Consider the following 221,649-nt stretch of genomic DNA (forward strand, 5'->3'; position numbering starts at 1 on the left):
CCATTCGCCGACACCGGAATCGTGTCACTCACCGGATACCCCAGCGAACCCGCAGGACCACCATTCGACTTGTAGAACGACGCCACAGGACCCGCCACGAAGTACGCGGCGCCTGATCTGAGCGTGACCCGACCGTATTGATAGTCCTGGGCGCAGCCGCCACCCGGCAGGGAACATACCCGGTCGCCGCTCACCCAGCCCAACTGCCCGCTCACGCCGCCGGCTCGACTGTGGGCCTCGCGCATGACTCCGAACATTGCGAAGGTTCCGCTCTTCGTCTTCGCGATCGCGCCCTTGGTGAATGCCTGCTCCTGCCCGCCGCCGTTCGCCGCGGATGTCACCAGGTTGCTGATCGGAATACCCAGTTCGCCCTTGACGCCGCCAGCGGCGAGGTACCTCTGCAGCACCGCGGTGTCCGTGACGGAGTAGGCATATCCGCCGACCTCGGAGATGACGGCATTCTGGAAGGACTGTACGCAGTAATCCGCACCCGACGCGCAGGTCTTTGCGGAGATCGGCCAGCCCGTGCTCTGACGGACGCCGCCGAGTTCCGCGTGCTCGTCGCGGGTCAGCCCACTGACGGCGAAGATGCCCTTCGGCCCCGCATCGACGAGAACTTTCGTGAACGACTGCGCCCGTCCGCCGCCGTTCTCCGTCACGCTCACGACATCGGAATTCGGATAGCCGACGTTCGCCACGCCCTGCCCGATCGCCCACTGGGCGATGTCGCCGGTCGCAAGCTTGATGCCGCTCCCCTGCTGCCAGTACGCGATGACTTTCTCGAACACGTGTCCGCACGTCGTCACGCCGGCGCAGTTCGGCGCCTGGATCCTGTTGCCCCAGCTTCCCGTCTTGCCGCCGGCCGCGGCCCATGCCGCGCTGATCGCATCGGATCCTTCATCCCGGATGTTGCCCGCCGGCTTCTGAGTCGACCCGAACCAGTCTGTGAAGTAGTTGTAGAAGTTCCGGTTGCCGTACGCGGAGCAGGAGTCGCCCTCTCCATACCCCGCACGAAGCGCCGCGGCGTTCGGCTGATAAGGCGTGTAGTAGTAGAGCGCGGAGGTCGCCTTGTTGGCGATGTATACGGGCGACGAGCCGCAGGCGCTGTTCGGGTTGTAGAGGATGCTCCACGTCTTGCCCGGCGCGTACCAGGTGAAGTACTTGCCCTCCATGTACAGGTTCATCTGACGCGCTGCGCCGTAGATCTGGTGGAAGAAGCCGACGAACTTCGGATCGCAGGGTGCCGTGTCCGGACACCCCTGGCCGAGGGCGGCGTTGTAGCGCCAGTCACTGGGCCAGGTATGCGTGACCAGACCCTGTTCCTTCTGCAGCATCACGATCAGCACCTGGGGGTTGATGTTGCAGGACTGCGACACCCGGTAGATGATGCGCGCGGCACTCTCGTTCGCCGCGCCGGTGTATCCCTTGCAGTAGGTGTCGGCCGGGCGGCTTACCGACGTCATGCGGAAGTCCTTCAGACACGTGTATCCGCTCTGACAGGTCTTGACCTTGCTGTTGAAGAACGCCTGGATCTGCGCCTCGGTCATCGTGCTCTCGTCGGTGAACACCGCGTTGCTGATGATGTTCCCCGCCGAGAACCCGACCAATGACGCCTTCGCCGGGCCGTTCACCGGTGCCGCGGATGCCGCCGTCGCCGGCACGAGCACGCCCAGTGACAGGGCCGCCGCAGCTACGAGTGCGGTGAGGATTCGGCTGATGTGGGGCGATTTCTGCGGACGCCGGGAACGTCTGGACATGTGAACAGTGTGACAGAAGTCACCAGTGTGGCGCGAGGGGGCGTCGCTTCACCCGGCGTAAGATGACCGCCCACCCGGGTCAGAGTTCTGCGTGCAGCGCCCAGACGCGCTCCGCGGAACTGGCCCACGAGAACGCCTTCGCCCGGTCCGATGCCAGCACCCGCAGCTTGTTCGCCTCGCTGCCTGCGGCCGCGACAGCCGCCTCTGTGAAGTCCTCCGGCGCGGCCACAAGGCCGCCGTCCGCGACCACGTCGCGGTGCACCCCGCTCGAGGCGGCGACCACCGGAACCCCGAGAACCATCGCCTCGATGATGCGCCACGGCCAGGCATCCGAGGTGCTGGTCGCGAGCACGGCCGCGGCGCCCGCCAGCACCGCCGCGCGATCCGGCACGTCGAGAGTGCCGCGCACGTGCACCCGGCGCTCCGGCATCCCCGCCGCCGAGGCGATCTCGACGATCGCTGGCTCGGCGCCCTCCGGCGCGTCGATGACGACGGCGTCGAGCCCGGCAGCCACCGCCGCGGCGAACCCCGCCGACAGGGAGCTCCGATCGCCCACGACCACGGCGTACCGCTCAGGCAGGAGCAGCGCGCCCCGCCGCGGCGCGGCATCCGCCGGTGCCGCGAATCGCTCGGGCGGCGCGCCCGCGATCACCCGGATGCGGTCGCCGAACGAGCCGATCTCGGCGAGCCGCTGCGCCATGGCGTGCGACGGTACGACGATGGCGTCGGCGTGCTTCGCCGCGCGTCGCAGCATCCCCTTCTGCCAGGCCACGGACGTCTTCGAGTACCGATCAGGCGCGTCCCATGCGCCCAGATCCCACAGCGTGACGATCGTCTGGTCGCCGTCGTGCACGCGATCGTGCCGCACCAGCGGCGCCATCAGCGTCGGCGCGTGCACCAGCCCGCCGCCTACGCCAGGTGCGAAGCCGAGCGGCCACGAGGCGGCCAGTTCGCGTCGCCCCATCGCGAGCGTGCGCACCTCCTCGACACCGGCGATCGGCACCTCGGCGCCGACGGGCGCGATCGCCGACACCGCGCAGCCGCGCGGGGCGGTGAGGACGAGTCCTGCCGTGAGATCGAGCGATGCCGCCGCCTGATCCGGATCCACGACCGTCACGAGCTGGTCGAGGACGACACGCAGCAGCACACTCATGAGGCAAGGCTAACCGCGCGTGCCTGGGAACTCGGTTGGACGGAGTCCAGAAAGCTAAGGAGTCGGCGTCGGCGTCTTCGTGGGCGGATGCAGCGCCTGCTGCACCATCGCGTGGATCTGGTCGAAGTCAGGATGCCGCTCGCTGACCCCGCCGTCCGGCGTCAGCTCGATGGTCGTGACCTTCTGCTTCTTCGCCTTCATGATCAGGTCGAAGAACTCCGGCAGCTTGTCCTGCGGCAGGTCGGTGTGCGCGAGCTCGGCGCCCGCGTCGGCCACCGCGCTGAAGTGAGTGAGCACGTTCTGCGGCGTGAACTGCGCGAGGATCGCCTCCTGCAGCTGGCGCTGGCGCTTCATCCGGTCGAAGTCGCTCGTCGTGTACCGGGAGCGGGCGTACCACTGCGCGGTGTCGCCGTTCATGTGCTGCTGGCCCGGATTGATCCAGCCGGTCGCCCAGTCCTTGGCGGGCTGGTTGGGATACGCGGGCCCTCCGCCCTCCGGCAGGCGCTTCTCGACCTTGATGTCCACGCCACCCAGGGCGTCGATCAGGTCGGCGAAGCCGTTCATGTCCACGAAGACGTAGTACGGGATCTTGATGCCGAGCACCCCCTCGGCCGCGTCCTTCGTGGCCTCGATCCCCGGGTCGGACCCGTGTGCGACGGCCTCGGGGTACAGGCTCTGGCCCTTGTCCTTGCGGCACACCTGCACGGCGTTGGTGAGCTGGTTGATACCGGCCCCCCAGCCGCACTTCGAGTCGTTGTGCCCCTCGAAGAAATTGCGGTAGTCGTAGCCGACGAGCTTCGGATCGCGCATCGGGCTGTCCTCCGCGAACGGCACCTTCGGCATGTCGCGCGGGATGCCGAAGATCGTGACAGCGCCCGTCGTCGCATTCACGGAGACCACCGAGATGCTGTCGTACCGCAGTGAGTCGCGCCCGGTGCCGCTGTCGGCGCCGAGCAGCAGGATGTTGTAGTAGCCGTCGCTGGGCGGCAGGCTCGGCCCGCTGCTTCCGAAGATCGACGTGAACGCGCCGCGGCTCGATGCCACGGCGGCCGAGGCGTACAGCGTTCCCCAGGCCGCCAGCGACAGCACCAGCAGCGCCGCGACGGGCGCCGCGAACCGTGAGAACGCCGGCAGCTTCACCACTCGCAGCATGCGAATGGTGTCGATCGTCAGCACGACCCAGAGCACCGCGTAGGCGATCAGCAGGATCTGCACGATCGTCAGCACGAACCAGTTGGTGAAGACCGTGATCGCCGCGCTGCGCCAGAGCAGCGCGAGCCCCGCGCTGAGCACGACCAGCACCCAGCCGAGCAGCGTCGCCCCCAGCCCGAACCTGCCGAGCCGGCGGTTGCCGGCGAGGATCTGCGCCGAGCCGGGAACCAGCGCGTTCATCACGACGAGCCACCAGGCCCGGCGCCCCATGAACGACGCGTCGTCGCTCTCCGGATTGCGCAGCGGCAGCGCCTCGATCAGCGGACGTCCCGCCGATGCGCGCTGTCGGGGCGGGGCCAGGGTCACAGGGAGCCCTTCAGCCGCCGGTTCTTCTCCTCGACCTGCGACTCCAGGTCGCGGGCGTACTCCTCCACCCGATCGGCGAGGGCGTCGTCGGACGTGCCGAGGATGCGCGCGGCGAGCAGTCCCGCGTTCTTCGCGCCTCCGATCGAGACGGTCGCGACCGGGATGCCGGCCGGCATCTGCACGATCGAGAGCAGCGAGTCCATGCCGTCGAGGTATGCCAGGGGCACCGGCACACCGATGACGGGCAGCGCGGTCACCGAGGCGAGCATGCCCGGCAGGTGCGCCGCACCACCGGCTCCGGCGATGATCACCCGGATGCCGCGGCTGCGGGCGTCTCGCCCATATGAGACGAGCTTGCCCACCGTGCGGTGCGCCGACACCACCTCGACCTCGTGCGGGATGCCGAAGTCGCTGAGCGCCTGGGAGGCGTCGCTCATCACGCGCCAGTCGGAGTCCGATCCCATGACGACGCCGACGACGGGACGGCTCGAGGAGTGCAGTGGCTCAGTCACCAGAACAGGCTACGGTTCGCGCCTGTGAGAACGGCGCAACGGCACGCCTTGGCCCTTCGTCTCGCTTCGCTCGCTCAGGAACCGGTCAGAGGAAGTATGCCGCCGCCGCGCGGGCGGCGTAGACGACGTCATCCAGGTCGTCACCTGAGACGTTCACGTGCCCGACCTTGCGGCCGGGGCGGGAGGCCTTGCCGTAGGTGTGGATCTTGGCGTCGGGGTGCGCGGACATCGCCGCCGGGAAGCGCTCGTCGATCGAGGCATCCGCCGGGCCGCCGAGGATGTTGATCATCACCGACCACGGCGCACGCAGCCCGGTGTCACCCAGCGGCAGGTCCGCCACCGCACGCAGGTGCTGCTCGAACTGTCCTGTCACCGCCCCGTCCTGGCTCCAGTGCCCACTGTTGTGCGGACGCATCGCGAGCTCGTTCACGAGCAGACGCTCGTCCACCGTCTGGAACAGCTCGACCGCCAGCATCCCGGTGACGCCCAGCCCCTCGGCGATCTGCCGGCCGATACTCTCGGCGACCTGCACCAGACGGTCTGCGGCGTCCGGGGCAGGCGCGAACACCTCGGCGCAGACGCCGTCGCGCTGCACGGTCTCGACCACCGGGTAGGCGACGATGTCACCGCTGGGGCGACGCGCCACCTGCTGCGCCAGTTCGCGGGTGAAGGACACGAGCTCCTCCACGAGGAGGGCGTCGAAGTCCGCGAACCACTCAGCCGCGTCCGCGGCATCCGACACCACCATCACGCCCTTGCCGTCGTACCCGCCGCGCGGGGTCTTCACGACGGCGCGGCCGCCGTGGTCGTCGAGGAAGGCCTGCAGCTCGGAGGTGTCGTGCACGGCCGCCCAGTCCGGCTGAGGAACGCCCAGCTCCGCGAGCTTCGTGCGCATGACGAGCTTGTCCTGCGCGTACTGCAGGGCATCCGGGCCCGGGTGCACCTGCACGCCGTCGGCGACGAGCGCGCGGAGCACCTCCTGCGGGACGTGCTCGTGGTCGAAGGTGATCACATCGACGTCCGCGGCGAAGGCGCGCACGGTCTCGAGGTCGCGGTAGTCGCCGACTCCGGTGGCCGCCAGCTGCGCCGACATCCCCTCGTCCTCGGCGAGCACCCTCAGATCGAGTCCGAGTTCGACCGCCGGGGCGATCATCATCCGGGCCAGCTGCCCTCCACCGATCACACCTACGCGCACTGCCATCCGCGACTCCTAACGTCGCGTCCATTCTCCCGTATCACGGAGCGAGCGGAGGCCCGGAGGGCGGCGGTGCCCCGAGACCCGACTGCGCATCGCGGTGCGCGAGGATCTGGCTGACCTCGATCTGGTCGGCCAGCGTCTCGTGCACGAGGTTCACACTGGGCACGTTGACCAGCCGCAGCGGCGCGTCGACGCCGTTGCTGAGCGTGATCGTCCCCGCTCCCCACATCCGCTGCACCAGCCCGCGGTGCACGGCGATCGTGTAGCCCCGCGCGTGCGAGACCTCGCGGCGACGGCGCGACCCGATCCCCTCTCGCACGATGACGCGGCGGTTGGTGATCGTGTAGCTGCGCGAGCGCCACACCAGATACGGGAGGAGGACCAGGAGAACGATCGCCGCTCCCGCAGCCGCCAGCAGCATCCAGTTCTGGAAGGGCGCAGGAAGGTTGCCGTACAGGTAGGCCGTCGCGCCGAACACGCCGATCAGCACCAGTGCCGACCAGAACAGCCTTCGCGCGTGTCCGTGGAACCGCGCGACGAGCAGCTCCTCGACGGGAACACCGGGCGGCGGCATCATGGGCCGCCCGCCGAGAGTGACGGGCTGGGACATGGCTCCATTGTGCCCAGGGGTTCCTGACATACCGCTCTGCGCGGCCCGGCGTGTCAGACGGCGCGGACGTGCACCACGTCACCGGCTGAGACAGGATGCTGCGCGCCTTCGGTCTCGACGACGAGACGCCCGTCGGCGTCGAGACCGGTCGCGACGCCGCGCAGCTCGCCTCCGTCCGGCAGCTCGACGCGCACCTGCCTTCCGATGGTCAGGCATCGGGCGGCGACCGCGGCACGCACACGATCAGCGTCGCGCTCTGCAATGAGCGCCGTGATCCAGGCATCCAGCGCCGACACGTAGTCGGCGACCAGGCGGTCCGCGTCGGCCGTCATGCCGAGCGCTGCGAACGAGGTCGCGGTCGCGACCGGGAGCTGCTCCGCGGTCATCGCCGTGTTCACGCCCGAGCCCACGATGACGGCATCCGGCGTCGCCTCGGCGAGGATGCCGCAGATCTTGAGCCCGTCGACGAGCACGTCGTTCGGCCACTTCACGCCCACCTCGCGCCCAGGCAGCTGCGCAGCCACGGCATCCGCCATGGCGAGCCCAGCAACCAGCGGGATCCAGCCGCGCGCGGCGGGGACGGGCAGATCGCGCAGCAGCACCGAGATCGCCAGTGCGGAGCCCGCGGGCGTCACCCAGGTGCGATCCAGGCGACCTCGTCCTGCGGTCTGGTGGTCGGTCAGCAGCACGGTCAGGTGCGGCGCGCCGCCTGCGGATGCCCGCAGCTGCGCGTTCGTGGACGGGGACTCCGCGACGATCTCGAGGCTCGCCGCGACGGCGGCGGTGCGGGGCAGGTCCATGCTCACGCCGCCCGGATGACGGCGCCGCGCACCGCGGCGGAATCGATGACGTGGCCGTCGCCGGTGGGACGCAGCGGCAGGTCGTCCACGCCGATCCCCTCGATCATCAGGCCGGCTTCATCGCCCACGGTCGTCATATCTCGCTTCCGCCGACGCACGTTGATCTCCTTGACCGTGCCCGCCAGGTCCCCCGCGTCGCGCTCGAGCACGACGGCCCCGCCCTGGGCGATCGAGCCGGATGTCACCCGACCGGTGAACACCGGGCCACGGAAGGTGATCACGAACACGTCGTCGATCTCGAATCGGAACGGGCCGGAGGCTGCCGGATTCGGCTGCACGATCCTCTCCGCGCGGCGGAACAGTCCCATCAGTCGTCGTCCTCGTCCTTCGCCTCTTCGTCGTCGTCGTCCTCTTCGGAGCCCACATCGCCGATCTCGCCGGCGTGCCACTCGTCCCACTTCTGCATGAGCTGCTCGATCGCGGCGTGGAATTTCGCGGTCGCGACGCCCTCGGTCGTGTCCCCGAAGTAGTGCTGCACCCACATCCGCAGCTTCTTGATCGCGTCGTCGTCGGCGCGCACGCGCTCGACCTCGGCGACGATGTCCGAGGCTCCCTCGACGGTGAGCCACTCGCAGTCCGACAGGTACCCCTTGGTGTCGATCGAGGCGCGCTCATCGGCGGGGCGGGTAATGAGCAGCGGCTTGCCCGCGGCGAGCCGGTCGTAGACCATCGCCGAGATGTCGACGATGGCGACATCCGCCGCCGCGAGCTGCCAGCCCAGCTCCGGACCGTCGTCGTAGAAGTGCTTCGCAGCCGGGTCCGCGCTGTTCGCCTCGGCGATCGCGGCGAGGATGCGGCGATGGGCGGCGCCGTACTCGGCGTCCACGACGCCGCTGCGCGGGTGCGGGCGGTAGATGACGCGATACGCTCCGGTGGCGAGCAGGCCCTTGACCAGAGCCTCGCCGTGCGTGGCGATCGAGCCGTAGTGCGCGGAAGGGCGATCGCCCTCCCAGGTCGGTGCGTAGAGCACCACCGTGCGCCCATCCGCGGTGTACGGCAGCGTTCCGGAGTAGTGGTCGGCCTGCGGACGGCCGATCTCGATGGTGCGGCCGTCGATGTCGTAGTCCCAGAGCGTGCGGCTGAGCCGGTCGCGCGCGGCCTGTCCCGCCACCAAGGCGTAGTCGTACGCCTTGTACTGGTTGGTGGTCATGTACATCTTGTCGGACTCGCCGTGGTTGATGAACACGTGCCAGCGGCGCCCGTACCGGAACATCTGGAAGTTGCGCGTGTTCTGGTTGACGTACAGAACGACACGGATGTCCTGTTTGGCGATGAACCGCTCCAGGTCGCGCACCGTCGGCACGAAGGCCACCGGCGGCGCGTCCTCTGCGATCAGCTTTTCAGCGCCGGTCGCGCTGCGCGACAGGACCACGACGGGCCAGCGCTCGGCGAGACCTGCGAGCGGCCGGTACCACTGCCGCATCTGGTACATGTTCACTGCGCCGTCGGCGAAGTACACCGCGATCTGGAAGCGCTGCTCGGGAAGCGGCGGCTGCGCGGCGATCGTACGCCGCACCCGCTGCACCGCCGTGCGCGAGGCGAGGGCCTTCCGCAACAGGGAATAGGCCTTCTTGGAATCGGACACCACGCTCACACATCCAGAGTACTAAGAGCATCGGTCATGAAAGGATCGTCACGTGCAGGATGACGCGATCACGACGGCCGGGGTGTCCTTCGTGATGCCGGTGCTCAACGAGCGCGCCTACCTCGAGCATGCGGTGGCCTCGGTGCTCTCCCAGGACGTGGACGGCCCCACCGAGCTCGTCCTGGCACTCGGGCCCTCCGGCGACGGCACGACCGAGCTCGCGCACCGTCTCGCGGCATCCGATGACCGCATCCGCGTCGTGGACAACCCCGCCGCGGACATCCCGATCGGGCTCAACCTGGCGATCAGGGCGAGCCGCTACCCCACTGTCATCCGGGTGGACGCGCACTCCGAGCTCTCCCCTGGATACGCGCACCGTGCGATGCAGACGCTCGAGCGCACAGGCGCCGCCAACGTCGGCGGGGTGATGCGCGCGGAGGGCCGCACGCCCTTCCAGAAGGCGGTCGCGCGCCTGTACAACTCCCCCGTCGGCCTCGGCGGCGGCGCCTACCACGGCAGCACCCACGAGGGCGAGGCGGAGTCGGCCTACCTCGGCGTGATGCGCAGGTCGGTGCTCGACGAGGTGGGAGGCTTCGACGAGACGATCCGTCGCGGCGAGGACTGGGAGCTGAACCTGCGCATCCGCCAGGCCGGCCACCTGGTGTGGTTCGACCCGCAACTGGCCGTCACCTACTGGCCGCGCGAGAGCTGGTGGCGTCTGGCCAGACAGTTCCGCGCCACCGGTGCGTGGCGCGGCGAACTCGTGCGACGGTACGGGCGCCGCAACGGTCTGCGATTCTTCGCCCCTCCGGCGCTCGTGGTGCTGCTCGCGGTCGCGATCGTCATCGGCGTGCTGCAGCTGACCGGTGTGCTGGCCGGCGTCGGGTCCCTGGTGGCTTCACTCGTCTACCTGCCCCTGATCGCCTACGCCCTGCTGGTGATCGCGGTGGCATTCGCCCCCGGCGGACGGGGGATCCGCGAGCGGCTCTGGACGCTGGCGGTGCTCCCGACGATGCACATCGCGTGGGGCGCCGGATTCATCGCCGGTCTGCTCCGTGGCGCGCACGACACCGTCGACGCATCCCGGCTCGGCGGGCGCAACACCCCGCTCCCCTGACCCTCGTCACGCTCAGGTTCCGAAGCGCTACGGCGTCAGCCATCCCTGGTCGAGGATGCGCGAGACGACGCGTTCGGCGGCGTGCCCGTCGTCCCTGCGGTTGAACTGTGCGCGCCAGGCGGCATAGCGTTCGGCGTACTCGTCGGAGGTGTCAGCGGCGAGCGCGGCCACGAGCTCGTCCTGCGAGCGCAGCAGCGGCCCAGGAGCGCGCTCGGCGAGGTCGAAGTAGAAGCCGCGCAGCTCACCGCGGTAGTGCTCGAGGTCGGGAACCAGGAAGAACATCGGCTTGCCGGTGACGCTGAAGTCGAACATCACCGAGGAGTAGTCGGTGATCAGCGCGTCGGCGACCAGCAGCAGTCGTGCTGTCTCGGGGTATCCGGTAACATCGATCACCCGCGCCCCGGTGCGGTCCTGGCCCGGCTTCAGCGTGCGGGAGTGCCCGCGCACCAGCACGACGGCGTCCGTCTGGCGCGCCAGCGCCTCTGGATCGACGAAGTCGACCATCTCGGTGCGGTCGTCGCGCCAGGTCGGCGCGTAGAGCAGCACCCTCTCGTCGGGGCCGATTCCCAGCGCGGCACGGACCGCTGTAGCATCGCCGCCCGTCAGCACGTCGTTGCGCGGGTAGCCCTCGACCCAGATCGGCTTGCCGAAGAACGCGTACGCCTTCTTGAGCACTCGCTCGGCGTACAGGTTCTGTGCGAGCAGAACATCCCAGCGCCGGGACTCCTTGACCACTGCAGCCATGCGACGCGGGTCGAAACCGGGACGGTGCAGGGCGAGGCGCTTCAGCGGCGTGCCGTGCCAGGTCTGCATCACCCGCTGACCCGGCTTGCGGGAGAAGCGCCGGCGCAGCCAGTCGTTCACGATCAGCATCCGGGATGTCCCGCGGGCGCGCCACCACTCCGGACTGCCCTCGACCACCGGTACAGCGCCCTCCGGCACTTCGACGGACAAGTCGCTGACGGCCCAATACCTGGTCACCGCGGGAGCCCGCTCGGCCAGTACGCGGTCGATCGCGCGCGGGTTGCAGCCCGCCACCTGACCGTAGAAGCTCTCGAAGAACACGGCGTTCTCGGTGCCGCCACCCTCGGCCGCATAGCGCTCCTCGAGGGTTGACTGCCCCTCGCCGGTCTCGTAGACCGGATCGATCGGCGGGGCGATCGTGACGACCGGGCCGCCGACCGCCACCCGCAGGATCGGCAGCAGTGTGTCGTCCAGAGCGAGCTCGCCGAGGTCGGCGCCGTCGATGTCGAGCCGGTACTCCCCCGCCGGCAGCGGCAGGTCGACACCGCCCCAGCGCGAGGTGCGGAGCGGGAACGCCGCCTTCCAGGTCTTGCCGCCGCCCGTGATCGTCGCCGTCACCCCGGCCCTGGCACCGGACAAGGATCCCGCGGACGGGCGCGGACCGGCGCCGCTGATCACCAGGGTCTCGCGAGCCTCATCGATCCGGGCAGTCGTCATCGTTGTCCCTTCGGTGCCGGGATCCCGCGTGAGCGGATCGCCCGGTAGACGCGTCCGGCGTTGCCGCCGTCGCGATAGGCGTGCATCTCTGCGCTGAGCGTAGCCGACCTGGCGGACCGGTTCTCGAATGTCGCCCGATCGCCGAGAGTGCTCTCCAGGTCGGCCAGCAGGCGGTCCCAGCCGGTCGCCGCATCCGGTGCGACATCCTCATACCGGCCGTAGAACCCGCGGACGCGGGAGTACTCCTCCGCGTCCGGGGCGAGGAAGAGCACGGGCATCGCGAGCAGCCCGACGTCGTACGCCAGCGAGGAGTAGTCCGTGATCAGCACGTCGATGCGCGGAAGCGCGGGAGTCACGTCGGGAAGCAGCTCCGATCCCAGCATCCGCACCCGGCCGCTCGACCACGGCGGTGCGTAGGATCCCTCGCCGAGCGGGTGGGAGCGGACGAACAGGATCGCGTCGTGCCTCTCGAGCAGCGCGACGATGCGCACCCACTCGGCGGCATCCGGCACCGCGGGATCGGCATCGCCGTCGCGCCACGTCGGCGCGTAGAGGATCGCGCGCTGCCGACGAAGCAGCGGCCCGGTGCGGGTGAGCATCGCTGTGGCGGCCGCGCGTCGCTCGTCGGCGGCGCCTGCGGACAGCACGTCCACCCGCGGCTCGCCGGTGACGACGACGCGGTCATCACCGAGCCCGAAGGCCGACTCCAGGCGGCCACGGGAGCGGTGCGAGGCGGCCGGCAGCACACGGATGCGCTGCGCAGCGCTGCGGTACGCCATGCTCACGAGTCGTCGCAGCACGGATGCACCGGGCACAGAGGGCACTTCGGTCGTAGCGGGCGAGTCCAACCCGATGCGCTTGAGCGGGATGCCGTGCCAGAGCTGCACGACGAATGCGTCAGAGGACCCGTACCTGTTCACGTCGCCCAGGCCGTGGGTCACGACGACGACGCCGGCCCGAGCGGTCGCCCACCAGCCCCGGATGCCGTCGCGCGGAACCGTCCGGATGCCGAGCTCTGCGGCATCCGCCTTCTCGCGCGCGTTGCGCACGAGCCAGACCGCGCGGTGCCCCTCGGCGGTCGCGACCCGCCACATCGCGAGGGCCCCGTCGCCGATCCCGGCCCCGCAGCCGAACACCCAGGTGCGTCCGCGCGGCACGATCAGCGTGCCTATGCGCCCGACGGCATACAGCGGGAGACGCAGCAGCTTGGCCGCATTCCCGGAACCGAAAGAGAAGGACGCCACCCCGCGAGCCTATCGCGGTGGTGACGTCCCTCTCTGCGGAGCAGATGCGGGGCTGTTACGACTTCAGCGTTCCCAGCGTGACCTCGGCGTCGTACGACTTGCCGTCGCGGACATAGGTCAACTTGGCGTCGCTGCCACCGGCGACCGCACGCACCTGGGCGGTGAGGTCTGTCGAGTTCGTGATCGGCACGCCGTTGAACTCGGTCACGACGTCGCCCTTCTGCAGCCCGGCCTTCGCGGCCGCACCGTTCGGCGTGGTCTCGACGATGTATGCACCGGCGACGGTGGCGTCCTGGACCGAGGATGCGTCGCGCACCGAGGCGCCGAGCAGGCCGTGGGTGGCGGCGCCGTCGTCCATGATCTGCTTGGCAACGCGCTGCGCGACATCGGACGGGATCGAGAAGCCCAGGCCGATCGAGCCGGACTCGCTGCTGCCGGAGGACGAGCCGCCGGCGGTCGCGATCGCCACGTTGATGCCGATCAGGTCGCCCTTGCTGTCGACCAGCGCGCCACCGGAGTTGCCCGGGTTGATGGCCGCGTCGGTCTGGATCACCGCGATCGAGATGGACGCGGTGCTCTGCTGCTGCTGGCCCTGACCGGGAATGTCGAACTGGAACGGGCTGCCGCTGCCGTCGCCGCTGCCGTCCTGACCGTTCTGGTCCTGCTGGCCCTGGTTCTGATCGCTTGTCTTCGGCGCGGCCGAGGACGCGATCTGGATGCTGCGGTTCAGCGCGCTGACGATGCCGGTCGTGACCGAGTTGGACAGACCGAGCGGCGCGCCGACGGCCACGGCCGTGTCGCCGACATTCAGCTTGGACGAGTCCGCGAAGTCGATCGGCTTGAGACCCGAGGCGTCCTTCAGCTTGATGACGGCGAGGTCGTAGGTCGGGTCGGTGCCGACGACGGTGGCCGAGTAGATCTTGCCGTCCGAGGTCGTCACCCTGATCGTCGGGTCGGAGACCGCTCCGCCGAGGGTGACCACGTGGGTGTTGGTCAGCACGTAGCCGTCCTTGGTGAGCACGACGCCCGAGCCGCTGCCGCCTTCGTTCCCACCGGAGACGTCGATCGTGACGACCGAGGGCAGCACCTTCGTGGCGATGGCCGTCGTCTCGTTGACCGAGCCGGGGTTGTTGACCGTCACGGTCTGCGGACCGGATGCCGCCGAGCCCTGGTTCTCGGGTGCGGCAGAATTCCACAGAGCGCCGCCGCCGAAGCCGGCGACGCCTCCGACGAGGGCCGCGGCCAGCACGAACGCGGCGATCTTGCCGCCGGAGCGCTTCGCGGGCGCCGCAGCCTGCGCGGCGTGCAGGGGCTGCACCGGCTGGGTGGGTGCGTCGGCGCTCTGCGGCGGAAGGCCGAAGGCCGCACCGGTCGCATAGGCGGCCGTGGGCTGCTGCTGAGCAGCACCCGTGGTCGGGTACCCCTGGCCCTGGACCGGCTGGCCCTGGGGACCCTGCACCGGCTGCGCCTGCGGCGCCGGAGTGTGCGGGGCGGGGAACACGGGGTTCTGGGGGGCCTGCGCCTGGGGCGCCTGCGGCGTCACCGGTACCTGCGGGGCGACGGGTGACTGCGGGGCGGCGGCCTGTGCTTGCGAGTCCGAGGAGAAGTTCGACGGAAGCTGATGACCGGCGGGCGCGCCCGCGGCCGTGGCATCCGGATTCTGGGACGGCTGGGGGGCGATCGGTTCGCCCTGGTTGTTCTCGTTCATGGTCTGCTCCTTACAACTCTTACAGCGTGACGGGCGATGCTGTGCGTTTCGTATGGCGACGATGGAATTCTTCTATGGTCTTAGCCTGTTCTGCATGGATGTCATTCCCGGCGCGTGGCGCCGCACCGCAGCCGGGGCCGGTCTGCTCTCCCCCGACGGCCAGGTCGCTCCGACCATCTTCGCGGAGATGTCCGCAGCGGCGGCGCGGACGGGGTCGATCAACCTCGGCCAGGGCTTCCCCGACGAGGACGGGCCCGCCGAGGTGCTCGAAGCCGCCCGTGAGGCGATCGCCGCCGGAGTGAACCAGTATCCGCCCGGGCGCGGCGCCCCCGACCTGCTGGCGGCGATCAGCGAGCATCAGCAGCGCTTCTACGGGCTGGGCGTCGATCCCGGTTCCGAGGTGATCGTCACGGCCGGTGCCACCGAGGCGCTCACCGCGACGCTGCTCGCACTGATCGACTCCCCCGACGACGAGGTGCTCGTCTTCGAGCCGTACTACGACTCGTACGCGGCGATCGTGGCCCTCGCCGGTGCCCGGCTGCGTACGGTGCCGCTGCGGGTTCCGGGGTTCCAGCCCGACCTGGCGGAGCTCGCTGATGCGGTGAATGACCGCACCCGGATCATTCTGGTCAATGATCCGCACAACCCGACGGGCGCCGTGTTCGGGGCCGAGGTTCTCGCCGAGGTCGTCCGGCTCGCGAACCTGCACGACGCGATCATCGTCACCGACGAGGTCTACGAGCATCTCGCCTTCGACGGTGCACACGTGCCGATCGCGACTCTGCCCGGCGCCGCGGAGCGCACCCTGACGATCTCGTCGGCGGGCAAGACCTTCTCGACGACCGGCTGGAAGATCGGCTGGGTGCACGGTCCGGCCGCTCTGATCACGGCGGTGCTCACCGTGAAGCAGTTCCTCACCTATGTGAATGGCGCGCCGTTCCAGCCCGCCGTCGCCGTCGGGCTGCGGCTGCCGGACTCCTACTTCGCGGATGCCGCCTCCGCGCTGCTGCGCAAGCACGAACTGCTCGGCGATGCGCTGCGCGCCGCCGGCTTCGCGGTGCACCGTCCGCAGGGAGGCTACTTCACGGTGGCGGATGCCACGGCGCTGGGCGGAGCGGATGCCGCGGCGTTCTGCCGCGTACTGCCGGAGCGCGCCGGAGTGGTCGCGATCCCGCTCAGCGCGTTCGTGTCCCCCGAACGGCAGGAGTCCTACGCCGGCCTGGTGCGCTTCGCTGCCTGCAAGCGCGTCGAGGTGCTGGAAGAGGCGGCCCGTCGGCTGACCGCGCTCCGCTGACGTGCACCCCTGCGGCCCATTCCGGGGGCCGATTCGTCTCGGAGTTCAGCGCGGCACGACGGCGTAGCGGCGCAGCCGCAGCGCCGGGTTCGTCTCGCGGGTGCGGGCGACGAGATCCCGGTCGACGGCGGCGAGCGCAACCCCCTCGGCACTGCCGACACCGGCGACCACGACGCCCTCAGGATCCACGATCTGCGAGTGCCCGACGCCGATCGGCGCTGGGTGGTCGGCCGAGATGACGTAGACCGTGTTCTCGATGGCCCGCGCGGCGAGGAGCGTCGTCCAATGGTGCTCCTTGAGCGGCCCGCGCACCCACTCCGCCGGCACGACGAGCGCGTCGGCCCCGGCATCCACCAGCGTGCGCGCGACCTCGGGGAACCGCAGGTCGTAACAGGTCATCAGGCCGTACCTGATGCCGTCCAGGTCGAACACTGCAGCGCCGAGCTCACCCGGCGCGATCCAGTCCGACTCGGTCTGCCCGAACGCGTCGTAGAGGTGCTGCTTGCGGTAGATCGCGCGCACGCCGTCGACGGAGACCGCGACGACCGTGTTGTGCACGCGGCCGTCATCCGCCGTCTCTACCAGCCCCGCGACGATCACGACGCCGTGACGGGATGCCACCTCGCGCAGCGTGTGGACGAACGGGCCGTCGAGCTGCTCGGCGTTCTCGGCGAGCGAGGAGTCCATCGGATTGACGAAGAAGCTGGAGTACTCCGGGAGGACGATGAGGCGCGCGCCGTGCGCGGCGACCTCGGCCACCAGCTCCGCGACCCGCGCACGGTTCGCTGCGCGATCCGCCGTCGGGGCGAACTGGCAGACGGCGACGAGGGGTGCGGATGCTGTCATGGCTCCATCCTGCCTCAGCCGCGAGGTCGCGAGGCACGCTGGGCTCCCACGTCGTGGCTGGCTGGGGACACGGCGTTCGCGATCCTGCAGCGGTTCTGCATCGACTGCGCAGATGCGCAACAGCCACTACTGCGAGGCTTCGATGCAAGTCCTGCCCTCGGTCCTCACCGTCAGGACGCCGGGCGAGTCTTCGCTGTCCGGGTAGTCCAGCGTGTACCTGGCGTAGAAGATCCCCTCGCCCCTGTCCTGGAGCTCGAGCGTGTAGCTCGTGAATCCGCCGCTGTCGGAATTCACGCCCATCCGAGGGTCGACGTCCGCACAGGCCAGGTCTGAGGCCGCGTCGTCGTCGCCGGCCTTGGCCGCGGCGATCCATTGCTCGGCGACGTCGCGAGCGCGGTCCGCCGGCGACCGCGGGGACAGACTGCAGGCGGCCAGCCCGACTGAGAGGAGACCCGCCATCGCGATGGCAATGGAGACGGAGACAGCTCCGGATCGGCCTGTCTTCGCTGCTCCCGCCGTTGCGGTGGCGGAACGCAGCTGGCCAACAGTCCTGCTCTTACGCACGCTGCCTCCTGAGTGCCGAATCGGAACGATGTTCGGTCATGTTTCCGACGCTAGACGAAGTGCCGCGGAAGGGAGAGATCGCGCGCCGACAGCCTCGCGCCGAGCGCTACCGCCCGCTTCTCGAGCAGGTGCCACGAAGCGAAGCCGAGCACGGCGGTGGAGCCCAGGACCGTGAGGACGTTCCAGGCCAGCGGCATCCGCGGCGTGAATTCGACTACAAGCTGCTGAACGATGTATCCCCACAGGTAGATCCCGTAGGACGGATCTCCCAGCCGCCGGATGATTCCCGCGGCGGCGCTGCGGTGGGAGCCGACTGCCACCACGACGTAGACGACGACCGGCCAGGCGAGCAGCGTGCCCGCCCTGCCCTGCAGCGGAGCGATCAGCACAAGACCGACCACGGCGGGCCAGATCGGCCACGTCGACAGCTCACTGCCACGAGCCGCAAAGGCTCCCAACATGAAGAAGACGACCGCAACCGCGGTGGTGTGCATGGGCCCCGTGACGAGGCCCAGGAGGACTGCGGACCCCAAGGAGAGCACCAGCACCAGTTGCAACATCATGCGTATGCGCCGCCCCAGCAAGGCGGTTCCGACGAGCATCAGGTAACAGCAGAACTCCACGCCCAGACTCCACAGCGAGCCGTTGACGGTCGTCTCGGGATTCGAGGCGAACACGTCAGGGAGGTCATACTGCGCAAGCAGTACGGCGCTCAGCAGGTACTGCCATGTGTCAGGCGAAGACCAGTACCCGGGTTGCCGTGCGGAGGTGGCCAGCGGCCCGATCACGAACACGGACAGCGCCACGACGACGAGCAGCGCGGGGAAGATCCTCGCACATCGCCGGATCAGGAACGACAGAGCGCGCGAATCGCGTTGCCAGCTCGTGGCGAGCAGGTGGCCGCTGATCGCGAAGAATACGTAGACGCCGAGGTGATGAATGCGGATGCCTGCGAACTGCGGAGCGTCTGCCAGACCCGTGAGCGGCCAGGCGTGCCCCACGACCACCATCGACGCCGCGACCAGGCGCAGCACGTCGAACAGATTGGGCGCGCGCATGAGGGACTCCGTTCCGTGGAGCGCGGCGAATGCCCGTCCCACGCCGTGAGGTAAGACGGGTGAGGGACGGACTGGTCAGTCCTGGGCGGCCGCGAGACGCTCGCGCAACACAGCCCGGGTGCGCGAGAGCCGGCTCCGCACAGTGACAGCGCGCTTGCCCAGGATCGCTGCGACTTCCTCCTGGGTGAAACCCTCCCAGTAGACGAGCGTGATGATCTCGCGATCGAGTTCGGGCAGCGTCGAGACGATATCGCGTATGTGCTCGGCGAGATCCGGATCCACGCCCGGCACAACACCATCAAGCCCGGCTGCAAGGTCAGCGACGACGTTCGCGCGGAGCTTGTCACCGAGCGCGGTACGGCGCCCCTTGCCGCGACGATGCTGACGAAGCACGTTCGCGGCGATCCCGTAAAGCCATGGTCGAATCCCTACGGGCTCGATCGATCCGAGAGAGGGACTCTTCCAGGCGGCGAGAAAGGTCTCACTCAGCAAGTCGGCAGCGTCCTCCTGCGGCGTCACGCGCCTCATGAAGTATCCGAGCAGCGCGGTGGCCTCCGAACGGAAGGCATCCTCCAGGTCGGGCGCGCCCATCACGGTCCGAACCGGCGCAGTCGCCGAAACGGCCGTCATCGCAGCTGCCCCGTGCAGTCGCTCGTGAGTGAGGCATCGCCGCTGCCACCGATGCCGAGATCGACCAGAGCATCGGTCAGGAGGAACGATGTCAAGGATTGTGAGAATGCGGCCACGTCGGGCGCGAAGCTCCCCTCCTCGGGGATCCACTCGGACGACTTCGGAAGCACGCCGGGCGTGGCCTGGTGATCGCCGGACAGCACCATCGCGTAGTCATAAACGCGCTCGCCGATCCCACTGAAGTCGTGGGTCCGGTAATAGTTCACGACCTCGTCCTTCTGCGGAGAGAAGAGCGAACCCCCGCGGATCTGCGCGGTGCATGACACGGTGACACCGGTGTCAGTGGTGTACTCGACGGCGATCGGCAGATCGGCGTGCAGGAGGTCGTCGACGACCACCGCACCCGCAGTCAGCGCCCCGACACCGAGTACCGCGACCGGGAGGACCCATAGGAGACGATGCCGCCGCGGCCGGCGTGCCCCGGCCGCGGCGCGGGTCTGAGTGACGAGCGCGTCAAGGGAGGCGCGCGTCGCGGCAGACGGTTCGTAGCGTCCGGCGCTTCCCGCGAGCAGGTCGTCGATGTCCGGCTTCGGCATGGTCTCTCCGATCAGAGGACGGCGTGTCCATCCTCACAGAGGTAGTGGCCGGCAGAGGCCGAAGTGTTGCACGCGCCGCCGGGACAGGTTCCGAAGCGACATCCGTGCAGCATGCGAAGAAGGCCCGGTCCTCATGGACCGGGCCTTCTTCTTCTTGTTGCGGGGACAGGATTTGAACCTGCGACCTCCGGGTTATGAGCCCGGCGAGCTACCGAACTGCTCCACCCCGCGGCACGTTGAATAGCCTAACACGCTCTGACAGGCACGGCGAATCGGGCCGTACGCCCGGGCGCGTACGGTCAGTCCCGATGTTCGATCTCGCAGTCCGGACCGGGGAACACGAGCGATTCGTGGCCGTCGTCGAAGCGGACGTAGTACGGCGGTCCCCCGCTGTCGCCGCACACCTCGATCACTTCGCCGTGACGCTCGCTGTCACCCACCTTCGCCCCATGGATCACGATCCGCGACCCTGCCACGAGTTCCATCTGCCCACCTCCTCGTGCGTGAAGCCGATGTCATCATCATCCGCCCTCAGCGCGACGCCCGCCAGTGCCCGATGCACAGAGACCCCCTCTCGCCACCGGCAGGAGGGGGTCTCTGTGCAGTTCAGCCGGATTACTTCTTCGGCGTCGTCGAGGAGGAGCCCGAGAGGTCGAGCAGCTTCTGCACGGCATCCGTGAGCTGCTTGTCGGCGGCGGCGAACGCCTCCAGGTCACCGGCCTTCAGCGCCGCCTCGCGGGCCTGCATGGCCTTCGAGGCATCCGCCAGCGCCTGTTTCTCGGCGGCATCCGGAGCGGTGGGCGTCGTCGGCGTCGTCGGCGGCGTCGTCTCGCCGCCCGTCGGCGGCACATCCTCCGCGCCGCCGGTCGCACCGGCGTCGCCGCCGAACAGCGCGTCAAGCGCCTCGGTCAGGGTGTCCTCGAACGCCACCTGGTCACCGAACGCGACAAGGATCTTGCGCAGGTTCGGCAACTGGGTGCCCTTGGACTGCTGCACGTAGACCGGCTGCACGTACAGCAGGCCACCGCCCACCGGGAGGGTCAGCAAGTTGCCGTACTTCACCTGCGACTCGCCCTGCTGCATCAGGTTGACCTGCTGCGCGACGGACGTGTCCGAGTTGAACGTGTTCTGCACCTGACCGGGGCCGGGCACGGTGTTGTCCGTGTCGACCTCGAGCAGTTGCAGCTTTCCGTATGTGTCGGACTTCTTCCCCTTCGTCGATCCGGCATCCGAGTCGACGGACAGGTAACCCATCAGCACCTCTCGGGTGCTCTGCCCCTGAGAGGCGGGGATGAAGGTCGAGTACATCGAGAACCGCGAGGTGTCCTCCCCCGGCATCCGCATCGACAGGTAGTACGGCGGCTGGGACTGGTTCGGAACCTGCGGGTCGTCCGGCGTCTGCCAGCGGTTGTCCTCCTGGGCGAACGAGTTCGCGTCCTTGATGTGGTAGACCCCGAGCATGTTGCGCTGCACCTTGAACAGGTCGGTCGGGTAGCGCACGTGGCTCATCAGGTCGCCGGACATCTCGCTGATCGGACGGACCGTCGACGGGAACACCTTCTGCCAGGTCTGCAGCACCGGGTCCTTGTCGTCCCAGGCGTACAGCTTCACGGAGCCGTCGTAGGCGTCGACCGTGGCCTTGACCGAGTTGCGGATGTAGTTGATCTCGTCGAACGGCACCGCCGACCCTCCGTTGGTCGAGTCGGCGATCGCATCGCGCAGACTCACCTTCGACGAGTACGGGTACGACGCGCTGGTCGTGAAGCCGTCGACGATCCAGACGATCCGACCGTCGACCACACTGGGGTACGGGTCGCTGTCGAGAGTCAGGTACGGGGCGACCTTCCCGACCCGCTGGATCGGATCCCGGTCGTACAGGATCTGCGACTCGGAGTTGACCAGGTCGGAGAACAGGATCTGCTCGGACTGGAACTTCAGCGCGTACAGCAGCTTCGTGAACGTGTTGCCGATGCGCGGACCGCCGTCGCCCTTGAACGTCGTCTTGGTGTCGGAGCCGCCGTCCTCGCCGCCGCGCGGGTAGTCGATCTCGACCGGCTTCGATCCCTCGGGAGCGCCGACGATCGAGTACTCCGGGGAGTGCTCGCCGAAGTACACTCGCGGCTCGTACTTCTCGCTGTCGGTGAGGAAGCCGGAGGACGGGATGCCCTGCTCGAGGAACACCGGCTCTCCGTCGGAGGTGCGCTGGTTTCCGGCCATCGCGACCAGACCGTAGCCGTGCGTGTAGACCGCGGCGCGGTTGTTCCAGCTGTCGCCGCCGCCGAGCTTGGACATGTCGAGCTCGCGGACCGCGACCACGGTGTCCTGCATCTTGCCGTCGATCTTGTAACGGTCGACGTCGAGGTCCTTGCCGAACTGGTAGTACGAGCGATACTGCTGCAGCTGCGCCACCGTCGGGCTGATGATGTTCGGGTCCATGATGCGGACCGATGCCGTGGTCTGGGCGTCCTCGCGGAGCTGGCCCTTCTCGGTGTCGGTCTTCGCCTTGATCGGCGTGACCGTCATGTCGTCAACACCGTAGGCGGCCTTCGTGCTCGCGATGTTGCGGTCGTAGAACTGCGCCTGCAGCTGGTTCTGGTTCGGCTTCACCTGGAAGGTGGTCACGATCCAGGGGTATCCGACGCCGACGACGAGGGATGCCACGACCAGCAGCGCGGTCGCCGCGAGCGGGAAGCGCCAGCGGCCGATCACCGCGGTGACGAAGAACAGGATCGCCACGACTGCGGCGATGATCGACAGGATCGCGAGCCCTGGGATGGTCGCGTTGACACCCGTGTATGCCGGACCGGTGATGCGATCGTCGGGCTGGGTCAGCGTGAGGTAGCGGTCGAGCCACAGACTGACGGCCTGCACGACCAGATAGAGGCCCGCGAGCACGGCGAGCTGGATGCGGGCCGGCTTCGAGATGCGCAGCTCACGCTGGCCGATGCGCACCGAGCCGTACAGGTACGAGACCAGCGCAGTGATCACCAGGCAGAGCAGCAGCACGGCCGAGACGAACGCGAGGAGCATGTGGTAGAAGGGCATCGCGAACAGGTAGAACCCGGTGTCGACACCGAACTCCGGGTCCTTCACGCTGGTGCTCACGCCGTTGGCCCACAGCCACACGACGCGCCAGTTGCCCGCCGAGGCGAACCCGGCGAAGACACCGAAGAAGATCGGCATGCCCCACATCGCCAGCCGGCGCAGCGGCTCGACGACCTCCTGGTAGCGGTCCAGTTGCGAGCTCAGCCGCACGTAGACCGGACGCAGCCGGTAGGCGAGCTGGATGCACAGGAACAGCGGCACCGCCATGCCGAGGAATCCGACGACGAACATCACCGCCGTCGCCAGCCACTGGGTCGTCAGCACCCGCTCGAAGCCGAGCTGGTCGAACCAGAGGAACTCGGTGTACAGCGAGGCGAACACGAAGAACCCGGCGATCAGCGCCGCGATGATGATGAGCGAGATCGTCAGGATTCTTCGGGAAGTTCGGGGCGTGGCCGCATTCGGCGCAGGGTTCGAGGTCACGCGTCCATCCTAGGCAGGGCGTCTGTGCACCGGCTTCGTAACGGAATGGTCTCAGGACGCCTTGCAGGTGGGCAGCTTCGAGGTGTCGCCGCCCTTGGACACGACGTCCAGGATGTGCATCGAGTCCTCGAGCGTCGCGGTGCTGTATACGGTGAGCCCGTCCGGCACATGCCCGACGACCTCGTTGCAGTTGCTCTCCGGTGCCAGGAAGATCTTCGCCCCGGCATCCCGCGCGCCGTACAGCTTCTGACGGATGCCGCCGATCGGGCCGACCGTGCCGTCCGCCTCGATCGTTCCAGTGCCTGCCACGTTCTTGCCGCCGTTGAGCTCGCCCGGAGTGAGGGTGTCGATGATGCCGAGCGCGAACATCATGCCCGCGCTCGGACCGCCGACGTTGTCGAGCTGGATCGTGACGTCGATCGGGAAGTCGTAGGTGGTGGTCAGCGAGATGCCGATCAGCCAGGTGGTCGTGCCGTTCACATCCTGCTTCTTCGGCGTCAACGAGACCTGCTTCTCCGTGCCGTCCCGCTGGATGGTGAGGTCGACCGTCTCACCCTCGGATTTCTGCACCTCTTCGCGGAGCACCTTGGCCGAGGAGACCTTCTGACCGTCGATCGCGACGATGATGTCGCCGGCCTCGAGCACACCGTCGGCGGGAGAATCCTTGATCGCCTCGACGACCTCGACCTTTGCGCCGACGTCGTAGCCGAGCTCGGTGAGCGCCGCGGCTGTGGCCTCATGCTGCGAGTTCACCATCAGTTCGGCGTTCTGCTTGTCGCGCTGCTCGGAGGTGACGCCCTCGGGGAACACGGCGTCGATCGGCACGACGGCGCGCGCCGGGTCGACCCATGCGACGGCCAACTCCGCCCAGCTCGGGGTGCGCTCGCGGTTGCCGACCACCTGGACGGTGGTGAGGTCGAGGGTGCCCCCGGTCGGGAAGGTCTCGGCGCCCTCGACCTCGATCAGCGGCACCTTCTCGCCGTCGGCGCCCTTCGCCGTGCCGAGGGTGTCGAAGACCGGACCCGGCCGCTGGATCACGTACGGCGTGGGGATGAAGGTGAGCGCGACGAGTGCGACCAGCGCGACGACGAGCGCCCAGACGCCTACGCCGAGCCGTCGGGACCGGGTTGTGGACACGGGCGACCTCCGACGTTCGCGAGCGGCGTACAGGGATCCGCGTGCGTCCGGGGCATGCGCAGAAACCTGTGACTAGCGTAGAGGTCACAGGCTTTCCGCGTGCTGAGAGGGCGACATGAGCGACGACCGACCCGACCCGTCCGACTTCGAGGAGTTTCTGCGCCGGATGATGTCCGGCGAGGGAATCGACCCGGACGCGCTGCGTGATGCCATGGGCGGCATGAACGGCTTCGAGATCGACCCTGCCCAGATGCAGGCGATCTTCGCCCAGATGCAGGGCGCGTTCGGCGGCGACCCGTGGGAGAGCACGAAGCGCCAGGCGCTGCACATCGCCAACCAGGACGGGCAGGGCATCACCGACGGCTCCCGCAGCTCGCTGGCGGATGCCTTCGCGCTGGCCGATCTGTGGCTGAGCGAGGCCACGACCCTGTCGGAGCTGTCCGCCCCGCCGCGGGCGATGACCCGCGGCGAGTGGGTCGAGCAGACGCTTCCGGTGTGGAAGGAGATCGCCGGTCCGGTGTCCACGAGCATCGCCGACGCGCTGATGCAGGCTCTGGGCTCGCAGGCGCCGGATGAGATGCAGGGCGCGCTCCAGGGTGCGGGCCAGCTGATGCGGGGCCTGGGTGCCTCGGTGTTCGCGATGCAGTTCGGCAAGGTGCTCGGTGACCTGTCGCTCGAGGTCGTCTCCGGCGGCGACGTCGGCATCCCGGTGCTGCCCGCGGGTACCGCCGCTGTGATCCCGCAGAACATCGCCGCCTTCGGCGAGGGACTGGAGATCCCCGAGGACCAGATCGCGCTGTACCTCGCCGTGCGCGAGCTCGCCTACGCGCGGCTGTACCGGCACGCGAAGTGGCTGCATCTGCACCTGATGTCGCAGATCACCGAGTTCGCGCGCGGAGTCGAGGTCGACGTGGACGCGCTGCAGGATGTCGCGGAGCGGCTCGATCCCTCGAACCCCGAGGAGCTGCGAGCCGCGATCGAGGGCGGTGCGCTGCTGCCGGCCCAGTCCGAGGCGCAGCGCGAGGCGCTGACCCGCCTGGAGAACGTCGTGGCGACGATCGACGGCTGGGTGGATGTCGTGACCACCGAGGCGATCTCACGCCTTCCCGACGGAGTCCGGCTCGCCGAGGCGGCTCGTCGCCGCCGCGCCGTGGGCGGTCCCGCCGAGGACGCGCTGGGCGCGCTGGTCGGGCTCAAACTGCGCCCGCGCCGCCTTCGCGAGGCGTCCGCCATGTGGCGAGCCGTGACGGATGCGGTGGGCGTCAAGGCCCGCGACGCGCTCTGGGACTACCCCGACTTGATGCCTCAGGCCTCGGACATCGACGACCCGGCCGCGCTGATCGCCCGACTGCAGGCCGGCGAGCGCGGCGAGGCGCCGGCCGCCGACGAATTCGACGAGGCTCTCGCCCGCCTCCTCGACGGCGACGACTTCGGCGGCTCCCCCTCCGAGGACCAGTCCCCCGATTCTTCAGAGTCCCCCGACGAGGACCACCCCGACGACCCCCGCCCGGTCTGACCTTCACATCCCCTCACACTCCCCGCCCCGATATCCACCTCCGCCGCGTCGCGCCGCCCCAGAAACTTGAGCGGGAAGGGGCGTTCCCGGAACGAGCATTGGGAGGGGCCGCCTGCTGGCGCGGGCTTGCCCGCGCCCAGCAGGCGGAGGGCCCCACTCTGCGAGTGCAGGGAACGCCCCTTCCCGCGACCCACCCCACTCTGCAAGCGCAGGGAACACCCCATCCCGCGACCCACCCCACTCTGCGAGCGCAGGGAACACCCCATCCCGCGACCCACCCCACTCTGCGAGTGCGGGGAACATCTCCTCCCGCGACCCCTCCCACGAACCACTTGTCCACAGGTCCGAAGTTCACGCCCCACAACGTCGGTGCCCCCGGCCATGATCGTCCTCATGAGCCCGCTCAGCCCGACGACGATCACACGCCTCGATCCTCGGTACCCCCTGCTGTGGCGCGACTCCGACACCATCCAGTTCGGTCTCGAGAACATCGTTCACGTCGACGCCACAGACTCGTGGGTCGAGCCGCTCCTGGCCCGGCTCGGCTCCGGCATCAGGATGTCGTCCTTCGACGTCGTCGCGCACGCCGTCGGCGCCCCGCGTCAGGACGCGCGCGACCTTCTCACTCTGCTGCGCCCCGTGCTGCGCGAGGACCCTCCGGCGGCGCCGAGGTTCTGGGTCGAGGGCGTGAACGTCGCGGACGACCGCGCCCTCCCCCGGATGGCCGAGTGCCTGCGTGAGGAGGGTCTGGATCGAGGCAGCCGTCACGACCCGGATGATGTCGGGGTGATCGTCGTCGAGGGCGCGGCATCCGCTCTGCAGTTCGCGAGCTATCTGCGCGATGACGTGTCGCACCTGCCGGTGGCGTTCGAGGCCGCCGCCGCCACGATCGGACCGCTGGTCCGCCCTGGCGAGACGCCCTGCCTCGTCTGCCGCGATGAGCACGAGAGCCGGCGCGACCCCGCCTGGCCGCGGCTGCACACTCAGCTGATCGGGCGTCCGGTCGGCACGATCTCGTCAGCGAGGCTCGCGCAGGCGGCGTCGCTGGTTGCCCGCATCTTGCGCACGCCGGTCGCCGAGGCGGGCCTGAGCGCGAGGGTCAGCCCCGACGGACGGATCGCATGGCACTCGGTGCGATTTCACGAAGGATGCCTGTGCCGCGACCTGTCGTCCCGATCTCTGCCAGGAATCGCGACGGCGCCCGTTCCCCTCGTCCCGCGGTCCGCGCCCACGAGAGCGAGAGCGTACGCGCGGCCCGCGTGAGGCCGACGTAGGCGAGGCGGCGCTCCTCGTCGACCTGCTCGAAGGTGGTGGCGTAGGCGATCGGAAGCGCACCCTCGGTCCATCCCGCCAGGTGCACGTGCGGCCATTCCAGACCCTTCGCGGCGTGCAGGGTCGACAGCGTCACCGTGCGCAGTTCGGGCTCGTGCTGGTCCTTCGCCCTCGCGGTCAGCGTCTCGGCGAAGCTGCGCAGCGTGGCATCCGCCGGCGCCTCCTCGGCGAGCCGCAGGATCGCGCGCCTGGCCTCCCAGGCGTCGCGCTGCGCGCCACCGGCCTGCGGCGGTTCCTCGGTCAGCCCGAGGTTGCGCAGCACGTCGCGCACGGTGGGCAGGAATCCGGCGAGAGCCGGGGCGACGGCCGCGGCGCGCAGCGCGAGCACGGCCTGGCGCACCTCCGGCATGTCGAAGAACCGGGTGCCTCCGAGCACGGTGGTGGGGATGCCCTGCGCGGCCAGCGCCTGCTGCAGCGGCGCGGACTGCGCGTGCGCCCGATACAGCACGGCGATGTCGGCGGGTGAGGCTCCGGCCTGGATGCGGGCGGCGATCGCTGCGGCGACGCCGGCGGCTTCCTCGGTCTCGGTGTCGAAGGCGGTGACCGTCGGAGCCTCGGCGGTGAACGTCTCCCGCGCAGGCGTCAACGCGAGCGCACCGGGGCGACCCTTCATCAGCGCGTTCGCGACGGCGAGGATCGGCGCCTGCGAGCGGTAGTTGGTCTCCAGACGCACGACCGTCGCATCGGGGTGGCGACGCTCGAACTCGAGCAGGTACCGCTGCTGCGCACCCGCGAAGGAGTAGATCGTCTGGCTGGCGTCGCCGACCACGCAGATGTCGTGCCGATCCCCCAGCCAGAGCTCGAGAAGCCGGTTCTGCAGCGGCGAGACGTCCTGGTACTCGTCGACCGTGAAGTGGCGGTACTGCTCGTGCACGGCTGCGGCGACGCGCGGCTCGGCTTCGATCATGCCGGCGCAGGCGAGAAGCACATCCTCGAAGTCGAGCTGGCGGCGCTCGTCCTTGATCCGCTCGTAGGCGTGCATCAGTGCGCTGAGACGCTCGGCGTCGACGCCGGTGACGGTTCGGCCTAGCTCGACGTACCTGTCGACCGAGATCATCGAGACCTTGCGCCACTCGATCTCCGCGGCGATGTCGCGCAGGGTGGCGGTGCTGGGACGGATCCGCAGCTCGTCGGCGGCCTGCCCGAGCATGCGCACCTTGTTGTTCACGATCGACGGGGCGCTGTCGCCCGCCAAGGTGGGCCAGAAGAAGTTCAGTTGCGCGAGGGCCGCGGCGTGGAAGGTGCGCGCGGCGACCCCCTCGATGCCGAGCGCGCGAAGGCGCCCGCGCAGCTCACCGGCGGCCTTCGCGGTGAACGTCACCGCCATCACGCGGCCCGGCGAGTACGCGCCGGTGTCGACGCCGTGGGCGATGCGGTGGGTGATCACGCGGGTCTTGCCGGTGCCGGCTCCGGCGAGCACCGCCACGGGCCCGCGCAGCACGGATGCGGCCTCTCGCTGCCTTTCGTCGAGAGCGTCGAGTGCGCTCACAACCCGGTCCCTGAGCGAGCGAAGCGAGACGAAGGGCGCTCCTCGAACCAGTCGACGATGAGCGCCCGTGCGATGGACGACGGGCTCGGCAGGCCGACCGGCCCCTCGCCGCGCAGCGCGGTCGCGATCTCTGGGCGGGTCAGCCAGCGCACTGCGACGATCTCCTCGCCGTCGGCGACGGCGTGCTCGTCCAGCGCCGTCGCGCGGAAGCCCAGCATGAGCGAGCGCGGGTACGGCCAGGGCTGGGACGACAGGTAGCGCACGTCCTTCAGACGCACGCCGGCCTCTTCGAAGATCTCGCGGTGCACGGTGGTCTCGAGCGACTCGCCCGCCTCGAGGAACCCGGCGAAGGTGGAGTACATCCGGCCCTGCCAGTTCGCATTCGCGCCGAGCAGCAGACGCTCGCCGTCCGCGCTCTCGATCGCGACGATCACCGCCGGGTCCGTGCGCGGGAAGTGCTCGCGTCCGCAGGACGGGCAGTGCCGCGACCAGCCGGCCTGGCGCAGCTCGGTCTCCGAGCCGCAGGCCGGGCAGAACCGGAAGCCGGTCAACCAGTCGGCGAGGGCGACGGCCTCGATCAGGAGTTCCGCCTCGACCCCGGCGAGCACCCCGCCGGCGTCACGCACTCCCGACCAGACGGCGGAGTCGACAGGCGCGGGGTCGGCGGGCACGGCATCCAGGGTCACGGTGTCGGCCGGGGCGTCCTCCACCACGGCGAGCAGCACCGGCGTGCCGTCCGGGTCGCGGCCGAGCAGAGCCCAGTCCCGTGCGCCGACGACGTCCGCGGGCGCGACGCGCAGCAGCGCGGCATCCGTCACGCGCGCGCGCCGGTCGTGGGCGACGATCACGCGCGTCAAGGCATCCGCTCGCAGGCGGTCGAGGATGCCCGGTTCGGTTCGAAGCTCTCCGGCGCGGTCGAGGAGGCCCGGTTCGACGATCATGTGGTCCCTCTCATCCCCGGATTCTGCACGGCGGCAGCGGTGCGCCTGAACGGCGGCCTGTGCCCGATCGGGCGTGGCGTGGGCGTCAGGCCCCTGATGCCGACCTAACCTGGAGGGCATGGCACGCTCTCCTTTCACTCTAGTGGCGGCGGTCACAGCTGCACTGCCCGGGGCGGAGGTCACCGGCGCCCGTCCCCTCACCGCCGGCGGAGACGGACGGTTCGACTCGGCCGTGGCCACTCTGGCCGACGGTCGTGAGCTGACGATCCGGGTCGCGGACGACGAGGACAGCGCGCGCGAGCTCGCCGCCGAGGCGATCGCGCTGCGCGCCCTGACCGCCGGTGCTCGCGAGATGCTGCCCTTCCAGGCCCCGGAGTACATCGGCGAGACGCGCATCGGCGACGGCCGCGCGCTGGTCACCGGCCTGCTGCCCGGCTTCCAGATCGAGGCCTCGGAGGTTCCTGCCGGCCGCGGTGCCGCCTGGTCCGTCGGAGAGGCGATCGCGGCGACGCACGCGCTGCCCGCATCCGTCGTGCGAGGCGGCGGGCTCACGGCCCGCGACGCCGCCGAGGCCCGCGAGGAAGTGCGCCGGCTGGTCGAGCGCGCCACCGCGACCGGACGAGTGCCCGCCCGCCTCGGCAGCCGCTGGCGCCAGGCCGTGGACGACGACGACCTGTGGCGCTTCGAGGCGACCGTGACCCTCGGTGGTGTGCAGGCCGACTCGTTCCTGTTCGAGGACGACCCGGAGCTCGGCCCGCAGGTGGTGGGCCTGGTCGGATGGCACGGCCTCTCGCTCGGAGACCCCGCCGTGGACCTCGCGTGGCTGTCGGGGGCGAAGGATGCCGCCGACGACGTGCACGACGCGTACGGACGCTCCTCGGCGCACGCGGTGGACTCCGCGCTGCGCGTCCGCGCCCGGCTGCGCGCGGAGCTCGAGTTCGCGCGCTGGCTCGTGCACGGTGAGGCGATGCGCCGCACGGACATCATCGACGACGCCGCTGCACTGCTGGAGTCACTCGCCGAGGGCGTGCACGACGATCTGCGGGTGTCTGCGGGCGCGACCGCCGACGTCGATTCGGCCCTGGACGCAGCCGGTCGCCTGCCCCAGGTCCCGCCCGCGACCGTGGACACGTCGATGCAGACCGATGCGTACCGTCCCGAAGATCTCTGGCAGGCGGAGGCCGAGGAGGATGCCGCGGACGCGGTGTCCGAGCAGGAGGAGCCCCTCGCGACCGGGGAGGACGACTCCGGCCAGGAGACGCAGGATCTCGCCGATCTCGACGAACGCGCGGAAGCCGCCGGCATCACCGGCGTGCGCGGCTCGTCCGGCGATCACGGCACGGCGAAGGGTCCGAGCAGCACCGGCCGGCCGGCGGCGGCATCAGATGATGAGGGACTCGATTCGGCCGAGGAGGCTCAGCGTGCGGCGCGGGCCGCGCTCCAGCGCTGGACCAGCTCGACCTCGGAGTAGACCCGGTCACCGCGAATGATGAGGTCGTCGGCGACGTAGTACAGCGCGACGTCGATATCTTCGAGCGGCACCCCGAACCGGCGGTGATATGCCAGTCGGTACAGCGCGAGCTGCAGCATCCGGTCCTCCCGCTCGGCTACGGTGCGCGGCGCCTTGCCGGTCTTCCAGTCCACGATCTCGATGCGCCCGCCGCGGTCGGCGCGTTGATACACGGCGTCGAGCTTGCAGATCACGATGTGGCCGTCGTGCTCCGGCGACCCGCCGAGCGCGAAATCGATCTCGATCTCCACGGCGATCGGCGCGAGTCCACCCCATTCGCTGCGCTCGAAGATCTCCTGCAGACGGCCAAGGTCGGCGGCATCCACCTCGGAGACGTCCTGCGCGTCGGGCGCGTCGTCGTCGATCTCCCAGAGCCCGTCGTCGATGCGCGGCCCGGTGCCGACGAGTTCCGAACGCTGCTCGACCCAGGCGTGGAACAGCGTGCCGAGCCTGGTCTGCCGGTAGGGCCGCTCCGGCATCGGACGGATGATCGACCCGAGAGTGCCCTCGAAATCGGTGACGTAGTCCTTGAAACGCGATGCCGGAACGCGGGTCGGGACGGACGCGTCTGTGCCGCGCTGCCGCGCCTCGCGCTCTGCCAGCAGCCGGATCAGCTCGGGCGCGGCATCCGGAAGCGGCGCCGTCTGCGCGGCGCGCACCTCGTCTGCGGCGAGCACCACGCGCTCGCGCCTGGCGCCGAGCGGATCGAGCGGCCAGCTCGCCGTCATGCCCGGTCCGTCGTAGGGGTTCTCGTCGGGGTCGATCTGCCCGATCCCCTCCACGCCCAACACATCGAACGCTTCGAGCAGGTACGGGCTCGGCGTGCGCGGCTTCTTCTGCCCCGCCCAGTGCGCGCCGGTCAGCAGCAGGTCGCTGCGCGCCCGGGTCACGGCGACGTATGCGAGCCGGCGCTCCTCCTGTTTCTGGTGCTCGGAGTATGCCGCCTTGAACCGGGTGAGCGCGCCGGGGTTCTTCCCACCACCGGACAGCGAGGCCTGGCCCGCCTTCTGACGCTTGGCCGGATCGTCGCCCACGGCGTCCATCGCCGCCTGCGGATCCCATTCGAAGCGGGGCAAAGCCGCGGCGTCTCCGCGCAGCGCGAACGGCACAGCGCCGAAGCCGAACCACCCGGCGGTGTCGGTCGGGCGGGAGGGCAGCTCCTCCTCGACCAGCCGCACCACGGCGACGGCATCCCATTCCAGCCCCTTCGAGCCGTGGATCGTGAGGAGCTGCACGACGCCGGGCTCAGGCGGTTCGGGCCGCGGCATCAGTTCGTCGGTGAGCTCGGCCTTGTCGAGCCAGGCCAGCAGGCTGCCGATCGTGCCGCGCTCGTCGGCCGCGAGGAAAGCGCGCACCTCGTCGGCGAAGGCGCGCAGCTGCGTGGTGGCGACGCGCGCAGGTCCTCGGGTCTCGTTGACGGCCAGCTCGATGTCGAGACGAAGCTCGAACTCGATCAGCCGGATCAGCTCGGGCAGCGGCTGGGCGACCGCGCGGCGCAGCCGCTCCAGCATCTCTCCTGCCGCGCGGATGCGTGCACGTCCGTCCGGAGTGATCCCGTCGATCAGGCGGTAGTCGTCACGCATGCCGCGCACCACGTCGACGGCGTCGACGATCGAGACAGCCTCGTCAGCGCCGTGCGAGGAGCGCAGACGCGTCTTCACGTCGTCGGGCAGGGGCATCAGCGCGCTGTCGCGCTTCGCGATCTCGGATGCCAGGTCGTAGAGTCCCGCCATGTCGGCGACGCCGACGCCGAACCGCGGTCCGGTGAGCAGGCGGATCAGCGCCGATCCCGCGGTGGGATCGTGGATGACGCGCAGCGTCGAGACCACGTCGACCACTTCGGGCGTGTTCAGCAGTCCGCCGAGTCCGAGGATGCGATGCGGGATGCCGGCCGCGGCGAGCGCCCCGGCGAAGGTCTGCATGTGCCGCTTGGAGCGGAACAGGATCGCGCCCGTGTGCGGGCTGCTCCCCCGGTGCGCAGCCCTCCGCGACGCGAACCAGTCGGCCACGTCGCGAGCCTCGTCGTCGACGGTGAACGCGAAGCGGGTGTCGACGGTGCCGGCTCCGGCTCCGGGCCGCGGCTCCAGCGGCGGAACGTCCAGGCCGGGGCGCTGCAACGGCTCGAGAACCCGGTTCGCGACGTCGAGGATGCCGGAGTCGTTGCGCCAGCTGGTCATCAGGCTGTACGTCTGCGCGGGCTGCTCGTGGGCGAAGGACCCCGAGAACGCGTACAGGTTGTCGGCGCTCGCGCCGCGCCATCCGTAGATCGACTGATGCGGGTCACCCACGGCCATCACCGCGGAGTCGCGGAACAGCTCCGCGAGGAACCGGGTCTGGATGACCGAGGTGTCCTGGTACTCGTCGAGCAGCACCACGCGGTGCTGCTCGCGCAGCTCGGCGCGCACGTCGGGAGCGGACTCGATGATGTCGTAGGCTCCGGAGACCTGGTCGGCGAAGTCGAGCACCCCGCGGCGCTCCTTCTCGGAGATGTAGTCGCGCACCAGGGCGGCGAGCACCGGCAGCGCCTCGAGGTTGGCCGCGGCCTTCTCCACGTCTCCGTTGCTGCGGAAGGGCGCGAAGGCACGGGCCTGGTCCGTGGCGATCCGCACGGCGCGGTCGAGGTCGACGCGGTGGTCGAGCGTGTCGCCGGCGAGGGACTGCACCGCGTCGACGACGCCGGTGAGCGAGCGGTCGATGAGTTCCAGTCCAGGCAGGTCGGAGCGCAGCACCACGTCGCGGGCGAGGATCCAGGATGCCGCCTGGCTGAGCATGGCCACATCGGGGTCGCGCCCGATCCGGGCGGCGTGCTCGCGGACGATGCCGTCGGCGAATGCGTTGTAGGTCGACACCCGTGGTCGGATCATCAGGTCCTCCGCCGCGGCCGGCGCCGCTTCGGTGCCGTACCGCGCCGCGAGCTCGTCGAGAACGTGCGAGCGGACCAGGTCGCGCTGCCTGCCGGGAGCTGCTTCGTCGACTCGGCGCAGGGCGCCGGACGCGACGATCTCGGGGACGTGCGGCAGCAGGCCGCGGCGACCGTACTCGTCGATCATGGCCAGTCGTGCGGCGATGCGCTCGGAGAGCTCACCGGCCGCCTTGCGGGTGAAGGTGAGCCCGAGGATCTCGTCCCGGCGGACGTGCCCGTTCGCGACCAGCCAGACCACCCGTCCGGACATGGTCTCGGTCTTGCCGCTGCCCGCGCCCGCGACGACGAGCGCCGGCGTGGGCGGAGCCTCGATCACGCGCTGCTGCGCCGCGGTCGGCGATGGCAGCCCGAGTGCAGCGGCGACATCGGTCGCGGAGATCTGCAGCGATCCGGTCCAGGTACTCATGCGCTCACCGCCGGCACGGTGTGGATACGGCAGGGCTGCACGCGCCACTGCGTGTCGGCGCAGTGCGCCTCGACCTGTGCGGTGAAACTGCTGGCCGACATGCCGCGCGCGGCCTCGGCGACCCGGCGCAGGAATTCGTCGCGTGCCTCGCCGTCGAGCGTGTGCTGGTGGGCGACGCGGTAGTCGCTCTTCGACAGGGTCTTCGCGACGAGCACCAGGCGTGCGCCGGCCAGGGACTCCGGGGCAGCGCCCTCGATGAGGCCCTGCTGCACGGCGAGCTGATAGGCCGAGAGCTGCGCGTGCTCGATGACCTTGTCGTCGCTCTCCGGCTCGTACTTGCCGGTCTTCAGGTCGACCACGACCACCCTCTCATCTGCGGCGGTCATCGCCTGCCAGCCTCGTCCGCGCGCGGCGGAGTGCTCGCCGGTGCCGGCCGGATATGCCTCCACGCGGTCGATGTACCCGTGGATGATCGCCTGATGTGCGGTGTCCTCGCCGACCGGATGCACTGTGGGGCGTCCTTCGTCTCGCTCTTCGGATCCTGAGCGAGCGGAGCGAGACGAAGGGCGCTCAGGACCCGAGAGCTCCGGCACATCCACCGCGAACCGGAACTCCACCTCGCTGGCGAGGACGCGGCCGCCGTCACGCGTGACCGTGTCGAGATAGGAGTGCAGCCGGTCGACGTACTGCTCGGCCCGGCGACGCTCCTTGCGCCCGATCCACTCGGTCTCGAAGTCGAGCTCGGGCCAGCGCGCGGCGACCACCTCCCGCATCCGTTCGAGATCCCCGTCGGGTGCGGTCTCCATCGCGGCGTGCACGATGGTGCCGATGCCCGCCGAAGGCGGCATCACGGTGTCTCCGCCCAGCGCCGACACGGCCCAGTTCAGGCCGCACTCCTCGAAGGACTCCATGCGCGACGGCGACACCCGGGCGGCTTCGACCGTGAGATCGTGCAGCGGCGCCTCGCTCGACGACGACGTCACGCCGTACCATTCCGCAGGTTCCGCGCCCGGCACGCCCTCGCGGGCGAGCACGGCGAGCTGCCCCGCCGCCTCCGCGCGCGCGGCGAGCGAGGTCGTCGTGGTCAGCGTGCGCCGGTGCCGGGCGACCATTCCTCGCAGCGTGAGCGGATGCTCGGCCGACGGGTGCCGCTCCGGCGGCTCGGGCTGCGGCAGGAAGCCGAAGAACGGGCTCGGCGTCGCGTCATCGTCATCGACCGCCGTGATCAGCAGACGGCTGCGCGCCCGCGACACGGCTCGCACGAACAGTCGGAGCTCGTCGTGCAGGGCGCCGCGGCGCCGGTCGAGGATGCCGGGGACGGCGACCTCGACGCCGGTGCGTGCGGCGGCGATCGCGTCGGCGAGTCGCCAGGTCTGCAGCATCCCGCCGCGCAGCCGGACGTTCGGCCAGACGCCGTCCTGCACGCCGGCGATCACCACGGCATCGAACTCGGCACCCAGCGCGGTCGCCGGCGTCAGCAGAGTGACCCGGCCGGGACGCTCGGGCGAAGAGAGCGTGTCCTCCGGCACCTCGCTGCCGAGGATGTCGTCGACGAACTTGCGCGGCTTCTCGTTCGGCGTGCGCTCGACGAACCTCTTGGCCGCGTCGAACAGCGCCACCAGGGCATCCAGCGCGCGTGCCGTCTCGCCACCGGTGGGCTGCATCGCGTTCTCGCGCCAGGCGTACTGCAGCTTGCGCCCGTCGACCGAGCGCGCACCGTCCCACGCGCGCCAGAGCAGATCGTGGATGGTCTCGCCCGAGGCGGCGGCCGCCGTCATCTCCACGATCGTGTCGGCGAACCGAGCCGCGGCCCTGGCCTCGGCCGCGTCGATCAGGGTGAGATGCGCCGGGGTCGCCATCGCCTGACGCAGCAGCTCGCGCGCCGGGGTGTTGCCCTCCTGCTCGAGTTCCAGATGCCGCAGCCGGGCGCGCAGCCGGCGCAGCCCGATCGCGTCCATGCCGCCGAACGGCGAGCGCAGCGCCTCTTCGAGTTCCTGCGGAGTGCGCTCCTCCACCGGAGTGAGCGCGAGCCCGACGATGCCGACGATGTCTCGCACCACGGACTCGTCGCCGAGCGGTCGCTGCACGCCGGCCGCCCTGGTGGGGATCTCGCGGGCGGCGAGCTCGGTCTCGAGCTGTGCGACCTGGCGCGTGTCGTGCGCGATCACCGCCATCCGATCCCAGCCGATGCCGCCCGAGAGATGCCAGTCGCGCATCACTCCGGCGATGCGGTCGACCTCCTCGTAGGGCGAGGGCGCGATGAAGGTCGCGACCGCGGCATCCGTGTCGTCGACCGTGACGGGCGCGCGGCGGTGGTCGACGCGACCTGCCGCGCCGATCGCCTGCGTGACGGTGCGGGTGAGCGAGGTGAGCGCGGGCGTCTGCCGGTGCGGACCGTCGAGCACGTGCACGTCGCCGAGGTCGGCGGCGAGACGGGCGAACAGCTCAGGGCTCGCGCCGCGGAACGCACCGGAAGAGATGTCGGGGTCGCCGAAGGCCAGCACCGCGATGCCGCGCGAGCGCAGTGCGCCCACCATGGCGATGCCGCCGCGGGTGAGCTCCTGTGCGTCGTCGATCAGCACCACGCGCAGCGGTGCAAGCGGGCCGAGCGTGCCGGCATCCGCCAGGTGCAGGATGGCGGTCGCCTCGCTGAGCAGGTCGGCCGCGTCGCGGTGCGCTGAGCGCAGCTGCCCGAGCACGTCGTGGTACTGGTTGAGGAAGTCGCCCGCCGCCGCCCAGACATCGAAGCCCGAGTCACGCAGCTCGCCGGGCCCGATGCCGAGCTCGGTGCACTCGGCGAGGAACGCGCGCAGTTCGGAGCGGAAGCCCTTCGACGCCCGCACCGACGGCCCGAGCGCGTCGGGCCAGTGCACACGCTCGTCTTCGAGGTCGCCGGCGAGCAGCTCGGCGATGATGCGGTCCTGGTCGGCACCGGTCAGGAGCGCAGGCGGATCGTCGCCCGCGCGCACCATCGCACCGCGCACCAGCTGAAAGGCGAACGAGCCGACCGACCGCGCCAGCGGCCCCGGCGTCGCCTTGTCGATGCGCACGCCGATGCGGTCGCGCAGAGCGGTAGCCGCCTGGCGGCTGGGCGTGAGCACGAGCACCTGCTCCGGCTCGAGCCCGGAGCCCAGCAGGTGCACGACCCGGTCGATGAGCGCTGTCGTCTTGCCGGTTCCCGGCGCGCCGACGATGACTCCGGATGCCTCGGGTCCGGCCGTCACGACGGCCCGCTGCGCAGCATCCTCTGTCATGTCCTCGACACTATCGGCGCCTCCCGACATCGCCGACGCGAGCGGATGCCGGGGCGCTGTGCGCCCTCGGCGAAACCGGCCAGTACAGCGCGACCGGCGCCCCGACGTCGCGATAGAGTTGCGAGCACCCCAGCAAGTCAGAGGAGCACGCGTGGAAATCCGCATCGGCATCGTCAACACCGGCCGTGAACTGACATTCGAGACCAACGCCCCGGCCGACGAGGTGCGCAGCACCATCTCGGGTGCGCTCGAGCAGGGCACGACGCACTTCACCCTCACCGATGTGAAGGGCAACGACTACATCGTGCCGACCGCGAACCTCGCGTACATCGAGCTGGGCACCGAGGAGTCCCGCCGAGTCGGCTTCGTCGCCTGACATGTACATCCTGCTGGCACTGATCGCGTCCTGCGCGCTGGCGATCGGCCTGCACTTCCTGCTGCCGTACCGCCACCTGCGCGGCGTGGCGGTCACTCCCGCGATCGCCACGGCGTCGACCGGCGTGATCTACACGGCCATGCAGTGGGCGGGCATCTCCGAGGGCAACGGCTGGTTGTGGCTGGCGAGCATCGGCGGCGGGCTGCTGATCTCGGCGCTGGCCACGTACCTCATCGCCGTCGCGCGGCACGCGTCCGACCAGAAGACGCAGCAGGCGATCGGGGCCTGAGCTGGAGTCCCGCCGCACGCTCAGGTCGATCCGGGTGTGCTTGGTCGTCATGATCGTGGGTCTCGTGGTGAGCGGCGTGACCGCGTTCCCGCTACGCGAGGAGCTCGCGCTCGCCTCGGATGCCCTGCATCGGATGCCTGCGGCTGCGTGGTTCCCTGATGCCGTGTCGTGGGTTGATCGCGTCGCCGTCGCCCTCGAGACGAACGCGGACCGGTTCCCTTTCATCGCCTACGGCACGGACTGGCTGGCGTTCGCGCATCTGGTGATCGCGGTCGCGTTCATCGGTCCGCTGCGCGATCCGGTGCGCAACGTCTGGGTCATCCAGTGGGGCCTGATCGCGTGCCTCGGGATCCTCCCGCTGGCGCTGATCGCCGGCGGCATCCGCGGCATCCCGCTGGGCTGGCAGCTGATCGACATGTCGTTCGGGATCGTGGGCGCGGTGCCCCTGATAGTCGCGCTGCGGCTGACGTGGAAGCTCGAGCGTCTTCAGGTGTGAAATCAGTCGTCGCAGTGGGCGAGCACCATCGCCGAGAAGTCACCCGGCGTGAATGAGCGCAAAGCGAGATCAGGGTCGTCGAGGTCCTTTGCCAGCACCTTCCCCGGGCTGACTGCGGCCACGTCCTCCCTCTCGAAGCTGAATCCCGCTGCCGCACTGGTACTTGAATTCGTCCACCCATAGAGGCTGTATGTCACACGCGTGTCGAGTTGCTGCAGGCTCGCGAGCACGACTTGGCCGCTGTCGGTGATCGGGGAATCGAATTCGGCTCGGCCCACAGGCTGCCCGTCACCGCCCTTGGACGCGTACAAGGTCGCGCCGTCGACAGATTCCTCACACATCTGGACGATCGCACTCAGCGAATTGCTCTCCCCGCGTTGCAGCCCGACCCAGCCATGGACGGCCACCGAGCAGCTGGTCAGCACGAACAGCATCGTCACTGCCGAAACCGCGCGAGCCCATCTCCTGCCCATGGGTTGAGAATACGGGCGACTCCTCTGACGCTATCAGCGCACACAGCAAAGAGATTCGACCGTGACCCGCCGGCACCTCACCAAGAGCCCCGCACGCTGCTACGAGGCGAGCCCCATCGCGTCCATGCGGCGCGCGTGCGCGCCCATGAGCTCGGTGTAGACCGGTTCGATGCGCTGCTCGTCCTGCGCGAGTCGCTCCGGGCGCAGTGCACCGCGGCAGACGAGCAGGGTGTCGCCGACGAGACGACGCCCCCACATCGACAGCAGCGAGCGCCACTCCTCATCGCTCTCGATGGTCTGCTGGATGATGGCGACGATCTCGTGGCCGGCGTCGTCCTCGCGGAGGATCTCGGCGACCCGCTCACCTGTCTCGCCGTAGCTCGACGCCAGTGCGAGGTAGAAGTCGTCGAGCATGCCGGCGGTCAGGTAGACCGCGAGCAGCGTCTCCTCCTGTCGGGCACCGATCGTCATGCGCCGGAACGCGTCGAGGTTCTCGCGGAACGGCAGCATCAGCTCGGTGGGGTCCTCGCCGCGCTCGGTGATCACACGCACGATGCCGCGGTGCTTGTCGAGGGCGGCGCCGGCGGCGCGCGACAGGGCTTCCTTGCGCGCCAGTTCCGGCGTGGCCCGGATGCCGCGGGTCAGCGTCTCGAAGTACCCGAGCTGCAGGTACGCGGCCTGGCCCAGGAATCGACTCAGCTCCGGAGCGAGCTCGGCGAAGTCGACGCGCGTCGCGTCGCCCAGATCGCCCCGGCTGCGAACCGACAGGGTGCGACGGGGCTGGCGGCGCTTCTTCCAGAACCAGTTGACCACCCGCCCAGGTTACCGGGGCGGATGCCGGTCCCGATGCGCGTTCACCACTGCATCCGCTCGCTGCCGTCGGTGACGACGCGATCTCCATCGACGACGCTGCCGATACGGACGAGCAGCGCACGCATCTCCTTGCGCGTCATCCCCGCCCGCCATTGCACGCCCCGCTGCTTGATCGGCACGAATCGATACCGCGTTCCACCCACGAATTCGACGACCAGATCCGGATAGTAGAAGAAGCGGATCGCACGCTCGCTGCGGACTCGGCTGATGTCCGAGAGTGCCCGTTGCACGATCGGCGGCCGCGTCGCCCAATCATCCGAAGAGAGCTCCCGCACCTGCATCCCGACCTCGGTGAACGCGACGCTTCCCTGCCCGTACCCCTCGCGGTAGACGCTCTCCGCCGTCACCTCCTGGCCATCGACGAATGCCATGCCGACCGCCGCGCCGTTACGTTCCAGGAGTTCCGACGCGCGGTCGCGCACTCGCCTGTTCCGCCCGAAGATCATGCCGAGGATGGTCGCAATGCACACGGCACCGAATACCCCAACGAACACCCGCAGTGGTGACGGAGCGGAGAAGATCGTGACTGACCCGAGAACCAACAAGATCATCAAGGCCGCGAGATAGGCGCCGATATCCTGCATGTACAGCCGCGACAAGACGAGCTGCCCCTTGATCAGGTTCACTTCTGAGCTCCTCGCGGCGCGAGCCTGCCGCGTATGCGGCTGGCGTTGGCGGCCCCGAACAGCCAAAGCCAGGCGACCGCGGCCAGGATCGGTATCAACAGCCCGATGCCCGAGGAGATGATGCCGAGCCCGCTCGTCGGGACCACCGCGTGGCCGACGATGTTGATCCACAGCGCAAGCGGCGCCGCCGACGCGGCCGAGCTCAGCAGAACACACGCGATGACAGGCCGGCGACCCGCATCCGGTCCCCACTTTCGGATCAGGGCGACGATGAGCAGCGTCAGCAGGATGCCCACGATGAGCGCGACAACGCATCCCATCCACCGCGGAAGGAGGTAGTCAGGGATTCGGAACCACTCATCGCGAGCGCCGAAGATCGCAAAGACCTCCGGAATCAGCAGAAGGAGGGCCGCGGACCCGCCCAGCGCAGACACCGCGATCATGCTCCGCCAGTTCTCCTGCATGACCGGATGCTAGTGCCCGGCGATCGGCGGGGACAACGCTGATCTCGGGCATCGGTGCACCTCTCCGGTAGGCTGGTTCCCGTCCTGCCGGTGGAGCAGGGCCCCGCGCCTGAGATCAGAGACGGCGTGGATCCGTTTACGAGGCGACTCCCGGGGTGCGACGAAGCACAGCGCGATCGCCGGACAGGCAATGCATACCGTGACTTCTTTCGCCGATCTCGGCATCGATCAGGACATCGTCGACGCACTCGCTGCCAAGGGCATCGTGGACGCGTTCCCGATCCAGGAGCAGACCATCCCGCTCGGCCTTCCCGGCCAGGACATCATCGGCCAGGCCAAGACCGGCACCGGTAAGACCTTCGGCTTCGGCATCCCCGTGGTGCAGCGACTGGGCCTCGACCCGGAGCCGGGCGTGAAGGCGCTCATCGTGGTGCCGACCCGTGAACTGGCCGTGCAGGTCTACGAGGACATGGATCTGCTGACCTCGAACCGCTCCACGAGCGTCGTCGCCATCTACGGCGGCAAGGCCTATGAAGGTCAGATCGAGCAGCTCAAGGCCGGCGCGCAGATCGTGGTCGGCACCCCCGGCCGCCTGATCGACCTCGCCGGGCAGCGCCTGCTCGACCTGTCGAACGCCACCGAAGTCGTGCTCGACGAGGCCGACAAGATGCTCGACCTCGGCTTCCTCGCCGACATCGAGAAGATCTTCCAGAAGGTCCCCGCGACCCGGCACACGCAGCTGTTCTCGGCCACGATGCCTGGCCCGATCGTCGCCCTCGCGCGCCGGTTCATGACCAACCCGATCCACATCCGTGCGAATGACCCCGACGAGGGCCTCACGCAGGCGAACATCAAGCACCTGGTCTACCGCGCACATGCACTGGACAAGGACGAGGTCATCGCCCGCATCCTGCAGGCCGAGGGCCGCGGCAAGACCGTGATCTTCACCCGTACCAAGCGCGCCGCGCAGAAGCTGGTCGATGAGCTGAGCGACCGCGGGTTCAACGCCGCCGCCGTGCACGGCGACATGGGACAGGACCAGCGCGAGCGCTCGATGGCCGCGTTCAAGGCCGGCAAGAAGGACGTGATGGTCGCCACCGATGTGGCCGCCCGAGGAATCGACGTCAACGACGTCACGCACGTCATCAACCACACCATCCCCGACGAGGAGAAGACGTACCTGCACCGCGCGGGTCGCACCGGCCGCGCCGGCAAGACCGGCATCGCGGTCACGTTCGTCGACTGGGAGGACCTGCACAAGTGGGCCCTCATCAACCGCGCCCTCGAGTTCGGCCAGCCGGAGCCCGTCGAGACCTACTCGTCGAGCCCGCACCTCTACGAGGACCTGGACATCCCCGCCGGCACCAAGGGTCGTCTCGTCACCGCTCCGAAGGCCGAGAAGCCGGCCGGCGAGCGCAAGCAGCGTCAGCCGCAGAAGGCGGCGGATGCTGCCGCTGAGGGCACCAGCGAGGGCACCACGAAGCGTCGTCGCCGTCGCCGCCGGGCCACCGAGCCGGTCGGGTCGACGTTCGCCGAGGGCACGGATGCCGCAGAAGCGGCACCCGCCGCGACTGAGGGTGCCGACCGCGACGCCGAGGGCGCCGGCACCCACGACGGCGACACCACCGGTGAGCACCACGACGGCAAGCCCGCTCCGCAGCGTCGCCGTCGCCGTCGCCGTTCCGGCGGCGCTGCGCCCACCGGCGCCTGACCACGCATCTCGACGAAACGCCCTCAGCGCACGGCTGAGGGCGTTTCCTCATACTGCGACCGCTGCGCGCCCGCACGCTCGGGCACCCGCGGCGGATAGACCAGAGTGACCAGCACGACCGAGATGATCATCAGCTGGAACCACGAGGTGAGCTTGCTCGGCGACACGAGCTCCCACCCTCCGGCCTGATTCGGGTACGACCAGGCGCCGGCCCAGGTGCCGATGTTCTCCGCCGCGTAGATGAACACGGCGACGCCGGCGAACACCGCCAGCAGCGGCAGCCGCAGAGTCACCCGCCAGGATCGCGCGTACATCGTCGTCGGAATCCAGAGCACCACGACAGCGGCGATCAGCACCCAGCGAAGGTCGATCCAGAAGTGGTGCATGAAGAAGTTCGCGTAGATCGCGGCACCGAGCACCACGGTCATCCAGCGCCGCGGATACCGGGTGAACGCCAGGTCGAAAAGCCGGTGCACGCGCACCATGTACGACCCGACCGCGCCGTACATGAACCCGCTGAACAGTGGCACCGCTCCCAGGTGCAGGTACCCGCCCGCGGCGTACTCCCACGACCCGACGTCCGTCTTGAAAAGCTCCATGACAGTGCCGGTGATGTGGAAGATGACGATCACCCACAGCTCGCGACCGGTCTCGAGCCGGAACGTGATCATCACCACCTGGATCAGCACGGCCGCGACCGTCAGGGCGTCGTTGCGTGCGAGCAGGGCGTCATCGGGGTACCAGAGCCGCGCGGCGATGATCAGCACCAGCAGAGACGCCCCGAAGATGCACGCCCACGCCTGCTTCAGCAGGAACACCGCGAACTCGATCAGCCCGGCGCGGATGCCGCGGTGCGGAGCCCCCTGCAGCACGCGTCTCGCGACGACGTCGATCCGGCGTTCGAGAGAGGTGCCCCGCTGCATGGATGGAGGCTACGACGCGAAGCTCCGAGGTCGCCTGGGGCGCGCTCGCCCTGCGCCTCCGCTCGCGCATCGTGCTCGCGCTGCACATTTCCGCTCACGCGGCGCAGATCGGCGCCGCACGAGCCAGGAAGAGCAGCGCGGGCCTCCGATGACGCCAAGAACAGCAGCGCGAACAGATAACAGCAGCGCGAACGGCCTCGGCTGCGGAGAACAGGGCGCTGGGTCAGGCGGGGTACCGCGGCGCCGAGCCGGTGCCGCGATCGATCAGGCGGGCGATCATGCCCGCATCGGTGGTGTTCTCGCCGGGCCGGTTCGGTTTGCCGGCGCCGTGATAGTCGCTCGAGCCGGTGACGATCAGGTCGTGCCGTGCGGCGATGTCGCGCAGCATCCGCTTGCCCTCCTCGGTGTTCTCGCGGTGCTCGATCTCGAAGCCGGCGAGCCCGGCGTCGATCAGCCGCTCGATGAACGCGACAGGCATCATGCGGTCGCGCCCCGCGGTCGCGGGGTGGGCGATGATCGCCACTCCCCCGGCATCCGTGATCAGGCGGACCGCGGTGAGCGGGTCGGGCGCGTAGTGCGGCTCGTAGTACCCGGTGCGGGGATGCAGGACCCCCTCGAAGGCCTCTCCGCGGTCTGCGACGATGCCGCGCGCGATCAGCGCGTCGGCGATGTGCGGGCGCCCGATCGTGGCATCCCCCGCGGTCTGCGCCAGCACGTCGTCCCAGGTCAGGTCGTAGTCGCGCGAGATGTTCCGCACGATCCGCTCGGCACGGCCGATCCTGTCATCGCGGATGCGGTTCGTCTCCGCGACCAGCGCGGCATCCGTCGGGTCGAACAGATAGCCGAGCACGTGCACGCTGCGCCACTCGTGCTTCGACGAGAACTCCATGCCCGGGATGAAGGTCATGCCCAGGGCGACCGCCTGGTCGCCGGCCTCGTCCCATCCCGTCGTGCGGTCGTGATCGGTCAGCGCGGCCGTCCTCACCCCGTGCGCGTGCGCCTGACGGACCACCTCGGCCGGCGTCTCGGTGCCGTCGGAGTGATTCGAGTGCAGATGCAGGTCGCCAGGACCTGCGAACCGCGGGGCGCCGGTGGTCATCCTCCGAGCGTACTCACCCCCTGCAGTCAGGGGCGTCACAGACCGTGTCCCCTAGGCTCGAGGTGATGTTCCGACTTCTTGGTCTGCTGCTGACCGTGCTCTACGCGATCGCCGCGGCCGTCGTCGTCTGGCCGCAGTTCTTCAGGCTCGAGCAGACCTTCCCGTTCGCCCAGCTGGTGGCGGTGCGCGGTGTCCTGCTGATCGCGTTCGCAGTGATCGGCGTGCTCTCGCTGCTGCTCATGATCGCCCGGCCGCTGCGCGGCTTCGCGGCATCGCTGCTGGTGATCTCGATCGTCGCCGGCGGAGCGATCGGCGTCATCGGCGGCCTCCGCGGCGTCGCCGAGGGCTCGCTGCCCGCGAAGACCGAGGACAGCGTGCGCGTCATGACCTGGAACACCCGTGGCGAGGCGGCATCCGCCGACACGATCGCGCGCGAGGCCGTCGCGCAGAAGGCCGACATCGTCACCCTGCCCGAAACGGCCGACGGCGTCGGCGAGCGGATCGCCGTGCTGATGCGCGAGAGCGGCCGTCCGATGTGGGTGCACAACGTCAACATCCGCCCCGACGTGAAGAACGGCCCGCAGGCCTGGCAGACCACGGTGCTGATCTCGCCGAAGCTCGGCGACTACTCCGTGATCAAGTCATCCAGCGACGGCTCGAGCAACACGAAATCCGTGCCCAGCGTCGTGGCGATGCCCGTCGACGGGCACGGGCCGACCGTGGTCGCGGTGCACGCCGTCGCACCGCGCCAGGATGCGATGGAACGCTGGCGCACCGATCTGCAGTGGATCGCCGACCAGTGCCCGAAGGGCGACTTCATCCTCGCGGGCGACTTCAACGCGACGATCGACCACATGGCCAGGCTCGGCGTCGCCGGCGGTGACATGGGCAGATGCCAGGACGTCGCCACTCGAACCGGGACCGGCATGTGGGGCACCTGGCCGAGCAGCATCCCCGCCCTGCTGTCGGCGCCCATCGACCACATCATGGCGAGCGCGAACTGGACGCCCACCGGTTCCCTCGTGATCGACGATGCCGCGGGATCGGATCACCGCGCGTTTGTGGCGCAGCTGGAGCCCACACGCTAGAAAGGCAGGGAGGGCCACCAGCCCTCCCGGCAGAAGCCGGTCTTCCAATGATGAAAGGCCGTCATGACTCCCCATTCCCGACGCCGGACGATGCGCACCATCGTCGGCACCGCCGCAGCCCTCGGACTCGTCCTCGCGGGCGGGCTCAGTGCCACCGCCGGCACGTCCGAGACCTCGACGCCCGTTCCGGTGATTCCGCCGGACGGCACCGTGATGAGCTACGTGGTCAACACCGCACAGGCGAACCCCGGTCAGACCCGCAAGGCCGAGAAGGCCGTCACCGACGCGGGCGGCGTCATCGTGCAGAGCTGGCCGCAGATCGGCGTGATCGTCGCCCAGTCCGACCGCGCGGCCTTCCGCGACAGCGTCAGGGTCACCGGCAAGAACGTCATCACCTCGGTCGGTGCCACCCGCACCGCCGAGGTCAAGGACAAGGTCACCGGCCCCGGCGTGCCGTGGGGCCCCGGATCGTCGGGATGGAACCAGGGCAAGAACAAGCCCGTCAACGGTGACGAGCCCTCCGCTCCGATTCCCGGTTCGGGCTCCGAGCAGTACACGTCGCTGCAGTGGGACATGAAGATGATCCACTCCGATGAGGCGAACCTGGTCACCGACGGCAGCCGCAACGTGCTCGTCGGGGTTCTCGACTCGGGCATCGATCCCACGCATCCCGATCTGAAGGCGAACATCGACGTCGCCGACTCGGTCAACTGCACGGCCGGAGGCCGCCCCGACCAGTCCGAGGGCGGCTGGTACCCGACCACCTCTTCGCACGGCACGCACGTCGCGGGGACCATCGCCGCTGCGCGCAACGGGATCGGCATCGTCGGTGTCGCGCCGAACGTGCGCGTCGCCTCGGTGAAGGTCGTCAACGACGACGGATTCATCTACCCCGAGTACGCGATCTGCGGCTTCATGTGGGCCGGGCAGCGCGGGATGGATGTCACGAACAACAGCTACTACATCGACCCGTTCGAGTTCTGGTGCGGCGACCAGCCCGACCAGGCCGCTGTCAAGGAAGCAGTCACGCGAGCCGTCAAGTGGTCCGAGGACAAGGGCGTCGTCAGCGCCGCCGCGGCCGGCAACTCGGGTCTCGACCTCACGACCAACACGGTCGACGAGGGCAGCCCCAACGATGCGCCCGCGCCCGTGACGCGCACGATCAACGAGGGCTGCCTGGACATCCCCGCGCAGCTTCCCGGCGTCGTGACGGTCTCGTCGCTCACCGAGACGGGCCAGCTGTCGTACTTCTCCAACCGCGGCCTCGGTCAGATCGACGTCGCTGCTCCCGGCTCGCGGATCGCATCGACGGTTCCCGGCGGCGGCTGGGCGTACATGAGCGGTACGTCGATGGCCTCGCCGCACGTCGCCGGCGTGCTCGCGCTCATGAAGTCCGCGCACCCCGAACTGACGCCGGCCCAGATGGTGCAGAAGCTGCGTTCCGACGCGACGTCTACGGCGTGCTCGGCGCCGCAGTACGACGAAGGCGCCGCCTGCGTCGGCACCACCGCGCAGAACAGCTACTACGGCACGGGCATCGTCAACGCGCTGAAGGCCGTGCAGTGATCTGACTGCCGCGCTGCGCAGGACCCGGGTGGGACTCAGCTCCGCCCGGGTCCTGTGCTGTCAGGGGTGAGAGGATGGAAGGCATGAGCACCCCCGCAGACGGCGACACGATCGCTGAGACCTCCGACGCAGACGTCGTCGAGGAGAAGACCAACCGGCGTCAGCCGTTCCCCCAGGGCTTCCTGGACACCATCTCGACCGGCTGGGCCGAGCGCACCGAGTCGCTGCCCGCAGCCCGGGCGCAGGCGCCCTACGCCGCCGCGCGTCGCGACGCCGTCTCGAAGGCCTTCCCCGGCCAGCGCCTGGTGGTGCCCGCAGGCGCCCTCAAGCAGCGCAGCAACGACACCGACTACCCGTTCCGTGCACACTCCGCGTTCGCGCACCTGACCGGATGGGCCGCCGACTCGGAGCCGGACTCGCTGCTGGTCTTCGAGCCGACCGCCGACGGCCACGACGTGACGCTGTACTTCCGCGAGCGCGCCGACCGCACGACCGCGGAGTTCTACTCGGACGCCACGATCGGCGAGTTCTGGATCGGACCGCGACCGTCGCTGGCCGGCGTCGCCGCCGACCTGGGCGTCGCCACCGCCCACCTGGACGACTTCACCGCAGGATCTGCCGATCTGGTCGTCGACGAGGACGCCGCGCTGACGCAGTTCGTCTCAGAGCTGCGCCTGCTCAAGGACGAGTACGAGATCGCCGAGATGAAGCATGCGGTCGCCGTCACGGCATCCGGCTTCGACGACGTCATCCGCGACCTGCCCCGCGCGATCGAGCACCCGCGCGGAGAGCGCATCGTCGAGGGCGTCTTCCACCAGCGCGCTCGCAGCGACGGCAACTGGGAGGGCTACGACACGATCGCCGCGTCCGGCCCGCACGCCTGCTACCTGCACTGGACCCGCAACGACGGCGCCGTCCTGCCCGGCGACCTGATCCTCATCGACGCGGGTGTCGAGGCCGACAGCCTCTACACCGCCGACATCACCCGCACCCTTCCGGTGTCGGGCACGTTCACCGAGGTGCAGCGGCGCGTCTACGAGACCGTGCGCGAAGCCGCGGATGCCGCATTCACCGCGGCCCGCCCCGGGGTGAAGTTCCGCGCTGTGCACGAGGCCGCGATGAAGGTCATCGCAGAGCGCACCGCCGAGTGGGGCGTGCTGCCGGTGAGCGCCGAGGAGGCTCTCGACGCCGACAAGGGCGGCCAGCAGCGGCGCTACATGGTCCATGGCACCTCGCACCACCTCGGCCTCGACGTGCATGACTGCGCGCAGGCCCGCCGCGAGATGTACTACGACGGCGAGCTGCAGGCCGGCATGGTGTTCACGATCGAGCCCGGGCTGTACTTCCAGATCGACGATGTGACCGTGCCGGAGGAGCTCCGCGGCATCGGCGTGCGCATCGAGGACGACATCCTGATGACCGAGGACGGCCCGGTCAACCTGTCCGCCGACATCCCGCGCACGGCCGACGAGGTCGAGGCGTGGATGGTGCGGGCACAGGCGTCGTGATGGCCGGTCTCACCGGCTGGCACATGCTGTTCATCATGCCCTTCGTGTGGGCCATCGTCGCCGCCGTCATCGGGCTGGTGATCTACTTCGCCGTGCGCTTCGCCGTGCTGCACGCGATGAAGGCGCACACCCGTTGGATGGATGCCGGAAAGCCGACATCGGCGCAGGCGGCGCCGTACCCGCCGGCGGCTCCGCCGCAGGCTCCGGGCGCCCCTTGACGGGCGAGACGCTCATGCACGACGGCCAGCTGGTCTTGGAGGACCGGCTGGCCGTCGCGCTGATCTCGGATGCTGTTGCCGAGTCTGCGGAGATGCCGGTGCGCCGGCTGCCCTCACCGGGGACGGTGAACGCGCTGTTCCGCATCGGCGACAGCCTCGTCGCGCGCCTCCCGTTGATGCCGACTCCGCTCTCGGAGGTGCGCGAAGAGGCCGAGCGGATGGCGGAGTTCGCCGAGGTCAGCCCCGTGCCCGCGCCGAGTCCGGTGCGGGTGGTCGATGCCTGCGCGGAGTACGCGTCGGCGTGGATGGTCGTCTCCTGGGTGGACGGCGCGACGGCGGAGGGACTCTCGGATGCCCGGCATCCGCTGCTCGCGGGCGACCTCGCGGGCCTCGTCGTCGCGCTGCGAGCCGCGCCGTTGCGCGGCCGGTCGTTCGACGGGCACGGCCGTGGCGGAGAGCTGAGCGACCACGACGAGTGGGTCGAGGAGTGCCTCGCCCGCAGCGGTCATCTGTTCGACGCGGATGCTGCGCGGCGACTCTGGGCGGAGCTGCGGACCATCCCGCATCCGGGTGTCGAGGTGATGTCGCACCGCGACCTGACTCCGCCGAATCTGCTCCTGTCACCGGAGGGGCGTCTGAGCGGCGCGCTCGACACCGGCTCGTTCGGACCGGTCGACCCCGCGCTGGATCTCGTCGCCGCCTGGCACCTTCTCGGTGCCGACGACCGTGCGGTGATGCGGGCGGGCATCGGCTCGGATGACGCGGAGTGGCGGCGCGGAGCTGCCTGGGCCCTGCAGCAGGCGGCCGGACTGGGCTGGTACTACGAGCAGTCGAACCCGGCGATGGCGCGGCTGGGCCTGCGCACGATGGGACGACTACTGGCTGCGGACGAACTGCGCGGCTGACGAGCATGAGCCGCCTTCACGTGCGGCGCGTGAGTTCCCGGTGAGGCCCGGGCGAGACCCGGTTGGCGGCATGAGACCCATGTGCAGAGCTTGGGCCTCGTGCGGAACCCGCGGTCTCGCGAGGAACTCGCCGACGCAGGGTCGCATGCTCAGCGTCGGCGCACGACGATCATGCCGTCCCAGCCCTTCACGCCGACGGTCTGCAGCGCAGTGGCATCCAGCTCGGGGTTCTCGGCGATGTCGCGCACGACCTGGCGGACGCCGAGCACGCGCGGATCGTCGCTGTCGGGTTCGATGACGGCACCGTCTCGGACGACGTTGTCGATCACGATCAGCGCGCCGGGGCTGGTCAGCGCCAGTGCGGCGGCGAGGTACCGCGGGTTGCTGGGCTTGTCGGCGTCGATGAACACGAGGTCGAAGGGTTCAGCGCGTTCGGCGATGAGGCGATCGGCGGATTCTCCGGCCGGGCCGACGAGCGTCGCAATGCGATCGGAGACTCCCGCGCGATCGAAGTTCTGCTGCGCGACATCCGCGTTCTGCTGTTCGAGTTCGAGGGTCACAACGCGGCCTTCGGCGCCGACGGCCCGCGCGAACCAGATCGTGGAGTAGCCGGCGAGGGTGCCGAACTCCAGCACGCGGCGAGCGCCCACGAGCTGCGCGAGCATGCCGAGCAGAGCCCCCTGGTTGGCGGCGACCTCGGCATTGGGCATGGTCGTCTGCGCGCCGGAGTCGCGGGCTGCGACGAGTGCCTCGTCCTCGTGCACGAGTTCGCCGGCGAAGTACTCGTCGACGGCATGCCACTCCGCCGGGGCGGCGTAGCGGTTGATCGGGGTCTCGGGTGCGTCTGCTGCTTCAGGCATCCATCTCATCCTGACACGCGCAGGTGCTCGTCCAGCGTGCGGAAGACGACGTCGGAACCCCCTTCCCACACAGGGAGCGGGTCGGGCTGGCCCGGTGTGGGCTGGTACAGCCACCACAGGTTCTGCCACGGATCCTCGAGACGCGCCAGCGTGATCTCACCGTAGAACGGCGTCGGCGGCGTGATCACCCGTCCGCCGCGCTGCTCCGCGCGGGACATGACGCCATCGAGGTCGGCGATCCAGATCTGCAGCAGCCCGGGTCTGAGCGGCCACCCCGGCTGCGGGTCGCTCAGCAGGACCAGCGAGTCGCCGAGCGCGATCTCGGCATGGATGAGCGCCCCGCTCGGCGTCGGAGTGCGGACCTCGCGATTCTCCGCGGCGCCGAACACCTGCTCCGCGAAGCGGATGAAGTCTGCAGCGCCGTCGAGGATCAGGAAAGGGTTGACCGTGCGCCCGCGACCGGTGATGTCTTCGCCCTGCAGTGCGATCTTCGTGTCCATCCGCTCAGGGTGCTCCGGGCCACCGACATCGCTCGCCTACGCTGTTGCCGTGGACATCGAGCATCCGCTGATCGGCGGTAACGCGACCGCGTCCGTCGTGCGTGTCGGCACCACGGTGCGGAAGCCGTGGACGGCGAAGACGGCGCTCGTGCGGGACTTCGTCGAGCACGTCCGGGCGCGGGGCGTCGATGCGCCCGCGCCTCTCGGCAGGGATGACCGGGGGCGGCAGATTCTGGAGTTCGTGCCGGGAGCGGAACCGGGAGTGCTCGATGCCGACGGCCTCCGCCGGGTCGGCAGGATGATCCGCGGCATCCACGACGCTGCCGCGTCGTTCGCGTTCCGCGAGACGGATGCCTGGGACGTGCTGCTTCCCGCACTGGACGAGCCGGAACTGATCTGTCATGGGGATCTGGCCCCGTGGAATCTGATCGTCGGCGAACGCTGGGTCTTCATCGACTGGGACGGCGCCGGCCCGAGCACGCGCCTGTGGGACCTTGCGTACTCGGCGTCGGCATTCGCTCTGAACGATCCCCTCCCGGATCCGGACGAGACGGGCCTGCGCCTGGCCGCGTTCGTCGACGGATACGACGCCGACGCTCGGTTGCGCGCACTTCTCCCCGCCATGTTGGCGACACGCACACGGGCCATGCTCCGGATGCTGCATCGGGCGCACGACCGCGGCGAGGAGCCCTGGGGCTCGACGTACGTCGAGGGTCACGGTGCGCACTGGCGCACGGTGACGGAGTATCTGCGCCGGCACGAAGGCCTGTGGCGGGACGCTCTGCTCTGAACCTCGACACCGCGCTGCACGAGCGAGCCCCCGATAGGCTCGGCACCGTGACGCCCGACGAACCCGATCGATTCGTGGAGACCGCAGACGGTCGCCTGCTGCACACGATGAGACTGGGTGCGGGCGACGACCTAGTGGTGCTCGAAGCCGGACTCGGAATCAGCGGACAGTACTGGGGGCCGGTGCAGGAGCGCATCGCGCGATCGGTGCGAGTCATCGCGTACGAGCGCGCCGGCTACGGCACCAGCACGCCGAGTACAACCCACCGCGACCTCGCCGGTCTGACTGCCGATCTCCGGTCGGTCATCGAGACCGAGCCGCACCGGCGGCTGGTGCTCGTCGGACACAGCTGGGGAGGCCCGATCGTGCGGATGCTGGCCGCGCAGCTCTCCGCCGCCGGCGCACCGCCCACAGGCGTCGTGCTCGTGGACCAGAGCGACGAGCACGCTGCCGAACTCTACGTCTCGCCGGTCATGCGCTGGATGTCGGCGGCCCAGGGAATGCTGATGCCGCCGCTGGCGCAGGTTCGGATGCTCGCTCCGCTGATGCGGTGGACGCTCAACGGCCTGCCTGAGCCGTGGCGTGCTGCGGCTGCCGAGGCGTCCTCCTCCGTCGCCGCCGCGCGCGCTGCGGCGGCCGAGCTGAGTCACGTCGCTGACGACATCCAGCGCCTGCTCAATGCACCGGAGGACCTGAGCGGGATCCCTGTAACCGTCCTCTCCGGCAGACGCAGCTCGGTCGCAGACCGGCGGATGCGTACGCGGCTCATCGGGGCGCACCAGGAGACGGCGCACTCGCTCAGTGCGAGGCACGTCGTGGCCGCTCGGTCAGGACATCTGATCCCCGTCTCCCAGCCGGATCTCGTCGCAGCGGAGGCCCTCGCGCTGCTACCGTGACCGATCCGCCGCGAGCATATCTCGCAATGTCGGTGGCCATGTTCATACTTGAGTTATGAACGGATTTTCGCAGGTCGATGTCGAGCAGCGGCACGTGCTCGGCGACATTGTGGAGTCCGTGCGCGAGATCGAACGGACGATCGCGGAGATACAGGCGGCTCGGGATGGGATGCTCGCTCTGGCCGCCCAGTTCTGCGCGGCCACCATCGAGGAGAGCGACGGCCTGGACACGGGTGAGCTGACGCTGCGGGCGGTGGCGGCCGAGCTGGGGGCAGCGCAGCACGTGTCCGATCGGACGGTGCAGCGGCGGATGACGGAGGCGCACTGGCTGGTGACCCGGTTCCCGCTGGTGTGGCAGGCGCAGGGTGCGGGGCGGATCAGCGCCGCGCACACCCGGGTAATAGTCGATGCCGCCGAGCACTTGGAACACCCAGACGCCCGGGACGCGTACTCAGAACGCGTGCTGGCGTTCGCGGTGGCGGAGTCCCCGAACCGGCTGCGGGGCATCGCCGCGCGGCTTGCGGAACAGCACCAGCCCCGCTCGATCGAGGAGCGGCATCAGGACGCGTGTGAGAAGCGCGGCGCCTGGATGGTGGATCAGCCCGACGGGATGGGGGATCTGGTGCTGCACGGCTCCGCCGTGCTGGTGCACGGCATGCACGACCGGGTCACGCAGATGGGCAAGAAACTCCGTGCCGCCGGCGATCAGCGCACCCTGGCCCAACTGCGGTTCGACCTCCTTGCCGAGCTGATCCTGACCGGCACTCCCACCGGGCACGACGACGACCTGCTGAACGAGATCCACGCCGAGGTTTCCGTGACCGTCCCGGTCACCACCCTGATGGGAAAAGACGGGTCGCCACCGGCGGAGCTGGACGGGACCTGCCCGATCGACCCCACCACCGCGCGTGCCCTGGCGGGCGCTGCGACCGGGTGGGACAGGGTGCTCACGCATCCGATCACCGGCGGACTGCTTGCCGTGGACCGATACCGGCCCTCCAAACGGATGCGCCGGCACCTGAAGGCGCGTGATGTGCGGTGCCGGTTCACCACCTGCGGACACGCCGCCCGCCACTGCGACCTCGACCACACGCACGACGCCGCCCTCGGCGGTGCGACCGACGTCGACAACCTCGGCACCTTCTGCCGCAGGCACCACGTCCTCAAACACCACTCGCCCTGGCACGTGAAACAGGTCGGCGCCGGAAAGCTGGAATGGACCAGCCCCAGCGGCCGGGTCTACATCGACCAACCACCACCCCAGAACACCGTGGTGTTCAAAGCGGACAGAGCGGCGCCGTTCTAGACGACGGTCACGCCATTCTCACGCAGTGCGTCGCGGAGGCCCGCAGCGTCTTCGAAGCAGTGCCCCCGCATGCCCGCTTCGATCGCGGCCGCCACGTTCCGCGAAGAATCGTCAGTGAAGAAGATCTCCTCCGGATCGCATCCGAGCACGTCGACGACGCGGGCGTACACCTCCGGATCCGGCTTGGCGACACCGATCTCAGCCGAGTTGAAGATCGGGTCGAACAACGCGGGCAGGCCCAGCGCCTCGACTTCAGCAGGGATGCCGTCTGTGCCGTTGGTCAGAATCGCCGTGCGGATGCCTGATCGCGTGAGCCCTGCCGCGAGCGCGAGCACGTCGTCGTCGAGCCGAGCGCGCTGCGCACCCCATTCCTCGGCAGCGTCCGGTGCACCAAGCGACGCTCCGATCCCGGTTATCCAGTCGGCCCGTCGCAGGCGTCCGACCGTCAGCTGTTCGGCCGCGGCGCCAGCGAAGGCGACCTTCATCATCCGCCCCGGCGCGATCCCATGACGCCTTTCGATGTCGATCGTCACCGCGGGATCGAAATGACGGATCACACCGTCGAGGTCGAAGAGCACGGTACTGATCATGACTCAATCATGCCTGCGGCACGCATTACAGGTGACACCCGCGGAGAGAGATCCGCGTCGACGATTCGTTGTCGCCGCGCTCCAGGCCTCTCTTTCCGCTCATGGGGATACGCTCAGCCTTATGACAGATGGGAGCTCAGTTGCGGCCATGACTCCTGCCGCGCTGCGCTGGATCGACAGCATCGTCCCCGGCATCACTCCGATCATCGAACCCGTCGCCGGCGGCTTCGGCGCTGGAATCCGCGGACGACTCGGTCACGTCGGCTACCGCGCTTTCCTGAAGGCGACACCGGCAGACCGCACCTCCGCAGCCGACGACCGCGTCGAAGGGGCGGTACTCAGTGCTCTTCCTGCAGCGGCGGGAGCACCGACGCTGCTCGGCACGACCGAGATCGACGGCTGGACGTTCACGCTGACGGAGTTCGTTGACGGCACCATGCCGGAAGAGCCCTGGCTTGACGACGACCTCCGCCGCGCTCTCGCACATGTTACGACAATGCATTCCGCGTTCGACGCGATCGACCCGCCACCCGTACCGACCGTGGCCGCTCGGATGCAGGGGCGCGCGAGCTTCTGGTCGCGTGCCGTGGCCGGTGAACCCATGCCGCTGAGCACATGGGAGCGAAGGCATCTCGACCGGCTGGTCGGCTGTGAGACGGCCTTCCCCTCGCTCGTGAGCGAGCGACATCTGCTGCATTTCGACCTGCGGCACGACAACTTTCTGTTCGAAGGTCACCAGGTGCACGTTCTGGACTGGGGCCGAGCGTGCCTCGGTCCGGCGTGGGTCGACATCGTGTGCCTGCTGCTCGAGTCTGAAGTCGAAGCGCCATCGCTCGAGAGTGTTTTCGCGGCCGCCACCGCGCACCTCGCGCCGGATCGCGCACAGGTCGATGCGTTCCTCGCCACCCTTGCGAGTTACTGGCGCGACACGGCTCGTACGGAAGTGCTAGCACCGCCGGGAATGCACGAACGACGGCTGCGCTCGCTCGCCGCGACCGAGGCCTGGCTCGGCGAACGCTGGGGCTGAGCGACTCAGTCCCCCGCGACGACCTCGATCTTGAACCCTGCCGCGTTCTCCAGCCACCCGGCGTAGTGATCCGCACCGCCCGCATGCGGATACCGTTCCATATACAGCGGATGCCAGCCGTGGCCCGCGGCATCGGCCATCAGCGCGTCCACCGCTTCGCGCGAGCCGCCATGGAATGCCAGATGGTTCACGCCGGCGCGACGCCGATCGTGCTCGGCGGCCGTCAGGTTCGGCGAGGTCGTCAGCGTGAGGTACGCGCCGCCGGCAGCCCAGGACGCGCCCTCCGGCCATTCATGCGTGAGCACGAAGCCGAGCCGCCCCAGCACCCATGTCCAGGTCTCCGACTCGGCTGCATCTGCGACCCACAGCTCGACGTGATGGAACCCGGCCACGCTCACTGAGCCCCGCGATACTTGGCCGTGCGCAACTCGACAGTCCAGACGTCGCGTTCCGGCATCCGCAGTTCCTCGGCGACCGCGATCTCGGCCTCGACGTCATAGGGCACGCGCACGAACTGGATGCCGAAGGGCTCAGCCTCCTCGGCATCCAGCACGCCTTCGAGGATGACGTACGACGGCGTCGGCTCATCGAGCGGGTTGCCGACGCTGCCCACGTTGAACAGCGTCCGTCCCTCGGACGACTCGATGTACGCGTCGTGGATGTCGGCGTAGCCGACGACGTCCGGAGCCGGCCCCGCACCGGTCATCTCGGTGTTGTCGAACATCGCGGCGAACTGCTCGGGAGTGTGGTGGAAGTGCACTCGCACGTGCGGGCTCTCGGCGGAGGCGTGGAACATCCGGATGTGGCGCCCGCTCATCAGCAGGTCGTGGCTGAGCGGCAGTTGCTTCAGCCAGGCGCGACTTTCGGCGGACAGCTCGTCGCGCCACCACATCAGTCCCTCCGAGGCGTCGTCGTCGGCGATGCCTGGCAGGAAGTCGTCCCAGTTGCCGCGCACGTTCACTGCGCACGCCTCACGGCAGCGCCGCACCGCTTCCTCGCCGCGCGGCCCCTTCCCCGCCGTGTCGCCGAGGTTGATCACGTGGTCGATCCCGCGGGCACTGATGTCGGTGAGCACCGCGTCGAGGGCGCCGAGGTTGCCGTGCACGTCGGAGATGAGGGCGATGCGATCCACCCGTCCATCGTGTCACGGCCCGATCCCGTCACCGAACGGTCGTCAGGAACTCCGTCACGAGCGGCACGAGCGCCGCGCCGATCTCGGATGCCGGCCGCTTGCGCCCCTTCACCTCGAAGGAGTGCCCTCCCCCATCGACCCACTCGATGCGGGCATCCTGACACGAGGCGACCGCCTCTTCGAACTGAGCATGCGGCTGGATGAACGGGTCGTTGGTGCCCGACACGAACAGCTGCGGCTGCGCGATCGCCGGCAGGTGCTCGACGCGCGGCTTCTCCGGTCTACCCGGCGGATGCAGCGGGTACCCGAGGTACACCAGCGCGTCGACGCCGAGCCCCTCGGCGACGGCCATCGACGCCATCCGCCCGCCGTACGATCGCCCGGAGGCGAAGACCCGCGCCTCCGGAACCCGCTCACGCACCCAGGCCACGACGCCGCGCCAGGTGGTGATCGACTGCGCCGCAGGCCCCGGCATGCGACGGCCGGCATCCACGTACGGGAAGTTGAACCGCAGCGTCGAGAAGCCTTCGGCGCGCAGCGCCTCGGCGAAGCCGATCAGGAACGGATGATCCATGCCCGTGCCGGCACCGTGCGCGAGCACCATGACGTCACCGCCGTCCACGGACTCCCACGCGGCGGAGACCGCCCCCGCAGGCAGGTCGACGGGGATCCGCAGCGGATCAGCCATCGCTGTCAGCGCGCCTCATCGCCGGTCGGCTCATCGGATGCCGGCTGCGCAGCCTCCTCCGGAGCATCCACCGGCGCGGACTCGGGAGCGTCATCCACGCGTTCGCCGTACGCCGGCGGCAGCGGCGGCGCGGCGGGCCGCGGAGGAATCGCCATCTCCGGCGCACCTGTGGCGACCGCACCGCTCTGCTCCGGGGCATCCGGATCGATACGCTCGCCGTACTTCGGCGGCTCGTCGAGGTTCACGACGGGTCGTGTCGGCTCGGGGCGCTCCGCCGTGCCGACCACCTGACGGGCCTTCGCCAGCGACGCCGGCTGAACGCGCACCTCGTAATGATCGGCCGCGAGCTGCGTGACGCTCGCGAAGTCGCGGCGGCGCCGTACGATCGCGAACGAGATCAGGCTCATGATCATGCCGAGCGCCACGCCGATGAACACGAAGCCCAGGAACAGCGTGATCGGTGCGTTCGGGTTGCCGAACAGCATGATCGCCGAGAGGAAGAGTCCGATCAGCACGCCGTTGATCGCCCCTGATCGCGCTGCCATCGCGTAGCCGAGCCGTCCCGTGACCCGCTCGATGGTGCGGACGCCCATGCCGACGATCGCGATGTCGCGAGCGGGCACCTCACCGGCGATGAGCTTCGAGACCGTCTTCTGGGCGCTCTCGTAGTCGCGCACCGATGAGACGATCTCTCCCACGTCGGCGCCGTTCGACGGTCGGTTCAGCATGCTCATGCGGTCATTGTCGCATGTACCCCTCGGGGGCGCCCCTGCCCCGCCGATGCTTCCGCTGAACGCGGAACCCTGTCCCGTGCGAGTACCGCACTACTCTGGATCCGTGAGCACACAACGGGTATTCGTCGCGCGCCTGGCCGGCTGCGCCGTCTTCGACCCCGTGGGCGACCGGCTCGGCAAGGTCCGGGATGTCGTCATCGTCTACCGAAGTTCCGCCGCGCCCCGCGTGATCGGCCTGGTCGTGGAGATCCCCGGCCGCCGCCAGGTGTTCCTGTCGATCGGCCGCGTCACATCGATCCGCGCCGGGCAGGTCATCTCCACAGGGCTCATCAACGTGCGCCGGTTCCAGCCGCGCCCCGGTGAGGTGCGGGTGCTCGCCGAGTACCTCGGCAGGCAGGTCGTGTTCGCCGACGGCAGCGGGACGGCCGTGGTGGAGGATGTCGCGATCGAACAGGACAGGCACGGCGAGTGGGCGATCGCGCAGCTGTTCCTGCGCAAGCCCAAGACCAGCGCCTCCCCGTTCGCCAAGGGGCCCACGACGTTCGCAGGCTGGACCGAGGTCAGGGAGCAGCGCACGCCCGGTGAGGCGCAGTCCGCCGAGCAGCTGGTCGCCAGTTACTCCGAGCTGCACGCCGCAGACCTCGCCACCACCCTGCTCGACCTGCCGCAGCAGCGCATGCTCGAGGTCGCGGAGGAGCTGCCGGACGAGCGCCTCGCGGATGCGCTGGAGGAGATGCCCGAGGACGACCAGATGGGTATCCTCGATCGCCTCGGCGACGAGCGCGCCGCAGACGTGCTCGACGAGATGGAGCCGGACGACGCCGCCGACCTGCTCGCTCAGCTCCCTCCGGAGCGCCTCGAGCAGCTGCTCGGTCTGATGGAGCCCGAGGAGGCCGAGGACGTGCGCATGCTGCTGCGCTACGGCCCAGACACCGCCGGTGGTCTGATGACGCCGGAGCCGATCATCCTCTCCGCCGACGCGACCGTGGCCGAGGCGCTCGCCCTGATCCGCCGGCACGAGCTGCATCCGGCTCTCGCCGCGGCCGTGTTCGTCACGCTGCCGCCTTATGAGACCCCGACCGGCCGCCTGCTCGGCCTGGTGCACTTCCAGCGGATGCTGCGGTACCCGCCGCACGAGCGCCTAGGTGCGATCGTCGACGACAGCCTCGAACCCGTGCCAGCGACGGCATCCGCCGCCGAGGTGGCGCGCATGCTGGCCAGCTACGACCTGGTGTCGCTGCCGGTCGTCGACACCGCGCACCGTCTCGTCGGCGCGGTCAGCGTCGACGACGTGCTCGACTATCTGCTGCCCGACGACTGGCGCACCCATGACGCCGACGAGACCCAGGCCGGAGGTGCCCGATGATGGCTCGCGCACCGCGCCTCGACAAGCCGCTGGACCGGGGCGTCGCCGCCCGGCCCTCCGCATCGTCGCGTGACCGGTTCGGCCGGTTCACCGAGTGGGTGGCGCGCGCGATGGGCACGCCGACCTTCCTGCTGATCCTGACGCTGTTCTGCGCCGCCTGGATCGCGTGGAACACGATGATGCCCGAGAACCTGCGCTTCGACGACGCCGCGCTCGGCTTCACCGCGCTGACCCTGATGCTCTCGCTGCAGGCGTCGTATGCCGCCCCGCTCATCCTGCTCGCGCAGAACCGGCAGGACGACCGTGACCGCGTGCAGATCGAGCAGGACCGCCAGCGCGCCGAGCGCAACATGGCCGACACCGAGTACCTCGCCCGCGAGGTGGTGGCGCTGCGGATCGCGCTCGAGGAGCGCAGCGCGCAGACGGTGACCCGCGACGTGCTCCGCCAGGAGCTGAAGGCGCTGCTGGCCGAGCTCGAGAGCCCGACCGAGCACGGCGACCAGGGGCGCGCACGATGACCTCGGCCGACGACGTCCGGAGGGCCGTCGCCGCGGTCACCGATCCTGAGCTGCGCCGGCCGATCGGCGACCTCGACATGGTGCGTGAGATCGCGGTCGACGGCACGACCGCACAGGTGTCGATCGTGCTCACGATCGTCGGATGCCCGGCGGCGCAGCGCATCGAGAGGGATGTCCGGGATGCCGCGGCATCCGTGTCCGGCATCGACGACGTGACCGTCGACGTCGGCGTGATGACGCCTGCGGAACGGCGAGCGCTCACCGAGAAGCTGCGCGACGGCCGGCCCGCCCGGCAGATGCCCTTCGGCCCCGAATCGCTCACCCGCGTCATCCTCGTCTCCAGCGGCAAGGGCGGGGTGGGCAAGTCCACCGTCACCGCGAACCTCGCCGTCGCGCTGGCCGGCCGCGGGCTCCGGGTCGGCCTGATCGACGCCGACGTGCACGGCTTCTCGATCCCAGGGCTGCTCGGCATCGAGCCCGGCATCCAGCCGACTCGCATCGACGACCTCATGCTGCCTCCGGTCGCGCACGACGTGAAGACGATCTCGATCGGCATGTTCCTGCGCGAGGGCGAGCAGGTGGTCGCCTGGCGCGGACCGATGCTGCATCGCACGGTGCAGCAGTTCCTCACTGACGTGTTCTTCGGCGACCTGGACGTTCTGCTGGTGGACATGCCTCCCGGAACCGGTGACATCGCGATCTCGATCGGGCAGATCCTGCCGCACGCTGAAGTGCTCGTCGTCACCACGCCGCAGCCGGCGGCCGCGGAGGTCGCGATCCGCAGCGGCCTCGTCGCGCGGCGCACCGGTCAGAAGGTGATCGGCGTCGTCGAGAACATGGCCGCGCTCGCCCTGCCCGACGGCACGACGCTCGACCTGTTCGGTGCGGGCGGCGGTGCCGAGGTCGCGGAGGCGCTCGAGGTGCCGCTGCTGGCGTCGATCCCGCTCAGCCCCGCGCTGCGCGTGGGAGGAGACGCCGGGATGCCGGTCGTGCTGTCCGACCCTGACGACTCGTCCGCCCGGGCGATCATCGCGCTCGCAGAGGGCGTCGCAGGCCAGGGCCGCAGACTCGCGGGCCGATCACTGCCGTTCGCGCCGTCCGGTCGCTGAGCGCCCTTCGACTCGTCGCTGCGCTCGTCGCTCAGGATCCGCGGACGAGATCTCAGGTGGCCTCGTCGTCGAAGGGCGGCGGGGTCTTGCTGTCGAAGTGCGCGCGCGTGAGCGTGGATGCGGAGGCGGTCGCAGCCGTGGCAGTGGCGGCAACGGCAGTGGCAGCCGCCGCAGCGGGCGCGGCCGGCGTCGGCTCATCGAGCAGCGCCTCGCGGATGATGCGTCGCGGGTCGTACTGACGCGGGTCGAGCTTGCGCCAGTCGATGTCGTCGATCTCCGGGCCCATCTCATCACGCATCTTGCCCTTGGTGTCGCGGATGTACTCACCCGCCTGCCGCACGAACTTGGCGAACTTCTCCGCGAGAGCGGGCAGCCGCTCAGGGCCGACGATGAGCACAGCGACCACGCCGATCAGCAGCAGCTTCTCGAAGGTGAGCCCGAAATCCATCTCACCAGGCTACCCGCCGCGCCTGACGTTTCGATCCGGAATCGACGCATATTCTGGGGGAATCCCCCGCCGATCTGGAGACAGCCATGAGCGACAACGATGCGAACGCCCGATTCGTCCGCGAGACCGTCGTCGAACCCACCCCAATCACCCGTGCCCGTGCACACGCTGTCGAACTCGGAGCCACCCCGCTGAGCCCCGTGATCGGCGCCCAGTGCGCCGTGCTCGCGGCATCCGTCTCCGCGAAGTCGATCATCGAGGTCGGCACCGGCGCCGGAGTCTCCGGCCTGTGGCTGCTGCGCGGCGCCCCGCAGGCGGTGCTGACCACCATCGACAACGAACCCGAGCACCTCGGCGCCGCCCGGCAGTCCTTCGCCGACGCGAAGATCCCCGCTGCCAGGGCGCGCTTCATCACCGGGCGCGCATCCGACGTGCTGCCGCGCATGAACGAGGGGTCCTACGACATCGTGCTCATCGACGCCGACCCCGAGAACGTGATCGAGTACGTCGAGCACGGGCTCCGTCTGGTGCGCCCGGGCGGCCTCGTGCTCGTGCCGCGCGTGCTCGCCGGCGGACGCGCCGCCGACCCGGTTCAGCGCGATGCCGTCACGACGGCCTATCGCTCGTTGCTGCAGGAGACGCAGGAATCGCCCGCGGTTCTCGCCGCGATCAACCCGGCGGGCGAGGGCCTGCTGCAGCTGTCAAGGATCTCGTAGCGGTACCGCAGACGCAGAAGAGGGGCGACGGATCAGTCCGTCGCCCCTCTTCACGTGTCAGGTCAGGCTGCGGCGCCCACGACGGCACCGAGCACGTCGTGGAGCTCCTTCGCTTCAGCGTCGTTGACGGAGACGACCAGGCGGCCCCCGCCCTCGAGCGGAACCCGCACGATGATGAGGCGACCCTCCTTCACGGCCTCCATCGGCCCGTCGCCTGTCCTCGGCTTCATCGCTGCCATCGTGGCTTCCTTTCCTCGGTGGTATAAGACAAGTCTATCGATCACTCTCAGGGTTCGATGCGCGCCTGTGCACAGAACGTCATCAGGGCACCTGCCAGTAGGTCTGACCGAGCCCGTACATGAAGTGGATCCAGGCCCACTGGCCCAGCAGACACAGGCCGAGCACCGTCATCCGGTACCACCGCGAGCGAGGGACGGCCACGGCTCCCCACAGCGGGGTGAGGGGCATCAGCAGTCTGAAGGTGCTGGACTGCGGGAAGAACACGGCCAGCAGATACAGCAGATAGCTCGCGCTCCACAGGCGCAGGTCGGGGCCGATCGCGCGCACGACCCGTGCATGCAGCAGCGCGTAGGCGATGCCCACCACGAGCAGGACGAGCGCGACGAGGCCCATCCAGTCCGGTATCCCCCATTGCGTGAACCAGAACTGGGATGCCTGCACGAATCCGTCGAACGGCAGAAACGAGTCGGTGCCCATCCCCCAGTTTCGCCGCCAGGCGAGCTCGGTGGCGAGATAGGCGTTCGGCTGCCCGGTCACGACTGCCGCGATCGTCTGCCAGGCGAAGCCCACGAGCGTGGCCAGCGCGCCGAGCGCGACGATGTGCACGATCTCGCGCGCCGGCAGCGGATCGCTCCCCCGGCGCAGCCACCGCATGATCCCGACCAGTCCGAGGTACAGGGCGAAGGCGAGGATGCCGGGGCGCGTGAACCCCATCACGGGGATGAGCAGGTACAGCCATCCGTACCGACGCCGAGCGACGAGATCGAGCGAGACGAGCAGCAGCAGCACGAACAGCGACTCGGCGTACCCCACCTGGAACATCGCCGCCAGCGGCCCTGATGCGAAGAACACGACCGCCCACATCGCTGCGGAGCCGCCGATCCGCCCGCGCAGCAGTCGGTGCAGGGCGAGACAGGCGAGATAGCCCGCCACGAGAGAGATCGCGAGTGCGCCTGCGCCCCAGGACCCGAAGACGAGCCCAAGCGCCTTGGCGGCATATGCGAATACCGGCATGAACGCCCAGCCGTTCTCCGCGACGTCACCGGCGTCGGTGAGCGGGAGCTCGGTCGGGTAGCCGTTCTCTGCGACGAACCAGTACCACTGCGCGTCCCAGCCCAGCACGAAGTCGTCCAGGCCCGGACCTGCGCCGAACCGGGACAGCGAGGTCGACTCCTCCGCCGCCGCCATCAGGAAGAAGGTCGTGATCACGCGGGCGATCACGTAGACGACAGCGATGCGCAGCGCGACCGGCAGCCGCACCCACCCGCGGATCGCCGGCGTCAGGACGCTGTCAGCCACGCGCGCAGTCCGCGCTCGACGGCGTCGATCTGCGCGACCGGCACCCGCTCCTCGTCGTGATGCGCGAGATGCGGGTCGCCGGGGCCGTAATTCACCGCCGGCACGCCGAGTGCGGAGAAGCGGGCGACATCGGTCCACCCGTACTTCGGCCGAGCCTCGGCGCCGACGGCGGCGAGGAAGTCCCTCGCGATCGGGGCGTCGAGCCCGGGACGAGCGCCGTCCGAGGCATCCGTCACCTCGACCTCGAAACCGGCGAACACACTGCGCACGTGGGCCTCGGCCTCGGCGGCGTCCTTGTTCGGCGCGAACCGGTAGTTGACCTCCACCTCGCAGAGGTCGGGGATGACGTTGCCCGCGACACCGCCACTGATCTTCACGGCGTTCAGGCCCTCGCGATACACGAGACCCTCGACGGGCACCTCGCGCGCACGGTACTCGGCGAGCCTGGCGAGGATCGGCGCCGCACCATGGATCGCGTTCTCCCCGATCCACGACCGAGCGCTGTGCGCTCGCACGCCGTGAGTGCGCACGACCACGCGCAGGGTGCCGTTGCATCCGCCCTCGACCTCGCCGTTCGACGGTTCGCCGAGGATGGCGAAGTCGGCCTGGAACAGGTCGGGGCGCACGGTCGCGAGCAGACCGAGGCCGTTCTTCGACGCCTCGACCTCTTCGTTGTCGTACCACATCCAGGTCACGTCGACGGTGGGCTCGGTGAGCTCGACCGCGAGCTTCAGCTGCACGGCGACGCCGGCCTTCATGTCGACGGTTCCTCGACCCCACAGGAACGGCTCACCATCGATTTCGATGTCCCGGGTCGGCAGGTTCTCGTTGATCGGCACGGTGTCGATGTGCCCGGCGATCACCACGCGCTGCGGCCGGCCGAGGTCGGTGCGGGCCACGATCGTGTTGCCGTGCCGGATGACCTCGAGGTGGTCGCTGCGGCGCACGACCTCCTCGATCGCGTCGGCCAGCGCGCGTTCGTCGCCCGAGACGCTGGGGAAGTCACAGATCGCACGGGTGAGTTCGAGGGAGGATGCGGACGGATCGAGCGCCATGACTCTCAGCTTAGTTCGAGCGTTCAGATGCTTTACCGTTGAGGGATGAGCACTGAGCGCACTGTCTGGGGCATCGGCCTGTCGACCATCGCCGCTGACGGCACCGTTCTGGATGCCTGGTACCCCGAGCTCGGTCTCGGCGAGCCGGATGCCGGCGACGCCGCGGCCGCCGCCGCGACCTGGGGCGCCCTCGCCGATGTCGACGAGCGCCGCGCCGTTCGCACCGAACTCGTCCAGCTGTCGATCGACCTGGATGTCCCGGTCTCGTCGACGGTCGACGCCTACCTCCGTCTGCAGGCGCTGTCGCGCCTGCTGGTGCGTCCGAACGACCTGAACCTCGACGGCATCTTCGGCCACCTGCCGAACAACGCCTGGACCAGCGCCGGTCCGATGCAGCCCACCGAGGCCGCGCGCCTTCGTCCGCTGCTGCAGCAGCACGGCATCCAGGTGCAGGGGGTCGACAAGTTCCCGCGTCTGACGGACTACGTGCTGCCTGAGGGCGTGCGAATCGCGGATGCCTCGCGCGTGCGCCTCGGGGCGCACCTCTCCCCCGGCACCACCGTGATGCACGAGGGCTTCGTGAACTTCAACGCCGGCACGCTCGGTGCATCCATGGTCGAGGGGCGCATCTCGCAGGGCGTCGTGGTCGGCGACGGCAGCGACATCGGCGGCGGCGCATCCATCATGGGCACGCTGTCCGGCGGCGGCACGCACCGCGTCTCGGTCGGCGCCCGGTCGCTGCTCGGTGCGAACGCCGGCATCGGCATCTCTCTCGGTGACGACTGCGTCGTCGAGGCGGGCCTGTACGTCACTGCCGGCACCAAGGTCGTACTGGCGGATGCTGCGCCGACCGCCGACGGCGGCCGTCCCACGATCAAGGCGGCGGAGCTGTCCGGCCGCGACGGCATCCTGTTCCGTCGCAACTCCGTGACCGGCGCGATCGAGGCCAAGCAGCGCGCGGGCGTCGGCGTCACGCTCAACGAGGCCCTGCACGCCTGAGCGCGAGGCGCAGCTCCGCTCCTCTCATTCCCCGCCGACCCCGGGCGCGGATGGATTTCGCAGGCCAGGATCCCTCGTCGGCGCCGAAACCCATCTGCACACGAGGTGCGTTCTCCATCCGCCCGGCCCTTCCCAGCTCTTCGAACGCCGCGCACTGCTAGGATCGTTCCGACGCCCCTCGCTCTGCAGCGAGTCGTCTGCGTCGTCGACATCCTCCCGCGCCCCAACGGCGTCGGCATCTCGAACGGCGAACCGATGCGCGATCCCGCGCCGTCGCCCAACCTGCGCAACGAACTGCGCCCCTTTCACGGAGATACCCCTATGCCTTCCTTCCTCGACCTCGGCGTGCCCGCGCCGCTCGCCGCCGTGCTCGCCGCCGACGGCAAGACCGAGGCGTTCGCCATCCAGCGCGACACGCTTCCCGACTCCCTCGCCGGCCGTGACCTGCTCGGCCGCGGCCGCACCGGCAGCGGCAAGACGATCGCGTTCGCCCTTCCGCTGGTCGCACGCCTGACGGATGCTGCACAGCGCAGCCGCCCCGGGCACCCGCGCGGCCTCGTGCTCGCCCCCACTCGCGAGCTGGCGACCCAGATCGCCGCGACCGTGACTCCGCTGGCCAAGGCCGCAGGGCTGAAGGTCACCACGATCTTCGGCGGTGTCAGCCAGCGTCCGCAGGAGCAGGCGCTGCGCGCCGGCGTCGACATCGTCGTGGCCTGCCCCGGCCGCCTCGAGGACCTCATGAAGCAGGGCGTCGTGAAGCTCGACGCCGTCGAGGTCGCCGTGCTCGACGAGGCCGACCACATGGCCGACCTCGGCTTCCTGCCCGGAGTGACCCGCATCCTCGCGGCGACGCCGCAGGACGGTCAGCGTCTGCTGTTCAGCGCGACGCTTGACCGCGGCATCGACGTGCTCGCGAAGCGCTTCCTGCACAACGCCGTCAGCCACGAGGTCGACGAGGCAAGCGTGCCCGTCGGCGAGATGACCCACCGCGTTCTGCTCTCGGCCGACGCCGAGGCCAAGAAGCAGCTGGTCCAGGACCTCGCGTCCGGCACCGGGCGACGCATCCTGTTCACCCGCACCAAGCACCAGGCCAAGAAGCTGGCCAAGGTGCTGACCGCCGCAGGCATCCCCGCTGTGGACCTGCACGGCAACCTCGGCCAGAACGCGCGCGAGCGCAACCTGGCGGCCTTCTCGGCAGATCCCGCCGAGGGCGGCGTGCGCGTGCTCGTCGCGACGGATGTCGCCGCGCGCGGCGTGCACGTCGACAACGTCGAGCTGGTCGTGCACGTGGACCCGCCGATGGAGCACAAGGCGTACCTGCACCGCTCCGGCCGCACGGCGCGCGCCGGTGCCGCGGGCACCGTGGTCACCGTCGTGCTGCCCGAGCAGCGCCGCGACACCAAGGACCTGCTCCGCAAGGCGCAGATCACCGCGGACTTCGAGCCGGTCACCCCGGCGATCGTCGAGGGGCTCGTCGGCGAGCGTGCCGCCAAGGTCAAGTACGTGCCTGTCGTGAAGCAGCAGCAGGGCGGCGGCCAGAAGAAGGCCAAGCCCGCCGGCCAGAGCGGTCAGCCGCAGGGCAACGGCGGCGGTCGTCGTCGCTCCGGCGGTCGCGGCTCCGGCTCCGGCTCGGCGCAGGGTTCCGGTGAGCGTCAGGCCCGCGAGGGTCAGCGCCAGGGCGGCCAGCGTCAGGATGCCGCGGGGCGGTCGCACTCGCGCGGACAGAGCGGTCAGACCCGCTACACCACGCAGTCGAGCGCTCCGGCGTCCGAGGGCGCGCGCCGCGCCCCTCAGCACCGCCGTGCTCAGCGCGCCTCCGGCGCGCCCCGCACGCACTGATCGCGCTTCGAGCGCTCAAGGATGGAAACGGCGGCTCGGACGCCCTCGGAGCCGCCGTTTCCATCCCTCAGCCCTGCCCGCGGCCGCGCGGCGTCGTCGTCAGCCCTGCAGCGCGCTCGCTCGCGCGGCGACGTGTTCCGCATCCGTGATGACCCCGCGGCGATGCAGGTCGTCGAGCTCAGCCAGCCGCTGCTCGAGCGCGGCTGGTGCGGGCGCGGCGGCCGGGCGCAGCAATTCACTGTTCATCACCTGGGCGGCCATCTGGGTCTCCATGGTGAGCGGGTCGTAGCCGGCGTCTTTCGCGGTCTTCCAGTTGCGCCGGATCACGATGACCAGGAACACGATGAACCCGACGAAGAGCAGGCCGAAGAGCACGAAGCCGAGGCCGATCAGGACCGGGAAGATGACGAAGGCTGATTCCACAGCCGGATGCTATCGCACCGGTCAGCGGCGGATCGCGTTGATGGCGAGATTGATGACCCGCTCGCGCTGCGCCTCGTCCTCGAAGGAGGCGACCGCGGCGACGCCGGAGACCAGTTTGACGACGTCGCTGATGGTGACGCCCAGGTCGACCTCGCCCGCCTGCTGGGCACGGGTGAGCAGCGGCTCCCCCGCCTCGAGCATGATGTAGCGGCACTGGGTCAGCACGGACGACTCACGGTTCAGCCCGTCGAGCAGTGCGTGCTTGGTGCCGACATAGACGATGAAGTGGTCGAGCCAGGCGCGCAGCGCCTCCCACGGCTCCAGCGAGGACACCTCACGAGCGGATGCGGCGAGGGCGTCGACCTCGCCGAGGTACAGCGTCTCGATGAGGTCGTCACGGGTCGGGAAGTTGCGATAGAGCGTGCCGATGCCCACCCCTGCACGCCGCGCGATGTCCTCGAGCGAGGCGTCGGAGCCGTCTTCGGCGAAGGCCTGACGCCCCGCCGCGACGAGGGCGTCGAAGTTCCGCGCCGCATCGGCGCGCTTCGGCCTGCGCTCCTCGAGAAGAACGGCTGCCGGTGCGACCGTCGTCATGCTGTCCTCCAGGTGCCGGAAAGGCGGTCTCGAAAAAGTTCGTCGAAGTGGTTGCGAACCGGAGGCTTCCTCCGCTAACTTCTAAACGGAGGGCTCCTCCACTCGGAGCCACTCTCCGATTCTACCTCTCCTCTTCGCAAGATCGGAAGGACCCATGACCATCCGCTCGACCACCACCCGCGCGTATGCGGCCGTCGCCGTGAGCGTCGCCTCGATCGCCCTCCTCCAGAACCTCGTCATTCCCGTCATCCCGATGCTCGAATCCGACCTGCGAGTCAGCTCGGACGCCGCCACCTGGACCATGACGGCCTGGCTCATCGCCGCCGCCGTCGCCACTCCCCTGCTCGGGCGCGTCGGCGATCTGCGCGGCCGTCGGGCGACGCTTCTCGCCGTGCTCGCCGTCGTCATGCTCGGCGACCTCGTCGCCGCCCTGGCCCCGAGCCTGGGCGTCCTCATCCTCGGCCGCGTCCTGCAGGGAGCCGGAGGTGCAGTGTTCCCGCTCGCCTTCGCACTGCTGCGCGAGTTCATGCCGCCCGAGCGGCTCACCGCCGCGATCGGCTCCGTCAGCGCACTCATCGGCATCGGCGGCGCGGCGGGCAGCGTGCTCGCCGGCCCGCTGTCGGCCGCGATCGGCTGGCGCGGACTCTTCGAGGTGGCCCTCGTCGCCGGAGCGATCGGCGCCCTGCTGACGGTCGCCTGGATCCCGCGCTCCGACATGCGCGCACACGGGCGCCTCAACACGCTCTCCGCCGTGCTGCTGTCCGGCTGGCTGGTCGCCCTGCTGTTGCCGCTCGCCTCTGGCGCGCGCTGGGGCTGGACGAGCGCAACGACGCTCGGCCTGTTCGCCCTCGCCGCCGTGCTGCTGGCCGCCTGGGTGTTCTCCGAGCTGCGCTCCGCCGACCCTCTGGTCGACATCCGGATGCTCGCGCACCGCGCGATCTGGCCGGTGAACGCGGCCGGACTGCTCATCGGCGTGGCCGTGTTCGGCTTCTGGGGCTACCTGCCGCTGTTCCTCGAGGTGCCGGCCGACACCGGCTGGGCGCTCGGGCTCACCGTGCAGACCGCGGGGCTCGTGCTCGTGCCGTTGCTGATCGGCATGTCCGTCGCCGGCTTCGCCACCGGCGCGCTCACCCGCGTGCTCACGCTCCGCGCCCAGCTGGTGCTCGGCGGCCTGCTGATGGGTGCCACCGTAATCGGCGCTGTGCTGTTCCATTCGGCGGTCTGGCAGCTCGCCATCGCCGGGGGCCTGTTCGGCATCGGCGTGGGTGCCGCGTACGCGGCGATGGCCAGCATCATCGTCGAGGGCGTACCCGCGGCGAACGTCGGAATCGCCACCGGCGTGAACGCCAACCTCCGCTCGATCGGCTCCGCGATCGGCTCCGCCCTGATGACGGCGATCGTGTTCAGTGCGCTCGACCCGGCAGGTCAACCTCTCGAGCGCGGCTATGACGTCGCCTGGATCACCATCGCTGTGGTCGCCGTCGTCGCCGCGTTGATCGTCGCGATCGTTCCCGCGGCGCGCCGCACCGCCACCCCGGTGCAGCTCTCCACGGGAACGCAGCAGGTGCTCGCGGACGCCGCCTGACGAAGCGGAACGGCCCCGGCATCCGAAGAGCGGATGCAGGGGCCGTTTCCGTGCGACCGGATCATATGCCAGGGTACGAGCGCTCCTGGGCGCCGACGTAAAGCTGCTGAGGACGGCCGATCTTGGTCTGCGGGTCGAGCTGCAGCTCGCGCCACTGCGCGAGCCAGCCGGGAAGCCGGCCGATCGCGAACAGCACGGTGAACATGCGGGTCGGGAAGCCCATCGCCTTGTAGATCACGCCGGTGTAGAAGTCGACGTTCGGGTACAGGCGGCGCTCCTGGAAGTACTCGTCGGCGAGAGCGATCTCCTCGAGCTCCTTCGCCAGGTCGAGCAGCGGGTCGCTGACGCCGAGCGAGGCGAGAACCTCGTCCGCGGCCGCCTTGACGAGCTTGGCGCGCGGGTCGTAGTTCTTGTAGACCCGGTGCCCGAAGCCCATCAGCTTCACGCCCTGCTCCTTGTTCTTCACGCGCTCGACGAAGCGCTGAACGCTCTGACCCGACTCGCGGATCTGACCGAGCATCGTCAGCACTGCCTCGTTCGCACCGCCGTGCAGCGGGCCCGACAGCGCCTGGATGCCGGCGGAGACCGAGGCGAACTGGTTGGCGCCGGTGGAGCCGACCAGGCGGACCGTCGACGTCGAGGCGTTCTGCTCGTGGTCCTCGTGCAGGATCAACAGCAGCTCGAGGGCCTTCGACATGACCGGGTTGACCTCGTACTCCTCGCTCATGACGCCGAAGTTGAGCTTCAGGAAGTTGTCCACGAAGCTGAGCGAGTTGTCGGGGTAGAGGAAGGCCTGGCCGACGCTCTTCTTGTGCGCGTAGGCGGCGATGACCGGCAGCTTGGCGAGCATGCGGATCTGGTTCAGCTCCACGTGCTCGGGATTGTTCGGATCGGACGCGTCCTGATAGTAGGTCGACAGCGCGGCCACCGCCGACGACAGCACGGCCATCGGGTGCGCATTGTCGGGCAGCGCCGAGAAGAAGTGCTTCAGATCCTCGTGCAGCAGTGTGTGCTTGCGGATCTGCTCATCGAAGCCGGCCAGTTCGTCCGCCGTCGGCAGCTCGCCGTAGATCAGCAGCCACGCCACCTCGAGGTAGGTGCAGTTCTTGGCGATCTGCTCGATCGGGTACCCGCGGTAGCGCAGGATGCCCTTGTCACCGTCGATGTAGGTGATCGCGGACTTCGCGGAGGCCGTGTTCACGAAGCCGTAGTCCAAGCCGGTGAGTCCGGTCTGGCGGGTCAGAGTCGAGAAGTCGATGCTCCCCACACCCGAGGTGGGCTGAAGTACGGGGAACTCGGCGGTCTTGTCGCCGACGGTGAGAGTCGCCTTCTCCGGCAGAGCTGTGCTCACGCCAAACCTCCTGCTGAATCGAAGTCGCGTGCGGACGAAAAAGTCTTGATGCGCCTGTTCGGCGCGTACCACGGGCCTGGGGGCGACCGTATGGCTTTTACAGCCTAGTCCGGCGAGGAGCCAACTGTGACATCCGCCAAGGTACTGCAGGATCCGCCAGAGGGAACCTACAGTGCGGCCGCACGCAGACGTGCAGCCCCCGCCTCGATCCGCTCCAGCGGCGCGGTGAGCGAGAGACGTACGTGGTCGCCGGAGAACCCGCCGTAGAACGGACCGGGTCCGGCGAGGATGCCGAGATCGGCCAGCCTGGCCATCGACTCCCAGGCGTCGCGACCCTCGGTCACCCACAGGTAGAGCCCGGCTTCGGAGCCGTCGATGCGGAAGCCCGCCTGCTGCAGCGCGGGGAGCAGCACGTCGCGCCGCGCGCGGTACAGTTCCTTCTGCTCTGCGACGTGCGCATCGTCGCCGAGCGCCACCGCCATCGCGTGCTGCACCGGCTGGGGCGGCATGAGCCCCAGATGCTTGCGGGCGGTGAGCAGGTCGGCGATGACAGCGCGGCATCCTGCCACGAACGCCGCTCGGTAGCCGGCGAGGTTCGACTGCTTGCTGAGCGAGTACACGCTCAGCAGGCCCGCCCGCGTGCCTCCGGTGACGCGCGGATCGAGCACGGAGGGCACGGGTTCTGCGGCCCAGGGCCCGTCCCAGCCGAGTTCGGCGTAGCACTCGTCGCTGGCCAGGATCGCGCCGAGCTCGCGCGCGCGGGCGACGGCCGCGGCGAGCTCGTCGATCGTCCAGGTGCGCCCGTCGGGGTTGCCCGGGGTGTTGATCCAGATCAGCCGGGTTCCCTCCGGCCACTCGGCCGGATCATCGGCAGGCAGCGCAGTCGCGCCCGCGACGCGGGCTCCCACCTCGTAGGTCGGGTACGCGACGCGCGGATGCACGACGATGTCGCCGGCGCCGAGGCCGAGCAGCGTCGGCAGCAGAGCGACGAACTCCTTGGAGCCGATCGTGGGCAGCACGTTGGAGGCCGTGAGATCGGGCACCCCGCGGCGACGCGCGTACCAGTCCACGATCGCCTCGCGCAGCGCCGGCGTGCCGACCGTCTGCGGGTAGGCATGCGCATCCGTCGCCTCGGCGAGTGCGCGCCGCACGACCTCGGGCGTCGGGTCGACCGGCGAGCCGATCGACAGGTCGACGATTCCGTCCGGATGCTGCGCGGCACGCTCACGGAACGGGACGACCGCGTCCCACGGGTAGTCGGCGAGATCGCGGACCGACACCGGTCACTCCCCCTGGGGCGGAAGCACGGCGACGACCGGGTGGTCGTGGTGGATGACGCCGACCTTGGCGGCGCCGCCCGGAGACCCGATCTCGTCGAAGAACTCGACGTTGGCCTTGTAGTAGTCGGCCCACTCCTCGGGGAGGTCGTCCTCGTAGTAGATCGCCTCGACGGGGCACACCGGCTCGCACGCACCGCAGTCCACGCACTCGTCGGGGTGGATGTACAGCGAGCGCTCGCCCTCGTAGATGCAATCGACGGGGCATTCGTCGACGCAGGCGCGATCCTTCACGTCGACACAGGGCAGGGCGATCACATAGGTCACCCACCCAGTCTACGGCTGATCGACCGTCGCCTCGGGTCGCTTCGCGGTCGCCCGCAGCCTGGACAGATCGGGGAACGCGACGACCATCAGGACGATCGCGGCGACCACGAAGATCCAGATCTGGCCGAGCGGGGTGTTCGGCACGATGACCGACCCGCCCGGTCCGCGCTGCGAGATCACGAAGATCAGCACCAGCATTCCGATTCCGGCGGCGAGTGCCGCCCAGCGATCATGCGTCAGCGCGCGAAGGGCGATCAGCAGGGCCCCGCAGGCGACAGCGCCGAGGAGCATGCCCACCGGGATCGGACCCCACGTGAAGCTGTGGGCGATGGTCGCGGCGGTGCCGTACACCGCGCCGGCGACGGCAGCGGCGATCCAGGAGAGGCCGCGGGAGATCCAGTGAGGCACGGGGAAAGCCTAGCCCGCCCGGCTATGCGGCCCAGCCCAGCATCCGCAGCACCGCCGCGACGATCGCGGCGGCGACCACGACGACGAGGAACGACTGCCGCAGCCAGAGCAGGCCGGCCGCGACGAGGACCGCCGGAAGCCGCGCGTCGACGACGATCCCCTGCCCGCTGCCGACCGTCTGCACGGCGACGAGCGCGGCGAGCAGCGCGACGGTGAGCAGGTCGGTGATGCGCGCGGGGCGGGGCGCCTCCATCACCTTCGCCGGGATGAGGTAGCCGAACGCCTTCAGAGCGACGCAGATGCAGGCGGCGAGCAGCACCGCACTCCAGACGCTCACGAGACCGCCTCCTTCGCCGGCATCTGATCGCGGCCCAGCCAGTTGAACCAGCCCACGACGATCGCCACGACGGCGGCGACGAGAACAGGCAGCCCCGGCATCAGCACCGGGGTGAGTGCGGCGGCGACCACAGCGGCGGCGACGCCGACGACGATCGCCTGCCGCTGCTTGAGTCGTGGCCAGAGCAGCGCGAGGAAGGCGGCCGCAGCCGCGGCGTCCAGCCCCCAGGCCCTGGGATCGCCGAGCACGTCCCCGAGCAGCGCCCCGACCAGCGTCGTCACGTTCCACCCCAGGTAGATACCCAGGCCCGTCACCCAGAACCCGAGCCGGGCGAGCCGCGGATCGTCCTGCGAGATCGCCACCGCGGTGGACTCGTCGATCGTGAACTGCGCGGCGGCGGCCCGGCGGCGGAGTCCGGTGCCGATGATCGGCGACATCCGCATGCCGTAGGCGACGTTGCGCACCCCGAGCAGGCCGGCCGAGGCGATCGCCGCGGGCAGCGCCGCCACTCCCCCGGACGCGAAGACGCCGATGAAGGCGAACTGCGAGCCGCCGGTGAACATCACCAGGCTCAGCACGCAGGTCTGCCAGACATCGAGGCCTGCGGCCACGGCGAGCGCGCCGAAGGAGATGCCGTACGCACTCGTCGCGATCGCGACGCCCAGCGCTTCCCGCCACACCACCGCGGAGCCCTCACGCACAGGTGTTCGATCTGTCGAACGCATGGACAACATTCTGAACGCGCGCAGATCGATCGTCAAGTCGAACGATCGTTTGCCATACTGAACGCATGGACGATCTCCGCGAACGCATCGCCCGGGCCCTGCGCCGTGAGCGCGAGGCATCCGGCATCTCGGTGTCCGAGCTGGCCAGGCGCGCCGGCGTCTCGAAGGCGACGGTCTCGCAGCTCGAGAGCGGCGCGGGAAACCCCAGCGTCGAGACGCTGTGGGCGCTCGGCGATGCGCTCGGGATCCCCTTCGCGACACTGGTCGAGGAGCGCACCACCGCGCCGCGGCTGATCCGCGCCGACGAGCACGCCGGCATCCCGTCGGCCGCGGCGCCCTATGTCGCCACGCTCCTGTCCGCCTGCCCTCCGGGTGCGCGCCGCGACATCTACATCATCCAGGCCGAGCCCGGCGAACCGCGGCGCTCGCTCCCCCATCACCTCGGAACGACCGAGCATGTGGTGCTGCTGAGCGGTTCAGCGCGACTGGGCCCAGCGGATGCCGCGGAGCTGCTGCATCCCGGCGACTACATCTCCTACCCGGGCGATGCCGCGCACATCTTCGAAGCGCTCGAGCCCGGAACCAGCGCAGTCCTGCTCTCCGAACTTCGGTGAGCAGGACTGCGCGGGACTGTCTGAGTATCAGTACCAGTTCATCGCCTGGGAGTGACCCCACGCGCTGCACGGCGTGCCGTACGCACGCTTGATGTAGTCCAGGCCCCACGAGATCTGCGTGGCCGCGTTGGTGCGCCAGTCGCTGCCGGCCGCCGCCATCTTGCTGCCGGGCAGCGCCTGCGGGATGCCGGTGGCGCCGCCACTGTTGTTGTACGCCTTGTAGTTCCAGCCGGACTCCTTGGTCCACAGTGACGCGAGGCAGGAGAACTGGTCGCCGCCCCAGCCGTAGCGGCTGGACATCATCGCGCGGGCCGTGGCCTTCGCGCCCTCGGGGGTGTTGTTGCGAACCAGCGCGGCCGCGGCTGCGGCAGCACGCTTCTTCGCCTCGGCGGCCTTCTTGGCTGCGGCGTCCGCCGCCGCCTTCTTCTGCTTGGCCGCCTCGAGCGACTGACGCAGCTCGGCCGTCTGCTCGACCGTCTCCGCCGTCTCGTCGGCGACGCCCTTGGTGCCGAGCACGATGCGCATTCCCGAGTCGCCGCGGGTGGTGGCGAGCGTGGTGATGCCGGCAGCGAGCTCGCTGGTGTCGACAGCCGTCGTTCCCTTCGGGTCGAGCGGGAGACCGACCGTGGCGACCTCGAGGGTCGCAGCCTGTGCGTCGCGCAGCGCGCCCTGCGCGTCACGCAGGGTGCTGACGGCCTCGGTCTTGACCGAGGAGCCCTTCGTGGCTGCGGAGGCCGTGGCGTTCGGAGCAACGGCGGCGAACGTCGCGATGGTGGCAGGGTGCGCGTCGGTGTTCTCCGCGGCCGATGCCATCGAGGCGGTGCCCGCCGTGACCGCGATGGTCAGGATCGCGGCGGCCGCGATGCCGATGGCGACCGGCTGCCGGCTGGTGACGTCGGCGTGTGCGCGCGCCATCGTGGCGGCGCGTCGGGACGCACGGGTAGTAGGGGTGTCAAGCATGAGGGTGTCGACTTTCGGGTCGTCGTCGGCCCGGACCCCGCACAGGGCTGCTCATCGGGAGCGGTATCCCGGGCACGGCTATCGACTTTGGTATGCCAACCTGGACGGACCTTGGCTGATTCCGGTGAATCGCGGCGTCAAGCTATCGGGAAAGTGTGTTATGAGATCGTGATTATTGGACCTCGGCCGTCCGAGATCGTCCCGAATTCTCCCTGGATACACAGAAAAGCCCCGGTCGGAAACCGGGGCTCTTCTGTGTCGAACGGGTCAGGCGTTCGCGTCCTGGCGCTTCAGACGCGCGGTCTCGCGGGCGCGGATCGTCTGGTCCAGAGTGACCTTGCGGATGCGCACCTTCTCGGGCGTGACCTCGACGCATTCGTCCTCGCGGGCGAACTCCAGGCTCTCCTCGAGCGAGAGCTGACGGGGCGGGGTGAGCCGCTCCAGCTCGTCCGCCGTGGAGGAGCGCATGTTGGTGAGCTTCTTCTCCTTGGTGATGTTCACGTCCATGTCGTCGGCGCGCGTGTTCTCGCCGACCACCATGCCTTCGTAGACCTCTTCGGTCGGGTTCACGAAGAAGCTCATGCGCTCCTGCAGGGCCATCATCGCGAACGGCGTCACGACGCCGGCGCGGTCGGCCACGATCGAGCCGGATGCGCGTGCCACGATCTGTCCGGCCCACTCGTCGTAGCCGTGCGAGATCGCGTTGGCGATGCCGGTGCCGCGGGTGACGGACATGAATTCGGTGCGGAAGCCGATCAGGCCGCGCGAGGGCACGACGAACTCCATGCGCACCCAGCCGGTGCCGTGGTTGCTCATGCCCTCCATGCGACCCTTGCGGGCAGCCAGCAGCTGAGTGATCGCGCCGAGGTACTCCTCGGGGGCGTCGATGGTGAGGTGCTCGAAGGGCTCGGTGACCTTGCCGTGCTCGTTGCGACGCGTGACCACCTGCGGCTTGCCGACGGTCAGCTCGAAGCCCTCGCGGCGCATGTTCTCGACCAGGATGGCCAGCGCCAGCTCACCGCGGCCCTGCACCTCCCAGGCGTCCGGGCGACCCACGTCGACCACCTTGAGCGACACGTTGCCGATCAGCTCGCGGTCGAGGCGGTCCTTCACCATGCGCGCGGTGAGCTTGTGGCCCTTGACCTTGCCCACTAGCGGCGAGGTGTTCGTGCCGATGGTCATCGAGATGGCGGGGTCGTCGACGTGGATGGCCGGCAGCGGACGCACGTCCTCCGGGTCGGCGATGGTCTCGCCGATGGTGATGTCGTCGAAGCCCGCGATGGCGACGATGTCGCCGGGGCCGGCGGACTCGGCGGGGTACCGGTCGAGCGCCTTGGTCATCAGCAGCTCGGTGACACGAGCGTTCGCGTGCGAGCCGTCGTGGCGCACCCAGGCGACCGTCTGGCCCTTCTTCAGCGTGCCGTTGAAGATGCGCAGCAGCGCGAGGCGGCCGAGGAACGGGCTGGAGTCGAGGTTGGTGACCCAGGCCTGCAGGGGCGCCTCGTCGTCGTAGGTCGGGGCCGGGACGTGCTCGAGGATCGCAGCGAACAGCGGCTCGAGGTCGTCGTTGTCGGGCAGGGTGCCGTTCTCGGGGCGATTGGCGGAAGCCGCGCCGGCGCGGCCGGACGCGTACACCACAGGCACGTCGAGCAGGGCGTCGACGTCCAGATCAGGGACGTCGTCGACGAGGTCTGATGCCAGACCCAGCAGCAGATCGTGCGCCTCCTCCTCGACCTCCGCGATGCGGGCGTCGGGGCGGTCGGTCTTGTTCACCAGCAGGATGACGGGCAGCTTCGCCTCGAGCGCCTTGCGCAGCACGAAGCGGGTCTGCGGCAGCGGCCCCTCGCTGGCATCGACCAGCAGCACCACGCCGTCGACCATCGACAGCGCGCGCTCGACCTCTCCACCGAAGTCGGCGTGGCCCGGGGTGTCGACGACGTTGATCGTCACCGGAACGTCGGTGTGGGCACCGTTGTACGTGATCGCCGTGTTCTTGGCGAGGATCGTGATGCCCTTCTCACGCTCGAGATCGTTCGAATCCATCGCGCGCTCTTCGACGTGCGCGTGCTCGCCGAAGGAGCCGGTCTGACGGAGCATCGCGTCGACGAGCGTGGTCTTGCCGTGGTCGACGTGAGCGACGATTGCGACGTTACGGAGGTCCGGGCGAAGGGCATGCGCCATGAAGGTGTCCTAAACAGGTGGGAGAAGCGCCGGGAAACCGACGTTCCAGGATAGCAAACGCCGCTGAGTGGCTCCCGAATCCGGGCGTGTCACCCCGGCAGCCCGAACAGAGCGGGCCATGTCGCGGCCGCCCAGGGGTACCCGACGAAGGCCGTCGCGTCGATGAGGAAGTGCGCCACGAGGAACGGCAGCAGCCTGCCGGAGCGCGAGAACAGCCATCCGAACAGCAGGCCCATGGCGAGGTTGCCGACGAACGCCCCCGGCCCCTGATAGAGGTGATAGCTGGCGCGCAGGATGCTGGTGGCGATGATGATCGACCAGGTGCCCCAGCCCAACTGCCGCAGCCGGGTGAACAGGTAGCCGAGCACCACGAACTCCTCCTGGATCGAGGCGCGCGCCGCCGAGAGCAGCAGGATCGGCACCGTCCACCAGTGCGCCGACAGGCCGCCGGGGTCGACGGCGACGAAGAGTCCGAAAGCTCGGCCCGCGAGGTACAGCCCTATGCCGGGGATGCCGATCGCGAGCACCAGCAGGATGCCGCGACCGGTGTCGCCTGCGACCCGTGTGCCGTCCAGCCCCAGCCTGCCCAGGTGCGGGCGGCGGTCCTGCCAGAGCAGGAAGCACACCAGCAGCACCGGCACGATCGCGAAGCCGAGACTCAGCACCTGGTAGATGAAGTCGAACGCTTCGCGGTCGCTGCGCGACGGGTTGAGGGTCGCTGTCTGATCGGCCAGCGGCACGGAGTCGGTCAGCCGATAGACCAGCTGCACGATCGAGTAGATCGCCGACTGCCCGAGGCCGAGCGCCAGCACGATCGCGATCTCCCACCACAGGCGGGCGCGTCCTTCGTCAGAGCTCATGCGCGGCTCCTGAGCGAGGAGTGCAGCGACGAGACGAAGGGCGCTCAGGAGTCGTTGGGGCCGCGGTCACGTGCCGATGCTACGCCGGGTCAGCGGGTGAGGAGCACGGCGATGACGGCCCAGACCGCGATCACCACGAAGGCGATCACGGCCGGCCAGTCCCACGTGCGCCTGATCGGGGCGTCCGCCGCGGCATCCGCCTTCGACTGCCGCTCCTGGATCTCCGCCAACGCGCGCACGCCGGCCGGAACCTTCACGCCCTCGACCTCGCGCTCGCGCTCGGTCTGCCGGCGCGCGCGGGAGTGCGCGGGGCCGCCCATCGCGGTGACCTTCGAGTCGTCGTCGAGCAGGAACTCCAACTGCCAGCGGAAGTCGGCCTTGCGCAGGCGCTTCCACCCGAACGAGGTACGACGCAGCATGTTCTGCACCGTGACACCGGCGTCGTCGACGCGCACGGACGAAGCCGCCGAGGCCTCGTAGATCACCCACAGCGCCAGCAGCGGCCACGGGGCGATCAGCAGCATCAGCGACCAGCTGCCGCGGATCACGGCGTCACCCAGAAGGAACAGCACGAGCACCGCGGCGACGAAGAACGCGACGATGCCGGTCGGCGTGCGGAACGTGCGCACGCCGACCGGCGATTCGGAATCGGTCACGCCCCGGCACCGCCGAGCGGGATCGAGGCTCCGGGGATCGCCTGCAGCAGGCGATCCGTGTACTCCTGCTGGGGGTTGGCGAAGATCTCGTCGACCGTGCCCTGCTCGACCAGCTTGCCCTTCTCCATGACGCACACCAGGTCGCTGGACACACGCACCACCGCGAGGTCGTGGGTGATGAACAGGTAGGTCAGGCCGAGCTCGGTCTGCAGCTCGGTCAGCAGGCGCAGGATCTGGGCCTGGACCAGCACGTCGAGGGCCGAGACGGCCTCGTCGAGGACGACGACCTCGGGCTTGAGCGCCAGCGCACGGGCGATCGCCACGCGCTGCCGCTGTCCGCCGGAGAGCTCGTTCGGATAGCGCGTCGCGAGCTCGGGCGGCAGTGCCACCTGGTCGAGCAGCTCCAGCACCCGCTCGCGCCGCGACGCCTGATCGCCCACCCCGTGGATGTGCAGCGGCTCAGCGATCGTGTTGCCGATGTTGCGCAGCGGGTCCATCGATCCGTACGGGTCCTGGAACACCGGTTGCATGCGACGCCGCAGACGGAACGCCTGCGCGTTCGACAGGTGCGACACGTCCTCACCGCCGACCTCGATCAGGCCCGAGGTCGGTGTCTCCAGCTGGAGCACCATCCGCGCGACGGTGGTCTTGCCCGAACCGGATTCGCCCACCAGCGCCAGCGTCTTGCCGCGAGGGATCTCGAAGCTGATGTCGTCGACCGCCCGGAACAGCTCGCTGCGGAAGTTGCCCTGCCGGATCTTGAAGTCCTTCGTGAGCCCCTCCACCTTGACCATGGTGGCGCCGGTCAGTTCTTCCGCATGCTCCAACCCGCGGTCCTCGACCTCGGCCTGGATGCGCTGCGACGCCACGCTCGGCGCCGCAGCGACCAGCCGCTTGGTGTACGGATGCTGCGGATCCTCGAGGATCTCGCGGCTGGGACCGGACTCCACGATCTCGCCCTGGTTCATCACGATGATCTTCGACGCCCGCTCGGCGGCGAGCCCGAGGTCGTGCGTGATGAGCAGCACCGAGGTGCCACGGTCGCGGGTCAGCGAGGCCATGTGATCGAGGATCACGCGCTGCACCGTGACATCCAGTGCCGAGGTCGGCTCGTCCGCGATGAGCAGCTTCGGGTCGGCCGCGAGGCCGATGCCGATCAGCGCACGCTGCCGCATGCCGCCGGAGAACTGGTGCGGATACTGGTGCAGACGGCGCTCGGCGTCTGCGAGCCCGGCCTGCTTGAGTACCTCGATCGCACGCGCCTTGGTGTCGGTCCGGTTCCGGGACAGTCCGTTGGCGCGGATCGCCTCCTTCACCTGGAAGCCGATGCTCCACACCGGGTTCAGGTTCGACATCGGGTCCTGGGGGACGAAGCCGATGTCGCGCCCGCGGATCTCCTCCATGGACCGGCGGCCGAGATTCGTGAGCTCGCGCCCGTCCATCGTGATCGACCCGCCGGTCACCTTGCCGGTGCCGGGGAGCAGGTCGACGATCGCGGCCGCGGTCGTGGACTTGCCTGAACCGGACTCACCCACGATCGCCACGGTCTCGCCGGGGAAGATGTCGAAACTGACGCCGTGCAGCACCTCGCGCTCGCCGTCCTGCCCGCGGAACGCGACCTTGAGGTCGCGAATGCTGAGCAGCGGCCCGTCGTCCGTGTTCGCTGTGAAGCTCATCGGGTGGCCCTCGCCCTCGGATCCATGGCGTCTCGCACGAGCTCGCCGAGCATGATGAACGCGAGCACCGTGATGGTGAGCGCAATGGACGGGTAGAGCAGCGACTCCGGTGCGATGCGCAGGTTCCGCTGAGCGTTGCTGATCTCACGTCCCCACGACATCACGTCGTCGGGAAGACCGACGCCGAGGAATGTCAGGGTCGCCTCCGCCACGATGCCTGCGGCCATCGAGAGCGTCGCCAGCACCAGCAGCGGCGCGATCGAATTCGGCAGGACGTGATACAGCAGCGTGGAGAACTTCCCGCGTCCCAGCGCGCGCGATGCGGTGATGAACTCGGACTGCCGGATTCTCAGCACCTCTGCGCGCACGACGCGGGCGGTGGCCGCCCAGGCGAACCCGCCGATCGCGAACGAGAGCGTGAAGACGTTGCGGTATTCCGAGAGCACGGTCATCACGACGACGGCCGCGAGGATGTAGGGGATCGAGAAGAAGATGTCGCCGATGCGCGACAGCAGCGAGTCGAGCCATCCCCCGTAGTAGCCGGCGAATGCGCCCATGACGAGCCCGATGAGAGCACCGATGAGTGCGGAAAGTAGACCGACACTCAACGATGTGCGCGCGCCCCAGACGATGCGGGAGTAGATGTCGCAGCCCAGGAAGGTGTACCCAAGAGGATGTCCCGCCTCTGGCCCGAGATTCTGGTTCGACAGATCACAGCGGGTCGGCGAGACCTGCGTGAAGAGCGTGGGCCACACCGCCATCAGCAGGATGACGAGCACGATGGCGATCGAGATCCAGAACATCGGGCGGCGCCGCAGGTCGTACCAGGCGTCGCGCCAAAGGCTGGATGGCTTCCCCTGCACTCGAACGGCGTCGGTGACGGGCTGCTCCTCGGGAATCGGAGCGACGTAGCGCGAGGAGTTCGGTTCAGACATAGCGGATCCTCGGGTCGAGAAGGCCGTACAACAGGTCCACCACGAGGTTCACGAGCACGTAGATGATGACGAAGATCGTGACGAACGACACGATCGTCGGTCCCTCGTGCTGGAGGGTCGCGTGGAACAGGACATTGCCGACGCCTGGGATGTTGAAGATGGCTTCGGTGACCGTCGCGCCGACGAGCAGCACGCCGAAGTTCGTCGCCGAGTTGGTGATCACGGGGATCAGGGAATTGCGCAGAACATGGACGGGCAGTACCCGATAGCCCGGGAGGCCCTTACTGTATGCCGTGCGAACCCAGTCCTGGTTCAGCGTCTCGATCACGGTGCCACGCATGAGACGCATGCTGGTGGCGTACAGGCTGAGGCCGAGCACGATTGCCGGCAGCCACAGGTCGCCCCAGTCGTTCTGCGCGCCCACCGTGGGCCGGAACCAGCCCAGTTTGATGGCCAGGAAGTACTGCGCGATGAAGCACATCACGAAGATGGGCATCGAGAGGAAGATCAGCGAGATGACCAGGTTGACGTTGTCGGTGATCTTGCCCTTGCGCAGTGCCGAGATGGTGCCGATGATGATCGACAAGACGAACTCGATGGCGATCGCCATGACGGCGAGGCGAGCGGTGACGGGCAGTGTGCGGGCGAGGACGTCGTTGACGGACTGCCCGGAGAAGGTGGTGCCCATGTCGCCGGTGAGCAGGCCCTTCATGTAATAGAAGTACTGCACGAAGAACGGCTGATCCAGGTGGTACTGGGCCCGGATCGCCTCGAGCAGGGCAGGGGCCGGCGGCTTGTCACCGAACAGCGCCGCGATCGGGTCTCCCGGCATCGCGAACACCATCGCGTAGATGAGCAGCGTCGACCCGATGAACACGGGGATCAGCTGCAGGATTCGCCGAAGGATATAGGAAAACATCCACTCTCCTTTCTTGGAGGTGAAGGCACTCTTGGCACGTCATGAGGCGACGACTGTTTCGAGTCGCCGCCTCATGACGTGCCTTACCGAATGCTTACTTCTTCGACTTGGTGATCTCGTAGTAGAGCGGCACGGAGTTCCAGCCGAACTTGACGTTCTGCACGTCCTCGCTGAAGCCGCCGTTCACGTTCTGGTACCAGAGCGGGATGGCCGGCAGGTCCTTGAGCAGCTGCTCCTGGACCTTGGTGTAGTCGGCCAGGGCTTCCTTCTCGTCCGACGCGGCCGCGCCCGAGGCGAGGTCCTTGTCGACGTCGGCGTTGGAGTAGTCGCCGTCGTTGGACGACGCACCGGTCGCGTACAGCGGGAACAGGAAGTTGTACAGCGACGGGTAGTCGGCCTGCCATCCGGAGCGGTTCGCGGTCTGGATCGTGCGCTTGCCGGCTGCGTCGCGGGCGTTGACCGCGGCACGCAACGTGGCGAAGTCGACGTAGGCCTTGCCGCCGGCGTCGATGTCGAGGGTGTTCTTGATCGAGTTGGTCACCGCGTCGACCCACACCTGGTGGGGGCCATCGGAGTTGTACGCGATCTCGAACTTGCCGTCCCACGGCGAGATCTTGTCGGCCTCGGCCCACAGCTTCTTCGCCTCATCGGGGTTGAACTTCAGCACGTCGCCGCCCTTGAGCTTCTCACCACCGCCGTCGATCACCGGGGAGGTGAAGTCGACAGCCGGGGTGCGGGTGCCGTTGAACACCTTGTCGGTGATCTCGTCGCGGTTGATCGCCATCGAGATCGCCTCACGGCGCAACTGGCCCTCTTCGCCGGAGAAGTGCTTGATCTGCTCGCCGATGGTGAACGACTGGAAGATCGCGGCGGGCTGGTTCACCGCGCGGTCGCCCAGTTCGTCCTGGTAGGTCGCGAGTGCCGACTCGGGGATCTGGTCGATCACGTCGAGGTTTCCGCCCTGGAGGTCGGCGTACGCGGCGTCGAACGAGGCGTAGAACGTGATCGTCAGACCGCCGTTCTCCACCTTGCGGTCGCCCTTGTAGTCGGGGTTCTTGACCAGGTCGATCTTGACGTCGTGCTGCCATGCACCATCGCCGGCCAGCTTGTAGGGGCCGTTGCCGATCGGGTTCTCACCGAACTTGGCCATGTCGTCGAAGGCGACGTCGGGCAGCGGGTAGAACGCCGAGTAGCCCAGGCGCGTCGCGAAGTCGTTCGCGACCGGGGAAGACAGCTCGATGGTGAAGGTCTGGTCGTCGACCTTCTTCAGACCGGTGAGCTCGGAATCTGCATCGGCCTTGAAGCCGACGATGTCGGCGAACCAGGACTGGTTCAGCTGCTTGTTCGACAGCTGAGCGCCCCAGTTCCACGCCTTGATGAAATTGTCCGCCTTGACCTCGGAGCCGTCGGTGAACTTCTGGCCCTTCTTGAGCTTGATCGTCAGCGTGGTGGGGCTGTCGACCTTGATGTCTTCGGCCATGTCGTTGACCAGCTTGCCGTCACCGTCGTAGAAGGCGAGACCGGCGAAGATCGCGTCGAGGATCTTGCCACCGCCGACCTCGTTGGTGTTGGTCGGGATCAGAGGGTTCTCAGGCTCGGAACCGTTGGTGGTGATGATGGCCGTCTTGTCGACGTTGGCATCGGATGCACCCTTGGAGGGTTCCGGGTTGGACCCCGAGGTGCATCCGGCGAGTGCGATCACACTCGTCGCCAGCAGTGCCGCACTCGCGAGTGCGATCTTCTTGCGCTTCACTTGTGTCCTCCTATGGACTAGGGCAAGTCCGTGCTCAGCCTCGAGCACGGTATGGATCGATTGTACGGTCCCGCGGAGCCACTCACGGACAACTGTTATCCAGCCTTAACCGAATTCCGCCCCGTCGCTCGCGGCGACGGGGCGGAATTCGGATACGGATGCGGTGATCAGGCGAAGGCCTCGATCGGCGGGCATGCGCACACCAGGTTGCGGTCGCCCCAGGCGTTGTCGATGCGGCGCACCGGCGGCCAGTACTTGGTCGCGATCTGCGCGTGCACCGGGTAGGCGGCCTGCTCCCGGGTGTAGGCGTGCGCCCACTCCCCCGCGATCAGCGATGCGGCGGTGTGCGGTGCGTTCACCAGCGGGTTGTCGTCGGCGGGCCAGCTGCCGGCAGCGACGGCGTCGGCCTCCGCCTTGATCATGATCATGGCCTCGATGAACCGCTCCAGCTCGGCCAGGTCCTCGGACTCGGTCGGCTCGACCATAAGCGTGCCCGCCACGGGGAACGACATGGTCGGGGCGTGGAAGCCGTAGTCGATGAGCCGCTTGGCGACGTCGTCGACGGTGATGCCGGTGGCCTCCTTGAGGGGACGCAGATCCAGGATGCACTCGTGCGCGACGCGACCGTTCACACCGGTGTAGAGCACCGGGAAGTGGCCCTGCAGGCGCGCGGCGATGTAGTTCGCCGAGAGCACCGCGGCAGCGGTCGCCTCACGCAGACCCGCCGCGCCCATCATGCGCACATACGCCCACGAGATCGGCAGCACACCGGCCGAGCCGTAGGGAGCGCCCGAGACGGGGCCGCCGTCGAAGACGTAGCCGCCCGCGTGCTCGGTCTTCTGCGCCTGCGGATGCCCGGGCAGGTGCGGCGCGAGGTGCGCCTTGGCCGCCACCGGGCCGATGCCAGGACCGCCGCCGCCGTGCGGGATCGCGAAGGTCTTGTGCAGGTTGAGGTGCGAGACGTCGCCGCCCAGGTCGCCGAACCGCGCGTAGCCGAGCAGCGCGTTGAGGTTCGCGCCGTCCACGTACACCTGGCCGCCGGCCGCGTGCACGGCCGCCGTGATGTCGGTGACCTGCTCCTCGTACACGCCGTGCGTGGACGGGTAGGTGATCATCAGTGCGGCGAGCTCGGCGGAGTTCGCCTCGATCTTCGCGCGCAGGTCGTCCAGGTCGACGTTGCCGAGCTCGTCGGTGGCCACCACGACCACCTTCATGCCGGCGAGCACGGCGGATGCCGCGTTCGTGCCGTGCGCGGACGACGGGATGAGGCAGACGGTGCGGTGCTCGTCGCCGTTGGCGTGGTGGTAGCCGCGAATCGCGAGCAGGCCCGCGAGCTCACCCTGCGAGCCGGCGTTCGGCTGCAGCGAGACCGCGTCGTACCCGGTGACCTCGGCGAGCCACGCCTCGAGCTGGTCGATCATCTCGAGCGAGCCCGCGACGTCCTCACGGGGCGCGAAGGGGTGCAGCTGCGCGAACTCGGGCCACGTGATCGCCGCCATCTCGGTCGCGGCGTTGAGCTTCATCGTGCACGACCCGAGCGGGATCATGCCGCGGTCGAGCGCGTAGTCGCGATCGGCGAGCTGCTTGAGGTACCGCATCATGGCGGTCTCTGAGCGGTGCGCGTGGAAGACCGGGTGCGTGAGGAACTCGTCGTCGCGCAGTAGCGATGCCGGAAGGGCGTTCGCGCCGGTGAAGGCGACGTCCTCTGCCTCCGCGCGCTCCTCGCCCAGCGATCGGATGACGAGATCGAGATCCTCCCCGGTCGTGGTCTCGTCGACCGAGATGCCGACGGTGTCGGTGCCGACGAGGTGCAGCAGGACGCCCGCCTTGTGCGCGCGAGCGACGACGCCTGCGGCATCCGCAGTCTTCACCTGCACGGTGTCGAAGAAGTGGTCGTGCACGACCTCGGCACCGGCGGCGACCAGGCGGTCGCGCAGCAGCGCGGCCGTGGCCGCCACCTCGCCCGCGATCGCCTTCAGCCCGTCCGGCCCGTGGTACACGGCGTACATCGAGGCGATCACGGCCAGCAGCACCTGAGCGGTGCAGATGTTCGAGGTCGCCTTCTCGCGGCGGATGTGCTGCTCGCGGGTCTGCAGCGCCAGGCGGTACGCGGGATAGCCGGAGGCATCCTGCGAGACGCCGACCAGACGGCCGGGCAGCTGGCGCTCGAGTCCCGCACGCACGGCCATGTATCCGGCGTGCGGTCCGCCGAACGCCATCGGCACGCCGAAGCGCTGGGTCGTGCCCACCGCGACATCGGCGCCGAGCGAGCCCGGCGAGCGCAGCAGGGTGAGCGCGAGCAGGTCGGCGGCGACGACCGCGAGGCCGCCGGCGACATGTGCGGCGTCGATCACGGCGCTCGGGTCGGCGACCCTACCGGATGCTCCGGGGTACTGCACGAACACGCCGAACAGCTCTTCGGGCAGCTCCTCGCCCGCGGCGAAGTCGCGCTCGACGAGCTCGATGCCCACGGCGTCGGCGCGGGTGCGCAGCAGCGACTTGGTCTGCGGCAGCGCGTCGGCGTCGACGACGAAGACCGAGGACTTCGACTTCGACGCGCGACGGGCCAGCAGCATGCCCTCGGCCACCGCGGTGGACTCGTCGAGCATCGACGCGTTCGCGGTCGAGAGCCCGGTGAGGTCGGAGACCATGGTCTGGAAGTTGATCAGCGCCTCCAGGCGGCCCTGCGAGATCTCCGGCTGGTACGGCGTGTAGGCCGTGTACCAGGACGGGTTCTCCAGAACATTGCGCTGGATCACGCTGGGGGTGATGGTGCCGTAGTAGCCGAGCCCGATCATGGCGCGGTTCACGGTGTTGCGGCTCGCGAGGGCGCGCAGCTCGGCGAGAGCCTCGGCCTCGGACGCGGCGACGGGGATCACCGATTCGGCTGCAGGCTCCGTGAAGATGGTGCCGGGCACGGCCTGGCGCATCAGGATGTCGATCGGGTCGTCCCCGGTCACCCCGAGCGCATCGAGCATCCGGCCACGATCACCGGCATCCGGTCCGATGTGACGGTCGGCGAACGAGACCATCAGGCCCCCGTGACGGCGACGTAGCCGTCGCGGTCGAGCAGGCCGTCGGTGGCGCCCTCGGCGACCTCGACCCTGATCAGCCAGGCGCCCTCGAAGGGCTCGGAGTTCAGCAGCGACGGGTCGTCCACGACGGCGTCGTTGATCTCGGTGACGGTGCCCGCGACCGGAGCGTAGAGCTCGGAGACCGACTTGGTGGACTCGGCCTCGCCGAAGACGTCGCCGCGGCTCAGCTCGGTGCCGACGGCGGGCAGCTCGACGAAGACGATGTCGCCGAGCGCGTCAGCGGCGAAGTCGGTGATGCCGACGGTCGCGACGGCGCCCTCGAGGGCGACCCACTCGTGCTCTTCGCTGTACTTGAGGGTGGTCAGATCGGTCATTTCGTCCTCCGGTAGAAAGGCAGTGCGGTCACGGTCGCGGGGATCTTCGTCCCTCGCACGTCAAGGAACAGCGGGGTCTCACCTGTTGCGTAAGAGGGTGCCACGAAAGCCATGGCGATGGGATGCCCGAGGGTCGGGCTCAGCGCGCCGCTGGTGATCTCACCCACGGCGGTGCCGTCCTCGAGGACGATCGCGTAGCCGGCGCGGCCGGCGCGACGGCCCTCGGCGGCCAGGCCGATCAGCACCGCGGCATCCTCTGCCGGAGCCACGGCGTCCTTGCCGACGAATCGCTCCTTGGCGGTGACCACCACGCGTCCGAGGCCGGCCTGCGCCGGCTTGGTCTCGCGGGTCAGCTCGTGGCCGTACAGCGGCATCCCCGCCTCGAGCCGCAGCGTGTCTCGCGCGGCGAGGCCGGCCGGAACCAGACCGTGCGGCTCACCGGCGGCGAGCACGGCGTCCCACATCGCCTCGGCGTCGGCGGCGGCGACCAGCAGCTCGAAGCCGTCCTCCCCGGTGTAGCCGGTACGGGCGACCAGCACCTGCTTGCCCGCGAAGGTCGCCGTGGCCCACGCGTAGTACTTCTGCTCGGCCCACGGCACGCTGACGTCGTCGAGACCGGCGATGGACTGGACGATGGTCTCGGCCTGCGGACCCTGCACGGCGATCAGTGCGTAGTCGTCGGAGACGTCCGCGACGGTCACATCGAACCGGTCGGTGCGTGCGGAGAGCGCCTCGCTCACGAACTCGCGGTTGCCCGCATTGGAGATGATCAGGTAGTCGTCGTCCTCCAGGCGGTAGACGATGACGTCGTCGATGATGCCGCCGTCCTCGGCGAGCAGCAGCGAATACTTCGCCTTGCCGTTCGCGAGGGCGGAGAGCCTGCCGGCGAGCGCGTAGTCGAGGTACTCCCCCGCCTGCGCGCCCTGGACGGTGAACTCGGCCATGTGCGAGATGTCGAACATGCCCGCGGCCTGGCGCACGGCGTGGTGCTCGGCGAGATCGGAGGTGTAGCGCACCGGCATCTGCCAGCCGCCGAAGTCGGTGAAGGATGCCCCGAGCGCCTCGTGGCGCGAGCGGAGTGGGGTGTAGCGGGCGTCGGTCATGAGTTCTCCCGTTGTCGGGTGGCACGGCGGATCACCGTGTCCTGCGAACTCCCCCTCTGTCATGGGCCTGAGAGCTTCGCCCCGTTGCGCTGTATCGGCAGCGTGGGGCTTTCACCGTCGGCGGATGCGTGCGCATCGCTTTTCAGAGCGGCCGGACGCGAGCGGTGGGGGTACCTGAGAGATTGGCGGGGAGGCTTGCTCCTTCGGTGCCCGGCTGCCTGCACCGGGCTCTCCCGCACGCGTCGTGCGGCCAGTTTTCTGTTGTGGGCACTGCTCCGCCCAGCATACCGGTTCCGGATGCCGGAGATGGTGCCCGCCCGCGCACACAAGGGGCCGGTACGCGGGCGGGGGTCTGTGGGGCTGTCTGCTGTCAGGTGCCGGCGAGTTCCCGGCGCACCTCGTCGCGGAGGCGGCCGAGGTTCTCGGGATCGGGAGCGGCACCGAGCAACGTCTTGGTGTAGTCGTGCTGCGGGTCGAGGATGACCTTGTCGGCAGGACCCCGCTCGACGACGTCGCCGTGGTACAGCACCATGATCTCGTCGCTGAAGTGCCGGGCCGTGGCCAGGTCGTGCGTGATGTACAGCACGCCCAGGTCGTCCTCGCGCTGCAGGTCCGCCAGCAGGTTCAGCACGCCGAGCCGGATCGAGACGTCGAGCATCGAGACCGGCTCATCGGCCACGATGAAGCGCGCACCGGGCGCGAGTGCACGCGCAATGGCGACACGCTGGCGCTGCCCGCCCGAGAGCTGGTGCGGACGACGATCGGCGAAGTGCTCCGCCGGCGAGAGGCGCACGCGCTCGAGCAGTTCGAGGGCCCGCTCCCGCACCTGTGTGGCGGACAGTTCGGGGTGGTGCAGCTGCAGCGGCCGTTCCAGGTGATGCATGATCGTGTGGAACGGATTCAGCGAGGCGAACGGATCCTGGAACACCATCTGCACATCGGAGCGATACCGCTCGAGCGCACGGCCGTGGTCGCCACTGGCGCGACCGTCCAGCAAGATCTCGCCGGAGGTGGGCTTCTCGAGCTTCATCAGCATGCGGGCAATAGTGGACTTGCCCGAGCCGGACTCACCGACGAGAGAGATCGTCTTTCCCGCCTCCAGGGTGAACGAGACGTCCTTCACCGCGTGCAGCTTGGTGGTCCTGAGCCCCGAACGAAGCGTGAAGTCCTTCACCAGATTGCGCGCCTCGAGGGTGCGCTTCGCCTGATCGTTCATCGGACCTGCTCCTGACTCGGCCGGCTGCCGGTGCGCACGAAGTCGCCGCGCTCGCCGCGCAGACTGGGGAAGCTGGACAGCAGCCGCTTGGTGTAATCGTGCTGCGGAGTGCGGTAGATCTCCTCCGCGGTGCCGAGTTCGACGATCTGCCCCTGCAGCATCACGGCGATGCGGTCGCTGATCTCGATCAGCATCGGCAAGTCGTGAGTGATGAAGATCACCGCGAAGCCGAGCTTCTCGCGCAGCCTCATGATCTCGCGGATGATGCCGCGCTGGACGACCACATCGAGAGCGGTGGTGGGCTCGTCCATGATCATGACCTGCGGGTCGAGCGCGAGCGCCATGGCGATCATCATGCGCTGGCGCATGCCCCCGGACAGCTCGTGCGGGAAGCTCGTGAGGCGCTTGGGATCCACGCCCACGAGGGTGAGCAGCTCCTCGGCGCGTTCCTTCTTGGCCGCCTTGGACATACCGGGGCGGTGCGTGTCGAAGATGTCGAAGATCTGCGACTTCACGCTGATCACCGGGTTGAGCGAGTTCATCGCCCCTTGGAACACCATCGACACCTTGTCCCAGCGGAAGGCGCGCAGACCGTCGGCGGCGAGGGCGACCACGTCGATGTCGGTGCCGGCGCGATCATGGAACACGATCTCGCCCTCGGTCATCAGCGCCGGTGCCTTCAGCAGCCGGGTCAGCCCGTAGGCGAGAGTGGTCTTGCCGCAGCCGGATTCGCCCGCCAGCCCCAGGATCTCGCCGCGGTGCAGGGTGAGCGACACATCGCGCACAGCCTTGACCGGAGGATCGACCTCGTACTCGATGGAGATGTTCCGAGCCGTCAGAACGGCCTCGGGCTGAGCCGCGGTCATGCCGTGACCCCCTTCGTCTTGGCGGCCTTGCGCACGTTGCGGGCGGCCGCGGGGGCGCTGCGCAGCTTCGGGTTGATGATCTCGTCGATCGCGAAGTTGATCAGCGCGAGACCGCAGCCGAGCATCGCGATCAGCAGACCCGGGGGCACGAACCACCACCAGGCACCCTGTCCGAGCGCCTGCCCTGACTGGGCCTCGTTGAGCATGGTGCCCCAGGTGATGCCGTCGGTCGGGCCGAGGCCGAGGTAGGCCAGGCCCGCCTCGCCGAGGATCGCGAAGATGATCGCGAACAGGAACTGCGCGGTCAGCAGCGGCAGCAGGTTCGGCATGATCTCGACGAGGATGATGCGGAACGGCTTCTCGCCCGCCACGCGGGCGGCGGAGACGTAGTCGCGGGTGCGCAGTGAGCGCGTCTGCAGGCGCAGGACATAGGCCGCTCCCGCCCAGGACGTGATGCCGAGCACGATCGCCACCAGCAGCCAGCTGCGGTTCGTCGCGAACGCGGCGATGACCATGACCAGCGGCAGACCGGGGATGACGAGCATGATGTTGGTCATGAGCGCCAGGACGTCCTCACCCCACCCCGCGAGGTAGCCGGCCAGCACACCGAAGATCAGCGACAGGACGATCGCGATGCCCGCGGCGATGACGCCGACCTGCAGCGAGCCCCGCGCGCCGTAGGCGAGCTGAGCGACCACGTCGTAGCCGAGCTTGGTCGTGCCCAGCCAGTGCTCCGAGGAGGGCGGCTCGAGAGCGGGGTTGCCGGAATAGGTCGGGTCCTGCACGAAGAACGGACCGAAGACGGCCAGCAACAGGATGAAGGCGACCAGGATGAGGCCGACCATCAGCTTCGGCGTCATCGTGGGCATCATCGCGCGGAATCCACCCCGAGGCCTGCCCTTCGGCGTGGTCGCAAGGGCGATGGTGCTGGGCTGTTCGACGGTCGCGGGGTCGACGACGCCGATCGGCAGCGCGGCAACCTCGACTTCTCTGCTCAGTTCGGTGTCAGACATTCTGGCGGGCCCTCGGGTCGACGAATCCGTAGATCAGATCCATGAAGAAGTTGGCGGCGAGCACGGCGATCGTGATCACCAGGAACACGCCCTGCATGAGTGCGTAGTCCTTCGAGATCACGGCCTGGAACATCAGGCGGCCGACGCCGGGATAGGTGAACACCTGTTCCATGACGATCGAGCCGGCCACGACGAATCCCAGTGTGATCGAGAAGCCGGCGATCGACGGGATGGCGGCGTTACGGGCCGCATACATGCCCATGATGCGACGCGGGCGCAGGCCCTTGGCCTCGGCCGTCACGATGTAGTCCTCGGACAGCGTGGAGACCATCATGTTGCGCATGCCGAACAGCCAGCCGCCGACCGAGCTGATCACGATGGTGATCGCCGGAAGGATGGCGTGGGCGAGGGCGTCCTGGATGAACGCCCACGACCACTCGGGGCCGTCCGGGTAGGTGAAGACGTCGTAGCCGCCGAAGATGGGGAACCATCCGAGTCCGACCGCGAACACCGACACCAGGATGAGCGCCATCCAGAAGTACGGGATCGACTGCAGGACCGTGGTCGCCGGGATGATGTTGTCCACCCAGGTGCCGCGCTTCCAGCCGGCCCAGACCCCGAGGCCCACGCCGAGGATGAACGAGATCACCGTGGCCGTGCCGACCAGCAGGAGCGTCCACGGCAGCGCGGCCCCGATCAACTCGGTGACCGGCTCCGGGTACGCGACCACCGACACACCGAGGTTCCCGTGCAGGATCTGGTTCCAATAATTCAGGTACTGCTCCCACAGCGGCGTGTCCTCGCCGCCGAGAAGCTGCTTGATGTTGCGGATCGTGTCTTCCGACACGTCCTGCCCCGCACGCTGCATCTTGGCGATCATGATGTCGGCGGGGTTGCCGGGCATGAGCCGCGGAAGCAGGAAGTTGAGGGAGATCGCGGCCCACAGCGTCACCGCGTAGAACCCGATCCTTCTCAGATAGAACTTCATCCCGATACCTTCACACTTCCTGCTTCCACGGTCTCACTCAGCGATCACTTCTTGGGCTGCAGGTGCTGCAGGATGTAGCCCGACGAGACGGCTCCCCAGGACGGCGGGAACGCGTAGAGGTCGTCCTCGGTCGGCCAGCCCGTGTAGTCCTTCGAGTTGTAGAAGGTCTGCGTCGCGTTGATCACGATCGGGATGTAGGGCAGGTCACGGACGATCTCGGTCTGGATCGTCGCGTAGATCTCCTTGCGCTTGGCCTCGTCGTTGGTGCCGATGGCCTCCTGGATCGCCGCGTCGACCTTCGGGTTGTTGTAGCGGCTGAAGTTCCAGCGCCCTGCCGGGATCTCTTCGCCGACCTTCGAGGTCGAGGCCACCTTCGTGCCGCCGAACCAGTCGCGGTAGATCTGGAACGGGTCGGCCACCGAGGTGCCCACGACGCCGCCCATGATCAGCTGGTAGTTGCCGGTCTGGCGCGCGTCGGAGAACGCGTCCCACTGCACGGTCGACGCGGTGACCTTGATGCCGGCCTTGGCGGCCTGCTCCTCGATCAGCTTCGCCGCGTCGTTGTAGTCGGTCCAGCCGTCGACCGAGATCAGGTCGAGCTCGAGCTTCTTGCCGTCCTTCTCGTAGATGCCGTCGCCGCCCTTGGTGTATCCGGCGGCCTCGAGGATCTCCCCCGCCTTGGCGGCGTCGGGGTCCTGCGGGCTGACCTCGTTGGCGGGGTCGGCGACCCACTTCTCGTCACGCGGGAGCAGTGCGAACGTCGGCGAGATCTTGCCCGTCATGCCGACGAACGCCTTCTCGTCGATGGTGCCGCGATCGATGGCGACGTTCAGCGCCTGGCGGACGGCGACATCGGTCTGCGGGCCGGTGCAGCCGAGGTCGGCGTTCGAGCAGGTGTACAGCACCGTCGGGTCCTGGGGGGTGTTGATCCAGGAGATGATGCCGTTCTTGCTGACGCTGTCCGGGTTCGGGATGAACATACCGGTCCAGTCCAGCTTGCCTGCGGTGAGCAGGTCCTGGGCGGTCTGGTTGTTGTCGATCGCGATGTACTGAACCTTCTTGACGCCGAGCTTGTCGGCGTCGCGGAAGTTCTTGTTGGCCTTGAGCGTGTAGGACTCCTTCGAGACCTTGTCCACGACGTACGGGCCGGACGCGACGGGCTCCTCGTTCGCGAAGGCTGCGAAGTCGGTGATGTCCTTCCAGATGTGCTCCGGAAGGATCAGCGTCGAGCCCATGCGGGCGAACTCGGTGGTGTACTGCGGCGTGTTGTACGTCAGCACGACGGTGGTGTCGTCCGGAGCCTCGGCGGAGACCAGGCCGTTCGCCTCGGGGTTGTTCGCGGCGTACTTGAAGGTGAAGACGACGTCCTTGGCGGTCAGCGGCTCGCCGTCGGACCACTTCAGGCCCGACTTGAGCTTGACGGTGATCGCGGTGCCGTCCTCGTTGTACTCGAACGAGTCTCCGAGCATGCCGGAGGGCTTGTCGTCAGCGGTCTTGTTGAAGAAGAACAGCGGCTCGTAGATCGGGCCGTTGGTGCCGCTGAGCACGGTGGGAGCGAACGGGTTGAAGTTCGCCGTGACGGGCGGCTGGGTGCCGGCCTGCACGCGCAGGACGGCGTCCGCGGACGACTTGTCCCCCGATCCGCTGCTCGGCGAGCAACCGGTCAGGGCGAGTGCGAGGACCGATGCCCCCGCGACTGTGGTCATCGCGATGCTGCGCGCGACTTTACGACTCATTCTCTTTTTCCTCTCGGTGCTGCTTTGCAGGAGGGGCGGCCTCCGTCATGGAGGGCAATCCCGAATGGGTTTGTTAGGACAGCAACCTAACAAACCCATTCGGGTGGGAACAAGGGCCGCGCCGGGGTTTTGGATAACGTTTCGGACTCGGCCCCGTGGCGCGCCCGAGCATGACGAGGACCGCCCGTGCGCACGGCGCACAGACGGTCCTCAGAGGCGTCGGATCGGGGTCTCAGCCCTTGACGGCACCCGCCACCAGGCCGCTGGTCATGCGGCCCTGCACGATCACGAAGAAGATGATCACGGGGATCGCGACGATGGCCGATGCCGCCATCACCTGCCCCCAGTTGATCGCCTGCGTCGAGCTCTGCTGCACGAATCCGCGCAGCCAGAGCGGCAGTGTGCGGTTGTTCTCCATGATCACCAGCGCGACCGTGAACTCGTTCCAGCACTGCAGGAACGCGAACACACCGGTGGCCACCAGACCGGGGGCCAGCAGCGGGAAGGTGATGCGCAGGAACGCCTGGCTGCGGCTGAGGCCGTCGATCATCGCCGCCTCCTCGAGCTCCGCGGGCACGCCGGCCACGAAGCCGCGCAGCATCCAGATCGTGAACGGCACGACGGCCGCCACGTACAGGATGCTGAGCCCCAGCACGTTGCTGAGCAGGCCGAGGCTGGACATCATCTTGTACTGCGCGATGAACAGCCCCTCGGCGGGCAGCATCTGAATCAGCAGGATCGTCACGATGAACGTGACCCGCCCCTTGAACTTGAATCGGCTGATCGCGACGGATGCGAGGAACGCGAACACCAGGCAGACGGCGACCGAGAGCAGCGTGACCGCCACACTCACGCCCAGCGCCGAGAAGAACGCCGGGGTGAGCACGTTCGCGAAGTTGTTGAACGTGCCGCCGACGGGGAAGAAGGTCGGCGTCCGCGACTCGAGGGTCGCCGCCGAGAGCATGGAGGAGTTGACCATCCAGTACACCGGGAACGCCCACGCGATCGCGAGCACGAGAGCCAGGATGCTGAGCAGCCAGGTGGATGCCTTGAATCGGCGGCGCCTGCGCGGGATGCGGTCCGAGGGCCCGGAGTCGCGCGACGGGTAGGCGCTCTCGAGTCGTTCGGCCACGACGGCCGTGTCTGCTGCGGTGGTCACTGGGTCTCCTCCTTGATGAGGCTGCGCACGTAGAACCAGCTCAGCGCGATCGTGATGGCGAGGACGAAGATCGACATCGCCGCTCCGCCGCCGAAGTCCATGCCGGCGACGCCGGTCTTGTAGATGTAGGTGCCGAGCAGGTCGTAGTCGGTCGATTTGGGGCCGGCATCCTGCAACAGCGTGATCTGCGCGAACACCCGCAGATCCCAGATCAGGTTCAGCAGCAGCACGATCGCGATCACGGGCTTGAGCACCGGGTACATGATGTGCCGGAAGCGCTGAAGGGCCCCGGCGCCGTCGAGCTGAGCGGCCTCGAGCACCTCGCCGGAGACCTGCGTCAGTCCGGCATAGGCCGAGAACGCGACGAACGGCACCGACATCCAGGTGATGATGATCGACGCGACGATGAAGAACAGGAGCGGGGTCGTGCCGATCCAGTTGAAGTTCCCGATGTCGACGCCCGGGATGAGGTTGATCAGGTAGTTGATCACGCCGCGGCGGCGGTCGAACAGCCAGATCCACACGGTCATCGCGGCGATGACGGGCATGGCCCATGCGAGCAGCAGCGCGATCTGCAGGATGAACCGGATCGCCGCGGGGATCTTCGTCATCAACAGCGCCAGCAGCACGCCGATCACGACGGTGACGAAGGCGGTGACGAGGCAGAACAGCACCGAGCGGAAGGTGACCTCCCAGAACGTGGGGTTCTGCGCGATCGCGATGTAGTTGTCGAACCAGACGAAGTCGGGCGCCTTGCCGCCGAGCTGCTGCAGCGCGCCGTACTTCTGGAACGAGGTTACGATCTGCCACCCGACCGGGTACCCCATGCCGAGCACGAGCACGAGCACCGCGCCGGTGATCAGGGCGTAGGGAGCCCAGTTCTTGCGGCGCGCGACGGTCGGGGGCGCCTGCTTCGGCGGCGTCTGCTTCGAGGACGCCTGCGTGGGGACTGCGGTGGATGTCATGGAATCGCGAAACCCGTCTCTGGAAAGGGAGATGACGACGGTGCGGGGGCCGGGCGACTGCCCGGCCCCCGCGAGAGGCATCAGCCGTTGATGATGCCGTTGATCTTGCTGTCGTACTCCTTCGCGAGGGAGGCGGTGTCGCCGCCCTCGGCGATCTTGCCGAAGAACTCCTCGAGGATCTTCTGACCCTCGACGGCAGCCCAGCCCGGCGCTGCCGGGGTCAGCTTGGAGCCCAGAGCCGAGTCGACGAGCGCCTTGGCGAACTGGTCGGTGCCGAGCTCGGCGACGTACTTGGTGTTCGCCGGACCAAGGCCGTTCTTGGCCAGCAGGGTCTGGTAGTCCTCGGAGAAGATGATGCGCAGCAGCTCCTTGGCGCCGGCCTGCTTGGTGCTCTTCGCCGAGATGGCGACGTTCGAGCCGCCCGCGAAGACCGGTGCGACGGTGCCGGCCTCGACACCCGGCAGCGGGAACACGCCGAAGGTGGCGTCGTTCCACTCGCGCTTCTCGTTGCCCTTGTCGTCATCACCCTTGTAGTCGCCGACCGACCAGTGCGCCCAGCCGGGTGCGATGATCGTCGCGGCGGTGGGGGCGGCGCCGTCCTTGTCGTTGTTGATGTTCACCCACGGGGTGGAGTCGTCCTCGGTGGCGGGGGCGTTCGAGGCGTTCTTGAACAGCTCCTGGAACTGCTTCAGACCGGTCTGCGTCTTCTCGCTGGACAGCGTGGAGACCCACTTGTCGCCGTCCTTCTCGGCGAGCTCGCCGCCGTTCGCGAAGATCCAGGACACGCCGTTGCGCCAGTCCTGGCCGCCGATGTAGAAGCCGGACTGACCCGCGGTCTTCAGCTTGGCGACGTCGGCGTTGAACTCCTCGAGAGTCGAGGGGACCTCGAGGCCCGCTGCCTTCCAGATGTCCTTGCGGTAGGTGATGTAGCGCGAGCCGAAGTAGTAGGGCAGCGCGTACTGCTTGCCGTCGACCGTGCCGACGTCGACGAACGACTTCAGCAGGTCGTCGCCGCCGAGGTCCTGGTAGATGCCGCTCAGGTCGGCGAAGGCGCCTGCGGTGGTGAAGGTCGGCGACCAGGTGTTGCCGATCTCGGTGACATCAGGGGTGTTCTTCGCGTCCGGCAGCTGGTTGGTCAGCTTGGTGAGCGCGTCGGTCCAGTCCTGCTGCTGGATGGTCAGCTCGCCACCGGTGGCCGCCTTGTACTCCTTGACCAGGTAGTCACGTGCTTCCTGGGGGGTGTCGCCACCCATGACCCAGAACGTGATGTCCTGGTTCTTGGCGCCCTTGGCGTCGAAGCCGCTGGCAGCGGCGCCTGCGCCGTTGTCGTTGCTCGAGCATCCGGTCAGCGCGATCGCGAGGACAGAGGCCCCGGCGAGTGCGGTGAGCGCGAGGCTGCGCTTGCCGTTACGGATCATTCGTGTACTTCCTCTCAGTGCTTCACTGCAGAGTGGGGCGGCTCATCGGGGAGTCGGTCCCGTTGGTGGAGGTTTGTTAGGACAGTAACCTAACAAATTCACCGCGCGTGTCAAAAGCAGATCGGCCGGGAGAAGTAACGTTTCGGGCTCGAAGGCTGGTCTGCGCCGGGGCGACCACCCCATAGGCTCGTGGTGTGGGAGCGAGAAGCACAGAGGACGACGCCATCCGCGTCGCCGTCTCGACCGTGATCTTCTCGTTGCGCGCCGCCTCGGACGGCGATCGGCTGATGCTGCCCCTGGTGCGCCGCACCCAGGATCCTCACCGCGGAGTCTGGGCGCTTCCCGGCGGCTGGCTCGACATCGACGAGGACCTGGCCACCGCCGCCTCGCGGACGCTGGCGGAGACCACCGCCCTGACGCCGAGCTACCTCGAGCAGCTCTACACGTTCGGCGAGGTCGACCGCTCCCCCACCCGCGTCGTCTCGATCGTGTACTGGGCACTGCTGCGCTCGGACCTCGTCGACACGCAGCGCCAGGCGGCGGGTGCACCCGAGAACGTCGAGTGGTTCGATGTGGACACCCTTCCCGACCTCGCATTCGACCACCGGCGCATCGCGGAATACGCGCTCGACCGGCTGCGCAACAAGGTCGGATACAGCCGGATCGCCGCGGGCCTGCTGCCCGACGAGTTCACGCTCACCGAGCTGCGCGAGGTCTACGAGGCCGTGCTGGGTCGCCGCCTCGACCCCTCCAACTTCCGCCGCCTGCTGGAGGGCACCGACGAGCTGGTGCCGACCGACTCGTTCCGCACCGGCAAGCACCGCCCCGCGCGGCTGTATCGGCGAGGCCGCGAGGCCTGAGCCGGACATCCTTCGCGCGTCGGCGTCATGCCGATTGCACTTCTGGTCATGTCGACATAATCTGTTCTCACAGTAAGTGTCCAAGTGACCAGAAGGTGGCGAACCCGATGCACACCGCAGTCCCCCTCCCCGCGCTCGACCCGTCCGTCGACCACGCCCTGCGACTGATCGTCGCCGGCGCCTCCACCGAGGAGACCTGCGCGACCGACCTCGCCGCCGGGCCCTGGGACTTCGACTCCCGCCCTGGCTACGGCCCCGGCTCGTCCATGGGCGACGTGATCCCCACCGGCGCACCCCGCCAGGGCGAGTTGCCGTCGGCGTACCGCGAGGCATCCGAGGACGAGCTGGACGCCCGCATCCGCGCCGCGAAGCAGACCCTCGGCGACCGGGTCGTCGTGCTGGGACACTTCTACCAGCGCGAGGAGGTGGTGCGGCACGCCGACTACCTGGGCGACTCGTTCCAGCTCGCACAGGCCGCGCTGGACCGCCCCGAAGCCGAGGCGATCGTGTTCTGCGGCGTGCACTTCATGGCCGAGACCGCCGACCTGCTCTCCCGCCCAGACCAGGCCGTGATCCTGCCGAATCTCGCCGCCGGATGCTCGATGGCCGACATGGCCGACATCGATCAGGTCGAGGACTGCTGGGAGCAGCTCGCCGACATCTACGGCCCGCTCGACCAGCCGGATGCCGAGGGCCTCGTGCCCGTCGTGCCGGTGACCTACATGAACTCGTCCGCGGCGATCAAGGGCTTCGTGGGGCGCAACGGCGGGATCGTGTGCACGTCCTCGAACGCGAAGACCGTGCTGGAGTGGGCGTTCGCCCGCGGCCACCGGGTGCTGTTCTTCCCCGATCAGCACCTCGGCCGCAACACGGCGAAGGCGATGGGCGTGCCGCTCGAGCGGATGCCGTTGTGGAACCCGCGGAAGCCGCTGGGCGGGTCGACCGCCGATCAGCTCGCCGACGCTCGGGTGCTGCTCTGGCACGGCTTCTGCTCGGTGCATCGCCGGTTCACCGTCGGGCAGATCGAGCAGGCGCGGGCGGAGCACCCTGGCGTGCGCGTGATCGTGCACCCCGAGTGCCCGATGGAGGTCGTCGATGCCGCGGATGAGGCCGGCTCCACCGCCTACATCCGGCGGGCGATCGAAGAGGCATCCGAACCGAGCACGTTCGCGATCGGCACTGAGATCAACCTGGTCCGGCGCCTCGCCGCGCAGCATCCGCAGCACGAGATCTTCTGTCTCGACCCCGTCGTCTGCCCGTGCTCGACGATGTACCGCATCCATCCCGGCTACCTCGCATGGGTGCTCGAGGAGCTCGTCGCAGGGCGCACCGTGAACCGGGTGCAGGTGACGGACGACGTCGCCGCACCGGCACGCGTCTCGCTGGAGCGGATGCTGGCGGCGAAGCCGGAGGCGGCGAGCGCATGAACGTCATCGTCGTGGGCAGCGGCATCGCGGGTCTCACCGCAGCGCTGCACGCGCATGAGGCGGGGCACGCGGTGACGCTGGTCGTCAAGGACGCTCTCGACAGCGGCAGCACGCCCCTCGCCCAGGGCGGCATCGCCGGCGTGTACGGCCCCGATGACTCCGCCGCGCTGCATGCAGCCGACACGCACACGGCGGGCGCGGGTCTGTCGGATCCGATCGCCGTCGACGCGCTGGTCGCGGATGCCGCGGACCGAATCGCCGAACTCGCAGCGCGCGGCGTCTCGTTCGACCGCGCTGTCGACGGGGCGCTCTCCCGCGGTCAGGAGGCCGCGCACTCCCATCCGCGCATCGCGCACGCGGGTGGCGACGCCACCGGCGCCGCGATCTCGGCCGCGCTGGTCACGCAGGTGCGCGCCGCACAGCGAACCCCGTCACGGATGCAGGAAGGCACGACGGATGCAGGCGGACACGCCGCCGAATCGGCCGAAATCCGCGCGTCCGGCCTGCATCCGTCCCGCGGGATCGCCGTCCTCGGGCACGCGTTCCTGACGGACCTCGTGATCGAGGACGGCGGTTGCCGCGGCATCCGCGTGCTGCACGACGGACGGGAGCGGATGCTGCGCGCCGATGCCGTCATCCTCGCGACCGGCGGAGCCGGGCAGCTGTACCAGCACACGACGAACCCGGTCGGGGCGACCGGAGACGGCATCGCCGCCGCGCTGCGCGCCGGGGCCGCGGTCGCCGATCTGGAGTTCGTGCAGTTCCACCCGACGATGCTCGCCGTGGGCGATCCGTTCCTCATCTCCGAAGCGGTCCGCGGCGAGGGGGCGGTGCTGCGGGATGCCACGGGGCGGCGCTTCGCGTTCGACGCGCACCCCGATGGTGAGCTCGCCCCGCGCGACGTCGTCGCGAGGGCGATCGCCAGGCAGCAGGCGACCGACGGCGTACCGGTGCGACTGGATGCCACGGCGCTCGGGGCCGCGCGACTTGCGGAGCGCTTCCCGACGATCGACAGGGTCGTGCGCGAACGCGGGCTGGACTGGTCGCGCGAGCCGATCCCGGTGACCCCGGCCGAGCACTACCTGATGGGCGGCATCGCGACCGACGTCGACGGACGGACCTCCATCCCGAGACTGTTCGCGGTGGGCGAGGTCGCGCGCACCGGAGTGCACGGGGCGAACCGCCTCGCGTCGAACTCGCTGCTCGAGGGAGCGGTGTTCGCTGCGCGCGCGGTCGAGGCACTGGGCAGTGCCTGGCAGTCCGGATCGGCGGCTCCGTCGATCGCGGACGCGCAGAGCGAAGAGTTCTGCGCTCCGAGCGCTCCTTTCACCCGCGCCGCGCTGCAGGAACTCATGTGGGACCATGTCGGACTGCTGCGCACGACCGAGGGCCTCGCCGATGCGCTCGACACGATCCGCGGCTGGCAGGCGCAGCAGCATCCGCCCGCCACCGTCCGCGAGCACGAGGACGCGAACCTGCTGCTCCTCGCCGAGGCGACCACCGCAGCCGCACTCGCCCGACCGGTCTCGGTCGGCGCGCACTTCCTGGAACCCGCCCTGATCGGAGCCCGATGATCACCCCCGCCACCCTCACCCGCGTCGTCTCCGCCGCTCTCGAGGAGGATGCTCCGTGGGGCGACCTCACCAGCACGTCCCTGATCCCGGCGGACGCCGGCGCCGAAGCCGATCTGGTCGCGCGCGAATCCGGTGTGCTCGCCGGAGGGGCGGTCTTCGCCGCCGCCTTCGCCCTCACCGACCCGGCGATCACCGTGGACCTGCACGTCGCCGATGGCGACACGTTCGAGGCCGGCGACGTGCTGGCGACGGTCACCGGGCCGGCGCGCGGCATCCTCACCGCGGAGCGCGTCGCGCTGAACTTCACCCAGCGTCTGAGCGGCATCGCGACCCTGACCGCCGCCTACGTCGCTGCGGTCGCCGGCACCGGCGTGCGCATCGCGGACACCCGCAAGACCACGCCGGGCCTGCGCGCGTTCGAGCGGCACGCCGTGATCAGCGGCGGCGGACACAACCACCGGCATTCGCTGTCGGACGCCGTGATGGCGAAGGACAACCATCTCGCTCTGCTCACCCGCGACGGCGGCGACCTGGCGCGCGGCCTGCGCGCGGCACGGGACCTGCTCCCGCACACCACGCACGTCGTGGTCGAAGTGGACCGGATCGATCAGATCGAGGCTGTGCTGGAAGGCGGAGCCGACACGGTGCTGCTGGACAACTTCACACCCGAGCAGCTGCGCGAGGCCGTCGCCCTGATCGGCGGGCGCGCCGTGGCCGAGGCATCCGGTGGGGTGAACCTGGACACGGTGCGGGCGATCGCCGAATCCGGCGTGCAGGTCATCTCGGTCGGGGCGCTCACGCACTCCGCGCGGGCGCTCGACCTGGGCCTCGACATCCGGATGTCCTGACCGTGCTCTACGCCGATCATGCGGCGACCTCGCCGGTGCGCCGCGAGGTACTCGAGGCGATGGCGCCGTATCTGAGCGGCGTGTTCGGCAATCCTTCCAGCCATCACACCGTCGGCGAGGCAGCGGCCGGCGCGCTGGAGGATGCGCGTTCCCGGGTGGCCGCCGTTCTGGGCATGCGTGCCGGCGACGTGGTCTTCACCTCGGGCGGCACCGAGGCGAACAACCTCGCCGTGAAGGGCATCGTGCTGGCATCCGGTCGCCGGCACCTGATCACGACGCCGATCGAGCACGAGTCGATCCTGGAGTCGGCTGCCTACCTGCAACGTTTCCATGATGTCAAGGTCACGCTGCTGCCGGTGACAGCGACGGGGCGGGTCGAGCCGGAGGTGCTCGTCGCGGCGGTGCGGCCGGACACTGCCCTGGTCTCGATCGGGCACGCGAACAATGAGATCGGGACCGTGCAGGATGTCGCGGAGATCGCGGCACGGCTCGCAGATGGCGGAGCGAACAGGGATTGGCGGACGACACGCGACGACGTCGCCCGCCGAACGCGGGATCGCCCGCCGTCTGGGAGGACAGTCCCCCTGCACATCGACGCCGTGCAGTCCGCCGGATGGCTGCCGCTCGCCGGCCTCCGCGCCGATGCGATCTCGATCGCCGGCCATAAGCTCGGCGCGCCGAAGGGCATCGGCGCCCTCGCCGTGCGAGGACGCGTGCCGCTCGAGCCGCTGCTGCACGGTGGCGGCCAGGAGCGCGGACGCCGGTCCGGCACCGAGAACGTCGCGGCTGCCGTCGGCCTGGCCGTGGCACTGGAGCTCGCAGAGGCGGAGCGCACGGCGTCGGCCGATCTCGTCCGTGAGCGGACCGCGGCCTTCATCGCCGCGGTCTTGCGGCTCGTACCCCAGGCCGCGCTCACCGGTGACCCGGATCGCCGCCTTCCCGCGACCGCGAGCTTCACGTTCAACGGCGTCAGCGGCGAGTCCGTACTGCTCGAACTGGAACGCCGAGGCGTGGTCTCGTCGAGCGGCTCGGCCTGCGCCGCAGGCAGCGACGACCCGTCGCACGTGCTCGTGGCCTGCGGCATCGATCCCGTCGTCGCTCAGACCTCGGTCCGCTTCACCTTCGGCAGAGCGCCGCTGGAGCAGCCGGAGGCGCTTGCGGCCCTCGTCGCGGAATCGGTGACAGCGGTCTCAGGACTGTGACTGATCCCACCAGTCGAGCACGCGGGTGCCGATCAGCGTGAGCCACTTCGAGGGCTGACCCTGAGGCGCGTCGACGTCCACCCAGATCGCCCCACCGGGTACATCGCCCTGCAGCCAGGTGCCGTCGGGCTGACGCGCGGCACGCACGAGGGCGACGGCCTCGGCGAGCCGCGGATCGGGGTCCGTGCCCTCCAGCACGGACGCCGCGCGGAAATGATCCATGGCGGCGAGCGCGCTGTACTGCCACCGGTTCGGGGCGATGAAGTCCGTCACCCACGGTCCGACGATCTCGCCGGTGGTGAGCCGCCGCATCAGCCCACGCTCGAGCAGGTACTCCTCACCCGCGCGGCGTGCCTGCTTCAGGGAGTCGTCGCCCGTGATGCGCTGGTAATTCAGCATCTCGACGAGGGCGTTGAGGGTGGAGTGGAACGAGGAGCGCACGGAGTTCCCCTCCTCCGCCTCGCAGTTCCAGCCGCCGTCCTCGAGTCGGTGCGCGGGGAACCAGGCCACCAGACGGGAGACATCGGCGCCGAGCCAGGCGCCGTTGGCCAGCGTGAACCCGTTGATGCACACGTCGATCTCACCGCCCCAGTACGGCAGGTCCTTGTACTCCCAGGTGCTGTTCGCCGCGAGCTTCTCGGCCGTGCCCTCGAGCACCGAGGCGTCCAGCCCGAGATCGCGCAAGTCCTTCAGCGCCCACGTGGTCGCGATCCACGGCTGCCCCTCGTCGTCGCGCTCTATGATGCCCAGGCCTGAATAGTCGCGGTCGCGCGACGGGAAGTACGCACCGCCCGCCCACTGCCCATCCGGGTCCTGATGCGCGAGGATCCTGGCGCCGAATCCCTCGGTGCCGATCCTCGCCCGCGTCCGCTCCCAGACGTCCTCCTCCGCACCGAGCAGGTCGCGCTCGACCTGCCATCGCAGCGCGGGATCGGAGTCGAGCAGCCAATCGGTCTTTTCCTTCGTCAACGAGGACACGTGCGGCAGGTTACGCCGCACCACCGACATCCGTAACCCCCGCCCGAGCTCATGCGCCGCAGATAGAATCGGCTGGTGCCCGAAGCGCTGGTGACCATGATCGTGCCCGGTCGCGACATCGCGGCGTATGCGCCCGCGGCGCTCGACTCGCTCCGCGCGCAGACCGAACAGCGCTGGCGGGCGATCCTCGTCGACGACGGCTCGACGGATGCCACGGGCGAGGTGTTCGCCGCGGCCGCCGCGGCCGACCCTCGCTTCGCGCTCGTCCGCCACGACGAGGCCCGCGGCCTCGGTGCCGCCCGCAACACCGCCCTCGACCTCGTCGACACGCCCTTCCTCGGCTTCCTCGACGGCGACGACGAGCTCACCCCCGGCGCGCTGGCGCGGATGACCGGGACGCTCGCCGAGACCGGCAGCGACTTCGCCGCCGGGGCCTACGTGCGCTCCCGCCTCGTCGACGGCCATTACCGCTCAGGGCGGGTGCAGCCCTGGACCACCGCGGCCACCGACCCCGAGCGCCTCGCCACGACGATCCACGCCCACCCCGCGGCATCCGCGAACATCGTCGCCTGGTCGAAGGTGAGCCGCACCGGCTTCTGGAACGACCGGCGCTTCCCCGTCGGCGTCGCCTATGAGGACCAGATCGTCGCGCAGCGCATGCACGTCGAGGCCCGCGCCTTCGACGTCGTCCCCGACGTGCTCGTGCGCTGGCGGCTGCGCGCCGACGGCACCTCGATCACGCAGGGCAAGGATCGGCTGCCTGTGCTCCGCGACTACCTCGCGGCGCTGCTCGGCGGCATCCGCGTGCTGCAGGAGGCCGGCGCCTCCGCCGCCGTCGTCGCCCGCCTCGACCTGATCCTGGCGATGGATGTGGCGCCGCTCGAGCACATCGCGTCGACGCATCCCGATCCGGCCTACCGAGCCGAGCTCGACGCGTTCACCGCGACGCTGCGCGCGCTGCCGGAGTTCGCGCTCGCCTCTCCCGACCCCGGGCTGTCCGAGGCGCTCGCCTGGTGACGGCTACGGTTGTGGGGTGAACGCCTACCTCGCCGACCTGTTCTCGCTGGAAGGCCGCACGGCCGTCGTCACCGGCGGCTCGTCCGGGATCGGACGCGGCATCGCGACTGCGCTCGCCCGCTCCGGCGCCGCCGTCGTGATCGTGGCGCGCGGCGAGGAGCGCATCGACGACACTGTTCGCGAGCTCACCGAGAGCGGATGCCGCTCCGCCGCCCTGCCGGGCGACCTGAGCACTCGCGAGGGCATCCACGCCGTCGCAGGCGCCGCAGCCGAGCCCTTCGGCGAGCCGGACATCCTGGTGCACTCCGCCGGCATCAACATCCGGCCGCCGTTCGCGGAGATCACGCAGGACGACTGGGACGCCACGATGACGGTGAACGCCCTCGCGCCGTTCCTTCTCGGCCAGCGCTTCGCACCCGGCATGGTGGAGCGCGGCTTCGGCCGACTCATCCACATCAGCTCGCAGCAGGCGCACCGAGCGTTCGTCGGCAGCGGCGTGTACGGCGTCTCGAAGGGCGCGATCGCATCGCTGGTGCGCTCCGAGGCCGAGGCCTGGGGCGGCACGGGTGTGACCAGCAACGCACTCGTGCCCGGATTCGTGCTCACCCCGCTGAACGCCCGGCTGCAGCAGGATCCGCAGAAGGTCGCCGAGCTCGCCGCACGCACCATGATCGGCCGCAACGGGGTGCCCGAGGACTTCGCCGGCGCCGCCGTGTTCCTGGCATCCGCGTCATCCGGCTACGTGACCGGCCAGCACCTGTTCATCGACGGCGGGCTGTCGGTGCACTGACCGCCCTTCGTCTCGCTTCGCTCGCTCAGGAACCGGGAATCTCGAGCCCCGCGCAAGACCGGACGCATCAGGCCTCTTCGAGCCCACGCGTCGCGGTGGACAGCTGCTCGGCGGCGAGCGAGGCGTACAGGCCGCCTCGGGCGAGCAGCTCGGCGTGGGTGCCGGACTCGACGATCCTCCCGGCCTCGACGACGTGGATGACGTCGGCACCGACCACGGTCGACAGTCGGTGCGCGATCGTCAGCGTGGTGCGGCCGCGGGCCGCGGCATCCAGCGCCTCCTGCACGACGCGCTCCGACACGGTGTCGAGCGCCGAGGTCGCCTCGTCGAGCAGCAGCACCGGCGGGTCCTTCAGCAGCACCCGCGCGATGGCGATGCGCTGCTTCTCACCGCCGGAGAGCCGATAGCCGCGCTCCCCCACGACCGTGTCGTAGCCCTGCTCGAAACCGGCGATGACGTGATGGATGTTCGCGGCGCGGCAGGCGGCCTCGATCTCTGCGTCCGTCGCCCCCGGCTTGGCGTAGCTGAGATTCTCACGGATCGTCGCGTGGAACAGGTACGTCTCCTGCGACACGATGCCGATGTCGTCGATGATCGACTCCTGACGAAGCCCGCGGACGTCCTCTCCCGCGAACCGCACGGCTCCCCCGGAGACCTCGTACAGCCGCGGCGCCAGATACAGGATCGTCGTCTTACCGGCGCCGCTCGGGCCGACGAAGGCGACATGGGTACCCGGCTCGGCGGTGAACGACACCCCGTCGAGGGTCGGACGCCCCGCGGCCGAGGCGTCAGGGTAACGGAACACGACGTCGTCGAAGACGATGCGCCCGCGCGGACCGGGGGCGTCCGCGACGTCGATCGCGTCCGGAGCATCCTGGATCTGCGGAACCATGTCGAGGTACTCGAAGATGCGCGCGAACAGCGCCTTCGACGTCTGCACGTCCAGCGCGACGCGCATCAGGCCCATCAGCGGCATCAGCAGCCGGGCCTGCACCGTCGTGAACGCGACGATGGCTCCGGCGGTGATGTCGCCGCTGCCGCCTGCGACGAACAGGCCGGCGACGAGATAGATCACCGCGGGGATCGACGACATCAGCACCTGGACGACGGCGAAGAAGCGCTGTCCGCTCATCGCCTGGCGCACCTGAAGGCGCACCTGGTTGCGGTTCTCGTCCTGATACCGCTCCGACTCGGTGCGCTGCCGGTTGAACGACTTCGAGAGCAGGATGCCGGACACGCTCAGCGTCTCCTGGGTGATGCTGGTGAGCTCGGACAGCGATTCCTGGGTCTGCCCCGCGATGCGCGCCCGCACCTGCCCGACACGGCGCTGGATGACCACGAGGATCGGCATGACGATGACGGCGATGATCGTCAGACGCACATCGATGATCAGCATCGCGACCAGCGAGGCGACGACGGTGACGGTGTTGCCGAGGATGCTGCTGACGGTGTTCGTCAGCACTCCCGCCACGCCGCCGACGTCGTTCTGCAGGCGGGACTGGATGACGCCGGTCTTGGTGCGCGTGAAGAAGCCGAGCTCCATCGCCTGCAGATGGTCGAACAGACGCACACGCAGGTCGCCGGTGACGGCGTTGCCGACGGTGGAGGTCAGCCAGGTCTGCACGACCCCGAGCACGGCCGAGAGCAGGTACAGCCCGATCATGGCCGCGACCAGCCCGCTCAGCAGCGTGATCACCGGTCCCCCGCCGTTCGCGGGGAACAGCGCGTCGTCGAAGATGCGCTGCACGAGCAGCGGCGGGACCACGCCGATCGCCGCGAGCAGCACCACCAGGATGCCGGTGATCACGATGCGCCAGCGATACGGCGCGAACAGCGTGACCACGCGGCGGCCGAGTCCCTCGATCTTCGGAGCCTCGGCGTTCAGCCTGCGCTGGGCCTCGATGTCGACCCCGCGGAACCCGCCGCCGCGTCCGCCTCCGCCGCCTCCGCCACCACCGCGCATGCTCATCGTTTCAGGCTACTGCCGGGCGGGGACAGGACGACGATTCATAAGAATGTCATCGCAGCGGGAATGGAATGTCGGAGGCATCCGTTACGCTGAACAACTCTCGCGGAACCGTCCAGTCTTCCGCATCCATCTCTTGCGCACCTCTCGGAGGAACCTCATGTCTGCCGTCGACACCGGCTCCATCCCGACCGCCACGAACCAGGTGATCCCGCGCAAGGACATGGCGGTGATCTGGGTGCTGCTCGCAGCCGCCTTCGTCGCGATCCTCAACGAGACCACGATGAACATGGCGATCCCGCACCTCATCACCGACCTGCGGATCTCACCGCTGGCCGCGCAGTGGGTCACCAGCGCTTTCATGCTCACGATGGCGGTCATCATCCCGACCACCGGGTTCCTCCTGCGCCGCTTCACGACCCGGCAGATGTTCATCGGAGCACTCACGCTGTTCTCCGCCGGCACGCTGCTGGCCGCGCTCTCGCTCGGGTTCCCGATGCTGCTCGGCGCGCGCATCGTGCAGGCATCCGGCACGGCGATCATGATGCCGCTGCTGATGACCACACTGATGAACCTCGTGCCGGCGGCGTCGCGCGGCCGGATGATGGGCCGTGTGAGCGTCGTCATGTCGCTCGCGCCGGCGATCGGTCCGACGCTGTCGGGCTTCCTGCTCGACCACTTCTCGTGGCGCTCCATCTTCGTCGTGGTGCTGCCGATCGCGCTGGTCGCGCTGGCCATCGGGTGGCGCTGGCTGACCAACGTCGGCGAGACCACGCACGCACCGATCGACGTGCTCTCGATCGTGCTCTCGGCGTTCGGCTTCGGCGGCCTCGTGTTCGGCCTCAGCCAGATCGGCGGACTCGGTTCGGGCGTCAGCTGGGCACCGATGGCGATCTCGCTCGTCGTCGGCGTCGTCGGTCTGGGCCTGTTCCTGCGGCGCCAGGTGGTGCTGCAGCGCAAGGACGATGCCCTGCTCGACCTGCGCATCTTCCGCTCGAAGGACTTCTCGCTGTCGATGGCGCAGATGTTCCTGCTGTCGCTGGCGTTCTTCGGCGCGATCACGGTGATCCCGCTGTTCCTGCAGGACGGTCTCGAGATCGCACCGACGGATGCCGGTCTGGTGATGCTTCCCGGCGCTCTCGCGATGGGTCTGCTCGGTCCGGTGATCGGCCGCATCTACGACGCCCGGGGCACGCGGATCCTGCTGATCCCCGGCTCCATCCTCGCCGCATCGATGCTGTGGTTCTACACGACCCTCGGCACCGGTACCTCGGTGTGGGTGGTCGCGATCGCGCAGACGCTGCTCTCGATCGGCCTCGCGCTGTCGTTCACGCCGCTGTTCACCGCGTCGCTCGCCTCGCTGTCGCCGAAGTTCTACTCCTACGGCAGCGCGGTCATCGGCACCGTGCAGCAGGTGGCCGGCGCTGCGGGCATCGCGGTGATGATGGCGATCTTCACCGCCGTCGCCGCGGCGAACGGCGGACCTCAGGCGCCCGCGGCTGTGGCCGCCGGTTCACGGGTGGCATTCACGATCGCCGCGGTCATCGCGACCGTAACGATCATCGGTGCCTTCCTGATCCGCAAGCCCGAGGACGACGGCTCCGAGGCACCCGCGCACGGCGGGCACTGATCGGCGGATGACGACCTAGTCTGCGTCCTCTTCGCGCTGCGCGCCGGGGAGGACGCAGAAGCCGTCGACGCACAGGCCCGCGGAGGGATCCCCGGCGCCGAGGAGCGTCAGCGGCGCGAGCGGCGACTGCTGCTCGTGCGCGGATTCCGTGGTGCTGCCGTGCGTGGTCATCCCTCGATGGTACGCCTGCCAGGAAGGGAGGGCTCCGAGCCCTTCCGTTCCTCTGCGGCGGCGAGTACCGTGCCGGGCATGATCATCACTCCTCCCGCGGCCGAGGGCGCGACCGGCAAGGTCGCCGAGATGTACGCGGACGACATCGAGGCCGACGGCTTCGTGTTCGGGCACACTGCGGCGATGGCGACGAATCCCGAGGCGTATGCGGCGTTCGAGTCGCTGATCCGGGCAGTGGTGCCGTCGATCGGCATCGGCGTCTACGAAGCCGCGACGCTGGGCGCTGCACGGGCGATCGGCTCGCCGCACTGCCTGCTCGCGCACGGCCGCAAGGCGCTCCGCGCCGACGTGATCGACGAGGCGGGCCTGGGCGGCTTCGCGCACGGCGACGACTCCGCGTTCTCGGACGCCGAGCAGGCCGTCATCCGGTACGCGGCGCGGCTGTCCACCGATCCCGCCTCGATGACGGATGCCGACACGCAGGCCCTCCGCGACGCCGGCTTCGACGACCGGCAGATCGTGGACATCACCTTGGCCGCTGCGGCCCGGAACTACTTCAGCCGGGCGTTGCTCGCCCTCGCCGTGCCGACGGACGAGGTGCCGGGCCTCGACCCGGGGATCGCCGCTGCGCTGCGAGCCGCGAGATGACGGACGACGACGACGGACGCACCGAATCGCCCGAGGGCAGAGCCGATCGCAACTGGAACGAGCTCATGCAGGAGCTCCGGGTGATGCAGACGGGCACCCAGGTGCTGACCGGATTCCTGCTGGCCGTCGCGTTCCAGCCCCGGTTCACCGAACTCAGCGATCAGCAGCGGATCCTGTACGTCGCCCTGGTGCTCGCGGCCGCGACCGCGACCGTGCTGGCGCTCGCGCCGGTCGGCCTGCACCGGCTGCTGTTCCACCAGCACCGCAAACCCGAACTGGTGCGCATCGCCAACGTCCTCGTGAAGGCGAATCTGGTGGTCATCGGTGCCCTCACCGTGGGGGTGACCGCACTCATCCTGGACGTGACTCTGGGTCGCGTCGCTGCGGTGTCCGCCGCGATCGTCGGCGTGGTCCTGATCGTGGTGCTGTGGATCGGCCTGCCATCACTGGTCAGGCGCCGGCAGGGCTGACCCGTAGGAGCCGCCGGTCAGGCGGGTTCGGCCTGGCAGGTCGGGCACATCTGGGCGGACGCGCCGCCGAAGATGTGATCGACGACGGTGTCACCGCACACCGGACAGGCCTCGCCTCCCCTGCCGTGCACGGCCATCGCGGCCACCTTGGTCTGCTTCAGGCGGTCGGCGGGCACACCCCGGCGGTCGGCGACAGCGCCGCGCATGACTTCGACGGTCGCCAGGTAGAGCCGCTCCCGCTCCGCGGGCGTCAGCACCGAGGCGTGAGCGGTGGGCGACAGCCGGGCCCGGTGCAGGATCTCGTCGGAGTACGCGTTGCCGATGCCTGCGATCGAGCGCTGCTCCTGCAGCAGCGCCTTGATCTGCTTGCGCCGGGTGCCCATCGCACGCTCGAGGTCGGCCGGCGCGAACTCAGGTGATATCGGGTCCGGTCCGAGGTCGGCGACACCCGTCACGTCGTCCGGCGCATCCACGACCCAGACGGCGACCGCGAGGAAGTCTCCGGTCTCGGCGATCTCCAGCAGGGCGCCGTCATCGAGCGTGATCGCCCCTACGGCGAAGCCGGGGGCATCCGGATCGGGCGTACCGCCCGGACGCCAGCGCACCCAGCCGTTGCGCCCGAAACTCAGCACCAGCCACTGACCGCCCAGGTCGAGCCCGAGATACTTGCCGAAGCGGCGCACCCCGTCGACGCGCGCCCCGGCGACGGATGCCGGCGGCCGGTCCCTCGTCTTCACGATCCGCCTGTCCACGCCCTCGACGGAGGCGATCGCATGACCGGCCATCCGCTCGTCGAGCTGTTCTGCGAGCGCCTGCACTTCTGGAGACTCGGGCATGGGCCCATCCTGCCACCGGGCGCCGACGCCCACAGGCGTTCAGCCGCCCAGGCTGGTGACGAGGTTGATGACGGTCGCCAGGATCACCGCGCCGAACAGATACGCGAGCAGCGTCTGCGCGATCACGATCCGGCGGATGCCGTTGGTCTGGACGTTCGTGTCCGACACCTGATAGGTCATCCCGAGGCCGACCGAGAAGTACGCGAAGTCGGTGTACTCCGGGTCTTCCTGCTGGTTGAACGAGATGCCGCCGGCAGGCTCGGAGTAGTAGATCCGCGCGTAGCGGAGCATGTAGTCGGTCTGGATGAGCGCCCAGGACGCCGCGACGCCCAGCACGGCGATTGCGGCGAGCACGTACCCCTCGATCTCCGGGGCGTTCCGTGCCTGCAGCACGACGACACCGACCGCGACGAGGCTGATCAGGCTGCCGATGATCGCGATGAGACGGGCGATGCGGCGCCCCGGATCCTCGGCCAGCGCGTGCGCCCTGGTGGCCGCGGCATCCATCGGCCAGACCAGCAGCAGCACCCAGATCGTGTTCACCAGCGCGAGTGTGCCCCAGCCGCCGACGATCCCCGCCGCGGGGCCGAAGAGGACCCCGGTGCCGACGCCCGCGACGACGCCGAGCAGCACCGAGCTGACTGTGCGCAGACGCACTTGCGCGCGAAGAGCGGACTGGGCCATGCCCGCATGGTACGCGCCGGAAGCGGCACTGGGTGTGAATGTCGTCAGAGTCCTCGTGCCCCGGTTGAGGATGTCGGCCCAGTGCGGAAACGTGGCCCGGACACCGCGCCGGACGGTGCGGTGACGCCAACCGGAAGGAAGCGCAATGCTCACCCTGACCGAGAACGCCAGCACGATCGTGACGACCCTCGTCACACGCCAGACCACCGATCCCGGTGCCGGTCTGCGCATCCACCCGACCGAATCGGCCACGACCGAGGAGCCCCGCTTCATGGTCTCGGTCGCACCGGCCCCGGAGCCCGGCGACGACATCGTCGACTCGGAGGGCACCCGCGTGTTCCTCGAGCACGAGGCTTCCGAGGCCCTTTCCGACAAGGTGCTCGACGCCGGAGTCGACGAGCAGGGGGCGGTGTCCTTCACCCTGCTTCCGCAGCCGGCCTGAGCTCTCCCCGGAACCGCCGCTCCCACCCGGGTGCGGCGGTTCCGGCATGTCCGGGGCCCTCATGGCAGCGGGCAGCGGGCAGCGGGCAGCGGGCACGAAAACACCATGAAATCGGAGGCGATCATCATGGGTCGGCACCGGGGGAAACGCCCCCGGTATCCGGGGGGATTCGCATGCCGAGTATGGAGATGCTGCTGGCGTTCGCCGCTACAGCACTGATGATAGCCGCGGTGCCAGGCCCTTCAGTGGCCTACGTCATCGCTCGCAGCTCGCAGCACGGCACCGCCGCCGGGCTGTTCTCGATGATGGGACTCGGCGCGGGAGTGATCGTGCACACGGCACTCGCCGCGGCCGGTGTCGCCGCGCTGCTCGCGCTGGTGCCGATGGGCATGGAGGCGGTCGGCTGGGCCGGCGCCGGTTACCTTGTCTGGCTCGCCGTCCACACGGTGCGCACGCGCCGAGCCGAGCAACCGGCGGACGGCCCTGCCCCGCTCCCGCACCGCGGCCGGCTCTTCCTCGACGGGCTCCTCGTCGACGTCCTCAACCCCAAGACGGCGCTGTTCTTCCTCGCGTTCCTGCCGCAGTTCGTGCGACCGGACCGTGGGCCGTCGGCCCTGCAGCTCGGTGTCCTCGGCACTCTCTACATGCTGATCGCCGTCTCCTGCTACAGCACGTACGCGGTGCTCGCCGGGCATCTGACGAGTCGTCTGAGGGATTCCCGGCTCGCCCGGAGCCGCATCGCGCTGGTGAGCGCCACGGTCTACGTCGTGCTGGCGGCGGTCGTGCTCGTGGTCTGATCCGGATCAGGCTGTCTGTCCTCTCGGCACCGGGCGCCGCCCCCACGCGTACACGACCTCGTAGAACCAGGCGCGCAGCCGAGGATCCCGCATGATCTCGCGATAGCGACGCAGATCCTCCGCCGACAGCCCTGCCCGCAGCAGCGGTCCCTCGCCCTGAATGCTGAGATTCACGTGGCATCGGGCGCTCGTGTCGCCGCCGCGCGTGAGCGGACGGTAGGCCTCGGCGCGCACACCGCGCAGGCCTGCGTCGAGCATCCTCTCGTACATCTCGCTCGCCCAGGCGTACGACTGACCGGCCTGCGGCCCGACGATGTCGTAGGCGGCGTGCGCGTATCGGTCCCAGACGGCGCGGTCACCGTCCTCGGGCAGCGCGACGGCGGCCGGCATCTCGCTGATGTCCCCGAGCACCAGCCATCCGCCCGGTGCGAGAGCTTCCACGAGCCGGGGCAGGATCTGCTCGCGTTCCGGCAGGTGCAGCATCACGAGGCGCGCGTGGATGAGATCGTACGGTCCACCCGGCACGCTGTCGCGGATGTCGTGCTGACGCACCTCGACACGGGTTCCTCCGATCAGGTTCCCGGGATCGAGGTCGATCGCGAGCACCTCCCCGTCGGTGCGCTCGGCGATCGCGCGGGCGACGGAACCGTTGCCCGCGCCGACCTCCAGACACCGCGGATACTCGGGAAGCGGCAGCGCGTCGAGCACGCTCAGCGTGTGGCGATCCAGCACCGTCGAGAGCGCGTCGAGATGCACGGCGCCCAGACGGGATCCGCTCTCGAAGAGGTAGTCGGGGGCGGCCTCGGCCGTCGTCCGGTCGGTCGTGGTGTTGCGCATGCACGTCCTCCGTCTCCCGTGGAATGCCGACGGTTGCGCCGACCCGGGTCACGCTAGAGGAGCCCGCTTTCCGCGCTCTTTCCTGTTGAGATCCGTGTCGTCGCCGGCGCGACCCCTTCCGCAAGCGCCGCCACGGTCTCCGCTCGCGGATCCTCGAGGTCGGCGTACATCTCGGCGGCCAGAGTGAGCTCCGCCCTGGCCCGCTCCGCGTCGCCACGGTCGGCGAGGACGGCGCCGAGTGCGGCCCTCATCCTCGCCTCGTGGCCGGTGAAGCCGTGCTCCGCGGCATAGGCGACCGCTTCGCGGTGCATCGCCGTGGCCACTTGACGGTCGGCGGTGGCCTCGACGTACATCTCGAGCACCCCCATCGCCACCTCGACGCTGCCGTCCCCGCGAGCCATGCCGATCGCCGTGCGCAGGGCGTCGTGCCCTGCGCCTTCATCACCGAGCCTGAGCCGTGCTCGACCGACGGCCGCCAGAGCGAGGATCCGCACCTTGGGCTCCCCGACTTCCTCGGCCAGTCGCTCCGCGTCGCGCGCGAGCCCCTCCGACTCGGCGACACGACCACGGCTGAAGGCCGCGTCGGCCAGTCCGAGCAGCATGCCCGGACGACGCATCGGAAGCTCGCCCTCATCGCACAGCCGCAGTCCCTCCTGCAGCAGTTCCTCCGCCCCCTCCGGATCCCCGGAGCGGAGCCGGCACTCCGCGAGGCAGCTCAGCCCGATCGCGATCGAGTATGCACCGTCGTGTTCCCGAAGCACCGGCATGACCTGTTCCAACAGTTCCTCGGCCTCGCGAAGACGGCCGCGCAGGGCCGTGATCATCGCGAGGTTCCCGGTCGATCGCGCCCGTCGCGCAGGATCACCGAGGGAATCAGCGATCCGGATCGCCGTCCGGTACTCGCGCTCGGCTCCGGCGAGGTCGCCGAGATTGCGCCGATTCGCGCCCAGCCGAACATGGCCGCCGTACTCCGCGATCGCGTTCCCCGTGCGGCGAGCGACCTTCACCTCCTGCTCGTGCAGACGCAGACCGTCGGCGTACAGTCCGTTGTCCCGCAGATGGACGTGCCAGGCCTTGGCCAGCACGAGGATGAGGTCTGCATCCCCGTCCTGGGCCCGCTCCAGCGCGGCCAGCGCGTTGGGCCATTCCCTGCGGAGCCAGTCCTGCGCTTCCGGGATCGCCGCGAACTCCGGGATCGGCCCGTCGGTGACGATCGGCTCCTGCGCCAGATACTCCCCGTCGGGGAACGACACGCGCAGCGCCTCCTGCGCTCCGCGAGCGTAGAACGTCAGGAGGCGAGTGCGAGCGGCCGACGCAGCCGCAGGACCGTCCTCGGCTGCACGCTCCGCAGCGTAGGCGCGCAGCAGGTCGTGCTGCCGGTACCGACCCGTGGCGGAGCGCTGCGCCAGGTGCATGTGCACCAGGGCCTCGGCCCGCCGCCGAACCTCGCGCGCAGGCAGGCCGCAGAACGCCGTGAGACCGAGCAGATCGATGTCGGCTCCCGGCAGCTGGCCCAGTCTCTTGAACACCTGAGCGCTCTCCGGACGCAGCGCCCGGTACGACCACGAGAGCACCGCGCGGATGTCGGTGGCGGCGCCGTCGTCGGCGTCGAGCAGATCGAGTCGATCGCGCTCATCGCACACTTCCCCGAGAAGCTCCGCCGGCGTCAGATCCTGCCGTGCGATCAGCTCCTGCGCGGCGATCCGCAGCGCCAGCGGCAGGTCGCCGCACACCCGGGCGAGTTCCTGGACAGCTGCAGGATCGTCGTCGGCGCGCTGCCCGATCAGTCTGCGCAGCAGGGTGGCCGAGGCCTCGGGCGCGAGCGGCGATGCCACGACGACATCCGCCCCCTCGCGAGCGGACAGCCCCGGCAGGTCGTTGCGACTGGTCACGAGGACGGTGCTGTCCGAGCTCCCGGTCAGCAGCGGCCGCACCTGATCGGTCTCCCTGGCATTGTCGAGCACAACCAGCATCCGACGCGCGGCCGTCAGACTGCGCCACAGTGCGGTGCGCGCGTCGGCACCGGGCGGGATCCGATCCGGAGCGAGGCCGAGGGATGCCAGGACGGATGCCAGCGCGTCCTCCGCCGCAGTCGGCGCGTCATCGCTGTAGCCACGCAGATCGATGAAGATCTGGCCATCGCGGAACGAGGCGAGGTGCCGGTGGCCCCATGCGACGGCAGCCGCGGTCTTACCGACCCCCGCCATGCCCGTGATGACCCGCAGGCGCACCTGCGCAGGATCACCGATCAGGTCGAGGAACTGGTCGCGCCCGGTGAGCGGGACGTCGGGTGGGAGCTCGGACGGCACCGCAGACCTGCTGTTCGGCGCATCCTCGCCGAGGGCCTGCGTCTGGGCTTCGCGCAGCGCCGGTCCAGGGTCGAGACCGAGCTCATCCCGCAGGGCGACGCGGATCCTGTCGTACACGGCGAGCGCATCCGCCGGTCGACCGGCGTCCTGCAGCGCACGCATGAGCAGGGCCGCGTACGGCTCATGCAGCGGCTCGGCCGCCAGCGCGGCGCCCGCGCGATCGATCACCTCGGAGGTCCGACCGCACAGCAGCTGCGCCTCGCACCACGCCTCCATCACCCAGCGCCGTCGATCCGCCCAGCGCAGTGCCTCAGCGGAATCGGTGAGCTCTAGGACGTCCTCGAGGGGTCACCGCGCCAGAGCGCGAGGGCTTCTGAAGTGATGTCCACGACGGCATCGGGCGAGCGCTGCTCGACCAGAAGGCTGGCGGCGAGGCGGTCGAACGCCGTGACGTCCGACTCGTCCTCCCCCACTCGCAACCGGTATCCGCCGGGATCGAGGCTCAGTCGCGCGGGATCGTCCAGGCGGCTCCGCAGACGGTGCACCGCCAGTTGCAGCCGGGGCTGCGCAGTGCTCGGAGGTTCGTCGGGCCATATCCCATCGGTCAGCGCCTGCACCGGCACCGGGTGGTTCGCCTGCAGCAGCAGCGTCGCCAGCACGAGCCGCTGCACCCGGCCGGGCGGCGTGACATCGACGTCACCCCTGTGCACGCGCAGAGGTCCCAGGGTCTCGAACCTCACCGTGTCGTCCTCATCGACCGCATCCCCCCGAATGCCCATCCGCCGCGCCGTCGCCGAGCATCGGAAAGCGCCGAGCAAGTGGAGTCCCTCATCATAGGGCGGCGACGGGGGAAGGGCCACCGGGTGTTGGGGAGCGGACGAATGCCGAGTCTGGAGATGCTCATGGCGTTCGCGGGTGCCACGCTGCTGGTCGTCGCGATCCCCGGTCCCTCGGTCGCGTACGTCGTCGCGCGCAGCTCCCAGCACGGCAGAGCCGCCGGACTGTTCTCGATGCTCGGCCTCGAGGCCGGCGCGGCCGTGCACGCTGCGCTGGCAGCGGCCGGTGTCGCGGCGCTGCTCGCGCTGGTGCCGCTGGGCATGGACATCGTCGGCTGGGCGGGCGCCGCCTACCTCGTATGGATGGCTGTGCGGACCGTGCGCGAGCGCGCCGCCGAGCAGGAGGACGCCGGGCCGATCGTGCCGCAGCGCGGACGCCTGTTCCTGGACGGTCTCCTCGTAGACCTGCTCAACCCGAAGACCGCGCTGTTCTTCCTGGCCTTTCTGCCGCAGTTCGTACGGCCCGACCGCGGCCCGTCGGCTCCGCAGCTGGCCGTGTTGGGTGCGCTGTTCGTGCTGATCGCCGCGGCCTGCGACAGCGCCTACGCGGTGCTCGCCGCGCGCCTCACCGTGCGGCTGCGCGGCTCACGCACCGCCCAGCGCCGGATCGCCCTCGCCACAGCGGCGGTCTACGTCGTGCTGGCGGCGGTCGTGCTCGTGGTCTGAGCCGGCCCTCCACGCCGGCCGCCCCACAGCACGAGCACCAGGTGATGCAGCATCCCGGTGAAGACGATCGCCCACACGACAACGGCGACGGCGACCCCGATCAGGCCGATCTGCTCGACGGCGGGCAGGTCGTCGACCCGCCCGACCAGGATGGATGCCACCGAGAACATGCCCACCGGGAACACCATCGACCACAGGGTGGGCTCGTATCTCAGCGGCACTCTGTGCACCACGTGCCGCCAGATCCCGGCGCCCACCAGCGCGGGGATGAGCCACGCACAGAAGGTCCAGAACACGGCGACCGTGGCGGTGACCAGGGGGCGGACCGCGTCGACCATGGGCGAGTTCACCATCCCGACGACGCCCGAGCCGGCCACCACGGCGATCGCCAGCGCTCCCATCGTGACCCAGAACGTCGGGTCGAACTCCCGCGGCGTGATCCCGAAATGCACGATGCGCAGCAGCACCAGGATCGCGACGGCGACGTACAGGCTGACCCCGACCGACCAGGCCAGCACCGCCAGCATCCCGGCCCAGGGCCCGGCGTCGAACACCGGCTGCAGCTGTGCGACCGCCACAGCCACCGACTGGCTCGCCACTGCCCAGATGAACCAGCTGCCGTTGGTGCGCGCGAGGACGGGCTTCCCGTCGCGGGTGAGCAGCACCTGCCACGGCAGCGCGTAGCCGAACACGAACCAGAGCAGCACGGCGAAGAGCAGCATCCACAGCGATACGACGGTGAGACCGGCCATGCTCAGCCGCACGGCCAGCACGTCGGTGCCGGCGATGATCGTGAAGAACCCGAACGCCTTCGACGGGTCGCGCAGATCGGCCACCAGTTCGCGCCGGAACGAGGACGCCCGCCAGATGTAGAGCACCCACAGCACCGCATAGGCGACCACGGCGATCCACATCAGGATGTCGGAGAGCGGCTCCCAGCCGGCATCGTGCAGTCCGACCGAGATGATGCCCGTGCCCATCACAAGGGCGAAGTAGCCCGGCGCGAGATGCGCCACGGCGTCGCGGATCGGCGCGCTCATGCCTGCAGGGCACCGCCGCGCGCGGGCTCCGGCACGCGCACGCGTGCCGGATTCGAGTACACGTTCATCGTCCGCTCCCGCAGGAACCCGACCAGCGTCAGCCCGCGCTCCTCGGCGAGTTCGGCGGCGAGCGAGGACGGCGCAGACACGGCGGCGAGGATCGGGATGCCGGCCATGACGGCCTTCTGCACGAGTTCGAAGCTCGCCCGGCCGGAGACCTGCAGCACTGTGCCACTCAACGGCAGCCGGTCGTTCAGCACCGCCCAGCCGACCACCTTGTCGACGGCGTTGTGCCGCCCGACATCCTCGCGCAGCACCAGCAGCTCGCCGGTCGCGGCGTCGAACAGCGCGGCCGCGTGCAGTCCGCCGGTCTTGTCGAACGCCTCCTGCTGCGCGCGCAGCAGGTCGGGGAAGGCGGTGAGCGTCTCGGCGTCGACAACCACGTCATCGGATGCCACGTCGTAGCGCGAGATCGTCGCGACCTGATCGATGCTGGCCTTGCCGCACACCCCGCAGGAGCTCGTGGTGTAGAACGCACGGGCCTGCTCCGGCGAGGGCGGGACGACGCCGGGGGCCAACGCGACGTCGAGCACGTTGTAGGTGTTCTCCGCGCCGCCGGTGCCCGGCCCGCCGCAGTGGATCGCCGAGCGGAACTCCGCACCGGAGGCGATGATCCCCTCCGACACGAGGAACCCCGCGGCCAGCTCCACGTCGTGCCCCGGGGTGCGCATGGTGACCGCGAGCGGTGCGCCGGCGACGCGGATCTCGAGCGGCTCCTCGACGGCGAGGGTGTCGGCACGGCGCCGCGTCCCCGCGTCCAGCGCGACCCTCAGCACCGAGCGTCTGGTCGTGATCCGTCCCATGGATCCGAGGCTACCCCTGCGCCGGGTCGTCACCCAGGGCGGCGAGCAGTTCGGCGGAGGGCGCGAAGAACGTCGTTCCGGTGAGCGGAGTCGAGAAGTCTAGCAGCCTGTCGTGCAGGCCCGGCGGATCGCCGATGAACATGCGCTCAAGCATGCGCTCCAGCACCCACAGCCGGCGGGTGTACCCGATGAAGTAGGTGCCGTACTCGCCGTGCGCGGGGCGCGCGAACGGCATGTTGTCCCGCAGGATGTCGTGCTCGCCGTGCTCGTCCTCGATCGTCGCGAGGGTCTTGTGCGCCTTCTGGCTGTCTGCCGGCGCATCCGGCAGCTCGACGTTGTCGGCCTTGCGCCGGCCGAGGATGGCCTCCTGCTGCTCGGTGCTCAGCGCCTGCCAGAGCGAGAGCGGATGCGTGTACTTCTGCACGACCACGTAGCTGCCGCCGCGGTACGCCGGATCCTCGTCGCCGATCAGCGTCGCCTCCGGCAGGTCGGGGCCGACCGGATTGGCGGTTCCGTCGATGAAGCCCAACAGGTCGCGGGCGTCGAAATACCGGAAGCCCTGCGTCTCGTCGGCCGGGCTGACCGCCGGACCGAGGGCGTCCAACAGCAGCCGCTCGAACTCGACGCAGAGGTCGGTGCGGTCGGCGCGGATGTGGAACAGCAGGTCGCCGGGGGTGGCTATCGCGGTGTGCTTCTGCCCGGCGATCTCGCGGAACGGATGCAGCTCAGCGGGCTGCGCGCGACCGGTCAGCGCCGCCCAGACCCGGCTGCCGATGCCGATCGTGCAGGACAGCCTGGCGTGCGGGTCGCGGAACCCGACCGTCTTCAGCAGATCGTCGATGCCCGAGACGACGTCGCGGACCGTGTCGATCGCACCGTCCTGGTCGGTGACGGTGACCACGAGGAAGATCGTCGAGCGGGTGAGTGGGGCGTCGATCTGCTGCGATGCGCCGCTCATGCGTCTGCCCCGGTGAGCAGCTGCCGCAGCACGGTGGCCTCGCTGATGTCGTCGCGCTTCGCGGCGGTGAGCAGCGTGAGCGGTCCCGTCGCTGCGAGCGCTCGCAGCGACGCCAGAGCCTCCGCATGCTCCGGATCCTCGAGTTCGACGAGATATCGCTGCGCGAACTCGGGGAACTTCTCCGGGTCGTGCGCGTACCACTTGCGCAGCTCGGTCGAGGGCGCGACATCCTTGCACCATTCGTCGAGCTCGGCGCGTTCCTTGCTGATGCCGCGCGGCCAGAGCCTGTCCACCAGCACCCGCTTGCCGTCTGAGGGTTCCGGATCTTCGTAGATCCGCCGCACCTGCACGTTCACGGTCATCCCGCCTCCTCGTCGCTCCTCAGTGTGCCACTCCGTCATGACCGCGGTGCGGCCCTGGGTGCGACGCCGACCCGGGCGTAGGGTCGAGCGTGACGGAAGGACGGCGATGATGGCGGACACGGCGACCGAGGGCTCCGGAGACGGCGAGCAGATGAGTGGGATCGCACTCGGGCTGATGCCCGACCGACCGCGCCAGGGCGGCTTCGGACCCGCCACGGACAGGTCCTGGTCGAGCTCGCCGTACCGGCATCCGGCCGCCGGTTGGGGTGCCGCGCTCTCGGTCGGCGAGGTGCTGGTGCGCCAGCAGCAGCCGGTGCTCGGCACGAGGGCGATGTTCATCATGAACCATCCGGTTCGCGGCTTCGACTGCCCCGGCTGCGCCTGGCCGGACGACAAGGGCGTGCGACTGGACATCTGCGAGAACGGCATCAAGCACGTCACCTGGGAGATGACGCGCAAGCGCGTGGATCGCGACTTCTTCGCCGCGCACACGGTGACCGAACTGGCCGGATGGACCGACTTCGACCTCGAGGACCAGGGGCGGCTCACCGAGCCGATGACCTACGACGCGGAGACCGACCGCTACGTGCCGATCCGCTGGCACGAGGCGTTCGCGCTGATCGGGGCGGAGCTGCGCGCGCTGGAGTCCCCCGATCAGGCCACGTTCTACACCTCGGGGCGGCTCAGCAACGAGGCGTCGTTCCTGTACCAGCTGATGGTGCGCGAGTACGGCACGAACAACCTTCCGGACTGCTCGAACATGTGCCACGAGGCATCCGGCCGCGCTCTGACCGCGTCGATCGCCACCGGCAAGGGAACAGCCGATCTGGAGGACTGGGAGCTGTGCGACGCGCTGTTCGTGCTCGGCGTCAACGCCGCCTCCAACGCACCGCGCATGCTCACCTCGCTGGCGCAGGCGGTGGACCGCGGCGCGCAGGTGGTGCACGTGAACCCGCTGAACGAGGCCGGATCGACGCGCACGATCGTGCCGCACGAGATCCTCGACATGGCGCGCTTCAAGACCACCGAGACCAGCACCGACAACCTGCAGGTGCGTCCCGGCGGCGATCTCGCCCTGATCCGCGGGATGGCCAAGGCCGTCTTCGAGGCTGCGCAGGACGACCCCGGTGTGCTCGATGTGGCCTTCCTCGAGATGTACACGACGGGACTCGACGAGTACCGTGCGATCGTCGAGGCGACGACGTGGGCCGAGCTGGTGCAGCAGTCCGGGCTCGCCGAGGCCGACATCCGGCGCGCGGCAGGCGTCTACCTGGCCGCCGAGCGCACGGTGATCAGCTGGTGCCTCGGCGTGAGCCAGCACGAGCACGGCGTCGACACGGTGCGCGAGATCGTGAACCTGCTGATGCTGCGCGGCAACATCGGCAGGCCGGGCACCGGTCCCTCCCCCGTGCGCGGGCACAGCAATGTGCAGGGCAACCGGACCTGCGGCATCAACCACAACCCCACCGAGGTCTTCCTGGAGAGGCTCGACGAGGTGTGCGGCATCCGCTCGCCGCGCGGGCGGGGACTCGACACCGTGCACACGGTCGCCGGCATGCACGCCGGGGCCGTGAAAGTGTTCGTCGGCATGGGCGGCAACTTCGTGCGCGCGGCTCCCGACACGCCGTTCACCGCCGCCGGCCTGCGGCAGTGCAACCTGACCGTGCATGTGAGCACCAAGCTCAACCGCAGCCATCTCGTGCACGGCGCCAAGGCGCTGATCCTGCCCTGCCTCGGGCGCACCGAGAAGGACGAGCAGCGCGACGGCGTGCAGGGCATCTCCACCGAGGATGCGATGAGCTCGGTGCAGCTGTCGATCGGCGCGCGGCGACCGGCGTCACCGCAGCTGCTCAGCGAGCCGGCGATCATCGGCGGCATCGCCCGCGCGACGATGCCCTCCAGCAGCACGCCGTGGGAGGACTACGTCGCCGACTACGACCGGATCCGCGACGTGATGTCGCAGGTGCTGCCCGGCTTCGAGGGGTTCAACGAGCTGGTCCGGCAGCCGTACGGGTTCCGCATCCCCCAACCCGCCCGCGAACGGGACTTCCGCACCCCGTCGGGCAAGGCCGAGTTCTCGCACGCCCCGCTGCCGGACGTCATCCCGGAGGATGCCGACGTGCTCGTGCTCCAGACCATACGCTCGCACGACCAGTGGAACACCACGATCTACTCGAACGACGACCGGTACCGCGGCGTGAAGAACATCCGCGAGCTCATCCTGATGAACCGTCGCGACATGCGCGATCGGGGCCTGGCCGAGGGTGCCCTCGTCGATGTCGTTTCGACGTCGAAGGACGGCTCGACGCGCGCGGTTCGCGGCTTCCGCGCCCTGGAGTACGACGTGCCGCGCGGCAGCGCCGCCGGCTACATGCCCGAGCTGAACGTGCTGATCGGGGCGGCCGACTTCAGCGCGCAGAGCGACCAGCCGCTGATGAAGAGCATCCGGGTGCGGGTGTCGCCCTCAGCCTGATCTCACCCCCGCGGGGCATCCCGGTCACCCCCGCGGGTGAATCGCCGCGGTCGGCTCGGGGTTTGGCTGGGGACATGACCGAGACCGCAGAGCGCTCCCCCGTCACGACTCCGCCGTCGCCCGTCCCCTCGCGCGTCTCCCATCGGCTCACCGTGGTGACGCTGCTCTGGCTCGCCTGCTATGCCGTCGTGCGGACTGTGCTGGTCGTTGTGGACCCGCAGGTGCCGCTCTCCGCCGTCCGCGCCGACCTGATCGTCATCACCGGATGGTGGAGCGTCGCCCCGCCCGTGGTCGCTTTCGCGGCCGTCGCCGCACAGGCCGCTGTCGGCGCCAGACTGCCCAGGGCAGCGCTGCGCTGGTCAGTCATCACCGCAGGCACCCTCACGGCGGCCGCACTGATGCTCTCGGGCGCTCTGATCCTGCTCGATCTCGTCGGCGGCATCCTGCCCGGCCTCGGCGTGGTGTTCTTCCCCTTCGGCGCGCTCAGCCGCACCGTCTGCGTCGTCGCCGCGGCGCTCACGGCCGCGCACACCTGGCGGTTCTGGAAGACGACCCGGGGGCCGGGATCGCCGCGACCGCGACCCGCGCGCACTCCCGGCTGGGTCGTCGTGGCCGGCTACGCGGTGGTGGCCGCCTGCGTCATCCGCCTGACCGCGCAGCTGTTCGTGGGCATGGAGAATACCCCGTTCGCGGCGAGCCCGGCATCCGTCCTGTTCGAGGTGGCCTTCCTGCTCGCCGGCACCCTGCTGCCGCTCGCACTGGTGCACCGCTGGGGCAGGATCTGGCCCGGCTGGGTGCCGTGGCTGCACGGCCGCCGCGTGCCGAGGATGCTGCTGATCATCTGCGGCGGTGTGCTCGGCGCCTCGATGGTCGCCTACTTCGGCATGATGACCGCGCAGATGATCATCGAGCGGATGCAGGGACGGAATCCGTTCCCGCCCGCCGACAGCGAGGGCCTGCCGGAGTGGTTCTTCTGGGTCTCTGTTCCCGCGTACCTGATCTGGGGCGTCGGCCTGGCGATCGGCACGATCAGCTACGCGCGGATCACCGCGCCGGAGCGGAGCGCGTGAGCGTCAGTCCCAGTCGAGGTACTCCTCGATGACGACGGCGGTCTCGATCGGGTGCGTCATCGGGAAGAAGTGATCGGCGCCCTGGATGCTGGTGATGCTGGCGCGATCGGTCGCCGTTGCCTGCAGGGCGACGCCGTTGGCGGAGGGTGTGACGACGTCCTCGGTGCCCTGGATGATGAGGATCGGGATCGCGGGAGCCAGCGGCGTCTCGTTCTCCTCGACGCCGAGCAGCAGCAGGCCGTTCACGCGGTCGGTGTGCTCACCGGCGAAGACGCGGGCGACGGTTCCGCCGGCGCCGTGACCGCCGATCCAGGCGTCCTCGAGTCCGACGTGATCCATCACGGCGAGGGCGTCCTCGACGCGCTCGGCCACAGTGCTGTCGTCGGAGCGCGCGCCGATGCGCAGCACGCGGAAGCCGGCCTCCTCGGCCAGGTAATGACCGACCGACCCGAGCGCTCCGCCGTCCATGCCGACACCGGGGATGAGGACGAGCGCGACGGGACCGGGACCCTCATCGACATAGGACACGGAGCGGCCGTCCGCCTCGAAAATGCTGTTCTCTGCCACGGGTGCTCCTCCTGGTGCCGTACGGGATGTGCCTGAACAACCCTACTTGGCGGAGCCCGCATCATCCCAGGCGGCCCGATTAGGCTGAGTCGGCACAAACCCGACGAAAGCGACACTCCCCTGACCTCCTCACCCCAGCACGCCCCCCTTGACGATCCTCGCAGCGCTCTCGTCAGATATCTGACCAAGACCTCCGGCTACTACGTCGCCGAAGCCGTCGGGCTGCTCACGGCCAAACTCGCATCGCTGGTGCTCGCCGGGGTGCTCGTCTGGGCGATCTTCATGGGCTTCGAGGAGTTGGAGAGCATCTTCGCCGGCATCATCCTGTGCGTGTTCCTGATCCCCTGCATCATCGTGTGTCTCTGGATCGGGCTGTTCATGTTCACGGTTCCGGCGCTCGAGCGCCTGGGGGACGCGAAGCTGTTCCGGCGGGTCCGCGGCGGCGACCGGGACGGGAGCACCGCACCGGCCCCGCTGCCGGACGACGCCCTGCTCTCGAGCCGGAGCGCACAGGGTCTGCTGCTTCAGCGGACGGCGGTCCTCCTGGTGCTCGGCCTGCCCGCGGCGGCCTTCATCGGCTACTGCCTGCTGGCCTATCTGAACGAACTGCGGCAGCTGCTGTTCGGCCCGCCCTCGGTCCGGTACTGGGACTGGCGAGCGCCCTCGAACCTCACCGTGATCGGCGAGCAGCTGTTCAACTCCGACAACCTCGGGATGCTGATCCTCGTGCCGTCGATCTCAGCGATCTTCCTGGTCGCCGGGATCTCGCTCGCAGTCCTCGCGCTCCCGCTGCTCACCAGGCGCGGCGCCGACGCGATCGACCTGGCGGTCACGGACTCGGGCGTGATCGTGCGCGGCGGGCTGGCGATCGACTGGGATGAGATCGCCGAGATCATGGTCGTCCAGGACACCCGAGCCGGCGCGGTGTTCGGTCAGCGTCGGGAGCGTGCGATCGTCCAGCCGCGCGCCGTGATCAATCTGACCTTCTTCCCGCACCACTCCCGCACCCGGATCGTGTTCATCCCCAGCGACTTCCGCGGCCTCCTCGCGCGGGCGGGGCGGTCGCGCAGTCTGCACGCGGACCGCGCGCACGACTGCGGCTACGCGCTCGCCGACCTGTGGGTGCACGAGCCGAAGGCGGTCGAAGAGGTCTGCACCGAGCTCACCCGCATCGCCCGCCGCACACACGTCACGTTGACCAACCACGAGCGCGGCACCAACCTGAACGACCTGCTGGAGCGCTCACCGGGATGGCTCGGCGGCATGTTCACCCGCTGACGCGCGGTCAGGCCGCGGCTGCGTCACTCGACCCGTTCCGCGCGTCCCAGTCGCGGCGCAGCAGGCCGTAGACCCACGAGTCCGAGACGACGCCGTCGACGATGCAGTCCTCGCGCAGAGTGCCCTCGTGCACGAACCCGAGCTTCTCCAGCACTCGCGCGGATGCCGGGTTGCGGGTGTCTGCCTCGGACTGGACGCGGTTCAGGTCGAAGGCGCCGAAAGCCCACCCGAGCAGGGCCTCGGACGCCTCGGTCGCATAGCCGTGCCCCCAGGCGTCCTGCTTCAGCGCGTATCCGAGGGATGCGCTCCGGAAGTCCTCGTCCCAGTCGCCGAACGTCGCCCAGCCGAGGAAGGAGCCGTCCGACCTGCTCTCGATCGCGACCCGCGCTCCGGTCCCCTCCTCGGAAACTCGCCGGCACTTGTCCAGGAAGCGGGTGATGTTCGCCCGATCCGTCCAGGGCGACGAGTCCCAGTAGCGCAGCACGTCGGCATCGCTCATCAGGGCGAAGAGCTCGTCGCCGTCGGCATCCGTGAACGGGCGCAGCCGCAGCCGCTCGGTCTCGAGGACGGGGGTGGGAACAGTCATGTGCGCCATCGTCGCACGACTGGATGCTCGAACGCCGGACCCGCCTTGCCATGTCGGCAATGCGCGACGGTCGAGGTCGCCCGGTCGATATGTGAGGATCGTTGGTCATGGACGTCTTCGAAGCAGTCGACTCCCGACGGGCAGTGCGGGCGTTCAGCGACGCACCGGTCCCCAGGGACCTCCTGATGCGCGTTCTCGAGGTGGCGACGCGGGCTCCGTCGAGCGGGAACCTTCAGCCGTGGCACGTGTACGTCGTCGCCGGCGAACCGTTGATCCGCCTGAAGGAACACGCCTCCGCACGGGCTGCAGCGGGTGACCCCGGCGATCCGCGACAGTACCCGATGTATCCGGCGCCGATGCCCGCGCCGTATGACGACAGGTTCACCACCGCCGCTGCGCAGCGGTACGGAGCCCTCGGCATCGAGCGCGACGACCCCGAACGTCCGCAGAAGATCGCGGCGCTCAACACCGATGGCTTCGGCGCACCTGTCGTCATGTTCTTCTACATCGATTCCGCCATGGGACCGGGGCAGTGGGCAGACGTCGGAATGCATCTCCAGACCGTCATGCTCCTGCTGCGCGCCGAGGGGCTGCACAGCTGCCCGCAGGTGATGTGGACGATGTTCCACAAGACAGTCCGCGAGGCGGTGGGTGCACCCGAGAGCCAGATCCTGCTCTGCGGGCTCTCAGTGGGCTACGAGGACGAGTCCGTTCCCCGCCTTCGAACCGGCAGAGCGCCGCTGCAGGAGACGGTGACGCTGCTCGGCCTCTGAGCGCCCGGGGCGCTCAGCGCCGAGCCACGGGTTGCGCTTCGAAGACCATGGTCCGCTGACCGTCGAACGGCGTGCGCTGCCAGTCGCCCCACACGGCGGTGACCTCGAAGCCTGCGGCGCGCAGATCGGCCTCGATCTCATCCCGGCTGCGGAAGACGAGCAGCTCCTCGATGACGACGGTCTCGCCGGTGTCCTCGAAGCGGTTGAAGGCGCGCAGCAGCACGGCGCCTTCCCCCCTCCCCTCGACCTCACTCCACTCCGTCAGCGGGCCGTGCACGGTGTCACGGACGGAGGGGGTCTCCTGCGCCCAGGACTCCCACGCGCGGGCATCCGGGTTACGACTCTCGAAGGCGAGCGTCGCGCCCGGCGCGGCGACGGCGCGCAGGTCGCGCAGCGTGCGCTCCCAGTCCCCATGCGGGATGTGCTGGGCGATGTTCCCCGACATCAGGATCAGGTCGAAGCCCTCCTCCGGGAGCGCGCGGGTGTCACCGTCGATCCACGTCACCTGTTCGGCGCCTGGCCTGCTACGCGCATATGCGAGCATCGCCGGTGACGGGTCCAGGCCGACCACGCTCCGTCCCGGGGCCGGAAGGGTCACCGTCAGGATGCCCGTCCCGCATCCCACGTCGAGGATGCGAGTGGCGTCCACGGCGAGCGACCGGTAATAGTCGTGGTCGGGCCCGTCGGGATTGTCGAGGTCGTACAGGTCGACGACTCGAGGGTCGTAGTCCGGAGCATCCGTCACCCCGGCAGGCTACCGGTCACTCGGCCGCGGCTGGGGTCTCGCGGACCGCGAGTTCGTACGCGGCCATCAGCTGCGCGCTGGGACGAGGCGCGTCGGGGTCGGGCCGCGGGACGCCCAGGTGGAGCTCGCGGAGCTCGTCCATCAGCGCCTCCACCAGTTCCGGGCCGCCGTCGCGGAGAAGCTCCGCGCGCACCCGCAGCCGGCGCTCGCCGGTGCGGTGCGCGAGCCCCCAGTTGCCGAGGGCGACCATCACCGGGAGCACCTGGATGCCGGACTCCGTGAGCGAGTACGCCGCCCGCTGTCCGCGCTGCGCGTCGTCACGGGTGAGAAGCCCGCCCTCCACGAGCCGCTTGAGCCTGCTGGCGAGGATGTTGGAGGCGATGCCCTCCTCGGAACCGGCGAGGAGTTCGCGGAAGTATCGGCGACCTCCGAACATGATGTCGCGCAGCACCAGCATCGCCCAGGGGTCGCCGAGCACCTCGACGGCGGCGTTGATCGCGCATCCGGAACGGGGAGCTGCCGGCATGTCGCACCTCCTGTCGACTCAGTGCTTGCAACTGACAATCGCTTGAGGGTATGTTACCCGAGAACAGGTTGCAATCTGCAATCACTTACCTCCGGAGGCTTCCATGTCGCGGGTACGTGTCAACAACTTCTCCATCTCGCTCGACGGTTTCGGCACCGGCGAGGGCCTCACCCTCGAAGCGCCGTTCGGCCACGCGGGCGAGCGCCTGCACCAGTGGATGTTCGCCACCAGGTTCTGGCGCTCGATGGTCGGAGAATCGGGCGGCTCCACCGGAGTCGACAACGCCTTCGCCGAACAGCACGGGTTCGGTTTCGGCGCCGAGATCATGGGGCGGGGCAAGTTCAGCGCCTCGACCGGGCCGTGGACCGGCGTCGGCACCGCTGACGAGTGGCGGGGCTGGTGGGGGCCGAATCCGCCGTTCCACACGCCCGTCTACGTGCTCACCCACCACGCCCGTCCCTCCATCGAGATGGACGGCGGCACCGTGTTCCACTTCGTCGACGCGTCGCCCGCGGAGGCGCTCGCCCTCGCAAAGGATGCCGCGGGCGACCTCGACGTGCGGATCGGCGGCGGCGTGACGATGTTGAGGGACTTCCTCGCAGCGGGACTCGTGGACGTCGCGCACATCGTTCAGGTCCCGATCCTTCTCGGTCGGGGCGAGCGGCTCTGGGACGACCTGGAGGCGCTCGAGGAGCGCTACGACGTGGAATCCGTGTCATCGCCGAGCGGCGTGACGCACCTGACCCTCACCCGTCGATGACAGAAGGAGAACGACGATGAGCCAGTACATCATCTACTTCAACCAGCAGTGGGTGGGCGACCACCCCGAGGCGTGGTTCGACGAGCGCGGACGGCTCTGCAACGCCGTCGTGAACGACATGCGGGATGCCGGCGTGCTCATCTTCGCCGCCGGGGTGGACGAGGACGTCGATTCGGCGATCATCGCCGACGACACCGGCGGCGCGCTGGAGTTCGGCACCGGTCTGTACGCCCCGGGCGACCAGTACATCGGCGGCTTCACCCTCGTCGACGTCCCCGACGTGGAGACGGCTCGGATGTGGGGCGGCAGGATCGCCGAGGCCTGCGGCTGGCCCCAGCAGGTGCGCCGGGTCTACTGAGGGCTCAGCGCTTCATGGCGCTGATGGTGCCGGAGCCGACGGCGCACAGATACTCGCCCTCGGACCCCTGCACGTGGATCTCGACCTGCGTCACCGCGGTCCGCGACGTGCTGCCCTGCGTGGTCGCGCGCGCGATGAGCCGTTCCCCCTGCGCCGGGCGCAGATAGGTGAGGTTCACCCCCGAGGTGAGCACATCGGGGCCGAGCGCCAGCCCACCGGCGAAGGTGAGCGCGTTGTCGGCCAGGTAGCAGAGCACGCCGCCGTGCACGTAACCGTGCTGCTGCAGCAGCTGCGGGCCCACCTCGAGCTCGAGGGTGATCCCGCCCTCGTCGAACCGGGTCAGGACGGTGCCGAGCAGCACGCTGAACGGCTGCGCCGCCAGCACTCGCCGCGCGTCCTCGAGGGTCAGTGTCGTCATCGTGGATCTCCCTGTCAGCGGGCGGCATCCCTCTTTCGCGCGCGCAGCCCGATGAAGCGCGCGACCAGGCTGAGGATCGTGAGGACCGCGAGGATCCCGGGCAGCCACCACTTCGCCGTGTAGAGGATCCAGGTGCCGGCATCCCAGGGCTCGTCCTCGCCGAACTTCGGGTCGAGGACGACGCCGACCGCATCCGGCTCGACCCACAGCATCGTCGACGTCCAGACCCCGAGGGTCAGGCCGATGAGGGCGATGGTCAGCGGGCCGAGGATCACGAAGTGATCGCTGCGGCCGGTGTAGCGGTGGTTCCACTTGTTGTACTGCCCCAGGCACAGGATCGTCGCCAGGATGCCCAGCGGGATCGCCAGGTCCCGCACGACGACGGGGATGTTCGTCTCCCAGTCGCTGAACACGCTGTTCACACTCACCAGGCGCACCTGGTCGAGCACCCCGCCGGCGCCGAATCCGAGTACGGCCATGGCCAGCAGGGCGCCGAGACCGAACAGGAGCGTGGCTGTGAGGGCGGCGGACGAACCCCGATAGTCGAGCGTCTTGCGCAGTTCCGCGTCACGGGGATCGATGAGACTCACTCGATCGAGGCTACCGGCCGGCGATCCGGTCCTGGAGCTGACGGATCGTGTCGCCGAGGATGCCGCGCGCCAGCAGGCCCTCGCCGAGCGGTCCTGAGCTGTCCGTTCCGAGGCGCGGCAGCATCCGGAGAGCCTCCCGCTCGCGCGCGGTGAGCTGCGCGATCTGCCAGTCGATCTCCTCCTGCACACGCTCCGGCGTGGCGGCATCCGTCAGCGAGACCGCCTTCACTGCATAGGCCGCGGCGCCCAGCGCGTGCGCGCCCATGTGGGCGACGGCTGCCGCCTGAGCGACCGATCTGGCCGCCGCAGTTCCGGCCGGGGTCGTCGCGGCATTCGCCGCCCTTCCCGCGATCAGGCGCTTCCTGATCTCCTCCGCGCTGCTGCCCGCACCGGCGCCGTACGCGCGCGTTCGGTCAACCGCGTCGCGGATGCTCTCCTCTGCCGAGGCATCCGCCACGAACAGGGGCAGCACGCGCTCCGCGCACGCCAGCGCCCAGCGGGCGACAGCACGACGGTCGGTCTCGCTCAGGGTCTGGACGGATGCCACGCCTCCGCCTTCCCACTGTCAGGAAGAACGACATCCGACGGGGACCAGGCCGCCACGGCCGCCTCGCTCTGCCGCTGCGCACGACGGGCGCGCGAGCGCCCCTTCTCCGTGGTCTGGCTCGGATGCCACCGCACCCAGTCCACCGGCACGACGTGCAGCGCGAGCGTCTCGACGCCGTCGCCCGCGGAGTGGACGAAGATCACCGCGTGACTGTTGACGCTCCACCAGAAAGGGTTCCGCCCGGATGCCCCCGCCTCGGCGAGCTTCCGGCCATATCCCTCGCTCTCGTCGAGGCGTCCGACCCGGTAGTCGTGACCGCCGTGCAGGTAGCCCCAGTGCGTACGCAGCTCTCCGATGACGTCGGAGAGCGCGGCCCCTTGCCCACCGGCGTCGTCATCCCGCACGTCGGCGCTCGCAAGCGGGAAGATCGCGTGCCGCCCACGGTCGATGACGGGCAGCCGCCACTCCGCCCAGTCATCGCCTCCCCGCTGCAACGCGCGCTCGATCGCGTCGTGCATCGCCTCGCAGTGCGATCGCAGCAGTTCTGCGGTCGGGACGTCCTCCCCCGCCGGTACGCCGTGCCTCAGGTGCAGCAGCGGATACGGGCGGCCCTGATCGTCGAGCGAGCTGCGCCCGACGGCGCTGAAGCCGCGGCGCCGGTAGAACTCCACTGCCTGCGTGTTCTGCTCGTTGACGTCGACCGAGGTCACGCCGTGGCCGAGAGCGAAGGACAGCAGTGCGCTGCCGGCGCCGCGACCGCGCTCCTGCGCGTCGACGAACAGCATCTCCAGCCTGTCATCCGCGATCCCGGCGAACCCGACGATGCGTCCTTCACGCTCTGCGACGAAGACGTCGACGTGAGGCAGATAGTCCGAGGCGAGGTGCGCCTCGATGTCGTCGCGATGCTCTGCGGAGAGGAAGTCATGCGTCGCGTCGACGGCACTGCGCCAGATCTGCACGAGGCGCGGATACTCGTCGGGATCGCGGAGCGGGCGGATGTTCACGCATCCAGCCTTGCACGTCGGCCGCGGGTCAGCAGACCGTCGATCGCGACGACGAGCGTGACACCCGCCGTGTACCAGAGCAGGTCCCACGGCGAGAAGCCGAGTCCGAAGACCAGTCGGAGGGGCGGGAAGGATGCCGCCCACTGGGCGGGCAGCGAGGTGAGCTGCAGCAGTTCCACGCCGAAGCACCATGCCAGCGCGATCGCCGCCGTCACCCACCAGCGCGCGCGGGGCGCGACGAAGAGGACGAGCGATGTGATCAGCGCGGCGTAGAGGATGTCGCCGGCCGCATCGCTGACAAGACCTGGCGGCGCGAGCAGGTGCACGGCGAGCCCGGCCGCGACGGTCACGAGCGCGGCCGTCGCGAGGACGAGACGACGCGTCAGCGTCCGAGGAGATGCCACGGCCCCAGCCTGGCATGCTCGACCTGCATCGACCGGGTCAGGGGTCATTCGCCGTCGAGCAGCAGGAACCCGCGGAACTCCTCGTGCTGAGAGGAGTCGTGGATTCCGGTGTTCCACGCGGCGATCTGCTGCTCGGGCACATCGGCATCCAGGGGCAGGAACACCCGCACCGCATTCGGCCATGCGTCGAAGTACCCTCGCGCGGCGGAGGCGACCATGGCCCGCGAGATCGCCTGCCAGATCGTCAGACGGAGCTCCTGAACCAGTGGGGAGGCGGCGTCGGACTGTGAGACCTGCCCCATCATCTGCGCCGCGCGCTCACGGATCGGGTCCAGAGGATCGTCGACTCCCCTGCCGGTGATGTCGAGGTCCCATTCGCCGAGGTGCCACTTCGAATCGATCTCGTACTCCGGTTCGTCGGCGATCATCTGCGCAAGATGCGACCGCGAGTTCGCGAAGGCGACGATCGATGTGGCGTCGGCGTCAGTGGCGATGCCGATGCCCGCGATCTCCCCCGGCCGTCGCTGTGCGGCGACCGCCGCCATGGCCTGTTCCAGGGCCGGTCCGAGGTCGGATGACCATTCGGCGGCCCACGACTCCAGGTCGATCGTCATGACGGCAGTCTGCCACGACGTGCCGATCGGCCTGACAGGATGGGGATCATGACGGTCACCATCGAGCAATGGGAGGCATCCGTCGCGAGCCTCTGGGAACGCTTCGACGACTTCGGTCGTGAGGAGGGTGTGGCGGCGATGCGCGAACTGGCCGAGTCGTGCCCTGCGGCCGACGGCCGAGCGGCGTTCGAGCTGGCCGGCATGTACGACTCGATGGGCTTCGAGGCCGAGGCAGGCGTCGAGTACGAGCGCGCGCTCGAGCTCGGCCTTGACGAAGCACGCCATGCGCAGCTCGCCGTGCAGTACGGATCGACCCTGCGCAACCTCGGGCGTCTCGACGAGGCGATCGAGGTTTTGCGCGCTGCACCTACCCACGCGTCGACGGGTTCCGCACCCCGCATCGTCCTGGCTCTGGCGCTGCACAGCGCCGGTCGGAAAGACGAGGCCCTGCGGGTCTCGATCGAGGCGCAGATCGACGACCTGCCGCGCTACCAGCGCTCGATGCGCAACTACGCCGCGGCGCTCACCGACGCGACGGCGTAGGCGTCGAGAGGGCCCCGGGTCAGTCGCGCTCGATTGCTGCTTCCGGACTCACAGCGAGCGTCATCACCTCCAGGCGATTGCCGAATCCGTCGCGGGCGTGGAAGCGGATGTATCCCTCGAAGGTGTCCCGCTCCACCCATGACAGGTCGTAACCGCCCTGCTCGATCCGCGCGGCCACGGCCTCCAGCTCGTCGAGGGTTCCGCAGACGAGGCCCGGGTGCGCCTTCCTGGCAGGTGTGAACGGATCGTCCACGCCGAGGTGGATCTCCGCGACGACCGCCTCGCCGTCGAACGCTCGGAACCAGCATCCGCCGCGGCCGGCCAAAGACGGCGGCTTCGGCACCTCCTGCAGTCCGAGCGCATCGCCGTAGAAGCGGCGCGCCTCGTCCTCGCCGCCCGCGGGGATCGACACCTGAACGTGGTGGAGCTTCATGACCGCCTCCGATTCATCTTGATATCAAGATAAATGGAGGGGGCTCACTCCACCAGGCACGATCCGGCCCGGCGACGAGAAACGACCCCGCGGCGTCATGCCCTCGGATCCCGCAGCGAGGCCATCGCCTCGAGGAGCGTGTCGTGGATGTAGGCGAGTTCCGGCGACGCTTCGCCCCACTCCCCGCCGTCATCGACTGTCCAGTCCTGGTCTGCCGCCTCCTCGCCCCCTGCCGCCTCGCCGTGCTCCCAGATCCACCACAGGTTCGCACTCGAATCCTGAATGCGGGCGAACCGCGTGCCGAAGAAGTCAGTCGGTCTGGTGACCAGTCGTGCCTCTCGCGCCAGGGCGCGCTCGAGCACCGCGTCGAGGTCATCGACGTAGACCTGGAGCAGGCTCGGCGTGAACGGCCAGTCCGGTTTGCGCTCGGCGAGCATGATCGTCGTCGTGCCGACGCGCACCTCCGCCTGCAGCAGTAGTCCGTCCTCGTCGATCGTGCGCGCCTCGCCGCGCTCCTCACCGCCGAACACCTCGATGACGAATCGGGTCAACTGATCGGCGCCGTCGGTGATGATGAACGGGTTGACGGTGGCGTAGCCCTCCGGGGCGGTTGGTGCGGGCATCGGTGCTCCTGTGCTGGGGTGACGGGGATTGATCCCAGTCCAGCACCGCACCGCCCTCACTGTCTTGAACGTTTCCGCCATCACCGGCCGGACAGCACCTGCGCCGGCGTCTGCCCGTGGAACACCCTCAGGGAGCGGGTCAGATGCGCCTGGTCGGCGAACCCGCATCGCGCCGCGCACTCGTTCGGCGGCATCCCCTGGAGCAGCAGGGCGAAGGCCTCCCTCGCCCGCGAGAGCTGATCGATCCGCTTGCGGGTGAGCCCCGTCGCCTCGCGGACCCGCCGCTGCCTGTGCCGCTCGGAGTAGCCCGCGTCGTCACCCGACACCATTCGCCGCACGTCGTCGTCGTGTCGCAGCACGTCGAGTTCGAGCAGCCGGTCGGTGAACGCGCCGAGGTCGTCATATTCCGGGAACGGCACCGCCCGTTCCCGGATCACGACCCGTCCGGCTTCGACGGTGAGCGCCTGCTCGCGCCCGAGCAGGAGTTGCTTGCTGATCCCCGGCAGGACGACGTGCGCCTTCAGTTGTATGCCCCAGCTGTGCTCTCCGATCGTCGAGCGGATCCATCGGTGTCCCAGGGTCGGTCCGGAGATCCCGGCGCGCAACTCGCCGCTCCGTTCGCGGGCGAACCACAGATCCCAGTACTCGACGGCCGGCACGAGGTAGCGCTCGTCCCGCGCCGCGCGTGCCTGCCAGACGCATTCGAGAACGGGCGAATCGGGATGGTGCTCCTCGTACAGGCTGTCCATTTCGACCTCGTCTCCGCTGTGGCATCCGGGTCCAGGATGCCGCAGCGGAAGGGCCGGTGCGCCTAACGACTCCGTCCGGATGGCCGCTTTCGCGGCGGCAGGGCCGCCGTGACCAGCAGCGCAGGTCCACCGATGAGCGCCCACGGACCCGGGCCGGCCGGGATGAGGGCCAGCTCGGGATGCCCGCGGAGCACGATGAGCGCCAGTGCACAGCACAGGATGCCGGCGGCGAGAACGACGACGCGTGCGCCCGGACCGGCGCCGCGTCGTGCATAACGCCAGACGACGACCGCGAACGCCCACAGCACGACGCTGATACCCACGCCGAACACGAGGAACAGAGACCAGGAGGCATCCGTGTCGGCGGCGAAGCCCACGGCGTTCGTCGCAGTGTGGGCGACGCCCAGCCCTGTCAGAGCGAGGGCGCTGATACCGCCTGCGACCCGACGGGATCGGGAGAACGAGGTGATCGGGATGCGGGTGAGAAGTTCCGTGGTGGTGTCCATCCATCCAGGCTGAGCGGGTGGCCGGGCTCGGGGATCCTCCGCGCGGGTGGCACGCCTCGCCCGCGCGGGCGAGATCCGCTCCGCCCGGGACGCGGCAGGATGGTGCTGTGGATCAGGCTCAGCGGATCGAACGGTTCTGGCGATCGTCCGGGGCGGGCGTCGGCGCCGCGACACCGCCTGCGTGGTCGTTCGGTGATTCTCCAGCACTCGCGGATGAGCTGCTCGAGCTCGCGCTGCGAGGCGAGAAGACGGCGATGGCGAGCGCTCTGTGGGAATTCGAGGCAGAGGGTGACCCTCTTCCCCAGCCCGGCGACCTCGCGATCGTGCTCGACGGTGCAGGCGAGCCGCGCGCTCTCATCCGCACGACCGCAGTCGTGGTCGTCCCGTTCGAAGAAGTCTCCGCGGAGCACGCCTCACTCGAAGGAGAGGGCGACCTGTCACTGGACTACTGGCGAGTCGAGCACGAGCGGGCCTGGCGAGGCACTCTCGCCCACACGCGGTACGAGTTCGACACCAGGATGCTCGTGGTCTGCGAGCGCTTCGAGCTGCTGTTCCCGGCGGAACCGCGCCGACATGGTGCTCATGGCCGGACGTGATCGGAGGATGCCGCGTCGAGCGTTGCCTCCGACACCTCGCCGCCGGCGATCACAACTCGATGGACTCGTCGAACTCGCGGCGCAGGTACTTCGGCGCCTGCACCCGCCATGCCTCCGTCACGAGCTCGGCGAAGTGCCCGGGGTCTATCGCCGCCATGCGGAACGCGATCTTGGGCTCGCCCCAGCGGGTCGTCGCGGGAAGGAAGACGCCCGGCTCCATCTCCCGGAGGGCGAGCGCGTCGTCCGGATCGGCGATCTTCACGCCGACCACGAGCTCCGATGCCACGATCGCGCGGACGTGATCAGGGATGCTCGGCCACGGGTGGCACTCCCACGCGTACAACTTGCTGCGCACGAACCACGCCGCACCGCCCGTCGTCGCACGCTCCTCACTGCCGGGGAGCCGCGCGGCCAGGGCACGCAGATCGTCGAGGGTGGCCATGCATCGAGGGTACGCAGCACCCCCGACACCGGTCTGCCAGCCGCCTACGGCTCTATGGGAGCCATGATCTCGACACGATTGCCGAAGCCATCGCGCGTGTGGAGTCGAACGAACCCCTCGAACGTGTCCCGCTCCGCCCATGAGAGCTCGTAGCCCGCGCCCTCGATCCGCGCGGCCACCGCCTCCAACTCGGACACCGAGTCGCAGACGAGTCCAGGGTGGGCTTTTCGGGCAGGGGCAAAGGGGGCTTCGACTCCGATGTGGATCTCGGCCACGATGGCATCTGCATCGTAGGCGCGGAACCAGCAGCCGCCTCGCCCGGTCAGAGAAGGCGGCTTCTGAACTTCCCGGAGCCCCAGCGCTTCTCCGTAGAAACGGCGCGCCTCGTCTTCTTCACTCGCGGGCATCGAAGCTTGCACGTGATGGAGCCTCAAATCGGCCTCCGATTTATCTCGACATCAAGATAAATCTAGCGGCAAGCCCGAAGGATCGCCACCGCGGAGTCGCGCACGCGTTTCATCTCACTGCGCTCGCTCAACGACCGGGGCGGATCAGACGTTGAACCGGAACTCCACCGAGTTACGTTGACGTTAGGCGTCTCGAGCGGCTCCCAGCCATGACGTGGGCCGCTGCATGACTAGGACTAGGAGTCGCCGCCGTCAGGTCGCCCTGAGCGCGGTAAGTGACCCCAGAAATCCGGCGCAAAGATGCTGAGCGGGTTCTCCACCTCGGCTCCCTCGGCCAACGTCGCCCTCACCTGCGCCGATATCTGCGCCCGCAAAGAATCCAACTGAGGGACGAGAGTGAAGATGTCCGTTGTGTCGACGACGACGGTCCGTACCTGACCGATGTCGAACGGCAGGCGATCGGCCGCACGACTGATCTGCACGATCGGCTTTCGAACCGCGTGCCGCAGCGCGAGCTCATAGAAGACGTTCGGATTGTGGAATGACAAGTCGGCGATGACGAGCTTGCTGTGGACGATGTAGTCGATGATCTGGCGGGTGATCATCCCCGCATCACCGATGAGGTCGGCCCGTACCACTTGCAGCCCGAATTCCTTTAGAGCGGGCTCGACCAACGAACCCATGAAGAGGTCGGCGTGTTTGCGATCATCACTTTCCTCGCTGCCGATCGGCGTGATGTAAAAGCAGATCTGCTCGAAATCGCCTTCCGCTGACTTCGGGGCAGAACTCGATGAAGAAGTAGCCGACAGCCGAACCGGTGGGTTGGATATGCCGCGATCACCTCCCTTGTCTACTTTCGGCAGGTAATCGTCCACAAGTGCGTCCAGCGTGACGAGCCGCTCAGCTCCAGACAGAGTGCGAAGCACTCCGACGAATTTTGCGTTGACCGTGAATGTCTCAATGCACTCAGTCAGGTCGGCGTCAGGTATGCCGAACTCCTTGGCCTGGTCCATAAGGACTGCCTGCAGAGGGAGGCGGTTCCCCAGGTTTGTCTCGTACAAGCGCTTAAACACCTCAACGCCGTCGATCCCGGCTTGGAATCTGGCCCGCGTCCTGGCCGCAAGGGTGTCGGTTTCGTCGACCGCCTTGCGCCCAAGCACGGTCAGTGCCAGCGTCTCCGCGTTGTAGTTCCCGGTTGTGAGGCCGTACTTGTTGCTGTTAGTGATCCACTGCCGAGTGGTGCCACTCGACGGGCTTCTCCCTAGTTGATCCAACAATGTCAAGCGGCGTATGGATCCCGCAGGGGCGGCCTGAATGATTGCTTCAGCGAGACCCAGAGCCTCCTCAAGGGTCCCGGCGGGGAACAGCGTCGTTCTCCGCGTCCGGCGTGTAATGCCGCCTTCGGAGGGCGCGGCGTCTTCACCGGTCTCGTCGTCGTCCTCGGCGGGATTCTCCAGGGTTACGTCTGGCATATGTCACGTCTACCACGTGCCACAGACTTTGCCAACCTGCTCGGAACCCGCATAGCCATGACCGTGCAACTGCCGTCACCAGTCAGTAATCCAATTGCGCCATTCCCAACCGACGATCAGACGTTGAAGCGGAATTCCACCACATCGCCGTCCTGCATGACGTAGTCCTTGCCCTCGAGGCGGGCCTTGCCCTTGGCACGGGCCTCGGCCACGGAACCGGTGTCGACCAGGTCCTGGAACGAGATCACCTCGGCCTTGATGAAGCCCTTCTCGAAGTCGGTGTGGATCACGCCGGCCGCCTGCGGGGCCTTGTCGCCCTTGTGGATCGTCCAGGCGCGCGCCTCCTTCGGCCCCGCCGTGAGGTAGGTCTGCAGGCCGAGGGTGTCGAAGCCGATGCGGGCGAGCTGGTCCAGGCCGGACTCGTCCTGGCCGGTCGAGGCCAGCAGCTCCGCGGCATCCTCCGGGTCGAGGTCGATCAGCTCGGACTCGATCTTCGCGTCGAGGAAGATCGCCTGCGCGGGGGCGACGAGCTCGGCGAGCTCGGCCTTGCGCGCGGCATCCGTCAGCACGGCCTCGTCGACGTTGAAGACGAAGATGACCGGCTTCGAGGTGAGCAGGCCCAGCTCCTTGATCGGAGCGAGGTCGATGCCGCTGGTCGAGAGCAGCTGGCCGCGCTCGAGGGCGTCCTTCGCAGCACTCGCGGCCTCGAGCACCGACGGATCGGCCTTCTTGCCGCGGACCTCCTTCTCGAAGCGCGGGATCGCCTTCTCGAGCGTCTGCAGGTCGGCGAGCATCAGCTCGGCGTTGATGGTCTCGAGGTCGCTCTGCGGGTTGATCGCGCCGTCGACGTGCACCACGTCATCGTCGGAGAACCCGCGCACCACCTGAGCGATCGCGTCGGCCTCGCGGATGTTGGCGAGGAACTGGTTGCCCAGCCCCTCCCCCTCGCTCGCGCCGCGCACGATGCCGGCGATGTCGACGAACGACACCGTCGCGGGCAGGATGCGCTCGCTGCCGAAGATGTCCGAGAGCGTGTTCAGCCGCGGGTCGGGCAGGCTCACCACGCCGACGTTCGGCTCGATCGTCGCGAACGGATAGTTCGCCGCGAGCACGTCGTTCTTGGTCAGCGCGTTGAAGAGGGTGGACTTGCCGACGTTGGGCAGGCCGACGATACCGATAGTGAGAGCCACGGGAGACGATTCTACCGGGGCCGCTACTCCAGCCGTTCCCAGTGGCCCTCCGAGATCACATCGACGTCCGCGCCCACGACGCGGATGGCCGTCTGATCGTCGATCGCATACGCCGGACCGTCCATCCCCTCCGCCCAGCTCCGCGCGTGCGCGAGGGTGTTCTCGGGAAAGTCCGGGTAGTCGAGGTGCGGGAAGATCGTGAAGTCCACGAGACCGAGCGTGCGGTCGCCCGTCTCGGAGCCGCCCCAGCGGACGAACTCGGGGCCGATCCGCGGCGTCATCACCATGCTTCCCGCACTGATCCCGACCCAGACGGTCTCGGAGAGCCGCGGGAGCACGGCGAAGAGCCCGGATGCCCGGATCCAGTGCGCGAGATAGGTGGCGTCGCCGCCGTCCACGAGCAGCGCGTCGGCACGCTCCACCCAGGGGATCCATCTCTCCCCCATCGACGGGAGCGCGGTGAGCTCGAGCAGCCCTACCGACTTCCAGCCGAGCGCCGTCATCGAGTCGGCTCCTCCGGCACATCGCAGAGTCAACTCAGGCGTGCACTGCGGATGCCCGTACTGCGCCGTCGGGATGTACAGCGCGGTCGACTCCTCGATCGGTTTCCCGAGCATCTCGACGAGGCCGGCACGGATGCGCGGGTTGGTCACTCCGCCCGAGGTCAGCAGGAGCTTCATGGCTCGCCGCTCAGTCGCGCACGGCCCGGAAGGCCGCCGTGACGTAGGGCAGCTCGATCGTGCTCTCGCCGACGACGCCCAGTTCGTCGAACAGGTCGTGCATGCCCCGCTCGATGCTCGCCCTCTTCTCGTCGGAGGCAGTGATGATGTAGCTGCGCGAGCGCGCCATGTGCAGCAGCTGCTCACGGTTCATCGTGCGCGTCCACTCCCAGCGCTGAGCCTCGACGCCGCTGAAGGGCGCAGCGATCGTAGGCCCGTCGCCAGAGATCATCTCCTCGGCAGGGCTGCCGCTCATGATCAGGGTCAGCCGGCGCACCCAGGGCGTTCGCTCGTCGCGCACGTTCCAGATCAGTCCGAGTGCCCCTCCCGGCCGCACGACCCGACCGATCTCGGCGGATGCCGGAACAGGGTCGACCCAGTGCCAGGCCTGCCCCATCACGACCGCGTCAACCGAGGCGTCGGGCAGCGGCAGCGATTCGGCGGTGCCGATGAACGTCGGCACCTGCGGGGACTGCACGTGCAGGGCGGCCAGCATCTCGGCATCCGGGTCGACGGCGACGACCTCGCCGTCCGCCGCGTCAGCGAGGACCCGGGTGAGCTTGCCGGTTCCGGCGCCGACGTCGGCGACCCGACGTGCGCCATCGGGAAGTCGTTCGAGCATCCAGGCGACCGCTTCGAAGGGGTAGTCCGGGCGTCCGGCCTCGTAGCTGCTCGCCGCCGTTCCGAAGGATGTCGCGCGCTCGCTCATGCTCATCTCGCCAGCCTACGGCGCGCCTCGGGCGCGCGCGAGAGGCGGGAGGAGAGAGTGAAGATGTGGCACTGGACTTCACTGCGATCGACTTCGAGACGGCGAACTCCAGCCCGGCCTCCCCCTGCCAGGTGGGACTCGTCCGCGTCCGCGACGGTGAGGTCGTCGCTCAGACCGGATGGCTCATCCGCCCGCCCGCAGGTTACGACGACTTCCAGGAGTGGAACGTCCGCATCCACGGCATCCGTCCGGAGGATGTCATCGGCGCCCCCACCTGGGAGGCGCAGATCGACCGCCTGCACGCCTTCGCCGGCGGCGACGTGCTCGTCGCGCACAACGCCGGGTTCGATCTGAACGTGCTGCGCCGCTCCTGCCAGGCGACCGGACTGGATGCCCCGCCGTACCGCTCGCTGTGCTCGCTGGCCGTGGCCCGCAAGACCTACACGCTCGAGTCGTACCGGCTGCCGAAGGCGGCCGAGGCCGCCGGGTTCGGCGAGTTCCCTCACCACGACGCACTGGCGGATGCAAGGGCCTGCGCCCAGATCGTCATCGATGCCGCCCAGCGTGCGGGCGCTGTCGACATCGAGGCGCTCTCCGGGGCGCTGAGCATTCCCGTGGTGGAGTTCGCTCCGCTGATCGCGGAGCGCGCCGCGGCCTGAGCGCGCCGGTCCCGGCCGCGCTTCGTCCCGTTCTGCGGTTCGTTCCCGCATCCGAGTCGCAGTCGGTCGCGCTCCCCCGCCGGAATTGTGGCGCGAACCGCGACGTGAACCGTATCACCCGCGGTTGAGCGCGACGAACGGCGACTCGAGAGACGACAGGCGTCCGCTCGCGTCGTGGGCGCCGCACCGTCGTGGACCTGCCGACGGATGTCGGTGGCCTGGGCCACCATGAACACATGGATGCTTCAGCTGTCGCCCTCGCGCTGATCGCGCTGCTCGCCGGCGCCGCCGGAGGATGGTTCGTCGCGCGCTCTCGATCAGCGGCCGCGCTCGCGCGCACCGAGGCAGAGGTCGCCGCGCTGCGCGATGACCGCGACCGGCAGTACGACCTCTACCGCGATGCCGTCGAGCACTCGCGCGCGGAGCAGCAGGCCGCCGCCGAACGCGCACAGCGTGAGAACGCCGTGCTGACCGCGATAGCGCCGGTGCGCGAGAGCCTGCATCGGATGCAGCAGACGGTGACCTCGCTGGAGCAGGACCGCCAGGTGCAGTTCGGCACGATCAGCGAGCAGCTGCGCCTGGCGCAGGAGTCGGACGAGGCGCTGCGCGCCACCACCGAGACCCTCGCCGGCGCCCTGCGCTCGACCGCGACGCGCGGAGTGTGGGGCGAGACGCAGCTGCGCCGGGTGGTCGAGGCCGCCGGCCTGACCAGGCACGTCGACTTCGACCTGCAGACCACCATCTCGTCCGATCGAGGCCAGGGCCGTCCCGACATGGTGATCCGCCTCGCCGGCGGAGCCTCGATCGCCGTCGACGCGAAGGTGCCGCTGGACGCCTATCTCGAGGCGAGCGCCCTCGGCCTGAACGCCGACGAGGGCACCCGGCGTGCGCTCATGCAGAAGCACGTGAAGGCGCTGCGCGCCCACATCGACGCCCTCGCCAAGAAGGCGTACTGGTCGGGGCTCGAGGCCGGCCCTGAGTTCGTGATCTGCTTCCTGCCCAGCGAGTCGCTGCTCGCGGCCGCGATCGATGAGGACCCGACCCTGCTCGAGTACTCCTTCGGCAAGAGGATCGCCCTCGCCTCGCCGGTCAACCTGTGGGCGGTGCTGAAGACCGTCGCCTACACGTGGTCGCAGCAGGAGGTGTCGGATGAGGCGCGCACCCTGCTCAATCTGGGCACGCAGCTGTACGACCGGCTCGGCACGCTCGCCGGGCACGCCGACAACCTGCGCCGCGCGCTGGAACGGACGGTCGACAGCTACAACAAGTTCGCCGGCTCGCTGGAGAGCCGAGTGCTGGTCACTGCGCGCCAGTTCCCCGGCATCGATCAATCGACGCTGGTGGCCTCGGCGCAGCCGGTGCTCACGCCGGCTCGTCGGTTCACCGCCGAAGAGCTGATCGAAGGCGCAGAGGACGACGCCGAGATGCGCTCAGACATCGGAGAGCTCCGCGCACGCCTCGATCACAGCGAGGGCTGACGCCGACGAGCCCTGATCAGGCTCCGCCCGGCACCCACCACAGCAGGGCGACCACGATGCCGGAGGTCGCAAGGAACGCACCGATCATCCACCAGACGCTGACCTCGTGCCCCTCGTCCCGGCGCTTGCGGAACAGCACGTCGGCACGACGTGCGGGATCGACGGGGGCTGCGACTGCGGCCGCGCCGCCCGCAGCCGGAGACGGCGTCGACAGCTTCACCACCGTGCCCTCGGGCAGATCGCTGACCCGCAGGATGCGACCGGTCTCGGTGGTCACGGTGGCGGCAGGGGCAGCCTTGTCGGTCTGATCCTTCTGCGATGTCATCGTGCGTCCTCCTCGTTCCGACCGCGAACGGGCGATCGTGACCCGCCCATTCTGCCAGGCGCACCTGGAAAAGTGCGTACCGGCGGTCGTGTCAGACGCTCAGAGCCACTTCGAGACCAGGTGCTCCGACGAGATCCGGCGCAGTGTTCCGGACGCTCCACGCAGCACCACGCTCTCGGTGTAGACGTACCCGCCCTCGCGACGCACGCCCGAGACCAGCTGCCCGTCGGTCACGCCCGTGGCGACGAAAAGGGTGTTGTTGCCCTTCACCAGGTCGTCGGCCTCATAGACCTTGTCCATGTCGAGCCCGGCATCGATGCCGCGCTGGCGCTCCGCATCGTCGCGCGGCCACAGCCGACCCTGGATGTGTCCGCCGAGCGCCTTGATGGCGCACGCCGTCACGATGCCCTCCGGGCTGCCGCCGACGCCGATGCACATGTCCGTGCGCGCGTTGTGGCGGGCCGCGTTGATGCCGCCGGCGACGTCGCCGTCGCTCATCAGGCGGGTTCCGGCGCCGGCTTCGCGGATCTCGGCGATGAGCTTCTCGTGACGCGGACGGTTCAGCACCGACACGACGATCTCGTCGACGGGCTTGTCGAGCGCCGCTGCGAGACGACGGATGTTCTCGCCGACGGGCAGGCGGATGTCGACGACTCCGACTCCGGCAGGTCCGGTGACGAGCTTGTCCATGTAGAACACGCTGGAGGCGTCGAGCATGGTGCCGCGGTCCGAGACGGCGATCACCGAGAGCGCGTTCTGCCGGCCGGCGGCGGTCAGCGAGGTGCCGTCGATCGGGTCGACGGCGATGTCGCACTCCGGGCCGCTGCCGGTGCCGACGGTCTCGCCGTTGAACAGCATCGGGGCGTTGTCCTTCTCGCCCTCGCCGATCACCACGCGGCCCTGGAAGTGCACCGTGCCGAGGAACGCGCGCATCGCGTCGACGGCCGCACCGTCTGCAGCCTCCTTGTCGCCGCGACCGATGTACGGCACCGCGCGGATCGACGCGGCCTCCGTGGCGCGCACGAGTTCGAGTGCGAGGTTGCGGTCGGGACGAAGGGGGCTGAGATCAGCAGTGAGGCTCACCATGCCGGTCAGCATAACCACGCGGACGGGCAGAATCGGCGAGTTTCACGCTCTCTCAAGCGAAGGAAACTCCGTTCTTAACATCCATGAAGAGCGGGACGATTTCCGAGCGCTTCACAGGGAAAGCATCCGCGCTCCTCCCCGGCTAAAGTGAGGCTGAACCCGCTCATCGATCGCAGGAGTTTTCATGCCCGTTGCCACCCCGGATCAGTACGCCGAGATGCTCGATCGCGCGAAGGCCGGCGGTTTCGCCTACCCCGCGTTCAACGTCTCCAGCTCGCAGACGATCCACGCCGTCCTCCAGGGTCTGACCGAGGCCGGCTCCGACGGCATCATCCAGGTCACCACCGGCGGCGCGGACTACTTCGCCGGCCAGACCGTCAAGGCCCGCGCCACCGGCGCCCTCGCCTTCGCCAAGTTCGCCACCGAGGTCGCCAAGTCGTACCCCGTGACCGTCGCGCTGCACACCGACCACTGCCCGAAGGACGCGCTCGCCGGCTTCGTGGAGCCGCTCATCGCGGCATCCGAGGAAGAGGTGAAGGCCGGGCGCAACCCGATCTTCCAGTCGCACATGTGGGACGGCTCGGCCGTGCCTCTCGCCGAGAACATCGAGATCGCCAAGGACCTGCTCCCCCGCATGAAGGCGATCAACGCCATCCTCGAGGTCGAGATCGGCGTCGTCGGCGGCGAGGAGGACGGCGTCCGTCACGAGGGCTCGAACGACGCCCTCTACACGACCTTCGCCGACGTCGACCAGGCCGTGCAGGCCCTGGGCCTCGGCGAGCAGGGCCGCTACATCGCCGCCCTCACCTTCGGCAACGTGCACGGCGTGTACAAGCCGGGCGGCGTGAAGCTGCGCCCCGAACTGCTCGGCGACATCCAGCAGCAGGTCGCTGCCAAGTACAACACCGGTGCGAAGCCTCTCGACCTGGTCTTCCACGGCGGCTCGGGCTCGACCGACGAGGAGATCGCGCTCGCTGTCGCGAACGGCGTCATCAAGATGAACGTCGACACCGACACGCAGTACGCGTACACCCGCGCGATCGCCGACTACATGTTCAAGAACTACGACGGCGTCCTCAAGGTCGACGGCGAGGTGGGCAACAAGAAGGCTTACGACCCGCGCGCCTGGGGCAAGGTCGCCGAGACGGCGATGGCCGCCCGCGTGATCGAGTCGACCCGCCAGCTCGGCTCCTACGGCCAGTCCAAGAGCTGACCGGAGTCACCAGCACGAAGACGGATGCCTCGGACCACACGGTCCGAGGCATCCGTCGTTCCCGGATCAGCCGCGGATCAGCGTGCCGTCGGCCTTCAGCACCCACCAGATGCCGCCGACGCCCTGGCCGTTCACGTCGCCTGCCGCGGAGTCGCCGGCGAAGGTGTACAGCGGCCAGCCGTCCAGGGTGACCTGGTGCTTGCCGTCGGGGGTGTCGATCGTGCCGAGCTTCCCGGTGACTCCATCCGCCTTCGGCGCGGCCTGCGCCGAGAGGATGGGCGGCCACTTCGCCAGGCACTCACCGGTGCACGCGCTGGTGGTCGTCCCCTGCGTGTCCTTGTCGTACATGTAGGCCGTCATCCCGTTGCCGTCGACGACGACATCGCCGAGCGAGGTGCTCGACACCTTGAGATCGGTGCCCGAGGCCGCGGGCGCGGACGCCTCGGACGAGGGGGCCCCATAGCCGGAGTCCGTTCCCGTGCCGGAGGTCGAGCCGGACGATCCGCCCGTCCCGCCGGAGCAGCCGGCCAGCAGAAGTGCGAGGGCGATGCCGCCGATCGCGAATGCCTTGCGCATGATGTCGTCCCTTCATCCGGCCTCGGCGAGGCCTCTCCTCGTTGAACGAGAGAGCGAGGGAGATGGTTCAGTCGAACTCGTGCCGCACCATGACCGTTCCCGCGGCATCGAGGATCTCGATCGACCGGATGTCGGACGCGGCGAGCGCCGTCCCCGCCGACAGCTTCGCCGCAGCGCCCGGCTTGACGTTCCACGTCGACAGGGTGGTGGTCCTCCCGTCCACGCCCGTGACGGCGAGCACGTACTTGGCCACCGAGGAGCCGTAGCCGTCGTACTCGCAGACCAGATCGAGCTTCGTCCCCCACGGAACGGAGGTCAGCGCCACCTCGGCCGACACCGGGACGCCGCCGACCGGCTCCAGGGCGATCGCCTCCGCGGGCCGGGGCATCAACATCGCGAACGACACGACGACCCCGATCACGACGGCTGCCGCGATCCCGCCTGCCCAGGTGACGATCCTCCGGCGTCGGCTGCGTCGCGCCCGCGCGGCAGCGAGCACCCGCACGGGGCCCGCATCCCCGGCATCCTGGTCGGCGACCGACTGCGCCTCCTCTGCGCTCAGCCGCGAGAGCAGCGACACCGTCGGCCCGAGCTCCGCCGCTGCGGCGCGGCACGCGGCGCAGTGCGCGAGGTGCTCCTCGTACTCGGCGCGCTCCGCGGCCGAGAGCGCGCCCAGCGCGTAGGCCGCATCCCATGTGGCGTACCGCTCGTGATCGACGCTCACCGGGTCACCCCTCTCTCCTGCAGCGCGAGCCGCAGGGCTCGCAGTCCGTAATGCATCCGGGACTTGACGGTCCCCTCCGGGATCCCGAGCTCCTTGGCCAGCTCGCCGACACTGCGGCCGCGATAGTACGCGGCGATGACGACCTCGCGGTGCTCGGGGCTGACCGCGGCGAGCGCGTCCTGGATGAGCAGGGCGTCGAACAGCCGATCCGTCTCGTCGTCGGTGGCGCGCTCCGGCGGCTCGGCGACCGCGTTCTCGTGCCGGTGCCGGGCGCTGCGCGCGTCATCGATCACGATGTGCCTCGCGACCGTGAACATCCATGCGCGCGAGGTCGCCGGGTCCTGCTCGAGCACCCGCGGCGTGCGCCAGGCGCGCAGCAGCGTCTCCTGCACGACGTCGTCGGCGGATGCCCGGCTGCCGAGGCTCGTCACATAACGCCGGATGGGGCCGGCATGCAGCTCGTACAGCGCGGTCAGTCGTTCGTCGTCCTGTTCGCTCACGGATCCCTCCTCACCCGGGTAACGAGGCGGAGCGCTCTGTGGTTCAGAGGGCGCTGACTGGTTCATTTGAACCCCGACGCTCCGGAGTCCGTTCTTCACCTATGGACATCTTCCTCGCCGATGACGGGTTCCGCATCGCTGGTCTGCCGCTGCATCCGCTGCTCGTGCACGCTGTCGTCGTGCTGACTCCGCTGACGGCGCTGGCCGTCGCGCTGGCCGCCGTGTGGCCAGCGGCGCGCCGACGGCTGGGCTGGGCGCCGCCCATCGCCGCGGCGATCGTCGCGGGACTGGTGCCGATCACCGTGCTCGCCGGCCAGAACCTCGCGGCCACCGTCGGCTACACACCGGCGATCCTGCATCACGAGGCGCTCGGCCTCATGCTGATCCCGTGGACGATCGCGCTGCTGATCGCCGCCGTCGCCGCCGCCTGGTGGGATCGGACGCGGCCTCGACTGCAGCGCGAGCATCCGACGACGGCACGCGTGCTCGGCCTCCTCGTGCCGACCGCCGCGTTGGTCGCGTCCGCCGGAACGATCATCGTCACCGTGCTGACCGGTGATGCCGGTGCGCGGATCGTCTGGGGAGGGATCTGATCAGCCCTTCAGCCCGCCGAGCAGTAGCCGATCGGATGATGTGGCACCCCCGACCCGATTCGTAGCGTTGAAGACATGAACATCACCCGAATCTCCCGCCGTTCCGTGCTCACCGCCTCCGCGATCGCGATCGCCGCCGCGAGCATCCTCCCGACCAGCGCGATGGCCGCCGAGGCCCCCGCCGCTCCCGCCGCGACCGCTTCGGCGAACTCGTTCGCGAAGACCACGCTGACCCCCTCGCAGCTGCTGTCCTCGACCCCGTGGAAGACCACGAGCGCCCTGGACGCCGACGGCAACCGCGTCGCACTGACCGACGCCGATGTCGCCAACTTCGTCGGCTGGGCGTACTTCAAGGCCGACGGCACCTTCACGATGTACAACCTCGACAACACCCCGAAGATGCACGGCGACTGGACCGTGCCGGCGGACGGCTCGGCGCGCACCATCGTCGCGAAGGACGCCGAGGGCAACGTGCTCTTCACCCGCGTCACCCCGATCACGCAGCTCGACAAGAACACGTTCACCTACCGCGTCGTCCCGAACGCCGCGCAGCCGGACGTCTACTTCGACATCGTGCACACCAAGACCAACCACGTCGAGCCCGGCACCGACGCGAAGGGCCCCGGCGTGAACAACGGCAAGGGCAACGCGAACGGCCACGGCAACGGCCACTTCAACAACGGCAACGCCCGCTGATCGTTCTCCGCTGAGAACCAGAGAACCCGGCCCGCATCGTGCGGGCCGGGTTCTGTCGTTCGGATCGAAGCGGGTTCAACCGCCGAGCGATGCCTTCATGAAGGCCGGGTCGCCCATGATCGGCACCATCATGCACATCGAGACCAAGAACATCGTGATCACGAATCCGGCCAGCGGCACCCACCAGGAGAGCTTCGCGGCTCGGATGCGCCGGAACGCGACGTAGACGGTGGCGGCGAAGCCGACCAGCATCACGACGATGGCGACGATGCCCCAGGTGCGCGCCGGCCCCAGGTTGGTGAACTCGCCGGGGATGCCGAGCATCTTCATCGCCTGGTTCAGCGCCTCCCCCATGTTCAGGAACTGCGGGATCGTCGAGAACACGTTGACCACGCCGTAGGCGAGCATCGCGATCGTCAGCAGACGGTCCACAGGGCGCGCCTTCGGCGCCTCTGCCGCGTGGGCGGTGGCCGGCTGGGGCTCAGGGGCCGGAGCGGGTGCCGCCGGCGGGGGCGGTGGCACGGCGGGAAGCCCCGCGGCCAGACGCTGCTCCTCCGGGGTGGCGTACTCGCCGTACTGCGGACGGTCGCCGCTCATGCGTCACCGGCGGTCGCGCGGCCGCCCAGGGCGCGCGCGTCGCGCTGGCCCGCGGCATCCTGACGCAGCTCCTTGGGGAGCGAGAACATGAGGTCCTCCTCCGCGGTGCGCACCTGCTCGACGTCCTTGTAGCCGGCGACGGACAGCTGCGCGAGCACCTCCTGCACGAGCACCTCGGGAACGGATGCTCCGCTGGTGACGCCCACGGTGCTCACACCGTCCAGCCACTCCTGCTTCACCTCTTCGGCGTAGTCCACCCGGTACGCGGCCTTCGCACCGTGCTCGAGGGCGACCTCGACCAGACGCACACTGTTGGACGAGTTCGCCGAACCGACCACGATCACGAGGTCGGCCTGCGCGGCGACCTTCTTGATCGCGACCTGACGGTTCTGAGTGGCGTAGCAGATGTCATCGGACGGCGGATTGTGCAGCTCGGGGAACCGCGCGCGCAGCCGGTTCACGGTCTCCATCGTCTCGTCGACCGAGAGCGTGGTCTGCGACAGCCAGACGACCTTCGACGGGTCCTTCACCTGCACGGTGTCGGCCTCGTCGGGCGAGTTCACGATCGTGACGTGCCCGGGCGCCTCGCCGGCGGTGCCCTCGACCTCCTCGTGCCCCTCGTGGCCGATCAGCAGGATCTCGTAGTCGTCCCGCGCGAAGCGCACCGCCTCCCGGTGCACCTTCGTCACCAGCGGGCACGTCGCGTCGATGGCGTTCAGGCCACGAGCGGAGGCCGCATCCACGACTGCCGGCGAGACGCCGTGCGCGCTGAAGACGACGTGCGCGCCCTCGGGCACCTGGTCGACCTCGTCCACGAAGATCGCGCCCTTGGCCTCGAGCTCGGTCACGACGTGGATGTTGTGCACGATCTGCTTGCGCACGTACACCGGAGCACCGAACCGGTCGAGCGCCTTCTCGACCGCGACGACCGCTCGGTCCACGCCGGCGCAATAGCCGCGCGGGGCCGCGAGCAGCACCCGCTTGGGCCCATCGACGGGCAGGTCGCGAAGTGGTTCGGACCGCTGGGGACGGGGCATGCGGGACACAGACAGGGATACGGCGCTCACGGGGTCGAGTCTATCGGCGTGCGACTTGGCGAGGGCCGGGAAGGCCGCGAACTGCAAGCGCTTGCGAGCCAGCCAGTCTAGTTCTCTGGCACTCTCTCTCGTGATTCCTGTAAACGCTTGCAGAACAGGCGCGTCCGTTGCTACGGTTCACGAGCACCCTCCGGCATCCGTGTCGGACCCCGGCACGCCGTCGTGCCCGACCCCTGGAGTCGAAGATGACCTTGAGTTCCCGCGCAGCGCGCGTCCTCGCAGCGACGGCCCTCGGCGCCCTCGCGGTGACCGCGTTGGTCGCTCTTCCCCCTGCGCCGGCGTCCGCCGCAGACCGCACCTTCGCGCTGGTCGGCAGCCTGCAGTCCGAGCTCGGCTGCACCGAGGACTGGCAGCCCGACTGCGAGACCACCGAGCTGGCCGCCACCGACGACCCGAACGTCTTCGCGACCGAGTTCACCGTGCCCGCGGGCAGCTGGGACTACAAGGTCGCGGTGAACGACTCCTGGGACGAGGCCTACGGGCTGAACGGCGGCGGCGACAACATCCCGCTCGTGCTCGAGGGCGACAGCCGCGTGCGTGTCGTCTACGACGACGCGCAGCATCGCGTGGGACTCGAACTGCTCAGCACCCGCGGCGCCTACGACGAGGCCACAGACGCCGCACTCGCCCAGACGCCCGTGCGCGAGAAGGGCGCCGACAACACGTTCTACTTCGCGATGACCGACAGGTTCGCCAACGGCGACACCTCCAACGACAAGGGCGGCCTCGACGGCGACCGCCTCGCAACCGGCTTCGACCCCACAGACAAGGGCTTCTACCAGGGCGGCGACATCCGGGGCCTGCGCGATCGCCTCGACTACATCGCAGGGCTCGGCACGACCGCCATCTGGCTGACGCCGAGCTTCCTGAACCGCCCGGTGCAGGGCGAGGGCGCGAACGCGAGCGCCGGTTACCACGGCTACTGGATCACCGACTTCACGAAGATCGACCCGCACCTCGGCACCAATGACGAGCTCGCCGCGCTGATCGACGAAGCCCATGCGAAGGGCATCAAGGTCTTCTTCGACATCATCACCAACCACACCGCCGACGTCATCGACAACGAGCAGAAGAAGTACGACTACGTCGAGCAGAAGGACCGCCCGTACCGCGACGCCGCGGGCGCCGACTTCGACCCTGCCGACTACGCCGGCACCTCGGACTTCCCCACCCTGGATGCTGCGACCAGCTTCCCGTACACCCCGGTGATCCCGGCGTCCGATGCCGACCTCAAGGTGCCGGCCTGGCTGAACGACCCCACGCTGTACCACAACCGCGGCAACTCGACCTGGTCGGGCGAGTCGGTCACCTACGGCGACTTCGACGGCCTCGACGACCTGATGACTGAGAACCCGAAGGTGGTGGACGGCTTCATCGACGTGTACAAGCCGTGGGTCGACATGGGCATCGACGGATTCCGGATCGACACGGTCAAGCACGTGAACTTCGAGTTCTGGCAGAAGTGGACCACCGCGATCAAGAAGCACGCCGAGAGCATCGGCAACGACGACTTCTTCACCTTCGGCGAGGTCTACGACGCCGACCCGGTGAAGCTCTCTCCGTACGTGCGCGACACCGACATGAGCTCGGTACTCGACTTCACCTTCCAGTCGCAGGCGACCAGCTTCGCGGCGGGCAACTCGGCGAAGGGCCTCTCGGCCCTGTTCGCCGGCGACGACTACTACACGACACCGCACTCCTCGGCGAGCGCACTGCCGACGTTCCTCGGCAACCACGACATGGGCCGGATCGGCTCGTTCCTGAAGAACACGGATGCTCCGCTGCAGCGCGACGAACTCGCGCAGGCGCTGATGTACCTGACCCGCGGCCAGCCCGTCGTGTACTACGGCGACGAGCAGGGCTTCGCTGGCCCCGGCGGCGACAAGGACGCCCGGCAAACGATGTTCGCGACCCAGGTCGCCGACTACGCGAACCAGCCGCTGGTCGACGGAACGAACGCCGGCAGCGTCGACCGCTACAGCACCGACACGGCGCTGTACACCCGCATCGCCGCACTCGCTGCGCTTCGGGCCGCGAACCCGGCGCTGCAGAGCGGCGCGCAGATCGAGCGCTACGCGGACAGCGGCGCGGGCGTCTACGCCTTCAGCCGCGTCGACCGCGACGCGAAGATCGAGCACCTCGTCGCGGTGAACAACACCAAGGCGGCGAAGAGCGTCACGGTGCCCACGCTCACGGCGTCCGGCGTGTTCTCGCCGCTCTACGGCACAGATGCCACGGTCACCGCGGCCGCCGACGGTACCGCGAAGATCAGCGTCCCCGCGCTCGGCGCCGTGGTGCTGCGCGCCGACCGGAAGGTGACCGCACCGGCCGAGGGCGCTCTCACTCTCGCAGCCCCGGCGGCCGGGGCCGGCATCTCCGGCACCTCCGCCGTCTCGGCGACGGTTCCGGACGCCTGGTCGGAGACCTCGTTCGCCTGGCGCGTGGCCGGCGGCAAATGGCACGAGCTCGGCACCGCAGAGGACACCAGCCCCCGCATCTTCCATGACACGAAGGGCCTGAAGAAGGGCACGCTCGTCGAGTACCGGGCGGTCTCGACGGATGCCGAGGGTCGCCGCGTCGCGGCATCCTCCTACGCCAGCGTCGGCAACGCGGTGAACCTCGTCGCGGCGCCCGAGCCGGAGACCCCGATCGATCTGGTCACGGTGCCCGGCAGCCACAACGCGGCCATGGGGTGTGCGGGCGACTGGCAGCCCGGCTGCGAACAGGCGAAGCTGACCCTGGCGGCCGGCGGCGTCTACACCGGCACCTTCGATCTGCCCGCAGGCGACTACGAGTACAAGGTCGCTCTGAACGGATCGTGGGACGTGAACTACGGCGCCGGTGGCGTCAAGGACGGCCCGAACGCGACCTACCACCACACCGGCGGCAAGATCACGTTCTACTGGGACCCGCGCACGCACCAGATGACGACGAGCGCCGAGGGACCGATCATCACGATCCCCGGCTCCTTCCAGAAGGCCGCCGGCTGCCCCGGCGACTGGGCGCCGGACTGCCTGACGACCATGATGTTCGACTCCGACAAGGACGGCGTGTACGAGTACTCGACCTCGTCGATCCCGACCGGCGCCTACGAGGCGAAGGTCGCCCATGGCCTTGGCTGGGATGAGAACTACGGCGTGGACGGCGCACCGGGAGGAGCGAACTACTCCTTCAGCGCGACCGACGGCAAGCAGGTGTCCTTCCGGTACACCCTCGCCACGCACGTGCTCGAGATCGCCGCAGCCGACCCGCCGCTGTCGGGCACCGGCGAGTCCCGCGCGCAGTGGATCGACGCGAAGACCATCGCCTGGCCGCGCACGCTGCTGGGCACGGATGCCGCGAGCGCGCTGTCCTGGACGCTGGAGAGCTCGGCAGATGCTTCGCTGAAGGTCGCCGATGGCGCCGTCACCGGCGGCTCCGACCCGGTCGCGCTGACGCTCGGCGAGCTCACGAAGGCGCAGATCGCCCGCTTCCCCGCCCTCGGCGGCGACAAGTACCTGGCCCTGAAGGTCGGCGAACTCGGCCGCGACCGGCTTCACACGCTTCTGACCGGGCAGCTCGCGGTCGCGCAGCGCGCCGGCGACACGCTCACCGCTTTCACCGGCATCCAGGTTCCCGGCGTCCTCGACGACCTGTACGCGACCGCCGGCGCGAAGAAGACCCTCGGAGTGACGTGGCAGGGCAGCCGCCCGACCTTCACCCTGTGGGCTCCCACCGTGCAGAGCGCTGCCCTGCAGGTGTTCGGCGCCGACGGGAAGGCCACCGCGCTGCCAGCCTCGTTCGACCGGAAGTCCGGCGTCTGGACAGTCGCGAAGCCGAAGTTCGGCGACAAGCCGCTGAAGCAGGGCGCGCAGTACCGCTGGCTGCTCTCGGTCTACGCGCCGACCACGGGGAAGATCGAGCAGAACTCCGTCACGGACCCCTACTCGGTCGCACTCACCACGAACTCGGAGCGGTCGGTCGCGATCGACCTCGACGACAGGAAGTGGGCGCCGAAGGAGTGGGGCAGGACGCCGGCTCCGAAGATCGACCGTCCGGTGGACCGCGCCATCTACGAGCTGCAGGTGCGCGACTTCTCGATCGGCGACACCACTGTCCCGGCATCCGAGCGCGGCACGTACAAGGCGTTCACGCGCGACTCGGCCGGCACGAAGCAGTTGCGCCAGCTCGCCGCGGCGGGGATCAACACCGTGCACCTGCTGCCGACCTTCGACATCGCCACGATCGAGGAGCGACGTTCCGCCCAGAAGGTGCCGGACTGCGATCTCGACTCGATGCCCGCGGACTCGGATCAGCAGCAGGCGTGCGTCGCGGCCGTGGCGGCGGGCGACGGCTTCAACTGGGGCTACGACCCGTACCACTACCAGGCGCCCGAGGGCTCCTACGCGACCGACGCCGAGGGCGGAGCGCGCGTCAGCGAGTTCCGCGAGATGGTGGGCGCGCTGCACGCCGACGGCCTGCAGGTCGTGCTCGACCAGGTGTACAACCACACCGCAGAGGCGGGCCAGGGTCAGCGCAGCGTGCTGGACCGCATCGTGCCCGGCTACTACCAGCGGCTGAACGCCGGCGGTGCGGTCGAGACCTCGACCTGCTGCCAGAACGTCGCCACCGAGCACGAGATGGCGCAGAAGCTCATGGTGGACTCCCTCGTGCTGTGGGCGTCGAAGTACCACGTCGACGGCTTCCGGTTCGACCTGATGGGGCACCACTCGAAGCAGAACATGCTCGCCGTGCGCGCCGCACTGGACGAGCTCACGCTGAAGAAGGACGGTGTCGACGGCAAGTCGATCTACCTGTACGGCGAGGGCTGGAACTTCGGCGAGGTCGCAGACAACGCCCTGTTCGAGCAGGCCACGCAGGGGCAGCTCGGCGGCACAGGCATCGGCACCTTCAGCGACCGGCTGCGGGATGCCGTGCACGGCGGCAGCCCTGTCGACGGCGGCTCCACGTTCACCCAGGGCTTCGGCACCGGACTCGGCACCGCCCCGAACGGACGCCCCGGGACGGCGACTCCGGCCGATCAGCTGACCGACCTCGCCCACCAGACCGATCTGGTGAAGCTGGGCCTGGCCGGAAACCTGCGGGACTTCTCGTTCACCGGGTCGGACGGCAAGGCGGTGCGCGGCGACCAGCTCGACTACCGCGGCGCTCCGGCCGGCTACGCCGATCAGCCCGACGAGGTCATCACCTACGTCGACGCACACGACAACCAGACGCTGTACGACCTGTCGACGATGAAGCTGCCGGTGGGCACGCCGATGGCCGACCGGGTGCGCATGAACACGCTGCAGCTGGCGACCGTCGCCTTCGCGCAGACACCCGCGTTCTGGCACGCCGGCACCGAGCTGCTGCGGTCGAAGTCGCTGGACCGCAACAGCTACGACTCTGGCGACTGGTTCAACCGGATCGACTGGACCGGCACGCAGTCCACGTTCGGATCGGGGCTGCCGCCTGCTGCGGACAACAAGGACAAGTGGGGCGCCATGGCGCCGCTGCTCGCCGACCCGGCGCTCAAGCCGGGAGCATCCGACATCTCCGCAGCCGAGGGCGCGGCCCTCGATCTGCTCAAGGTGCGGAAGTCCGTGCCGCTGCTGCGACTGGGCGACGCGAAGCTGATCGAGCAGAAGGTCTCGTTCCCCGCGAGCGGGAAGGATGCCGCGCCGGGCCTGATCGCGATGCTGATCGATGACACCGTCGGCAAGGACGCGGACCGGAAGCTGGACGGCGCCCTGGTGGTGTTCAATTCCTCGCCCGCCCCGATGGTGCAGAAGCTCGACGGCCTGTCCGGCCGGAAGTTCGCGCTGAACGCCGTGCAGGCGAAGGGTGCGGATGCCGTCGCCGCGAAGGCGACCTGGGATGCCAGGACCGGCACGGTCACGATCCCCGCCCGTACCGCGGTGGTGTTCGTCGAGAAGCACTGACCGTTCCTCTGCTCCGGTCTCACTGGTTGCGGGTGTGCACCCGCAACCAGTGAGACCGGAGCTGTCGGAGGGCCACGGCGGGGGCGGATGCGAGAATCGAAGCGATGACCGTCTTCGAAGCCGCCGCAGTCCCCGGCGAAGCTCCCCCGCCCGACTCCGTCTCGCCGCGGGAGTCATCGGCTGATGCCCCGACCTCGGTGGCCCGGCTGAACGCGACGATCCGCGATTTCGTCGCGCAGTGGGGCACGGTCTGGGTCGAGGGCGAGATCACCTCGTGGAACCAGCGTGCAGGCAACGTCTTCGCCCGGATGAAGGACAGCCGCTCCGACGCGCAGATCTCGCTGCGCATCTGGTCGAGCGTGCGGGGCCGCATCCCGTCCGACCTCGGCGTCGGCGATCACGTGATCGCGGCGGTCAAGGCCGACTACTTCGTCAAGGCCGGCGACTTCAGCTTCCAGGTGTCGGCGATGAAGCACGTCGGGCTGGGCGACCAGCTGGAGCGGCTCGAGAAGCTCCGAGCGCAGCTGCGGGCCGAGGGCCTGTTCGACCCGGCGCGCAAGAAGCCGCTGCCGTTCCTGCCGCACCTGATCGGCCTGATCACCGGCGAGAAGTCGGATGCCGAGAAGGACGTGCATCGCAATGCCGAGCTGCGCTGGCCGCAGGTGCGCTTCCGCACCGAGTACGCCGCAGTGCAGGGCGACCGGTGCGTGCCTGAGACCCTCGCCGCGCTGAAGCGCCTCGACGCGGACCCCGAGGTCGATGTGATCGTCATCGCGCGCGGCGGCGGCGACCCGCAGACGCTGCTCGGCTTCAGTGACGAGCGGCTGGTGCGGGCGGTGGCCGCGGCGTCCACCCCCGTCGTCAGCGCGATCGGTCACGAGAACGACCATCCGCTGCTCGACGACGTCGCCGACCTGCGCGCCTCGACCCCGACGGATGCCGCGAAGCGCGTCGTCCCTGACGTCGGCGAGCAGCGCGCGCTGATCGGACAGCTGCGGGCTCGGGCGACCACACGCCTCACGCAGCGGGTGTCTCACGACCTTGCCCAGCTGGCGCAGCTGCGCTCCCGGCCGGTGCTGCGCTCCCCCGACCCGATCATCGACTCCCGCGCGCAGGAGGTGCTGCTGCTCTCGGCCCGCGGCCGCGACACGGTCGCGCGCCGGCTGGATGCCGCGAGCAGGACCACATCCGAGCTGCGCGCCTCGCTGCGTGCGCTGTCGCCCGCCGCGACTCTCGCCCGCGGCTACGCGATCGCGCATCTCGAGAACGGCACGATCCTGCGGGATGCCGCGGATGCGCCTGCCGGCACTGCTCTGACGATCACCGTCGATCGCGGCTCTGTCGCCGCTCACTCCGACGGCGAGATCTCCGAGGGCGACTGACCTCTGGTTCTCCTTCGACTCTCCCGGCTCCGTTCTCACCCGCTGCGGGTGCAACTCCACCTGAACTCGCATCCATCGCGACCGAAACGGAGAGTGCATCCGGCTCCGGTCGCATCCGTTGCGGGTGCACGTCCGCCCGAACCCGCATCCATCGCGACCGAAACGGAGAACACGACACGTTCCGGTCACATCCGTTGCGGGTGCAAGTCCGCCTGGACCCGCATCCGTCGCGACCGGAACTGAGGCTCTGCTCCGGCCTCAGGCGACGAGGACGGCGGGGAGAGGACACGCCGGTAGGATGGAGGGCGTGACTGCGTCCGAGACCCCCGTGGAATCGCTGTCGTTCGAGGCGGCGCGCGATGAGCTGGTGCAGGTCGTCGCCGAACTCGAACAGGGAGCGCCGACCCTCGAGCAGTCCCTGGCTCTCTGGGAGCGCGGCGAGGCCCTCGCGAACCGCTGCGAGGAATGGCTCCTCGGCGCGAAGCGCCGCCTGGATGCCGCCCGCCCCGCGGCATCCGAGGACGAGTCATGAGCAAGGGCGCCCCGATCGTCGCCGAGCTCGGCCGCCCCGAGACCGCGCAGGAGACCGCCGACCGCAAGGCCGAGTCGAGTCGCGTCTACCGCTCCAGCCAGACCTTCCGCAATCTCATCGCTGCACTGCTCGTCACGATCGGCGTGGTCATCGTCATCGTGCTCTCGGTGCCGCGCGGCGAGCCCATGGCGCAGCCGCCGATCGACCTCGCTGGCATCGCGAAGAACGCGTCGACCTCGCTGGACCGTCCGGTGCTCGTGCCCGATCCGCCCCAGGACTGGCGCGTCACCGCCGCCGAGGTCACCGGGGGCGCCGTCACCGTCTGGAACGTCACCCTCGCACCCACCGCCGATGACGAGCGCGGCTTCCTCAAGCTCGCCCAGGCCGCGGATGCCGACAGGATGTGGGCCGCCACGCCGCTGCGCGGCGCGCAGCCGACCGGCACCGTCGACGCCGGCGGCGTGGAGTGGGACGTGTACAAGATCGCCGATCCCGCGGCATCCGGCAACATCTCCTACGCGCTCGGCACACAGGCGGGCTCCGACTACGTGCTGCTCTACGGCTCGCGCAGCGCGGACGAGACCGCCGACTTCGCCAAGACTCTCGTCCCGCAGATCAACAAGCTCGAGGAGGCACAGTGACCCTCACCCCGTCCGCCGCATGGCAGGAGATGCTCGACGGCAATCGCCGGTTCGTGAACGGCACGCCGGAGCATCCGCATCAGGACGTGGGTAAGCGTCATGAACTCGCCGACGGGCAGGCGCCGATGGCGACCCTGTTCGGATGCTCGGACTCGCGCCTGGCCGCCGAGATCATCTTCGACAAGGGTCTGGGCGATCTGTTCGTTGTCCGCAATGCCGGTCAGGTGATCGGAGAGTCGATCGTCGCGAGCCTGGAGTACGCGGTCGAGATCCTCGGAGTGCCGCTGATCATCGTGCTCGCGCACGACTCCTGCGGCGCCGTGCGCGCGGCCATCGAGGGCACGGCGATCGATGCCGCCCCGCTGCCCCCGGCCATCTGGAAGCTCATCTCGCCGATCGTGCCCGCCGCCCGCAAGGTGCTGGCCGAGACCGGCGGCTCGACGCCCGCCGACATCGACGCCGAGCTCGTCGGCCGTGAGCACCTGCGCAACACCGTGGCCAACCTGCTGCGATCGTCCGAACTGATCAGCGAGGCCGTCGCCGAAGGTCGGCTGGGCATCGTGGGCGCCAACTACCGCCTCGCCGAGGGCACTGCAGTGCCGGTGGTCTCGGTGGGCATCGACGACGGGACGAACCCCGCGACCAAGGAGGGATCGGAATGACCGAATACCGCATCGAACACGACACCATGGGCGAGGTGCGGGTGCCCGCCAACGCCCTCTACAGCGCGCAGACCCAGCGCGCCGTCGAGAACTTCCCGATCTCCGGGTCGGGGCTCGAGTCCGCGCAGATCGCTGCACTCGCGCGCATCAAGAAGGCCGCGGCCCTGGCCAACAAGGAGCTCGGCACGCTCGACGGCGCCATCGCCGACGCGATCGCCCAGGCCGCCGATGAGGTCGTCACCGGCAAGCACGACGGCGAGTTCCCGATCGACGTGTACCAGACCGGCTCCGGCACCTCGTCGAACATGAACATGAACGAGGTGCTGGCGACGCTGGCCTCGCGCATCCTCGGCTCCGCCGTGCACCCGAACGACCACGTGAACGCGTCGCAGTCGTCGAACGACGTCTTCCCGACCTCGGTGCACGTCGCCGTGACGCAGGCGCTCATCGACGACCTGATCCCCTCGCTCGACCACCTCGCCGTCGCCTTCGAGGCCAAGGCCGAGGCGTGGAAGAGCGTCGTCAAGTCGGGCCGCACCCACCTGATGGATGCCACCCCCGTCACCCTCGGCCAGGAGTTCGGCGGCTACGCCCGCCAGATGCGCCTCGGCATCGAGCGCGTGCAGTCCGCGCTCCCCCGTGTCGCCGAGGTCCCGCTGGGCGGCACCGCCGTCGGCACCGGCATCAACACGCCCCTCGGCTTCCCGCAGAAGGTCATCGAGCTGCTCGCCGCCGAGACCGAGCTGCCGATCACCGAGGCCAAGGACCACTTCGAGGCCCAGGCCAACCGTGACGGCCTCGTCGAGGCATCCGGCGCTCTGCGCACCATCGCCGTCTCGCTGACGAAGATCAACAACGATCTGCGCTGGATGGGCTCGGGCCCGAACACGGGTCTTGCGGAGATCCACCTGCCCGACCTGCAGCCCGGCTCGTCGATCATGCCCGGCAAGGTCAACCCGGTCATCCCCGAGGCCGTGCTGATGGTCTGCGGCCGTGTGATCGGCAACGACGCGACGATCGCCTGGGGCGGCGCCTCGGGTGCCTTCGAACTGAACGTCGCGATCCCGGTGATGGGCACAGCCCTGCTCGAGTCGATCCGCCTGCTCGCCAACGCCACCCGCGTGCTGGCCGACAAGACCGTCGACGGCCTCGAGGCCAATGTCGAGCGCGCCGCGGCCCTGGCGGGCATGAGCCCGTCGACCGTGACCCCGCTGAACAAGGTCATCGGCTACGAGGCCGCGGCCAAGATCGCCAAGCACGCGGTCGCCAAGGGCATCACCGTGCGCGAGGCCGTCATCGACCTCGGCTATGTCGAGCGCGGCGAGATCACCGAAGAGGTGCTCGACCAGAAGCTCGACCTGCTCTCCATGACCCACGCGGGCTGACGCCCGGCCGTACACGACGAAGCCGCGATCCCGAACGGGGTCGCGGCTTCGTCGTTCTCCGTGTGGACGTCTCAGCAGCAGCGGGCGCCCGGGTTCGCGTCCTGGTCGGCGTAGTGCCGGCGCCAGAAGTCGCGCTCCGGCAACGGCTCACGATCGGGATGCTTCACCCGCTCGTGCTCCAGGTAGGAGGCGTACTTCGACTGGCCCGTCACACCGTTGACGTACCAGGCCAGCTTTCGCCACGCGCGACGCAGCATGTCAGTGCCCCTGCACGGGCTTCATGTCGGCGGGCAGCTCGTCCCACTCCTTCTCGAGGGCCTTCTCGGCCCGCGAGGCGAACAGGCCCGCGGGTGCGTAGCGCCGCGAGGGCACCGCCGGATCCTCGTGGTCGATCACCTCGGTGGAGCGGAACGCCTGCACGACGCGGATCAGCGACACGATGATCACGATCACCGACAGCACCAGGAAGATGATCGACAGCGAACCCTGGACGAACGTGTTCCGCACGACGGCCTCCATCGCCTCCACCGACTTCGCCGTGCCGAAGCTCGTCTCGCCGGCATCCAGCGCCGCCTTGAATGCGAAATGCTGCGCCCAGTAGCCGACCGCCGGAACCGAGGAGAAGATCTTCTCCAGCGACGCCGTCACCGTCACCACCGTGACGAACGCCAGCGGCAGAGCGACCACCCAGAGCTGCTTGAACGTGCGCCGCCGCGCGACGATCGTCAGGATCACGGCGAGCGCGATCGCGGCGAGCAACTGATTGGCGATGCCGAACAGCGGGAACAGGGTGTTGATGCCTCCGAGCGGATCGGTGACGCCCATGATCAGCACCGCGCCCCAGCCGGCGACCATGATCGCCGTGCAGATCCACGCCCCGGCCCGCCACGAGGTGTCCTTGAAGCGCGGCACGAAGTTGCCGATCGAGTCCTGCAGCATGAACCGCGCGACGCGGGTGCCCGCGTCCACAGCGGTGAGGATGAACAGCGCCTCGAACATGATCGCGAAGTGGTACCAGAACGCCATCAGCGACGGCCCGCCGAGCCATTGGTGCATGATCTGCGCGAGCCCCAGTGCGAGCGTCGGTGCGCCGCCGGTGCGGGAGATGATCGTCTCCTCCCCCACTGCGGCCGCGGTCGAGGTGAGCATGTCGGGCGTGAGGTTCACCCCGGTGATGCCGAGGCTGTTCACCCAGGCGACCGCGCCCTCGACGGTGCCCTGCGTGGCCGCGGGCGAGGAGTTCATCGCGAAGTAGATGCCCTGGTCGATCGACACCGCGGCGACCAGCGCCATGATCGCGACGAAGGACTCCATCAGCATGCCGCCATAGCCGATGAACCGGGTCTGCTTCTCCTTCTCGACCATCTTCGGCGTGGTGCCGGAGGCGATCAGGGCGTGGAAGCCCGAGAGCGCGCCGCAGGCGATCGTGACGAACAGGAACGGGAACAGCGACCCAGCCCACACCGGCCCGGTCTCACCCGAGGCGAACTTGCTGAACGCGGGCACCGTGATCTCGGGTCGCACGAAGATGATCGCCACGGCGAGCGCGGCGATGACACCGATCTTCATGAACGTTGACAGGTAGTCGCGCGGAGCCAGCAGGATCCACACCGGCAGCACCGCGGCGATGAAGCCGTAGATGATGATCGCCCAGGCGATGGTGATCCGGTCCAGGGTGAAGATCGCCTGGCCCCAGTCCGTGGCGGCGACAGCCCCGCCGCCGATGATCGCCGCCATCAGCAGCACGAAACCGATGATCGAGACCTCGGTGATCTTGCCCGGGCGGATCCAGCGCAGGTACGCGCCCATGAACAGGGCGATCGGGATGGTCATCGCCACCGAGAACACGCCCCACGGACTCTCACCGAGGGCGTTCACCACGACGAGCGCGAGGATCGCGGTGATGATGATCATGATGAGCAGCGTCGCGAGGATCGCCGCCGCGCCGCCGAACCGGCCCAGCTCGTCTCGGGCCATCTGCCCGAGCGAGCGACCGCCGCGGCGCATCGAGAAGAACAGCACCAGGTAGTCCTGCACGGCCCCCGCGAGCACGACGCCGATGATGATCCAGATCGTGCCGGGCAGATAGCCCATCTGCGCCGCGAGCACCGGACCGACCAGCGGGCCGGCGCCGGCGATCGCGGCGAAGTGGTGGCCGAAAAGCACGCGCCGGTCGGTGGGCACGTAGTCCTTGCCGTCGGCCTTGTACTCGGCCGGCGTCGCACGCCGGTCGTCCGGCCTGGCGATGTGCTTCTCGATGAACTTCGAGTAGAACCGGTAGAAGATCAGGTAGGTGCAGACCGCGGCGAACACGAACCAGATCGCGTTCACGGTCTCGCCGCGCACGATCGCCAGCATGGTCCAGGCCACGCCGCCGAGCAGTGCGATCGCCGCCCAGATCACGATCTTCAGCGGAGTCCACTTCGGCTTCTCGTCGACGGACACGGGCGGCAGCGCGCGCTCGTCGACGGTCGTACCCGCGTTCTCACTCATCAGCTCTCACTCCATCGTCAGGGCCCCAGCGCTACGTCAGACACTAGCGCCACCCCCGACGGATGCCGGTCAGCTGAGCTCCGTGCCCTCCAGAAGGTCGGTGACCAGCGCCGCGATCGCCGACCGCTCGGATCGCGTCAGCGTGACGTGCCCGAACAGCTCGTGTCCCTTGAGCGTCTCGATCACCGAGGCGATGCCGTCGTGGCGCCCGACCCGCAGGTTGTCGCGCTGGCCGACGTCGTGCGTGAGCACGACGCGGGAGTTCTGCCCCATCCGGCTGAGCACGGTGAGCAGCACGTTCCGCTCCAGCGACTGCGCCTCGTCGACGATCACGAAGGCGTCGTGCAGCGATCGACCGCGGATGTGCGTGAGGGGCAGCACCTCCAGCATCCCGCGCTCGACGACCTCCTCGATGACGTTGCCCGAGACGACGGAGCCGAGCGTGTCGAAGACCGCCTGGCCCCACGGGTTCATCTTCTCCTCGCGATCGCCGGGCAGGTAGCCGAGCTCCTGCCCGCCGACGGCGAACAGGGGCCGGAAGACGATGATCTTCTTCTGCTGCTGGCGCTCCAGCACGGCCTCGAGGCCGGCGCAGAGGGCGAGGGCGGACTTGCCGGTGCCGGCGCGTCCGCCGAGCGACACGATGCCGACCTCGGGATCGAGCAGCAGGTCGATCGCGATGCGCTGTTCGGCTGAGCGGCCGTGCATCCCGAAGATGTCGCGGTCGCCGCGCACCAGCCGGTACTCGCCGTCGCCGGTGACGCGACCAAGGGCCGATCCGCGCTCGGAGTGGATGATCAGGCCGGTGTTCACCGGCACCCCGCGGACGTCGTCGCTGAGACCGATCTCGCTCTCGTACAGGTCGCTCATCTCGTCGCCGGAGAGGTCGACGTTCGCGATCCCCGTCCAGCCGGAGTCGACCGCCTGCTCGGCGAGGTACTCCTCGGCGTTCAGCCCGAGCGAGGCCGCCTTAACGCGCATCGGCAGGTCCTTCGACACGATCGTCACGTCCTGGCCGTCCTGCGCGAGCTGCGCGGCGATGGCGAGGATGCGGCTGTCGTTGTCGCTGAGCCGGATGCCGGCCGGCAGCACCGTGAGGTCGACGTTGCCGAGTTCCACCCGGAGCGTTCCGCCGTCGCCGACCTCGACCGGGAAGTCCAACCGGCCGTGCTCGATGCGCAGCTCGTCGAGATGGCGCAGCGCCCGGCGGGCGAAGTAGCCCAGCTCCGGGTCGTGCCGCTTGGCCTCGAGCTCGGTGATGACGACGACCGGCAGCACGATCGAGTGCTCGGCGAAGCGGAACAGCGCCTGCGGGTCGCTGAGCAGCACCGAGGTGTCGAGCACGTACGTGCGGAGGGCGGTGTCGTCGTCCTGCTTGCGGGCGGTGGCCCTGCGGGTGGACTGCTGCGGCGCGGTGCGTGTGGTCACGATCGATCCCCCGATCCGGGCTGAACCCGGCTCTGCTGCGAGTCGACCAGGGGCCACGAGTCGCTGACCTGGTGGCCGACCCGACCGGACGCGGTGTCCGATGACTTGAAGGTACGACTGCGCGACGGGCGTTCCTGCGACCGACACGCGACGAGATCGTTACGTCCGCGTGAACAGCACCTGTCAGAACGCGGCGAGCGCCGCTCCGAACATCCCGAGGGTGGCGTCGTCGGTGCCGGCATGGGCGGCGACCCGCACAGCGCCGCCACGGGCGGTCACCGCGACGCCGGCATCCTTCAGCGCGGCCGACAGTGCGCCTGGGTCCTCAGGGGCGAGAGAGACGATTCCGGCGCGCCGTTCCCGCTCGCGCGGCGAGGCGACCGGGATGCCGTGCTCGTCGGCGAGAGCGATGATGCGGTCGAGGTGCTCGGCGATCCGCGCCTCGATCGCGGCGACGCCCGCGTCGCGGATCTCGTCCACCCCGGCGGCGAGGCGCACTGCGGCGAAGTGGTCGGGCTGGCTCACGGTGAACGCCCGGGCGGATGCCGCCGGGTCCGGCAGCTCGTCGAGGAAGAGCCCGTCCGAGGTCGTGCCGGTGATGCCGCTGAGCACCGGACGGATGCGGGACCGCGCCTGCTCCGAGTAGCGCGCGAAGCCCGTGCCCCGTCCGGCACGCAGCCACTTGTAGCCGTGGCCGGCGACGACGTCCGCGGCCGCCCAGTCCACGTCGACGACCCCGAACGACTGCACGGCATCGACGATGAGCAGCCGGTCGGGGCCGATCAGCTCGCGCAGCGCCGCGAGGTCCGCACGGTAACCGGTGCGGAAGTCGACGTGGCTCACGGCGACCGCGGTGACCTCGTCGTCGAGCGCCTCGGCCACGGCATCCGTCGTGACGAGTCCGCCTGCCGGGGTGATCCAGCGCGGCGTGAGCGCGCCGTGCGATGCCTGCGACGCGCGCTCGACGGTGAGGCTGACGCTGGGGAACTCGGCGGTCGAGGAGATCACGGTGCCGGACAGGCCGTACAGCACCTGCGCGAGCCCGTGCGTCGAGGACGCCTGCAGCACGACCTCGTCGGATCCCGCGCCGAGCAGCTCGGCGATCGCGTCCGTCGCCTGCGCAGCGCGCGCGAAGACCGGCGCGTGTGCGGCGGGATCCGCCTGGGAGAGCTGGTCGACCGCCCAGAGGCTCTCGGCACGCACCGCCGGGGAGACCGGCCCGAAGGCCGCCCAGTTCAGATAGCCGGCCCCGCTGCCGAAGGATGCCACGTACTCGTCGAAAGCGCTCATCGCCTCAGTCTGGCACCCCGAGAGGCGCCCTTCGTCTCGCTTCGCTCGCTCGGGGTCCGGGTCACGGGGTCGCTGCCGCTCACGTCGCGCGCGAGACATCCGCGTCATCGGCTCCCGTCGCAACCGAGCACAGTGTTGCGCCCGGGGACTGTGCCGGATCGCGACGGGAACGCCGCGCTGCCGGCTGGGCAACGGTTCCCGTCGCAGACGAGCACAGTACCGAGCACGAAGACCATGCGGGATCGCGACCGGAACGCGTGCGTCCCTGCCGAACAACCGGGGTCAGCGCCCGAAGCGGCGATCGCGGTCGGCGAAGTCGCGGATCGCGCGCAGGAAGTCGACCCGGCGCAGATCGGGGCCGAGCGCCTCGACGAAGTAGAACTCGCTGTGCGCGCTCTGCCAGAGCAGGAAGTCGCTGAGCCGCTGCTCGCCGCTGGTGCGGATCACCAGGTCAGGGTCGGGCTGGCCGCCGGTGTACAGGTGCTCGCCGATCATCTCGGGAGTGAGCTGTTCGGCGAGGTCCTCGAGGGTGCCGCCGGAAGCCTCGTGCTGCGCGACGATGCTGCGCACGGCGTCGACGATCTCGTTGCGTCCGCCATAGCCGACGGCGAGGTTCACGTGCAGCCCCTTGTTGTCCTTGGTGCGCTCCTGCACCTCGGCGAGCACGCGCGCCAGTTCGGGCGGCAGGATGTCGGCGCGGCCGACGTGCTGCACCCGCCAGTCCTTCTCGCGCGAGAGCGAGTCGGCCAGCTCGGCGATGATCTCGATGAGATCGTCGATCTCCTGGGAGTCGCGCTTGATCAGGTTGTCGCTGGAGAGCAGGTAGAGCGAGACGACCTTCACGCCGAGCTCGTCGCACCAGCCCAGGAACTCGCGCATCTTCGCGGCTCCCGCACGGTGCCCCTCTGCGACCGAGCCGTAGCCCAGCTGCCGCGCCCAGCGCCGGTTGCCGTCGATCATCATCGCGACGTGGTGCGGAACGGATGCCGCATCCAGCTGCCTGCGCAGCCGGTTGCCGTACAGCCGGTACAGCGGGCCCCGGCCATCACTCGTGCGTGCGTTCACGTCTCAACGCTACCGCCGTCGGCTGTGAGAGCCGATCATGTACGGCGCGCGGAATACGGCTGAGCCTAGAGTGAGCACGTGAGCACCCGACCCTCTCCCTCCGCCGACATGCCTCAGCTTCCGCTGCTGGCAGAGGCCGAGCAGGACGCCGCCGTCGAGATCAAGCCGACCTGGCGCGGCTGGATCCACGCCGCGACGTTCCCCGTCGCCATCGCCGGGGGCATCGTGCTGATCGTGCTCGCGCAGGGGACGCCGGCGAAGTGGGCGGCCGCCGTCTTCATGGCGACATCGATGCTGCTGTTCGGCAACTCCGCGCTGTACCACCGGTTCAACTGGGGTCCCAAGACCAAGATGGTGCTCAAGCGCATCGACCACGCCAACATCCTGCTGCTGATCGCCGGTACCTACACGCCGCTGGCCGTGCTTGCGCTGCCGCCGCAGAAGGGCGCGCTGCTGCTCATCGTCGTGTGGAGCGGAGCGATCCTCGGCATCCTGTTCCGGGTGTTCTGGATCAACGCGCCGCGCTGGCTGTACGTGGCGCTCTACCTGCTGCTGGGCTGGGCCGCCGTGATGTACATGGTCGACCTGGTGCACGCGAACGTCGCCATGATGGTGCTGGTGTGCGTCGGAGGCCTGCTGTACACCGCGGGCGCCGTGGTCTACGCGATGAAGAAGCCGAACCCGTGGCCGGGGCACTTCGGCTTCCACGAGATCTTCCACGTCTGCACGGTGCTGGCATTCCTGTGCCACTGGACCGCCTGCCTGCTCATCTCCCTGCAGCCGTACTCGCCGTCGCTCGGCCTGCCCGGCTGACCTCGGTAGCATCGGAATCCCCGGATCCGATCAGAGGAGCACCCCATGGCCGAAGTCGAGAGCTTCACGCTGGACCACACCGCCGTCAAGGCACCGTACGTACGACTGATCTCGGTCGAGCGGGGTCCGCGCGGCGACGCGATCTCGAACTTCGACGTGCGCTTCGTGCAGCCGAACGAGGGTGAGATCCCCACCGCCGGGCTGCACACCATCGAGCACGTGATCGCCGCGCAGCTGCGCGACCACCTCGACGGCGTGATCGACATCTCGCCGTTCGGATGCCGCACAGGCTTCCACCTCATCGTGTGGGGCGAGCCGGCGGTCGCAGACGTCGTCGCCGGCATCCGGGAGAGCCTGCGGTTCATCGCCGAGGATGCGGAGTGGGCGGATGTGCCCGGCGTCTCGGCCGTGGAGTGCGGCAACTACCGCGACCACAGCCTGCACAGCGCCCGCGAGTGGGCCCGGCTCATCCTCGACCGGGGCATCAGCCTGGACGCGTTCGAGCGCGTCGGGGTCTGACTCAGGCGTCCTTGTCGCCCTGCTCGGCCTCGCGTGCCGCGGCCTCCTCGGCGTCGAGCTCCTCGCGCACCTCTTCGCGATACCGCACACGGCGGATGCGACGGTTCATGTCCCAGATCAGCAGGATGACCGCGACCACCAGGACCACCACGATCGCGAAGCCGACGAAGCCCGGAGTCACCAGCTCGGGGTTGACCGTCGAGGTCGGCGTCGGCATCGGGGTGTCCGCGAACGGGAGCATGTGTGCGCCTTTCATAGGCAGGTCGAATAGCCTGTATGTACCAGCCTAACGACGCCGCAGGAGAGCCGTGACCACCGCCCAGGAACTCGACGAGCGCTACGGTCGCACCCGGAAGCGCCGGCTGCCGTGGATCATCGCGGGCGCAGTCGCCGCGCTGCTGGTCGGCGCGTTCGGCTGGATGACGGTGGTGAACGAGATGAACTCCGTCGGCGCCGATGATCTGGGCTTCGAGCTCACCGATCAGCACACCGTCACCGTGCATTATCAGATCACTCCGCCGCGCGGTCAGGACGTGATCTGCGTGGTCGAGGCGCTGGACGAGGAGTTCGGCATCGTGGGCTGGAAGGTCGTCGAGATCCCGGCGATCGAGAAGCACTCGAAGGCGATCACGACCGTGGTGCCGACCGTCGCGCAGGCCACGACGGGTTTGGTGAACTCCTGCAGGGTCGCTTAGACTCGGTGCCAGACAACCGACGCCCCGGCCAGTGCCGGGGCGTCTTGGCATATCCCCCGGCCCCCAGCGGGCCGCACCATGCCCCTGAAGGGGCCCGAACGAAGGAGCACGCTGTGTCCGCTGACACCCAGGTGCCGTTCCTCACCCAGGAGGCCTACGACCGGCTCGTCGCCGAGCTCGAGCACCTCTCCACCATCGGCCGTGACGAGATCGCGAAGCGCATCGAAGCGGCACGCGAAGAGGGCGACCTCAAGGAGAACGGCGGCTATCACGCCGCAAAGGACGAACAGGGCAAGCAGGAGGCCCGCATCCGCACGCTCGAGCAGCTGCTGAAGACCGCCAAGGTCGGCGAGGCCCCGGCCAGCCGTGGCATCGTCGAGCCCGGCACCGTCGTCACCGCCCTCGTGGCCGGTGGCGAGGAGACCTTCCTGCTCGGCAGCCGCGAGATCGCCGGCGGCACCGACCTCGACGTGTACAGCGAGGCGAGCCCGCTCGGCCAGGCCATCATCGGCCTCAAGGTCGGCGACAAGACCAGCTACGAGGCGCCCAACGGCCGCGCGATCTCGGTCGAGGTCACCGGCGTGGAGACCTTCACCGGCTGACACCGGAATTCAGAGACGGCGGGATGCTCCTCATGGGGCATCCCGCCGTCTTCTTGTCTTCAGGCGCCGCGCGCTACTCGGCGACGACCTGCGGTTCGTAGCCGGCCGCGCGCAGCGAGTCGAGCGTGAGCTGGGTGTGCTCCGGGCCGCGGGTCTCGATCGAGAGCTGCAGGATCATCTCGTCGATCTGCAGTCCCTGCCCGTGCCGCGTGTGCAGCACCTCCATGACGTTGGCGCCCACCTGCGCGAGGATCTCGGACACTCTTGCGAGCTGACCGGGGCGGTCGGGCAGCGGGATGCGCACCGTCGCGTAGCGGCCGGATGCCGCGAGTCCGTGCGAGACGACGCGCTGCAGCAGCATCGGATCGATGTTGCCGCCGGACAGGATCGAGACCGTCTTCCCGGTGCCGCGCACCTTGCCTGCGAGGATCGCGGCGACCCCGACGGCTCCGGCGGGCTCGACGACCACCTTGGCGTGCTCGAGCAGCACGAGCAGGGCGCGGGCGATGTCGTCCTCGCTGACCGTGACCACCTCGTCGACGAGCTCACTGATGATCTGGAACGGGATCCCGCCGGGCTTGGCGACCAGGATGCCGTCGGCGATCGTGGGGTGCGTGGCGATCTCTACGGGGTGCCCGGCCTCGAGCGACGGGGGCATCGCGGCCGCGTTCTCGGCCTGCACACCGATGACGCGGACGGTGCGTCCGGCGGCGGCCGCAGCCTGCTTGACCGCGGCGGCGACGCCCGCGATCAGCCCTCCGCCGCCGATGCCCACGAGCACGGTGTCGACGTCGGGGACGTCCTGGATGATCTCCAGACCCAGCGTGCCCTGACCGATCACGACGTCACGGTGGTCGAAGGGAGGGATGAGCACGGCGCCGGTGCGCTCGGCGAATTCAGCGGCCAGGCGCAGGGAGGTGGCGACGGTCTCGCCCTCGAGCACGACCTCCGCGCCGTAACCGCGGGTGGCGAGGAGCTTGGGCACCGGAACACCCAGCGGCATGAAGATGGTGGCGGGGATGCCGAGGGCCTGCGCCGCGAGGGCGACGCCCTGGGCGTGGTTGCCGGCGGATGCCGCGACGACGCCGCGCGTGCGCTCCTCGGAGGTGAGCTGCGCCAGCCGGTAGCTCGCCCCGCGGATCTTGAACGACCCCGTGCGCTGCAGGTTCTCGAGCTTGAGCAGCACGGGTGCCCCGACCACGTCGCTGAGGGCGCGGGAAAGCTCGGTGGGCGTGTGCGAGATCACCCCCGACAGGCTTCGAGCCGCTTCTTCGAACTCCGCCAGCGTGGGGACTGCGCTCATCGATTCCTCCGTCGCCGCTCGCGCGGCACTGTGCTCCAGATAAGGTCTGCGTCGGGTGTCTTCCCAGTCTTCCACGACCCCGAGCCGAGCGTGACCGCGACGACGTTGACGAAGGCCGCCAGCGGCACGGCGAACAGGGCGCCGGGGATGCCGGCGATCATCGCGCCGCCCGCGACGACCAGCACCACCGCGAGCGGATGCACCTTGACGGCCGAGCCCATCAGCAGCGGCTGCAGGAGGTGCCCCTCGATCTGCTGCACACCGAGCACGACGGCGAGCATCGCCACCGCGATCCACAGGCCGTTGTAGACCAGGGCGAGGAACACGGCGATCGCACCGGTGACCACCGCACCCACGATCGGCACGAACGAGCCGAGGAAGACGAGGACCGCCACGGGAAGCGCCAGCGGCACGCCGAGAAGCGCCGCGCCCACGCCGATGCCGACCGCGTCGATCGCGGCGACGAGCAGCTGTGTGCGCGCGTAGTTGATGACGGTGGCCCAGCCGGCACGGGCCGAGGCGTCGGCTGCGGGACGGGCGGCGCGAGGGAAGAGTTTGACTGTCCAGCGCCAGATGCCGCCGCCGTCCGCGAGCAGGCAGATCAGGATGAAGACCGAGAGCACGGCGCCCGTCATGACATGAGCGGTGGTCGTGGCGACGCCCCAGGCCCCGGACCACAGCACCGATGTCGGGTCGTTGACCAGGGCCATGCCCTTGTCGATCCACTCCTGGAGCTGCTTCGCATCGAGGTTCAGCGGACCGTCCAGCAGGAACTGTCTGATCTGCTCGATGGCTCCGGCCGTCTTCTCCTGCACATCCGGCAGCTGCTCGCGCACCTGCCAGACCACCAGCGTCATCAGGCCGCCGACGATCGCGGCGAGGCCGACCAACGAGGTCGTGACGGCGAGCCAGCGAGGCCAATGATGCCGCTGCATCCAGTCGAAGGCGGGCCACAGCAGGGCGGTGACGAGGATGCCGACCATCAGCGGCACCACGAGGAGCTTGAGCTCCATCACGAGCCAGATGAACACCGCGATGACCGCGACGATCACCAGGATGCGCCAGGAATACCCTGCTGTCACCCGCAGCGGCATCGGCACGTAGTCGTCAACCGGCGTGGAGACGGTGCGCTCCGTGGAGGGCGTCTCGGCACGGAACGGATTGCGGAATCGCGGCCTGCGCTCGTCGCTCATCGCCTCAGTTTACGGGGCGCGCTGAAGGCGTGTCGGATGCCGCGGATACGCTGGCCGGATGACCGTCAGCCTGAGCGCCGCCGAAGCCCGCCGCATGACGCTCGGGGCGCAGGGGCTCTCCCGTCGCCGGCCCGACGCCGTCTCATCGCGGCATCTGCACCGCGCGATGGAGCGCCTGGGGGTCCTGCAGATCGACTCGGTGAACGTGTTCGCCCGTTCGCACTACCTGCCGATGTTCGCCCGGCTCGGCGAATACGACACGGCGATGTTCGACCGTGCCTTCTTCTCACCGTCGAGCCGCTATGTGGAGTACCTCGCCCACGAGGCCGCCTTCATGCCCGCCGAGGACTGGCCGCTGTGGCGGTTCCGGATGCAGGACTTCCGGGCCAAGTGGGAGCGGGACGCCGACTCCTGGCTGAACGTGAACGGACGCACGCTCGACTGGGTGCGCGACGAGCTCCGCAGCCGCGGGCCGCTGCGACCGGCGGACCTGCGCGAGGACGCGCCGCGCGAGCGCGGTGGCTGGTGGGACTGGGACGACGTGAAGATGGCGCTCGAGCATCTGTGGCGCCTGGGCGATGTCGCCGTGTCCGGCAGGCGCGGCTTCGAGCGCAGCTACGCGCTCGCTGAGCACGTCATTCCCGGCGATGCGCTCGCCCGCGAGGTGGCGAGGGAAGCCGCGATCCGCGAGCTCGTCCTGCGGGCCGCACGCTCTTACGGCGTGGCCACGGCCGCCGACCTCGCCGACTACCATCGCATCCGCGATCGCGCGGCAGTGCAGCGGGCGATCGACGAGCTGACGGAGTCGGGCGAACTCGCCCCCGTGACAGTGCGCGGATGGGAGCGCGGCGGCAGGCAGATGCGGGCGTGGCAGCACGCCGGCGCGGCGCTCCCCCGTCGCATCGACGGCGCGGCGCTGCTGACCCCGTTCGATCCGGTGGTGTGGTTCCGCGACCGGGCCCTGCGCGTCTTCGATCTCGACTACCGGATCGAGATCTACGTGCCGGCCGAGAGGCGCCGCTACGGGTACTACTCGCTGCCCATGCTGGTGGGCGACCGGATCGTGGCCCGCGTCGACCTGAAGGCCGACAGAGCGGCATCCGTGCTCATGGTGCAGTCCGCCTGGTGGGAGCCTCAGGCTCGTGCGTCCGACTCGGAGCAGGTCGCCGGTGAGCTGGTGCGTGCGGCCTCCTGGCAGGGGCTGGAGCGCATCAGTGTGTCACGGTGGGGCGATGCGTCTGAACCGCTTGCGCGCGCTCTGCACGGAGGTGTGGTGGCCGTCGAGCGGCACCGGCATCCGCGGGAGGCATGAGAAGAGCCCGCCGGTTCGTTCCGACGGGCTCGTGCTCTCAGGCTCAGAACTGCACGCGCGGCGGCTCCGAGATGGCGCTGCCGTCGGTGACCTCGAAGAACTCGCGCTCGGTGAAGCCCAGACCACGGACGAACAGATTGTTCGGGAAGACCTTGATCTTGGTGTTCAGCTCGCGCACGCCGCCGTTGTAGAACCGACGGGACGCCTGGATCTTGTCTTCGGTGTCGACCAGCGAGGACTGCAGCTGCAGGTAGTTCTGGCTGGCCTGCAGCTGCGGGTACGCCTCGGCTACTGCGAACAGGCCGCGCAGCGCCTGCTGCATGTGCCCCTCCGCGACGCCTGCCGCGCCCGGCGCGGTCGCCGACAGGGTCTCGGCCCTGGCGCGTGTGACGCTCTCGAAGACCGCCTTCTCGTGCGAGGCATAACCCTTCACCGTCTCGATCAGGTTCGGAATCAGGTCGGCCCGGCGCTTGAGCTGGACGGTGATGTCGCTCCACGCCTCGTCGACGCGGACGTTCGCCTGCACGAGAGAGTTGTACGTCGACCACAGATAGATGCCGACGAGCACGAGCACGCCGACGACGATCAGTACCGGTACGAGCCATTCCATGGGGCAGAACCTTTCCAGACGTGTGCTGTCAATCCTAAGCGCGACCGACTGCGCGGCTGCTGGATGCCTATGCAGCGGCGCGGCATCCGCAGCGCGGACACCGTTCAGGCGCCGAGAATACGCTCCAGGTGCCGGTTGCCGAACATCCGGTCCGGGTCGAGCCGATCGCGCAGCGCGACGAAGTCGTCGAAGCGCGGATAGCGCTCGCGCAGCTGATCCGCGGTGAGCGAGTGCAGTTTGCCCCAGTGCGGGCGGCCGCCGTAGCCGGCCATGATCTGCTCGACGGCGTCGAAGTACTCGCGCGGGTCTGCCCGCCAGTACCGGTGCACGGCGATGTAGGCGCTGTCGCGTCCGGACGCCGTGGACAGCCACAGGTCATCGGCCCTGGCGAAGCGCACCTCGACGGGGAACTCGACCTTCCAGCCCCGATCAGAGATCAGCTGCTGCACCTCGCGGAACGCCGGCACGACGTGCTCTGCGGGGATCGCGTACTCCATCTCACGGAAGCGCACGTTGCGCTGATGGATGAGCACCTTGTGCGACTGGTCGGAGTAGCTCGCGTCGCCGGTCAGCTTCACCGCGAGCCGATTGAACGGCGGGATGATCCCCGGTGCGACCTGGCTGGCCGCACAGAACACCCGGAACACGCCGTTGGTCAGCACCGTCTCGTCGACCCAGTGCCCGAACGCCGGCAGCGGCTCGCGACGGGTCGACTCCGGCAGCCGGGCCTGCGTCTTGGTGAGCGCGACGTCGGTGTGCGGATGCCAGTAGAACTCGACGTGGTCGGATGCCGCGACCTGGTCGTGGATCGTGTCGAGCGCCTGCTCCAGCGGCTGCGGAGCGTCGACCGCCCGCAGCACGAACGCCGGAACGCACTGCAGCGTCACCTCGACCACCACCCCGAGTGCGCCGAGACCGATGACGGCGCCGGGCAGCAGCTCGCTGTTCTGCTCGCCGTCGATGCGCAGGAACTCGCCGTCGGCGGTGATGAGCGTGAGGCCGCGCACCTGGGTGGCGATGCCCCCGAACTGCGCGCCCGTGCCGTGCGTGCCCGTCGAGATCGCTCCGGAGATCGACTGCCGGTCGATGTCGCCGAGGTTCTCCATCGCGAGCCCGTAGGGCGCGAGGAGCCCGGGGATACGGTGCAGCCGGGTTCCGGCGAGCAGCGTGACGAGACCCGTCTTCCGGTCGGCCGAGACCAGGCCCTGCATGTCGTCGAGCTCGAGCAGGACTCCGGGCGCGACGGCGATGCCGGTGAAGCTGTGCCCGGCACCGACAGCCTTGACGGTGAGGCCCTGCTTCGCTGCGGCCTTGACCGCGCGCTGCACGCCCTCGGGCGTGCGCGGACGCTCGACGCGGACAGGGCGGACCGACGCCGACCGCCCCCAGTTCTGCCAGGTTCCGCCGGGTCGTGTCACAGAAAGGCCTTTCCTTCGCCTCGATAGGTGGGGATCTCGTCGATCACGGCGCCGCCGGACACGACGTGGTACTCGGAGATGCGTTCGGCCGGTTCGCCACTCTTGGAGTGCCGGAACCAGACCCGGTCACCGACGCGCAGCGCACGTGCCTCGGGGCCCTGCAGCGGCGTCTGCACCTCTCCAGCAGCTTCTCGGGGCATCGTGCGCAGGCCGGCCGGCCACGCCGGGATCGGCTGGCGGGATGCCACGGCGGGACCGGAGGCGATCCAGCCGCCTCCGAGCACCGTCGCGATGTCGGCGGTGGGCTTGCGCACCACGTCGAAGGCGAATGCGGTCGCCGGTGCAGGCTGGAACGAACGGTACCCGTCGAACAGGTGCCCGGCGAGCAGACCGCTGCCGGCGGTCGCCTCGGTGACCGCCTCGTCGCTGCCGGTGAATTCGAGAGAGCCGGTGCCGCCGCCGTTGATGAACTCCAGCGGGGCGATGTCGAGGACGGCGGCGGAGATCGCCCCGCGCCGCACCCGCAACTCCTCACGGGAACGCGCCTGCATGAGCCGGATCACCGGCGCATCCGCGCCGGCGTTGTCGGGCTGCCCGGCGATCTGCGCCTCATACATCTGCAGGCCGATCAGGCGGAACCCGGGGCGCTTCACGACCTCTGCGGCGAAGCCCGCGACATCTGCCGCGGTGAACAGGGGCGAGCGGCGCACACCCAGGTGCCCCAGCGCTGGCGCCTTGTACGAGGCATCCACGTCGATGACGACGCGGATCTCCGGGCGCGACCCTGGCGGGACGATGCTGTCGATCAGGTCGAGGTGCTCGGTCGCGTCGACCATCAGCGCCACGCGCGAGGCCAGTGTCTCGTCGCGCAGCAGGCGCTCGAGGCTCGCCCGATCGACGCTGGGATAGCCGACGACGATGTCGTCATGCGTCTCGGCCAGCCAGAGGGCCTCGGCGAGCGTGAAGGCGAGGATGCCGCGGAAGCCGGGGATGCGCAGCACCGCGTCGAGCACTCCGCGCACGCGCACCGACTTCGAGGCCACGCGGATCGGGATGCCACCGGAGCGCACCAGCAGGTCCATGGCGTTGTGCCGCAGCGCTTCGCGCTCGATCACGCCGACAGGGGCGGGCAGGTGTGCGGTCGCCTCCGTCAGCGCGCGCCAGAACCGCGCGGGCTCCTGCCAGGTCTGCCGTTCAGGGCTCAGTTCGTCGATGAGATCGAGCACTCTCCCACCTTACGGTGTCGACGCCGCCAACGGAACGCGGATTCAGCATTCATGGCACTGAGTCGCACCGATGGTCGCCGTCGCTAGGCTGACGACAGGCCCCCATAGCCCAACGGCAGAGGCAGGCGTCTTAAACACGCTGCAGTCCGGGTTCGAATCCCGGTGGGGGCACCTTCAGTGCCGGAAGCCGTCGCCCCTCGTCGATCGCGGCAGCGGGGCATCCAGGGATTCCAGAAAGGCCACCTCTTCACGGATCGTGGACAGCAGCGATTCCGCAAGATCCCTGGTCACACCGTTCCTGATCACGATGCGCTGCACGATGACCTGCTCGAGGTCGGCAGGCATCGGATACGCGGGCACCAGCCAGCCGCGCATCCGCAGCCGATCCGAGAGGTCGTGCAGCGTCCACGCTCCGGAGTGCCCGTCGGCGAGACGCCAGGCGAACACCGGGATGGTGGTGCCGTCGCTGATCAGCTCGAACGCATCCATGGCCTGAATACCCTCCGCGAGATAGACCGCGACGGAGCGGGATCCGGCCTGCACCTCGGCGTAGCCCTCGTGCCCGAGTCGGAGGAACAGGTAGAACTGCAGCAGCACCTGCGCTCCCGGGCGGGAGAAGTTCAGCGCGAGCGTCGGCATGTCACCACCCAGGTAGCTGACCCGGAACACCATCGACTCCGGCAGCGCCTCGGAGTCACGCCACACGGCCCAGCCGAGCCCCGGGTACACCAGCCCGTACTTGTGGCCCGAGGTGTTGATCGACGCCACCCTCGGCAGCCGGAAATCCCATTCCAGGTCCGGGTCCAGGAACGGCGCAACCATGCCGCCGGATGCCGCGTCGACATGGATGGGCACGTCCAGACCGCGTTCGGCCTGGATCGCGTCCAGAGCGGCCTGGATCTCCGCGACGGGCTCGTAGGCGCCGGTGTACGTGACGCCGAGGATCGCGACGACGCCGATCGTGTTCTCGTCCACGTACCCGCCCAGGACCTCTCCGTCCAGAACCGGATGCTCGGCACTGATCGGCACGTACCTCGGCTCGACCTCGAAGTAGTTGCAGAACTTCTCCCAGCACACCTGCACGGCGCTGGACATGACGAGGTTCGGCCTGCCCGCGTCCGCTCCCGCCGCACGCCGCCGCTCCTGCCACATCCGCTTCAGGGCGATCCCCGCGAGCATGCACGCCTCCGACGACCCGACGGTCGAGGTCGCGGGCGCGGACGCCGGATCCGGGGCGTGCCACAGCTCCGCGATCATCCGCTGGCAGTACCCCTCGATGGCCGCGGTCTGCGGATACTCATCCTTGTCGATCATGTTCTTGTCGAACGCCTCGGAGTACAGCCGCTGCGCCTCGTCGTCCATCCACGTGGTGACGAAGGTCGCGAGATTGAGGCGCGCATTGCCGTCGAGCATCGTCTCGTCGCGGACGATGTGATAGGCGCTGAGCGGATCCATGCTGCGCTCGGGGAGCCGGTTCTTGTCCACTGACCTGGCATCACCCGCACGCCGATGCAGCGGGTTGACGTCGATGCGCTCTTCGGACATGTGCCCTCCGTTCATCGGCGCGGCACGGTGTCGCACCTCTCGAAGTCCGCACCGGGATGCCGCGCGGATGCGCGTCACCCTAGCACCCGGCCCCGGCATCCCCACGGCACGCAGAACGCCCCGGTCCTCGCGGACCGGGGCGTTCTGACGATCAGATCACTTCGCGGCGGAAGTGGCCTTCGCGTCGGCAGGCTCCGTACGGCGCTTGGCCGCGGGCTTGCGGGCGGCGGGCTTCTTCACCGTGGCGTCGTCCGCGGCCGCGGCATCGGCCGAGACCTTCGGCGCGGCCGGCTTCACTTCGGCAGGCTCAGTACGGCGCTTCGCGGCGGGCTTGCGGGCCGGAGCCTTCTTGGCCGGCTTGTCCGCAGCCGGAGCAGCGACCGTCGCCTTGTCGTCGGCAGCGGCATCCGCCACAGCCTCGGTCTTGGCGGCGGGCTTCTCGGTGACCGGGGCCTCCGGCGCCTTGGCAGGGGCAGGCGCGGGTGCCGGAGCATCCGCCGCCGGACGCGGGCGGGCCGCGAACTCCTCGAAGACGTAGCGCGGGTTCTGCACGGTCTCGAGGTTGACGATGTCGCGGCCGAGCCACAGGTTGTGCCACCAGCCCCACAGCACGCGCCACTTGCGCTCCCACGACGGCATTGCCAGGCCGTGGTAGCCACGGTGCGCGACCCAGGCGAGGAAGCCCTTCAGCGCGATCTTGCCGGACTGGAAGACGCCGTTGTAGAGGCCGAGGCCGGCGACGGCGCCGAGGTTCTTGTGGAAGTAGTCCTTCGTGCCCTCGCCGCGCAGCACGGCCACGAGGTTCTTCGCGAGCAGCTTCGCCTGGCGCACGGCGTGCTGGGCGTTCGGCACGCAGTAGCCGCCGACGCCACCACCGGTCAGGTCGGGGACGGCCGAGACGTCACCGGCGGCCCAGGCGCCCTCGACGAACTCCTCCGGGGTGCCCACGCGCAGGTCCGCGCGGGTGCGGATGCGACCGCGCTCCTCCACGGGCAGGTCGCCGCCGCGCACGACGGTCGGGTTCGCCATGACACCGGCGGTCCAGATGATCAGGTCGGTCGGGATGACCTCGCCGGTGGAGAGCTCGACGTTGCCGCCGACGGCACCGGTGACCTGGGTGTCGAGGTGCACGTTGGCACCGCGCTTGGCGAGGTCCTTCAGCACCCACTCGCTGGTCTTCAGCGAGACCTCGGGCATGATGCGGCCCATGGCCTCGATGAGGTGGAAGTGCGTGTCCTCGAAGGACAGCTGCGGGTACTTCGCGACGAGGGCGGATGCCAGCGAGCGGAGCTCGGCGAACGCCTCGATGCCGGCGAAGCCACCGCCCACGACGACCGTGGTCAGCAGGCGGTCGCGCTCGGGACCGGCCGGAACGGAGGCGGCCTTGTCGAAGTTCGACATCAGCTTGTCGCGCACCGCGACGGCCTCTTCGATCGTCTTCAGCCCGATCGCGTTGTCGGCGATGCCCGGGATCGGGAAGGTGCGCGAGACGGCACCGGCGGTGACCACGATCTGGTCGTAGGCGAACTCGTACGGGTCGCCGACCGGCGGGGTGATCGTGGCGACCTTGTTGGCGTGGTCGATGCCGGTGATCTTCGCCGTGATGACGTTGGTGCGCTTCAGATGACGACGGTGCGCGACCACCGCGTGGCGCGCCTCGATCGAGCCGGCCGCGACCTCGGGCAGGAAGGGCTGGTACGTCATGTAGGGCAGGGGATCGACCATGGTCACATCCGCTTCGCCCTTGCGGAGGTGCTTCTCGAGCTTCCAGGCGGTGTAGAAGCCCGCGTAACCACCACCGACGATCAGAATCTTGGGGACAGTGCGATTCTCAGGCACAGAGGGACAACTCCTCGTCGTCATGGGGAAGGCGCGCGTCGATCGCGCGCCGAACGGATGCGCCGGGCAGCTGCGGTGACGCCAAGCCCGACCAGGATACCAGGTACCGTGAGCGCGAGAAGCGGCAGGGTACCGTACCGCAGCGATTCAGCACTGGGCAGCAGCGGTGACCCCGGCTTCGTCGGCGCATCGGCCGCGGGCAGCGGAGGCACCGCGATCGGCGTGACCGTGGGCTCGGGCGCCGGGTCGCTCTTCGCACGACGGTACAGCCGGATCCACTCCTCGAGGTCGCCCATCGGGTTCGCCGAGACCTTCGGCACCGACGCCGACACCGCGGCCTGGGCGTCGAGCAGACCGTAGCCGTAGAGCGGGTCGGGGACCTTCTTCACACCGGGCACCGGGATCGCCGTCTTGATGATGCGGTTGATCACGTTCGCAGCATCCAGGTCGGGATGAGCGGAGCGCACCAGCGCCGCGACACCGGCCACGATCGGCGCGGCACCGCTGGTGCCGTCCCACGTCACGACCGTGCCGTCGGCCGACACACCTTCCAGGCCCTCGCTCGGCGCGGAGATGCCGATCGTGATGCCCTGCGTCGACGCCTCCACCGAGGCGTTGCCGTGCTGGTCCACGCCGCCCACCGTGAGCACCCCGGGGATGGTCGCCGGTGCGCCGACGATCGAGGTGCCGCTGCCACGGTTGCCGGCCGCGACGACCACGACCACGTCGTGCTTGAACGCGTAGAGGAACGCGTCGTCCCAGCTCTCATCCCAGTCCAGGGTGTTCGTCGTCAGCGACAGGTTGATCACATCGGCACCGTGGTCGACCGCCCAGCGCATGGCCTTCGCGATCTGCTCGGTGAACGGCACCACGGCCGCAGCCTCGAAGCCGATCGAGATCGACAGCAGCTTCGCCTCGGGAGCGACACCGATCATGCCGGTGCCCTCCTTCGTGCCACGGGCGCCGGCGAGCGATGCCACCCAGGTGCCGTGGTTCTTGTCCTTGGTGCCCAGTGGCGTGCGCCCGTCCGGTGTTCCGCTGCCCGAGACGTCGGTGCCATCCGTGACAGCGCCGTCGAAGGTCCCTGGCGGGCGTCCGATGCCGGTGTCGATGATCGCGATGGTCGATCCCTTGCCGCGGGTGGTGTGCCAGGCCTCGCGGATGCGAGCCCCGTCCAGCCAGTACTCCGCGGCCCGGACCGGATCCTTCGGGTCGTCTGCGACCGGCGGCGGCGAGGGCTCCGGAGTGGCCACCTCTGGCACCGGCACCGGGGTCGCGGCGGATGCGGGGGCCACCGCGAGCAGGGTGAGGGATGCCGCCACCGTCGCGATCGCGACGATGCCGCGCAGCATCCTGACCGGCCTCATCCGGCGGCGTCTCCACGCGCGGCCCCCGGCTGGTCGCACGCGCAGCGCTCGGGCGACCAGCTCGAGCGCGCCAGTGCGGCGTCGCCGATCGGGTTCACGCCTGGGCCGGCCGCGAGGGCATGCCCGGCGAGGGCGTGCAGGCACTTCACGCGTGTGGGCATGCCGCCCGAGGAGACGCCGGCGATCTCCGGCACGTCGCCGAACTGCGCGCGATCGGCCAGGAACGCCTCGTGCGCCCGCAGGTACTGCGCGGCGACGTCCTCGTCCTCGAGCATCGCGGCGAGCTCGGGCATGACGTGCTCGGCCTCGAGCGTCGACATCGCCGTCGTCGCCGCAGGATGCGTCAGGTAGTAGAACGTGGGGAACGGGGAGCCGTCGTCCAGCCGCGGCGAGGTGGCGACCACGGTCGGGTTGCCGCACACGCAGCGGGCGGCGATGCCCACCACACCGCGTGCCGTGCGGCCCAGCTGCGCGGAGACCACCGCGATCTCGGCGGGCGTGGGGGCGGCGAAGGGCGGAGTCGTCACCCGTCCAGCGTAGAGGAGCCCGGCTGGGCGAAGCCCGAGGGCGCTACTCAGCGGGCGGGCGCCTCGACGACGTTCTTGGCGAGCCCCGCGCCGGCGATGCTGCGCAGCAGCTGCGGCATCCAGTCGGCCTTGCGCTCGACCAGTTCGTCACTCACCGGTGCCTGCTCCTTCGGCAGCGCGGCGGGATCGAGGTCGTTGTCGACGAGGTAGGGCACCTCGCCGGGCTTGACGTAGTACAGGCGCTCGCGCGCCTGCGTACTGATGTACGCCGGATCGTTCCAGCGCTCGCGCTCCTGCTCGAGCGCGGCGATCTGATCCTTGGTGACCTGCACAGAGGCACCGACCGCGGCGATCTTCTGCCGCTGGTCGAGGTACGTGCCGAGGCTTGGCACCAGAACCCACGCACCCAGCACGACCAGCGACAGCATGATGGCCGAGAAGGCGGACAGCCGGATGCCGCTGGTCCACTCCCCCACGTCGACGCGACGGCTGCGCGTGCCGCGCCGTTCGCGCGCTGCAGAACCGGATGCCGCAGGCTTCGCGGCATCCACCTTGGACTTCTGGGAAGCCGTCTTCACGGAAGCCGTCTTCGGGGACGGCGAAAGGGGAGCCGGTCGTCTGGCCATGGCTCCCCTTTCGTCGTTCAGCAGTATGAGATCGGCTGATCAGCCCTTGAAACGCGGGAAGGCGGAACGGCCGGCGAAGACCGCGGCATCGCCCAGCTCCTCCTCGATGCGCAGAAGCTGATTGTACTTCGCGACGCGCTCCGAACGAGCGGGCGCGCCGCTCTTGATCTGGCCCGAGTTCACGGCGACCACGAGGTCGGCGATCGTGGTGTCCTCGGTCTCGCCCGAGCGGTGCGACAGCATCGTGGTGTAGCCGGAGCGGTGCGCGAGGTTGATCGCGTCCAGGGTCTCGGAGAGGGTGCCGATCTGGTTCACCTTGACCAGGAGCGAGTTCGCCGTGCCCAGGTCGATGCCCTTCTGCAGGCGCTCCGGGTTGGTGACGAACAGGTCGTCACCGACGAGCTGGATCTGCGAGCCGAGCTTCTCGGTGAGGGCCTTCCAGCCGTCCCAGTCATCCTCGGCGAGGGCGTCCTCGATCGTGACGATCGGGAAGTCGTTCACCAGGCCGACGTAGTACTCGGTGAGCGCGGCGGCGTCCCAGTCCTTGTTGTCGAGGCGGTAGACGCCCTCGTTGAAGAACTCGGTGGCTGCCGCGTCGAGGCCGAGCGCGATGTCGGTGCCCGGGGTGAAGCCGGCCTTCTCGATCGCCTTGACCAGGAACTCCAGGCCCTCGCGGTTGCTGGGCAGGTCGGGGGCGAAGCCGCCCTCGTCACCGAGGCCGGTCGCGAAGCCGGCGGCCTTCAGCTCGCCCTTGAGGACGTGGTATACCTCGGTGCCCCAGCGCAGGGCCTCCGAGAAGGTGTCGGCGCCGATCGGTGCGAGGAAGAACTCCTGCATGTCGATGCCGTTGTCGGCGTGCGAGCCGCCGTTGATGACGTTGAACAGCGGAACGGGCAGCAGGTGCGCGTTCGGGCCGCCCAGGTAGCGGAACAGCGGCAGGTCGGCCGAGTCGGCTGCGGCCTTCGCGACCGCGAGGCTGACGCCGAGGATGGCGTTCGCGCCGACGCGGCTCTTGTTGTCGGTGCCGTCGACGTCGATGAGGATCTCGTCGATGACGCGCTGCTCGCTCGCCTCGACGCCCTCGATGGCGGGGCCGAGCTCGTCGATGACGGCTTCGACGGCCTTCAGCACGCCCTTGCCGCCGTACCGGCTCTTGTCGCCGTCGCGCAGCTCGTACGCCTCGAAGGCTCCGGTGGATGCACCGGAGGGGACGGCGGCGCGCTGCACGATGCCGTCATCGAGGAGCACCTCCACCTCGACGGTCGGGTTTCCACGCGAGTCCAGGATCTCGCGAGCGCCTACAGCCTCGATCAATGCCACGGAAGAGCTCCTTGCTAGAGGAATTGGGGGTGTGTGGAGCGGCGTCGGTCCGCGGCCAGTCTAGCCGTGCGGTGTCGGCGCACCGAGGACGTTTCAGACCACGACGGCGATCGCGACGCCGTCCCAGCCCTTGAGGCCGACGGTCTGCAGAGCTGTGGCGTCGAAGCGCGGGTCCTCACCCAGCATCCGCAGCGCGTCCTGGGTACCGATCACCATCGAGTCGGAGCTGTCCGCGTTCGCGATCTCGCCGTCGCGGCCGATGTTGTCGAGCACGACGACCGTGCCCGGATGCCCCAGCTTCGCCGCCCAGTCCAGGTAGACGGTGTTCGACTCCTTGTCGGCGTCGATGAAGACCAGATCGAACCCGCCGACGAGCGTCGGCAGCACATCAGCGGCGCGGCCGATACGGATGTCAACCCGCTCGCCGACGCCGGCCGCATCGATGCTCGCGCGCGCGATCGCGGCGTTGGCCGCCTCCGCCTCCACGGTGACGACCCGGCCGTCCTCGCCGACACCGCGGGCCATCCAGATGGTGGAGTACCCGCCCAGGGTGCCGATCTCCAGCACTCGGCGCGCGCCGCTGATCCGCACCAGCAGGTTCAAGAGCTTGCCGGAGACCGGGGCGACCTCGATCGCCGGCATCCCGGCGTCCTGCTGCGCGGCGAGCGCTGCCTCGAGAGCGGGGTCGTGCCCGACCAGCGTCTCGGAGAGGTACTCGTCTGCTGCGCGCCAGTTCTGGGGTGTGGGTTCCATGCTCTCAGCCAACCCCGCCGGTCGAGGAGGCGTCAACCCTCCGCGGCGGCCAGCGCGGGCTGCTTCCGGAACTGGCCGGTGAGCAGCAGAATCACGATGACGATCGCGCAGGCGATCCAGCCCGAGACGCCGAGCACGATCGACAAGGCGGGATCGAGCGGGGCGCCGGCGGCGCGGAACACCATCGGCAGACCCGCTGCGGCGTTCAGTGCACCGTGTGCGAAGACCGCCGGCCACATCGAACCGGAGCGCAGGCGCGTCCAGCCGAAGAGCACGCCGACGGCCATGCATCCGACCACCATCAGCAGTACGCCGAGGAGGTCGGTGCGCCCGAAGTTGTAGCCGAGCAGGATGATCGGCGCGTGCCACACCCCCCAGATCGCACCGCTCACGAGCAGCGTGGTCCAGGTTCCGTAGGGACGCAGAGCCGGGACGAGGAATCCGCGCCAGCCGAGTTCCTCGCCGAAGGCGGCGAAGGCGTTGATGGTCACGGCGGCGACAGGCAGCGACGCCATCTGCGCGGCGACGAGGACGATCGCCGGCGGGAGCTCGGTCCCCGGAGGCACCGCCGCCCTCATCGTCTCCTCGAATCCTGACAGCCCGACGAAGTCGGCCTTCATCCATCCGAACCCGATCGCGATCAGCATGGCGAGCACCACGACCGCGACCGTGCCGAACAGGGAGATGACGCTCATCCAGATCACGCGCGACGCAGGGCGCAGCGGCCACATGCCCAGGAAGCGCAGCCGCTGCCCGCGCGGCACCGGGCGCATCACCAGCATGACGATCAGAACGGCGGCGGCCGGGGTGTACATCACCACGGGCAGCAGCAGCCCGGCGAACGGGGCGCGGAGGCCGTCGCCGAACCAGAGCGGCAGAGCCACCAGCCAGGCCAGGCCGCAGGCCAGCACCACGTAGGCGATGATTGCGCCGAGGTCGATCCGCACCGGGGCATCCGTCTCGTGGGCGGGTTCCTGCGTCGTCATGATGCGTCTCCTTCGTTCCGATCGCGCGGCGCCGGGCGGCCGGCGCGGTCGAGATACGCCTGCAGCACGGCGGCGCCCACCTCAGCCCCGTCTACGGTGACGACCAGCGGGCGCTTGTCGCGCCGTTCCACCTCGATGGCGGGGCCGGTGCGCAGCACGATGCCGGTGCGGCCGTCCAGCCCGAGCCGCCAGCCGAAGCCGCCGAACTCGCCGAAGGGGTGACATTCGACGGCGCGCACGGAGACGATCTCGTCGAGCGGCACGTTCGTGCGGGGCACGCCGATCTGCGAGCGGACCGACAGTCCGTCGGGGCCCGCCTTCACGCGGAACGACGCGGACGAGGCGAAGGCGAAACCGATGATGAGCAGCGTCAGCACAGGAATCCATGCGGCCTCGGCGGCCTGCACGACCAGCACCGCGGTGATGCCCACGACGAGGATGACGACGATTCCGATGATGATCATCGCGGTGCGCGACATCGTCGCGGTCGCCATCCAGACCACCCGCTCGCCGGCCGAGATGGAGGTCAGGTGCGCCGGCTCGAGGGGCGCGGCGGGCGTCGGATGCACGTGCGGCTGCGCGAACCAGCCCGCCGGCCCGAGGACCAGCAGCGCCACGAAGCCGAGGAGGACGACGCCACCGATGCCACCGACCTGCGAGGCATCCTGCAGGCCCCGCTGGATCGCCACCGAGCCCGCGTTGATCACGGCGCTGAAGCCGGAGAGGCCGAGCGCCATCGCGCCGAGCAGCCGAGCGGCCCCGCCCCACTGCCGGCGCGCCACCGCGAGAGTGCTGATCACGAGCAGAAGCGGCAGTCCGAGCCCGATGCCGATCGCCAGCCAGAGGTAGGTGCTCGGCGCACCGAACCCGTTCACGCCGCCCACGCCCCAGTGCGTGGCGGCAGGGTCAGGCAGTTCGGGCAGCCAGGCGAGGATCAGGGCGGCGGCGATCGCGGTGATCACGATCGGGGCGACGACGCCCACCAGCAGCAGGGCGCGGCGTGCGCGGCGCAGGTCCGTCGCGGGCACCGCGGCGACGTGACGGTCGGCGGGCTGTTCGGTCATGGCGTCGTCTCCTTGATGAGTGCGGCGATGGTCGCGGGCGTGAGGCCGAGGCGCGCGCCCCGGCGCACGAGGTCGGTGATGTCGTCGGCGAGTTCGGCGAGGGGTTCCGCGGTCGCGGCGACCACCGCCCCGCGTCCGCGGCGCAGATCGACGAGGCCTTCGGCGCGCAGCTCCTGATAGGCGCGCAGCACCGTGTGCACGTTCACGTCGATCGCCTCTGCGACCTCGCGCGCGGCCGGCAGGCGGTCACCGACACGCAGTCGCCCGGAGAGCACTTCGCCGCGCACGGATGCCGCGATCTGCTCGAACAGCGGCCGAGAGCTCTCGGGATCGATTCGGATCAGCATGCCACCTCCTCTGCGCACTTATTCTATTACAACTAGAACAATATTTGTCGAGAGGATCCAGCCGATCCGGTTCCGCACGAGACTGCCGGGCAGACTGACGCGATGCGCATCACTCCCCGCCGCCTCGCCGTGGGCATGTCCCTGTGGATCCCCAATCTGTTCAGCGGCATCCGAGTACGACGCTTCTCGGAGGACTGGACGCACGCCACCGTCGAGCTGCACGTGAACGTGTTCACCAGGAACTACGTGAAGACGGCATTCGGCGGATCGATGTCGGCGATGACCGATCCGTACTTCTTCATGCTGGTGATGCACCAGCTGGGCCGCGATCACGTCGTCTGGGACACCCGCGGCGAGATCGAGTTCGTCAAGCCCGGGCGCGGGGTGCTCACCGCGGAGTTCTCCGTGCCGAAGGAGAAGGCCGATGAGCTGCGCGAGCGCGCCCGCGGCGGCGCCAAGGTGCTGGAGTGGTTCGAGACCGAGATCACCGACCGTCAGGGCGACGTCGTGGCGAGGGTCCGTCGCGAGGTGTACGTGCGCGAGAAGCGCCGCGTCACCGAGGCGCGCGGCTGAGCGCCCTCATCTCTGCTTCGGGCCGGCCAGGTGCGCTCCCCGGCCCACTTCGTAGGCCTCGGCCAGCCACTGCGCGAAGGTGTCGTCCAGCTGGTCTAGCGACGTGACGCGGAAGTAGTTCACGAACAGGCGGCTCTCGTAGGGAGCAGAGCGCCGGATGCGGGAGTCGGCGTCGAGCGCGCGAGTCAGGTCGAGGTAGCCGCGCAGATCATCAGCGCCCGGGATGACGCCGGCGAACCCTCGCCTCTCGCCCTTGATCGTGATCGCGGACTTGTTGACCGAGTAGATGAAGGGTCCGCACGCCTCCGCCAGTTCGATGAAGCGGTCGTAGAGCGCCACGACCTCGGGCGACTTGCCGTCCAGATGCTGCTCGACAGTGGGTTCCTGGTCCATCACGCGAGGCTAACGGCGGCCGCGGACATCCGGAAGGGCGATCAGGATCTGGACGCCGCCCGGTATGCCGACGGCGTGAAGCCGAGCACGGTGCGGAAGTCGGTGGTGAGGTGGGCATGGTCGGCATAGCCGAACTCCGCAGCGACCGTCGCGAGGTCGACCGCCGGGTCGGTGCGCACCCGTTCCGCGGCCTCCTGCAGGCGCCGACGGCGGATCATCGCCGCAGGCGGGAGTCCGACATGACGATGCAGGAGCCGCTGCAGCGTGCGCACCGAGACGGCGAGGCGCGCCGCCGCCTCCTCCGGCGAGCGCACATCGCTCGCCATCAGCAGGTCAGCGGCGACGTTCGCCTGCCGCGCGGCATCCGTCGGCTCGACTGCCCTTTCGAGCAGCCAGTGGGAGAACAGTGTGACGGCACGCTCCCGGTGGCCGTCGCCACTCGCCATCGCCGCGGCGACGGCGTCGTGCAGCGAGTGCTCGGAGAGCGGGACCTCCTGGTCGAGGAGGGAGGCCGGAGCGTCGGTGAGCGCTGCGACCGCCGCGGGCTTCAGCAGCGCGCCGACCGCCCAGCCGCGGCCGACGAGGTCGCGATGCGTCGCCCGCGTCGTGGCTCCGACCAGGGAGACGCCGCCCTGCTCGACCACCAGATTCAGCGCCGGATAGGCGACCACGTCCTGGCGGGATGAGCGTCCGGGCTGGACGTCCCACTCCGGGATCCAGAACCACACGGCGAGATCCGCGATCTCCGGCGGGGCCGGAACGCGGTGGAACTCTGGCAGTCTCGCCGGGTAGAGCACGCCGCGGGTGGGATCGACCATCCGCTCAGCGTAGCGGCGAGGTTGTCGCGGATCTTCAAGCGCGCGGGGTCCGACTTTCCGTACCGTGATCCGCATGAACACCGACATCAGAACCGGCGCGACCGGAGAGCACACCACGAACGGCCGACCGAACACCGCGACCTCGCTCACGCCGTTCCTCGCCATCCCGAACGCGCGGGCCGCGATGGAGTTCTATCGTGACATCTTCGGCGCGCGCATCACCGACGTCACCGAATTCGACGGCGTCGTCGCCCACGCCGGGCTCGACTTCGGCGCAGGACTGCTGCAGCTCGGCGAGCCCAGCCCCGAGTATCACCTGGTCGCCCCACCGTCCGGCGAGGACGACTGTTACTCGATGGGGCTGTACGTGCCCGACGTCGACGCCGTCGTGGAGAAGGCGGTCGCCGCCGGCGCCACGGTGCGGGAACCGGCGTCCGACTTCGTGTCGGGCGACCGCTTCGCCAGCATCCGCGACCCGTTCGGGGTGCGCTGGTCGATTCTGACCCGTGTCGAGGACATCAGCGAAGAGGAGAGCGCGCGTCGCGTCGCCGAGTGGGCCGCGTCGTTCACCGCGGAGTGAGGCACTGCCCACGCAGCTCCGGTCTCAACGGATGCGGGTGCTCGACTGAGGAACCCGCATCCGTTGAGACCGGAGCGAAAGGCGGTCTGGTCAGCCCAGGGGCTTGACCTCGAGCGAGCCGGGCGCGTCTCCGGCGCGCACCGTCGCGAACGCCGTGTAACCGTCGGCGGATGCTCGCTCCAGCAGCGCTTTGAAGTTCTTCGTGCGGCGTTCCAGGCGCACGCGCCCGCCGTCCTGGATCAGGACGGCCTTGTGCGCGAGCAACTCGGGCAGCGGCACGTCGGCGTCATGCACGAGGACGACGGATGCCGTGGCGTCCGCCTCGAGCGATGCCACCAGGTCGACGATCCGCTCGAAGCCGATCGAGAAGCCCACCGCCGGCACCTGCTGGCCGAGGAATCTGCCGATCATGCCGTCGTAGCGGCCGCCGCCGCCGAGCGAGTAGTCCACCGAGGGGTGCGCGAGCTCGAAGATGGTGCCGGTGTAGTACCCCATGCCGCGGACCAGGAACGGGTCGAAGACCAGCGGCACCTCCCCCGCACCCGGACGGGCGGCAGCGACCGCGTCCCCGAGAGCGACGAGCTCGGCGACCAGGTCGTCCGGAGCGTCCGCCGGCAGCGCCTTGCGGATCTGGCGCTCGCCGTAGGGGTTGTACTCCATGGTCTGCACGCGGTGCAGGAAGGTGTTCAGCGCCTCGACTGCTGCAGGCGTCGCGCCGCGCGCGGCGAGCTCGTCGATCACGCCGTCCGTGCCGACCTTGTCCATCTTGTCGATCGTGATCAGCACGCCAGGGCGCTCGTCGATCGAGAAGCCGAAGGACTCCAGCATCCAGTCCAGCACGCGGCGGTCGTTCACGCGCACCATGCCGCCGTCGAGACCGAGCGCATCGATCGTGTCGAGCGAGGCGGTCATGAGCTCGGCCTCGGCGCGGGCCGAGTCGTCGCCCATGATGTCGATGTCGCACTGCACGAACTGGCGGTAGCGGCCCTTCTGAGGGCGCTCCGCCCGCCAGACCGGCCCGATCTGGATCGACCGGAACACCGTCGGCAGCTGCCCGCGGTTGGTCGCGTAGAAGCGCGCCAGAGGCACGGTGAGGTCGTAGCGGAGGCCGAGGTCGCTCAGCGAGGCCGGATCGTCGGCGCCCTGCCGGATCGCGTCGGCGTCGAGGCCGCGGCGCAGGATGTTGTACGAGAGCTTCTCGTTGTCGCCGCCGATGCCGGCATGCAGCCGGTCGTACTCCTCGACCACGGGCGTCTCGATCTCGTCGAAGCCGTGCGCGCGGTAGCGCTCACGGATGACGGCGAGCACGCGCTCGCGACGGGCCTTGTCAGCGGGGAGGAAGTCGCGCATTCCGCGCGGCGGGTTCACGGTTGCCACAGGTCCATCTTTCCAGGTCTGGGCCGGCTACCCGTCACCGCGCCGTGACGGCTGCGATCCCGTCGGCGATGAGCTCCGCCCAGCGGCGATAGCCCTCGGCACCGGGGTGGAATCGATCGCGGGAGAAGAAGGAGTCGTCGACGAGCGCGGGCGGGGAGGGCACGAACTCGGCGTTCACGATGCCCGCGCACACGGCCCTGCTCGCGTCGTCCTGCGCTGCCGCTCGGGCCGCGAGATACCTGGCGAGCGCTCGGGGAAGCGACGGGAAGGCGGCGAACGGCGGCGTCCCCGCCACCACCACGAGTCCGGCCCGTTCACTGAGATCCGACACGATCGCACCCAGGTCGCCGCCCCAATCGGCCGGCGAGCGACGGGCCATGACGTCGTTCGCCCCGGCCAGCAGCACCACCACGTCGAATTCGCCGCCCAGCTCCGGCAGCAGCCGGTGGCGGATTCGCCGGGCGGTCGCGCCGTGCTGCCCCACGACTGTCCACTCCGCAGCACGGTCGGGTCCGGCGAGGTCGCGGGCCAGCGCGCCGGCGAAGCCGTCCTCGTGGCTGTCGACGCCGCATCCCGCCGCGGTCGACTCGCCGAGGATGCCGATGCGCAGCGTCTGCGTCCCCTCGCCGCTGCGACCGGAGGTCGGGCCCGCGGCGGGCGGCAGCATCTCGATCCGCCCACGCATCCACAGTCCCTGCGCCAGGGCCATCACCGTGCTCATGTATCCGCCTCGATTCATACGTCACCGTATTGATGAATTCATACGGTAGCGTATGGATCACTCGCTGTCCATGCTGAGGAGGAACGGATGCCGGCCGCACTGCGCACCCCCCGCGACCGCTGGGTCGCCGAAGCCGCCCGCGTGCTCGGCGACAGCGGCGTGGAGGCCGTACGCGTCGAGTCGATCGCGGCATCCCTCGGCGTGACCAAGGGCGGGTTCTACACGCATTTCCGCGCTCGCGAGGAGCTCCTCGAGGCCGTCCTCGACGATTGGGAGCGTCGCAGCGTCGACGACGTGCGCGAGCGAGTGCAGGCGCTCGACGCGGATGCGGCGAAGAACATCCGCGTCGCCGGCGGCCTCACCTTCGCCGACGACCTGCTCCCGGTGGATCTCGCCGTCCGCAACTGGGCGCGATCGGACGCCGCGGTGCAGGAGAGGCTGCTCCGCGTCGACGGCGCCCGGCTGGACTACCTGCGCGAGCAGTTCGGCACCTTCGTCGACGATCCCGACGAGGTCGAGGCGCGCAGCATCCTCGCCTTCACGTTCGCGATCGGCCGGCACTTCCTCGCCGTTCGGCCGGAGGACTCCCCCGCCGCGTTCGCCCGGGCCGGCGCGCACATCCTGCGATAGTGGTCGGATGCCCGCTCTCGAGATCGCCGCCGCGGAGACGCTCCCCGAGCCTGCGCTGAAACGCGCGACTCGCTGAACTCACCGACGACGTCCCCCTGCTGCGCAGGATGCTCGTCGACTACGGCATCCTCACCCGCGACCCTGCCGGGACGACCTACCGCGTGGCCGAGTCCGCGTCTGAGAGATGGGTTTCGCGGGTCCGAGGCCTTCCGACCCGCGAAAAGCATCTCTGAGCGCGCGAGGCGAGGCAGCAGAATGGTCGGATGCCGCTGATCCTGCCGTCCCGTGACCGCTTCACCGAATGGGTGGAACTGATCGAGGAGTACGGCGGTCCGGAGTCGACCGAGATCGCGGGCTCGGGCTTCCACGGCAACCGCGAGCCGCGCACACCGGTGCTCACCGAGGCCGGCTATGCCGAGTGGCTCACCATGCTCGAAGAGGAGGCCGACGAGTCGGTTCCGCTGCTTCCCGACCGGGTGCACAGCTCCTGGTACTGGATCGTCGATGACGCAGGCGCGTGGATCGGCTTCCTCGCGCTGCGGCGCACCCTGAACGACCTCCTGCGCGAGTACGGCGGGCACATCGGCTATTCGATCCGCCCGTCCCGTCGCCGCGAGGGACACGCAGCCCGCGCGCTGCACGACGCGCTCGGCGAGGCATCCGCGCTGGACCTGAAGCGCGTGCTGATCACCTGCGACGAGGACAACGCCGGCTCGGCGCGCACCATCGAGCGCAACGGCGGCGTGTACGAGGACACTCGCGGCGTCAAGCGCCGCTACTGGGTGCCGACGCACCCGGCTCCTGCCGCCTGACCTCCCGGCGTCGTCGGTACGCTCACGCCTCGAGTCGCCGCGCTGGTAAGGGCGTGAGCGTACGGAATCGGGCGCGATCGCCCGCAGACCCGGGGCGACGGCGTCCTTCCCCCGACGCGGCAGTCAACCGGAGAAGTCGGTCAGGCGCCGGACTCCGCCACGCGGACGTCGTCCTCGAGCAGGCGCAGCCGCTCGCGCAGCGCGCGCTCGGCATCCCAGCCGTTGGCACGGGCGTGCGCGACGAGCGCGAGCAGGGCGTCGCCGAGTTCGGCTTCGGAGGCCGGCCCTTCGTCTCGTCGCTCCGGGTCCGAGTTGCGAGACGTCGCGGTTCCAGAGCGTCCTTCGTCTCGCTCCGCTCGCTCAGGAACCGGGACGTCGACGGAAGGGCGCCCAGGAACCGGGGATGCGAGCACGGCGGATGCCCGGCCCAGCAGCTTCTGCGCGAGCGCCAGCGCGGGCATCCCCCGCGGCACGCCGTCGAGCACGCTGCGCCGCTCGCGCTTCTCCGCGGCCTTCGCGGCGTTCCAGTGCACGAGCACCTCTTCGGGGGTCGTCGCGACCGCGTCGCCGAACACGTGCGGATGCCGACGCACCATCTTCTCGGTCAGCCCGCGCGCGACGCCATCGATGTCGTACTCCGACGCCTCGGCGGCGATCGCGGCGTGGAACAGCACCTGCCAGAGCAGATCGCCGAGCTCCTCGCGCAGCTCGTCCGCGGTGCCGTTCTCGACCGCGTCGATGACCTCGTGCGCCTCCTCGATCAGGTACGGCACGAGGTCGCGGTGCGTGATGCGCTGCGACCACGGGCACTCGGCCCGCACTCGGCGCATCACCTCGGCGGCATCCCGCAGCGGATCGGTCATCGCCCTCGCCTTCCGCCGCCGGCCGAGGTTCCCGCGCGGGTTCGAGTTCGCTCGGCCGGTCGCCGCCGCCGCCGCAGGACGGTCACCGTCCACGCGACATGCAGCACGCGCCCGGGTCGTGAGCAGGGGAACGCGCTCATGCTCGACCGCCCGCCAGTGATCGGTAGTGACGCGCGCGCGCCGAGACGACGACGCCCGACAGCACCAGCGCGATGAGCGAACCGGCCAGGACACCCAGGATCGCCTGATCGCGAACGCCGGCATCGGACGCGAATGCGAGGTTGGCCAGCAGCAGCGAGACCGTGAACCCGATGCCGCCGAGCACACCCGCGGCGATCAGGTCGGGCAGCACCAGCGCAGGGGCCTGGCCCTTGGGGCGGAAGCGCATGGCGATCCAGCCGAAGAGCGTGATGCCGATGACCTTGCCGACGGGCAGTGCGACGAGGATCGCCCAGAACGCCGGCGACAGGCCCTCGCCGCCGAGCTGCGGGATCACGACGAACGCCGCGGCGAAGGCGAACACCGGCAGGATGATGCCGTTCACCCACGGCTCGAGCGCGTGCCGGGTGCGCTCGGCAGGCGCCGGCGACATCACCAGTCCCAGCATCACGCCGGCGATCGTTGCGTGCACACCTGACTCGGACACGAGCACCCAGGTGGCCACGCCCACCACGATCATCAGCACCGCGATGAACCAGTGGCCGCTGCGCCCCAGCATCCGGCTCAGGATCGCGAACGCGCCGACGGCGACGACCGCCAGCAGGAACAGGCCCCACTGCACGTCGTGCGCGAAGAGAACGGCGATGAAGATGATGCCGATGATGTCGTCGAGGATCGCCAGCGCGAGCAGGAACACCCGCACGCCCGAGGGCAGTCCACGACCGAACATGGCCAGCACACCGAGGGCGAAGGCGATGTCCGTCGCCGTCGGGATCGGCCAGCCGGCTGCCGTGACGGCCCCCGAGCCCGACGAAGGGCCGGCGATCAGCAGGTAGACAGCGATCGGCACCAGCACGCCGCCGGCCGCCGCGATCGCGGGCTGCGCGGCCTTGTGCAGACTGTCCAGCTCGCCGCGCGTGAGCTCGTGACGCAGTTCGATCGCGACCATCAGGAAGAAGATCGCGAGCAGTCCGTCGGCGATCCAGTCCGAGATCGAGTGATCGATGTCGGTGCCGGGCACTCCGATATGGAAGTTCAGCACCTCCGCGATCGAGTCGTGCGTCGGCAGGTTGGCGAGCAGGAGTCCGAGTCCCGCTGCCACGAGCAGGAGCACGGCGGGGAACTGCTGTCCGCGAAGGGCCTTCACCGAGATGCGCATCCCCTCCATGCTCTCATCCCGGCCGGATGTCACGCGGTCAGGACGCTCGTTCGCGCCGGGATACTCTCGAAGAATGACCCCCGAGCCCACCCCCACCGAGGCCATCCGCGTCATCACCCGATTCGAGGCGTCCAGCGGCCTTCCCGACGAGATGCGCGCCGACGTGCGCCTGCTGGGCGGGCTGCTCGGCCAGGTTCTGCGCGAGTCCGGCACGCCGGGCCTGTTCGAGGACGTCGAGCGGCTGCGCCTGGCGACCATCCAGGCCTACGACGAGGAATCGGATGCCGCGTTCCGTCGCGCTGCCGAGATCGCCGACGAGTTCACGATCGAGCGTGCCGACGAGGTGGCGCGGGCGTTCACCTGCTACTTCCACCTGGTCAACCTCGCCGAGGAGCACCAGCGTGTGCGCATCCTTCGCGAGCGCGCCGGCAAGCCCGGCCGCGAGGCCGCCGCCGACACAGTGGCGACCGCGTTCGCGCGGCTGCGCACGGAGGTCGGCGAGGAGGAGGCCAGCCGTCGTCTGGCGGCACTGCGCTTCCACCCGGTCTTCACCGCGCACCCGACCGAGGCGCGCCGGCGAGCCGTGTCCGGCAGCATCCGCCGCCTTGCCGAGCTGCTCACCCAGCACGATGCGACCAGCGACGGCGGCTCGGAGCAGCGCCGCGCGCTGCGCCGGATGCTGGAGGAGGTCGACACCCTGTGGCGCACCGCGCCGCTGCGCGCGCAGAAGCCGACACCCACCGACGAGGTGCGCACGGTGATGAGCGTGTTCGACGAGACGCTGTTCACGACCGTGCCGCACATCTACCGCCGCATCGATGACGACCTGCGCGGCGAGGAGTCCGGCGACTCCGCACCGGTCGTGCCGCCCTTCGTTCGGATCGGCTCGTGGGTCGGCGGTGACCGCGACGGCAACCCGTTCGTGACCTCGTCCGTCACGCGGGAGGCGTCCGCGATCGCGGCCGAGCATGTGCTGCGCGGGCTGGAGAGCGCCATCGAGCGCATCGGTCGCACGCTCACCCTCGATGCCGAGGGCACCCCGCCGAGCACCGAGGTGCAGGCGATCTGGGATGCCTTCGCACAGGCCGACCCCGCGCTCGCCGAGGAGGTCGCCACCCGCTCCCCCGCTGAGCCGCACCGCCGCGTACTGCTCGTGCTCGCGCACCGCGTGCGCGCCACCCGGCATGAGAGCCGCGGCGCCTACGGCGCCCCCGAGGAGCTGCTCGCCGACCTGCGCGCGGTACAGCAGTCGCTGGCGGATGCCGGTGCGCGGCGCCACGCCTTCGGCGGTGTGCAGCACCTGATCTGGCAGGTCGAGACATACGGCTTCCACCTCACCGAGCTCGAGGTGCGTCAGCACTCCAAGGTGCACAGGCAGGCGCTCGCGGAACTGGATGCCGGCGGCCCGATCGGAACGCAGACCGAGGAAGTCCTCGAGGTGTTCCGCGCGATCGCGGAGATCCAGAAGCGCTACGGCCTGCGCGCCGCCGGCCGCTACGTGGTCTCGTTCACGCAGTCGGCCGAGGACCTCGCGAACGTGCACCGGCTCGCGCGCTATGCGCTCGGCGACGCTGTCCCGGTGCTCGACGTTGTCCCACTGTTCGAGACCTTCGCCGATCTGAAGGCGGGGCCGGCGATCATGAGCACCGCCGTGCAGACGCCGGAGTTCCGCGCACGGATGGCCGAGACCGGCAACAGGCTCGAGGTCATGCTCGGCTACTCCGACTCGTCGAAGGACGTCGGCCCGGTCGCCGCGAACCTCGCGCTCTACGAGGCGCAGCGCGAGATCGCGCTGTGGGCGAAGGATGCCGGCATCGAGCTGACTCTGTTCCACGGTCGCGGCGGCGCGCTCGGCCGCGGCGGCGGCCCCGCGAACTCCGCGATCCTCGCCCAGCCGCCGCACTCAGTCGACGGCCGGTTCAAGCTCACCGAGCAGGGCGAGGTCATCTTCGCCCGGTACGGCGAGCCCGCGATCGCGATGCGGCACATCGACCAGGTCGCTGCGGCGACCCTGCTGGCGTCCTCGCCCACGGTCGAAGAGCGCACCAGCAGCGCGGCATCCCGCTTCGCGCACATCGCCGACGTGATGGACACCGCCTCGCGCGACCGGTTCTTCTCGCTGGTCGCGGCGGAGGGCTTCGCGCCCTGGTTCGCCACAGTCACCCCGATGGAGGAGATCGGCCTGCTCGCGCTGGGCTCGCGCCCGGCCCGCCGAGGCCTGTCCGTCGAGTCTCTCGAAGACCTGCGCGCCATCCCGTGGGTGTTCGCCTGGACGCAGGCGCGCATCAACCTGGCCGGCTGGTTCGGCCTGGGCACCGCGCTCCAGGCGGTCGGCGACGAGCAGGCGCTGATCGAGGCGTACCGCGAGTGGCCGCTGCTGCACACCATGGTCGACAACGTGGCCATGAGCCTGGCGAAGACCGACGAGCGCATCGCCCGCGAGTATCTCGCCCTCGGCGACCGCGACGACCTCGCGAAGCTGGTGCTCGACGAGCTCGAGCTCACTCGGGACTGGGTGATCCGCCTGACCGGCGGCGACCGCCTGCTCGCGAACAAGCCGGTGCTGCAGCGCGCCGTGCAGCTGCGCAGCCCCTACGTGGACGCGCTGTCGCTGCTGCAGCTGCGGGCGCTCCGCGCGCTGCGCACGACCGCGACCACTGAGCCCGTGGCATCACCCGAACTGCAGCGCCTGCTGCTACTCTCCGTCAGCGGAGTGGCCGCCGGTCTGCAGAACACCGGCTGACGCAGAAACAAGGGCACCCTAGCAGTCGTTGTACAGTGAAACTCCGCCCGATCCGGCGAATCTTCACGCGACACGATCGCCCCCAACACCTCATCCCCCTTCAGAAAGCACCCGCGTGACCATCGAGACCACAGCCGACTTCCATCCGCTCTCCACTGCCGCACAGCCCGTCTTCGACGCCGTGCGCACGCTCAACCCCAACGAGCCGGAGTTCCACCAGGCTGTGCACGAGGTTCTGCACTCGATCGGGCCCGTGCTGGAGCGCCGCTCCGAGTACCTCGACAAGGGCGTTCTCGAGCGCCTCGTCGAGCCCGAGCGGCAGATCATCTTCCGGGTGCCGTGGATCGACGACTCGGGCAGGCTGCAGGTCAACCGCGGCTACCGCGTGCAGTACAACTCCGCACTCGGGCCGTACAAGGGCGGTCTGCGCTTCCACCCCTCGGTCAACATCTCGATCATCAAGTTCCTCGGCTTCGAGCAGATCTTCAAGAACGCGCTCACCGGCCAGGGCATCGGCGGCGGCAAGGGCGGCTCGAACTTCGACCCGCACGGCAAGAGCGAGGCCGAGGTCATGCGCTTCTGCCAGTCGTTCATGAACGAGCTGTTCCGCCACATCGGCGAGCACACCGACGTCCCCGCCGGTGACATCGGCGTCGGCGGCCGTGAGATCGGCTACCTGTTCGGCATGTACCGCAAGATCACCAACCGCTTCGAGTCCGGCATCCTCACCGGCAAGGGGCTCGGCTGGGGCGGTGCGCAGGTGCGCACGGAGGCCACCGGCTACGGTGCTGTGTTCTTCGTGCAGGAGATGCTGGCCGTGCACGGCGAGAACCTCGAGGGCAAGCGCGTCGCCGTCTCGGGCTCGGGCAACGTCGCGATCTACGCGATCGAGAAGGCCCAGCAGCTCGGCGCCCGCGCCATCACCGCCTCCGACTCCACCGGCTACGTGCTCGACGAGGCGGGCATCGACCTGGCCCTGCTGCGCCAGATCAAGGAGGTCGAGCGCGGCCGCATCGTCGAGTACGCGAACCGTCGTCCCGGCGCGACGTTCGTCGAGGGCGGCAACGTCTGGGAGGTCCCGGTCGATATCGCCGTGCCGTCTGCGACGCAGAACGAGCTCGACGAGGACTCCGCGCGGATGCTCGTCGCGAACGGCGTCCGCGCCGTCGCCGAGGGCGCGAACATGCCCTCGACCCCCGAGGCCGTCGGTGTCTTCCAGCAGGCGGGCGTGCTGTTCGCGCCAGGCAAGGCCGCGAACGCCGGTGGTGTCGCGACCTCTGCGCTGGAGATGAGCCAGAACGCCGCGCGTCAGCGCTGGAGCTTCGCCGACAGCGAGCAGCGCCTGCGCGACATCATGGCCGACATCCACGACGCGTCGTTCCAGGCCGCCGAGCGCTACGGCGTTCCCGGCGACTACGTTGCAGGCGCCAACATCGCCGGCTTCGAGCGCGTCGCCGACGCGATGCTGGAGCAGGGCGTCATCTGACGCATCCGCACTCTCGCGCGGGCGGCTCCCTTCCAGGGTGCCGCCCGCGCTGCGTCCTGGTGCACGCGCCGCAGCGTTCGGCCTACGGTCACGCTGTGTTATCGCGCTCGCACTGCAGTTCTCGGCATCCGCCCGCGCCCGCGCTGCAGTTCTCGGCTCACGCGGCGCAGATAAACGCCGCGCAAGCAGGAAAGCGCCGCGCGAGCCGCTGAGCACCGCACGAACACCGGGCGAGACGCCGAAGAGCGACCTCCGCCCCCGGTCACGCTGCACACTCCGGTTCGCGCTGCATTTCTCGGCATCCGCCCGCGCTCGCGCTGCACTTCTCGGCGCGCGCGGCGCAGATAAGCGCCGCATGAGCAGGAAAGCACCGCGCGACCAGTCGGGCACCGCGCGCACGCGGGCTCCCGGCGCCGCGCGACGTCGGACGGATGCCGCTACGCGCCGACCTCCCGGTCGTCGGCGTGCCGGGCCAGCGATCGCGCGTAGCGCTCTGTGAGCTGGACCATGAGGTCAGGGGTGTCCCGGTCGACGCCGAACACGTAGCCCGGGAAGTCGAGCTCCGGCTGCGCGGCGGCGATCTCGTCGTGCCGATCCGGCGAGAGCAGCTTCGCCGGGTTCCCGACGGCGACCCAGCCGATCGGCACGACCGCGTCGTCCGGCAGCACGCAGTGCCGATGCACGATCGCGTTCACCCGGATCTCGCAGCGTGCGCCGACGCGGGCGCCGTTGAAGACGCGGGCGCCGGATGCGAGGAACGACTCCTCCGCGACATCCGCCCCTGCCACCGACGACAGCGTGCCGAGCAGGCTGTTCCGCCCGATGTGCACCGCATCGGCGGCCGTGGCGCGGATCAGCGCGTTCTCCATCACGATCACGTGCTCGCCGAGCACGATCGGGCCGCCCTCGGCGGTGATCACGGCGCCGTGCAGCACTTGGCAGTTCGGTCCGATCTCGACGTCGCCGGAGATCACGGCCGTGGGGGCGACGACTGCGGTGTCGTGGATCCGGGGCCGAGCCCCGAGGTGCTCGTAGATCATGCCGTCAGACTAGCCGCACCCGTTGCGCCGATGAGAGAGGATGGGGGCATGCCCGTCGTTCCGTTCTCCGCCCTCGCCTCGGATCAGGAGGCCGTGACGTACACGCACGGCCCCGACTCGGAGCAGCAATCGGGTGTCCGCCCCGGTGGAATCCGAGAGTTCGTGATCGATGACAGCGGCACCTATCCGGGCACCACGCGTCGCGTCTGGGTGCACACGGCTGCCGGACACGACCCGTCATCGCCGGCGGCGGTGATGCTGTTCAACGACGGATGGTGGTACCTCGACCCCGACGGCGATGTGCGGGCGGGAATCGTGCTGGACAACCTCGCCGCGCAGCATGCGATCCCGCCGATGATCGGGGTCTTCGTCGACCCCGGCGTGTTCGCAGGGTCAGTCATGCCCAAGAACCGCAACAACGAGTACGACCCTGGCGATACGCGCTACGTGGACTTCCTGCTCGAGGAGGTGCTTCCCCGTGCCACCGAAGGGCTGACTTTCGGCGGCGGAATGGGGATCTGCGGCGGAAGCTCGGGCGGGAATGCGGCGTTCACCGCCGCCTGGCATCGCCCTGACGCGATCGCCCGCGTGATCGCGTTCAACCCGAGCTTCGCGCAGATGCCCGGCGGCAACCCGTACCCGGTGCTGCTCGCCGACGGCGAGACCCGCCGCATCCGCACCTTCCTGCACGCCGCACACCACGACATCGGCTGGAACGACCGCGAGAACAACTGGTTCGCGGAGTCACTCGAGACCGCAGCGGCTCTGGCCCGCTCGGGCCACGACCTGCGGCTGGTCGTCGGCGACGGCGGACACAGCCCGAACCACGGCGGCGTGCTGCTGCCCGACGCACTGCGCTGGCTCTGGCGCTGACCCGCGGATCAGATCCTGCGTGCCTCGATCAGGTGCCGCGAGGAATGATCGACGAACGGACCGTCTCGCAGGATCTGCTCGTGCAGGTCACGCAGGCGATCCCGGTACCTGTCGACGCTGAAGCCGGGCACCCACCAGACCAGCTTGCGCAGCAGGTACACGACCGCGCCGATGTCGTCGATCTCGATCCGCAGTCGTGCGGTGCGCAGGTCGACGATCTCCAGCCCGGCAGCGCGCGCGGCATCCGCCTCCGCCTCGGGATCGCGGCCGCGCCGCTGCTCGGGGAGCGGCCCGAGGAAGAACTCGATGAGCTCGAATCCGCTCGCGGGGCCGACGTGCTGAGCGAAGTAGGTTCCGCCCGGTGCGAGAACGCGCGCGATCTCCACCCAGTCCGGCGAGACCGGATGCCGGCTGGTGACGAGGTCGAAGCCGTCGTCCGCGAACGGCAGCGGTCCGCCGGGCATGGTCCGCACGACGGCCACCCCACGGGGGTGCAGTCGCGCGGTGGCCTCCGCGGCATTCGGTGGCCAGGCCTCCGTGGCGACCGCGACCGGCGGGAACAGCGGGGCCTCGGCGAGCACCTCTCCCCCTCCGGTGTCGAGGTCGAGCGCGGCGCGTGCTGCTGCCCAGCGCTCCGCGAGCAGCCGGGCGTATCCCCACGGCGGACGTTCCTCGGTGGCTCGGCCGTCGAGCCAGTCGAAGCCCCAGCCTGTGACGTCGGCTGCTTCGGCGTCTGCGATGAGTTCGTCAAAGGTGTCGGCCATCTCTCGATCCTCGCATGCTCCGTTATCGTGACAGGATGCCGGTCTCGCCCTACATCGCCTCGCTCCGCGCTCACGTGGGGCACGATCTGCTGCTGATCCCGGCGGTCACTGCGGTGATCCGCGACGGCGACCGGTTCCTGCTCGCCCGGCACTCGGATACCCGGCTGTGGGGCCTTGTCGGCGGCAGCATCGAGCCGGGCGAGCAGCCCGCAGACGCCGTGGCTCGCGAGGTCCTCGAGGAGATCGGCACCGGCATCCGGGTGCTCGGAATCGTCGGCGCCTACGGCGGCGAAGACCTCGTCGTCGAGTATCCGAACGGCGACCGCGTCGCCTACGTGACCACCGTCTACTCCTGCGAGCTCACTGGCGAACCACGTCCCGACCTCGACGAGATCCTCGAGGTCGCCTGGTTCAGCCGCGACGAGGTCACTGGGCTCGAGTTGCAGCCCTACGTCCAGCAGGTGCTCGCCGACGCCTGACGCGCTGCTATGGTCGGGGGCATGCAATGCCGGTGAGTCGCCTCCGTCCCCGCCTTCGGGCGCCGTCCTGCGCGCCCAGGCATCCTTCGACAGGAAAGACTCACCATGCAGCATCCTCTTGCGGGTCGCACCGCACTCGTGACCGGTGTCTCACGTCGCGCCGGAATCGGCTACGCGACCGCAACGACTCTCGCCGCACTCGGCGCGAACGTGTTCCTCCATCACTACCGTCCGCACGACGTCGACCAGCCCTGGGGCGGTGACGACCTCGACGCCGTGCGCACCGGCCTCGCCGATGCCCTGATCCCGGGCGCCGTCGCCGGCGACCGGCACGCCGACCTGCGCGACCCCGCGTCGATCGAACCGCTGCTGGATGCGGCGTCAAGGCTGACCGGGTCACTCGACATCCTGGTCTGCAACCAGGCGTTGAGCGGCGGCGACGGTGGAATACTCGACATGACCGCCGAGCGCCTCGACGCCCATTGGCAGACCAACGCCCGCGCGACCATGCTGCTCACCGCCGGCTTCGCGCAGCGGAAGGCCGGGACGGATGCCGCCGCGCAGCGCCCCGGCGACCGCGTGGAGTCCGGTCCGTTCGAGAAACCCACCGGGCACGTCATCTGGATGACGTCGGGGCAGGGCGACGGGCCGATGCGTGGCGAGGTCGCCTACGCCACCAGCAAGGCGGCGCTCGCCGGCGTCACGAAGACCGTCGCCGCCGAGCTGCTGGACCACGGCATCGTGCTGAACACGGTCAACCCCGGACCCGTCGACACCGGATACCTGGATCCCGCGACCACCGACCGCGACCTGAGCTGGTTGCCGGAGTTCCTCGCGAAGACGCCGTTCGGGCGATTCGGCCGCCCCGACGATCCGGCGCGGCTGATCGGCTGGCTGTGCACGGATGCCGGGTCGTGGGTCGTCGGCCAGGTGCTCACGACCGACGGGGGCTTCGCGCTGCGCTGACGCCAGGTGTTCAGGGTGCCGTGCTGAACCACGCCCTGAGCGTCTCCACGATCGTCTCGGACACCGCATCCGGGGAATCCGCCATCACGACGTGACCGGCGCCGGGGATCGCGTGCAGCGGCACGCCCTCGGCATCGGCCCAGGCCCGCATAGCAGTGCGGATGTTGCCTGTGCGGTCCTCCTCGCCGACGACCAGACCCAGCGGCACCGGCGTGCGATAGGCCGGATCGGGTGCGACGAACGAGGCGGTCGCTCGCCACACGTCGAGGAACACGGGCTTCGGCATCCGGGCGAAGGTCGCCCGGATGGATTCGACCGCCTCGGGTGTCACCGCCGAGGCGTCCGCCATCAGGCCCGGCAGCCGCGAGGCCGGGATGAGCCGGAGCATCGGCGCAGCCATCCGCAGTCCGAGCCGCTCGCCGCCAGTGAGCGGTCCGGTGCTCCACGTGGTGCCGACGGCGATCAGGCCGCCGATCCGCTCGGGAATCGCGCGGACGCATGCCTGCGAGAGATTCCCGCCCAACGAGTGCCCCACCAGCACCGGCTGCTCCAGTCGCAGCTCGTCGAGCAGAGCGCCGAGGTCGGCCAGTGCATCCTCCGCGGTGAAGCGGGTGCCCGCCGCGAGCGCTGAGGCCCCGTGCCCCCGCAGATCCCAGCGGATGCCGCGGTACCCGACATCCTGCACCGCCTGCGCCTGTGCGGCGAAGGATTCGCCGTCCATGCCCGCGCCGTGCGTGAACACGACGGGGCGGCCCGTGCCGCCCCCGTCGACGTAGTGGATGGTCGCCGTGCCGCGCTCGAGGATGCCCGTCATGCCTCGAGCCTAGGAGACCCGTCTCAGGACGCCTCCGCTTTCACCGGCTCGGGGAACAGCGCCGTGAACAGATTGCCCACCCATTCGATCAGCTCGATGTCCTCGGGCATCGGCACCAGCAGAGCCTCTCCCCCGGCGACGAACTTCGCCTTCGGGTAGAGCCGCTGCAGGCGCACCTTCATCGAATCGGGCAGGTTCGCCGGGGCGATCCGCAGGTTCGACCCCATCGCGACGACATCGGAGAGCCCGGCGCGCGCCGCGCGACGTCGCAGCCGCGCCACCGCCACGAGCCCGCCGACCTCGTCGGGCAGGGCACCGTACCTGTCCGTGAGCTCCTCGACCACGAGATCGATCGCATCGTCGGATGCCGTCGGCCCCGCCGCGGCGGACAGCTTCTGGTACGCCTCCAGACGCAGCCGCTCGCTGTCGATGTAGTGCTCCGGAATGCGGGCATCCACCGGCAGCTCGAGACGCAGCTCGACGTCCGACGACGTGTCCTCGCCGCGGAACGTCGCCACGGCCTCACCGACCATGCGCAGATAGAGGTCGAAGCCGACGCCGGCGATGTGCCCGGCCTGCTCGGCGCCCAGCATGTTGCCGGCACCGCGCAGCTCGAGGTCCTTCAGCGCGACCTGCATGCCCGAACCGAGGTCGTTGTTCACGGCGATGGTCTGCAGGCGATCGGCGGCGGTCTCGCTGAGCGGTTTCATGTCGTCGTAGAGGAAGTACGCGTACGCGCGGTCGCGGCCTCGGCCCACACGTCCGCGCAACTGGTGCAGCTGCGACAGGCCGTATTTGTCGGCGCGATCGATGATGATCGTGTTCGCGTTGGAGATGTCCAGGCCGGTCTCGATGATCGTGGTCGAAACGAGCACGTCGTACTTGCGCTCCCAGAAGTCGTCGACGACCTGCTCCAGCTGGTGCTCGGCCATGCGTCCGTGCGCGACGGCGATGCGCGCCTCCGGCACGAGCTCGGCGAGCTCGGAGGCCACGCGCTGGATCGACTGCACGCGGTTGTGCACGAAGAACACCTGTCCCTCGCGCAGGATCTCGCGGCGGATCGCCGCGGCGATCTGCTTGTCGCTGCGCGCTCCGACGAACGAGAGGATCGGATGCCGGTCCTCGGGCGGGGTCTGCAGCGTTGACATCTCGCGGATGCCGGTGACTGCCATCTCGAGGGTGCGCGGGATCGGCGTCGCGCTCATCGCGAGGATGTCGACGTTGGTCTTCATCTTCTTCAGAGTGTCCTTGTGCTCGACGCCGAAGCGCTGCTCCTCGTCGATGATCATGAGCCCGAGGTCCTTGAAGATCACCTGGTCGGTGAGGATGCGGTGCGTGCCGATGACCATGTCGACGGTGCCGTCGACCAGGCCGGCCAGGGTGAGACGGGCCTCCTTGTCGGTCTGGAACCGCGACAGCGGCCGCACCTTCACCGGGAAGCCGGCGAACCGCTCGGTGAACGTCTCGAGGTGCTGCTTGACCAGCAGCGTGGTCGGCACGAGCATCGCGACCTGCTTGCCGTCCTGGATCGCCTTGAACGCGGCGCGCACGGCGACCTCGGTCTTGCCGAAGCCGACGTCGCCGGACAGCAGGCGGTCCATCGGGATCGGCCGCTCCATGTCGGCCTTGATCTCGTCGATCGTCTGCAGCTGGTCGTGCGTCTCCGCGAACGGGAACGCCTCCTCCAGCTCGCGCTGCCAGGGCGTGTCCGGACCGAACGCGTGCCCCTTGGCGCTCATCCGCGCCGAGTACAGCTTGACCAGTTCGACGGCGATGTCGCGCACGGCCCTGCGGGCCTTGCCCTTGGCCGCGGCCCAGTCGCTGCCACCCATCTTGGACAGCACAGGGGCCTCACCGCCGACGTACTTCGAGAGCAGGTCGAGCTGGTCTGTGGGCACGAACAGTTTGTCGCCCGGGTAGCCGCGCTTGGACGGCGCGTACTCGAGCACCAGGTACTCGCGGGTGGTCTTGACGGCGTTGCGTCCCCCCGAGGACACCTCGCGCTTGGTCATCTCGACGAACTTGGCGATGCCGTGCGTGTTGTGCACGACGTAGTCGCCCTGCTTGAGCTGCAGCGGGTCGACGACGTTCTTGCGCCGCGAGGCGAGCTTCTTGACGACACGCTGGTCACCGCCGATGGTGCGCCCGTAGAACTCGCTGTCGGTGAGCACCGCGAGCCGAGCGTCGGGCACCTGGAACCCTGATTCGACAGTGCCGGTGACCAGGGTCGCGACACCGGCATCCGGCTCCGCGACGAGGTCCTCCATGATGCGGGCGGCGATGCCACGGTCGCCGAGCACATCAAGGGCGCGCTCGACGAGGCCCTGGCCGGAGGCGATGACGACCACCCGCCAGCCGTCCTGCAGCCGCGCCTCGACGAACGAGATCGCGCCGTCGACGTTGCCGTGGAACGACGGGATCACCGAGGAGTCGAGGTTCGCGGCATCCGCGTCGTCGGTGGCGAAGGCGCTCAACCGCCACCACACGCCGTCGCGGTCGCGCACCACGTCGCGCAGCTGCGCGATCGTGCGGAAGTCACCGGCGCCCAGATCGATGGGAGCGGATGCTCCTGACGTCGCGGCGCTCCACGCGGCGTCGAGGAACTCGCGGTTGGTCTCGCCGAGGTTCTGGGCGCGGGCGGTGGCGCGCTCGGGGTCGACGATGGCGGCGGCGGACCCCGGGGGCAGGTACTCGGCGAGGGTCACGAGCGGACCGGCGACGGCGGGCAGCAGCGACTCCATGCCCTCGACGGGGATGCCCTCGCTCATCTTCTCGAGCATCCCGGCGATCGCGGGGTAGCGTCCGACCAGCTCGCCGGCGCGCTCGCGCACCTCGGCTGTGAGCAGCAGCTCGCGGCTCGCGGGCAGCTCGATGACCGGGATCTCGCCGGGCAGCGAGCGCTGGTCGGCGACCGAGAAGGCGCGGATCTGATCGATCTCGTCGCCGAAGAACTCCACCCGGGACGGATGCTCGGCAGTCGGCGGGAACACGTCGAGGATGCCGCCGCGCACGGCGAACTCGCCACGGCGCGAGACCATGTCGACGCGCGAGTAGGCACGCTCCACGAGCTGCTCGACGGCGTCCTCGAGTTCGAGGCCCCTGGATCCGACGCGCAGCTCGAGCGGTGCGGCGTCGCCGAGGTTGGCGGCCAGCGGCTGCAGCGCCGCGCGGACCGAGGCGACCACCACGAGGGGCTTCGCACCGTCCCAGGTGCTGATGCTGCGCAGCGTCTCGAGCCGGCGGCCGACGGTGTCCGGGCTCGGGCTGAGACGCTCGTGCGGCAGAGTCTCCCAGGCCGGGAAGGTGAGGATCTCGGCATCCGAGAAGTAGGCGTCCAGCGCGGCCGCCACCGATTCGGCGCGGCGGCCGGTCGGCGTCACGACGAGCACTGCGGCCGGATGCCCGGCATCCGCCCGCTTCTGCAGCAGGCCGGCGATGACGGGCGCGTCGAGGCCGTCGACCAGCGAGATGTCGGCGTCGGTGGACGCCCAGCTGAGCGCATCGCGGTACAGGTTCGCCTCTTCCAAGGCGCGCAGAATCCCCGGAACAGTCACCGGACAAGTGTATTGCGGACCGCCGACATGCGGGGCGCCCAGCCCGGCCGGTACGGTTGCCCGATGGAAGCCGTCACCTTGCGCACCGACCGCCTCGTCCTGCACGCACCGACCGAGGCAGACGTAGACGCGATCACCGCGGCGTGCCAGGATCCCGAGATCCCGCGCTGGACGACGGTGCCCAGCCCAGCCCGTACACGCGCGATCACGCTGAGGGCTTCGTCGAGCTGATCGCGCAGTGGTGGGCCGACGGCAGCCAGGCGATCTGGGGCATCTACGCCGAGGACGCGCTGGTGGGCGTCGTCGGGCTGCATCACATCACCGACAGCGTCGGCGGAGGTCACGCCGAGCTGGGGTACTGGATGGCCGCCCCGCAGCGCGGCAGGGGCTACCTGGTCGAGGCATCGCGCGCCGCCGTCGACTGGGCCTTCGCCGAACTCGACCTCGCGCGCCTGAACTGGCGGGCCGTGGTCGGCAACGTCCCGTCGGCCCGCGCGGCCCGCGCGCTCGGCTTCCGCTACGAAGGGATGCAGCGGCAGGCCCTCACCAGCGAGCGCGGCCGCGACGACGGCTGGGTAGGCGGCCTGCTGGCCACCGACGACCGCACACCAGTGCGATGGCCGGTGCTCTGAGCGGCAGCGCCGATCTCCGTCAAGAGTTGTCCACAGGCCGTGAACGGCGTCTCGTTCCCAGCGAATACTGTGGCGGGCATGTCACAGCGCGCAGAGGCCGAAGCGGTCACAGAACGCGGATCGTCGCCGCTCGGCTGGACCGCGGTCGGCCTCGCCGCCGTTTCGGTGGCCTTGGGAATCGTGGATGCATGGGAAGTCATCGAGGTCTACGTCGCCTCGGGCTTCTCCTTCGCACTGTATGAGGACCCTCCATCCGGACGACTGGGTGTGGTCGTCGCCCTTCTCAGCGTCATCGCACTGGTCATGGGCGTCTGCGCGCTACGCAGACGCCGAGGGGGACGACCCGCGATCTGGGCGATCATCCTCGCCGCATCCGCTCTCGTGCTGGAGGTGCTGGTCCCCATGATCATGCAGCTGCTGCTCGCCGTGCTGCCGATCGGCTACTTCGTATTCCGACTCTGGACGATGTGACTCGATCGGCCGGTGTCCCGGGCTCGGGCAGGAATGCGCCCGTGATCGACATCGCGAACGCCCGTCTGACGCACCCGCCCTGTCAACGCACCCGGCGCGCCGAGCGGAAGCCGTCGACGGCGAGCACGGCGAGCGCCACCGCGAGGATGCCGTAGACCAGGGCGTCCGCGCCCTGCATCCGCTCGCCGAGCAGCATCGCGACGACGACCAGCAGGATCGGCTCGACATAGCCGAGCAGGCCGAACACCGGCATCGTGAGCATCGACGACGCCGCCAGGTACAGCGTCATCGCGATCGCGCTCGCGAAGCCGATCGCGAGCAGCGCGACGGTCTCGACGCCCGACGACGGTCCGGCCCCGGTCAGCAGGAACAGGACGGCGACCGGCAGCATCAGCGCGATCTCCCAGCCGAACACGATCGGGCCGTCAAGCCCGAACCGCTGCCGCAGCACGAAGTACACCGAGTACGGGACGCAGATCGCGAGCGTCACCCAGGACAGCTCCGGCGTCGCGACGAGCTTCACGGCCACGGCCACGGCCGCGAGACCCACCACCACCCACTGCAGCATGCTCACCCGGTGCTTCATGAGGAACCGTCCGCACAGCACCAGGCAGATCGGCAGGAGCAGGTATCCGAGCGAGGTGTCGAGCGCGTGCCCGTTCTGCGGCGCCCACATGAACAGCCACAGCTGCACACCGACGATCGCGGTCAGCAGCAGCGACAGCAGCGGCATCCACCAGCGCGAGCACAGCCGGCGCCACAGCGTGCGCAGCTCGCGACGGGCCGCCGGGTGCAGCAGCGCGGCGCCGTAACAGGCGAACGCGATCAGAACGCGCCAGGCGAAGACGACCTCGGCCGAGGACGAGACGAGACCGGCGAGCAGGAACATGCCGCCGAACAGGAACGACGCCGCGATCGACGTCAGCACGCCGCGCGCCGACGAGTGCCGCACCGCCACGAAGGTCTCCGTTCTCCGCGGCATCCGACCGCCCATCAAGAATACGGGGCCGGGCTCACGCCCGGCCCCGGGAGGGAGGTCGTCGGCTCAGGCGATCACGGTGAACTCGGCATGAGCGGATGCCGCGGCGTCGCCGCCGACCCAGATGTCGAAGGTCGTGGCGTCCAGAGTCCAGTCGCGGGTCGCAGCGCTCCAGTACCGGCGCTGCTCGGCGCCGATCCGGAACTGCAGCCGACGCGTCTGGCCTGCCGGCACCTCGACGCGCTCGAAAGCGGCGAGCTGACGCAGCGGCCGCGACGCGCTGCCGTGCCGCTGGTGCAGGTACAACTGCGCGACCTCGGCACCGTCACGATCCGAGGCGTTCGTCACGTCGACCGAGACGGTGACCTCGCCTTCGATGCCGCACTCGGCAGCCGAGACCGAGACCTCGCCGTAGACGAACGCCGCGTAGCTCAGGCCGTGGCCGAACGGATAGAGCGGCGTGCTCTGCTCGTCCCAGTACCGGCGCCCCTGCGACTGCGGGTCGTGCGAGCGCGTGACGGCGTGGTGGATCGGCACCTGCCCGACGGTGCGCGGCCACGTGAAGGGCAGCTTGCCGGCGGGTGTCGCGTCGCCGAGCAGCAGGTTCGCGACCGCCGCACCGCCCTGCGTGCCCGGGTACCAGACCTCGAGGATCGCCGGCACGTTCTCGGACGCCCAGCGCAGGTCGAGCGGGCGCCCGCTCATCAGCACCAGCACGATCGGCGTGCCGGTCCCGGCCACGGCCTGCAGCAGCCGCAGCTGGTCGCCGGGCAGCTCGAGGCTCGACCGTGAGGCGTTCTCGCCGATCATGTCCTGCCGCTCGCCGAGCACGACGATCGCGACGTCGGCAGCCGCGGCATCCGAGACGGCGCGGGTGAACTCGGCATCCGCGTCGAAATCTGCCGGGCTGAACGGACCGCTGTCGCCGAACATCTCGAACATCGACGGGAACTCGCGCCGGTCGAACGGCACGCCGGAGGCGTAGGTGACCTCGGCCCGGCCGCCCAGTGCGGTCCGCAGGCCGGCCGCGATCGTGACGGTCTCGTCGAGGTCGTAGTCGAACACCCACGGGCCGATCGTGTCGCGAGCGGAGTCCGCCATCGGCCCGATCACGGCCACGCGCTTCAGCGCCGAGGCATCCAGCGGCAGCACGCCCTCGTTGCGCAGCAGCACGGCGGACGCCTCGGCGGCCTCCCGCGCGGCGACGCGGTGCGCCGGGTCGGCGAGCACGGTCGCTGCGGCATCCTCGTCGACGAACGGCGCGTCGAACAGGCCGAGCGCCTCCTTCGCCGTGAGGATGCGTCGGACGCTCTCGTCGATTCGCGAGACGTCGACGCGCCCGTCCTCGACGGCCGCCTGCAGGTGGCCGAACGCGGGATCGAAGATCGCCATCTCCATGTCCATCCCGGCATTCAGCGCGCGGGCGCCTGCGTCGGTGAGGTCTGCGGCGAAGTGGTGCGTCTCGAGGTCGCGCACCGAGTTCGCATCGCTCACGACGAAGCCCTCGAACCCGAGCGCCTCGCGCAGCACGTCGTGCAGCAGCCACCGGTTGCCGGATGCCGGCACGCCGTTGAGGTCCTGATAGGCGGCCATGATGTTGCCGGCGCCCGCCTTGATCGCCTCATGGAACGGCGGGAAGTAGGTGTTCCAGAGCTCCTGGTCCGAGATGTTCGCCTCGTCGTAGTCGCGGCCGCCGAGAGCTGCGCCGTAGCCGGCGAAGTGCTTCGGGCCGGCGATGACGTGCTCGGGCGTGCCGATGCGCTCGCCCTGGAAGCCACGCACCTGAGCGGCGGCGACCATGCCGCCCAGCAGCGGGTCCTCTCCCGCGCCCTCGATCATGCGGCCCCAGCGCGGGTCGCGCGCGATGTCGACCATGGGCGCGAACACCCAGTTGATGCCGACGGCCCGCGCCTCGCGCGCGGCGACCGCCTGCGAGCGCTCGATCACGTCGGCGTCCCAGGTCGCGGCGAGCGCGATCGGCACGGGGAAGATCGTCCGAAGACCGTGGATGACGTCGAAGCCGAACAGCACCGGGATGCCGTGCCTGCTGCCCTCGATCGCCTGACGCTGCAGGCGGTTGGTCTCGGCCGGGTCGTTCACGAACAGCAGGGCGCCGGCACCGCCGGTCGCCAGGGCGCCCTCGACGAGGTCGGCCTGCGACGGTGCGCCGTCCGGGGTCTCGGCCCCTCCGTCGATCGCGCCGAAGTAGAAGTACTGCGTCAGCTGGCCGAGCTTCTCCTCGAGCGTGAGCTCTGCGAGCAGCCGCTCGACCCGCTCGCTCCCGGTCTCCGAAGTCATCCGTGATCCTTCCCTCGTATGCAGGGTGCGTCCTCGCCACCCGTTGTCGAAAATATACCAGGTGCTCGGTATTCGTGAGTGCCGAAGTAGGATCGGGCTGTGCCAGCAGCCCCCTCCCGCCGCCGCGGACCGTACGCGAAGAGCGCGGCCACGCGCGCCGCACTGCTCGAGGCTGCAGTCGCCGCGTTCGGCGAGTCCGGCTACAACGGAGCGTCGCTGCGCGACATCGCCGCGCGCGCGAACGTCACCCAGACCGGACTCCTGCATCACTTCCCCAGTAAGGTCGCACTGCTCGAGGCCGTGCTCGACGAGCGCGACAGTGCGGACTTCACAGCGATCTCGGAGTTCCTCGGCGAGGGCAGCTCGGTGATCGACGCCCTGATCCTGCTCGTCGAGCGCAACCAGCGGCAGCGCCCGATCATCGAGCTGTACACCGCTCTCTCGGCGGAGGCCACCAGCGAGGACCACCCCGCGCACGCCTACTTCCAGCGCCGGTATGCGCGAGTCGGCGCCGAGCTCGCCGCCGACTTCGCGAAGCTGCGGGACGACGGAATGCTGCGCGAGGGCGTCTCTCCGCAGAGCGCGGCGCGCATCACGATGGCGGCACTCGACGGCCTGCAGGTGCAGTGGCTGCTGGCACTCTCCGACGAGGACGCAGAGCCCGTGGACATGGTCGCCGAAGCGCGGCAGTTCCTGTCGCTGCTGCTGCGATAGCGGCACCCCTGGCCGGATGTCGCATCCCGGTGACAGGATGAACGCATGCCCGAGATGCCGGAGGTGCAGGGGCTCGTCGACTATCTCGGCGAGCGGGCGGTGGGTCATGCGATCACGCGCACGAGCGTGGGCGAGATCGCCGCACTGAAGACCTACGATCCGCCGAACACCGCACTGCACGGTGCGACGATCACGTCCACCGCCCGGCACGGCAAGTTCGTCGATCTCTCCTGCGGCGACGATCTGCACCTGGTCTTCCACCTCGCCAAGGCCGGCTGGCTGCGCTGGTACGACGCGCTGCCGACCACTCTCATCAAGCCTGGGAAGAGCCCGATCGCGCTGCGCGTGGCGCTCGACGACGGCAGCGGCTTCGACCTCACCGAGGCGGGCACGAAGAAGTCGCTCGCGGTGTACGTGGTGCGTGATCCCGAGGATGTGCCCGGCATCGCCCGGCTCGGACCCGATCCGTTCGACCCCGCGTTCACGCGCGACGCGTTCGCCGCGCTGCTGGCCGGCCGGCGCACGCAGATCAAGGGCCTCCTGCGCGATCAGGGGCTGATCGCCGGCATCGGCAACGCCTACTCCGACGAGATCCTGCACGCCGCGAAGATGTCGCCGTACGCGCCGGCCGCGAGCTTCGACGACACCGAGATCGACCGGCTCTACGACGCGATGCAGACCACGCTGCGCGATGCCACGGCCGAGGCGTCCGGCAAGCCGCCCGCCAGCCTCAAGGACGCGAAGCGGTCGGGCTTCCGCGTGCACGCCCGCCGCGGCGAGGCATGCCCGGTGTGCGGCGACACCATCCGATCCGTGTTCTTCGCCGACCGCAGCCTCGAGTACTGCCCCACCTGCCAGACCGGTGGCAAGGTGCTCGCCGACCGCCGGCTGTCGCGGCTGCTGAAGTAACGCGGCTTCACGGGAATGAATCGACGGATGCCGCGTTGACTAGACTCAGAGCATCAACGTGCTCCGGGGTCGGTGAGAATCCGAACCGGCGGTGAAAGTCCGCGAACGCCCGTCAGGGCGCCGATCCGGTGGAACTCCGGAACCGACGGTGATGTGGGAGGCGACTCCCAGGTAGTCCGGATGAGAGGAAGCACGGCGCGCACCAGCGCGCCTCGGCACCCCCGGAGTCCGGAAAGGACGGCGGATGACAGTGACCGAGGCGGAACGCGATGCGATGTCGCGCGCGCTCGCACTGGCAGCGAACGGCCCCCGCGGTCTGAACCCGCAGGTCGGAGCGGTGATCCTCTCGCCGGCGGGCGAGATCATCGCCGAGGGCTGGCATCACGGCGCCGGCACCCCGCACGCCGAGGTCGATGCGCTCTCGAAGCTCGTGCCCGGCGCCGCGCAGGGCGCGACCGCGATCGTCACCCTCGAGCCGTGCAACCACACCGGACGCACCGGCCCCTGCTCCCAGGCGCTCATCGACGCGGGAGTCGCCCGCGTCGTGTACGCGCTCGACGACCCGAGCGAGAAGGCCCGCGGCGGCGCCGAGCGGATGCGCGCGGCGGGCGTCGATGTGCTCTCCGGCGAGCAGCGCGACGCCGCAGAGGCCCTGATCAGCGACTGGCTCGCCGTGCAGCGGCTCGGCCGACCGATCGTCACGGTGAAGTGGGCGCAGAGCCTGGACGGACGTGCCGCGGCAGCCGACGGCACCAGCCAGTGGATCACCGGACCCGTCGCCCGCGCCGATGTGCACGCGCGCCGCGCGGAATCCGACGCGATCGTCGTCGGCACCGGGACCGTGCTCGCCGACGACCCCTCGCTCACCGCACGCGACGGCGACGCGCTCCACCCGCACCAGCCCGTCCCTGTCGTGATCGGATCGCGCGAGACGCCGGCGGATGCGGCGGTGCGGAGGCATCCGCACGCCCCGCTGTTCTACGGCCGCGACCTCGCGGCCGCGCTCGAGGACCTGCGCGAGCGCGGTGTGCAGCGCGTGTTCGTGGAGGGCGGCCCGACCCTCGCGAGCGCCTTCCTGGCGCAGGGCCTCGCCGACGAGATCCTCGCCTACGTCGCACCGGTGCTGCTGGGCGGCGACCGGCTCGCGCTCACGGACATCGGCGTCGGCACCATCGCCGACGCCCGCAGACTCGTGGTCGACGAATGGCGCCCGCTCGGTGCGGACCTGCTCGCGATCGCACATCTCGTGGAAGAAGGAGACTGATGTTCACCGGAATCATCGAGGAGATCGGCGAGGTCACCGCGATCACCCCCTCAGGCGACGGCTGGCGCCTCACCGTGCGCGCGCCCGGCGCCGCATCCGATGCCGTGCACGGCGAGTCGATCGCCGTCAGCGGTGTGTGCCTGACCGTCGTGGGCTCCACCGCCGACACGTTCGACACCGACGTGATGAAGCAGACGCTCGACGTCTCGGCGCTGGCATCCGTCCAGGTCGGCACCCGCGTCAACATCGAGAAGGCGATGCCGGTGGGCGCCCGCCTGGGCGGCCACATCGTGCAGGGGCACGTCGACGGCACCGGTGAGGTGCTCGAGGTGCGCCCCGGCGATCAGTGGAGCGTGCTGCGCATCTCGCTGCCCGCCGACCTCGCCCCGCTCGTGGTCGACAAGGGGTCGATCGCCGTCGCCGGCACCTCGCTGACCGTCAGCGCGGTGAGCCCCGCGGGTGCCTCCGCCGCATGGTTCGAGGTCTCGCTCATCCCCGAGACCCTGACCGCCACCATCCTGGGCGCGCTCGCCGTCGGCGACCGCGTCAACCTCGAGACCGACATCCTGGCCCGTCACGTCGAGCGTCTGCTCGCGTTCCGATCGGAAGGAGGCTCGCGATGAGCCTGTCCACCATCACCGAAGCCGTCGACGCTCTGCGCGCCGGCCGCCCCGTCATCGTCGCCGACGATGAGAACCGCGAGAACGAGGGCGACATCATCATCTCGGCCGAGCTCGCCACGCCTGAGACCATGGCGTGGATGGTGCGCTGGACCTCGGGTCTGATCTGTGCACCGATGCCCGCCGACCTCGCCGACCGGCTGAACCTGCCGCCGATGGTCGAGACGAACGAGGATGCCCGTTCCACGGCCTACACGGTCAGCGTGGATGCCGCAGAGGGTGTCACCACCGGCATCAGCGCCCATGACCGCTCGCTGACGCTGAACGTGCTGGCGAACCCGGAGTCGACCGCGACCAGCGTCATCCGTCCCGGCCACATCCTGCCCCTGCGCGCGGTCGACGGCGGCGTGCGCCAGCGCGGCGGCCACACCGAGGCCGGGGTCGAGCTGATGAGGCTGGCCGGCCTGCAGCCGGTCGCGGCGATCGCCGAGGTCGTCGCAGAGGACGGCAGCATGATGCGCCTGCCCGCACTGATGGAGCTCGGTGAGCGCGACGGTGTGCCGGTCATCACGATCGAGCAGCTCATCCGCCACCTGAACGAGACCGACCCTCGTGACGAGGCCGACTGCGTCGCGCAGAAGACGCAGCGCCGGGTGAGCCTGCGCGCCGACGCCACCGTGCCCACCGAGCACGGCACCTTCCGTTTCCTGGCGTACAAGGACCGCATCACCGGCACCGACCACATCGCGGTCGTCTCCGGCGAGCCGGGCGAGACCGCCCTGGTGCGCGTGCACTCCGAGTGCCTGACCGGTGAGGCCTTCGGCTCGCTCAAGTGCGAGTGCGGGCCGCAGCTGCAGGCCGCACTCGACGCGATCGAGCAGGAGGGCGGCGTGGTCATCTACATGCGCGGCCATGAGGGCCGGGGCATCGGACTGATCAACAAGCTGCGCGCGTATGCGCTGCAGGAGGAGGGCCTCGACACCGTCGACGCCAACCTCGCCCTGGGGCTGCCCGCCGACGCCCGCGAGTACGCGGCCGCCGCCGGCATCCTCTCCGACCTCGGCGTCTCGAAGGTTCGCCTGCTGACCAACAACACCGACAAGGTGAAGCAGCTGCGCGAGCTGGGCCTCGACGTCGTCGAGCAGGTCCCGCTGATCGTGGGTGTCGGCCCGAACAACCACCAGTACCTCGAGACCAAGCGCGACCGCATGGGCCACATCATCGGCGAGACCGAACTCGCCGAGGCCCTCGCGCACGGAAAGGACAACGCATGAGCGGCGCAGGAGCACCTACGCAGCAGGCCCCGATC

The 221,649-nt window shown here is 69.5% G+C and carries 220 protein-coding genes, 2 tRNA genes, 1 pseudogene and 1 riboswitch (1 of these 224 cut by a window edge); of the genes and pseudogenes, 82 read left to right on the forward strand and 141 right to left on the reverse strand.

Features of this window, described 5'->3' with window-relative positions; translation table 11 throughout:
• Nucleotides 1–1,547 (reverse strand): LGFP repeat-containing protein (locus tag ACFVDO_RS05550; RefSeq protein WP_378886837.1); only part of this gene is annotated, 1,547 nt, incomplete at its 3' end.
• Nucleotides 1,548–1,560: 13 nt separating this feature from the next.
• Between ACFVDO_RS05550 and ACFVDO_RS05555 the strand changes: the two genes are divergently transcribed.
• A complete protein-coding gene (locus ACFVDO_RS05555) occupies nt 1,561–1,761 on the forward strand; it encodes a hypothetical protein (protein WP_378886838.1) in 201 nt (66 codons plus the stop codon).
• A 75-nt stretch (nt 1,762–1,836) separates the two neighbouring features.
• On the opposite strand, the gene ACFVDO_RS05560 is transcribed toward ACFVDO_RS05555, so the two are convergent.
• The 8 genes from ACFVDO_RS05560 to ACFVDO_RS05595 form a co-directional block, all read right to left on the reverse strand.
• Nucleotides 1,837–2,910, reverse strand: a complete 1,074-nt coding sequence (locus ACFVDO_RS05560) for a glycosyltransferase (protein ID WP_378856916.1) — start codon at nt 2,908–2,910, stop codon at nt 1,837–1,839.
• Between the two features lie 54 nt (nt 2,911–2,964).
• Complete coding sequence (locus tag ACFVDO_RS05565) at nt 2,965–4,428, reverse strand: LCP family protein (RefSeq protein ID WP_378856918.1); 1,464 nt, start codon at nt 4,426–4,428, stop codon at nt 2,965–2,967.
• Entirely contained in the window at nt 4,425–4,892 is a 468-nt protein-coding gene (purE, locus tag ACFVDO_RS05570; RefSeq protein ID WP_378857068.1) for a 5-(carboxyamino)imidazole ribonucleotide mutase, read from the reverse strand. Before purE ends, ACFVDO_RS05565 begins: the two co-directional genes overlap by 4 nt.
• Nucleotides 4,893–5,025: 133 nt before the next feature.
• Nucleotides 5,026–6,141 carry a 5-(carboxyamino)imidazole ribonucleotide synthase gene (locus ACFVDO_RS05575; protein WP_378856920.1) on the reverse strand — a complete coding sequence of 372 codons (1,116 nt, stop codon included), beginning with the start codon at nt 6,139–6,141 and terminating at the stop codon, nt 5,026–5,028.
• Nucleotides 6,142–6,175: 34 nt separating this feature from the next.
• On the reverse strand, nt 6,176–6,748 hold the full coding sequence (locus ACFVDO_RS05580) for a PH domain-containing protein (RefSeq protein WP_378856922.1): 573 nt from the start codon (nt 6,746–6,748) through the stop codon (nt 6,176–6,178).
• Nucleotides 6,749–6,801: 53 nt separating this feature from the next.
• Nucleotides 6,802–7,548, reverse strand: a complete 747-nt coding sequence (locus ACFVDO_RS05585) for a biotin--[acetyl-CoA-carboxylase] ligase (protein ID WP_378856924.1) — start codon at nt 7,546–7,548, stop codon at nt 6,802–6,804.
• A gap of 2 nt (nt 7,549–7,550) precedes the next feature.
• Nucleotides 7,551–7,916, reverse strand: coding sequence for a hypothetical protein (locus ACFVDO_RS05590; protein ID WP_378856926.1), 366 nt, complete (start codon nt 7,914–7,916; stop codon nt 7,551–7,553).
• Nucleotides 7,916–9,202: a CDP-glycerol glycerophosphotransferase family protein gene (locus ACFVDO_RS05595; protein ID WP_378856928.1), complete on the reverse strand. Its 1,287-nt coding sequence runs from the start codon at nt 9,200–9,202 to the stop codon at nt 7,916–7,918. Before ACFVDO_RS05595 ends, ACFVDO_RS05590 begins: the two co-directional genes overlap by 1 nt.
• Before the next feature lie 85 nt (nt 9,203–9,287).
• Between ACFVDO_RS05595 and ACFVDO_RS05600 the strand changes: the two genes are divergently transcribed.
• A complete protein-coding gene (locus ACFVDO_RS05600) occupies nt 9,288–10,310 on the forward strand; it encodes a glycosyltransferase family 2 protein (RefSeq protein WP_378857070.1) in 1,023 nt (340 codons plus the stop codon).
• 27 nt (nt 10,311–10,337) lie between these two features.
• Here the strand turns inward: ACFVDO_RS05600 and ACFVDO_RS05605 are convergent, their stop codons facing one another.
• Genes ACFVDO_RS05605 through ACFVDO_RS05615 form a run of 3 tightly spaced genes read right to left on the reverse strand, consistent with a single transcriptional unit; the run spans nt 10,338 to nt 14,723 of the window.
• Nucleotides 10,338–11,771, reverse strand: coding sequence for a CDP-glycerol glycerophosphotransferase family protein (locus ACFVDO_RS05605; protein ID WP_378856930.1), 1,434 nt, complete (start codon nt 11,769–11,771; stop codon nt 10,338–10,340).
• A complete protein-coding gene (locus ACFVDO_RS05610; RefSeq protein ID WP_378856932.1) occupies nt 11,768–13,015 on the reverse strand; it encodes a CDP-glycerol glycerophosphotransferase family protein in 1,248 nt (415 codons plus the stop codon). Before ACFVDO_RS05610 ends, ACFVDO_RS05605 begins: the two co-directional genes overlap by 4 nt.
• Before the next feature lie 55 nt (nt 13,016–13,070).
• The gene (locus ACFVDO_RS05615) at nt 13,071–14,723 is read right to left on the reverse strand and encodes a trypsin-like peptidase domain-containing protein (RefSeq protein WP_378856934.1); all 1,653 of its coding nucleotides are present in this window, start codon (nt 14,721–14,723) and stop codon (nt 13,071–13,073) included.
• Between the two features lie 94 nt (nt 14,724–14,817).
• Here ACFVDO_RS05615 and ACFVDO_RS05620 point away from each other — a divergent pair, with 94 nt between their 5' ends.
• Nucleotides 14,818–16,017: an aminotransferase class I/II-fold pyridoxal phosphate-dependent enzyme gene (locus ACFVDO_RS05620; protein ID WP_378856936.1), complete on the forward strand. Its 1,200-nt coding sequence runs from the start codon at nt 14,818–14,820 to the stop codon at nt 16,015–16,017.
• Nucleotides 16,018–16,062: 45 nt separating this feature from the next.
• Here the strand turns inward: ACFVDO_RS05620 and ACFVDO_RS05625 are convergent, their stop codons facing one another.
• From ACFVDO_RS05625 to ACFVDO_RS05665, 9 genes are all read right to left on the reverse strand, one after another.
• A complete protein-coding gene (locus tag ACFVDO_RS05625; RefSeq protein ID WP_378856938.1) occupies nt 16,063–16,863 on the reverse strand; it encodes a carbon-nitrogen hydrolase family protein in 801 nt (266 codons plus the stop codon).
• Between the two features lie 126 nt (nt 16,864–16,989).
• Nucleotides 16,990–17,322 carry a hypothetical protein gene (locus tag ACFVDO_RS05630; protein WP_378856940.1) on the reverse strand — a complete coding sequence of 111 codons (333 nt, stop codon included), beginning with the start codon at nt 17,320–17,322 and terminating at the stop codon, nt 16,990–16,992.
• Between the two features lie 155 nt (nt 17,323–17,477).
• Nucleotides 17,478–18,461 carry an acyltransferase family protein gene (locus ACFVDO_RS05635; RefSeq protein ID WP_378856942.1) on the reverse strand — a complete coding sequence of 328 codons (984 nt, stop codon included), beginning with the start codon at nt 18,459–18,461 and terminating at the stop codon, nt 17,478–17,480.
• Between the two features lie 99 nt (nt 18,462–18,560).
• On the reverse strand, nt 18,561–19,076 hold the full coding sequence (locus ACFVDO_RS05640) for an RNA polymerase sigma factor (RefSeq protein WP_378886839.1): 516 nt from the start codon (nt 19,074–19,076) through the stop codon (nt 18,561–18,563).
• Nucleotides 19,077–19,111: 35 nt separating this feature from the next.
• On the reverse strand, nt 19,112–19,711 hold the full coding sequence (locus tag ACFVDO_RS05645; RefSeq protein WP_378856945.1) for a hypothetical protein: 600 nt from the start codon (nt 19,709–19,711) through the stop codon (nt 19,112–19,114).
• 157 nt (nt 19,712–19,868) lie between these two features.
• Nucleotides 19,869–19,942 (reverse strand) — tRNA-Met (locus ACFVDO_RS05650).
• A gap of 68 nt (nt 19,943–20,010) precedes the next feature.
• The gene (locus ACFVDO_RS05655; protein WP_378856947.1) at nt 20,011–20,196 is read right to left on the reverse strand and encodes a DUF1918 domain-containing protein; all 186 of its coding nucleotides are present in this window, start codon (nt 20,194–20,196) and stop codon (nt 20,011–20,013) included.
• A 130-nt stretch (nt 20,197–20,326) separates the two neighbouring features.
• Complete coding sequence (locus ACFVDO_RS05660; protein ID WP_378856949.1) at nt 20,327–23,239, reverse strand: UPF0182 family protein; 2,913 nt, start codon at nt 23,237–23,239, stop codon at nt 20,327–20,329.
• 51 nt (nt 23,240–23,290) lie between these two features.
• The gene (locus tag ACFVDO_RS05665; RefSeq protein WP_378856951.1) at nt 23,291–24,376 is read right to left on the reverse strand and encodes a PDZ domain-containing protein; all 1,086 of its coding nucleotides are present in this window, start codon (nt 24,374–24,376) and stop codon (nt 23,291–23,293) included.
• Between the two features lie 115 nt (nt 24,377–24,491).
• Here ACFVDO_RS05665 and ACFVDO_RS05670 point away from each other — a divergent pair, with 115 nt between their 5' ends.
• A complete protein-coding gene (locus tag ACFVDO_RS05670; RefSeq protein WP_378856953.1) occupies nt 24,492–25,892 on the forward strand; it encodes a zinc-dependent metalloprotease in 1,401 nt (466 codons plus the stop codon).
• A gap of 1,099 nt (nt 25,893–26,991) precedes the next feature.
• Here ACFVDO_RS05670 and ACFVDO_RS05675 read toward each other — a convergent pair.
• Entirely contained in the window at nt 26,992–28,713 is a 1,722-nt protein-coding gene (locus ACFVDO_RS05675; protein ID WP_378856955.1) for an ATP-dependent helicase, read from the reverse strand.
• Complete coding sequence (nudC, locus tag ACFVDO_RS05680; protein ID WP_378856957.1) at nt 28,710–29,654, reverse strand: NAD(+) diphosphatase; 945 nt, start codon at nt 29,652–29,654, stop codon at nt 28,710–28,712. The genes ACFVDO_RS05675 and nudC overlap by 4 nt, the downstream gene beginning before the upstream one ends.
• Before the next feature lie 118 nt (nt 29,655–29,772).
• Here nudC and ACFVDO_RS05685 point away from each other — a divergent pair, with 118 nt between their 5' ends.
• Nucleotides 29,773–31,125, forward strand: coding sequence for a hypothetical protein (locus tag ACFVDO_RS05685; protein WP_378856959.1), 1,353 nt, complete (start codon nt 29,773–29,775; stop codon nt 31,123–31,125).
• Here the strand turns inward: ACFVDO_RS05685 and ACFVDO_RS05690 are convergent.
• Both ACFVDO_RS05690 and ACFVDO_RS05695 read right to left on the reverse strand, forming a co-directional pair.
• Entirely contained in the window at nt 31,071–34,493 is a 3,423-nt protein-coding gene (locus ACFVDO_RS05690; RefSeq protein ID WP_378856961.1) for a UvrD-helicase domain-containing protein, read from the reverse strand. The two genes, ACFVDO_RS05685 and ACFVDO_RS05690, sit on opposite strands and share 55 nt — an antisense overlap.
• Nucleotides 34,490–37,747, reverse strand: coding sequence for an ATP-dependent helicase (locus tag ACFVDO_RS05695; RefSeq protein WP_378856963.1), 3,258 nt, complete (start codon nt 37,745–37,747; stop codon nt 34,490–34,492). Before ACFVDO_RS05695 ends, ACFVDO_RS05690 begins: the two co-directional genes overlap by 4 nt.
• A gap of 151 nt (nt 37,748–37,898) precedes the next feature.
• Here ACFVDO_RS05695 and ACFVDO_RS05700 point away from each other — a divergent pair, with 151 nt between their 5' ends.
• Genes ACFVDO_RS05700 through ACFVDO_RS05710 form a run of 3 tightly spaced genes read left to right on the forward strand, consistent with a single transcriptional unit; the run spans nt 37,899 to nt 38,908 of the window.
• Nucleotides 37,899–38,123: a DUF3107 domain-containing protein gene (locus ACFVDO_RS05700; protein ID WP_378856965.1), complete on the forward strand. Its 225-nt coding sequence runs from the start codon at nt 37,899–37,901 to the stop codon at nt 38,121–38,123.
• 1 nt (nt 38,124) lies between these two features.
• Nucleotides 38,125–38,412: a hypothetical protein gene (locus ACFVDO_RS05705; RefSeq protein WP_378856967.1), complete on the forward strand. Its 288-nt coding sequence runs from the start codon at nt 38,125–38,127 to the stop codon at nt 38,410–38,412.
• A 49-nt stretch (nt 38,413–38,461) separates the two neighbouring features.
• Nucleotides 38,462–38,908, forward strand: a complete 447-nt coding sequence (locus ACFVDO_RS05710; RefSeq protein ID WP_378856969.1) for a hypothetical protein — start codon at nt 38,462–38,464, stop codon at nt 38,906–38,908.
• 2 nt (nt 38,909–38,910) lie between these two features.
• On the opposite strand, the gene ACFVDO_RS05715 is transcribed toward ACFVDO_RS05710, so the two are convergent.
• From ACFVDO_RS05715 to ACFVDO_RS05730, 4 genes are all read right to left on the reverse strand, one after another.
• Nucleotides 38,911–39,342: a hypothetical protein gene (locus ACFVDO_RS05715; protein WP_378856971.1), complete on the reverse strand. Its 432-nt coding sequence runs from the start codon at nt 39,340–39,342 to the stop codon at nt 38,911–38,913.
• A gap of 138 nt (nt 39,343–39,480) precedes the next feature.
• Nucleotides 39,481–40,194: a ferritin-like fold-containing protein gene (locus ACFVDO_RS05720; protein ID WP_378856973.1), complete on the reverse strand. Its 714-nt coding sequence runs from the start codon at nt 40,192–40,194 to the stop codon at nt 39,481–39,483.
• Between the two features lie 41 nt (nt 40,195–40,235).
• Nucleotides 40,236–40,880, reverse strand: a complete 645-nt coding sequence (locus tag ACFVDO_RS05725) for a hypothetical protein (protein WP_378856975.1) — start codon at nt 40,878–40,880, stop codon at nt 40,236–40,238.
• Entirely contained in the window at nt 40,877–41,344 is a 468-nt protein-coding gene (locus ACFVDO_RS05730; RefSeq protein ID WP_378856977.1) for a hypothetical protein, read from the reverse strand. The genes ACFVDO_RS05725 and ACFVDO_RS05730 overlap by 4 nt, the downstream gene beginning before the upstream one ends.
• A 199-nt stretch (nt 41,345–41,543) precedes the next feature.
• Here ACFVDO_RS05730 and ACFVDO_RS05735 point away from each other — a divergent pair, with 199 nt between their 5' ends.
• Entirely contained in the window at nt 41,544–43,055 is a 1,512-nt protein-coding gene (locus ACFVDO_RS05735) for a DEAD/DEAH box helicase (RefSeq protein WP_378856979.1), read from the forward strand.
• 23 nt (nt 43,056–43,078) lie between these two features.
• Here ACFVDO_RS05735 and ACFVDO_RS05740 read toward each other — a convergent pair whose 3' ends face one another.
• Both ACFVDO_RS05740 and ACFVDO_RS05745 read right to left on the reverse strand, forming a co-directional pair.
• A complete protein-coding gene (locus ACFVDO_RS05740) occupies nt 43,079–43,978 on the reverse strand; it encodes a DUF817 domain-containing protein (protein ID WP_378856981.1) in 900 nt (299 codons plus the stop codon).
• A 223-nt stretch (nt 43,979–44,201) separates the two neighbouring features.
• On the reverse strand, nt 44,202–45,077 hold the full coding sequence (locus tag ACFVDO_RS05745; protein WP_378856983.1) for a PHP domain-containing protein: 876 nt from the start codon (nt 45,075–45,077) through the stop codon (nt 44,202–44,204).
• A 65-nt stretch (nt 45,078–45,142) separates the two neighbouring features.
• Between ACFVDO_RS05745 and ACFVDO_RS05750 the strand changes: the two genes are divergently transcribed.
• From ACFVDO_RS05750 to ACFVDO_RS05770, 5 genes are all read left to right on the forward strand, one after another.
• Entirely contained in the window at nt 45,143–46,165 is a 1,023-nt protein-coding gene (locus ACFVDO_RS05750; protein ID WP_378856985.1) for an endonuclease/exonuclease/phosphatase family protein, read from the forward strand.
• A gap of 63 nt (nt 46,166–46,228) precedes the next feature.
• Nucleotides 46,229–47,731: a S8 family serine peptidase gene (locus ACFVDO_RS05755; RefSeq protein WP_378856987.1), complete on the forward strand. Its 1,503-nt coding sequence runs from the start codon at nt 46,229–46,231 to the stop codon at nt 47,729–47,731.
• An 83-nt stretch (nt 47,732–47,814) separates the two neighbouring features.
• Nucleotides 47,815–49,239: an aminopeptidase P family protein gene (locus ACFVDO_RS05760; RefSeq protein WP_378856989.1), complete on the forward strand. Its 1,425-nt coding sequence runs from the start codon at nt 47,815–47,817 to the stop codon at nt 49,237–49,239.
• Nucleotides 49,239–49,457 carry a hypothetical protein gene (locus tag ACFVDO_RS05765; RefSeq protein ID WP_378856991.1) on the forward strand — a complete coding sequence of 73 codons (219 nt, stop codon included), beginning with the start codon at nt 49,239–49,241 and terminating at the stop codon, nt 49,455–49,457. Before ACFVDO_RS05760 ends, ACFVDO_RS05765 begins: the two co-directional genes overlap by 1 nt.
• A complete protein-coding gene (locus tag ACFVDO_RS05770; RefSeq protein WP_378856993.1) occupies nt 49,454–50,362 on the forward strand; it encodes a phosphotransferase in 909 nt (302 codons plus the stop codon). The genes ACFVDO_RS05765 and ACFVDO_RS05770 overlap by 4 nt, the downstream gene beginning before the upstream one ends.
• A gap of 149 nt (nt 50,363–50,511) precedes the next feature.
• Here the strand turns inward: ACFVDO_RS05770 and ACFVDO_RS05775 are convergent, their stop codons facing one another.
• Both ACFVDO_RS05775 and ACFVDO_RS05780 read right to left on the reverse strand, forming a co-directional pair.
• Nucleotides 50,512–51,222 (reverse strand): O-methyltransferase, encoded by a 711-nt coding sequence (locus ACFVDO_RS05775; RefSeq protein WP_378856995.1) that lies wholly within the window; start codon nt 51,220–51,222, stop codon nt 50,512–50,514.
• A 5-nt stretch (nt 51,223–51,227) separates the two neighbouring features.
• Nucleotides 51,228–51,722 (reverse strand): VOC family protein, encoded by a 495-nt coding sequence (locus ACFVDO_RS05780; RefSeq protein WP_378856997.1) that lies wholly within the window; start codon nt 51,720–51,722, stop codon nt 51,228–51,230.
• Nucleotides 51,723–51,771: 49 nt separating this feature from the next.
• Here ACFVDO_RS05780 and ACFVDO_RS05785 point away from each other — a divergent pair, with 49 nt between their 5' ends.
• Genes ACFVDO_RS05785 through ACFVDO_RS05795 form a run of 3 tightly spaced genes read left to right on the forward strand, consistent with a single transcriptional unit; the run spans nt 51,772 to nt 54,714 of the window.
• On the forward strand, nt 51,772–52,512 hold the full coding sequence (locus ACFVDO_RS05785) for a phosphotransferase enzyme family protein (protein WP_378856999.1): 741 nt from the start codon (nt 51,772–51,774) through the stop codon (nt 52,510–52,512).
• A 47-nt stretch (nt 52,513–52,559) separates the two neighbouring features.
• The gene (locus ACFVDO_RS05790) at nt 52,560–53,408 is read left to right on the forward strand and encodes an alpha/beta fold hydrolase (RefSeq protein ID WP_378857001.1); all 849 of its coding nucleotides are present in this window, start codon (nt 52,560–52,562) and stop codon (nt 53,406–53,408) included.
• Between the two features lie 55 nt (nt 53,409–53,463).
• Nucleotides 53,464–54,714, forward strand: coding sequence for a DUF222 domain-containing protein (locus ACFVDO_RS05795; RefSeq protein ID WP_378857003.1), 1,251 nt, complete (start codon nt 53,464–53,466; stop codon nt 54,712–54,714).
• Here ACFVDO_RS05795 and ACFVDO_RS05800 read toward each other — a convergent pair.
• Nucleotides 54,711–55,304, reverse strand: a complete 594-nt coding sequence (locus ACFVDO_RS05800) for an HAD family hydrolase (protein WP_378857005.1) — start codon at nt 55,302–55,304, stop codon at nt 54,711–54,713. The genes ACFVDO_RS05795 and ACFVDO_RS05800 overlap by 4 nt on opposite strands.
• A 31-nt stretch (nt 55,305–55,335) precedes the next feature.
• On the opposite strand from ACFVDO_RS05800, the gene ACFVDO_RS05805 reads away from it, so the two are divergent.
• Complete coding sequence (locus tag ACFVDO_RS05805; protein ID WP_378857007.1) at nt 55,336–56,331, forward strand: phosphotransferase; 996 nt, start codon at nt 55,336–55,338, stop codon at nt 56,329–56,331.
• A gap of 5 nt (nt 56,332–56,336) precedes the next feature.
• On the opposite strand, the gene ACFVDO_RS05810 is transcribed toward ACFVDO_RS05805, so the two are convergent.
• Genes ACFVDO_RS05810 through ACFVDO_RS05825 form a run of 4 tightly spaced genes read right to left on the reverse strand, consistent with a single transcriptional unit; the run spans nt 56,337 to nt 58,885 of the window.
• On the reverse strand, nt 56,337–56,723 hold the full coding sequence (locus ACFVDO_RS05810; protein ID WP_378857072.1) for a VOC family protein: 387 nt from the start codon (nt 56,721–56,723) through the stop codon (nt 56,337–56,339).
• Nucleotides 56,724–56,725: 2 nt separating this feature from the next.
• Nucleotides 56,726–57,463 (reverse strand): metallophosphoesterase family protein, encoded by a 738-nt coding sequence (locus ACFVDO_RS05815; protein ID WP_378857009.1) that lies wholly within the window; start codon nt 57,461–57,463, stop codon nt 56,726–56,728.
• Between the two features lie 28 nt (nt 57,464–57,491).
• The gene (locus ACFVDO_RS05820) at nt 57,492–58,151 is read right to left on the reverse strand and encodes an alpha/beta family hydrolase (protein ID WP_378857011.1); all 660 of its coding nucleotides are present in this window, start codon (nt 58,149–58,151) and stop codon (nt 57,492–57,494) included.
• A 5-nt stretch (nt 58,152–58,156) separates the two neighbouring features.
• Entirely contained in the window at nt 58,157–58,885 is a 729-nt protein-coding gene (locus ACFVDO_RS05825) for a general stress protein (RefSeq protein ID WP_378857013.1), read from the reverse strand.
• Between the two features lie 103 nt (nt 58,886–58,988).
• On the opposite strand from ACFVDO_RS05825, the gene ACFVDO_RS05830 reads away from it, so the two are divergent.
• From ACFVDO_RS05830 to ACFVDO_RS05840, 3 genes are read left to right on the forward strand one after another with little or no spacing between them, the layout of a single operon-like run.
• On the forward strand, nt 58,989–60,251 hold the full coding sequence (locus ACFVDO_RS05830; protein ID WP_378857015.1) for a magnesium transporter MgtE N-terminal domain-containing protein: 1,263 nt from the start codon (nt 58,989–58,991) through the stop codon (nt 60,249–60,251).
• A complete protein-coding gene (locus tag ACFVDO_RS05835) occupies nt 60,251–60,769 on the forward strand; it encodes a DUF1003 domain-containing protein (protein WP_378857017.1) in 519 nt (172 codons plus the stop codon). Before ACFVDO_RS05830 ends, ACFVDO_RS05835 begins: the two co-directional genes overlap by 1 nt.
• Nucleotides 60,766–61,878: an Mrp/NBP35 family ATP-binding protein gene (locus ACFVDO_RS05840; RefSeq protein ID WP_378857019.1), complete on the forward strand. Its 1,113-nt coding sequence runs from the start codon at nt 60,766–60,768 to the stop codon at nt 61,876–61,878. Before ACFVDO_RS05835 ends, ACFVDO_RS05840 begins: the two co-directional genes overlap by 4 nt.
• Before the next feature lie 52 nt (nt 61,879–61,930).
• Here the strand turns inward: ACFVDO_RS05840 and ACFVDO_RS05845 are convergent, their stop codons facing one another.
• Nucleotides 61,931–62,326, reverse strand: coding sequence for a twin-arginine translocase TatA/TatE family subunit (locus ACFVDO_RS05845; RefSeq protein ID WP_378857021.1), 396 nt, complete (start codon nt 62,324–62,326; stop codon nt 61,931–61,933).
• 86 nt (nt 62,327–62,412) lie between these two features.
• Here ACFVDO_RS05845 and ACFVDO_RS05850 point away from each other — a divergent pair, with 86 nt between their 5' ends.
• Complete coding sequence (locus ACFVDO_RS05850) at nt 62,413–63,042, forward strand: O-methyltransferase (protein WP_378857023.1); 630 nt, start codon at nt 62,413–62,415, stop codon at nt 63,040–63,042.
• 62 nt (nt 63,043–63,104) lie between these two features.
• Here the strand turns inward: ACFVDO_RS05850 and ACFVDO_RS05855 are convergent, their stop codons facing one another.
• The 3 genes from ACFVDO_RS05855 to dapE all read right to left on the reverse strand — a co-directional run bounded on the left by ACFVDO_RS05855 (nt 63,105) and on the right by dapE (nt 65,636).
• Complete coding sequence (locus tag ACFVDO_RS05855) at nt 63,105–63,281, reverse strand: DUF3117 domain-containing protein (RefSeq protein ID WP_378857025.1); 177 nt, start codon at nt 63,279–63,281, stop codon at nt 63,105–63,107.
• 82 nt (nt 63,282–63,363) lie between these two features.
• Nucleotides 63,364–64,581, reverse strand: coding sequence for a hypothetical protein (locus ACFVDO_RS05860; RefSeq protein WP_378857027.1), 1,218 nt, complete (start codon nt 64,579–64,581; stop codon nt 63,364–63,366).
• On the reverse strand, nt 64,563–65,636 hold the full coding sequence (gene dapE / locus ACFVDO_RS05865; RefSeq protein ID WP_378857029.1) for a succinyl-diaminopimelate desuccinylase: 1,074 nt from the start codon (nt 65,634–65,636) through the stop codon (nt 64,563–64,565). Before dapE ends, ACFVDO_RS05860 begins: the two co-directional genes overlap by 19 nt.
• Nucleotides 65,637–65,681: 45 nt before the next feature.
• Here dapE and dapD point away from each other — a divergent pair, with 45 nt between their 5' ends.
• Together dapD and ACFVDO_RS05875 are read left to right on the forward strand one after the other, a co-directional pair.
• Complete coding sequence (gene dapD, locus ACFVDO_RS05870) at nt 65,682–66,635, forward strand: 2,3,4,5-tetrahydropyridine-2,6-dicarboxylate N-succinyltransferase (protein ID WP_378857031.1); 954 nt, start codon at nt 65,682–65,684, stop codon at nt 66,633–66,635.
• Between the two features lie 321 nt (nt 66,636–66,956).
• Nucleotides 66,957–68,474, forward strand: coding sequence for a DEAD/DEAH box helicase (locus ACFVDO_RS05875; protein ID WP_378857033.1), 1,518 nt, complete (start codon nt 66,957–66,959; stop codon nt 68,472–68,474).
• Between the two features lie 99 nt (nt 68,475–68,573).
• Here the strand turns inward: ACFVDO_RS05875 and ACFVDO_RS05880 are convergent, their stop codons facing one another.
• Nucleotides 68,574–68,897: an SHOCT domain-containing protein gene (locus ACFVDO_RS05880; RefSeq protein WP_378857035.1), complete on the reverse strand. Its 324-nt coding sequence runs from the start codon at nt 68,895–68,897 to the stop codon at nt 68,574–68,576.
• 21 nt (nt 68,898–68,918) lie between these two features.
• Complete coding sequence (locus ACFVDO_RS05885; protein WP_378857037.1) at nt 68,919–69,491, reverse strand: TetR/AcrR family transcriptional regulator; 573 nt, start codon at nt 69,489–69,491, stop codon at nt 68,919–68,921.
• A 154-nt stretch (nt 69,492–69,645) separates the two neighbouring features.
• Between ACFVDO_RS05885 and ACFVDO_RS05890 the strand changes: the two genes are divergently transcribed.
• Entirely contained in the window at nt 69,646–71,076 is a 1,431-nt protein-coding gene (locus ACFVDO_RS05890; RefSeq protein WP_378857039.1) for an MFS transporter, read from the forward strand.
• A gap of 61 nt (nt 71,077–71,137) precedes the next feature.
• Here the strand turns inward: ACFVDO_RS05890 and ACFVDO_RS05895 are convergent, their stop codons facing one another.
• The 6 genes from ACFVDO_RS05895 to ACFVDO_RS05920 all read right to left on the reverse strand — a co-directional run bounded on the left by ACFVDO_RS05895 (nt 71,138) and on the right by ACFVDO_RS05920 (nt 75,501).
• Nucleotides 71,138–72,427: a citrate synthase gene (locus tag ACFVDO_RS05895; protein WP_378857041.1), complete on the reverse strand. Its 1,290-nt coding sequence runs from the start codon at nt 72,425–72,427 to the stop codon at nt 71,138–71,140.
• Between the two features lie 167 nt (nt 72,428–72,594).
• Nucleotides 72,595–73,707 carry a succinyldiaminopimelate transaminase gene (dapC, locus tag ACFVDO_RS05900; protein ID WP_378857043.1) on the reverse strand — a complete coding sequence of 371 codons (1,113 nt, stop codon included), beginning with the start codon at nt 73,705–73,707 and terminating at the stop codon, nt 72,595–72,597.
• Between the two features lie 3 nt (nt 73,708–73,710).
• The gene (fdxA, locus tag ACFVDO_RS05905; RefSeq protein ID WP_378857045.1) at nt 73,711–74,031 is read right to left on the reverse strand and encodes a ferredoxin; all 321 of its coding nucleotides are present in this window, start codon (nt 74,029–74,031) and stop codon (nt 73,711–73,713) included.
• A 9-nt stretch (nt 74,032–74,040) separates the two neighbouring features.
• Nucleotides 74,041–74,439, reverse strand: coding sequence for a histidinol dehydrogenase (locus ACFVDO_RS05910; RefSeq protein WP_378857047.1), 399 nt, complete (start codon nt 74,437–74,439; stop codon nt 74,041–74,043).
• A 22-nt stretch (nt 74,440–74,461) separates the two neighbouring features.
• On the reverse strand, nt 74,462–74,776 hold the full coding sequence (locus ACFVDO_RS05915) for an AzlD domain-containing protein (RefSeq protein ID WP_378857049.1): 315 nt from the start codon (nt 74,774–74,776) through the stop codon (nt 74,462–74,464).
• Nucleotides 74,773–75,501 carry an AzlC family ABC transporter permease gene (locus tag ACFVDO_RS05920; RefSeq protein ID WP_378857051.1) on the reverse strand — a complete coding sequence of 243 codons (729 nt, stop codon included), beginning with the start codon at nt 75,499–75,501 and terminating at the stop codon, nt 74,773–74,775. Before ACFVDO_RS05920 ends, ACFVDO_RS05915 begins: the two co-directional genes overlap by 4 nt.
• A 65-nt stretch (nt 75,502–75,566) precedes the next feature.
• Between ACFVDO_RS05920 and ACFVDO_RS05925 the strand changes: the two genes are divergently transcribed.
• Entirely contained in the window at nt 75,567–76,115 is a 549-nt protein-coding gene (locus ACFVDO_RS05925; protein ID WP_378857053.1) for a helix-turn-helix domain-containing protein, read from the forward strand.
• Between the two features lie 27 nt (nt 76,116–76,142).
• Here the strand turns inward: ACFVDO_RS05925 and ACFVDO_RS05930 are convergent, their stop codons facing one another.
• From ACFVDO_RS05930 to ACFVDO_RS06020, 19 genes are all read right to left on the reverse strand, one after another.
• Complete coding sequence (locus ACFVDO_RS05930) at nt 76,143–77,030, reverse strand: phospholipase (protein ID WP_378886840.1); 888 nt, start codon at nt 77,028–77,030, stop codon at nt 76,143–76,145.
• A 312-nt stretch (nt 77,031–77,342) separates the two neighbouring features.
• Nucleotides 77,343–79,256: a translational GTPase TypA gene (gene typA / locus ACFVDO_RS05935; RefSeq protein WP_378857057.1), complete on the reverse strand. Its 1,914-nt coding sequence runs from the start codon at nt 79,254–79,256 to the stop codon at nt 77,343–77,345.
• An 89-nt stretch (nt 79,257–79,345) separates the two neighbouring features.
• Nucleotides 79,346–80,116 carry a CPBP family intramembrane glutamic endopeptidase gene (locus tag ACFVDO_RS05940; protein WP_378857059.1) on the reverse strand — a complete coding sequence of 257 codons (771 nt, stop codon included), beginning with the start codon at nt 80,114–80,116 and terminating at the stop codon, nt 79,346–79,348.
• A gap of 89 nt (nt 80,117–80,205) precedes the next feature.
• Nucleotides 80,206–80,772 (reverse strand): PH domain-containing protein, encoded by a 567-nt coding sequence (locus ACFVDO_RS05945; protein ID WP_378886841.1) that lies wholly within the window; start codon nt 80,770–80,772, stop codon nt 80,206–80,208.
• Nucleotides 80,769–82,448: a dipeptide ABC transporter ATP-binding protein gene (locus tag ACFVDO_RS05950; RefSeq protein WP_378860111.1), complete on the reverse strand. Its 1,680-nt coding sequence runs from the start codon at nt 82,446–82,448 to the stop codon at nt 80,769–80,771. Before ACFVDO_RS05950 ends, ACFVDO_RS05945 begins: the two co-directional genes overlap by 4 nt.
• The gene (locus tag ACFVDO_RS05955; protein ID WP_378860110.1) at nt 82,445–83,383 is read right to left on the reverse strand and encodes an ABC transporter permease; all 939 of its coding nucleotides are present in this window, start codon (nt 83,381–83,383) and stop codon (nt 82,445–82,447) included. The genes ACFVDO_RS05950 and ACFVDO_RS05955 overlap by 4 nt, the downstream gene beginning before the upstream one ends.
• Entirely contained in the window at nt 83,376–84,302 is a 927-nt protein-coding gene (locus ACFVDO_RS05960) for an ABC transporter permease (RefSeq protein WP_378860109.1), read from the reverse strand. The genes ACFVDO_RS05955 and ACFVDO_RS05960 overlap by 8 nt, the downstream gene beginning before the upstream one ends.
• Nucleotides 84,303–84,396: 94 nt before the next feature.
• Nucleotides 84,397–86,055, reverse strand: a complete 1,659-nt coding sequence (locus ACFVDO_RS05965) for an ABC transporter substrate-binding protein (RefSeq protein ID WP_378860108.1) — start codon at nt 86,053–86,055, stop codon at nt 84,397–84,399.
• A 167-nt stretch (nt 86,056–86,222) separates the two neighbouring features.
• Nucleotides 86,223–89,087 carry an aminomethyl-transferring glycine dehydrogenase gene (gene gcvP / locus ACFVDO_RS05970; protein WP_378858180.1) on the reverse strand — a complete coding sequence of 955 codons (2,865 nt, stop codon included), beginning with the start codon at nt 89,085–89,087 and terminating at the stop codon, nt 86,223–86,225.
• Entirely contained in the window at nt 89,087–89,464 is a 378-nt protein-coding gene (gcvH, locus tag ACFVDO_RS05975) for a glycine cleavage system protein GcvH (RefSeq protein WP_378858179.1), read from the reverse strand. The genes gcvP and gcvH overlap by 1 nt, the downstream gene beginning before the upstream one ends.
• Nucleotides 89,461–90,567 (reverse strand): glycine cleavage system aminomethyltransferase GcvT, encoded by a 1,107-nt coding sequence (gene gcvT, locus ACFVDO_RS05980; RefSeq protein WP_378858178.1) that lies wholly within the window; start codon nt 90,565–90,567, stop codon nt 89,461–89,463. Before gcvT ends, gcvH begins: the two co-directional genes overlap by 4 nt.
• Nucleotides 90,568–90,719: 152 nt before the next feature.
• Nucleotides 90,720–90,813, reverse strand: a riboswitch (glycine riboswitch).
• Nucleotides 90,814–90,937: 124 nt separating this feature from the next.
• Nucleotides 90,938–91,783: an ABC transporter ATP-binding protein gene (locus ACFVDO_RS05985; RefSeq protein WP_378858177.1), complete on the reverse strand. Its 846-nt coding sequence runs from the start codon at nt 91,781–91,783 to the stop codon at nt 90,938–90,940.
• Entirely contained in the window at nt 91,780–92,649 is an 870-nt protein-coding gene (locus ACFVDO_RS05990; RefSeq protein ID WP_378858176.1) for an ABC transporter ATP-binding protein, read from the reverse strand. The genes ACFVDO_RS05985 and ACFVDO_RS05990 overlap by 4 nt, the downstream gene beginning before the upstream one ends.
• A complete protein-coding gene (locus ACFVDO_RS05995; protein WP_378858175.1) occupies nt 92,646–93,662 on the reverse strand; it encodes an ABC transporter permease in 1,017 nt (338 codons plus the stop codon). The genes ACFVDO_RS05990 and ACFVDO_RS05995 overlap by 4 nt, the downstream gene beginning before the upstream one ends.
• Nucleotides 93,655–94,650 (reverse strand): ABC transporter permease, encoded by a 996-nt coding sequence (locus ACFVDO_RS06000; protein WP_378858174.1) that lies wholly within the window; start codon nt 94,648–94,650, stop codon nt 93,655–93,657. The genes ACFVDO_RS05995 and ACFVDO_RS06000 overlap by 8 nt, the downstream gene beginning before the upstream one ends.
• Nucleotides 94,651–94,694: 44 nt before the next feature.
• Nucleotides 94,695–96,386, reverse strand: coding sequence for an ABC transporter substrate-binding protein (locus tag ACFVDO_RS06005; RefSeq protein ID WP_378858173.1), 1,692 nt, complete (start codon nt 96,384–96,386; stop codon nt 94,695–94,697).
• A gap of 232 nt (nt 96,387–96,618) precedes the next feature.
• The gene (locus ACFVDO_RS06010) at nt 96,619–97,461 is read right to left on the reverse strand and encodes a carbohydrate ABC transporter permease (protein ID WP_378858184.1); all 843 of its coding nucleotides are present in this window, start codon (nt 97,459–97,461) and stop codon (nt 96,619–96,621) included.
• Nucleotides 97,462–97,541: 80 nt separating this feature from the next.
• Nucleotides 97,542–98,510, reverse strand: a complete 969-nt coding sequence (locus tag ACFVDO_RS06015; RefSeq protein WP_378858172.1) for a carbohydrate ABC transporter permease — start codon at nt 98,508–98,510, stop codon at nt 97,542–97,544.
• A gap of 80 nt (nt 98,511–98,590) precedes the next feature.
• Nucleotides 98,591–99,928 carry an extracellular solute-binding protein gene (locus ACFVDO_RS06020; protein ID WP_378858171.1) on the reverse strand — a complete coding sequence of 446 codons (1,338 nt, stop codon included), beginning with the start codon at nt 99,926–99,928 and terminating at the stop codon, nt 98,591–98,593.
• A gap of 287 nt (nt 99,929–100,215) precedes the next feature.
• Between ACFVDO_RS06020 and ACFVDO_RS06025 the strand changes: the two genes are divergently transcribed.
• The 5 genes from ACFVDO_RS06025 (at nt 100,216) to ACFVDO_RS06045 (ending at nt 105,839) form a co-directional block, all read left to right on the forward strand.
• Nucleotides 100,216–100,788 (forward strand): NUDIX domain-containing protein, encoded by a 573-nt coding sequence (locus ACFVDO_RS06025; RefSeq protein ID WP_378858183.1) that lies wholly within the window; start codon nt 100,216–100,218, stop codon nt 100,786–100,788.
• Nucleotides 100,789–100,895: 107 nt separating this feature from the next.
• On the forward strand, nt 100,896–102,215 hold the full coding sequence (gene nadA / locus ACFVDO_RS06030) for a quinolinate synthase NadA (RefSeq protein WP_378858170.1): 1,320 nt from the start codon (nt 100,896–100,898) through the stop codon (nt 102,213–102,215).
• Nucleotides 102,212–103,789, forward strand: coding sequence for an L-aspartate oxidase (locus tag ACFVDO_RS06035; protein ID WP_378858169.1), 1,578 nt, complete (start codon nt 102,212–102,214; stop codon nt 103,787–103,789). The genes nadA and ACFVDO_RS06035 overlap by 4 nt, the downstream gene beginning before the upstream one ends.
• The gene (gene nadC / locus ACFVDO_RS06040) at nt 103,786–104,637 is read left to right on the forward strand and encodes a carboxylating nicotinate-nucleotide diphosphorylase (RefSeq protein WP_378858168.1); all 852 of its coding nucleotides are present in this window, start codon (nt 103,786–103,788) and stop codon (nt 104,635–104,637) included. Before ACFVDO_RS06035 ends, nadC begins: the two co-directional genes overlap by 4 nt.
• A gap of 2 nt (nt 104,638–104,639) precedes the next feature.
• Nucleotides 104,640–105,839 (forward strand): cysteine desulfurase family protein, encoded by a 1,200-nt coding sequence (locus ACFVDO_RS06045; RefSeq protein ID WP_378858167.1) that lies wholly within the window; start codon nt 104,640–104,642, stop codon nt 105,837–105,839.
• Here ACFVDO_RS06045 and ACFVDO_RS06050 read toward each other — a convergent pair.
• Nucleotides 105,828–106,817: a squalene cyclase gene (locus tag ACFVDO_RS06050; RefSeq protein ID WP_378858166.1), complete on the reverse strand. Its 990-nt coding sequence runs from the start codon at nt 106,815–106,817 to the stop codon at nt 105,828–105,830. The genes ACFVDO_RS06045 and ACFVDO_RS06050 overlap by 12 nt on opposite strands.
• A gap of 75 nt (nt 106,818–106,892) precedes the next feature.
• Here ACFVDO_RS06050 and ACFVDO_RS06055 point away from each other — a divergent pair, with 75 nt between their 5' ends.
• Entirely contained in the window at nt 106,893–107,834 is a 942-nt protein-coding gene (locus tag ACFVDO_RS06055) for a glycosyltransferase family 2 protein (protein ID WP_378858165.1), read from the forward strand.
• Nucleotides 107,835–107,850: 16 nt separating this feature from the next.
• A complete protein-coding gene (locus ACFVDO_RS06060; protein WP_378858164.1) occupies nt 107,851–108,624 on the forward strand; it encodes an SDR family NAD(P)-dependent oxidoreductase in 774 nt (257 codons plus the stop codon).
• Between the two features lie 67 nt (nt 108,625–108,691).
• On the opposite strand, the gene ACFVDO_RS06065 is transcribed toward ACFVDO_RS06060, so the two are convergent.
• On the reverse strand, nt 108,692–110,593 hold the full coding sequence (locus ACFVDO_RS06065; RefSeq protein ID WP_378858163.1) for an ABC transporter ATP-binding protein: 1,902 nt from the start codon (nt 110,591–110,593) through the stop codon (nt 108,692–108,694).
• A gap of 157 nt (nt 110,594–110,750) precedes the next feature.
• On the opposite strand from ACFVDO_RS06065, the gene ACFVDO_RS06070 reads away from it, so the two are divergent.
• Entirely contained in the window at nt 110,751–112,220 is a 1,470-nt protein-coding gene (locus ACFVDO_RS06070) for an MDR family MFS transporter (protein ID WP_378858162.1), read from the forward strand.
• A 15-nt stretch (nt 112,221–112,235) separates the two neighbouring features.
• Here the strand turns inward: ACFVDO_RS06070 and ACFVDO_RS06075 are convergent, their stop codons facing one another.
• Complete coding sequence (locus tag ACFVDO_RS06075; RefSeq protein ID WP_378858161.1) at nt 112,236–112,391, reverse strand: hypothetical protein; 156 nt, start codon at nt 112,389–112,391, stop codon at nt 112,236–112,238.
• Between the two features lie 78 nt (nt 112,392–112,469).
• On the opposite strand from ACFVDO_RS06075, the gene ACFVDO_RS06080 reads away from it, so the two are divergent.
• Nucleotides 112,470–113,039 carry a carboxymuconolactone decarboxylase family protein gene (locus tag ACFVDO_RS06080; protein WP_378858160.1) on the forward strand — a complete coding sequence of 190 codons (570 nt, stop codon included), beginning with the start codon at nt 112,470–112,472 and terminating at the stop codon, nt 113,037–113,039.
• On the forward strand, nt 113,036–113,509 hold the full coding sequence (locus tag ACFVDO_RS06085) for a DUF6328 family protein (RefSeq protein ID WP_378858159.1): 474 nt from the start codon (nt 113,036–113,038) through the stop codon (nt 113,507–113,509). Before ACFVDO_RS06080 ends, ACFVDO_RS06085 begins: the two co-directional genes overlap by 4 nt.
• Before the next feature lie 17 nt (nt 113,510–113,526).
• Here ACFVDO_RS06085 and ACFVDO_RS06090 read toward each other — a convergent pair whose 3' ends face one another.
• Together ACFVDO_RS06090 and ACFVDO_RS06095 are read right to left on the reverse strand one after the other, a co-directional pair.
• Nucleotides 113,527–114,345 (reverse strand): DNA-formamidopyrimidine glycosylase family protein, encoded by an 819-nt coding sequence (locus ACFVDO_RS06090; protein WP_378858158.1) that lies wholly within the window; start codon nt 114,343–114,345, stop codon nt 113,527–113,529.
• Nucleotides 114,346–114,384: 39 nt separating this feature from the next.
• Nucleotides 114,385–115,029, reverse strand: a complete 645-nt coding sequence (locus ACFVDO_RS06095) for a DUF1345 domain-containing protein (protein WP_378858157.1) — start codon at nt 115,027–115,029, stop codon at nt 114,385–114,387.
• Nucleotides 115,030–115,174: 145 nt separating this feature from the next.
• On the opposite strand from ACFVDO_RS06095, the gene ACFVDO_RS06100 reads away from it, so the two are divergent.
• A complete protein-coding gene (locus tag ACFVDO_RS06100; protein WP_378858156.1) occupies nt 115,175–115,471 on the forward strand; it encodes a Fe-S cluster assembly protein HesB in 297 nt (98 codons plus the stop codon).
• 173 nt (nt 115,472–115,644) lie between these two features.
• The gene (locus ACFVDO_RS06105; protein ID WP_378858155.1) at nt 115,645–116,268 is read left to right on the forward strand and encodes a LysE family translocator; all 624 of its coding nucleotides are present in this window, start codon (nt 115,645–115,647) and stop codon (nt 116,266–116,268) included.
• Between the two features lie 6 nt (nt 116,269–116,274).
• Here ACFVDO_RS06105 and ACFVDO_RS06110 read toward each other — a convergent pair whose 3' ends face one another.
• The 3 genes from ACFVDO_RS06110 to ACFVDO_RS06120 are packed head-to-tail and all read right to left on the reverse strand — an operon-like array spanning nt 116,275 to nt 120,154.
• Nucleotides 116,275–117,105: a class I SAM-dependent methyltransferase gene (locus tag ACFVDO_RS06110; protein WP_378858154.1), complete on the reverse strand. Its 831-nt coding sequence runs from the start codon at nt 117,103–117,105 to the stop codon at nt 116,275–116,277.
• A 53-nt stretch (nt 117,106–117,158) separates the two neighbouring features.
• Nucleotides 117,159–119,720: an ATP-binding protein gene (locus ACFVDO_RS06115; RefSeq protein WP_378858182.1), complete on the reverse strand. Its 2,562-nt coding sequence runs from the start codon at nt 119,718–119,720 to the stop codon at nt 117,159–117,161.
• A gap of 23 nt (nt 119,721–119,743) precedes the next feature.
• A complete protein-coding gene (locus ACFVDO_RS06120) occupies nt 119,744–120,154 on the reverse strand; it encodes a hypothetical protein (protein WP_378858153.1) in 411 nt (136 codons plus the stop codon).
• Between the two features lie 141 nt (nt 120,155–120,295).
• Between ACFVDO_RS06120 and ACFVDO_RS06125 the strand changes: the two genes are divergently transcribed.
• A complete protein-coding gene (locus tag ACFVDO_RS06125) occupies nt 120,296–120,916 on the forward strand; it encodes a LysE family translocator (RefSeq protein ID WP_378858152.1) in 621 nt (206 codons plus the stop codon).
• Here the strand turns inward: ACFVDO_RS06125 and ACFVDO_RS06130 are convergent.
• From ACFVDO_RS06130 to ACFVDO_RS06145, 4 genes are read right to left on the reverse strand one after another with little or no spacing between them, the layout of a single operon-like run.
• The gene (locus ACFVDO_RS06130) at nt 120,880–121,956 is read right to left on the reverse strand and encodes a tellurite resistance/C4-dicarboxylate transporter family protein (protein WP_378858151.1); all 1,077 of its coding nucleotides are present in this window, start codon (nt 121,954–121,956) and stop codon (nt 120,880–120,882) included. The genes ACFVDO_RS06125 and ACFVDO_RS06130 overlap by 37 nt on opposite strands.
• On the reverse strand, nt 121,953–122,819 hold the full coding sequence (fdhD, locus tag ACFVDO_RS06135; protein ID WP_378858150.1) for a formate dehydrogenase accessory sulfurtransferase FdhD: 867 nt from the start codon (nt 122,817–122,819) through the stop codon (nt 121,953–121,955). The genes ACFVDO_RS06130 and fdhD overlap by 4 nt, the downstream gene beginning before the upstream one ends.
• A 10-nt stretch (nt 122,820–122,829) precedes the next feature.
• Nucleotides 122,830–123,777, reverse strand: a complete 948-nt coding sequence (locus tag ACFVDO_RS06140) for a Dyp-type peroxidase (protein ID WP_378858149.1) — start codon at nt 123,775–123,777, stop codon at nt 122,830–122,832.
• Nucleotides 123,774–124,139 (reverse strand): DUF488 domain-containing protein, encoded by a 366-nt coding sequence (locus ACFVDO_RS06145; protein ID WP_378886842.1) that lies wholly within the window; start codon nt 124,137–124,139, stop codon nt 123,774–123,776. Before ACFVDO_RS06145 ends, ACFVDO_RS06140 begins: the two co-directional genes overlap by 4 nt.
• A 109-nt stretch (nt 124,140–124,248) precedes the next feature.
• On the opposite strand from ACFVDO_RS06145, the gene ACFVDO_RS06150 reads away from it, so the two are divergent.
• Complete coding sequence (locus ACFVDO_RS06150) at nt 124,249–126,612, forward strand: FdhF/YdeP family oxidoreductase (RefSeq protein ID WP_378858147.1); 2,364 nt, start codon at nt 124,249–124,251, stop codon at nt 126,610–126,612.
• Between the two features lie 74 nt (nt 126,613–126,686).
• The gene (locus ACFVDO_RS06155; RefSeq protein ID WP_378858146.1) at nt 126,687–127,682 is read left to right on the forward strand and encodes a hypothetical protein; all 996 of its coding nucleotides are present in this window, start codon (nt 126,687–126,689) and stop codon (nt 127,680–127,682) included.
• Nucleotides 127,683–127,685: 3 nt separating this feature from the next.
• Here ACFVDO_RS06155 and ACFVDO_RS06160 read toward each other — a convergent pair whose 3' ends face one another.
• Nucleotides 127,686–128,249 (reverse strand): alpha/beta fold hydrolase, encoded by a 564-nt coding sequence (locus tag ACFVDO_RS06160; protein WP_378858145.1) that lies wholly within the window; start codon nt 128,247–128,249, stop codon nt 127,686–127,688.
• 249 nt (nt 128,250–128,498) lie between these two features.
• On the opposite strand from ACFVDO_RS06160, the gene ACFVDO_RS06165 reads away from it, so the two are divergent.
• Nucleotides 128,499–129,527 (forward strand): hypothetical protein, encoded by a 1,029-nt coding sequence (locus ACFVDO_RS06165; protein ID WP_378858144.1) that lies wholly within the window; start codon nt 128,499–128,501, stop codon nt 129,525–129,527.
• A 7-nt stretch (nt 129,528–129,534) separates the two neighbouring features.
• On the opposite strand, the gene ACFVDO_RS06170 is transcribed toward ACFVDO_RS06165, so the two are convergent.
• Entirely contained in the window at nt 129,535–130,113 is a 579-nt protein-coding gene (locus ACFVDO_RS06170; protein ID WP_378858143.1) for a GNAT family N-acetyltransferase, read from the reverse strand.
• 107 nt (nt 130,114–130,220) lie between these two features.
• Between ACFVDO_RS06170 and ACFVDO_RS06175 the strand changes: the two genes are divergently transcribed.
• The gene (locus ACFVDO_RS06175) at nt 130,221–130,886 is read left to right on the forward strand and encodes a nitroreductase (protein WP_378858142.1); all 666 of its coding nucleotides are present in this window, start codon (nt 130,221–130,223) and stop codon (nt 130,884–130,886) included.
• A gap of 13 nt (nt 130,887–130,899) precedes the next feature.
• Here ACFVDO_RS06175 and ACFVDO_RS06180 read toward each other — a convergent pair whose 3' ends face one another.
• Nucleotides 130,900–131,631, reverse strand: a complete 732-nt coding sequence (locus ACFVDO_RS06180) for a class I SAM-dependent methyltransferase (protein ID WP_378858141.1) — start codon at nt 131,629–131,631, stop codon at nt 130,900–130,902.
• 16 nt (nt 131,632–131,647) lie between these two features.
• Nucleotides 131,648–132,157, reverse strand: a complete 510-nt coding sequence (locus ACFVDO_RS06185; protein ID WP_378858140.1) for a winged helix-turn-helix transcriptional regulator — start codon at nt 132,155–132,157, stop codon at nt 131,648–131,650.
• Nucleotides 132,158–132,260: 103 nt separating this feature from the next.
• On the opposite strand from ACFVDO_RS06185, the gene ACFVDO_RS06190 reads away from it, so the two are divergent.
• A complete protein-coding gene (locus tag ACFVDO_RS06190) occupies nt 132,261–132,917 on the forward strand; it encodes a dihydrofolate reductase family protein (protein ID WP_378858139.1) in 657 nt (218 codons plus the stop codon).
• A gap of 16 nt (nt 132,918–132,933) precedes the next feature.
• Nucleotides 132,934–133,275: a YciI family protein gene (locus ACFVDO_RS06195; protein ID WP_378858138.1), complete on the forward strand. Its 342-nt coding sequence runs from the start codon at nt 132,934–132,936 to the stop codon at nt 133,273–133,275.
• A gap of 4 nt (nt 133,276–133,279) precedes the next feature.
• Here the strand turns inward: ACFVDO_RS06195 and ACFVDO_RS06200 are convergent, their stop codons facing one another.
• From ACFVDO_RS06200 to ACFVDO_RS06225, 6 genes are read right to left on the reverse strand one after another with little or no spacing between them, the layout of a single operon-like run.
• On the reverse strand, nt 133,280–133,693 hold the full coding sequence (locus ACFVDO_RS06200) for a PaaI family thioesterase (protein WP_378858137.1): 414 nt from the start codon (nt 133,691–133,693) through the stop codon (nt 133,280–133,282).
• A 14-nt stretch (nt 133,694–133,707) separates the two neighbouring features.
• Entirely contained in the window at nt 133,708–134,283 is a 576-nt protein-coding gene (locus ACFVDO_RS06205) for a hypothetical protein (protein ID WP_378858136.1), read from the reverse strand.
• Nucleotides 134,284–134,293: 10 nt separating this feature from the next.
• Complete coding sequence (locus ACFVDO_RS06210; protein WP_378858135.1) at nt 134,294–134,830, reverse strand: putative immunity protein; 537 nt, start codon at nt 134,828–134,830, stop codon at nt 134,294–134,296.
• Nucleotides 134,809–135,834 carry an acetyltransferase gene (locus tag ACFVDO_RS06215; protein WP_378858134.1) on the reverse strand — a complete coding sequence of 342 codons (1,026 nt, stop codon included), beginning with the start codon at nt 135,832–135,834 and terminating at the stop codon, nt 134,809–134,811. Before ACFVDO_RS06215 ends, ACFVDO_RS06210 begins: the two co-directional genes overlap by 22 nt.
• On the reverse strand, nt 135,831–136,238 hold the full coding sequence (locus tag ACFVDO_RS06220; RefSeq protein ID WP_378858133.1) for a DUF2809 domain-containing protein: 408 nt from the start codon (nt 136,236–136,238) through the stop codon (nt 135,831–135,833). The genes ACFVDO_RS06215 and ACFVDO_RS06220 overlap by 4 nt, the downstream gene beginning before the upstream one ends.
• Before the next feature lie 44 nt (nt 136,239–136,282).
• Nucleotides 136,283–136,852 carry a DUF4303 domain-containing protein gene (locus ACFVDO_RS06225; protein ID WP_378858132.1) on the reverse strand — a complete coding sequence of 190 codons (570 nt, stop codon included), beginning with the start codon at nt 136,850–136,852 and terminating at the stop codon, nt 136,283–136,285.
• Nucleotides 136,853–136,900: 48 nt separating this feature from the next.
• Between ACFVDO_RS06225 and ACFVDO_RS06230 the strand changes: the two genes are divergently transcribed.
• The gene (locus ACFVDO_RS06230) at nt 136,901–137,395 is read left to right on the forward strand and encodes a tetratricopeptide repeat protein (protein WP_378858131.1); all 495 of its coding nucleotides are present in this window, start codon (nt 136,901–136,903) and stop codon (nt 137,393–137,395) included.
• 19 nt (nt 137,396–137,414) lie between these two features.
• Here ACFVDO_RS06230 and ACFVDO_RS06235 read toward each other — a convergent pair whose 3' ends face one another.
• From ACFVDO_RS06235 to ACFVDO_RS06250, 4 genes are all read right to left on the reverse strand, one after another.
• Nucleotides 137,415–137,828, reverse strand: coding sequence for a VOC family protein (locus ACFVDO_RS06235; protein WP_378858130.1), 414 nt, complete (start codon nt 137,826–137,828; stop codon nt 137,415–137,417).
• A 95-nt stretch (nt 137,829–137,923) separates the two neighbouring features.
• Nucleotides 137,924–138,451: a VOC family protein gene (locus ACFVDO_RS06240; protein WP_378858129.1), complete on the reverse strand. Its 528-nt coding sequence runs from the start codon at nt 138,449–138,451 to the stop codon at nt 137,924–137,926.
• Between the two features lie 80 nt (nt 138,452–138,531).
• The gene (locus ACFVDO_RS06245) at nt 138,532–139,200 is read right to left on the reverse strand and encodes a helix-turn-helix domain-containing protein (RefSeq protein ID WP_378858128.1); all 669 of its coding nucleotides are present in this window, start codon (nt 139,198–139,200) and stop codon (nt 138,532–138,534) included.
• Nucleotides 139,201–139,262: 62 nt separating this feature from the next.
• A complete protein-coding gene (locus ACFVDO_RS06250) occupies nt 139,263–139,706 on the reverse strand; it encodes a hypothetical protein (RefSeq protein WP_378858127.1) in 444 nt (147 codons plus the stop codon).
• 107 nt (nt 139,707–139,813) lie between these two features.
• On the opposite strand from ACFVDO_RS06250, the gene ACFVDO_RS06255 reads away from it, so the two are divergent.
• Complete coding sequence (locus tag ACFVDO_RS06255; RefSeq protein ID WP_378858126.1) at nt 139,814–140,302, forward strand: ASCH domain-containing protein; 489 nt, start codon at nt 139,814–139,816, stop codon at nt 140,300–140,302.
• Between the two features lie 49 nt (nt 140,303–140,351).
• Here the strand turns inward: ACFVDO_RS06255 and ACFVDO_RS06260 are convergent, their stop codons facing one another.
• The 6 genes from ACFVDO_RS06260 to ACFVDO_RS06285 all read right to left on the reverse strand — a co-directional run bounded on the left by ACFVDO_RS06260 (nt 140,352) and on the right by ACFVDO_RS06285 (nt 145,247).
• On the reverse strand, nt 140,352–140,744 hold the full coding sequence (locus tag ACFVDO_RS06260; RefSeq protein ID WP_378858125.1) for an MmcQ/YjbR family DNA-binding protein: 393 nt from the start codon (nt 140,742–140,744) through the stop codon (nt 140,352–140,354).
• Nucleotides 140,745–140,788: 44 nt separating this feature from the next.
• A complete protein-coding gene (locus ACFVDO_RS06265; RefSeq protein ID WP_378858124.1) occupies nt 140,789–141,163 on the reverse strand; it encodes a VOC family protein in 375 nt (124 codons plus the stop codon).
• 224 nt (nt 141,164–141,387) lie between these two features.
• Complete coding sequence (locus tag ACFVDO_RS06270; RefSeq protein WP_378858123.1) at nt 141,388–142,623, reverse strand: hypothetical protein; 1,236 nt, start codon at nt 142,621–142,623, stop codon at nt 141,388–141,390.
• 116 nt (nt 142,624–142,739) lie between these two features.
• Entirely contained in the window at nt 142,740–143,813 is a 1,074-nt protein-coding gene (gene ychF / locus ACFVDO_RS06275; RefSeq protein ID WP_378858122.1) for a redox-regulated ATPase YchF, read from the reverse strand.
• 23 nt (nt 143,814–143,836) lie between these two features.
• The gene (locus ACFVDO_RS06280; RefSeq protein WP_378858121.1) at nt 143,837–144,493 is read right to left on the reverse strand and encodes a Type 1 glutamine amidotransferase-like domain-containing protein; all 657 of its coding nucleotides are present in this window, start codon (nt 144,491–144,493) and stop codon (nt 143,837–143,839) included.
• Nucleotides 144,494–144,503: 10 nt separating this feature from the next.
• Entirely contained in the window at nt 144,504–145,247 is a 744-nt protein-coding gene (locus tag ACFVDO_RS06285) for a class I SAM-dependent methyltransferase (RefSeq protein ID WP_378858120.1), read from the reverse strand.
• A gap of 59 nt (nt 145,248–145,306) precedes the next feature.
• Here ACFVDO_RS06285 and ACFVDO_RS06290 point away from each other — a divergent pair, with 59 nt between their 5' ends.
• Both ACFVDO_RS06290 and ACFVDO_RS06295 read left to right on the forward strand, forming a co-directional pair.
• Nucleotides 145,307–145,900 (forward strand): 3'-5' exonuclease, encoded by a 594-nt coding sequence (locus ACFVDO_RS06290; RefSeq protein WP_378858119.1) that lies wholly within the window; start codon nt 145,307–145,309, stop codon nt 145,898–145,900.
• A gap of 236 nt (nt 145,901–146,136) precedes the next feature.
• Nucleotides 146,137–147,378 carry a DNA recombination protein RmuC gene (locus ACFVDO_RS06295; RefSeq protein ID WP_378858118.1) on the forward strand — a complete coding sequence of 414 codons (1,242 nt, stop codon included), beginning with the start codon at nt 146,137–146,139 and terminating at the stop codon, nt 147,376–147,378.
• Between the two features lie 16 nt (nt 147,379–147,394).
• Here ACFVDO_RS06295 and ACFVDO_RS06300 read toward each other — a convergent pair whose 3' ends face one another.
• Both ACFVDO_RS06300 and glpX read right to left on the reverse strand, forming a co-directional pair.
• A complete protein-coding gene (locus tag ACFVDO_RS06300) occupies nt 147,395–147,703 on the reverse strand; it encodes a hypothetical protein (protein WP_378858117.1) in 309 nt (102 codons plus the stop codon).
• A gap of 99 nt (nt 147,704–147,802) precedes the next feature.
• Complete coding sequence (gene glpX, locus ACFVDO_RS06305; RefSeq protein ID WP_378858116.1) at nt 147,803–148,789, reverse strand: class II fructose-bisphosphatase; 987 nt, start codon at nt 148,787–148,789, stop codon at nt 147,803–147,805.
• 184 nt (nt 148,790–148,973) lie between these two features.
• Between glpX and fbaA the strand changes: the two genes are divergently transcribed.
• Nucleotides 148,974–150,002, forward strand: a complete 1,029-nt coding sequence (gene fbaA, locus ACFVDO_RS06310; protein WP_378858115.1) for a class II fructose-bisphosphate aldolase — start codon at nt 148,974–148,976, stop codon at nt 150,000–150,002.
• 66 nt (nt 150,003–150,068) lie between these two features.
• Here fbaA and ACFVDO_RS06315 read toward each other — a convergent pair whose 3' ends face one another.
• The 3 genes from ACFVDO_RS06315 to ACFVDO_RS06325 all read right to left on the reverse strand — a co-directional run bounded on the left by ACFVDO_RS06315 (nt 150,069) and on the right by ACFVDO_RS06325 (nt 151,802).
• Nucleotides 150,069–150,578: a hypothetical protein gene (locus ACFVDO_RS06315; RefSeq protein ID WP_378858114.1), complete on the reverse strand. Its 510-nt coding sequence runs from the start codon at nt 150,576–150,578 to the stop codon at nt 150,069–150,071.
• Between the two features lie 67 nt (nt 150,579–150,645).
• Nucleotides 150,646–151,302, reverse strand: a complete 657-nt coding sequence (locus ACFVDO_RS06320; RefSeq protein WP_378858113.1) for a zf-HC2 domain-containing protein — start codon at nt 151,300–151,302, stop codon at nt 150,646–150,648.
• Nucleotides 151,299–151,802 (reverse strand): sigma-70 family RNA polymerase sigma factor, encoded by a 504-nt coding sequence (locus ACFVDO_RS06325; protein WP_378858112.1) that lies wholly within the window; start codon nt 151,800–151,802, stop codon nt 151,299–151,301. The genes ACFVDO_RS06320 and ACFVDO_RS06325 overlap by 4 nt, the downstream gene beginning before the upstream one ends.
• 101 nt (nt 151,803–151,903) lie before the next feature.
• Between ACFVDO_RS06325 and ACFVDO_RS06330 the strand changes: the two genes are divergently transcribed.
• The gene (locus tag ACFVDO_RS06330; protein WP_378858111.1) at nt 151,904–152,395 is read left to right on the forward strand and encodes a DUF2231 domain-containing protein; all 492 of its coding nucleotides are present in this window, start codon (nt 151,904–151,906) and stop codon (nt 152,393–152,395) included.
• Nucleotides 152,396–152,470: 75 nt separating this feature from the next.
• The gene (locus tag ACFVDO_RS06335; RefSeq protein ID WP_378858110.1) at nt 152,471–153,091 is read left to right on the forward strand and encodes a DUF4822 domain-containing protein; all 621 of its coding nucleotides are present in this window, start codon (nt 152,471–152,473) and stop codon (nt 153,089–153,091) included.
• A 75-nt stretch (nt 153,092–153,166) separates the two neighbouring features.
• Here the strand turns inward: ACFVDO_RS06335 and ACFVDO_RS06340 are convergent, their stop codons facing one another.
• Nucleotides 153,167–153,688, reverse strand: a complete 522-nt coding sequence (locus tag ACFVDO_RS06340; protein ID WP_378858109.1) for a DUF6264 family protein — start codon at nt 153,686–153,688, stop codon at nt 153,167–153,169.
• Nucleotides 153,685–154,725, reverse strand: a complete 1,041-nt coding sequence (locus ACFVDO_RS06345; RefSeq protein ID WP_378858181.1) for a 4-hydroxy-3-methylbut-2-enyl diphosphate reductase — start codon at nt 154,723–154,725, stop codon at nt 153,685–153,687. The genes ACFVDO_RS06340 and ACFVDO_RS06345 overlap by 4 nt, the downstream gene beginning before the upstream one ends.
• Before the next feature lie 245 nt (nt 154,726–154,970).
• Between ACFVDO_RS06345 and pulA the strand changes: the two genes are divergently transcribed.
• The 6 genes from pulA to ACFVDO_RS06375 all read left to right on the forward strand — a co-directional run bounded on the left by pulA (nt 154,971) and on the right by ACFVDO_RS06375 (nt 165,308).
• Nucleotides 154,971–160,706, forward strand: coding sequence for a pullulanase-type alpha-1,6-glucosidase (gene pulA / locus ACFVDO_RS06350; protein ID WP_378858108.1), 5,736 nt, complete (start codon nt 154,971–154,973; stop codon nt 160,704–160,706).
• A 104-nt stretch (nt 160,707–160,810) separates the two neighbouring features.
• Nucleotides 160,811–162,088 (forward strand): exodeoxyribonuclease VII large subunit, encoded by a 1,278-nt coding sequence (xseA, locus tag ACFVDO_RS06355; RefSeq protein WP_378859784.1) that lies wholly within the window; start codon nt 160,811–160,813, stop codon nt 162,086–162,088.
• Nucleotides 162,089–162,395: 307 nt separating this feature from the next.
• A complete protein-coding gene (locus ACFVDO_RS06360; protein ID WP_378859783.1) occupies nt 162,396–162,620 on the forward strand; it encodes an exodeoxyribonuclease VII small subunit in 225 nt (74 codons plus the stop codon).
• Nucleotides 162,617–163,261, forward strand: a complete 645-nt coding sequence (locus tag ACFVDO_RS06365) for a DUF4245 family protein (protein ID WP_378859782.1) — start codon at nt 162,617–162,619, stop codon at nt 163,259–163,261. The genes ACFVDO_RS06360 and ACFVDO_RS06365 overlap by 4 nt, the downstream gene beginning before the upstream one ends.
• A gap of 29 nt (nt 163,262–163,290) precedes the next feature.
• Nucleotides 163,291–163,923 carry a carbonic anhydrase gene (locus tag ACFVDO_RS06370; protein ID WP_378859786.1) on the forward strand — a complete coding sequence of 211 codons (633 nt, stop codon included), beginning with the start codon at nt 163,291–163,293 and terminating at the stop codon, nt 163,921–163,923.
• A complete protein-coding gene (locus ACFVDO_RS06375) occupies nt 163,920–165,308 on the forward strand; it encodes a class II fumarate hydratase (RefSeq protein ID WP_378859781.1) in 1,389 nt (462 codons plus the stop codon). The genes ACFVDO_RS06370 and ACFVDO_RS06375 overlap by 4 nt, the downstream gene beginning before the upstream one ends.
• A 71-nt stretch (nt 165,309–165,379) precedes the next feature.
• On the opposite strand, the gene ACFVDO_RS06380 is transcribed toward ACFVDO_RS06375, so the two are convergent.
• From ACFVDO_RS06380 to ACFVDO_RS06400, 5 genes are all read right to left on the reverse strand, one after another.
• Entirely contained in the window at nt 165,380–165,565 is a 186-nt protein-coding gene (locus ACFVDO_RS06380) for a YbdD/YjiX family protein (RefSeq protein ID WP_378859780.1), read from the reverse strand.
• A gap of 1 nt (nt 165,566) precedes the next feature.
• On the reverse strand, nt 165,567–167,801 hold the full coding sequence (locus tag ACFVDO_RS06385; RefSeq protein ID WP_378859779.1) for a carbon starvation CstA family protein: 2,235 nt from the start codon (nt 167,799–167,801) through the stop codon (nt 165,567–165,569).
• Nucleotides 167,802–167,870: 69 nt separating this feature from the next.
• Nucleotides 167,871–169,229 carry a PhoH family protein gene (locus ACFVDO_RS06390; protein WP_378859778.1) on the reverse strand — a complete coding sequence of 453 codons (1,359 nt, stop codon included), beginning with the start codon at nt 169,227–169,229 and terminating at the stop codon, nt 167,871–167,873.
• A 183-nt stretch (nt 169,230–169,412) separates the two neighbouring features.
• Nucleotides 169,413–170,519 (reverse strand): aminotransferase class V-fold PLP-dependent enzyme, encoded by a 1,107-nt coding sequence (locus tag ACFVDO_RS06395; RefSeq protein ID WP_378859777.1) that lies wholly within the window; start codon nt 170,517–170,519, stop codon nt 169,413–169,415.
• A 282-nt stretch (nt 170,520–170,801) separates the two neighbouring features.
• Nucleotides 170,802–171,584 carry an isoprenyl transferase gene (locus ACFVDO_RS06400; protein WP_378859776.1) on the reverse strand — a complete coding sequence of 261 codons (783 nt, stop codon included), beginning with the start codon at nt 171,582–171,584 and terminating at the stop codon, nt 170,802–170,804.
• Nucleotides 171,585–171,692: 108 nt separating this feature from the next.
• Here ACFVDO_RS06400 and ACFVDO_RS06405 point away from each other — a divergent pair, with 108 nt between their 5' ends.
• The gene (locus tag ACFVDO_RS06405; RefSeq protein ID WP_378859785.1) at nt 171,693–172,397 is read left to right on the forward strand and encodes a hemolysin III family protein; all 705 of its coding nucleotides are present in this window, start codon (nt 171,693–171,695) and stop codon (nt 172,395–172,397) included.
• A 45-nt stretch (nt 172,398–172,442) separates the two neighbouring features.
• Nucleotides 172,443–172,916, forward strand: a complete 474-nt coding sequence (locus tag ACFVDO_RS06410; RefSeq protein ID WP_378859775.1) for an S-ribosylhomocysteine lyase — start codon at nt 172,443–172,445, stop codon at nt 172,914–172,916.
• 1 nt (nt 172,917) lies between these two features.
• Here ACFVDO_RS06410 and ACFVDO_RS06415 read toward each other — a convergent pair whose 3' ends face one another.
• Nucleotides 172,918–173,157, reverse strand: coding sequence for a hypothetical protein (locus ACFVDO_RS06415; protein WP_378859774.1), 240 nt, complete (start codon nt 173,155–173,157; stop codon nt 172,918–172,920).
• 67 nt (nt 173,158–173,224) lie between these two features.
• Here ACFVDO_RS06415 and ACFVDO_RS06420 point away from each other — a divergent pair, with 67 nt between their 5' ends.
• Both ACFVDO_RS06420 and greA read left to right on the forward strand, forming a co-directional pair.
• Nucleotides 173,225–173,611: a DUF4307 domain-containing protein gene (locus tag ACFVDO_RS06420; RefSeq protein ID WP_378859773.1), complete on the forward strand. Its 387-nt coding sequence runs from the start codon at nt 173,225–173,227 to the stop codon at nt 173,609–173,611.
• A gap of 113 nt (nt 173,612–173,724) precedes the next feature.
• On the forward strand, nt 173,725–174,213 hold the full coding sequence (gene greA, locus ACFVDO_RS06425; protein ID WP_378859772.1) for a transcription elongation factor GreA: 489 nt from the start codon (nt 173,725–173,727) through the stop codon (nt 174,211–174,213).
• Nucleotides 174,214–174,286: 73 nt separating this feature from the next.
• On the opposite strand, the gene ilvA is transcribed toward greA, so the two are convergent.
• Together ilvA and ACFVDO_RS06435 are read right to left on the reverse strand one after the other, a co-directional pair.
• Nucleotides 174,287–175,516: a threonine ammonia-lyase gene (gene ilvA, locus ACFVDO_RS06430; RefSeq protein ID WP_378859771.1), complete on the reverse strand. Its 1,230-nt coding sequence runs from the start codon at nt 175,514–175,516 to the stop codon at nt 174,287–174,289.
• Nucleotides 175,513–176,709 carry an AI-2E family transporter gene (locus tag ACFVDO_RS06435; RefSeq protein ID WP_378859770.1) on the reverse strand — a complete coding sequence of 399 codons (1,197 nt, stop codon included), beginning with the start codon at nt 176,707–176,709 and terminating at the stop codon, nt 175,513–175,515. Before ACFVDO_RS06435 ends, ilvA begins: the two co-directional genes overlap by 4 nt.
• A gap of 58 nt (nt 176,710–176,767) precedes the next feature.
• Here ACFVDO_RS06435 and ACFVDO_RS06440 point away from each other — a divergent pair, with 58 nt between their 5' ends.
• On the forward strand, nt 176,768–178,021 hold the full coding sequence (locus ACFVDO_RS06440) for a winged helix-turn-helix domain-containing protein (protein ID WP_378859769.1): 1,254 nt from the start codon (nt 176,768–176,770) through the stop codon (nt 178,019–178,021).
• 43 nt (nt 178,022–178,064) lie between these two features.
• Here the strand turns inward: ACFVDO_RS06440 and ACFVDO_RS06445 are convergent, their stop codons facing one another.
• The 3 genes from ACFVDO_RS06445 to ACFVDO_RS06455 form a co-directional block, all read right to left on the reverse strand.
• Nucleotides 178,065–178,631, reverse strand: coding sequence for a LemA family protein (locus ACFVDO_RS06445; RefSeq protein WP_378859768.1), 567 nt, complete (start codon nt 178,629–178,631; stop codon nt 178,065–178,067).
• A 104-nt stretch (nt 178,632–178,735) separates the two neighbouring features.
• Nucleotides 178,736–180,049 (reverse strand): D-arabinono-1,4-lactone oxidase, encoded by a 1,314-nt coding sequence (locus ACFVDO_RS06450; RefSeq protein ID WP_378859767.1) that lies wholly within the window; start codon nt 180,047–180,049, stop codon nt 178,736–178,738.
• Nucleotides 180,046–181,275: an amino acid deaminase/aldolase gene (locus tag ACFVDO_RS06455; RefSeq protein ID WP_378859766.1), complete on the reverse strand. Its 1,230-nt coding sequence runs from the start codon at nt 181,273–181,275 to the stop codon at nt 180,046–180,048. The genes ACFVDO_RS06450 and ACFVDO_RS06455 overlap by 4 nt, the downstream gene beginning before the upstream one ends.
• 98 nt (nt 181,276–181,373) lie before the next feature.
• Here ACFVDO_RS06455 and ACFVDO_RS06460 point away from each other — a divergent pair.
• Nucleotides 181,374–181,446 (forward strand) — tRNA-Leu (locus ACFVDO_RS06460).
• 3 nt (nt 181,447–181,449) lie between these two features.
• On the opposite strand, the gene ACFVDO_RS06465 is transcribed toward ACFVDO_RS06460, so the two are convergent.
• From ACFVDO_RS06465 to ACFVDO_RS06510, 10 genes are all read right to left on the reverse strand, one after another.
• Nucleotides 181,450–182,820: a glutamate decarboxylase gene (locus tag ACFVDO_RS06465; protein ID WP_378859765.1), complete on the reverse strand. Its 1,371-nt coding sequence runs from the start codon at nt 182,818–182,820 to the stop codon at nt 181,450–181,452.
• Between the two features lie 156 nt (nt 182,821–182,976).
• Complete coding sequence (locus tag ACFVDO_RS06470) at nt 182,977–184,683, reverse strand: NAD(P)/FAD-dependent oxidoreductase (RefSeq protein WP_378860053.1); 1,707 nt, start codon at nt 184,681–184,683, stop codon at nt 182,977–182,979.
• A complete protein-coding gene (locus ACFVDO_RS06475; RefSeq protein ID WP_378860052.1) occupies nt 184,680–186,026 on the reverse strand; it encodes a S8 family serine peptidase in 1,347 nt (448 codons plus the stop codon). The genes ACFVDO_RS06470 and ACFVDO_RS06475 overlap by 4 nt, the downstream gene beginning before the upstream one ends.
• A complete protein-coding gene (locus ACFVDO_RS06480) occupies nt 186,023–186,553 on the reverse strand; it encodes a DUF501 domain-containing protein (RefSeq protein ID WP_378860051.1) in 531 nt (176 codons plus the stop codon). Before ACFVDO_RS06480 ends, ACFVDO_RS06475 begins: the two co-directional genes overlap by 4 nt.
• A 47-nt stretch (nt 186,554–186,600) precedes the next feature.
• Nucleotides 186,601–187,131: a septum formation initiator family protein gene (locus ACFVDO_RS06485; RefSeq protein ID WP_378860050.1), complete on the reverse strand. Its 531-nt coding sequence runs from the start codon at nt 187,129–187,131 to the stop codon at nt 186,601–186,603.
• Between the two features lie 87 nt (nt 187,132–187,218).
• Complete coding sequence (gene eno / locus ACFVDO_RS06490) at nt 187,219–188,499, reverse strand: phosphopyruvate hydratase (RefSeq protein WP_378860049.1); 1,281 nt, start codon at nt 188,497–188,499, stop codon at nt 187,219–187,221.
• 93 nt (nt 188,500–188,592) lie between these two features.
• Nucleotides 188,593–189,252 (reverse strand): O-methyltransferase, encoded by a 660-nt coding sequence (locus ACFVDO_RS06495; protein ID WP_378860048.1) that lies wholly within the window; start codon nt 189,250–189,252, stop codon nt 188,593–188,595.
• A gap of 32 nt (nt 189,253–189,284) precedes the next feature.
• Nucleotides 189,285–190,238, reverse strand: coding sequence for a CPBP family intramembrane glutamic endopeptidase (locus ACFVDO_RS06500; RefSeq protein WP_378860047.1), 954 nt, complete (start codon nt 190,236–190,238; stop codon nt 189,285–189,287).
• The gene (locus tag ACFVDO_RS06505) at nt 190,235–191,302 is read right to left on the reverse strand and encodes a DUF1648 domain-containing protein (protein WP_378860046.1); all 1,068 of its coding nucleotides are present in this window, start codon (nt 191,300–191,302) and stop codon (nt 190,235–190,237) included. Before ACFVDO_RS06505 ends, ACFVDO_RS06500 begins: the two co-directional genes overlap by 4 nt.
• Nucleotides 191,299–191,649 carry a GntR family transcriptional regulator gene (locus ACFVDO_RS06510; RefSeq protein ID WP_378860045.1) on the reverse strand — a complete coding sequence of 117 codons (351 nt, stop codon included), beginning with the start codon at nt 191,647–191,649 and terminating at the stop codon, nt 191,299–191,301. The genes ACFVDO_RS06505 and ACFVDO_RS06510 overlap by 4 nt, the downstream gene beginning before the upstream one ends.
• 102 nt (nt 191,650–191,751) lie before the next feature.
• Between ACFVDO_RS06510 and ACFVDO_RS06515 the strand changes: the two genes are divergently transcribed.
• Entirely contained in the window at nt 191,752–192,222 is a 471-nt protein-coding gene (locus ACFVDO_RS06515) for a DUF4442 domain-containing protein (RefSeq protein WP_378860044.1), read from the forward strand.
• 6 nt (nt 192,223–192,228) lie between these two features.
• On the opposite strand, the gene ACFVDO_RS06520 is transcribed toward ACFVDO_RS06515, so the two are convergent.
• Both ACFVDO_RS06520 and ACFVDO_RS06525 read right to left on the reverse strand, forming a co-directional pair.
• Nucleotides 192,229–192,615 (reverse strand): DUF5655 domain-containing protein, encoded by a 387-nt coding sequence (locus tag ACFVDO_RS06520; protein WP_378860043.1) that lies wholly within the window; start codon nt 192,613–192,615, stop codon nt 192,229–192,231.
• Between the two features lie 41 nt (nt 192,616–192,656).
• Entirely contained in the window at nt 192,657–193,433 is a 777-nt protein-coding gene (locus ACFVDO_RS06525) for a helix-turn-helix domain-containing protein (RefSeq protein ID WP_378860042.1), read from the reverse strand.
• Between the two features lie 73 nt (nt 193,434–193,506).
• Between ACFVDO_RS06525 and ACFVDO_RS06530 the strand changes: the two genes are divergently transcribed.
• On the forward strand, nt 193,507–194,013 hold the full coding sequence (locus ACFVDO_RS06530) for a VOC family protein (protein ID WP_378860041.1): 507 nt from the start codon (nt 193,507–193,509) through the stop codon (nt 194,011–194,013).
• 90 nt (nt 194,014–194,103) lie between these two features.
• Here the strand turns inward: ACFVDO_RS06530 and ACFVDO_RS06535 are convergent, their stop codons facing one another.
• Nucleotides 194,104–195,363 carry a histidine--tRNA ligase gene (locus ACFVDO_RS06535; protein WP_378859592.1) on the reverse strand — a complete coding sequence of 420 codons (1,260 nt, stop codon included), beginning with the start codon at nt 195,361–195,363 and terminating at the stop codon, nt 194,104–194,106.
• A 61-nt stretch (nt 195,364–195,424) separates the two neighbouring features.
• Nucleotides 195,425–196,111: an SGNH/GDSL hydrolase family protein gene (locus tag ACFVDO_RS06540; RefSeq protein ID WP_378859590.1), complete on the reverse strand. Its 687-nt coding sequence runs from the start codon at nt 196,109–196,111 to the stop codon at nt 195,425–195,427.
• An 87-nt stretch (nt 196,112–196,198) separates the two neighbouring features.
• On the opposite strand from ACFVDO_RS06540, the gene ACFVDO_RS06545 reads away from it, so the two are divergent.
• The 3 genes and pseudogenes from ACFVDO_RS06545 to ACFVDO_RS06555 all read left to right on the forward strand — a co-directional run bounded on the left by ACFVDO_RS06545 (nt 196,199) and on the right by ACFVDO_RS06555 (nt 197,553).
• Nucleotides 196,199–196,741 (forward strand): TetR/AcrR family transcriptional regulator, encoded by a 543-nt coding sequence (locus ACFVDO_RS06545; protein WP_378859589.1) that lies wholly within the window; start codon nt 196,199–196,201, stop codon nt 196,739–196,741.
• 71 nt (nt 196,742–196,812) lie between these two features.
• Nucleotides 196,813–196,974: pseudogene (locus ACFVDO_RS06550) on the forward strand (DUF2087 domain-containing protein); the annotation flags it as partial.
• 30 nt (nt 196,975–197,004) lie between these two features.
• Nucleotides 197,005–197,553 (forward strand): GNAT family N-acetyltransferase, encoded by a 549-nt coding sequence (locus ACFVDO_RS06555; protein WP_378859588.1) that lies wholly within the window; start codon nt 197,005–197,007, stop codon nt 197,551–197,553.
• 140 nt (nt 197,554–197,693) lie between these two features.
• On the opposite strand, the gene ACFVDO_RS06560 is transcribed toward ACFVDO_RS06555, so the two are convergent.
• Together ACFVDO_RS06560 and nhaA are read right to left on the reverse strand one after the other, a co-directional pair.
• Nucleotides 197,694–198,416, reverse strand: coding sequence for a MazG family protein (locus ACFVDO_RS06560; protein WP_378859587.1), 723 nt, complete (start codon nt 198,414–198,416; stop codon nt 197,694–197,696).
• 136 nt (nt 198,417–198,552) lie between these two features.
• Complete coding sequence (nhaA, locus tag ACFVDO_RS06565) at nt 198,553–199,743, reverse strand: Na+/H+ antiporter NhaA (RefSeq protein ID WP_378886843.1); 1,191 nt, start codon at nt 199,741–199,743, stop codon at nt 198,553–198,555.
• A gap of 64 nt (nt 199,744–199,807) precedes the next feature.
• Here nhaA and ACFVDO_RS06570 point away from each other — a divergent pair, with 64 nt between their 5' ends.
• Nucleotides 199,808–202,477, forward strand: a complete 2,670-nt coding sequence (locus tag ACFVDO_RS06570) for a phosphoenolpyruvate carboxylase (RefSeq protein WP_378859585.1) — start codon at nt 199,808–199,810, stop codon at nt 202,475–202,477.
• Nucleotides 202,478–202,598: 121 nt separating this feature from the next.
• Nucleotides 202,599–203,963, forward strand: a complete 1,365-nt coding sequence (gdhA, locus tag ACFVDO_RS06575) for an NADP-specific glutamate dehydrogenase (RefSeq protein WP_378859591.1) — start codon at nt 202,599–202,601, stop codon at nt 203,961–203,963.
• A 437-nt stretch (nt 203,964–204,400) separates the two neighbouring features.
• On the opposite strand, the gene ACFVDO_RS06580 is transcribed toward gdhA, so the two are convergent.
• On the reverse strand, nt 204,401–205,003 hold the full coding sequence (locus tag ACFVDO_RS06580; RefSeq protein ID WP_378859584.1) for a gamma carbonic anhydrase family protein: 603 nt from the start codon (nt 205,001–205,003) through the stop codon (nt 204,401–204,403).
• Nucleotides 205,004–205,051: 48 nt separating this feature from the next.
• Between ACFVDO_RS06580 and ACFVDO_RS06585 the strand changes: the two genes are divergently transcribed.
• Nucleotides 205,052–205,876 carry an alpha/beta hydrolase gene (locus ACFVDO_RS06585; protein WP_378859583.1) on the forward strand — a complete coding sequence of 275 codons (825 nt, stop codon included), beginning with the start codon at nt 205,052–205,054 and terminating at the stop codon, nt 205,874–205,876.
• Between the two features lie 8 nt (nt 205,877–205,884).
• Here the strand turns inward: ACFVDO_RS06585 and ACFVDO_RS06590 are convergent, their stop codons facing one another.
• Complete coding sequence (locus ACFVDO_RS06590) at nt 205,885–206,640, reverse strand: methyltransferase domain-containing protein (protein ID WP_378859582.1); 756 nt, start codon at nt 206,638–206,640, stop codon at nt 205,885–205,887.
• 35 nt (nt 206,641–206,675) lie between these two features.
• On the opposite strand from ACFVDO_RS06590, the gene ACFVDO_RS06595 reads away from it, so the two are divergent.
• Nucleotides 206,676–207,119, forward strand: a complete 444-nt coding sequence (locus ACFVDO_RS06595) for an NUDIX domain-containing protein (RefSeq protein ID WP_378859581.1) — start codon at nt 206,676–206,678, stop codon at nt 207,117–207,119.
• 105 nt (nt 207,120–207,224) lie between these two features.
• Nucleotides 207,225–208,085: an SDR family oxidoreductase gene (locus tag ACFVDO_RS06600; protein ID WP_378859580.1), complete on the forward strand. Its 861-nt coding sequence runs from the start codon at nt 207,225–207,227 to the stop codon at nt 208,083–208,085.
• A gap of 10 nt (nt 208,086–208,095) precedes the next feature.
• Here ACFVDO_RS06600 and ACFVDO_RS06605 read toward each other — a convergent pair whose 3' ends face one another.
• Nucleotides 208,096–208,899: an alpha/beta fold hydrolase gene (locus ACFVDO_RS06605; RefSeq protein WP_378859579.1), complete on the reverse strand. Its 804-nt coding sequence runs from the start codon at nt 208,897–208,899 to the stop codon at nt 208,096–208,098.
• 23 nt (nt 208,900–208,922) lie between these two features.
• The gene (gene mfd / locus ACFVDO_RS06610) at nt 208,923–212,453 is read right to left on the reverse strand and encodes a transcription-repair coupling factor (protein ID WP_378859578.1); all 3,531 of its coding nucleotides are present in this window, start codon (nt 212,451–212,453) and stop codon (nt 208,923–208,925) included.
• A gap of 143 nt (nt 212,454–212,596) precedes the next feature.
• Here mfd and ACFVDO_RS06615 point away from each other — a divergent pair, with 143 nt between their 5' ends.
• Nucleotides 212,597–213,085: a GNAT family N-acetyltransferase gene (locus ACFVDO_RS06615; protein WP_378859577.1), complete on the forward strand. Its 489-nt coding sequence runs from the start codon at nt 212,597–212,599 to the stop codon at nt 213,083–213,085.
• Between the two features lie 78 nt (nt 213,086–213,163).
• Nucleotides 213,164–213,556, forward strand: coding sequence for a hypothetical protein (locus tag ACFVDO_RS06620; RefSeq protein ID WP_378859576.1), 393 nt, complete (start codon nt 213,164–213,166; stop codon nt 213,554–213,556).
• A gap of 82 nt (nt 213,557–213,638) precedes the next feature.
• On the opposite strand, the gene rarD is transcribed toward ACFVDO_RS06620, so the two are convergent.
• Nucleotides 213,639–214,538 carry an EamA family transporter RarD gene (gene rarD, locus ACFVDO_RS06625; RefSeq protein WP_378859575.1) on the reverse strand — a complete coding sequence of 300 codons (900 nt, stop codon included), beginning with the start codon at nt 214,536–214,538 and terminating at the stop codon, nt 213,639–213,641.
• Nucleotides 214,539–214,601: 63 nt separating this feature from the next.
• Nucleotides 214,602–216,833: a glycoside hydrolase family 3 N-terminal domain-containing protein gene (locus ACFVDO_RS06630; RefSeq protein ID WP_378859574.1), complete on the reverse strand. Its 2,232-nt coding sequence runs from the start codon at nt 216,831–216,833 to the stop codon at nt 214,602–214,604.
• A gap of 99 nt (nt 216,834–216,932) precedes the next feature.
• On the opposite strand from ACFVDO_RS06630, the gene ACFVDO_RS06635 reads away from it, so the two are divergent.
• The 6 genes from ACFVDO_RS06635 to ribH all read left to right on the forward strand — a co-directional run.
• Nucleotides 216,933–217,547 (forward strand): TetR family transcriptional regulator, encoded by a 615-nt coding sequence (locus ACFVDO_RS06635; RefSeq protein WP_378859573.1) that lies wholly within the window; start codon nt 216,933–216,935, stop codon nt 217,545–217,547.
• A 45-nt stretch (nt 217,548–217,592) separates the two neighbouring features.
• Complete coding sequence (locus ACFVDO_RS06640) at nt 217,593–218,456, forward strand: Fpg/Nei family DNA glycosylase (RefSeq protein ID WP_378859572.1); 864 nt, start codon at nt 217,593–217,595, stop codon at nt 218,454–218,456.
• 244 nt (nt 218,457–218,700) lie between these two features.
• Nucleotides 218,701–219,720, forward strand: a complete 1,020-nt coding sequence (ribD, locus tag ACFVDO_RS06645; protein ID WP_378859571.1) for a bifunctional diaminohydroxyphosphoribosylaminopyrimidine deaminase/5-amino-6-(5-phosphoribosylamino)uracil reductase RibD — start codon at nt 218,701–218,703, stop codon at nt 219,718–219,720.
• Complete coding sequence (locus ACFVDO_RS06650) at nt 219,720–220,343, forward strand: riboflavin synthase (RefSeq protein ID WP_378859570.1); 624 nt, start codon at nt 219,720–219,722, stop codon at nt 220,341–220,343. The genes ribD and ACFVDO_RS06650 overlap by 1 nt, the downstream gene beginning before the upstream one ends.
• On the forward strand, nt 220,340–221,614 hold the full coding sequence (ribA, locus tag ACFVDO_RS06655; protein ID WP_378859569.1) for a GTP cyclohydrolase II: 1,275 nt from the start codon (nt 220,340–220,342) through the stop codon (nt 221,612–221,614). The genes ACFVDO_RS06650 and ribA overlap by 4 nt, the downstream gene beginning before the upstream one ends.
• Nucleotides 221,611–221,649: the start of a 6,7-dimethyl-8-ribityllumazine synthase gene (gene ribH / locus ACFVDO_RS06660; RefSeq protein WP_378859568.1), read on the forward strand. It continues 438 nt past the right edge of the window; only the first 39 of its 477 coding nucleotides appear in the window; its start codon is at nt 221,611–221,613; the stop codon falls past the right edge of the window. The genes ribA and ribH overlap by 4 nt, the downstream gene beginning before the upstream one ends.

The sequence above is a fragment of the Microbacterium sp. NPDC057741 genome (assembly GCF_042798735.1).
Classification (GTDB): Bacteria; Actinomycetota; Actinomycetes; order Actinomycetales; family Microbacteriaceae; genus Microbacterium.

Coding starts and splice junctions, on each gene's coding strand:
- ACFVDO_RS06130 (WP_378858151.1), bottom strand. CDS start 121,956: ATGAGCGCGCCGATCCGCGACGCCGTGGCGCATCTCGCGCCGGGCTAC.
- ribA (WP_378859569.1), top strand. CDS start 220,340: ATGAGCCTGTCCACCATCACCGAAGCCGTCGACGCTCTGCGCGCCGGC.
- ACFVDO_RS06020 (WP_378858171.1), bottom strand. CDS start 99,928: ATGATCCGTAACGGCAAGCGCAGCCTCGCGCTCACCGCACTCGCCGGG.
- ACFVDO_RS06375 (WP_378859781.1), top strand. CDS start 163,920: ATGACCGAATACCGCATCGAACACGACACCATGGGCGAGGTGCGGGTG.
- ACFVDO_RS05600 (WP_378857070.1), top strand. CDS start 9,288: ATGCCGGTGCTCAACGAGCGCGCCTACCTCGAGCATGCGGTGGCCTCG.
- ACFVDO_RS05705 (WP_378856967.1), top strand. CDS start 38,125: ATGTACATCCTGCTGGCACTGATCGCGTCCTGCGCGCTGGCGATCGGC.
- ACFVDO_RS06125 (WP_378858152.1), top strand. CDS start 120,296: ATGCCGAGTCTGGAGATGCTCATGGCGTTCGCGGGTGCCACGCTGCTG.
- ACFVDO_RS05730 (WP_378856977.1), bottom strand. CDS start 41,344: ATGCAGGAGAACTGGCGGAGCATGATCGCGGTGTCTGCGCTGGGCGGG.
- ACFVDO_RS06385 (WP_378859779.1), bottom strand. CDS start 167,801: ATGAGTGAGAACGCGGGTACGACCGTCGACGAGCGCGCGCTGCCGCCC.
- ACFVDO_RS06535 (WP_378859592.1), bottom strand. CDS start 195,363: ATGCGCGACTTCCTCCCCGCTGACAAGGCCCGTCGCGAGCGCGTGCTC.
- ACFVDO_RS05615 (WP_378856934.1), bottom strand. CDS start 14,723: ATGAACGAGAACAACCAGGGCGAACCGATCGCCCCCCAGCCGTCCCAG.
- ACFVDO_RS05590 (WP_378856926.1), bottom strand. CDS start 7,916: ATGGGACTGTTCCGCCGCGCGGAGAGGATCGTGCAGCCGAATCCGGCA.
- ACFVDO_RS06315 (WP_378858114.1), bottom strand. CDS start 150,578: ATGCGCAAGGCATTCGCGATCGGCGGCATCGCCCTCGCACTTCTGCTG.
- ACFVDO_RS06370 (WP_378859786.1), top strand. CDS start 163,291: ATGCTCGACGGCAATCGCCGGTTCGTGAACGGCACGCCGGAGCATCCG.
- ACFVDO_RS05695 (WP_378856963.1), bottom strand. CDS start 37,747: ATGACAGAGGATGCTGCGCAGCGGGCCGTCGTGACGGCCGGACCCGAG.
- ACFVDO_RS06235 (WP_378858130.1), bottom strand. CDS start 137,828: ATGAAGCTCCACCACGTTCAGGTGTCGATCCCCGCGGGCGGCGAGGAC.
- ACFVDO_RS05640 (WP_378886839.1), bottom strand. CDS start 19,076: ATGGGCGCGCCCGACCTGGAGGATGCCTTCCGTTCGGAGGCCACCGCG.
- ACFVDO_RS05605 (WP_378856930.1), bottom strand. CDS start 11,771: ATGACGACTGCCCGGATCGATGAGGCTCGCGAGACCCTGGTGATCAGC.
- ACFVDO_RS06090 (WP_378858158.1), bottom strand. CDS start 114,345: ATGCCCGAGTCTCCAGAAGTGCAGGCGCTCGCAGAACAGCTCGACGAG.
- ACFVDO_RS06630 (WP_378859574.1), bottom strand. CDS start 216,833: ATGACTTCGGAGACCGGGAGCGAGCGGGTCGAGCGGCTGCTCGCAGAG.
- ACFVDO_RS05820 (WP_378857011.1), bottom strand. CDS start 58,151: ATGGCTGATCCGCTGCGGATCCCCGTCGACCTGCCTGCGGGGGCGGTC.
- ilvA (WP_378859771.1), bottom strand. CDS start 175,516: ATGAGCGCAGTCCCCACGCTGGCGGAGTTCGAAGAAGCGGCTCGAAGC.
- ACFVDO_RS05760 (WP_378856989.1), top strand. CDS start 47,815: ATGAGCACCCCCGCAGACGGCGACACGATCGCTGAGACCTCCGACGCA.
- gcvT (WP_378858178.1), bottom strand. CDS start 90,567: ATGACCGACGCCCGCTACACCCCACTCCGCTCGCGCCACGAGGCGCTC.
- ACFVDO_RS05740 (WP_378856981.1), bottom strand. CDS start 43,978: ATGCAGCGGGGCACCTCTCTCGAACGCCGGATCGACGTCGTCGCGAGA.
- ACFVDO_RS06085 (WP_378858159.1), top strand. CDS start 113,036: ATGACGGACGACGACGACGGACGCACCGAATCGCCCGAGGGCAGAGCC.
- ACFVDO_RS06335 (WP_378858110.1), top strand. CDS start 152,471: ATGAACATCACCCGAATCTCCCGCCGTTCCGTGCTCACCGCCTCCGCG.
- ACFVDO_RS06595 (WP_378859581.1), top strand. CDS start 206,676: ATGCCGGTCTCGCCCTACATCGCCTCGCTCCGCGCTCACGTGGGGCAC.
- ACFVDO_RS06440 (WP_378859769.1), top strand. CDS start 176,768: ATGACCGTCAGCCTGAGCGCCGCCGAAGCCCGCCGCATGACGCTCGGG.
- glpX (WP_378858116.1), bottom strand. CDS start 148,789: ATGGTGAGCCTCACTGCTGATCTCAGCCCCCTTCGTCCCGACCGCAAC.
- ACFVDO_RS06145 (WP_378886842.1), bottom strand. CDS start 124,139: ATGACCGTGAACGTGCAGGTGCGGCGGATCTACGAAGATCCGGAACCC.
- ACFVDO_RS06285 (WP_378858120.1), bottom strand. CDS start 145,247: ATGAGCATGAGCGAGCGCGCGACATCCTTCGGAACGGCGGCGAGCAGC.
- ACFVDO_RS06185 (WP_378858140.1), bottom strand. CDS start 132,157: ATGCCGGCAGCTCCCCGTTCCGGATGCGCGATCAACGCCGCCGTCGAG.
- ACFVDO_RS06410 (WP_378859775.1), top strand. CDS start 172,443: ATGGCCGAAGTCGAGAGCTTCACGCTGGACCACACCGCCGTCAAGGCA.
- ACFVDO_RS05745 (WP_378856983.1), bottom strand. CDS start 45,077: ATGACCACCGGCGCCCCGCGGTTCGCAGGTCCTGGCGACCTGCATCTG.
- ACFVDO_RS06015 (WP_378858172.1), bottom strand. CDS start 98,510: ATGACATCCACCGCAGTCCCCACGCAGGCGTCCTCGAAGCAGACGCCG.
- ACFVDO_RS06245 (WP_378858128.1), bottom strand. CDS start 139,200: ATGGACAGCCTGTACGAGGAGCACCATCCCGATTCGCCCGTTCTCGAA.
- ACFVDO_RS06110 (WP_378858154.1), bottom strand. CDS start 117,105: ATGCGCAACACCACGACCGACCGGACGACGGCCGAGGCCGCCCCCGAC.
- ACFVDO_RS05690 (WP_378856961.1), bottom strand. CDS start 34,493: ATGAGTACCTGGACCGGATCGCTGCAGATCTCCGCGACCGATGTCGCC.
- dapD (WP_378857031.1), top strand. CDS start 65,682: ATGAGCACTGAGCGCACTGTCTGGGGCATCGGCCTGTCGACCATCGCC.
- ACFVDO_RS06190 (WP_378858139.1), top strand. CDS start 132,261: ATGTCGCGGGTACGTGTCAACAACTTCTCCATCTCGCTCGACGGTTTC.
- nhaA (WP_378886843.1), bottom strand. CDS start 199,743: ATGGAGGGGATGCGCATCTCGGTGAAGGCCCTTCGCGGACAGCAGTTC.
- ACFVDO_RS06505 (WP_378860046.1), bottom strand. CDS start 191,302: ATGACCGAACAGCCCGCCGACCGTCACGTCGCCGCGGTGCCCGCGACG.
- rarD (WP_378859575.1), bottom strand. CDS start 214,538: ATGCCGCGGAGAACGGAGACCTTCGTGGCGGTGCGGCACTCGTCGGCG.
- ACFVDO_RS06105 (WP_378858155.1), top strand. CDS start 115,645: ATGCCGAGTATGGAGATGCTGCTGGCGTTCGCCGCTACAGCACTGATG.
- ACFVDO_RS05940 (WP_378857059.1), bottom strand. CDS start 80,116: ATGAGCTCTGACGAAGGACGCGCCCGCCTGTGGTGGGAGATCGCGATC.
- ACFVDO_RS06200 (WP_378858137.1), bottom strand. CDS start 133,693: ATGACGACACTGACCCTCGAGGACGCGCGGCGAGTGCTGGCGGCGCAG.
- ACFVDO_RS05585 (WP_378856924.1), bottom strand. CDS start 7,548: ATGGACCTGCCCCGCACCGCCGCCGTCGCGGCGAGCCTCGAGATCGTC.
- ACFVDO_RS06300 (WP_378858117.1), bottom strand. CDS start 147,703: ATGACATCGCAGAAGGATCAGACCGACAAGGCTGCCCCTGCCGCCACC.
- ACFVDO_RS05800 (WP_378857005.1), bottom strand. CDS start 55,304: ATGATCAGTACCGTGCTCTTCGACCTCGACGGTGTGATCCGTCATTTC.
- ACFVDO_RS06515 (WP_378860044.1), top strand. CDS start 191,752: ATGCGCATCACTCCCCGCCGCCTCGCCGTGGGCATGTCCCTGTGGATC.
- fbaA (WP_378858115.1), top strand. CDS start 148,974: ATGCCCGTTGCCACCCCGGATCAGTACGCCGAGATGCTCGATCGCGCG.
- ACFVDO_RS06520 (WP_378860043.1), bottom strand. CDS start 192,615: ATGGACCAGGAACCCACTGTCGAGCAGCATCTGGACGGCAAGTCGCCC.
- ACFVDO_RS05835 (WP_378857017.1), top strand. CDS start 60,251: ATGGCTCGCGCACCGCGCCTCGACAAGCCGCTGGACCGGGGCGTCGCC.
- ACFVDO_RS06345 (WP_378858181.1), bottom strand. CDS start 154,725: ATGCCCCGTCCCCAGCGGTCCGAACCACTTCGCGACCTGCCCGTCGAT.
- ACFVDO_RS05990 (WP_378858176.1), bottom strand. CDS start 92,649: ATGACCGCGGCTCAGCCCGAGGCCGTTCTGACGGCTCGGAACATCTCC.
- ACFVDO_RS06415 (WP_378859774.1), bottom strand. CDS start 173,157: ATGCTCCCGTTCGCGGACACCCCGATGCCGACGCCGACCTCGACGGTC.
- ACFVDO_RS05655 (WP_378856947.1), bottom strand. CDS start 20,196: ATGGAACTCGTGGCAGGGTCGCGGATCGTGATCCATGGGGCGAAGGTG.
- ACFVDO_RS06035 (WP_378858169.1), top strand. CDS start 102,212: ATGAACGTCATCGTCGTGGGCAGCGGCATCGCGGGTCTCACCGCAGCG.
- ACFVDO_RS06075 (WP_378858161.1), bottom strand. CDS start 112,391: ATGACCACGCACGGCAGCACCACGGAATCCGCGCACGAGCAGCAGTCG.
- ACFVDO_RS05620 (WP_378856936.1), top strand. CDS start 14,818: ATGGATGTCATTCCCGGCGCGTGGCGCCGCACCGCAGCCGGGGCCGGT.
- ACFVDO_RS06330 (WP_378858111.1), top strand. CDS start 151,904: ATGGACATCTTCCTCGCCGATGACGGGTTCCGCATCGCTGGTCTGCCG.
- ACFVDO_RS05795 (WP_378857003.1), top strand. CDS start 53,464: ATGAACGGATTTTCGCAGGTCGATGTCGAGCAGCGGCACGTGCTCGGC.
- ACFVDO_RS06560 (WP_378859587.1), bottom strand. CDS start 198,416: ATGACCGATCCGCTGCGGGATGCCGCCGAGGTGATGCGCCGAGTGCGG.
- dapE (WP_378857029.1), bottom strand. CDS start 65,636: ATGGCGCTCGATCCGTCCGCATCCTCCCTCGAACTCACCCGTGCGATC.
- ACFVDO_RS05580 (WP_378856922.1), bottom strand. CDS start 6,748: ATGTCCCAGCCCGTCACTCTCGGCGGGCGGCCCATGATGCCGCCGCCC.
- ACFVDO_RS06070 (WP_378858162.1), top strand. CDS start 110,751: ATGTCTGCCGTCGACACCGGCTCCATCCCGACCGCCACGAACCAGGTG.
- typA (WP_378857057.1), bottom strand. CDS start 79,256: ATGGCGCATGCCCTTCGCCCGGACCTCCGTAACGTCGCAATCGTCGCT.
- purE (WP_378857068.1), bottom strand. CDS start 4,892: ATGGGATCGGACTCCGACTGGCGCGTGATGAGCGACGCCTCCCAGGCG.
- ACFVDO_RS06380 (WP_378859780.1), bottom strand. CDS start 165,565: ATGCTGCGTCGCGCGTGGCGAAAGCTGGCCTGGTACGTCAACGGTGTG.
- ACFVDO_RS05855 (WP_378857025.1), bottom strand. CDS start 63,281: ATGGCAGCGATGAAGCCGAGGACAGGCGACGGGCCGATGGAGGCCGTG.
- ACFVDO_RS06600 (WP_378859580.1), top strand. CDS start 207,225: ATGCAGCATCCTCTTGCGGGTCGCACCGCACTCGTGACCGGTGTCTCA.
- ACFVDO_RS06000 (WP_378858174.1), bottom strand. CDS start 94,650: ATGAAGTTCTATCTGAGAAGGATCGGGTTCTACGCGGTGACGCTGTGG.
- ACFVDO_RS06540 (WP_378859590.1), bottom strand. CDS start 196,111: ATGAGCACGGTGATGGCCCTGGCGCAGGGACTGTGGATGCGTGGGCGG.
- ACFVDO_RS05995 (WP_378858175.1), bottom strand. CDS start 93,662: ATGTCTGACACCGAACTGAGCAGAGAAGTCGAGGTTGCCGCGCTGCCG.
- gcvP (WP_378858180.1), bottom strand. CDS start 89,087: ATGGTCTCGTTCGCCGACCGTCACATCGGACCGGATGCCGGTGATCGT.
- ACFVDO_RS06570 (WP_378859585.1), top strand. CDS start 199,808: ATGACCCCCGAGCCCACCCCCACCGAGGCCATCCGCGTCATCACCCGA.
- ACFVDO_RS05710 (WP_378856969.1), top strand. CDS start 38,462: ATGATCGTGGGTCTCGTGGTGAGCGGCGTGACCGCGTTCCCGCTACGC.
- ACFVDO_RS05715 (WP_378856971.1), bottom strand. CDS start 39,342: ATGCTGTTCGTGCTGACCAGCTGCTCGGTGGCCGTCCATGGCTGGGTC.
- ACFVDO_RS05560 (WP_378856916.1), bottom strand. CDS start 2,910: ATGAGTGTGCTGCTGCGTGTCGTCCTCGACCAGCTCGTGACGGTCGTG.
- ACFVDO_RS06005 (WP_378858173.1), bottom strand. CDS start 96,386: ATGAGTCGTAAAGTCGCGCGCAGCATCGCGATGACCACAGTCGCGGGG.
- ACFVDO_RS05765 (WP_378856991.1), top strand. CDS start 49,239: ATGGCCGGTCTCACCGGCTGGCACATGCTGTTCATCATGCCCTTCGTG.
- ACFVDO_RS06170 (WP_378858143.1), bottom strand. CDS start 130,113: ATGACTGTTCCCACCCCCGTCCTCGAGACCGAGCGGCTGCGGCTGCGC.
- ACFVDO_RS05885 (WP_378857037.1), bottom strand. CDS start 69,491: ATGACGACGGTCGCACCGGCAGCCGTTCTTCTCGAGGAGCGCAGGCCG.
- ACFVDO_RS06295 (WP_378858118.1), top strand. CDS start 146,137: ATGGATGCTTCAGCTGTCGCCCTCGCGCTGATCGCGCTGCTCGCCGGC.
- ACFVDO_RS05630 (WP_378856940.1), bottom strand. CDS start 17,322: ATGGCGGGTCTCCTCTCAGTCGGGCTGGCCGCCTGCAGTCTGTCCCCG.
- ACFVDO_RS06470 (WP_378860053.1), bottom strand. CDS start 184,683: ATGACGACGAGGAGTTGTCCCTCTGTGCCTGAGAATCGCACTGTCCCC.
- ACFVDO_RS05625 (WP_378856938.1), bottom strand. CDS start 16,863: ATGACAGCATCCGCACCCCTCGTCGCCGTCTGCCAGTTCGCCCCGACG.
- ACFVDO_RS06525 (WP_378860042.1), bottom strand. CDS start 193,433: ATGGTCGATCCCACCCGCGGCGTGCTCTACCCGGCGAGACTGCCAGAG.
- ACFVDO_RS06555 (WP_378859588.1), top strand. CDS start 197,005: ATGCCGCTGATCCTGCCGTCCCGTGACCGCTTCACCGAATGGGTGGAA.
- ACFVDO_RS06640 (WP_378859572.1), top strand. CDS start 217,593: ATGCCCGAGATGCCGGAGGTGCAGGGGCTCGTCGACTATCTCGGCGAG.
- ACFVDO_RS06605 (WP_378859579.1), bottom strand. CDS start 208,899: ATGACGGGCATCCTCGAGCGCGGCACGGCGACCATCCACTACGTCGAC.
- ACFVDO_RS06530 (WP_378860041.1), top strand. CDS start 193,507: ATGAACACCGACATCAGAACCGGCGCGACCGGAGAGCACACCACGAAC.
- ACFVDO_RS06080 (WP_378858160.1), top strand. CDS start 112,470: ATGATCATCACTCCTCCCGCGGCCGAGGGCGCGACCGGCAAGGTCGCC.
- nudC (WP_378856957.1), bottom strand. CDS start 29,654: ATGATCGTCGAACCGGGCCTCCTCGACCGCGCCGGAGAGCTTCGAACC.
- ACFVDO_RS06650 (WP_378859570.1), top strand. CDS start 219,720: ATGTTCACCGGAATCATCGAGGAGATCGGCGAGGTCACCGCGATCACC.
- ACFVDO_RS06155 (WP_378858146.1), top strand. CDS start 126,687: ATGACCGAGACCGCAGAGCGCTCCCCCGTCACGACTCCGCCGTCGCCC.
- ribD (WP_378859571.1), top strand. CDS start 218,701: ATGACAGTGACCGAGGCGGAACGCGATGCGATGTCGCGCGCGCTCGCA.
- ACFVDO_RS05670 (WP_378856953.1), top strand. CDS start 24,492: ATGAGCGACGACCGACCCGACCCGTCCGACTTCGAGGAGTTTCTGCGC.
- ACFVDO_RS06500 (WP_378860047.1), bottom strand. CDS start 190,238: ATGACGACGCAGGAACCCGCCCACGAGACGGATGCCCCGGTGCGGATC.
- ACFVDO_RS06405 (WP_378859785.1), top strand. CDS start 171,693: ATGCCTCAGCTTCCGCTGCTGGCAGAGGCCGAGCAGGACGCCGCCGTC.
- ACFVDO_RS06240 (WP_378858129.1), bottom strand. CDS start 138,451: ATGCCCGCACCAACCGCCCCGGAGGGCTACGCCACCGTCAACCCGTTC.
- ACFVDO_RS06445 (WP_378859768.1), bottom strand. CDS start 178,631: ATGGAATGGCTCGTACCGGTACTGATCGTCGTCGGCGTGCTCGTGCTC.
- ACFVDO_RS06465 (WP_378859765.1), bottom strand. CDS start 182,820: ATGTCCGAAGAGCGCATCGACGTCAACCCGCTGCATCGGCGTGCGGGT.
- ACFVDO_RS06100 (WP_378858156.1), top strand. CDS start 115,175: ATGCTCACCCTGACCGAGAACGCCAGCACGATCGTGACGACCCTCGTC.
- ACFVDO_RS05645 (WP_378856945.1), bottom strand. CDS start 19,711: ATGCCGAAGCCGGACATCGACGACCTGCTCGCGGGAAGCGCCGGACGC.
- pulA (WP_378858108.1), top strand. CDS start 154,971: ATGACCTTGAGTTCCCGCGCAGCGCGCGTCCTCGCAGCGACGGCCCTC.
- ACFVDO_RS06395 (WP_378859777.1), bottom strand. CDS start 170,519: ATGAGCGCTTTCGACGAGTACGTGGCATCCTTCGGCAGCGGGGCCGGC.
- ACFVDO_RS06175 (WP_378858142.1), top strand. CDS start 130,221: ATGGACGTCTTCGAAGCAGTCGACTCCCGACGGGCAGTGCGGGCGTTC.
- ACFVDO_RS05920 (WP_378857051.1), bottom strand. CDS start 75,501: ATGCGTTCGACAGATCGAACACCTGTGCGTGAGGGCTCCGCGGTGGTG.
- fdhD (WP_378858150.1), bottom strand. CDS start 122,819: ATGGGACGGATCACGACCAGACGCTCGGTGCTGAGGGTCGCGCTGGAC.
- ACFVDO_RS05685 (WP_378856959.1), top strand. CDS start 29,773: ATGGCACGCTCTCCTTTCACTCTAGTGGCGGCGGTCACAGCTGCACTG.
- xseA (WP_378859784.1), top strand. CDS start 160,811: ATGACCGTCTTCGAAGCCGCCGCAGTCCCCGGCGAAGCTCCCCCGCCC.
- nadC (WP_378858168.1), top strand. CDS start 103,786: ATGATCACCCCCGCCACCCTCACCCGCGTCGTCTCCGCCGCTCTCGAG.
- ACFVDO_RS06025 (WP_378858183.1), top strand. CDS start 100,216: ATGCTGCCCCTGGTGCGCCGCACCCAGGATCCTCACCGCGGAGTCTGG.
- ACFVDO_RS05930 (WP_378886840.1), bottom strand. CDS start 77,030: ATGGCGCGCGCACACGCCGACGTCACCAGCCGGCAGCCGGTCGCCATC.
- ACFVDO_RS06150 (WP_378858147.1), top strand. CDS start 124,249: ATGGCGGACACGGCGACCGAGGGCTCCGGAGACGGCGAGCAGATGAGT.
- ACFVDO_RS06365 (WP_378859782.1), top strand. CDS start 162,617: ATGAGCAAGGGCGCCCCGATCGTCGCCGAGCTCGGCCGCCCCGAGACC.
- ACFVDO_RS05780 (WP_378856997.1), bottom strand. CDS start 51,722: ATGGACACGAAGATCGCACTGCAGGGCGAAGACATCACCGGTCGCGGG.
- ACFVDO_RS05825 (WP_378857013.1), bottom strand. CDS start 58,885: ATGAGCATGCTGAACCGACCGTCGAACGGCGCCGACGTGGGAGAGATC.
- ACFVDO_RS05890 (WP_378857039.1), top strand. CDS start 69,646: ATGACCATCCGCTCGACCACCACCCGCGCGTATGCGGCCGTCGCCGTG.
- ACFVDO_RS06590 (WP_378859582.1), bottom strand. CDS start 206,640: ATGGCCGACACCTTTGACGAACTCATCGCAGACGCCGAAGCAGCCGAC.
- ACFVDO_RS06545 (WP_378859589.1), top strand. CDS start 196,199: ATGCCGGCCGCACTGCGCACCCCCCGCGACCGCTGGGTCGCCGAAGCC.
- ACFVDO_RS05755 (WP_378856987.1), top strand. CDS start 46,229: ATGACTCCCCATTCCCGACGCCGGACGATGCGCACCATCGTCGGCACC.
- ACFVDO_RS06280 (WP_378858121.1), bottom strand. CDS start 144,493: ATGAAGCTCCTGCTGACCTCGGGCGGAGTGACCAACCCGCGCATCCGT.
- ACFVDO_RS06475 (WP_378860052.1), bottom strand. CDS start 186,026: ATGAGGCCGGTCAGGATGCTGCGCGGCATCGTCGCGATCGCGACGGTG.
- ACFVDO_RS05575 (WP_378856920.1), bottom strand. CDS start 6,141: ATGGCAGTGCGCGTAGGTGTGATCGGTGGAGGGCAGCTGGCCCGGATG.
- ACFVDO_RS06195 (WP_378858138.1), top strand. CDS start 132,934: ATGAGCCAGTACATCATCTACTTCAACCAGCAGTGGGTGGGCGACCAC.
- ACFVDO_RS05950 (WP_378860111.1), bottom strand. CDS start 82,448: ATGAGCTTCACAGCGAACACGGACGACGGGCCGCTGCTCAGCATTCGC.
- ACFVDO_RS05960 (WP_378860109.1), bottom strand. CDS start 84,302: ATGTTTTCCTATATCCTTCGGCGAATCCTGCAGCTGATCCCCGTGTTC.
- ACFVDO_RS06270 (WP_378858123.1), bottom strand. CDS start 142,623: ATGCCAGACGTAACCCTGGAGAATCCCGCCGAGGACGACGACGAGACC.
- ACFVDO_RS06435 (WP_378859770.1), bottom strand. CDS start 176,709: ATGAGCGACGAGCGCAGGCCGCGATTCCGCAATCCGTTCCGTGCCGAG.
- ACFVDO_RS06260 (WP_378858125.1), bottom strand. CDS start 140,744: ATGGCCACCCTCGACGATCTGCGTGCCCTGGCCGCGCGGCTCCCCGGC.
- ACFVDO_RS05850 (WP_378857023.1), top strand. CDS start 62,413: ATGAGCGACAACGATGCGAACGCCCGATTCGTCCGCGAGACCGTCGTC.
- ACFVDO_RS06095 (WP_378858157.1), bottom strand. CDS start 115,029: ATGGCCCAGTCCGCTCTTCGCGCGCAAGTGCGTCTGCGCACAGTCAGC.
- ACFVDO_RS05875 (WP_378857033.1), top strand. CDS start 66,957: ATGCCTTCCTTCCTCGACCTCGGCGTGCCCGCGCCGCTCGCCGCCGTG.
- ACFVDO_RS05925 (WP_378857053.1), top strand. CDS start 75,567: ATGGACGATCTCCGCGAACGCATCGCCCGGGCCCTGCGCCGTGAGCGC.
- ACFVDO_RS05840 (WP_378857019.1), top strand. CDS start 60,766: ATGACCTCGGCCGACGACGTCCGGAGGGCCGTCGCCGCGGTCACCGAT.
- ACFVDO_RS06340 (WP_378858109.1), bottom strand. CDS start 153,688: ATGAGCGGCGACCGTCCGCAGTACGGCGAGTACGCCACCCCGGAGGAG.
- ACFVDO_RS05955 (WP_378860110.1), bottom strand. CDS start 83,383: ATGTCTGAACCGAACTCCTCGCGCTACGTCGCTCCGATTCCCGAGGAG.
- ACFVDO_RS06230 (WP_378858131.1), top strand. CDS start 136,901: ATGACGGTCACCATCGAGCAATGGGAGGCATCCGTCGCGAGCCTCTGG.
- ACFVDO_RS06510 (WP_378860045.1), bottom strand. CDS start 191,649: ATGCTGATCCGAATCGATCCCGAGAGCTCTCGGCCGCTGTTCGAGCAG.
- nadA (WP_378858170.1), top strand. CDS start 100,896: ATGCACACCGCAGTCCCCCTCCCCGCGCTCGACCCGTCCGTCGACCAC.
- ACFVDO_RS06585 (WP_378859583.1), top strand. CDS start 205,052: ATGCCCGTCGTTCCGTTCTCCGCCCTCGCCTCGGATCAGGAGGCCGTG.
- ACFVDO_RS06140 (WP_378858149.1), bottom strand. CDS start 123,777: ATGAGCGGCGCATCGCAGCAGATCGACGCCCCACTCACCCGCTCGACG.
- ACFVDO_RS06495 (WP_378860048.1), bottom strand. CDS start 189,252: ATGGAACCCACACCCCAGAACTGGCGCGCAGCAGACGAGTACCTCTCC.
- ACFVDO_RS06065 (WP_378858163.1), bottom strand. CDS start 110,593: ATGAGCATGCGCGGTGGTGGCGGAGGCGGCGGAGGCGGACGCGGCGGC.
- ACFVDO_RS05845 (WP_378857021.1), bottom strand. CDS start 62,326: ATGGATTTCGGGCTCACCTTCGAGAAGCTGCTGCTGATCGGCGTGGTC.
- ACFVDO_RS05775 (WP_378856995.1), bottom strand. CDS start 51,222: ATGCCTGAAGCAGCAGACGCACCCGAGACCCCGATCAACCGCTACGCC.
- ACFVDO_RS06620 (WP_378859576.1), top strand. CDS start 213,164: ATGTCACAGCGCGCAGAGGCCGAAGCGGTCACAGAACGCGGATCGTCG.
- gcvH (WP_378858179.1), bottom strand. CDS start 89,464: ATGACCGATCTGACCACCCTCAAGTACAGCGAAGAGCACGAGTGGGTC.
- ACFVDO_RS06225 (WP_378858132.1), bottom strand. CDS start 136,852: ATGACGATCGACCTGGAGTCGTGGGCCGCCGAATGGTCATCCGACCTC.
- ACFVDO_RS06250 (WP_378858127.1), bottom strand. CDS start 139,706: ATGGACACCACCACGGAACTTCTCACCCGCATCCCGATCACCTCGTTC.
- ACFVDO_RS05750 (WP_378856985.1), top strand. CDS start 45,143: ATGTTCCGACTTCTTGGTCTGCTGCTGACCGTGCTCTACGCGATCGCC.
- ACFVDO_RS05985 (WP_378858177.1), bottom strand. CDS start 91,783: ATGAACGATCAGGCGAAGCGCACCCTCGAGGCGCGCAATCTGGTGAAG.
- ACFVDO_RS06580 (WP_378859584.1), bottom strand. CDS start 205,003: ATGATCTACGAGCACCTCGGGGCTCGGCCCCGGATCCACGACACCGCA.